Source organism: Bradyrhizobium sp. HKCCYLS20291 (assembly GCF_051167715.1).
Taxonomy (GTDB): Bacteria; Pseudomonadota; Alphaproteobacteria; order Rhizobiales; family Xanthobacteraceae; genus Bradyrhizobium.
Window position 1 is genome coordinate 172,501 of sequence record NZ_JBNPTO010000004.1, and the last position, 228,444, is coordinate 400,944.

Below are 228,444 nucleotides of genomic sequence, written 5' to 3' on the forward strand. Positions count from 1 at the left end.
CACCCGCCGTGTGACTCCCGGATAGTACTCTCAGGTATTCGGAGTTTGGTTGGGTTTGGTAAGACGGTAAGTCCCCCTAGCCCATCCAGTGCTCTACCCCCTGAGGTATTCGTCCGAGGCGATACCTAAATATCTTTCGCGGAGAACCAGCTATTTCCCAGTTTGATTGGCCTTTCACCCCTAACCACAAGTCATCGGAGCCTTTTTCAACAGGCACCCGTTCGGTCCTCCAGTGAGTGTTACCTCACCTTCAACCTGCTCATGGCTAGATCACTAGGTTTCGGGTCTAATACAACGAACTTGACGCCCTATTCAGACTCGCTTTCGCTACGCCTACGCCTATCGGCTTAAGCTTGCTCGTTAAATTAAGTCGCTGGCCCATAATACAAAAGGTACGACGTCACCCAGAACGCATCTTGGGCTCCGTCTGTTTGTAGGTGTCCGGTTTCAGGTCTATTTCACTCCCCTCGTCGGGGTGCTTTTCACCTTTCCCTCACGGTACTGGTTCACTATCGGTCGCTGAGGAGTACTTAGGCTTGGAGGGTGGTCCCCCCATGTTCAGACAGGATTGCACGTGTCCCGCCTTACTCGAGCATGAATGCTTGCATTACCCATACGGGGCTATCACCCTCTGAGGCCCTGCTTTCCTGACAGGTTCTGGTTGGCTTACATTCATGACTGGCCTGGTCCGCGTTCGCTCGCCACTACTAGCGGAGTCTCGGTTGATGTCCTTTCCTCCAGGTACTTAGATGTTTCAGTTCCCTGGGTTTGCTTGAAACCTCCTATGTATTCAGAGATCTCATACCTTCTCTTGATAACCGGAAATCCAAAACCTCACGGCCTTGAATTCTCTCGGTCTCCCAATTGAACACCAAGACTCGAGGTCTTGGAGCTCCGGCTATCGAAGGTGGGTTTCCCCATTCGGAAATCCGCGGATCAAAGCTTCTTCGCAGCTCCCCACGGCTTATCGCAGCGTAGCACGTCCTTCATCGCCTCTCAGCGCCAAGGCATCCACCGAACACCCTTAAGGCACTTGATTGCTCTCATTATCAATGTCCACACACTCGGCAGAATGTTGTCAGCCACCTCACCTGCCCCGAGGGACAAGCGTCAGATGAGCTGCAGGACAATGATTAGAAAGACCAGCTTGCTTCTTAAGATCGAACCGATCGCCGTGCGGTCAAGCGCGGCGAACAGAGTCATTTACAACAAGTGACAAGCTTCACAGCTCGATACTTGCGCCGAAATGACCCGGAGATAGTGAAGGCGTCGGTGCAAAGTCGAACGCGGACCGCTTGCGCGGTGGCGCTCATTGCACGACCCTACTCGGATCGATCTCCTCTTCACGATGTCAGATAACACGCAGTCTTCTGTAGTCCCGGTGAGGACCAGAAGATGCGAAATGTTGTCTCGCGGACGAATGTTGAACACGCCAGGCGCTAAGTCCGCCTCCGCTCTTTCGAGCTCCGGCGCGACAGCCTTCGCTGCACAGACGGCTTGCCGAGCCGAAGCAGGCGCAGCCTGCGAAGGCTGGTGGAGCCTGTCGGGATCGAACCGACGACCTCATGCTTGCAAAGCACGCGCTCTCCCAGCTGAGCTAAGGCCCCATACTCGGAAAGACGAATGCAGCAGCGCGATCGTCGAGACGATGGCTAACCGAAGCTCGCGTTGACCAGTCCGCCTTCGCCCTTGCGGGCTACGGCGCGACAGCCTTCGCGCATCTTCTGGCTTGCCGAGCCGAAGCGCCGGTAGGCGCGAAGGCTGGTGGGCCTGGGAAGACTTGAACTTCCGACCTCACGCTTATCAAGCGCGCGCTCTAACCAACTGAGCTACAAGCCCTAACGCTCGAAGCTCGTCACCACCCCGCCCCAAGAGGCCAAGCCTACAGAGCAAAAGCAGCAACCGCGCAGCCCCAGGCAGCGTGTTCGTCCGCGAAGAAAGAGAAACGAAGACGGCGAAATCCCGCCAATGGAACTCAACCCGATCTGGCGATCGTGTTGGTCCCTGATGTTTCTAAAACAGCTCGATAGTGCGCGATCCGAAGATCGTGACCCCAAGATCTTGCGATCCTAACGGTCAGACTGAAGAGCCATCCTTAGAAAGGAGGTGATCCAGCCGCAGGTTCCCCTACGGCTACCTTGTTACGACTTCACCCCAGTCGCTGACCCTACCGTGGTCGGCTGCCTCCATTGCTGGTTAGCGCACCGCCTTCAGGTAAAGCCAACTCCCATGGTGTGACGGGCGGTGTGTACAAGGCCCGGGAACGTATTCACCGTGGCGTGCTGATCCACGATTACTAGCGATTCCAACTTCATGGGCTCGAGTTGCAGAGCCCAATCCGAACTGAGACGGCTTTTTGAGATTTGCGAAGGGTCACCCCTTAGCTTCCCACTGTCACCGCCATTGTAGCACGTGTGTAGCCCAGCCCGTAAGGGCCATGAGGACTTGACGTCATCCCCACCTTCCTCGCGGCTTATCACCGGCAGTCTCCTTAGAGTGCTCAACTAAATGGTAGCAACTAAGGACGGGGGTTGCGCTCGTTGCGGGACTTAACCCAACATCTCACGACACGAGCTGACGACAGCCATGCAGCACCTGTGTTTCGGGCTCCGAAGAGAAGGTCACGTCTCTGCGACCGGTCCCAAACATGTCAAGGGCTGGTAAGGTTCTGCGCGTTGCGTCGAATTAAACCACATGCTCCACCGCTTGTGCGGGCCCCCGTCAATTCCTTTGAGTTTTAATCTTGCGACCGTACTCCCCAGGCGGAATGCTTAAAGCGTTAGCTGCGCCACTAGTGAGTAAACCCACTAACGGCTGGCATTCATCGTTTACGGCGTGGACTACCAGGGTATCTAATCCTGTTTGCTCCCCACGCTTTCGTGCCTCAGCGTCAGTATCGGGCCAGTGAGCCGCCTTCGCCACTGGTGTTCTTGCGAATATCTACGAATTTCACCTCTACACTCGCAGTTCCACTCACCTCTCCCGAACTCAAGATCTTCAGTATCAAAGGCAGTTCTGGAGTTGAGCTCCAGGATTTCACCCCTGACTTAAAGACCCGCCTACGCACCCTTTACGCCCAGTGATTCCGAGCAACGCTAGCCCCCTTCGTATTACCGCGGCTGCTGGCACGAAGTTAGCCGGGGCTTATTCTTGCGGTACCGTCATTATCTTCCCGCACAAAAGAGCTTTACAACCCTAGGGCCTTCATCACTCACGCGGCATGGCTGGATCAGGGTTGCCCCCATTGTCCAATATTCCCCACTGCTGCCTCCCGTAGGAGTTTGGGCCGTGTCTCAGTCCCAATGTGGCTGATCATCCTCTCAGACCAGCTACTGATCGTCGCCTTGGTGGGCCTTTACCCCACCAACTAGCTAATCAGACGCGGGCCGATCTTTCGGCGATAAATCTTTCCCCGTAAGGGCTTATCCGGTATTAGCACAAGTTTCCCTGTGTTGTTCCGAACCAAAAGGTACGTTCCCACGCGTTACTCACCCGTCTGCCGCTGACGTATTGCTACGCCCGCTCGACTTGCATGTGTTAAGCCTGCCGCCAGCGTTCGCTCTGAGCCAGGATCAAACTCTCAAGTTGAACTTGAAGCTTTGAACCGGCTGATCACAACGTTTGACGAGGTCCCACCAATCGATCCCGCGCTTCACAGCGCAAAGACCATGGTGTTACCTTTGAAACATTGTCCGCCGAAGTCTTCTCGTCCGATCCCAGAACCAAAAGCCGAAGCTCTCAATCCCGAGACCCGCAAGGACTCCGCCGTCCACGTTTCTCTTTCTTCATCTTCACTTGTCAAACAGCCCGTACTAATTAGTTCGCCTCGAACTACTTAGTACATCAACTTCTCTGGTCCCTTTCACCGTCGAAGTGCCCGTTGCCGGGGCGCTTCAAATAGCTGATTTTCGGAGACCGTCAAGAGCTTTTTTTGAAGAAAAACTCAGGAGCCAGTCAGCAGAAAAAACAACATCAGGCCCGAAAGTCGGGCGCCTCAGTCATCAGTGATGTCCGGCTGGCGTGGTGGTGAGATAGTGCGGCGCCGCATCCCGTGCAAGAACTTTTTGCGACGGCTGTGCAGAATTGTGGATAGCGCTGTCGCATCCCGCGCTCTGCCCCGTCACACGCCGTTTCCGTTCCATTTTGGAACGGATGCCGCGCGCAGCGTCAGAAATTGCTCGTCCGAGGTTGCAACAGCGAACGACACGAGCGCGGATGCACATGCGGACGAGATCTTCCGCAAGGATCCAGCGCACCGCCGAGCTCGAGGTCGCCACTCGCGGCATCGCACACATGCTCGGCCGCGGCCCAGGCGCGCTCAGCTGTCGTCGGATGCGCCTCGATGTGGGTCTTGCGATGACGCCATCCGGTGCGTCCGGGATCGCCGAGTGACAGATGGTATTTCCGTGCGCGTCCTGCTGGCCTGCGGCGACGCCGAGCACCTGCTCGCGCGGATTGGTCAGCCCTGTTGCCACAAGCTCAGGAAGATCACCGGCCCGATGCGGCCGCCCTGCTCTTCCGATGCGCGCGAGCTAGCGCGGCCGCGGCGGCGTGCTGCGTGCCGGCGCCTTCAGGAAGCGATCGAGCTCGACGATGGCCTCGGCTTCGCGGGCGCGGCGCAAATGCCTCGCCTGCTCGATGCCTGGCGGCAGATGTTTCGCGATGTCGCGCGCCTCACGCGCCGCTTGCAGCAACCGCTCGGCCAGCGTCATGGTCTGCTTGACGCGCCGGCGCCGTTTCTTCTGGCTTTCTTCCATGCGAGAATGGATCCGGTTTCATTTCAGCGCGTCGACAACCCTAAATTAGGACCTGACGCGCGCATCAACATAAGTGAATCGGTAGCGACCGAGGATTTCAACGCGGCGGAGCGGAGTTGGATGGCCGCGCCGGTGAGCGTCGAGGCTAGCCGCTGCAGCGCGCCCGCGGTGTATCAATTGATACGGGCATCCATATTTGGCGGCGCGCCGCACAGGAGCCAATCCGGTTCGGCGTTTTCAACCTGAATGCGGAACGGCTCGCCGCATCACACCATGCGAGCGCACCATCACTCTGTTCCCTTGATCGGAATATTCCCGAAGGCGCCGCGCTGCTCAGCGCTGCGCGAACTTGATGGTCGACACCGGCCAGCGGCCGTCATGGCCCGTGATCGTGATGCGCAGGCCGTGCAACTCGTCGAGATGGACCTGCTCCACGGTTCCGGCCTTGCCGTCGCTCAAGGCGACGCATTTCCCGATCAGCTCCGTCTGGGCATGCTCGAACTCGGACAGGATGGTGAAGGCTCGCGTCTTGACGGCAACCATGAGGGAACGTGTGTGGGCTGATCGGAACGAGCCGCAACGCTGCGGAGACAGGCCGGCGCTGGCCGGTAGATCGGCGTTGCACCGTCCCGCGTCAACCACCCTCAAGCGATCGTGCACGCCGCTGCGGCGACGTGCACGATTCAGTCAGCGGCATTCGAAGCTCGCCGCGTCCTCGAGGCTGCCGCTGCCCTTGTAGGTCAGCACCTTCGGGAACGCGCAGAGATCGCGGGTACGGCCCGGCCAGGGCACGTCGGGCGCCTTCCGCGCGGTGGCGCGGATGGTCTCGGGCGCCGCCGCCTTGCCCTCCACCCAGGCATCCAGCGCGCTCAGCGCGTCGAACTGGTCGGTCGCCGGTCCACCGCCGCAATGGTTCATGCCGGGAACCAGGAACAGCCGCGCGAAGCCGTCAGCGTCGCCGTATTTCTTCTTCAGCTGGTCGACATAGTCGACCGTATCGAGCGCCGAGAAGATCGGATCGGCGGTGCCGTGGTAGAACAGCATCTTGCCGCCTTTCGACTTGAACTTGTCGAGATCGGTCGAGGTCGCCGCCTCATATTCCATCCCGGCATCGAAGCCGCCGGCGCCCTTCATCACCTTGGGCACGTCGCGGTCGATGTCGAAATTGCGCACCCAGGCGACCAGATCGGTCGGCGTCTCCGGCGGGCTCATGAAATCATAGGGCACGCCGCCGGCGATCAGCGTCAGGTTGCGCGCATTCGGCGGGCTGGATTTGGGCGTGCCGAGCTTCCACGCGCGCCAGCCCGGCGAGGCGAGGCCGGGGTCATAGGGCCAGCGCGAATAGATCAGCCCGCCCATCGCATTGCGGCTGCCGTCGAACATCAGCTTGATGGCCTTCAGCTTGGGCGCGGACAGGCATTGCGCGCTCTCACCGTCCTTGCAGGCAAGCACCGCCGGATCGAACCGGCAGGCCATGACGTCCTGCACCATGCCGTCCTTGGCGCCATCGGCGGCATCGCACGCTGCGGTCACGCCATCGGCCACAAGTTTCAGATCCTCGTCGGTCAGCGCGCTGCCGACATCGGCCTTGCCGTCCGGGCCGGGCGGCGCGATCGCCAGCAGCGCCTGCTCCTGCACGATCACGTCGATGCCGGCGAGCGGCACGCGATAGGCCGGCGCACCGGAGATGACGCCGTCGAACAGCTCGGGAAAGCGCTGCGTCACCGCCATCGCCTGGCGGCCGCCGTTCGAACAGCCGGCGAAATAGGAGCGCCGGGGCGAATTGCCGTACAGCTTCTCGGTCGCGCCCTTCGCGGCCGCGGCCACCGGCGGGATCGAGCTGTAGCCCTTGTCGCGCCGCGCCTGCGGATCAAGGCCGAACTGGTACGGCCCGAGCGGACCCGGCTCCTCGAGATGGCCGGAGTCGGTCGAGGCCGCGGCATAGCCGTTGGACAGGGCATTGGGTGGCGTTGCGCCGGTCACGAGGCCGAGCGCCGGGCGGAGCACGCCGTCGACGCCGCCGCCGCCCTGGAACACGAACTTGCCATTCCACGTCGCGGGCAATCGCAGCTCGTAGCCGATAGCATAGGGCTTGCCGTCGATGCCGGTGCGCTCGTTGATCTTGCCGCGGATCAGGCAATGGTCCGGCGCCGGGCTCGTCACGCCTGCGGGCGCCGGCGGGGCAAGCTGCACGCCACCAGCGGCGACGAATTCCGATGTGACGATGCGGCCACTGCCGGAAAAGCCCTGCGTCAGCGCGGCACAGCTCGCCTTGAAATCCTCGGCATGGGCGGATGCCATGGCCGAAGAGCTCAGCAAGAACGCGGCCAGTGCCGTGACCCGGATCTGCATCAATCTATTCCTCCCCAACGCGGCCCTTGAGCCTGTACCCGCGCCGTCATTGCCTTGCAGCGCGCTCGATCACGTCAAACCATAGCCAAGCCTGCGCGGCTCGCAAGCGGCCGTGCGCACGGACGCAATTGAAAACGTCAGCCGAAGCGTGCCATCTGGTCCCCTACGGAAGGCGTCGAGGGACATCATGGCTGCGGACATCCGGTTGAATGCGTTTGCGATGAACTGCGTCGGGCACCAGTCGCCCGGGCTTTGGCGGCATCCGCGTGACCGCTCCTCCGACTATAACCGCCTGCCCTACTGGCTCGACCTCGCCAAGACGCTGGAGCGCGGCCGCTTCGACGGCCTGTTCCTCGCCGACGTGCTCGGCGTCTACGACGTCTATGGCGGCACCCCCGACGCGGCGCTGCGCCATGCCATCCAGGTGCCGGTCAATGATCCGATGATGCTGATCTCGGCGATGGCCGCGGCGACCTCCCACCTCGGCTTCGGCGTCACCTGCACGCTGTCCTACGAGCCGCCCTACCCGTTCGCGCGGCGGATGTCGACGCTCGACCACCTCACCGAGGGCCGCATCGGCTGGAACATCGTCACCGGCTATCTCGACAGCGCCGCGCGCGGCATGGGGAAAGAGCGCCAGACCGCGCATGACGACCGCTACGACGTCGCCGACGAGTACATGGAGGTGGTCTACAAGCTGTGGGAAGGCAGCTGGGAGGACGACGCCGTCAAGCGCGACCGCGTCAGCGGCATCTTCACCGATCCGGCGAAGGTCCACCGCGTCAGCCATCAGGGCGAGAACTACCAGCTCGACGCCATTCATCTGTGCGAGCCGTCGCCGCAGCGGACGCCGGTGCTGTACCAGGCCGGCACCTCGCCGCGCGGCCGCGTGTTCGCCGGCCGCCACGCCGAATGCGTGTTCATGTCCGGCCCATCCGCGAAGATCATCGCGCCGCGCGTCGCCGCGATCCGCCAGGCCGCGGTCGAGGCCGGCCGCGCAGGCACCGACATCGTGATCTTCAGCATTGCCACCGTGGTGCTCGGCGAGACCGATGCGGAGGCGGAAGCAAAATTCGCCGACTATCGCCGCTACATCGACCACGAGGCGTCGCTGACCCTGATGTCCGGCTGGACCGGCGTCGACTTCTCGACCTACGACCTCGACCAGCAGGTCCGCCACGTGCTTAACGATGCCGGCCGCAGCGCGATGGACAACGTCACCCGCGCCGATCCCGACCGGGTCTGGACCGTGCGCGAGGTTGCCGAGCATGTCGGCATCGGCGGCATCGGCCCGGTGTTCGTCGGCTCGCCGGCCAAGGTCGCCGATCTCATCGAAAGTTGGATCGAGCAGACCGGCGTCGACGGTCTCAACCTTGCGTTTGCGCTGTCGCCGGAGAGTTTTGCCGATGTCGCCGACATGCTGGTGCCGGAGCTGACCAGGCGCGGCCGCTACAAGAAGGCGTATCAACCGGGCACGTTGCGCGAAAAAATGTTCGGCCGCGCGCGGCTCGCCGCGCCGCATCCGGCGGCAAGCTACCGGCCGTAGGCCCGACGCACCCCGCTCACGCGGACAGCAGCTGCAGCAGTTGCGACACCGCCGCCGCGATCGGCTTGATGATTGGCACGGCGAATTGCGGCTGCAGCTGGTCGGCCGCCTGCGCCAGCGGCCCGCCGCCGATGATGACGGCATCGGCACCGTCCGCGATGCAGCCGCGCACGGCCTCCGCGAGCGCCGTGGCGAGACGCGCCGGATCTGCCGCGAGCACGGTCGGATCACCCGGCGTGAGGCGCGTCCCCGTGAACTGCGCCGACAGACCCAGCCTGTCTGCGGCATCCGCGATGCTCGAAACCAGCGCCGGCGTCACCGTGGCGACGCCGAAGCGCCGCCCGCCTGCCCCGGCCTCGCGCATCGACGCTTCGCCGATTCCCACCACCGGCAGCGGACAGGCCCTGCGCAGCTCGGCGGCCCCGGGATCGCCGAACGCGGCGACGATGATGCCGTCGCAATGCGCCAGATGAGCGCGCCCGACCTCGATGACCTCCGCGGCCGACGCCGCAAGCGCGGCGCCGTCGGTGATCATGGCCGGTGCCCGCGTTGCCGTCGCGCCGACCACTTCGGCCCGCCCTGCACAGCAGGCCGCGGCAATCGAGACCATCATCGCGGTGGTCTCCGCCGAGCTGTTGGGATTGATCAGGAGGATGCGAGGCATGAAGCTTGCGGGCGTCCACGATGACGGAACTCTCTCCTGACCAATCGCCGGCCGGCCGTCAACTCCTGCCCGTTGGGCTCACCCGATCCGCATCGACAGCTCGACCTCGTCGCCGAACGGCACCGAGAGATAGCCGTTGGCCGGAGAGCGGACGTGAGCGAGATAATCAGGGCAATAGTCCGCATTGTCGGCCACGATGAACGCGCCCGCGCTGAGCCGGCTCTCCAGCAGCGCCAGGACGTCGCCATACAGCGGTTTGGCGCCATCGAGCAGCACGAGATCGATCGTCTCGGGGAGATCGCGACCGAGCGTCTGCAGCGCATCGCCTTCACGGATCTCGACCAGATCGAGCAGGCCACCTTCGGCCAGATGCTTGCGGGCACGAGCGACCTTGGACGACTCGAACTCGGTGGTGATCAACCGGCCGCCGCCATTGTCGCGCAACGCCGCGGCCAGAAACAGCGTCGAGATGCCGAACGAGGTGCCGAACTCGACGATCGATCTGGCCCCGAAGCTGCGCGCCAGCATGTAGAGCAGCAGGCCGGTGTCCCGCGACACCGGCAGGGGAAAGTCCTTGAGCTGCGTGTAGAGCTCGACATGGCCGGACTTGCTGCGCATCAGCTCTTCGCCGCGTTGCTGCATGCCGGCGAAGGCCGGACTCGTCTCCGGGCGCAGCAGCGCGGCCTCCGCGAGAAGGCGATCCAGCAGCGATGCGACCGGCTGGGTGGTGAGAGTGATCATGGAGTACTCCGTGGTCTCGAGAGGTGTGGTTTGCGTCCCGGTCAAAATACGAATAATCAGTCGCATTCGCTAATCGCATTCCGGACCACGCCATGGCGTCAGCTCGAAAAGCCTCGATTTCTGCGCGAAAACAGCCGCAACAGACGCGCTCGACCGACCTCGTCGCGGCCATCCTGCAGGCGGCTGTTCAGGTTTTGACGACGGAAGGCGCGCAGCGCTTCACCACCGCGCGCGTCGCCGAGAAGGCGGGTGTCAGCATCGGCTCGCTCTATCAGTACTTCCCGAACAAGGCCGCCATCCTGTTCCGGCTGCAGAGCGACGAGTGGCAGCAGACCACGGAACTTCTGCACGGCATCCTGGATGACAACAGCCGTCCGCCACTGATACGCCTCCGCGCGCTCGTCCACGCCTTCCTGCAATCGGAATGCGACGAGGCGGCGGTCCGCGGCGCCCTCGACGATGCCGCCCCGCTGTATCGCGACGCGCCGGAATCGAAGAAGGCGCAGGCGAGCAGCCGCCGCGCCATGCTGGCGTTCATGCGCGAGGCGCTGCCCAACGCGACCGACTCCGAGCGCGCGCGGGCCGCCGACCTGATCAAGACGACGCTGAGCCAGGTCGGCAAACACTTCTCCGACACGCCGCGCAGCCGCGCGGAGATTGCGGCCTATGCCGACGCGATGGCGGACATGTTCTGCGCGTATCTGGAGAAGGCCGGCGCGCGGCAACGACATCGCGCCGGAACGTCCTCGCGCGTCTCACCGCGATGACGGTGCACTCCCTCTCCCCGTTCTTCACGGGGAGAGGGTCGGGGTGAGGGGCAGCCGCACGAGTGTTCCTATAAGGACCCGTGACACCACCATCAATCGGATCACATCTTTGATGTAGTCCGACCTCCCCCCGCAGACGGTAGTGCTATCGCATATGTCGATGTCGGGCTCTCGCGATAAGCAAACCTGCCAGCTAGTTGCTCCGTCATGCCCGGGCTTGTCCCGGGCATCCACGCCGTTCTCAGGATGCTGAACGACGTGGATGGCCGGGACAAGCCCGGCCATGACGATGTGGAGACAGACGAACGCAAAACTCCAATCTGCGTACGCGACAGCCCTGCCAACAGGCTGTAGAGGTTAGAAACACGCGTCCTCGCCTGCGCCAGAGAGCTAAATTCTCCCGCATTCTCAACGCTGATTTGCCTGTCCAGTCCCGCCACGAAAAATATTCTTGTTTCTTTTTTTCGGAATTCGTGATTGTATCGCCTCATCCCGCCCGATCGAGAGAGGGGCGTTTCGCGAACGTCACGAAGCGTCGGGTGGGATGCGATGGCCGGGTCTCGTCGCAGCGTGCGTCAAGCATGCCGACGAACGATGGGAGCCGGACGGCGAAGTCGCGTGGTCCTGATACTCCGACGCTAGTATCAAGTGGGCGGGATGCCGAGGGGTGTCCTGCCGACGACGGTGGCCAGAAAGCACGGCGCACCGGGGAGATCGCGTATAAGCCGTAAGCCCGTTGCGCAGGGAGGGCCGGATGTCCGGCTGAACCTGTGGTTCCTGCCGCCTGCATTTTTTTCTGCAGGCGGGCCATGGGTGTCAGTCGATGCCCGGCCTTCCCTGTGCCCTCTCCCAAGGAGGGACGAACGGCAGAGACATCTCGGGCGCCTGGCGCGTCGCGAGTTCATGGACGGCTGTCTGATTGCGCCTCGTTCGAGAAGGAACGGATTTCTCCCGGCGCGGCGGAAGGAAGAAGATTGATCCCCATCCCGACCGATCTGCAAAATTGCCCAGGGGCAGCGATCCTGCGAATGATCTCAAGAGCATTTCATGCATTCGCCTTCAGGAGATTTGCCAGATGACGCCTTTCAGCGGTCCACATCGTCCCGCACGCCACGTTGATCTGGTTCGCCGCAGCCTGATGGCGCTGGCCGTGGCACTGCTCGGCGCGCTCGCGGCCCCGAGAGCGGACGCAGCAGAAACGCTGCGCATCGGCTATCAGAAATCCTCGACCTTGATCGCGCTGCTCAAGGCCAATGGCGAGCTGGAGAAGGCGCTGGCGCCGCTGGACATCAAGATCAGCTGGCACGAATTCTCCAGCGGTCTCCCCCTCCTCGAAGCAATCAATATCGGCAGCATCGATGTCGGTGCCGACGTCGCCGACACTGTCCCGGTGTTCGCGCAGGCCGCCGGCGCCAAGCTCGCTTATGTCGCGGAGGAAGCCGCCTCGCCCTCGGCGCAGGCCATCCTGGTGGCAACGGCCTCGCCGGTGAAATCGCTGACCGATCTGAAAGGCAAGAAGATCGCGGTGACCAAGGGCGCCGGCAGCCACTATCTGCTGCTGTCAGCGCTCGCCAAGGCCGGCCTCACCTTCAAGGACATCACCCCGGCCTATCTGCCGCCCGCCGACGGCCGCACCGCCTTCGTCAGCAACAATGTCGATGCCTGGGTGGCGTGGGATCCGTTCCTGACCAGCACGATCCGGCAGTCGGGCGCGCGCGTGCTCACTGACGGCCGCGATGGGCTGGCCAACTACAAGCGCTACTACCTCGCGTCGGCCGATTACGCCGCGAAGCACGGCGACGCGCTCAACGTCATCTATGGCAGGCTCGTCGACACCGGCAAATGGGTGAAGGCGAACCCGGCGGCAGCGGCGAGTCAGCTCGCGGCGCTCTGGGGCATCGATGCCGCAACCGTCGAGGAGGCCAACAGCCACCGCTCCTACCAGGTCGGCGCGGTCACGGCCGCAGGCCTGTCGGAGCAGCAGAAGATCGCCGACGCTTTTTTTGCCGAGCACGTTCTGCCGGCGAAGGTGGACACGTCGGCATTGGCGATCTGGACACCGAAGGCGCCGTGAGCCACAGAAGACACTGGAACCGATCTCCGCAACGGCGCGGAGCCCGGGGCCCGATGACGAGCCTAAACGAAGGAGACCACCTTGACTGCCCAACTTCCGCCGCCGACCGACCGCAGCACCGAGCACCCCGCACATCGCATCTTCGTCGACCGCTGGTCGCCGCGCGGCTTCACCGACGAGGCGCTGCCGGAGAGCGCGCTTCTGACCTTCATCGAGGCGGCGCGCTGGGCGCCCTCCTCCTATAATTCGCAGCCCTGGCGCTTTCTGTACGCGCTGCGCGGCTCGGCCGAGTTCGACACCTTCCTGGCGCCGCTCGTCGAGTTCAACCGCGGCTGGGCCCAGCATGCCGCAGCGCTGGTCTACGTGCTGTCGAAGAAGACCTTCATCCCGGCCGGCAAGACCGAGCCGGCGCCGACCCGCACGCATTCCTTCGACGCCGGCGCCGCCTGGGCCAACTTCGCCAACCAGGCGGCGCTGTCCGGCTGGGCCACCCACGGCATGAGCGGCTTCGACGTCGCCGCCGCACAGACGGCGCTGGGCGTGCCCGATGGCTTCGCCGTCGATATCGCGATCGCAGTCGGCCGCAAGGGTGACGGCGAGAAGCTGCCGGCCATGCTCAAGGAGCGTGAGAAGCCGAGCGCCCGCCTGGCCATCGCAGAGATCGCCGCGTCGGGCCTGTTTCCGAAGAGCTTTGGCGGTTGACGCATGGAAGTGCTCGGGGGCGGCGTGATGGCGCCGCCGCTGGGCGGATGGTCTCGATGTCTGATCTTTTGATGATCTCGTTCGAACCAAGCTGCTACCTCCGCACCGCTGCGCAATGCAGTGCCCTCGCCCCCAAGGCGAAGCAAAAGCTTCGCCAGGGTGGGAGAGGGCAGCGCCGGCCGATCCGCAGACTCGGTTGGGTGAGGGGTTCTCTCCGCGAGCGCAACTCGTTGAGACAGACCCCTCACCCGACCGAGATCGTTGCGCTGCCATGCATGCCCTCTCCCACCCTGGCGAAGCTTTTGCTTCGCCTTGGGGGCGAGGGCGCAGTCACGGCCGTCCCGCCCGCGGCAAGGTCGATTGGTTTTCCACTTCTCCATAAGGTTGCTTTCCACAAGCACGCGGCCAACGTGTTCATGGTCCGTATGCAGTGCCGCCGTCGGCTTTTGACCCTCATGGTGAGGAGCGCCGCATCGCGGCGCGTTCAGGCGATGCTATCGCATCGCCTTGAGAACCATGAGGCCACCGCACCACCCTGCCCCGGCACCGCCCCTGACGCCCGGCGGAATCTGTGGCAGAAAGCAGCACCATCGTCAGACGAAAGCTGATATCGCATGCCGCCGCCGAAACCGCCTGCCTTCGAGACCCTGAGCCTGCATGCGGGCCAGCACCCGGATCCCGCGACCGGCGCCCGCGCGGTGCCGATCTATCAGACGACGTCCTACGTGTTCGACGACACCGAGCACGCCGCCGCTTTGTTCAACCTCGAGCGCGCCGGCCATATCTACACCCGCATCTCCAATCCGACGACAGCCGTGCTCGAAGAGCGGCTGGCGGCGCTGGAAGGCGGCGTCGGCGCGGTCTGCACCGCCAGCGGACAGGCGGCGCTGCATATGGCCATCGCCACCCTGCTCAATGCCGGCGACCACATCGTCGCGTCGTCGTCGCTCTATGGCGGCACCATCAACCTGCTGGCGCACACGCTGCCGCGCTTCGGCATCACCACGAGCTTCGTCAAGCCGCGCGACCTCGACGGCTTTCGTGCAGCGATCCGGCCGAACACACGGCTGCTGATCGGCGAGACGCTCGGCAACCCGGGCCTCGAGGTGCTCGACATTCCGAGGGTGTCCGCGATCGCGCATGACGCCGGCGTGCCGCTGTTGATCGACAACACCTTCGCCACGCCCTATCTCAGCCAGCCGATCGCCCAGGGCGCCGACATCGTGATGCATTCGGCGACCAAGTGGCTCGGCGGCCATGGCATCGCCATCGGCGGCGTCCTCGTCGATGGCGGCCGGTTCGATTGGCGCGCGTCCGGCAAATTCCCGCAGCTGACCGAGCCCTATGCCGGCTATCACGGCATCGTCTTCGACGAGCAGTTCGGCGCCGCCGCCTTCATCATGCGCGCGCGCACCGAAGGCCTGCGCGATTTCGGCGCCTGCCTGTCGCCGACCAACGCGTTTCACCTGCTGCAGGGCGTCGAGACGCTGCATCTGCGCATGGAGCGCCATGTCGCGAACACCAGTGCGGTGCTCGCTGCGCTCACGACCAACAAGGCCGTCGACTGGGTGCTGCATCCGTCGCTGGAGACACATCCCGACCATGCGCTCGCGAAGGAACTGCTGCCCCGCGGCGCCGGCTCGATCGTTTCGTTCGGCATCAAGGGCGGCCGGCCCGCCGGGCGGAAGTTCATCGAGAGCCTGAAGCTGATCAGCCATCTCGCCAATGTCGGCGATGCCAAGACGCTGGTGATTCATCCGGCGTCGACCACGCATCAGCAGATGGACGCGGCGCAGCTCGCGGCCGCCGGCATCGGCGAGGAGTTGATCCGGCTGTCGGTCGGCATCGAGTCGGCCAGCGACATCATCGACGATCTCGGACAGGCGCTGCGCGCCTCGCAGAAGGTGTGAGCCATGCAGCTGTCCATTGCTGATCGCGACGTTTTCGCGGCGACCGGTGGTCGCGACTTCGATCCCACCCTTCCCGCCGTCGTGTTCGTGCATGGCGCCGGCTTCGACCATTCGGTGTGGGCGCTGCACAGCCGCTGGTTCGCCCATCACGGCTTTGCCGTGCTGGCGCCTGATATGCCCGGCCACGGCCGGTCTGCAGGCCCTGCTCTGCCGACCATCGCGGCGATGGCCGACTGGATCATTGCGCTGTTGCAGGCGGTGAACGCCAAGCCGGCGCATCTCATCGGCCACTCGATGGGCTCGCTGATCGCGCTCGATGCGGCGGCCCGCCACCCCGATCGCGTCTCGGCGCTGAGCCTGATCGGAACGGCTGCGACAATGACGGTCGGGCCCGATCTCCTCAAGGCCGCCGAAGCCAATGACCACGCCGCCATCGACATGGTCTCGATCTGGGGCCTCGGTTTTGCCGCCGAGCTCGGCGGCAGCCGCGCGCCGGGGCTGTGGATGCATGGCGGCGCCCAGGCGACGCTGGAGCGCTGCGCGCCGGGCGTACTGTTCAACGACCTCGCCGCCTGCAACAACTATCAGGATGCGCTGGCATCGGCGGCGAAGATCGAAGTTCCGACACGCGTGATCCTCGGCGAGAAGGACATGATGACCCCGGTGAAGGCCGGCAAGGCGCTTGCGGCTGCGATCTCGCAGGCGCGCACGATCGTGCTGCCCGGTGCGGGACATACGATGATGGCGGAATGTCCGGACGCGCTACTCGATGCGCTCGTTGTTAGTTGAGCAATGAACCCTTGTTCCGCCCGTGGACCCGGCCGAGACGGCGCGAGATCGCCACAGGCTGCAATTAGGAACGTCGCGTGAGGCGCTCGATTGGTGGTTGGTGAAACCTCAAGGAGCGCAAAAATGCGGAAGACAATTCTCACGATTTTCGCGGCGACGGTGATTGCAGCCGGCTCGGTCGGCGCAGCCCTGGCTCAGGGCGCCGGCGGCGGTGGTGCAGGTGGCGGCGCGGGTGGTGCAGGAGCCGGTGCTGGCGCGGGCGCCGGTGGCAGCACTGGCAGTGGCGGCATGGGCAGTGGCGGCACGACGGGCGCAGGGACAGGAGCCTCCGGCCCGGGCGGCATCGGCAACGGATCGGGGACCGCCACGGGCACCGGATCAGCCGCCGGTAACTCGTCGAACAGCTTCGGCGGCGGCTCGCCGAGCACGAAGGGTGTGCGCAACGGTCTGCCGCCGCACTGACGTCTTCAAACACGTTGCGGCGGCCTTGCGAGGCCGCTGCGACATTGTGGCATTCATGCGACCTTGTGCCACCGATCGGGCAGCACCAAGACGCGGAACGGGCCATTGCGGCGAAACGTTGCTCCTCACATCTCAAGAACAGAAAGGAGCACGCAGATGCAGCTGCGCAAACTTTTGACGGTCGCCGCGATCGGGACCATGACACTCTCCGCGGCAACGCCCCTCGCCGCCGCACCTTTGCTGCCGAACCATCCGGCCAGCACGTCAACCGGCCCGGCGGCCGGCGTTGAGCAGGTTCAGTACCGCCATTGGCGCGGCGGACACGACTGGCATCCCGGCCTCGGCCGCCGCCACGGCTATCAGTACGGCTATCGCCATCACCACAACGGCGCTGGCGCCGCCGCCCTCGGCGGGCTCGCCGCCGGCGCGATCATCGGCGGCGCGATCGCCAACAGCCGCGCCCAGGCCAGCGAGTCCGAGGTCTACTGCGCTCAGCGCTATCGGTCGTTTGATCCGGCCTCAGGCACCTATCTCGGCCGTGACGGCCGCCGGCACTCCTGCCCATGACGACAACGCGTGGTCGATGCCGGTATCCGGCATCGACCGCTCCTCAACACGGTCGTTCCCTTAGACCAAGGATGCGCGACAATCGGTCCGCCCGACAGCTGCAACGAAGCTGCACGCATCCGGTTTGAGCAACACCCTGACAGCAACGGGAGAACTCAGGATGGTCACCTTCAAAGCCGCAGCGACGCTCGCGATCGCCGGCGCCTTGTCCTTGTCAACACTGCAAACCGCCTCCGCCGCGCCGCTGACGGCGCTGTCGTCGGCCGCGAAGCCGGGCCCTGAGAGCTCGCACGCCGTCCAGGTCCGCTACGGCGGCTGGCATGGCGGCTGGGGCGGCGGCGCCGCGATCGGCGCGGGCCTGCTGGCGGGCGCCGTGATCGGATCGGCGATCGCAGCGCCCCGCTATTACGGCGGCTACTCGCCTTATTACGGCGGCTATGGCTATGCCAGCTCGCCCTATTACGGCTATAGCGGCGGCTACTATCCCGCCTATTCGTATTCACGCCCGTACTACAGCGGCTATGGCTACAGCTACGCGCCGCGCCGGGTCTATCGCAGCTACGCGTACGGCCCGCGGCCCTGGCGGCACAGCTACGGCTATTACCGTGGTCCAGCCTGGGGCCATCACCATGGCTGGCACGGTGGACGCCATTTTGGACATGGCCGCGGCCACGGCGTGATCCGCACACATCATCGCTGGTAAGATTGATCTAGCTTCGGTGCGGCCGGTCTGCCGGCCCGCACCGAAGCCTATTGCCTCAGGCGCCGCCCCCCGGAGACGACAGCCCCTGCTGCCGCGCCGCGATGATGCCTTGATCGATCCGCGCGACCTCCGCCGCGGGGATGACGTACTCGTCGTGATCGCGCCACGCAAATGCCACGAACGTCGCGAACGCTCCCATTGCGCCAAGCGCGACCATCCACCAGATATGCCAGATCAGCGCGAACCCCATGAGGGTCGCGAAGAATGCGCAGACGAATCCCGTTGGGGAGTTCCTTGGCAGCTCGATATCCCGATGATCCTTTTCCCTGGTGTGAAGCTGCTGGTCTTTTGCGTTTTCCTTGATCCGCCAATACGCATCCTGCCCCGTGACATTCGGCATCACCGCAAAGTTGAACACCGGCGGCGGCGAGGAGGTCGCCCATTCCAGCGAGCGGCCGTCCCAGGGATCGCCGGTCGTGTCGCGCAGCAGCTCGCGATCCCTGATGCTGAAGACGAGCTGCAGGATCTGGAGGATGACGCCGATTGCGAGCAGCGCCGTGCCGAATGTCGCCGCCGCCAGCCAGGGACGCCATTCGGCGAGGTCGTAATGCTGCATGCGCCGGGTCATGCCGAGCAGGCCGACCGCGTAGAGCGGCATGAAGGTGACGTAGAAGCCGATCAAGGTGAACCAGAACGCCGCCTTCCCCCAGCTCTCATACAAACGAAAACCGAACGCCTTGGGAAACCAGTAAGTGACGCCCGCAAACACCCCGAACAGCACGCCGCCGATGATCACGTTGTGGAAATGGGCGACTAGGAAAAGGCTGTTGTGCAACAGAAAGTCCGCCGGCGGCACCGCGACCAGCACCCCGGTCAAGCCGCCGATCATGAACGTAATCATGAAGCCGACCGACCACAGCATCGGCGTCGTGAACCTGACACGCCCGCCATACATCGTGAACAGCCAGTTGTAGATCTTCACGCCCGTCGGCACGGCGATGATCATGCTGGCAATGCCGAAGATCGCATTCACGTCCGGCCCTGCCCCCATTGTGAAGAAGTGGTGCAGCCAGACCATGAAGGAGACCACGCAGATCGCCATCGTTGCCAGCACCATGGAGCGATAGCCGAACAGCGACTTGCTCGAGAATGTCGCGACCACCTCCGAATAGATGCCGAAGGCCGGCAGAACCAGGATGTAGACCTCGGGATGTCCCCAGGCCCAGATCAGGTTCATGAACATCATCATGTTGCCGCCGGCCTCGTTGGTGAAGAAATGAAAGCCGAAATAGCGGTCGAGCATCAGCATCGTCAGCGTCGCCGTCAGGATTGGGAACGCCGCGACGATGAGCAGATTGGAGGCCAGCGTGGTCCAGCAGAACATCGGCATGCGCAGATAGCTCATGCCCGTGGTGCGCAGCTTCAGAACGGTCGTGACCAGGTTGATGCCGCTGACCAGCGTCCCGACCCCGGAGATCTCCAAAGCCCAGATGTAGTAGTCGACGCCCACGCCGGGCGAATAGGTCAGCTCCGACAGCGGCGGGAACGGCAGCCAGCCGGTGCGGGCGAACTCGCCGACCACCAGCGAGAGGTTGACCAGCAGAGCGCCGGTCGCGGTCAGCCAGAAGCCGACGGAGTTCAGCGTCGGAAATGCGACGTCGCGCACGCCCAGTTGCAACGGCACCACGAGATTCATCAGGCCGATCACGAACGGCATGGCGACGAAGAAGATCATGATCGTGCCGTGCGCGGAGAAGATCTGATTGTAATGCTCCGGCGGCAGATAGCCGTTGGAGTGGAACGCGACCGCCTGTTGCAGGCGCATCATGATCGCGTCGGTGCCGCCGCGCAGCAGCATAACGAAGGCGAGCAGGATGTACATCACACCGATGCGCTTGTGATCCACGCTCGTGATCCACTCGCGCCAGAGGTAAGGGACGTACCCCTTCAAGAACACCCAGAGCAGGACGCCGAGGATGGCGACAAGCACGATCCCTGCAGCGACCAGCGGAATGGGCTGGCCGAACGGGATCGCCGCCCAGGTGAGCTTGCCGAGCATGCAGCCTCCGGATCAGCGGCGCGAGTGTGCGCGCGATGCACGATGCGGTCGGCGCCCGCGGGAGATCATGATGAGCGCAAGTCCGCCAAGGCCGACGGCCAGGCCGATCCTGCTCAGTTGTCCTGCCGGCGGCAGCCCCTTGCGCCCGAGCCAGCCGCCGCTGACGGCGGTACCGGCGGTGATGGGCGCCAGCACGGCGCCTGTGCTGCGCGGAGCGCCTTTGGCACGCGCGAGCAGGAAGCGGAAGGCGGTGCTCACCAGCCGCTCGGTCGGCCGGCGTGCCAGCGCGTAGGAGATCTGCCCGAGCCGCGCCGGCCAGCCGACGGCGACTTCGTCGCGCGGCGCATGGATCAGTTGGACGAAGGTGTCGGCGACGTCCTCGGGGCGATACAGCAGCGGTCCGGGATCCAGATTGCGACCGGACACATTGGCGCCGTGGACGAAACCGGGCGTGTCGACCATCGCCGGAAATACGCTGCAGACGTGGATATCCCTGTGAGCCGCGAGTTCCTGGCGAAGGCTGGCCGAGAAGCCGCGCAAACCGAACTTGCTGGCGGTGTAGGCGGCGGCGAATGGCGTCGGCGCCCACCCGCCCAGCGAGATGTTGTTGATCAACGTTCCACGCCGCTGCTGCAGGAAGGTCGGCAGCGCCGCATAAGCGCCGTTCATCGTGCCCAGCAGATTGACCTCGATGGTCTTTCGATGAAGCGCGATGTCCGCATCCTGATAGGCGCCGAACACTCCGGTTCCGGCGTTGTTGATCCACACATCGATGCCGCCGAACGTCTGCACAGCGCGGTCGGCAAGGTGTTTCACAGCCTCCGCATCGGTGACATCGGTTCCGACTGCGATGGCGCGTCCGCCCAGCGTCTCACACTCCGTCGCGACGTCCTTCAGCACATCCTCGCGGCGCGCCGCCAGGACCAGGCTGGCGCCCTCCCGCGCCAGCGCGAGCGCCGTCGCCCGGCCGATGCCGCTGGATGCGCCGGTGACGACGACACGGGTTCCTCGCAAGTCCCGGATCAGTCGCCTCGCCTCGGGCGAGGCATCCAGCAGCCAGCCGAGGGAGCGGCGCAATTGCGTGGTGCCGCCGGTCTCAAACCATCGCCCATGCGCAAAGATGACGCGCTCGGGCGCCAACGCAATCAGCCGCGCCGCCGCAAGCTGAACCGCGCGGCCGCCCAAGCGAAGCAGCAGGCGCAGATAGGCCGGCGCCTTGCCGTCGGGCGCCGTGATCCCGAGAACTCTTGCGGCTGCACGGGGCAGCATCGACAGCCCTTCGGGCGCCAGATTCTGGACGAGATCAGTCAGAACGAGCGTGCGGCTCGGCTTATGAAACAGCTCGACCTCGGTGAACAGCGGCGCGGCGACGAGGACGAGCTGCAGGTCCTCGGACCACTCGTCCGGTGCGACACCGGTCAGCTCGCGATCGATGCGCAGACGGCTGCGGCGGACCTGTTTCCGATCGGCAAGCCCTGGTGCTGCGTAAAGTCGCGCCTCGGGCAGCGCCGACTGCCAGTCCGGCAGGAACATCCAATGGGCCACGTTTGGCGCGAGCAGATATTTGATCGGGCCGAGCTGTTCCAATTGCTCGCGCAGCGCCAGAGAATACCGGGTCGGCGAGTGCAGCAGCAGATCGCCGCTCGACAGGCGGATCACCGTCATGCGGACCGGCAGCGGCAGGCCGGCGGCACTGATGCGACCGGCATCGACGATCCACGCATTGTCCGCAACCGCGCGCAGTCCGTGGCCGAGGCTTCGAAGCTGATTGTGTTGGGTCATGGAGCGATCCGCCGACGTGTTGCCGGTCAACAAACCTCCGGAGCGCATCATGGTTTCAATCCGCGGCGCCGAGGCTATTGCGCTGCACTGCCGCCCTGGCGGGACCGCCGAGCGAGCCAGCACACGGACGATCCGGCCGACCGTTCCAGGCAGTTCTGCCAGACCCTGATCTGAAGGTCTGAACGCCGGCGTAACGCAGCGCGGAATGGCGCCCGGCCAGCCGTCAGCGGAGGTAGCTGGCGAGATTCAGGCTCTGGATTTTGGAGATTGCCGTATAGGACGCCGTCAGCTGCGCCTGGTAGGTCGACAGTTGCGCGGTGACGGCGGCGACGTCGACGCTGGTCAGCTCGGTCGCGAGGCTCTCGGCAAAGCTCTTGAAGTCGGTCTGCTGCGACTTGGCGCTCTCGATCCGCGAGGCGGCGTCCGACAGCTTGGCTTGCACGGTCGCAACGTCATCGACGGCTTGGTCGGCGAGTGTCAGGGCGGAGGTGATGTCGGTCGTCGACAGGGTCGAGCTGTTCGCGACGAATTTCAGCACCCGCATCACCTCCTCGAAGGCGGCATTGTCGGCCGTCACGCCATAGGTGACCGATTGGCCATCGGACACACGGACCGACGCCAGCTCTCCGTCGCCCTGATAATAGCTTGTATCGGCGGTCGTCAGCGATCCGGTTCCAGAGGCGAAGGTCGACGTGTCGACCGCCGCTGCCGACGTTCGCGCCCCGCCGAACAGGTGCTGCCCGTCATATTGCGTGTTCAGAATGGCGGCCATCTGCTGCAGCAATTGCTGCGCAGAGCTGATGGCCGAGGCCGTTCCGGTGCTGCTTCCGGAGCTCGCAGCACTCAGGGCCGAACGCAACTGCGTGACGATGTCGGATACCTGCCCTACGGCGGAGTACATGACCTGCACCTTGCTGTCGGCCAGAGTCGCAGAGTCGATGTAGGACTGGGCCCGTGTCACCGAGACCTGCAGATTGACCACGTGCTGGGTGTCCGCGCCGTACTCGGCGAGATATTCAGACCTCAGCCCCGAGGCCTCCTGGACCTGCAGATTGGCCATCGTGGCCTGCGTCCGCAGCGCGCTCACGATCATCTGGTCGGCATTGGCAAATGTCGCGATCCGCATCGTCATGGCATGGTTTTCCGGCTAGTTCGACTGTACCGCGCTGAGCAGCGACGAGAACATGCTGTTGACGACCGAGATCAACTGGGATGCCGCCGCGTATTTGTTCTGCAGCGCGCTGAGCCGCGCCGTCTCCTCATCGAGGTTCACGCCGGACTGCGACGACAGCGAGCTGGCATAGCTGGATTGGGCCGTCGCTTTGGCGGTGTAGTTGGTCGATGCCTGGGAGGCCTTGCTGGCCACATTGGCCAAGATCACCGCCGCATAGTCCGCGAAAGACCCGGTCGTGGCACTCAGGCCTCCGGCCGCCGCGAAGCTGGTCGATCCGGTCAGCGTGTCGTAGAGCGCATTGATGATCGTCGCCGAGCCCGGCGTCAGGACCTGATTTCCAGTCGTCAGGGTTGCGGAGCCGTCGAGGGTGCCCGTCGGCAGGCCCGCGGTTCCGCTGAGCATGCTGCTGTTGACGGCAAAGTCGTACGCGCTGGTGCCCGTCACCAGATCGTTGATGCCGAAATAGGCCGAGAAGCCGGTTCCGCCAATGCTGCTGGTCATGTCGCTGACGGCGACGCCATCGCCGGACGATGTCGAGGTCAGCGCAAGATGACCGCTCGAATCGATCGAGGCCGTGACCCCGATGTTGCGCGCATTGATGTCCTTCACGAGATCGTCGACGCTCGAATAGCCCGACAGGTCGAAATCGCCGTAAGAGACGAGATTGCCGCTCTGATCGGTGACCGCGATGCGGACCGTTCCCGTCGCCGACAGGGACGTCGCGCTGCTCACGGTCGCCGATCCGGTCAGGCTGGTCGGAGGTGGCACCGCCGAGGCGCCGTTGGTGATGCCGTTGAGCGCCGATTTCAGCTGGGACGCCAGTTGATCGAGCTGCGTCTGCACGGCCGGCAGCGTGTCGTCCCGCAACGTGATCAGCGAACCGATCTTGCCCGAATTGATCTGCGAGGTGACGTCGACGCCGTCCACCATGATGCCGTTGAAACGCGACGAGGCCGAGACATTTGCTGACGCGGTATAGCTGAGCGTATGCGCCGAACTATCGACGAGAGCGCGGCCCGACGATGTATAGACCTGGAGATCCCCGTTGGAAGCGGTGTAGTAGCTCACATTCATGTAGGAGGACAGGTCCTGCAGCGCGGAGTTGCGCTCGTCCTCAAGATCGGCCGTCGACTGGCCGGAGGCAGCCATCTTCCGGATCTCGACGTTCAATTCGGCAATCTGCTTGAGATCATTATTGACGCTCTGGACCGACGACGCGATCTCCTTGTCGGCATTGCCGCGCAGCGTCTGCACGCCGCTCGAAGTGCTGCGCAGCTGGCTTGCGAAGTCGTCGAGCGCGCTGATGACGGCCGATTGCAGCGACACACTGCTCGGCGAGTTCGCCAGCGACGACAGCGCCGACTCCAGCGATGCCAGCGAGTTCGCGAGCGACGTCCCGGTGGTCGATGTCCCCGAGGTGGACGCACTGCCGAACAACTGCTGAAGTTGCGCCAGATAGCTGTTGGTCGTATCGGCAGAACCGAGGTCGGAATTGGCACCGATCAGCGATTTGAGCAGCAGCTTGTCGACATTGCTCGAAATTCCGGTGATGGACACACCGGTGCCGATACCTCCGGTCACATTGGCGACCTGGTTGGCCGTCTTCTGCGTGTACCCTTTCGTGTCGGCATTGGAAATGTTCGACGACGCCACGCTGATCTGCAGCTCCGTGGTGGAGATGCCGGTGAAGGCGACCAGACGTGCAATATCGAGCGACATTCACCCTACTCCCGGTATCGGCTCGCCATCATGCGCTGAGGTTTGTTCCACACGAGGTTGCTCGCGCGGTCCGCCGTCCGCTGGCCCCATAGGGCGACGCGTTGGCGATCTGCTCGCGGATGGCCTGCATCACCGCCTCGATGCGACGGTTGCTCGCCTCGATGGCCGCCCGCAGGCGCACGAGATTCTCGTCCATCGCGCTGCGCAGAGTCAGGATGTGCTCCAACAGCTGTTCGCGCAGGACACGGTCGCGGACGTCGAGGCTCGCGGTCCGCCTGGCGCATTCGGCGACCCTGTGCTCGAACAGGCCCGCCAGCCGATTCTTGTCGTCGAGCTGCTTGGAGCGCGAGGCCGGCAGGCCCTTGGCGAGCTCCATATTTTCCTCGGACAACACCGCGATCAGCTCGTCGATCAGCGTGATCAACGTCCGCACCTCGTCATCGGTTGCCGCCGGCTGACAGCCCTGAATTGCTCGTTTCATCCTGTCGCTCCCAATCTCATTGTCCGCGCAAAGGCCGACGGCCCGTCTGGGCGACTTTTGCGTAGGTGTTCAGCGCCGTCACGCGGACGGCGGCCACCTTGAACTCTGCTTCGAGCTGCGCGCACTCGCGCAACAGCTTTCGCCGCACCGTTTCGATATCGTCCATCAGCGCCAGGAGCTGCGCACGGTCATGCCGTCCGGCCGCCGCGGCGCGCAGCCGCAGCCGCCGCAGCTTCTTCAACAGCGCCTCGCCTTCGCTGGGCCGGTCCCTCTTGAGGTCGGCCATGCCTCACCTCATCGACGAGATCAGGGTGTCGTACATCTTGTTCACCGCGGAGATGACCTGGGAGGCCGCGGAATAGGCCTGCTGTGCCGAGATCATGTTGCTGAACTGGCCCGTGGTGTCGGTCGTGCTCGACTCCAGCTCGCTGCCGTAGATGGTACCGGCACCATTCTCGCCTGACGCCTGCAGGGTTGCATTCCCGGAGGTCGCCGTCGACGTGTACATGCCGTTGGACTGCGCCACCAAGCCGTTCGGATCGGCGAAGGTCGCGACTGCGATCTTGTAGATCGGGACCGTCTGTCCGTTGGAGTAAGTGGCCTCGACCAGGCCGTTCTTGCCGACGGAGATGCTGCTCAAGGTCCCGAAGGAAATGCCGTCGGAATTGGCGCTGAAGTTGGAGACGCTGGGAGTCGAGCTACCGGACGACAGCTGGGTGAGACCGTTCGTGCCACCTCCTGTTGTACCGAAATCGAGTGCGATCGAACTGGCGGCGGCACCGTTATTCCACGTGATGCCGAGATTTGTCGAGGAGACGGTGCTGAGCGAACCATCCGAGTTGAAGTCGATCGTGTAGCTGCCGCTGGTGACGGTCCCGTCCGACGCCGTGGCCGGCGCGAAATCAGCGGTCCATTCGTTAGCCGTGTTCCCCTTGGTCCAGGTGACGTTGAGCGTGTGCGATTGCCCCAAGGAATCGTACACGGTCATCGAGCTGCTGAAGCTGTCGCCGCTGGCCGCATCGGCCGGAAGGTTGGCGGCAAGCGACGTCTTCGTGGTCGCCCCGCCATTCGTCAGTGCGACCTTGGTATTGACCGGCTCCAGACCGCTGCCAACAACGTTGCCGCTCGCGTCGGTGCGCCAGCCTCCAAGATAGTAGCCATTGTTCTCGAGGTAGCCGGCATTGTCGGTCGTGAATGCGCCGTTGCGGGTATAGAAGGTTCCACCTCCAGCCGAGGTGGAATTGGTGGCCACGAAGAAGCCGGAGCCCTGGATGGCGACGTCAGTGGCGTTTGTCGTGGCGGCCAACAGTCCCTGCTGGGTGATGTTGGAGCGGCCGGAGACCGACACGCCCCCGGAAGAGTAGGCCTTCGAGTTGCTCGATGCCGTCACCAGCTGCTCGAACAGACCGGACGTCGTCTTGTATCCGGTCGTGTCGGCGTTCGAAATGTTGTCGCTGATCATCGCGAGCGAGGAGCTCTGCGCATTGAGCGCCGAGATCGCGGATGACAAGGCTCCAGAGAGACTCATGATTGACTCCGAATGATGCCGTCAGGAGGTGACGCCGAGGATGTTGCTGGCGCTGACCGGCACGCCGCCGACGGTGAGCGAGGGGGTACTGGTCGAGGTGTCTATTCCGGTGACTGTCCCGGTGATCGTCGTGTAGTTAAGGACCGAGTTTCCGGCCGTGTCCGTCGCAGTCACGGAGATCGTGTACTGGCCGCCGTCGCCGAGCTGGTTGCCGCTCGAATCCGTGCCGTCCCAGGTGATGGTATTCGAGCCCTTGTTGCCGCTGCCGGTGCCAGTCCAGACCGTGCTTCCGGAGGCGTCCTTGATCGAGATCGAAACGGTGGATGCTGCCGAGGACAGCGAGTAGCCGAATGTCGCCGAGCCGTTGGAGAGAACGGCGGTGTCCGTCTTCGCCTCGACGGTGTGGCCGATGTAGTTGACCGAGTTCAGCGTCACCAGGCTCGAGAACGAGCCGGCGAGCGAATCCATGCTGGTGTTGATCGACTGCTGCTCGGTGAAGTTTGCATACGACGTCATCTGGTTGATGAAGTCGGTCACGCTTGTGGCGTTGAGCGGATCCTGGTTCTGCAGCTCGCTCACGAGCAGCTTCAGGAAGTCGGTCGAGCTGAGCGTCGTACGTGACGATGTGCTGGATGAGGACGTCGATGTCGTCGATACGGTCGACGAAGTCGTCGCGGAAACAGTCATGGCGAACTCCGGCTCTCACCGCCTCACGCGGTGAACTACAGCGCGCCCGCTCGCGAGGGGGCGTTGCTGATCAAACGGCCGGAGCGCCGAATCCAGGCGCACGATGTGTTGAATTAATGAGTTGATCCCACGGCAGAATTTGCCGCCGCATCGTTGGGCAGAGGCGGCAAAATTCGCCTGCTGCGGATGCCGGTCCGCCGCAGCGATCAGGAGACGGTGCTGGCTACGAGCCAAGCGTCCGCACGGATCGCAGCGCGCATGAACGGTCGTAGTCTGGGAAGCGATCGATCGCGGCCGACGCGACGACCGGTTGCGCGCGCTACCCTGCCGGCGGCGGGCGCGATCTGACGTTATTGAGTGTACGTAATGATCAACACGCGAAGGAAAGGTCGGGGTCCGACTCCGGTTCAGCCGGGTTGGTGAGCATCCGCAGATGCCGACGGAGCATCTTCCGCCGCCATGCGACTCGCTGTGGCCACGATCCGCGCGGTCAAGCCGGCCGGGGCGCGAACCGGCGGCGACGACAACGCCTGACGGACGAGCCGAGCCTCAGCGATCAACCTCTGGGCTTCCGGCGATGACGCGAGCAGATCATCGGCCGCCTGGCGCTGCTCGGCCGGCCATTGGGAGATGTCTTCTCCCAGGCGGTCGACCAGATCCTCGAATTCCCTGACGTCCATCGTCCGCTCATCCAGCGTGTCCGAGACCGTCATAAAGCATTCAGGTGGCGAACGAAATTGATATCGGCAATCGCGGAGCTCGAAGCCCAGGTTAGGCCTGAAAACCCCGTAGTTTCTGGGGCGCCTCTGCACGACAGCCTGCAATGAGTACCGCAGACACCAGACGATGCTGCCCGTTTCTGGTCGGTTTCGAGAGGTTTCCGCGATGCACGCGGCCTCTGATTCGTCACCTACCGGCGATTGGCCGGATCGGTCGGACCTCGCCTGGTCCGCGCCGCCACCTCGACGGCCTCCCAGGCTTGACGCAATTCCACCAGGCTGTCGATGATCCGCTGCAGATTCTCGCGCATATGCGGACGGCCATGGGCGCGCAGAGCGGCCAGGATCAGTGCGTTGTAGGTCCCGAACACCTGCTCGGCGACCACCCCGCCCCGCGCCGTGTCGAGGTGCAGGCTCAGCCCGCGCAGGATCGCGACAGCGCGGGTCAGGTGGCCATGCCCCTCCTCGAAGCAGCGCGCCTCCTGGGCCTGCAACGACTTTTGCAGATAGCTCGCGGCCCCGTTGAGCAGCATGACGACAGCACGCAGCGGCGGAACCGCCACCGCCGCGCCACGATAAGCCTGACTTGCGCGTTGCGCCGTCGCATTCTGGGTCATCAGTTACTCGAACTCGCGTTGAGGAGGGCTTTCAGATAGGTCAGCATGTTGTTCGCACTCTCGATCGCAGCCTGATATTTGGCGTATTGCGCCGTGAGCTGGGTCTGAAACGTCGCGGCGGCGCTCTTGATGTCGTTGACTTTCGTCGTCAGCGTCTCGTCCCGGGACGTCAGATTGTCGATCAGCGTCTGCAGCGATCCGGTGCTCGTCGAGGCCGTCTTCGCGATCTGATAGAGCTGCGTGGCGAGCCCCTGCGTCGAGGTCACCGTGATCGACTGCGACGTCGAGCCGCTATAGGTGAAGGCCATGCCGGCATAGATCGTTCCGGAATTGCCGACGATCGTGTTGCCGCTGACGGTGAACAGCGAGCTGTCGCCACCGACCGACGCAGCCGTGAGATTGCCCGACGAATCCACCGTGAGATCCAGCGAAAAGGATTGTGGCGACGTTCCGGTATTGACGACGCTGAGCTGGCTCGACGAGGTCTTGGTCTGCGCCGAAAGCAGCGTCGTGACGCCGCTGAGATCGGTGCTCAGGATCGTCGACAAGGTGCCGGTATCGAGTTCGAGCTCGTTCTTCTCGTTGAACGACAAGCCGAGATCGGCCATCGTCAATCCGCCGACCGAGGTTCCCAGCACGGCCTGGAGGGTGTTCATGATGTCGCGCATCGTGCCGTCGCCGAACAGCACCGCGCTGGATGCGGCGGTGCCATCGGAGTTGGTGGTCTGCTGCGCGATGACAGCATCACGGAACGCGTTGTAGTTGGTGACGAAGGTCTGCAGCGCCGAGGAGATCTGGCTCGTATCCGTGCCGATGCTGATGTTCAAGGTGGTGCCGGACGGCGTCGCCTGCAGCAGGTCGAACGTCACGCCGCTCAGCACATCGGAAATGTCGTTGGTATTTCGCGTCAGAGCGATGCCGTCGAGGGTGAATTCCGCCGCCTGGGCCGTCTGCAGCACAGTGGCGAAGGCGCCGGAGCTGTCGGTCACCCCGAGCTTATTGAGGATGTCGTCGCCGGATGAGCTCGCATAGGTGATATCGGCGGCGTCCTGCGTGCCTGTGAGCACCAGCTCGTACGACCCGCTCGAGACCTGGACGATCGACGCCTCGACATTGGTCGTTGAGGTCTGGGCATTGATCGAATCGACCACGTCCTGCAGCGACATGTCGCTCGTGATCGTGATGTCGGATGTGCTGCCACCGGACAGGCCGAGCGAGAACGTGCCCGCATAGCCGAGTGCCGTGGTCTGGCTGGACTGGGTCGCTCCCGCGACCTTGTGGGCGGTGGCGATCTGGCCGATCGTCAGCGTGTGACTTCCGGTCGCCGCTCCGTTGTTCACCGACATCGACAGGGCCGACGACGCGCTGACGTCGCCGGTCGCGCCGATGGTGGCGGACCGGGTCGCGAAGGCGTTGGTCGCGAGCGAGTTGATCATCGACGTCGCCAGTGACGACAGTCCCGACGACAGTGTCTTCAACGCCGTCTGCAGCGACTGATAGGCCGTGATCTTGGCCTGGTTGGACGTGATCTTGGTCGAGATCTGGGTCGCCTGGGTGAGCTTGGCATTCACCGCAGACTGGATCAGCGCCGTCCAGTCGATCGTGCTGGTGGTGCTCGTCCCGGACGTGGTCAGCGAACTACTCGCACTCGTCGACGAGGATGACGACGACGCCGCGCTGCTCGTGCTCGACGTCGCGCTGCTCACGGTCATTCGACACCCTCCGCAGAAAGACCCGGGCCGGCCTGACGCCGGCCCGGCAGATCACGGCTCAGCCCAGCAGCTTCAGGAGATACTGCGGGATCTGGTTGGCGGCCGCTTCAGCGGACACGGCGGCCTGGGTCTTCACCTGGGCCGACGACAGCTTCGCCTGCTCCGAGGCGATGTCGACGTCCTTGATCGCCGAATTGGCGGACTGCAGGTTCTGCGTCTGCGTCGAGATCGAGTCGGACGAGAAGTTGAAGCGCGATTCCTGGGCACCGATATCGGCGCGGGCCTTGGAAACGGTGTCGATGGCGGTGTCCAGCGCGGTCAGCGCGGTGGTGGCGCCGGCCTGCGTGCTCACATCGAGCGTCGAAACGCCGAGCGTGGCCGAGGTCAGATCCGACAGCTTGATGTTGATCGTGTCGGTCGCCGACGAGCCGACCAGAACCGAGACGCCCGCCGAGAACGTGCTGGTGCCATCGAGCAGGCTCTGGCCGCTATAGCGCGTGCCGGTCGCGATCGAGTCGATTTCGCTGATCAGCTGCGAGAATTCCGACTGGATGTAGGTGCGGCTGGTTCCGACCGTCGTGCCCGAAGCCGACTCCGAGGCGAGCGACTTCATGCGCGCCAGGATGTCGCTGATGTTGGAGGCGCCGCCATCGGCCGTCTGAAGAATGGACGTCGCCTGCGCGGTGTTGGTCGCCGCCTGCTGCAGCGTGGTGATATCAGACGAGATGCGGGTCGAAATCGCAAGACCCGCCGCGTCATCCGACGCCGACGTGATGCGCGAGCCGCTCGACAGCTTGGCGAGCGAGCTGGTTTCCTGATTGGAGTTGATGTTCAGGTAGCGGACGGCCGAGTTGGCGGCGATGTTGGTCGAGATGGCGGGCACGGTGAGAACTCCATGAGTGGTCGGCGGCACGCGCCGAATCCTGGAAGGGACTGACGGTGCGGATCAGCCCCGTCTGCCCGATCAAACGGAGCGGCCTGCCGGCATCAGGCGAAAAATCTGCAGCACCGGAACGATCGTGGTTAGCAATCGGTGAAGGCGCCGCGGATGTCGCGCTCGTGGCGCCTCAACATGTCGCGCAATTGTTGACGCCCCCGCTTGAGAAGCGACTCGACGGCAGCGACGGTCGTGTCCATCACCCCGGCGACTTCGGCGTTGCTCATGTTCTCGTGATACGAGAGGATCACCGCGATGCGCTGCTGCTCGGGGAGACGCTGCATGGCCGCCTCGAGAAGATCGGTCATCTCGGCACGCTCGATCACGCTCGCCGCGTCCGGCTTGCCGTCGGCTACTTCGGGCACGACGTCGACGTTCTCGGTCCGAGGCTTGCGGCGGATGTCGATGCAGCGATTGCTGACGACACGATAGAGCCATGTCGAAAACTTGGCCCGTCCATGCTGCCAGCGTCCGCGATGAGTCCACACCTTCAGCATCGTGTCCTGGACGACGTCCTCGGCATCCGCCGCATTGCCGACGATGCGGAGCGCAATCGCATAGGCACGGTCGATGTGGCGCTCGACCAGCACGCGAAAGGCGAGCTCATCTCCGGTTGCCAAGCGGTCGAGCAGATCGCTGTCCTCGTCGAACACGACGGCTACGCCCGGCGGTACGCAGTCGGGAACGGTGCTGACGGATTCGCTCCACGGCACCCTTGCGGCCTCGGCAGCCGCCGGCTCGCTCGGCGTGACGCCTTCGGCCGAGGCACAGACGTCCAGCGCGTAGCTCATTTCCGCATCTCCAACCCGCAATGCCGAATGCGCTGGCCGCAGACGGCTTCCGATCGTTGAACGCCACGAGCGGAGTTATCAGGCGGAGTATTTGCGTTATTTCTCAGATGCTTAGATGGAACGTTTTGCCTAGCTCCAGGCAATTCTTGCCGCCTCCCGATCAAGCACCAAATGTTCATCGAGCTCATTGAGCCGCTAGTCGGCATGACAGAATTCATTCCGGAGGACGATGCGAGCAGGAGAAAACGCAGCGATCACGCGTACTAACAACGCACACGAGCCGTGTCCGACATGAACGATGTGGAACGGCTCCATCCGGATTCCGCTGCCCGACGCCGATCGCGCCCCGGCAATTTTTTCCGAATCATCGAGACGAAACTACCTGATTTTTTGGCTCTGTCAGTCACCCGAGAGAGCGATGTACGCATCTCATGACGATTTTTTTGAGTTACGCGCCTGATCTTTCGAACTCATCCGTTGTAGTCACAACAGAGAAGGAGTGACGCGACCTGCGCTTTGCGCCGGGCGCCCGTTGCTGCATGTGTGCATTCGTGTCCGACCGCTCCGCCAGTGTTGCTGATTGTTTCGATTAACCTCAGCGCGATAGGCCGAAATGTTTGTAGCAACATATCGAAACGCTGCTCGCGCTCTCCGTGCTGAACCACGACTGCACGCGCACCACAGCGTCTACACGATGACGCGAGATCGATGCGCCTGATTGACCGGCGTGATCCGTTCTATCGTGCAGGAGGATCCGCATGACAGGACGAGACGCAGAGGCCATCGATTCCGACCCCGCGCAGGACTTGCGCGCGTACGGCGTCAGACTTGGCCGGCAACAGCAACGGCGCGTACGATGGCTGTCGCAGACATTCGGACCTCTCACGCCCTGGAGCGATCGCGTCTCTGCTCGCGAGGCACGCACCATCGTCGTGATCGATCCGCCGACCGGTGCGGGAGCCGAACTGCTGTACGGCTCGCTGAGCCAGCGCGACGTGGTCTTGATCCCGTTCGGTGAAAATTCCGCGTTCGACTTCCTCAAATCGAAACTCACGGAGTTCGGAACCGTCGGGGCATCGGCTGAGGGCCCGCATCAGCTATGGTGGGGCGGCCTCGCATGGCCCAGCTCGGAGGCGGCGGGTACGGAAACGGCACTGCGCATCGTCACCTGCCATCCCAAGACCCTGGGTGACCTGCACCTCTATCATCTCCGCCGCTCCCTGCAGCGGCTCGGACTCGCGTTCGACATCGAGGCGGTCGAGTGTCGCGACGGACAGCACCTGACCGCGTCGGACAAGGCAAACTTCATCACGCGCATGCGGCTGCGGCACGGCGGGGGGCTGCTCTACGTCGATCCCGACGTGATGTTTCAGACGGCCCCCAACCTCCCCCATCTCGCCGGCTGCGACTTTGCCGTCCACAAATGGAACGGCTGGGAGATGTCGGCGCGCACATTGTATTTCGGCCCGTCGAGGGCGGCGGCTACGATGCTCAGAACGTGGCAGGAGATCGCATCATCTTGCCCGGATGTCTGGGACGGCTACCTGATCGATCAGGCCTGGAGTGCCGTGAGTTCCCAGATCGCGCTCGACACCGTCTGGCTGCCCCGCTCCTACCACGCCATCCCCGGTGAAGCTGCGAGCGGCGATGCAACGATCGTCCATAACTTGAAGCCTTTGATCGGCGAACTCGGTCCTGATCCGGAATTCTCTGCGATGGCAAAGGCGGCACGCCGGGCCGGACGTGCAGGTCCTGCGGAGTCGCTGCTCGTCCTCGGCTCTGAAGCGAACTCGGACAAGGCCGTCACCGTGATCCTGCTCGACGTGGCAGGCAGCGCGCGCGCAGTCGCTGACAGCATCGATGCGCTGGCGCGCGCCTTCACCGCCCGTTGCGGCGGCTTCGCTCGATTCGAGCTGTCATTGTGCTGTTCGCAGCCGGAGGTTCACGCCGCGCGTGCAGCCGCATCCGGCGCCGGCAATTTGGTGGTCGAAATCGTGACCGGGCAGGAGCTGGCGCCCAATCTATTTCAAGCCATCGCGGCAGCAGACGCCACACGATCCTCCACCAACATCAGGGCTTATCGCCGCTGAGGACAGACGAGGCAGACCATGTTCGACACCATCATCCTTCTGACCGGCAGCCGCGATCAGCACCTCGCGCTCACCGCCTTGCTGAGGGCTCACAGCCCTGCCCTCGCCGTTCGCTGCGTGGTGACCCTGCCGGAGCTCGAGGCCATCGACCGCGATGTGCTCGGCAGGTCGCGGCTGCTCGCCTTCACGACCAGCGTGATCGTGCCAGCTGACATTCTCTCGGCGCTCGGCCACGGCGCCTACAATTTTCATCCGGCATCACCCGACTATCCAGGTTGGGCGCCGGCTCATTTCGCGATGTACGATGGCGCGACACGTTTTGGCGCAACGGCGCATGCGATGGAGGCGCGCGTCGACTGCGGCGCGATCGTCGGCGTCGAGACCTTCGACGTGCCGAATGGACTTGACGTGCGCGGTCTCGAGCAGATGGCTTTCGTGCGTCTCGCCTATTTGTTCTGGCGTATGTCGCACGACCTCGCCTGCCATGCCGGCCCGCTGCCGGTGCTCGCCGTCGGCTGGAGCGGGATCAGGAGCACGAAGCGGATGTATGCCGGGATGTGCGCCATGCCAGCCGATATCGGCGCCGCCGAAATGCAGCGCCGCATCCGCGCCTTCCACGACGATTTCCGCGGCATTCCGCTCACGCTCACTTTGCACGGCATGAGGTTTCAGCTGCAGGGCGACGCGCCCTCGCCCGTGGAGCCGGTCACAGTCGACGCGCCCGCGCTGGCGCTGGCGTCGTGAGCTAGCGCTTGAGCGGCTTGATCACGGACGGATCAAGCCGCCTTTCCCAGCCGTGACGCTCCAACTCGGGATCGTCGTGCTCCTCTTGCGGCCAGCCGATGCAGAGATAGGCGATCAGCGTCCACTCCGACGGCAATGCGAGATCGCGAGTGACCGCCGTGGGATCGAGGATCGAGACCCAGCCGACACCAAGTCCCTCCGCGCGCGCCGCCAGCCAGAGCGTCTGAATGGACGCGACCACCGAGTAGCGCAGCATTTCCGGCATCGTGACGCGGCCGAGACGATGCCCCGTCACCGCGCCTTCATCGGCGCACACCGCGAGATGCACGGGCGCCTGGGTGAGACCCTCAAGCTTGAGGCCGGCGTAGAGCGCGCGACGCTCGCCGTCATAGCCCGCGAGCGCGGCCTGGTTCGCGCGTTTGAAGTTCTCCACGATCGCGCTGCGGCGCTCCGGGCTTTCGACGAGCACGAACCGCCAGGGCTGGCAGAAGCCGACCGACGGCGCGTGAGCGGTGAGCGCCAGCAGCGCATCGAGCAGCTCAGGAGGAACCGGGTCGGCGCGGAAGCGGCGGACGTCGCGGCGCCAGCGCACCAGTTCGGCGAAGCGTTGCCTGAAGGCGGCATCGAACTGCGGTGGGCTTGAACCGCGATCATTCATGGCTCTTCCCCGCTCAGGACATGCAGGAATGATCCCGTCACCGAGCCGCGCCGGGCCCCGCGCTCGGCGATGACCAAGTCCGACGCATCGCGACAGTCGATCAGGGGATCGTCGGCTTCGCTCAGAATCGTCGCATAATGAAACTCGTGGCCGCGGAGGGACGCGCCCGCCCGGCCAAGGCTGCAGTCGGCCAGCAAGGTCGCGCGGCGATAGCCAAGATGCAGGCGGCGCTTGGCGAACGACGTCTCGAGCGCCAGCAGCCCGGCCATCGCGTGCCGGATACCCTGGGCATCCTCGAGCCCGGTGCCCAAGGTCATGTAGCCGCCGCACTCGCCGTGAACGGCCACGCCGCGCGCCGCCATGGTCCGCAGGCCGTCGATGAAGGATCGCGACGAGGCCAACCGTCCCGCATGCAGTTCGGGATAGCCGCCCGGCAGCCAGACCGCGTCAGCCGCCGGATCCGGCGCTTCGTCGTTGAGCGGCGAGAACGGCACGATCTCAGCGCCTGCGGCGCGCCAATGCTGCAGGAGATGTGGATAGCTGAACGAGAAGGTGGCATCGGACGCCAGTGCGATGCGCTGCCCCGGAGGATCGATGCCGAAGCGCGCTGCCGAGGATGGATGGTCCGTGCCGCTCATCGGCCGCGCCAGTGCAAGCACCGCATCCAATTCGACGGATGCGGTGATGCAGGTCGCGAGGCGATCGAGGTGAGGCTCGATCGCCGTGATCTCCTGCGCCTGCACCAGGCCAAGGTGCCGCTCCGGCAAGGTCAGTTGCGCATCGCGGGCCAGCGCGCCGAGCACCGGGATTCCGACGCCGGCAAAGGCCGGCGCGATCAGCGCGCGATGCCGCGCGCTGGCGACTTGATTGAGGATCACTCCGGCCACATGAACGTCGTCGCGAAACCGCGCGCAGCCGAGCGCGACGGCCGCGGCGGTCTCGGTCTGGCCGCTCACGTCGAGTACGAGCACCACCGGCCAGCCCAGCAAGGCTGCGAGATCGGCGGCCGAGCCCCGGCCCGCACGCCCCGGCTGCGGCGCGCCATCGAACAGGCCCATCACGCCCTCGACGACGCAGATGTCGGCGCCATTGCCGGCATCGGCGACGAGCCCCGTCAGCTGTGACGCTGACATCGCCCAGCTATCCAGATTGTAGCTCGTCCGTCTCGCCGCGACCGAATGAAAGGCGAGATCGATGTAGTCGGGGCCGCACTTGAACGGCTGCACCGCCGTGCCGCGCGCAGCGAACGCGCGCAGAAGCCCGAGCGTGATGGTGGTCTTGCCGGCGCCGGAACGAGGCGCGGCGATGATGATCCCCTTCGGCACGCCCGCCGTCATGGCCGGAGCACCGCCGCGCGGCTGCAAAATGTGCTATGCGGTCGGGCATGATGGAACTGGCGGATCCGCCGAACCGACCGCTGAAGCGTGGCTGGACGACCGGCAGCTGCGCGACCGCGGCCGCGCGCGCGGCCTATGAGCTGCTGATCACCGGCAGCTGTCCCGCGATGGCCGAGATCGCCCTGCCCGGCGGACGCCGCGTCAGCTTTGCAGTGGCCATGCACGAGACCGGCGATGGAAACGCGACGGCCGGCGTCGTGAAGGACGCGGGCGACGATCCCGATGTCACTCATGGCGCGCTGATCAAGGCGACCGTCCAACATGGCGCGAAAAGCTCCGGCATCGCGTTTCGCGCCGGCCCAGGGGTCGGCACGGTGACGCGGCCGGGATTGCCACTGCCTCCGGGTGAGCCCGCGATCAATCCGGTGCCGCGCGAGATGATCGCAGCTGCGATCGTCGAGGCCGCCGCCGCGCATGGCGCGACGCGTGACGTCATCGTCGAGATCTCGATTCCGGGCGGTGAGGAGCTGGCGAAGAAGACGCTGAACCCGCGGCTCGGCATCGTCGGCGGCCTGTCGATCCTCGGCACCACCGGCATCGTCGTGCCGTTCAGCTGCGCCGCCTGGATCCATTCGATCTATCGCGGCATCGACGTCGCGCGCGCCACCGGGCTGCCGCATGTGGCGGGCGCGACAGGGAGCACCTCGGAGAAAGCCGTTCAGCAGTTCTATCAGCTGCCCGATACGGCGCTGATCGACATGGGCGACTTCGCCGGCGGCATGCTGAAATATCTGCGCCGCCATCCGGTCGCGCGCGTGACGGTCGCCGGCGGCTTCGCCAAGATGACCAAGCTCGGCCAGGGTCTGCTCGATCTGCATTCGCGCGCCGGCGAGGTCGATCTCGGCTGGCTCGCCGGCGTGCTGCAAGGCGCAGGCGCACCGGATGCGCTGGTCATCACCGCCCGCAATGCCAACACCGCGTTGCAGGTGCTGCAGGAGGCCGAGCGGGCCGGATTTCCCGCCGGCGACATCGTCGCCCGCGCCGCGTGGCAGACGGCCCACCGCGCGCTCGGCAACGACGAGATCGCGCTCGATATCGCCGTGTTCGATCGCGACGGCCGGCTGGTCGGACGACATCACGGACCGGCTCACTCGCCCCTCCCGCGAAACCGCCGCTGATAGTCGGCGTCGTACAGGGCGCTGTTGCGGAAGTCGTCAGCGCCGATCGCGCGACCGACCAGGATCAGCGCGGTGCGTTCCATCGACTCCGCCGCAACCTGGTCGACGATGGTGGCGAGCGTGCCGGTCACGATGACCTGATCCGGCCAGCTCGCACGATAGACGATCGCGACCGGACAATCCTCGCCGTAATGCGGGCGCAGCTCGGCAACGACCTTGTCCAGCACATGGATCGAAAGATGGATCGCGAGCGTCGCCCGCGATTGCGCGAACAACGCCAATTGCTCCGTCTCGGGCATGGCGGAGGCCCGGCCGGACGTGCGCGTCAGCACCACGGTCTGTGCCAATCCCGGCAACGTCAGCTCGCGGCCGAGCGCCGCCGCGGCCGCCGAGAATGAGGGCACGCCGGGTGTCACCGTGTACGAAATCTTCAGCGCGTCGAGCCGCCGCAACTGCTCGCCCAGCGCGCTCCAGATCGAGAGATCGCCGGAATGCAGCCGCGCCACGTCTTCGCCGGCGGCCGTGGCCCGCGCCATTTCGGCGATGATCTCGTCGAGCGACAGCGGCGCGGTGTCGACGATGCGCGCGCCGAGCGGACAATGCGCGAGCAGCGCCTTCGGCACCAGCGAGCCCGCGTAGAGACAGACCGGACAGCGTGCGATCAGATCGCGGCCGCGCAAGGTGATCAGGTCTGCTGCGCCCGGTCCGGCGCCGATGAAATGGATGGTCATCGGCCATCCTCCGCAGCACCGTCGCCCGCTGCGACGGCGCAGGTTGCTGACGCGTTGGCAATGCGCGGCAGAATCAGGCGCGCGTTGCGACCGGCGGCCGCTAGCGCTGCGGTCTCGGCCACCGAGGGCAGACCCTTGAGGCGCTGCACGCGATCGCTTCGCGTGGCGGCAAGACCGGCAACGGCCGTCAAATCGGTCGTGTCGAGACCGAGCAGCGGCCATCCGCGCCGCTTGGCGGCGTCGATCAGGCCGGGCTCGCCCAGCTTGTCTGTCGCAGTCGCGACCACGGCGACTTCGCCGATGGTGAGCCGCGCAGCCGTCAGCGCCTGGGCGATGACAGCTTCAATGTCCGCGGCGCTGGCGTCGCTGCGGCAGCCGATCCCTAGCGCGATCATGGCTTGCTCACCCGCCATTGCGTCACCGGCATCGCCTGTCGCCAGCCATGCATGCGCCCGACCGGCTCCACGCGCGAGACCGCAACCCGGATCAGCTCGCCGCCATGCTTTTCGAACAGATCGATCAGACGCGCTTCGCCTTCGAGCGAAATCACGTTGGCCACGAGCCGGCCGCCCGGCTTCAGCTGCGACCAGACTGCCTCGAACACGCCCGGCTCCGAGATCCCGCCGCCAATGAAGGCCACATCCGGTCGTTCGAGATCGGCGAGAACCGCCGGGGCGCGTCCCAGCGCCACCTTGAGATCGGGGGTGCCGAGCGCGAGCGCGTTGCGCAGGGCGCGGTCGGCGCGGTCCTGCCGCGCCTCGATGCCGATCGCGCGTAGCGAGCCGTGACGCAGCAGCCATTCGATCGCCACTGAGCCGGACCCCAGCCCGACGTCCCACAACAGCTCGCCCGGCCTCGGCGCCAGCGCGGACAGCGTCACGGCACGGACATCGCGCTTGGTGATCTGGCCGTCATGATCGAACAGATCGTCGGCGAGACCCGCGGCGAGCGGAATCACCGGCGCATCGGGTTCGGCTTCCACTTCGAGCGCCAGCGTCGTGAGCGGATGGATGCCCGACAAATCGAAGCCCGCTGCGACAGCGGTGCGCACGCGCTCCTGCGCGCCGCCGATCGCCTCCAGCACCGTCAGGCGCGAGCGTCCCATCCGGCGTGACGTCAGCAGCGCCGCGAGCTTTGCCGCCGTCGAGCCGTCCCAGGCCAGCGCGAGGATCCGGGCGCCCGGCGTGAGATGGCGGATGATGCCTTCGAGGGCGCGGCCATGCAGCGTGACCTGGGCGACATCCTGCAGCGGCCAGCCTAGCCGCGCCGCGGCAAGACTGAACGCCGAAGGCTGCGGGACGCACAGCATGTCCGCCACCGCGAAGCGCTGCATCAGTTGCTTGCCGACGCCGAAGTTGAAGGGATCGCCGCTCGCCAGCACCACGACCGGCTGTCCGCTGCGCGCCGCGATCTGGTCGAATGCCAGATGCAGCGGGCTCGGCCACGCCAGCCGCTCGCCGCTGATCAGCGACGCAGCCAGCTCGAGATGACGCGCGCCGCCGACCACGAGCTGCGCCTGCGCCACGAGACGCCGCGCGTGCGCCGAAAGACCATCGACGCCGTCCTCGCCGATGCCGACGATGGACAGCCAGCGCCTGGCGTTGCAAGTTGCGCCCGGATTCACCATGGACCCTGCCCCGCATGCGCATTCTCGTTCTCGGCGGGACGACCGAAGCCTCGGAGCTGGCGCGGCTGCTCGCCGACGACCGCCGCTTCGCGACGACGCTCTCGCTGGCCGGCCGGACGATCTCGCCCCGGCCACAGCCGCTGCCGACCCGCATCGGCGGCTTCGGTGGCATCGTTGGACTGCAGGCGTGGTTGGCCGATCATGCGATCGATGCGGTCATCGACGCGACGCATCCTTACGCTGACCAGATGTCGCGGCATGCCGTCGCGGCGTGTCAGGCACTCGCGCTGCCACTGGCGTCGATCCGGCGCGCGGAATGGCAGCGCCAGGACGGTGATCACTGGATCGAGGTCGGAACGCCGCAGGCGGCCGCTGACGCGCTCGGAAAGGACCCTGCGCGCGTGTTCCTCAGTCTGGGACGGCTCGAACTCGAAGCCTTTGCCGCAGCCCCGCAACATCACTACGTCGCGCGCACCATCGATCCGCCCGGCGACATCGCGCTGCCGCCCGACATCCGCTTCGTGTTCGACCGCGGGCCGTTCGATGATGCCAAGGAGCGGGCCTTCCTCGCTCAGGAGCGCATCGGCTTCGTCGTGTCGAAGAACTCCGGCGGCGCTGCGACCTATCCGAAGATCGCGGCCGCACGCCGGCTCGGCGTGCCCGTGGTGATGATCGCGCGTCCCGCCAAGCCGCATGGCGTGGCGCTGGACAGCGCCGGCGCCGCGTTGCCGTGGCTCGAGGCGCAGCTTGCTCATCGATCGACCTCGCGGCGCAGCGTGTAGACGAACGGCGGCTTGTCCTCGCGAGGGATCAGACGCGTGGCCGTCGATCCGATCAGCACGAGCGTGCGCATGTCGGCACTTGCCTGATCGACCTCGCCCAGCGTCGTGATGATAGACCTCGCCTCACCGCTGCCAGCAGCGCGGACCAGCACCACCACGGTCGCGGGGGATTTGATCGCTCGCAATAGCTCGAACGCCTGGCCGAGCTGATGCGGCCGGGCCCTGGACAGCGGATTGTAGAGCGCGATGACGAAGTCGGCCGCAGCGGCCGCCTCCAGCCTGCGGCTGATGGTGGCCCAGCTCTTGAGATTGTCGGACAACGAGATCGCGCAGAAATCGCCGCCCAGTGGCGCGCCCACTTCGGCCGCTGCAGCGAGCATCGCCGTCACGCCCGGCTCGACGCGGATGTCGATGTTGCGCCACTCCGACGGGCTGGCCTCCACAGCCTCGAACACCGCCGCAGCCATTGCGAAGACGCCGGGATCACCGCCTGACACCACCGCGACGTGCCTGCCGCTGCTTGCCAGCGTCAGGGCATGACGCGCGCGATCGAGCTCGACACGGTTGTCGCTGGCGTGACGGACCTGCCCGGGAGAGCTGGCCGTCACCCGGTCGAGATAAGGGCCATAGCCGATCAGATCCGTCGCCGCGGCGATCGCTTCCGAGGCTGCAGGCGTCATGAGTTCAGGCCGCCCCGGGCCGACGCCGACGATCGTGAGCGTGCCCGTCACAGCCTTCGCCCCTGTCCCGGGATCAGGATCATCGAGAAATACGGGCCGCGATCCTGCTCGACCTCGGCCAACGGCGCGACGCGCTGCGCCTCCATCGTTCCGCGCTCCACGTAGATCGCACGTTCGAGCACGCCGGCGCGCGCGATGGCGCGCTTCACCTTGGTGAGATTGCGGCCGACCTTCATGATCACCGCGGCCTCGCAGCACGTCAGCCGGTCGTGCAGGACGTCCTCCGCCAACGTCCCAGGCAACACCGACAGGATGTCGTCGCCCCAGGTGATCGGAACGTTCGCCTTTGTCCAGCAGCCGGACATGCCGGTGACACCGGGGACGACCTCGACGCGATGATCACTCTCCAGACGCCGCCACATGTGCATGAACGAGCCGTAGAAGAATGGATCACCTTCCGACAGCAGGCCGACCGAGCGGCCCGCCGCGAGATGCGCCGCGATGCTGTCGGACGCGCGTTGATAGAAATCTCCGATCTGCGCCTGATAGGAAGGATCGGCGACCGGCACCTCCTCGGTGACGGGATATTCCAGTCGCAACTCGTGACGGCCGGCCTCGATCAACGGCGCGACGATCCGTCGTGCATTGCCTTCCATGCCGCGCTTGGCGAAGAACGCCACCACGTCGACCGATCGGATCAGTCCGGCAGCGCGCAAGGTCAGATAGCGGATGTCGCCTGGACCGACGCCGATGCCGTAGAGCGTGGCCGGCTCGGCTGCGCCTGCGATGGTGTCGAGCAGGCTCATTCGACGTCACTCGCGACGGCATTGACCGCGGCGACCGCCATGGCACTGCCGCCCTTGCGCCCTTTCACGATCAGATACGGCACCCGGCCGTCAGCCGCGAGCGCCTCCTTCGACTCCCGCGCGCCGACGAATCCCACCGCCGTTCCGATCACCGCCGCAGGGCGCGGCGCGCCCTGATCGAGCATGTCGAGCAGATGAAACAGCGAGGTCGGCGCGTTGCCGATCGCCACCAGCGCGCCGCCGAGATGCGGCCGCCACAACTCGAGCGCGGCAGCCGATCGCGTCGTGCCGAGCTGGGTGGCCAGTGCGGGCACCCTCGCATCATCCAGCGTGCAGATGATCTCGTTTTTGGCCGTCAGCCGCGCCCGCGTGATGCCCTGCGCGACCATCTTGGCATCGCACAGGATCGGCGCGCCGCGATCGAGCGCAGTCCGCGCCGCGGCGGCGAAGCTCTCGGACATCGCGATGTCCGAGGTGATCTCGACCATGCCGCAGGCGTGGATGATGCGGACCGCGATCTTCTCTTCCAGGCCGCGGAAGCGCGACAGATCGGCCTCGGCGCGGATGGTGGCGAACGAGCGGCGATAGATCTCCGCGCCATCCTTGATGTAGTCGCGCAGATCAGACATGGACCTTCTCGCCTGTTTCGAACAGCGCGCTTGCGCCAACATCGAGGACGGCCGGATCGAGCACGCCCTGCGCCGCGCTCCTCACCGTGCCGTTGCGCACGACGTGATATCGGCTGCCTTTGCCCACCAGCAAGACATTGGCCGGCGCCGAACGCGCGCAGCCCTTGGCGCAGCCGGAGACGTGCAAAGTGCCGGCAAAGCGCGTGCGCGCCATTGCAGCTGCCAGCACGCGGGCATGCTGGCGCGTTGCGAGCTCGGTCGACGCGCAGCAGCCCGCGCCGGAGCAGGCGTCGATGCGCATCAGCGGATCCGCGTCGTCCACGATCAGGCCGATCCCGGCCGCATCCGTGATGATACGCTCGGCAAGAGCGCGGTCGGCTGCGACGTAGAGCGTGCGCCACGGCGAGAGCCGCACCTCGGAAACATTCCGTTCGGCGAGCCGATCCGCAAGCTGCGTCAGCGTCGCGCTGTCGACACGACCGAATGGGACGCCGATGCCGATGACGGAGCTCTGCCCGGTCAGCGCGATGAGGCCACGGCGCTGCTGTGCTGTCGCGGCCGGATCGATCGCCATCGCGGTGGAGGCATCGAGCCGAAGCTCGGCAATGACCGCATCGATTGCATCCGAAGGCAGCGTTACGGCGCGGCGGGTCGGGCTGTGCGACAGCACATGGTGAGCGAGTCGCATCGCGGCCCCAACGGAGTCCACACGCGCAGTCGTCCCGAGCCACAGGACGCCATCTTCCCGATCGAGGCCGACGGCCATGCGGCGCTCGCCGTCCCGGCCGACGGCCTTGAGCTGGATATCTGCCGCAAGGCCCGTGAGCGGCAGCCTGCCGCCACCATCCAGCGCAAAGCCGAACTTGGCGGGCAGCCCATGCAACGTCTGGTCCGCCGCGAGGTGCTGCTCCAATGCGGCAGCGACGGGACGCATGTCGATGATCTCAGCCGGATCGAGTCCCGCGAGCGGATTGATGACGATGTTCCTGATCGCCTCGATCTCCGCGCTGTCGTCGAGCAGCGCGAGTGCGTCCATCAGGGCCCAGAGCGGCGTGAGCGTTTCGGACGAGACGCCGCGGATCTGCAGATTGGCGCGCCGCGTCAGATCGATCTGGCCGTTGCCGAAGCGGCGCGCGGCCTCGGCAAGCTCGCGCAAGGCTTGGATCGACAATGTGCCGCCATGCGGCCGGACGCGGACGACGAGCCCGTCGCCGCTCGGCATCGGCCGGCGCGCGCCCGGACACCATCCCTTGATCTCGACCGCGGCCGTCACGATGCTTTCTCCGTCTGCGCCAGGCGGGCGCCGGCGGCAGCAAGCTCGTCAGCGACTGCATTCCGTCGCGGCACCCAGAGCTGGCGGCGCAGCGCGTCCTCGAACCGCGACACGATCGCAGCGACAGCAGCCGGATTGCGCGCGAGCATGGCCTCCAACACTGCCTCGTCGCGCAGCAGTGTCCCATGCGCCAGATCAAACAGATGCTCGGGAACGGTGTTGGAGGTGGCGGCGAAGGCGTAAAGCGCATCGATCCCCTGCGCGATCTCGGCAACGCCACGATAGCCATGCGCAAGCATGCCGGAGATCCAGCGCGGATTGGCGAGCCGGCCGCGCACGACGCGCGCGATCTCCTCGCTGAAGGTCCGCGCCTTCGGCGCGTCAGGACGGCTGGTGTCGAGATGCAGCAGCGCAGGCGCGGCCCCGAGCGCTTCGGCGGCTGCGGCGAAGCCGCCGGCGAAATCGGCAACCTCCTCGCCATCGAGCAGATCGCGCTCGCGATCGTCCTGGGCGTGGACCAGCGCATCGGCGCTGCGGACGCGCGCGCGGAACGCGTCGGGCGCCGCCGCACCGTCATGCGCGCCACCGAAGCTGAAGCCGGTGCTGTCGAGATAGGCTTCGCCGAGCTGCGACCGGTTGGCCCAGTTCATTCCAAGGGCGAGATCGGCGGCGACGGCGCCGTAGCTGCCGGGCGCGCCGCCGAACACCCGGGCGAGGCTCTCGCCGCGGCGCCGTGCGGCCGCCAGCGGATTGTCGGCATCGTCCTCATCGCGCGCCGCGACGGCCTGCACGGCCAGATCGAACAGCGCGATCTGCGCTTCGAACAGATCGCGGAACAGGCCGGAGATCCGCAGCGTCGCATCGATCCGCGGGCGATCGAGCACCGCCAGCGGCAACACGTCGATGCCGGTCACACGATTGGAGTTGAGGTCCCAGCGCGGCCGCACGCCGAGATAGGCCAGCGCCTGGGCGAGATCATCGCCTCCCGTGCGCAGCGACGCCGACGCCCAGAGATCGAGCACCAGCGATTTCGGGTAGTCGCCATGATCCTGAAGATAGCGCCGGACCACTTCATCGGCGGCGCGTGCTCCGACCAGGGCCGCCGTCCGCGTCGGAATCGCCCGCGGATCGATCGCGGTCAGATTGCGGCCCGTCGGCAGCACGTCGAGCCGGCCACGGCTCGGTGCTCCCGCCGGCCCGGCAGCGACGCGGCGCCCCGCGAGCGCAGTCAGCAAGGCGCTGCTCTCGGCGGCAGCGCTTGCCGCGATCAGGACCTCGATATCGGCGGCATCGACGGCACCGCCCGCCTGACCTGCGGCAGCCGTGATCGCAGCGCTCAGCAGACCCGTCGCGGCGTCGTCCGGCTTCTCGCCGAACACATGCAGACGCTCCCGGACGGCAAGCTCCTTGATGTCGCACAATTGCGCATCGAGCTGCGCGATCGCCTCGCGTCCGGTCATCGTGCGCTCGAGCCCGCAATCGGCAGCCAGTCCACTCTGCCAAGCACGCGCGATGATCTCGTCTTCCAGCAGTTTCAGGCGGCGCTTGTCCAGCCCATCGGCCTCGGCATATTCCTCGACCAGCCCCTCGAGGTCGAGCAGAGGACCGTGCAGGCCCGCTTGCGACAGAGGCGGCGTCAGATGCCCGAGCGTCACCGCGGCGAGTCGACGCTTGGCCTGCATGGCTTCACCGGGATTGTTGACGATGAAGGGGTAGATCACGGGCAGCGCACCGAGCACCGCTTCGGGCCAGCATGTGCTCGACAGCGCCAGCGCCTTGCCCGGCAGCCATTCCAGCGTGCCATGCGCGCCGAGATGGATCATCGCATCGATGCTCTCGACCTCGCGCAGATGCGCATAAAGCGCGACATAGGCGTGCCGCGGCGGCACGGTGGTGTCGTGATAGCCTGACTTGCGGTCGGCACGGTTGCCGCGGTCCGGCTGCAGCAGGATCGAGAGCTTTCCCGCGCGCAGCACAGGGAAGCGAAACGCGCCGTCGCGAAACGCCGGATCAGCGTCCGCCTTACCCCAACTGTCCAGCAGGGCGCGCCGGAGCTCATCGGGCAACAGCGCAAGCGCGCGTCGATGATTCGACAGCGGCACGACAAGCTCATCCGTATCATCCCGCAGCAGCGCATCCAGTTGCGCGGTCGTCGGAACCTCACCGACGTCGTATCCAGCGTCAGCCAGCAGCCGGGCGATGGCGGCAGCGCTCGCGCTCGTATCGAGGCCGACGGCGTAGCCGCGGCGGCCGCCGCGCGCGGGGTAGTCCGACAGAACGAGCGCGATACGGCGCTCACTCGCCGGCAAGCTTCGCAGCCGCGCCCATCGCGCCGCAAGCTCTGCGACATAGGCGATGCGATCGGTTTGCGGAGCATAGCGCGACGCGCTGAACTGGAGGCGCTCGTCCGCAGCCGTCTCCCCTTTGAACGCGATGGTCCGCGCGAGCAACCGGCCATCGAGCTCCGGCAGCACCACATTCATGGCGAGGTCGGTCGGCGACAGCCCGCGCGACGAGGTCGACCACGCCTCTTCGGTGCTCTGCGCCTGCACGATCTGCAGCACGGCTGCGTCCGCGACGTCCAACACGGTCGTGCCGTCGTCGCGCAACGCCGAGAACGCGGTGGCGTTCAGGATCACTGCAGGCCGCCGCTGCCGGAGCAGCCGATTCAGCGGCTCGACGATGCTGGGATCCTTCAGGCTGGTCACCGCGACCGCTAGGACCGAGAGCCCGTTGCGCTCCAGCGCCCGCATCAGTTCGGCGATTCCTGCGGTGTCTGCCGCGAGAAGGCTCGCACGGTAGAACACGATCAACGCGGTCGGGCGCGCGCCGTCGCAACGACAGAGTTCATCGACGGCAACAGCGCCGCGGTCCGGCACGAAGCCGACGATCGAACCGATCGCGACCGGCTCGGCAAATGTCGTCTCGCGGCCGAGCAGCACGGCGAGATAGCGCAGGCACTCGCGCGCATTGCCGACGCCGCCTTCGTGCAGATAGCCGTAGAGCTGCGAGGAGACCTCCGCGGGCAAGGTCGAGAGTTCACCAAGCCTGTCATCGGCGCGATCGTCGCCGGGCAACGCCGCGAAATGAATGTTGCGGCTGCGGCAAACAGAGGTGATGCGCTCGAGCCCGTAGCGCCAATAATCGAGCCCACCGAGGCAGCGCACGACGACGGCGCGCGCGCTGCTCACGACGCGATCGATGTAGAGATCGACCGACATCGGGTGCTTCAGCCGCTTCAGGCTGGCGAGGCGAAGGCTCGGCAGTTCCTCGGCCGAGGCGGACCACGCCTCCGCCAGCGCCGACAGGTCCGTGTCGGAGAACGACAGCACGACGATGTCGGCTGGCGACTGCGCGAGATCCACGGCCTGTTCGAGGTCGTCGAGATCAGCGCCGGATGTCGCCAGGAGGTGCATCGCCCTCGCCTAGCCCGCGACCAGCGTCTTGATGGCCGCGGCATCGAGGCCGCGCTCGCCGATCACCACCAGGCGCCCCTGCCGCGCTTCACCGGAGCGCCAGGGCCGCTCGAACTGATGCTGAATGCGGTTGCCGACGGCCTGCACCAGCAGACGCAGCGGCTTGCCCGCGACCTCGACGAAGCCCTTCACCCTGAGCACGTCGTGCGCCTCGACCGCGGCCGCGATGCGGTCCACCAGCGCCTCCGGCGAGGCCTGCGCCGGCACGTCGAGCACGAAACTCTCGAAATCGTCGTGATCATGCTCCGCCTCGTTGTCGTGATGCGAAGGGCGCGCCGCCAGATCGTCCTCGGCGGCCGCGCCGAGTCCGAGCAGCACCGACGCCGACAGCCTGCCGTGCTCGGTCGCGATCACCTTGACGGCACGTTGCACCGTCGTAGCGATCTCGGAGGCGACGTCCTTGCGCTCCTGCTCGCTCATCAGGTCGCTCTTGTTCATGACGACGAGGTCGGCGCAGAGCAGCTGGTCCTCGTAGACCTCCTCGAGCGGATTGTCGTGATCGAGCGATTCGTCGGCAGCGCGCTGCGCGGCCAGCGCTGCGGGATCATCGGCGAAGCGTCCCGCCACGACCGCCGGCCCATCGACGACGGCGACGACGCCATCGACGGTGACGCGCGTCGCAATCTCAGGCCAGTTGAAAGCCTGCACCAGCGGCTTCGGCAGCGCCAGCCCGGACGTCTCGATCACGATGTGCTCCGGCGGCTCCTTCTGGTCCAGCAGGCTCTTCAATGCGGGTACGAAATCATCGGCAACCGTGCAGCACAGGCAGCCGTTGGAGAGCTCGACGATGCGATCCTCCGGACAGTCCGGCACGCCGCAGCCTTTGAGAATGTCGCCGTCGATGCCGACGTCACCGAACTCGTTGACGATGATCGCAAGCCTCCGGCCGTTCGCCGTCTCGATCAGATTGCGCACCAGCGTGGTCTTGCCGGCGCCGAGAAAACCGGTGACGATCGTGCAGGGCGTCTTGGCGAATGACTTCGTCATGACCGCATCATCCTTCTCTCATCGCTGTGCCGGCAGCGTCGGCACGCGCGCAACGGTGTTCTTGCGGATATATTCGGGGCGCTCGCGCCAGGCCGGCAGGCCGGCCTCGTGGCGCTGATGCAGCTGGGCGAACGTCAGCACGTCCGCCACATGCAGGTCCGGGTCGAGCGCACCGAGCACGTATGTCCATTTGCCCGGCGCGGTCACCGCCACCGTGCAGGACCGATTGCAATTGGACAGGCACTCGACGCCGACCACGGCAACGCCCACCCGCTGCTCAGTCGGCACCGTCTCGATTGCCGCCAGCAGGCGGGCTCCCGCCCGCGGCTGATCCGACGCAGCATCAGCCAGCTGCGTGCGACACGTCGTGCAGACGAACAGCGTCGTCTCACCGATCTGCGATGCCGTCATCAGCCGATCACGCCCGCGGCCGTCGCCGCAGCGACTCCGCCCACCAGCACGATCGCTGCGCCTGCGAGGCGAACCGCGAGCGGCGCAACCGCGTGGCCCTTGGCCGACAGCAGCTTGACACCCAGGAACGCCCCCGCGGCGATGACGGTCTGAATCACGAGCAGGCCCGTGAGATAGGCTCCGAGCGGAGCAGTCTCAGCACCGACGATCGACTCACCCAACGCGTAGCCGTGGATAACGCCAGTAAGGGCGAACAACGCGGCGACCGGCACCACACCGAAACGGCCGCGCATCGCGACCACCAGGCCGACCGCGGCGGTGGACAGGCCGACCAGCAGCTCGGCGGCGGGAATGTTGGCCTTCGCCAGATGGACAGCAACGCCGGCAATCATCGCCGTCGTGAAGGCCTGCACCGGCGCAAAGCCGCGGCCGAGCAAGGCCGCGACGATGCCGGCGCCGACGATGGCAGCCAGATGATCGAGCCCGATGATGGGATGGCCGAGGCCCGACAGCAGGCCCTGCGCAAACGTCTGCGGCAACTTACCATCCATCATGTGATGCGCGAAGGCGGGCTCGGACGCGAGCAGAATCAGGCTCGCGGCAACGAAACACGTGGTGCGATTGAACGTCATGGCCGTCTCCGTCGCTTGCCGGCTCCCCCAGAGGGCCGGACGATGCGCTGCATCCGACGGCATCCCGCCCTTTCCGGCAGGATCATAACCAGCATCGCGACTCCCCGCGCGACGGGTCGGCCAACAGCAGTGTCGACGGCAGGTCTCCTGGCTCTCGGGTCGCTGCGTGAAGCCACCTTCCCGGTTTCCCAGTGGTGCTTTGGCCTCACACTCGCCGATTACAGTTGCGGGGGCAGCCACGGCCTTGGGTATGACCCCGCACCATGTTCCCTAAATCTCTCCTTTCGGAGAACCGTCATCTGTTAGATACGGGTCGCGCCAAAGCCCGTCAATCGGAATCGTCCCCCATGGTCCCTGCCCCGCCGCCTCCTGCCTTGCCGCGCCTGACGCTGGTGCTCGGCGGCGCGCGCTCCGGCAAGAGTCGCCATGCCGAGGCGATGGTCACCGCTCAGGCATCGCCGTGGATCTATATTGCGACTGCGCAGGCGTTCGACGACGAGATGACCGCGCGCATCGCGCAGCACAAGTCGCGGCGCGCCGAGGGTTGGCAGACATTGGAGACCACACATGATCTCGCCGGCCTCGTTCGCGCCGAATCGAAATCGCGGACGCCGATGCTGATCGATTGTCTGACGCTGTGGCTCAGCAACGTGATGCTCGCCGACATGGACGTTCCGGCGCGATGTGCCGAGCTGATCGAGGCGCTTGCCGCGACAGAAGGCCCGATCGTCGCCGTGTCCAACGAGGTGGGTCTCGGCATCGTCCCGGACAACGCGCTCGCGCGCGCGTTTCGTGATGCGCAGGGACGACTGAACCAGGATGTGGCGGCGATCGCGGATCGCGTGATCCTGATGGCGGCCGGCCTGCCACTGACATTGAAGTGAAGAGGAGAACGAGCAGATGACCGAGAGCGCCGACGATGCGCGCCACAAGGCCAAGATGGAGAACCGCAAGGCCATTCAGGATGCCGAGGTCGCCTCCAAGACCGTCGAGAAAGGCCTGCTGATCGTCCATACCGGCAAGGGCAAGGGCAAATCGACGGCCGCCTGGGGCCTCATGCTGCGCGCGCTCGGCCGCGGCTTCCGCATCGGCGTCGTGCAGTTCGGCAAGGGCGCGTGGGAGACGGGCGAACGCAAAGCGATCGAGCGGTTCGGCGATCAGGTGTCCTGGCATACGCTCGGCGAGGGCTTCACCTGGGAGACACAGGATCGCGCGCGGGACGTCGCGGCGGCGGAGCGCGCCTGGGCGAAGGCGAAGGAGCTGATGGCCGATCCCGCGGTCTGTCTCCTGATCCTCGACGAGCTCAACATCGCGCTGCGCTACGATCACCTGCCGATCGATGACGTCGTTGCCACGCTCGCCGCACGGCGGCCGGACCTGCACGTCGTCGTCACCGGGCGCAATGCCAAGCCGGAGCTGATCGAGGCCGCCGATCTCGTTACCGAGATGAACCTCGTGAAGCACCATTTCGCGGCCGGCGTGAAGGCGCAGGAAGGCATTGAGTTCTAGGCCATGGCCGCGCGCGCCATCATGTTCCAGGGTACCGGCTCCGACGTCGGCAAGTCGCTGATCGTCGCCGGGCTCGCGCGCGCGCTGACATTGCGCGGCCTGAAGGTGGCACCGTTCAAGCCGCAGAACATGTCGAACAATGCGGCCGTCACCGCCGACGGCGGTGAGATCGGCCGGGCCCAGGCGCTGCAGGCGCGCGCAGCGCGGCGACCGATGACGGTGCACATGAATCCGGTGCTGCTGAAGCCGCAGAGCGAGGTCGGCTCGCAGGTGGTCGTGCAGGGGCGCGTCATCGGCAATGCGAAGGCATCCGCCTATCAGGCCATGAAGCCGCAATTGATGACGGCCGTGCTCGACAGCTTCCATCGTCTCGCCGCCGATGCCGACATCGTGCTCGTCGAAGGCGCCGGCTCAGCGTCGGAGATCAATCTGCGTACCGGAGACATCGCCAACATGGGCTTTGCGCAAGCAGCGCAGATCCCTGTGGTGCTGATCGGTGACATCGATCGCGGCGGGGTGATCGCCAGCCTCGTCGGTACCAAGGCCGTGCTCTCGCCCGACGACGCGGCGCAGATTGCTGGTTTCCTCGTCAACAAGTTCCGCGGCGACCCGGCCTTGTTCGCCACGGGCATGAACGAGATCGCGACACGCACGGGATGGGCCTCGCTCGGTCTCATTCCACATTTCCGCGGAGCAAGTCGTTTGCCCGCAGAGGACGCTCTTGGCCTTCCGCCGCAAGCCGACCAACAGAGCCGGCGGCCGAAGGTGGTCGTGCTCGCCTATCCCCGCATCTCGAATTTCGACGAGTTCGATCCGCTGCGGCTGGAAGCTGGCATCGGCTTGCAATTCCTGCGGCCGGGCACGCCGATTCCGGGCGACGCCGCTCTCGTCATCCTGCCGGGATCGAAGGCCACCATCGCCGATCTCGCTGCCTTGCGCGAGACCGGTTGGGACATCGACCTGACCGCGCATCTGCGGCGCGGTGGCCGCGTGCTCGGCATCTGCGGCGGCTATCAGATGCTCGGGCGCACGATCAATGATCCCGCTGGACACGAAGGCGCGCCCGGTTCGGTCGCGGGGCTCGGGCTGCTCGATGTCGAGACGACGCTGACGGACGACAAGGCGCTCCGCGAGGTCGACGGCACGCTGACGAACGAGGATGTGCCGTTTCGCGGCTATGAAATGCACATCGGCCGCACCGACGGGCCGGCGGCCCGGAGCCCCTTCCTCGTTTTCTCCGACGGCCGCCGCGACGGCGCTGTTACGGCCGGCGGTCAGGTTGCCGGCTGCTACGTCCACGGCCTGTTCACGGATGATCGCCTGCGCGCGCAATGGCTGCGCAGGCTGAATGCGACGGCGAGCGGACTGTCCTACGAGAGCGATGTCGAGAGGACCCTGGACGCGCTCGCGGCGCATCTCGAGCGGCATGTCGACGTCACCGGCATCCTCGCGCTAGCGCGTGAGCCTGCACCGCGTGCCGCTACAGCACCCTGATGAGGAAGATGACGCCGATGACGACAGCCTGGATCACGCAGGCCAGGCGATAGAGCCGCAAGGCGCGCCGGATGTCGGACGCATCGAGGTTGGCCCGGCCATCGCCCATCCAGGCATCGGCGACCAGATGACCGTGATAGACGCGAGGCCCGGCCAGACGCAGCGCCAGAGCCCCCGCCATCGCGGCCTCCGGCCAGCCGGCATTCGGCGACCGATGCTTCGAAGCATCATGGGCAACGGCCTGCACCGCGGCTGCCGGAGATCCGCCCGGGACGAAGCCGGCAGCTGCCGCGATCCACAGCGCCGACAGCCGCGATGCCGGCAGGTTGATGAGATCGTCGAGCCGCGCTGCCGCCCAGCCGAACGCACGATGGCGCTCCGACAGATGGCCGATCATGCTGTCAGCCGTGTTGATGGCCTTGTAGATCAGGATCCCAGGCAGCCCGCCCACGGCCAGCCAGAACAGCGGCGCCACGATGCCATCCGAGAAATTCTCAGCAAGACTTTCGACGGCTGCACGCGCGACGCCGGCTTCATCGAGCCGCTCCGGATCGCGCCCGACGATCATCGCCACCGCGCGGCGGCCGCCGTCGAGCCCGTCCATTTCGAGCGCTTCCGCGACTGCGGCAACATGCGTGTCGAGGCTCCGCTGGGCCAACAGGCTGCTGGCAAGGCAGCCGAGCAGGATCGTTGCGACCGGCTCGCCGGCGACCGCCCGCAGGATCCATGTGGCAGCCAGCCCGATGGCCATCATCGCGACGACGAGCAGAGCGACCAGCCCGATGCCGCGCGCCCGGCGGGCGGCAAAGTCGGCCGCAGCCCCGTTCCAGCGATCGTCCGCCCATGCTATCAGCGCGCCCATCCACATCACGGGATGACCGATCCGCTGCACCAAGACCTGGGGATAACCGACCGCCGCCTCGATGAGGAGCGCCGTGAGCGCGAGAGAGACGAACATCGATCTCCGCTAGAGGACAGACATGGACGATACAGCGACTAGCACGCGCGCGGACCAGCCGGAAGCGATCCTTCACGGCGGCGATCTCGATGCGATCAGCCGTCGCTACCCGGATGCGCCACGGCCGTGGCTCGATCTGTCGACCGGAATCAACCCGATACCCTACCCGCTCCCGACGATCCCGCCTTCAAATTGGGAGCGTCTGCCTGCGAAGTCCGACGAGCACGCGCTCAACGCGGCCGCCGCCGCGCGCTACGGCGCCGGCGCTCCCGACAGCATCGTGGCCGCACCGGGCACCCAGGCGCTGCTGCAACTGCTGCCGCGGCTGCGGCCGCGCTCGAGGGTTGCGGTGCTGACGCCGACCTATGAGGAGCACGCTTTGTGCTGGCGCCGCTGCGGTCATCGCGTTGATCTAGTCGACGCGTTCGACGCCCTTGCGGATGCAGAGGTTGCAGTGGTCGTGAATCCAAACAACCCGACCGGCCGCCTGCTGCCGCGCGAAGCACTCGTCGGTCTGGCCGCGCGGCTGCGCCGGCGCGACGGTCTGCTGATCGTCGACGAAGCCTTCATGGACCTCTATCCCGCCGATGCGAGTCTTGCGGCCGACCTGCCACCGGCGACGATCGTGCTGCGCTCCTTCGGCAAGGTCTACGGCCTCGCCGGGGCACGACTCGGTTTTGCGATCAGCTCCGCTGACATCGCGCGGCAGCTGCGTGACGAACTCGGACCATGGGCAGTGTCGGGACCTGCGCTCGCGATCGGGACCGCCGCGCTGGCTGATGACGACTGGCTGCAGCAGACGCGCGCCCGGCTGGCGAAAGATTGTCTGCGGATGGACGCGCTTCTCGACAAAGCCGGCTGTCGTGTGATGGGCGGGACATCGCTGTTCCGGCTGGTCACAGCGGTGAACGCGGCTGAGATCGCCGATCGGCTGGCCCGCCACGGCATCCACGTCCGGCGTTTTCCGGCGCAGCCGAGCTGGCTGCGCTTTGGCCTGCCCGGGCAAGAGCCCGATTGGCAACGACTGGCACAAGCGCTCGGTCAGGCGTCCTAAGCGAGCACGCAGGCGGCAAGCAGCAGGGTTTCGGTCACTTCGATGCTGGCGCCGTGGCAGTCGCCGGTGATGCCGCCGAGCCGAAATTGCCAATAGAACGCGATCGCCGGGATCAGCACGATCGCAAGCAGCGTCGGAACCGCGCCGGCGAGCGCTCCGATTGCGAGCACGCCACCCCAGGCGAAGATCACGTTCCAGCCGACGCTGTTGGCGATGCTGGCGCCGAGCCCGGGCTTCAGGGACAGCAGCGTCTTGTTGCAGATCAACGTTCCCCAGCGCGCCCAGGCCGGGATGAGCAGCAGCGCCCAGGCTGTCGGGCCGGTCGCCAGCTCGGCGAGCAGCACCAGCTTGGCGGCGATCTGCAGGCCGATCGCGACGACGGCGAAGCTGCCGGCATGGGGATCGCCAAGCACCGCGATGAAGCGCTCCGGCTTGCCATGCGCGGCGCCGAACGCGTCGGCGACATCGCCGAGCCCATCGAGATGCAGCGCGCCGGTGATCCAGATCCAGGCGACGAGCACGGCCAATGCAACGATCCAAGGATCGGCGGCCTGCAGCAGCCGCGCCACGACCGCCAGACACGCCCCGATCACCAGACCGGCGGCTGGAAACCAGGCCGACGCCCGCGCCAGATCGTCCGGCCTCGTGTCCGCAATCCGCGGCGTCGGCAGCCGGGTCAGGAACTGCAAGGCGATCCAGAATTCACGCGTGCTCATGGCTGCATGATCTCGACGATCTCGCCCCAGGGCACGCCCCCGCCGCCCTGTCCGGCCTCGAGCGTGATCCGGGTTCCCGGATGGATGCGCAGGCTCCAGAGCTGGCGCAACGGCCAGCCGAGCAGATGCGACAGTGCCGCGCGCATGGCGCCGCCATGGGTGACCACCAGCACCGGACTCGCGTCCGGGCGAGCGACGATGCGATCGGCCGAGCGCGCCACCCGTGACTGCAGGTCGACCCAGCTCTCACCGTCAGGCGCAGCGATAGCGGGATCGGCGTAGAATACCTCGAGCAAGGCCGCCCCGCCCGGTTCAGCCATGACATCCTGGCGCTTGCGTCCGTCCCACCGACCGAAGTCGAGCTCACGCCAGTCCGCGTCGATGTCGAGCGCGCAGCCGGTCTGCGCGGCGTAGTCCTCAGCTGCCGTCCGTGCGCGCGCCAATGGCGAACTCACGACGCTCGACCAGATGCGGCTTTGCGTCTGCCGCCTGAATTGCTGCCAGCCCAGCTCATTGAGCGGCCGGTCGGTGCGGCCATCGAGATAACCGTCCCGCCCTGTTGTGCCGTGCCGCAGAAGATCAATCCGCATCAGCCGTCGCGCCCGGAGACGGCGGCCTCCGCGAAGGTGGCCATGCCGTTGTGGAGCGCGCAGGCCAGCCGGATGATCGGGAGCGCGGTGGCCGCCCCCGAGGCCTCGCCCAGGCGCAGATCGAGATCGATCAGAGGACGCGCGCCGAGCGCCTCGAGCACCATGGCATGGCCACGCTCGGCCGAGCGGTGCGAGAACAGCAGCCAGGGCCGGCACGACGGATTGAGCCTGACCGCGACCAGCGCCGCGACCGAGACGATGAAGCCGTCGATCAGCACCGGCCAGCGCCGTTGCGCGGACGCGATGATCGCGCCGGCCAGCGCGGCGATCTCGAGGCCGCCGACGGCTTCGAGGATATTCAGCGAAGCCGCTCCCGAGGTCAGCCCGTGTCGCGTCAGAGCGGCGGCGATGACGGCCGCCTTTCTCGCCCGACCCTCGGCATCGAGACCCGTGCCGCTGCCGACGATGTCGGCGGGTGAACAGGACAGCAGCGCGGCGGCGATGGCGGCGGCTGATGTGGTGTTGCCGATGCCCATCTCACCGAAGATGATCATGTCGGGGGCCTGATCGGCCTGCCGCGCGACGGCGCGCCGCCCGGCCTCGCAGGCGAATGCGACCTCTTCCGCCGTCAGCGCCGGCTCGCGGCTGAAGTCGCGCGTGCCGCGCCGCGGCTTGTCGACCACGACGCCGGGGACGGGATCGCTCGCCAGCGTGCCGACGTCGACCACCTCGAGCGGGCACCCCAGGCTGCGCGACAGCACCGAGATCGCCGCGCCGCCGCCGGCGAAATTGTGCAGCATCTGCACGGTGACTTCAGGCGGATACGCCGAGACGCCTTGAGCCGCGATGCCGTGATCACCGGCGAACAGCACGACCGGGACGCGATCGGCCTGGGGCCGGTCCGCCGCCTGCAGCGCCGCCAGCTCGACCGCCATTTGCTCCAGCCGCCCGAGCGCGCCGAGCGGCTTGGTCAGCTGCGCCTGTCGGTCGAGCGCCGCCTGCCGATGGGGCTCGGACGGCGGCGGGCAATCGAGGGAAATCCAGTCGGGAAGCACGCAAGGTCTCTCGTGGAAGCAACGGGGGCGTTCCGATTGCCACCGCGACCGGCCGATGACAAGCGCTCCCGTCCGATCAATTCAGGACGGGAAGTCGGCCGCCTTGACCTGCATGCGGTCGGCGTGCAGCGACCAGTCGCGCAGGTTCTGGGTCTTGCAGAATTCCTGCTTGGCGATTTCTGCGGCTTCGCCTTCGTTGTCGGCCTCAACTTCCAGCGTGCTCTGGCAGATTTCGCACTGCCGGCCGTTTTCGCCGAGCACGTCCTTCATGAAGTGGATGACATAGCGCGACATGGGACCTCCCTGCTGTTTCAGCAGTTGTTGAAGTCCATGTTACCTCGGCTCGGCCGCGGCTGTTGACCGATATCAAGCCGACGCCGCAAATATTTGATGCAGCAGTGGAACCGCCCTCAGGCGCCGACCGATGGGAGGCTCGCCGCGGCAATCGCCACGAAGGCCGAGACGGCGCGCCGCACGCGACCATGGGTCGACTTCAGGATCGAATTCAGCCGGCGCATCGGACCAGTTCCCTTCTGCGCCGAGCGAAAACTCGTGGCTAAGCTCATGGCGCATCATGGAAAATGATCAGCCTCCGCGGGACTGTCGAGACGGACTCGAAAATAGCAATGATCGCTTCGCCGAGGCTGCGATCGAGAGAAGATTTATTGCTGCGCTGCAGCTCTCGGCGGATGAAATCTTCTCCCCCACTTTCTGCCTCCCCGCCTAGCCCGGCGGCACTCCGAAGGCGTCGCGGAACCGGGCGCTGTAGCGCGGCCAGGCTTCCGGGTTGATCAGCCGCGGCGGCCTGATGCCGTCGAGCGCCCCCAGGAGCTGTTCGGCGGCGATCCGGCCCATGTTCTGGCGCGCCTCCCGGGTGACGCCGGCCGTATGCGGACTGGCCAGCACGTTATCCAATTGCAGCAGCGGATGGTCCGGCGGCGGCGGCTCCTTGGACCAGACGTCGAGCCCGGCGCCGGCGATCCGCCTCTCGCGCAAGGCCGCGAGCAGCGCGTCCTCGTCATGGATGAAGCCGCGGGCGGTGGTGACGAAATAGGCGCTCGGCTGCATCAGCGCGAATTCGGCGGCGCCGATCATGCCCCGGCTCTCCCGCGTCAGCGGGCAGTTGATCGAGACGAAGTCCGACCGCCGCATCAGATCATCAAGCTCCACCTTCTCCGCCCCCCGCGCATGAATCTCCTCGGCGGAGAGATACGGGTCGTAGGCCAGCACCGTCATCCCGAGCAGACCGCGGCACAGCTCAGCCACCCGGCGGCCGACATTGCCGAGCCCGACGATGCCGACAATTCGGCCCTGCACCTCGTTGCCGATCAGGTCGTTGCGGTTGACGTCACGCTCCCGGCGCAGCCTGCGATCGGACTGGATGATGCGCTTCGACAAGGTCAACATCATGCCGAGCGTGTGCTCCGCGACCGAATGGGCATTGCCGCCGGACTGGTTGACGACCAGCACGCCGGCTCTCGTGCAGGCCTCGACATCGACCGGGTCGTAGCCGGCGCCGTTACTGGAGACGATCAGCAGGTTCGGGGCGCGGCGCAACAGCTCGGCGTCGGCATGGAAGCGGGTCGCGAGTTCGTCGCGGGCGGCGCCGATCTGGTAGGCATGCGCCGCCGCCAGGATGGCCGCCGTCTCTGCCTCAGCACTCTCGTTCTCGAGCCGGTCCAGCCGGACGTCGGGACGGGCCGCGAGCAACTCGCTGAAGATCGGGTGGGCCAGGTATTTGACGTAGAACACGCGCTTCGAGTTTGCGACCATGAACGGGCGACCTCCCGGGTGTTGAGTGTTGTCTTCGGACTTGAGAGGCGGATGCCTGACCGGCCGGGCCGGCATGTTGACAATCGTTCGGGGCCCGTCAAGCTCGGGCCGGACAGGACGCCCAGCGAGACCCGGAGCCATGGAATGACCGCCGAATCCGATGCGGCACGCTCAGCATCAGCGCCGCCCGGCTGGCCCGAGATCTTGCTGCAGGGCTTCAAGCGCAATCAGATCGACCTCGTCCCCTATGTTCCCGACCGCGTCCTCACCCCGCTGATCCAGGCCCTGCACGACGACCCGTTCTTCACCACCTTCGCCACCGCGCGCGAGGAGGAAGCCGTCGGCATTCTCGCCGGCGCCTGGATGGGCGGAAGGCGCGGCGCGCTGCTGATGCAGACCTCGGGCTTTGCGACCCTGCCGAACGCGCTCGCCTCCCTGGTCGTGCCCTGCCAGATCCCGCTGATCATGCTGGTGTCGGAACGCGGCACGCTCGGCGAGTTCAACTATGGCCAGTCGCTGGTGTGCCGGACGATGCGGCCGGTGCTCGATGCGCTGGCGATGGAGCATCACACCATGACACGCCTCGACGAGCTCGAATTCACCGTCGACCGCTCGATCAAGCAGGCGATCGCGACGCAGGCGCCGGTCGCCCTGATCCTGTCGCCCCTTCTCACCGGCGGCAAGGTGTTCGCATGAGCGCTCGCCTCCACAACACCAAGGTCATGAACCGCTTCGACCTCACCTGCCGGCTGGTCGGCAAGCTCGCCCACGAGGAAGCCGTGATCGGCGGCATCGGCAACACCAATTTCGACCTCTGGGCGGCCGGCCCGCGGCCGCAGAATTTCTACATGCTCGGCAGCATGGGACTGGCCTGCCCGATCGCGCTCGGCGTCGCGCTGGCGCAGCCGCAACGCCCGGTGTTTGCGCTCGAAGGCGACGGCTCGCTGCTGATGCAGCTGGGTTGCCTGACCACGATTGCGACGCTGGCGCCGAAGAATTTGGCCATTATCGTCATGGACAATGGCATCTACCAGATCACCGGCAGCCAGCCGACGCCGGCGCGCCACGCCGACATCGTGGCCATTGCCGCGGGCTGCGGCATCTCTGCCAGCCATTGGGCGGCGGACGAGGAGGATTTCGAACGGCTGGTCGATGTCGCATTGAAGGCCGATGGCCCGGTGCTGATCGCGGCGCGGATCGACGACAAGCCCGGTGTCGGCGCCACCAGGCGCGATCCGGCGCAGATCCGCGAGCGCTTCATGCAAGGGCTCGGCGTTCGGCAGCCGATCTGACGTGCGCTGGCGCGGCTGGCGCGCGTTAACTAAGCCCGAGGCTCAAGCAGCTGTGAGCCCGGCGGCTGGCCCGGATCATGCTATGCAGCAGCCATGAAACTCGCACTCCGCCTCTCGGCCTGGCTGCTCGCCGCCGCCGTTGCGTTCGCAACCCTCGGACCGCCGAACTACCGCCCGCATTCGCCGCTCGGACAGGATGGCGAGCACGCCCTCGCCTTCATCCTGATCGGCCTGGCGTTCGGCTTGGCCTATCGCAGCCAGCGGCTGCTGACGACGGCGGTCGCGGTGATCCTGATCGGCGCGCTCGAAGTGGCGCAATTCTGGGCACCCGGACGGCACGCGCGGCTGGAGGACTTCATCGTCGATGCCGCAGCGGCCTGCATCGGCTTCGGCCTTGCCGCGGCCTTCGACTGGCTGGCCCGGCAGCTTCGTCCCCAAGCCACCTGACGAGACGGCCTCACATGCGAAGGGCCCCCGTCGCCGAAGCAGCGGGGCCCCTTTGCTGTGATGAAGTCAGATCACTCGATGATCTTGATCACGCGCCGGGTGCGCGGATCGACGATCACGCGGCGATCGTTCACCACGGCGTAGCGATACTCGGTGTAGCGCGGCACCGGGCGCAGCTCGACCGTATCCGGCAGCGGCTCACCGACCACGACGCGCTCACGCACGACGACGGACGGCGCACGCTCGGCGTCGATCGAGGTGATCACGGCGTTCGGGATTTCCACCGCAGCGCCAACGGCGGCACCGACCGTGCCGCCCACCATGGCGCCGACAGGGCCGGCCACGGCCCCGCCCGCCGCCGCACCATTGGCGGCGCCTTCGACGGTGGTGGACTGGGCGAACGCGGCGGTCGATGCCAGCAGCGAGGTGGCGATCAGCGAAACGGCAAGACGGGTCCTCATCATCATCTCTCCTCCAGTGTGTTTAGAGATGCCGGTCAACAACGCGGATCGCTTGCGGTTCCGGTTCCGAATGGCCGAAACTTCATCATGCACGACGGAACGAAATCGCGCGTATCTCACGCGGAGATGACGCTGACCGCTCCATTGCTCTCCACGTCTCAAACAGCCACGCGCGCGCCCGCGGCCTCGCGGCGGATCACGCCCGAGTCGTGCGGATGGACCTGCCCTCCAATCAAACGAGAGGGCGCAGGGAATGCCGGGTGAAGGCCCCACCCATGGCCCGCCTGCTCAAAAAAATGCAGGCGGCAGGTACCACAGGCAAAGCCGATCAACCGGCATTCCCTGCGCGGCGGTCTTAACGCTTCTTTCGCGCTCTCCCCGGGGACCGGCTGATTGACCCCGTCGCCTGCGCGAGGGCAAACGCCCTCGTCGCGAACTTGACCTCGGCACCGGGAGGCCAGGACCACACGACTTCACGTCCGCAAGGCGTCGTTCGTCCACATGCACTGAGCACGCTGCGAAACCCCACGGCCACCGCATCCCTGCCCCACGTGTCGTGACGATCGCGCGCAACGTCCCTCTCATCGAGGCAGGATGGACACATGATGCATGATTTCGGAAAATATGAAAGACATTTTTTCGCTCGATATCGACGAGCGCAGCATCGGCTTGATCCAGTTCGAGAATTCGTTTTTGCCGATGCGGCCTACCGCAACGTTGCCGCAGGCGAATGCCGCCGGCACGCGCAGGATCGACCACTGCTGATTTGCCCGACGAGCAGGCGCGGCGCAAACTCGGGACCAATCGCCCCAGTCGCCCTTGCGAGGCCGCCGGGTGATCCGCCTCCCTCGAGACCGCAGGGCCATCGCCTATGCAGATCTCGGACACTCTCGACGCGCAGCCGTATCCGCTGTTGGCCCGGTCCGGACACTCCGGATCTGCGCTGAGGATGTCTGCTCTCGAGGGGCAACCGAACGTGTCTTGTCCAACGCTCGGAGGTCTGGTTGTAACCCGAAGCCGACGTGCCGCGATAAAAGCTGACGCTCCGCGAGCCGGCTCAGTTTGCGATTTCAAGACTGGCAGCAACGTCCTCCCCTGTTCTGCTGAGCCGACGCAGGCGTGTTGCTTGCATCGCTGAGGAAAGGTCGTGGATCAGCTCCTTAAGCTCTGGGGCAAGCCCTGCGGCATTTACGACTCTAATGACGAATGGAGGCTTGAGCACGTTCATGCCCCCGCCAAAAATTGAATCCAGGAAAGCGCCCGCCATGTCCCCATGCCATTCGGGAGCCCCTATTGTAGCCTTGAACGCTGATTGAAAATCGGAGGCTGTTTTCCAACTGCTAGCATCGAGCTCTATGGTGGTTATCATCATTTCGACGCGTGCGTTTTCCATGCACCAAGTGCCTACAAAGTTCCCGTCACGCCGGGAGCGATCATGTGATCTTGCCACTTTTCGGGCTATTGCGCCAACTTCCGCTTATGACCCAAAGCGGAAGTCGGCATCAGAAGGTCAGCAAGCTGTTGCCTCGATCGCCGCGAGAAAATCAGAAGGCGGCAAATATCCGTGCTCTTCTATGTAGTGGGCAATAAGAACTGGCGCAGCAAAAGTAACATTTCCCAAACGCACTCTTACTTCGCCATTGCTGCGGCGTTCATTGGCCCATCGAGCCCACGCGCAGTTCGGATCAATAATCCTGTCGTTGTGAGGCATGAATGTTTTTTCGATATCGGGAGGCGCTGTGCACAGTTCGCAGAGGTGATATCCCCGATAAAGCTCAACCGGCTTCCTGGCCAAGAATTTGATTCGTTTAATTAATCGAGTATCGACTGCGCCTTTTGGAAATGGGTGGGTGCCATCCAGCCAACCCACGTGAACCACTCCTGGATCGGCACCGTACCCATATGCATAGGGTGAAAGGTCCGGGAAAAATGCCATGAACTCAGCGTCTCACGGATAAACGAACACCGGGGTGTGATATTAGGATACATGAATCCGGAAGTCTCTTGTTGGCCCAAAGCCTGCATTTGCGGCCGCGCGTGGCGATATCCGCTATTGACCCATTGCTGACCTTGAGAAGTCTTGGCATCGTGTTGCGATAGCGATCAGGGTGCGAACATGCGTACATTGAAGATGACAGGGCTGGGCGCCCTTTACTTGATTGCGGGTTGTTTTTTATTCGACCGGGCAGAGGCCTGTGCGGTGGCGAGCGCACAGACTGGCGTGCTCTTTGACCATATCCCTGAGGAGGTCGATGCGCCCGTCATCGTAGAGGTGACGATCGTCGGCATAGAGGCCGATATCAGTTCTCAGAGATACGGCCGGCTGGCTGTGATGGATGCTCGGGTCGAAAGGGTTGTCAAGGGAACACTCGATCTTGACGCGTTGAAGGTTGTTACGTCCATCAGCACCTGCACCCGAATTGGCGTCGGACATGGTTTCGTTGCCGGTGCGATTGATCACGATGCCCGGATCGGCCTCGAGCTGATTGCGATACAGCGACCCTCCCAAACCCTAACGCAAAGACGATGAACTCGACCCGGCTTACACGGGCCCAACCTCAGAACGGCTTGCTCCATGTCGGCGTTCCCATAAGTTGTTCCAACTGATCCCATTCAAGAACGAGATGGGCCGATCCGTAAACCACCAGAACTCGATTGTGCTTTTCAAGTGCCTGCTGAATTGTTTTGACGACACTTTCGTCGCGCAAAGCCAAATTGATTCTCGTCAGAGTATTCAACAAGGTCGGCTTCTGCCCGGGAGCTCCTGGTCCTGTGTCGTTGGCTGTGATTGTCAGATAATTCTCGGGACCGGGCTTGTTCTTCGCATACCAAGCGAGAAAATCATCGGGCGAAAAGGGCTCGGAGATTCCAAGTTTCCTTCGCGCATCCCGAGTGACTTTCTGCTCGAAGGCATCAAACGTTTCTGGCGTCAATGGCGCGTGTTTGTTTTGCACAGGAACCATTCGCATGACGTAGTAGGCAAGAACATCCTGAGCGGTGTATCCATGCTTCTCAAAATGAGCCAACACTGAAACCCCTTGCGGCTCCCCCCCGTACACCACGGCGCCTATGCTTGTCGCAAGGTCGGCAGCAAATGGAGGCTCATTGCAGATTTTTTCAGACAGGTTGAAGTTTGCAGCCGCGCAGCTTCTCGCAAATTGAAGAAAGCTGCTCAAGTCTTGAGGTTCGACTCCCTCGACGACCACCGCATCCGGTGGAGTTTGCGCGAAAATCTGTGCAATGGTCTTGAACGTCGGGTCGCTCATGGCATTCGGGTACTTCAACGACGAGTGATGAACGACGGCCAAGTAGATCAGCTCCTTACCGCTCCTCTTGTAAGTTTCAATGAACGGGGCATTGATTGTTGATGGCGGCGGTGAACCGGCCAGACAAATGGGTGACGATGCAAACAAGAGTATGGCGACGAAAACTCGATTCATGGTCCATCCCAATCGCAGACGCCGGGCATGCATTCCGATGTGACTGCTCAACATATGATGGTGTTTGCATGTTTTGTATTCGTCGGCCTGTCATGACCGGCGCTGCACCTTAGAATCGCGGTGCAATTTCCGCTATGGTCCAACAGCAGACATCCAGTGCGCTGGTTCACGTTGACTTAGTCGCCACGAACGCCACGGCAAACTTGCACCACCGCGGGACGTCGCTGGCGAACTCGAAGAAGTCATCGAAATAGACGAGGCCCAGATCGATGAGCCTCCGCGTCAGAGATGCGAGTGCCTCTGGACCGAAGCTTGGACCAAAAGAGAGTAGCTCCTCATCAGCACTGTGCGGCTTGTCCGTCTCAAGGGCATTAAGTACGGCCTGATACGATACGCCCCTTTCGGTCAAGGCGCGCCGACGGATGACAATCCCGTATTCAGCGATGACGGCAACGAAATTCATTCTCACTCCGTTGGTCGTAAGATATCTCCGAGCCTCACATTTACCGAACCATGCGACGTCTTCAATGGGTCACGTACTGCCGTCCCGAACGAACTAGCATCACGGCCGGCGTACCTCGGATGGTTGCCGACTTGATGCAGCGCCGCAAGTCGGCAGCCTCCGGGGCCATTCAGGGCCCGGTCGCGCGGCCCTGTCACGTCCGTAATTCGCCGTTCCAGACCTCCCGGTTGGGGCGAAGCAGGTCTACTGTCGAGATGCAACCGGAAGTAAGCCGCCCGACAACCGAAAAACGCCCGTGACCCGAAGGAGCCTTTGATTTCCGGTGACTTCCGGCAATTTTAACTCTTATCAGCCAATCTACGTACCACGGCCGGCGGATTGGAGAACGCGCCCGCGCGCCTCTGCCGACGCGCCCGCAAATCATTCTGGGGAGGCCGTCGATGGGCCAGGTAAGTTCGCGGCCGCGCATCGGCGAAGGGCGCATCGGCAGTTCGCTCTGCGCCGCGATCGGCGTGCTCAGCGTCGCTGCGGTGCTATGCCTGCGCTACCCCGCTTTTCTCACGACGCCTGAGCTGCGCGTCCATTACGACGTCGAGCTGCTCCGCCTCACGCTGGCGATCGCCATGGTCGTTGGTGCCTGGCTCGGTGTCGTCGGCATCGTACTTGGCGGCCCGCGGGTGCAGGCGGCGATCGGGCTCAGCATGCTCTTCCTCGCCACGCTGCTTGGCGGGCCCTACGTGCCGACGCCGGATTTTCTCCAGCCGCGCGTCTATCTCGGCCTCGACTGGCTGGTGCTCGATCTCTTCTTCACCGGCGCAGCCTTCGTGCTGCTCGAATGGGTCTTCCCGCGGGTGCGGCCGGAGCAAGGGCCGCTCAGCCCCGGCTGGAAGCTCGATCTCGCCTATTTCGGCGTCAACCATTTGCTGATCGGCGTCTTCCTGGTGGTCTCGACGCATGTTGCCCATGACTACTTCAACTGGGCGATCAGCCCGTCACTGCAGGCGCATGTCGTCGCCCTGCCGGCGATCGTCCGCTTCGTGCTGGTGATCCTGGCGGCCGATGCCGTCGAATACATCGCCCACCGCGCCTATCACGAAGTGCCGTGGTTGTGGCGAATCCATGCGGTCCATCATTCGCCCGAACACATGGACTGGCTCTCTGGATCGCGGCTGCATTTCTTCGAGCCATTGGCAACGCGCGCCCTGGTGCTCGTGCCAATCGTCCTGCTCGGCTTCCCGCAGGACACGATCTTCGCCTATCTCATCTTCATCTCCGTGCAATCGGTGCTGATCCATTCGAACATCAAGATGGATGTCGGCTGGCTGCGCTACGTGATCGTCACCCCGCAATTCCATCACTGGCACCATGCGTCGGACGCCGAGGCCCTCGACAAGAACTACGCAGCACACACGCCGCTGTTCGACATGCTGGGCGGCACCTGGCACCTGCCCAAGGACCGCTGGCCGGTCAGCTACGGCACGGTGAAGCCGATCCCCGGTGGCATGCTCGGCCAGTTCATGCACCCCTTCGTCGGGCCGGTGAAGGAATTCCTCGAACATCGGAAGCCATGACGCGGCGCGTTCCGCGGTTGACCGCACGAGAGTCGTAGCCCGTTTGCTCACAGGGAAAAATCGGGTGCGAGCATGCCGGTGGCATAGCCCTGCCCGCTCGCAGACCTCCGAGAAACATTTCGTTTTGATCCAGAGCAAGGTGCTCTCGCGCTTCGATGTGCATCCTGCGAGGACCCCTCGGAGGTGCAGCGATGCGTCCCAACTTCACACGGCCGGAGCTTCAGAACGAGTTGGGGCGCGGCGCATGCCGTGCGGTACGGGGATTGTGGTGCCATGGAGGGATGTCTTGGTAAGTCCCGTCAAGAAGCCCCCAATCCTGGGGAGACGCCCCGTCCAACTCGAGACGGCCGTGGCGAAGGGCGGAACCAGCACCCCAAACATCGTCCACCCGGACGGTCATGACACCGCGTTCTCTATCCCCGCCGGCAAGACGTTCGTCATAACGGATATCTCCATCCAGCGGCTGTCCATCCATGGTACGGCGATATTGTTGGAGGTCTCGCTGAGGCAGGATATTCCCCCCAGCGGAGGAACGACAAACCGCTGGAGCTTCGTCGGCGAGACGACCGCCAATGTCGAGCGGACCTTCAGCACCGGAGTTGCCTTCTCGACGCCGTTCGTGGTGACAAACGGCAGCGAAAGCGGCGACGCGGTCGTCGTTCGACTTTGGGGGTTCTTCCGATAACGATCGTACTGGCGCGCGTCATTTCTGGTCGGCAGGCCGCTTTCGCCAGCTGAAGATCCCGCCCCGCTTCGGCCGGCGCGGCTCTTGACCCATTGCGGACATTGTTCATTTCGGCGCTATCGAGCGGAAGGTGATCCAGGGACCCGCCGATGATCGTTCGAGCCAAACCTTCATGCGCTCAGTCACCCAATGGATCGTAAACTCACGAGCGATGTCCGTCCCTGGATGTCGATCTGCGCGGAATGAACGTGTGCCCTGGACCTGCAGTCCTGACGTGGGCCGGACGGTGAGAGCCCACAACCGAGGCATCTGCGCCAAAAGAGTGGGATCGTGGGGGCTTCCCAAAACATAATCCTCTGGCTCGCCCGTCTCGGGATACGACATCGGTTCGTCGGCGACCGTGCTCCAGGTCTGCCAATCGAGGCGGACGACTTTCCCATACTGGGTCTGCAGGACGTCAAAGCCGGTCAATTGGCTGGATTCAAGTTCACGTCGGAATTCGTCGGTGACGATGATGAAGCCGAACGGCTGGGTGATCGGCGGCACATACGGGCCAGTGCGTGAGATCACCGGCAGGTCAATGAGTACGACGCGAACGATCCTTACCTCTCGCCGCTCTTCGCGGGGAGAGGTCGGATTGCGCAGCAATCCGGGTAAGGGGCATGGCAGGGACGAAGCTCAGAACATGGTCCGCCGGACTGGCACCATCCGTTCGCGTTAATGCAGGATAGCGAGGGGCGTCGCTTTACTGAACAAGATCGTCGGGGCAAGCAACCTACACCACCGCTGTGGCTGCCCCTCACCCCGACCCTCTCCCCGTGAAGAACGGGGAGAGGGAGCGCAGTGTGCTCTGCGGAGAGGACCGCTATTCGCTGACATCGCACGAACTGACAGGTAGAAGCGTTTCGCCTTGCCGGCCACATCTGATGAGTCGAAAGATACAACTCTCAGCCCGCCGAAACCATCGCGCGCTCCGTCATCCAGCCCAGCCCCTCTTCCGTCGCCGCCTTCGGCTTGTACTCGCAGCCGATCCAGCCGCTGTAGCCGATGGCGTCGAGGTGGCGGAAGAGGAAGGGGTAGTTGATCTCGCCGGTGCCGGGCTCGTGGCGGCCGGGGTTGTCGGCGAGCTGGATGTGGGCGATGCGGGCGAGGTGCTTCTGCATGGTGCGCGCGAGGTCGCCCTCCATGATCTGCATGTGATAGATGTCGTATTGGACGAACAGATTGTCGGACTCGACATCCGAGATCAGCTGCAGCGCCTGCGCGGTGCGGTTGAGGAAGAAGCCGGGAATGTCGAGCGTGTTGATCGGCTCGATCAGGAGCTTGATGCCCTGCGCCTTCAGCACGGTCGCGGCGAAGCGCAGGTTGCGCACCAGCACCTGGTTGAGCTCGCGCGGGTCTGCATCATCAGGCGCGATCCCGACGAGGCAGTTGAGCTGCCGGCAGTCGAGTGCCTTCGCATACTCGATCGCGCGGCGGACGCCGTCGCGGAAGTCGTCGACACGATCCGGCAGGATGGCGATGCCGCGCTCGCCGGCCGCCCAGTTGCCCGCGGGCAGATTGTGCAGCACCTGGGTCAGTCCGTGGCGGGTGAGCTGCTCACGCAGCTCGGCCTTGTCGAATTCGTACGGGAACAGATATTCGACGCCGCTGAAGCCGGCCGCCTTGGCGGCGGCGAAGCGCTCCAGGAACGGCAGCTCGTTGAACAGCATCGTGAGATTGGCGGCAAAGCGCGGCATGTCATGATCCTCCAATGCGGACGGTTGATGCGGTCAGGCCGGCTGCAGCGTGCGCGCCGGCTCGGCCGGCGTCTCGTCCACCGGCAGATCGAGCACCTCCTCGAACTCCACGACGTTGTCGATCTCGGTGCCCATCGCGATGTTGGTGACGCGTTCGAGCACGAACTCGACGACAACAGGCACCTGGTACTCCGCCATCCATTCGCGCGCGGTCGCGAACGCGGCCTGCGCCTGGCGCGGATCGGTGACGCGGATCGCCTTGCAGCCGAGGCCTTGCGCGACCGCGACATGGTCGACGCCGTAGCCGCCGACCTCCGGCGCGTTGATGTTGTCGAACGACAGCTGCACCTGATAGTCCATCGAGAAGCCGCGCTGCGCCTGCCGGATCAGGCCGAGATAGGCATTGTTCACGACGACGTGGATGTAGGGCAGATTGAACTGCGCGCCGACCGCGAGCTCCTCGATCAGGAACTGGAAGTCGTAGTCGCCGGACAGCGCAACGATCTCGCGTTTGGGATCGGCGGCACGGACCCCGAGAGCGGCCGGCAAGGTCCAGCCGAGCGGACCCGCCTGCCCCGCATTGATCCAGTGGCGGGGATGGTTGACGCTGAGGAACTGCGCGCCGCCGATCTGCGACAGGCCGATGACGCTGACATAGCAGGTGTCGCGGCCGAACGCCTTGTTCATCTCGTGATAGACGCGCTGCGGCTTGATCGGCACCTGGTCGAAATCGCTGCGCCGGAGCATCGTGCGCTTGCGGTCCTGGCACGCCGCCGGCCACGCCTGCCGCTCACGCAGCTTGCCCGCCTTGCGCCATTCGCGCGCGACCGTGATGAACATCTCCAGCGCGGCTTTGGCATCGGAGACGATGCCGAGCTCGGGATTGAAGACGCGGCCGATCTGGGTCGGCTCGATGTCGACATGCACAAAAGTCCGGCCCTTGGTGTAGGTCTCGAGCGAGCCGGTGTGACGATTGGCCCAGCGGTTGCCGATGCCGAGGACGAAATCGGACTCCAGGAAATTGGCATTGCCGTAGCGATGGCTGGTCTGCAGGCCGACCATGCCGGCCATCAGCACGTGATCGTCGGGAATGGCGCCCCACCCCATCAGGGTCGGCACGACAGGCACGTTGACGATCTCGGCGAAGGTGACGAGCAGATCGCTGGCATCGGCGTTGATAATGCCGCCGCCGGCGACGATCAGCGGACGCTCGGACGCATTGAGCATCTCCAGCGCCTTCTCGACCTGCTTGCGGGTCGCCGCGGGCTTGTAGACCGGCAGCGGCGCGTAGGTCTCGTCGTCGAACTCGATCTCGGCGAGCTGCACGTCGAGCGGCAGGTCGATCAACACCGGACCCGGGCGGCCCGAGCGCATGATGTGGAAGGCCTGGCTGAACACGCGCGGCACGAGGCCCGGCTCGCGCACCGTCACCGCCCACTTCGTCACGGGCTTTGCGATCTGCTCGATGTCGACGGCCTGGAAATCCTCCTTGTACAGCCGCGCGCGCGGCGCCTGGCCGGTGATGCAGAGGATCGGAATCGAATCCGCGATCGCCGAATAGAGCCCGGTGATCATGTCGGTGCCGGCCGGGCCCGACGTGCCGATGCACACGCCGATATTGCCGGCCTTGGCGCGGGTATAGCCCTCGGCCATGTGCGAGGCGCCCTCGACGTGGCGGGCGAGGATGTGGCGGATCGAGCCGCGCCGTTGCAGCGCGGAATAGAGCGGATTGATCGCCGCACCGGGAACGCCGAAGGCGCAAGCGACGCCTTCCTTCTCCAAGATCCGCACCGCAGCATCGATCGCCCGCATCTTCGCCATCTCGCGTCTCCCGTTTGGTTGATGCGCGAGGATCGCTGCTGACGGGTGCGATCTCAATTCAGTCGTCGATTTTTCCCACGATGCAGAATGCTTGGCAAAACATGCTCATCCTCAATTAGTTGCGACTGAGATGGGATGACATGAACTGATGAGTTGCGGCGCGTCGACGCTATTCGAACAGCGGCGCGAGCTCCATCTGCGGCACCAGCACGAGGCCCTTGTCGGTGATACGAATTTCCGGAATGACCGATAGGGGAATCAAATTGAAGCCCATGTAGGGAATGGTGCAGCCGGCCTGGGCCCATTCCGTCTTCAGGAGCTTGACCTCCTCGGCGACCTCGGTGACGCGCTTGTCCGACAGCAGGCCCGCGATCGGCAACGGAACCATCGCCCTCACCTGCCCGTCGGCAACGACACAGACGCCGCCCTGCTGCGCGCCGATTGCGGCGACGGCGGCCTGCATGTCGGCCTCATTGGTGCCGGCGACGATGATGTTGTGGCTGTCATGGCCGACGCTGGAGGCGACCGCGCCGCGCTTCAGGCCAAAGTCCTTCAGGAGGCCATGCGCGACATTGCCGGCGGACTTGCCGTGGCGCTCGATCACAGCGACGAAGCACAGGCCATGGCGCGCGAACAGCGTCTCCCAGTCGTTGGCCGGCTCGATTGCGACCTTGTCGTGGATCAGCGTGATGCCGGGCAGCGCAGTCTTGATCGCGTTGACGGTGCAGGCTTTGGTCGGCAGCTCCGGCGTCAGTTTCATCTGCGCCGGCAGCTTCACGGTCACATAAGCGGTCCTCGGATACTGATAGCGCTGTGACAGCGCCTCATCGAGCCGCGCGGTGATCTTCCCCTTGTCGACGACCAGCTCGCCGCCATACCAGGTCGATTGCGGCTTGAGGCCGTCGTCGAGCAGCACGAGATCCGCGCGGCGGCCGCCGCCGAGGCCGCCGATCTCGCCGTCCATGGCGAAGCGCGTCGCACCGTGCAGCGAGCCCATCGACCACGCCTGCTCCGGCGACATTCCGGCCTTCACGGCTTCGCGCACCACCCAGTCGAGGCCGAACAGCATGAGATCGTCGGCATCGCGATCGTCGGTGCAGACGGCGGTGCGCTTGTGCGAGGCGCCGAGCTCGGTGATGGTGCGGATCGCCTGCGGCAGGCTGTGCCACGGCGTCGTGGGCGGGCCACCGCGCAGAAAGATCCAGACGCCGGCGTCGAGCAGATCGTCGGCGATGTCGCGATCGATTGCCTCATGGGTGTCGGTGACACCGCTGGCGGCATAGGCGGCGACGAATTCGCGGCCGTAGACGTGGCCCGACACCGGCCGGCCGCGCTGCAGGGCCGCGGCAAGGATGGCGTGGCTGCGCTCGTCGCCCATGCAGACCGGCACGAAATCCATCTTCTCGCCGAGCGCCACCGCCTCCGGCCAGCGATCGAACAACCCGGCGATCTTGTCCGGCGTGAGATCGCCGCCCGCTGTCTCCAGCGCCGCCGACGTCGCCGGCACCGTCGAGGGCACGGTGAGGAAGATCGACAGCGGCGCCTGCCGCGCATCCTCCAGCATGGCCTCGACGCCGGCGACGTCCATGACGTTGCCGATCTCGTGGCTGTCACAGAAGATCGTGGTGGTGCCGTTGAGCAGCGCGGCCTCGGCATAGGCGCAGGCCGTGACCATCGAGGATTCGATGTGGATGTGCGGATCGACCAGCCCCGGCGCGATGATGCCGCCGGCGGCGTCGTAGATCGCGAAGCCTGAGGGAAGCGCCTTGTGCGCGCCCGAAGGCTTCACGGCAGCGACCCGTCCGCCGGTGATCCAAAGCTCGCGGTTCGGGTGAATGCGCTCCGAATAGGTCGAGAGCACGCGCGCGCTGGTGATGACGAGATCGGGCGCAACGCGGCCAGAGGCCACGTCGGCCAATCGGCGCGTCATGCTGTGCAGGGGTGCGACCGAAAAGCGGGTGAGTTTGGTCATGGCAGGCTCCCTGGGCGAGTTGGGGTGGTCCGGGTAAGGATGGTTGCGCGCGAGCCAGGCAACGGCAAGCCCAAATACGGCCAAGCGGCTGCTCACCGCTTGAGCATCGTTACCGCCGCGTTCCTCCTTGAGCGCTGCTGGAAGCGCGCTCCCCCCGGCGCCTCGATCATGGCGAGCGCCTCCGCGAAGTCGACATGAGTTGTAGACAATAGCTCTTTCCGCGTCATTGCGAGCGCAGCGAAGCAATCCAGAGTCGTGGGCGGGATTCTGCATTGCTTCGTTGCGCCGCTGCGCTCGCAATGACGGAGCAAGTGGAAACAACGGTGAACGTCAGGGACACCGGCGCCGTAGCCCGGATGAGCGATAGCAACATCCGGGTTCACACGCGCAGTTCGTGAGACCCCGGATGTCGCTCCCGCCTTCGCCCTTCGGGCGTAGGCGTGTGCTCATCCGGGCTACGCACTACCGGCACCGCGACGCGGGAAGGTACTCCTAGGTTAAATCATCGGAGGGCAGAGAGAGCGTCGCCACCGACTATCAGCATGGCACGCGGCAAGAGAGGCAGCACGGCGACAACAACAGGCTCGTCATTCCGGGGCGTCCGCGCGCAAAATGGCGAAGCCATTTTGAAGCAGCGCGGATGAACCCGGAATCCATAGCCACGAGCGGTTGTTTGTCGAAGACAAGCGCCACCGCCAGTTCGCGACTCACTCCGGCCTGTGGCTATGGATTCCGGGCTCGCCTGCCGCCTACGGCGGCAGGCGCCCCGGAATGACGAGAAGGATGGAGCTCATATGCTCGCTGCGGACGGCGATGAGGCTGCTGTCTGGCATTTCGGTGCTGCACCGAACCGCCCGAATTGTTTTCAGCTGATCTCGAGTGCATGCAACTGATCGGGAAAATTTGCGTCGAGCTCGCGCCAGAGCACGTCCTCGATGAAAACTTGAGTCCAAGCCCGATATTCCTTGTCACCGTCCCGCCAAGCCTCTTCCCTCCAGATCAGCGGCTCCCCAGGCTCACGTGCGCGCAACACCCATTCAGTGAATCCGTGATGCAACCCGAAAATGTCAGCACCATCGTCAGTCTTGGACTGATAGTCCTGCGCCGGTGTTTCACGCCACATCAGCCGCTGGGCATGGCCGAGAATGTTGATGAAGTAATAGGCCCTGTCGAACTTCAATGTGGCGGCCACCTTCGGCTTCGCCTGATGCGAGACCGGAATGAATTCGACCTCGCCGGACGCCCAGTGCTCCATCACCGCTCGCGCCCGCTCGGATACGACAAAGTAGCCCCGGGACATGTGAAACATGTCAGGCAGCCTTACGGATGCAGATACGAAAACGAGGGATTTCGGAAAATAGGAGGCCGGGATAGGCTGGGGACCGAACCGCATGGACCCCGTGGCCATCCGTGAGGTCCTGTCGAGGTCGAAAATCGTGCCGTTGAAGTGCACTGGATCGAACATGTAGGGCACAGGCGGCGTCCTTTCACAGGCCATTCACGAGGGTAAGACGCGCGACCGGATACGGCCCGAACTGGCTGTCGTCGCGAAGCGAGATTGCAAACCGCATCTCACCTTCGTCATCCACTCCGATCGTTTCACCTTCGTCCAGGCGCTTGCCGGATCTCAAGAGATACTCCGACACACCGAACGCGTGCTCCATCAGGGGCGTTGGATTGGCCGGCAACGGGGCATATTCGAGTTCACGCAAACCGAACAGCCGCAATCCAAGTGTGCCCAACGTCATCTGCGGTTCACCTTGAGGACTGTCGTCTGCCCTCGCAATCTTGATGCGGACCCAAAACGGCACTGCATTGCGGCTAGGCCGGCTGAAATGGTTATCGATCGTCAAGGCGAACGCCTTCGCGCTCACCAGGTTCGCGGCATCGGCCCAGCTCACGCCGACGATTGGTACGATCCGTGCGATAGCTGCCGTCACCCAGGTGACGGCCCGCGCCTTCGCCAGCAAGCCTTCGCGATCAGGCGGGTCTTCCAAGCCCATGACCAGGATGTGGGCCTTGTGTTCAGCAGCCTCTTGTTCGGCGTTCGGCCATAGCGGGTTGCGGAACGGGCCCGGCTGCAGGATGGCCTGGTTCGCCGGCGCATCGACGAGGATCGCCGACAGAACCTGATCGTTCAGGGTCAACATCTCTATTCCCGGAACAGATTCGGGATCCGCGACGGCTCCTTGCCAGTCTCCGAGCACCTCGTCTGGCGCGATACGGCGCAGTTCATCCTGCAGTTGCCGGAAGGAAACATTCACATGGTCCCGGAGCAGGATTGTCGCCGTGAATTGCGGCTTGAACATTCCCGGAGTCGTCATCCGAGCTTCGCTCATGAACGCGGCTCGTCACCCGCAACGTGGGCTGCTCGAAAATGCATGGCGACCACTTCTTCGCAAAATTTCGGAACGATCGTAAGGTGCGCAACAGCATCGATGATACAAAAATCAGGCATTACGGTGCTGTCATTGGGCCAGACCCGACCACTGGCCCCGCCCCACCCAACGCCGCCGTCAGTTCCGCCGCAATGTCCCGCACCATGCCCCCGACCACGGCCACCCGCTCCTCCGTCAGCCGGCTCGCCAGACCGGACACTGAGATCGCCGCCAGTGGCTCGCGGCAGGAATCGTGGACGACGGCGGCGATGCAGCGCAGGCCGAGCCGGGCCTCCTCGTCGTCGACGGCGTAGCCCTGGCGGCGGATGGTCTCCAATTCGCGAAACAGCTCGCTGGCGCGGATGATCGACTTTTCGGTCAGGCGCGGCATGCCCTGGCGGTGGATGATGGCGTTGACGTCGTCGTCGGAATAGGTCGCGAGCACCGCCTTGCCCATTCCCGAAGCGACCATGGCGAGGCGGCCGCCGACCTTGGTCAGTGAGCGCATGATCTCGCGGCTCTCCAACCGCAGCAGCAGCATCAGCGATCCATCGTCGACGACGGCGAGATTGGCGGTTTCGCGCGTCTGGTCGCGTAAGCGCCGCAGATAGGGAATCGCCAGCGCGACGAAATTGCGCCGGCGGGTGAAGGTCGCGCCGACGGCAAAGCTCTGCGCGCCGACATGCCATTTCGATTCCAGACGGTCGAACTGGACGAAGCGGCGCTTCTCCAGCGTCGTCAGCAGACGATGGACGGTGGAGGTGGAGAGGCCGGCACGGACGGCGAGATCACTCAGGCGATAGCCTTCGTCGTCCTCGGCAAGAATTTCCAGGATCTGCAGCGCGCGGCCGACGGATTGCACGCCGCCGTCGCGGGGCTCGGCCGCGGCATCTGCGCGTGGCTCAATCGTCTTGCGACGGATCACGTGGCGCCTCTTTGCGCTGCCATCGAAGGCGGCGCCGTTGCGGGACGGACGGATCTTGCTCGATGAATGCTAGCAAAGAAAGTGCCGCCCCGGCCAGGGCCGGAGCGGCATTCGCGTCGATTTGACTTAGAGCAGGCCCGCGCCGCGCGCCCACTTGTACTTGGCGCCGAGCACTTCGACCGGCAGCTCGGTCGAATAGGCGTAGGCCGGGATGCCGTTCTGGTAGAGATATTCGGCGGCTTCCTCGACCTCGACGTCGCCGGCGAGCGAGGCGACCATCGGCTTGACGAAGCCCTTGGCCTCCATCTCCTTCTTCACCTCGACCATGTTGCGCGCGAACACCATCGGCGGGGTCACGATCGTGTGCCAGTAGCCGAGGATCAGCGCATGGATGCGCTCATCCGACAGGCCGAGCTTGACCGTGTTCACATAGGTGATCGGCGGCTCACCACCGGTGATGTCGACCGGATTGCCGGCGGCACCGAACGGCGGGATGAACTTGCGGAACGCAGCATCGAGATCCGGCGGCATCGCCATCAGCGACAGGCCGTTGTCGACGACCGCGTCGGACAGCAGCACGCCCGAACCGCCGGCGCCGGTGATGATGAGGACGTTCTCACCCTTCGGCGTCGGCAGCACCGGCACGCCGCGGGCGAACTCGAGCAGCTGGCGCAGCGAGCGGGCGCGGATGACGCCGGACTGCTTCAGCACGTCCTCATAGATCTTGTCGTTGCCGGCGAGCGCGCCGGTGTGCGACGAGGCCGCCTTGGCGCCGGCCGAGGTGCGGCCCGCCTTGAGCACGATAACCGGCTTCTTCTTGGAGACGCGCTTGGCGGCTTCCGCGAAGGCGCGGCCGTCCTTGAGATCCTCGCAGTGCTGCGCGATCAGGTTGGTGTTCGGGTCCTGCTCGAAGAAGGCGAGCAGATCGTCCTCGTCGATATCGGACTTGTTGCCGAGGCCGACGATCGCGGACACGCCCATCTTGGCCGAGCGCGAGAAGCCGATGATCGCCATGCCGATGCCGCCCGACTGCGACGACAGCGCGGCGTGGCCCTTGACGTCATAGGCGGTGCAGAAGGTCGCGCAGAGATTGGCCGGCGTATAGTAGAAGCCGTAGATGTTCGGGCCCATCAGGCGGACGTTGTACTTCTTGCCGATCTCGACGATCTCGGCCTGCAGCTCGGGCTCGTTGGCTTCGGCAAAGCCCGACGGAATCAGCACCGCGCCCGGGATCTGCTTCTCGCCGCATTCGGTCAGCGCGCCGGCGACAAACTTCGCGGGGATCGCGAACACCGCCGTGTCGATCACGCCGGGCACGTCCTTGACGCTCTTATAGGCCTTGTAGCCGAGGATCTCGGAAGCCTTCGGGTGGATCGGATAGATCTGGCCCTTGTAGCCGCCATTGATCAGGTTCTTCATCACCGAGTTGCCGATCTTGCCGTCCTCGGCGGAGGCGCCGATCACGGCGACCGCTGAGGGCTTCATGATGCGGTTCATCGCGGTGACGATTTCCTCGTTCGAGCGTGGCGCCGGACGCGGCTTGTAGTCGAAATCGACGACGATGCGGACGTCGGCGGCGATGGCGCCGTTCTTGGTCGCGAACACCGGGTTGAGGTCGAGCTCGACCATCTCAGGGAAATCGCTGACCAGCTGCGACACCTTGACGATGACATCCGCCAGCGCCTCGCGGCTGACCGCATCGCCGCCGCGGACGCCCTTGAGCATCTCATGAGCCTGGATGCCGTCGAGCATCGACAGCGCATCTTCCTTGGTCGCGGGGGCGAGACGGAATGTCACATCCTTCAGCACCTCGACCAGCACGCCGCCGAGGCCGAAGGCCACCAGCTTGCCGAACGAGCCGTCGGTGATCGAGCCCACGATGACCTCGGTGCCGCCGGTCAGCATCTGCTGCACCTGGATGCCTTCGATCTTGGCGTCGGCCTTGTACTTCTTCGCATTCGCGAGAATGGTCTCGTACGCCTTCTGCGCGTCGTCGGCGGTCTTGACGCCGACGATGACGCCGCCGGCCTCGGTCTTATGCAGAATGTCCGGGGAAACGATCTTCATGACGACCGGGAAACCCATGTCGCCGGCCATCTTGGCCGCCTCGGCCGCCGACTTCGCCACACCTTCCTTCGGCACCGGAATGCCATAGGCGTCGCAGACCACCTTGCCCTCGGGCGCGGTCAGGCTGGTGCGTTTGTCGGCCTTAACCCGATCCAGTACTGCACGGATCGTGGCCTTGGCATGGGCGGCGTCAGACATTGGGGCTTCCTCCTGGAGATTGGTGTCGTCGTTTATGGCATTTGGTATGCCAGAAGCAAACTTTGTCAAGGTCAGCGAAGGTGTGGAAACGCTGAAAAAGCACGCAGCTTGACAGTCTGGCATCTGGTATGCCAAAAATCTTGGACGTAAAATGCTGTAAACAGGCATCTCCCAAGGAGAGGAGATCGGTCTTGTCTACAGAGAAAACAAGCAAGGCATTGCCCATCATGGCCGAGGCCGACATCGCGATCGCTCGCATTGCCCCGGAGACGAGCTTCAAGAACAAGGCCTATGAGGCCTTGCGCGAAGCGATCCTGAAGATGGACATCTACGCGTCGCCGGAGCCGGTGATGCTCGACGAGCGCGCGCTGTCCGAGCGTCTCGGTGTCAGCCGCACGCCCATCCGCGAAGCGATCGCGATGCTGGAGCAGGACGGGTTCGTCAAGACCGTGCCGCGCCGTGGCATCGTCGTTGTCAGGCGGACCAAGAGCGAAATCGTCGACATGATCCGCGCCTGGGCGGCGCTGGAAAGCATGGCCGCGCGCATGATCACGACGATCGCGCGCAAGAAGGACATCACGGCGCTGCGCGACTACTTCAAGGATTTCGGCAAGGACCGCCCGCCGCAGGAGCACATCGAGGAATATTCCAAGGCGAACATCGCGTTTCATCAGGCGCTGATCTCGCTGTCGGAATCGCCCGTCCTCGTCGACATGACCAACGACATTCTGCTGCACGTGCGCGGCTATCGCCAGCTCACGATCGGACGCACCGATCGTATTGCGGCCTCCCTGCCCGAGCATCTCGCGATCATCGAGGCGCTGGAGGAACGCAACACCGAGCTCGCCGAGAAGCTCGCCCGCGATCACACGCTGGGCCTCGCCACCTACGTCGAGACTCACGGGCAGGAACTATTCAGCTGATCCCCAGCTGACACGATCAAACAGAAGAAGACGCCGAAGGCGTCTTCAAGAGACGACCAGGGAGAGAGGCGCATGCCGCAGACTGCTGTTAAGACCGAGGCACCGGATACCCACCAGGAACTGACGGACGGCTTCCATCTCGTCATCGACGCGATGAAGCTGAACGGGATCGACACGATCTACAACGTCCCGGGGATTCCGATCACCGACCTCGGCCGCATGGCGCAGGCTGAAGGCATCCGCGTGCTCTCCTTCCGTCACGAGCAGAACGCCGGCTACGCGGCGGCGATCGCGGGCTTCCTCACCAAGAAGCCGGGCGTCTGCCTCACGGTCTCGGCGCCGGGCTTCCTCAACGGCCTGACCGCGCTGGCGCATGCCACGACCAACTGCTTCCCGATGATCCTGGTCTCGGGCTCGTCCGAGCGCGAGATCGTCGACCTGCAGCAGGGCGACTACGAGGAAATGGACCAGCTCGCGATCGCCAAGCCGCTGTGCAAGGCGGCGTTCCGCGTGCTGCACGCCCAGGACATCGGCATCGGCTTCGCCCGCGCGATCCGCGCCGCGGTCTCCGGCCGTCCCGGCGGCGTCTATCTCGATTTGCCGGCGAAACTGTTCGGCCAGGTGATGAACGCGCAGGCAGGCAGCGCTTCGCTGGTCAAGGTGATCGATCCCTCGCCGGCGCAGATCCCCTCGCCCGACTCGGTCAAGCGCGCGCTCGACGTTCTCAAGAGCGCCAAGCGTCCGCTGATCATTCTCGGCAAGGGCGCGGCCTATGCGCAGGCTGACGAGGCCATCAAGACCTTTGTCGAGAAGAGCGGCGTGCCGTTCCTGCCGATGAGCATGGCCAAGGGCCTGCTGCCCGACCTGCATCCGCAATGCGCTGGCGCGGCGCGCTCGACGGTGCTGAAGGATTCCGACGTCGTCATGCTGATCGGCGCCCGCCTCAACTGGCTGTTGTCGCACGGCAAGGGCAAGAGCTGGGGCGATGCGCCCAAGAAGTTCATCCAGGTCGACATCGAGCCGAAGGAGATGGACTCCAACGTCGAGATCGCGGCCCCTGTGGTCGGCGACATCGGCTCGGTCGTATCAGCCTTCTCCGACGCGATGGGCAGCAACTGGGCCAAGGCTCCGGTCGAGTGGCTGAGCGCGGTGCAGAAGAAGCGCGAGGACAACGTCGCCAAGATGGCGCCGCGCCTGATGAACAACAACTCGCCGATGGACTATCACGGCGCGCTCGGCGTGCTCCGCACCATCATCAAGGAGCGTCCGGACGCGATCCTGGTCAACGAAGGCGCCAACACGCTCGACCTCGCCCGCGGCGTGATCGACATGTATCAACCGCGCAAGCGGCTCGACGTCGGCACCTGGGGCGTCATGGGCATCGGCATGGGCTCGGCGATTGCCGCTGCGGTCGAGACCGGTAAGCCGGTGCTGGCGATCGAGGGCGACAGCGCCTTCGGCTTCTCCGGCATGGAAGTCGAGACCATCTGCCGCTACAATCTGCCGATCTGCGTCGTCATCTTCAACAATGACGGCATCTATCGCGGCACCGACCAGAACTCGGCGGGCGACGATCCGGCGACCACCGTGTTCGTCAAGGGCGCGCGCTACGACAAGATGATGGAGGCCTTCGGCGGCGTCGGCGTCAACGCCACCTCGCCGGACGAGCTGAAGCGCGCCGTCAACGCGGCGATGGATTCCGGCAAGCCGACCCTGATCAACGCCGTGATCGACCCCGCGGCGGGTTCGGAGAGCGGCCGTATCGGCAATCTCAATCCGCAGAGCGTGCTGACCAAGAAGAAGTAAGGCCACCCGCAAGACATCACCTGCCCGCGAGATGCGGGATGACCATTCGTTACGGAGAGGAACAACATGACCAAGGCGCTCGAGGGCGTTCGCATTCTCGACTTCACCCACGTCCAGTCCGGACCGACCTGCACCCAGCTTTTGGCCTGGTTCGGCGCCGACGTGATCAAGGTCGAGCGTCCGGGCGTGGGTGACATCACCCGCGGCCAGCTGCAGGACATTCCCAACGTGGACAGCCTCTATTTCACGATGCTGAACCACAACAAGCGGTCGATCACGCTCGACACCAAGAACCCGAAGGGCAAGGAAGTCCTGACCGAGTTGATCAAGAAGTGCGACGTGCTGGTCGAGAATTTCGGCCCCGGCGTGCTCGATCGCATGGGCTTCCCCTGGGAGAAGATCCAGGCGATCAACCCGAAGATGATCGTCGCCTCGATCAAGGGCTTCGGCCCCGGCCCCTACGAGGACTGCAAGGTCTACGAGAACGTCGCGCAGTGCACCGGCGGCGCCGCCTCGACCACCGGCTTCCGTGACGGCCTGCCGCTGGTCACCGGCGCGCAGATCGGCGATTCCGGCACCGGCCTGCACCTCGCGCTCGGCATCGTCACCGCGCTGTATCAGCGCACGCATTCCGGCAAGGGCCAGCGCGTCACGGCCGCGATGCAGGACGGCGTGCTCAACCTCTGCCGCGTCAAGCTGCGCGACCAGCAGCGGCTCGAGCGCGGCCCAATGAAGGAATACAGCCAGTTCGGCGAAGGCATCCCGTTCGGCGATGCCGTGCCGCGCGCCGGCAACGATTCCGGCGGTGGCCAGCCGGGCCGCATCCTGAAGTGCAAGGGCTGGGAGACCGACCCGAACGCCTACATCTACTTCATCACCCAGGCGCCGGTCTGGGAGAAGATCTGCGACGTGATCGGTGAGCCCTCGTGGAAGACCGATCCGAACTACGCCAAGCCCGCAGCCCGCCTGCCGCGCCTGAACGAAATCTTCGGCCGCATCGAGCAGTGGACCATGACCAAGACCAAGTTCGAGGCCATGGACATCCTGAACGAGTTCGACATCCCCTGCGGTCCGATCCTGTCGATGAAGGAGATCGCCGAGGACGAGTCGCTGCGCAAGACCGGCACCTTGGTCGAGGTCGATCACCCGACCCGCGGCAAGTACCTCTCGGTCGGCAACCCGATCAAGCTGTCGGACAGCCCGGCCGACGTCACCCGCTCGCCGCTGCTCGGCGAGCACACCGACGAGATCCTCCGCCAGGTGCTCGGCTTCAGCGACCACCAGGTCGCCGACATCCACGATTCCGGCGCTCTCGATCCGCCGCGCAAGGAAGCCGCGGAGTAAGCGGGCACGCGTGAGAGACGCGAGGCTCGGCGAGATTGCCGCTGAGACTGCTCACATCGACAAGAAGCCGCCGGCGGTCGCCCGGCGGCTTTTCAATTCTACCCATCAGACAGTTGGCTGTCCTGAAACGGGTTCAGAAGGGAATGAGATCTTTTCCAAATCTGACGACGAAGTCCTGCACATCGCTACGCGCGGCATGCTGGTCGAGTCCGGGAAAGCCGGCCCAACGGAATGCGAGGCGCAAATAGTCGAGAAACGGCAACCCATGTCGCTCATCAGAGAACAACGGATCGGCACCAAAAGATGGCACCAGGATGCAGTACGGGCTGCCTCCGCTGATGTTGGCCTTGTGGAGATAGTCGGGGGCCAAGTCGATTTGCAGCTGATGCTCAGCATCCGGGCCGATGCTTGCCTTCTGATAGATCCATTCGTCGAACAGATCCGTCAGGACAGACGGCGCAAATATACATAGGGCGTCGTGTTCCTCAGACGGCAAATCGAACCCAAGATCCGGCGGAGGATTCTCGGAGTTGTAGTCCCACACCCAGTTGATCCCACCCACGGCACGCCAGAATGCAAGGAGCGTCGGGGGGATCGGTGCTCCGGAGATCTCGACAATGCGAGCGAAAACGGCCTCGTCGCCCCTTCTCGGAGGAGTTCGAAGATCCTGATATGAGGACGAGTGGGCCTGCCAGCCAACGGTCTGCAAACGCGAGGCGATGAGGTCGGCATTCTGCGCGACCCGTCGCATGGTCGCATCGGCGACCTCCATGACCTCGTCGCGAAGCTCACCGTCGATGCGTGGGTAGGCCCGGATTTCTCGCCAGACTTGGTCGAACTCACCTGTCAGATATCGCCTCAACAGAGTCCCGTTGCGCCGCATCTGCCGGAGGCTCCCTAAACTCTCGCCGATATCGATCATTCTCGAATGAGATCACTCCGTCGACGTTATTGGCAACCGGTTTCCCCTGACGCCAAAATATCAGTCGGGCCGCACCCTTTTGTCTCTTGCGCGGCGATAGGCTGGCTCCTCGTCGCCGGGACGTTTTGCCGCGAGCTCCGATAATCGCTTGAGAGCCCGTTCGCGAACAGGCACGGGCAAATCGGATTGCGACAGAAGCTGCAGTTTCTCGATTGCCTCGGATGTTCCGATATCATGGAGCGCCCAAATGCATTTGACCGCCAACGCTTCGTTGTCGTTGTAAGCGAGATAGTCATGCTTGCGCAACGCGGTGCGGTAGAGGCAGTCGCTCGTGGACGGCACACGCAAATTTTGAAGCGCACCCGCAATGTCTTCGTGGCTCTCGTGCCAGTCTTCTTCCAAGAGCTTGCAGAGTAATGGAGCCCACTGCCGTGAGAGGCCAAAGCGAAACGCGACGAGCAATGCAGCTCGCAGATCATCGGGCGATCTCTCTGCGTAACTCTGCTCAAGCTCGGAGCGAACGAGCTCAGGCGTCGTTCGTGGGTCCGCACCGAATTGCGCGATGAAGACGTCATCCGAAACTCCTCCTCGCGCAAGATCCCAAACAAGCTGTCGTTTCGCGGCATCCATATCCCGCTCCAGGGTCTGGCATGCCCGGCTCGGCCGCCAAGCCAAGGGCACGCACCTGTCATGATCTTATCGCACTCCGTCATCTTTGGAACAATGATCGAGCAACAGCGCTGGCAATCGACAATACCTGCGGCCCGATCCTGTCGATGAAGGAGATCGCCGAGGACGGGTCGCTGCGCAAGACCGGCACGCTGGTCGACGTCGACCACCCGACCCCCGGCAAGTATTCCACCATGGACGATCCTGCTCGGATCACATGCCGTATTCCCTGTTCGATCACGCCTGTGGGCACGACGAAGTTCGGTGTCAGCAATGTGCGATTTGGAAACCCGAGATCCTCCGCGGCGCGATCGACTGACCGTCAGGGGACCACGACGGTCCTCGTTTCCGCACGATGCGTGACGTGGACGCTCGGCTGCGCCTTTAAGACCAGATCGAAGCTGGGGCGCGTCTTGCCGTCGTGGAACACCACGCCGTTCGGGCTGAAGGCGATGTTGTCGGCGCTGCCGTCAAATGTCTGCCAGGCGCAGGATAGCGCCACAATGCCATAGGCCGATAGCGGCTTGACCTCGCCGGGGTCGGCGACACCATTGCCATTGGCATCATGCCACAGGGCAAGGCCGGCGAGCTCGTTGCCGCTCAAGACGCCGTTGCGGTCGTCATCGAGCGCGGCCAGCGGCGCATATCCGTTGGACCAGAACATCCAGAACGTCACGTTGCCGAACAACTGCCGGCCGCTGGTGATCCTGCCATCGCCCGCCGGATCGCTGACCAGCCACGCCGCTTTGGCAGTGATCCAGCTCCATTCGTGACCGAGCCCGCTGCCGTCCACGTCGAACGTCACCCGCGCGCCGGGTGCTTCGAGGTCGGCGGGCGAGAGCCCGTCGGCCAGCGGCACGACGATGGGAGTGACCAAGTATGGCAGCTTGCGCAGGGTGGCAACGCGGTCCTGCAAGGTGGCGATCTCGTGCCTGTCCCACCGGACGTTGAGAAGCGGGACGAGGTAGGAGGCGATTTCGCCGGTCAGCGTGTACCCGCCAAGACCGATCATGGTCTGTTTTTTGTCCTTCTCCCAGGCGGCGGCTGCGATCTTTCGATACTGCTTGACCGCATCGTCCTTGTTGCCGGCCTGCTCGGTCAGCCAGGCGAGGCCGAGCTGGATGACGAGATTGTCCTGGTCCAGCTCCAGGGCCTGCTTGTACGCCTTCAAGGCGGCTTCCAGATGCGCCTGGGAGGCCGCTCGCAATGCCGCATCCAACGCAGGCGTGACCGCCGCAAAAGGAACGGCCGGAGGCGTCATACCGTGGTAGGTCTTCGGCACCGCGAGCGGATCGGTCTTCCGGGCGTAAGCCATGCCATGGGCGCGGCCGAGGTTCAGCCACGCCTCGGCGCTGGCAGGATTGTCCGAGGTGATCTTCTCCAGGTTTTCGATCAGTCTGGCGACCGGGACCTGCTCCACTTCCACAGCAACGAACCTGCCGAGCGCTGGCGACGTCGCGGCCAGCACAATCACAAGCAACAAAAAACGCATGATACAACTTCGCCCCGGAAGAAACCGATCGATGCGGTGCAGGCTGACGACGCGAGCGCGTGGATGGCGCGCCCTTGCCGCAGACATGTCCCGGCGTCGCTTCGTCGTCGCTCGCCATGGTTCGGGTTCAGAAGGGAATGAAATCTTTTTCGAACGAGCGATGATTCTCGTGCTTCGACGCGTTGCTGAGCCGACTGCGTTTGCGCTGTGGCTTTCGTCCTCACGACATTACGATTTTGATGTCTTGCGCGACAGATGATAGAGAATCGTGATCTGCAGCCGGAAGTAGATGCCGTTGAGGAGCTGTCTCGGTGGCCGATCGGGTCCAAAAGGGCTGGTGGTTCGCTGTCCTGCTGTCCATCGGGCTTCCATTTGTGCCACCCGTCGCGTCTGCTCAAGACGGTGCAATTGATCGTGAGAGCTACGGCCGTGCTGCCGAGTACTGCCGAACGATCCGGCCGCGGAGTCTGATCACGCTCAGCCCGGACAAGCACATCCTGTGCCTCGATGCTGTGCTGCTTCCAGGCCTCGACGTTTCACCGGCAGAAACTCTCGAGCCCGGTGGACTCGTCGTCATCCGCAGCCTTGGCGGGAGGGAAGACAAGGCCCTCGAACTCGCCAAGCTCATTCGCGATCGCCACGCGACGGTCGTCGTCTACGACTATTGTTTCTCGGCCTGTGCCGAGTTCATCATGACCGCTCCCGACCATACGTTCGTGCTCAAGGACGCCCTCGTGCTTTGGCACAATCCCGGAAGCAGCGACCCGGCCGATCCATATTGTGCCTTCCTCAAGACGTCACGCGAGGGTGGCCCGAGAGCGTTCCGGCGTGGTCCATGTCGTGAGGGGGGCGACACCGTCGAATACTCATCGGCGCGCATAGCCCAGTATTTTCGGGAGAGAGCGATTGACCCGTCGTCCGTGGCGCCGCCCGATAGCGCCCACGTCAGAAAGCGAGTGGCCAGCATCTACGCAGAGACGGGAGTGGATCGCGATATCCTTTGGACGCTCCACCCGAGATACTATCCACGTCTCTTCAAGGCAGACATCGTCTTTGAATCCTATCCTCAAAGCCAGGAAGAAGTCGACGCGGCCGCTGCCAGATTGAGTATCAAATCCAAAATCATCTACGATCCGTGAGCAGGGCTATCGCTTTTGAAGATACGGGGCTGTCGCCACCAATGAATCCCGGCAGGGAGTTACTGCGTCATGCCCGGGCTTGTCCCGGGCATCCACGTGGCTCTCAGCGCGATGAACGACGTGGATGGCCGGGACCAGCCCGGCCATGACGACGTGGAGAAAGACGGGCGCACCACTGCGATCGTCAAATGCGATGGCCCTGGATCCGTGAGCGAGAGCACGGGCCATTATTGACGGGATATTGGCAGGGAGCGCTGGCATGGCTTTCGATTTCAGCGCCCATGATGGTCGTCGGGCCCCGGGGTCGGATCCGGATCGCGTCAAGCGTGATCACGGCACATATTCCACCAGGGTGTGATCCTCCTCCCCGAGTTCGGCGTCGATGATCTCCGCGACGAGTGTCCAATCCCCCTTGGCCAGGCCGGCACCGATCTTGGGATAGCCGATGCGGCTCGCGGAGAATCGGGCTTTCACGTCCTTCATAACGTTTCTCACGGCAGCGTAGTCGACCAGAATCCCCGGCCCGCGCCAATGAAACTGCGTATAGCCGTTGACGATCGTCAGCTGCTGGCCGCCGCGCGTGACGGTGGCCGTCGATATCGAGCCCAGCTTGTCGCGGCTGCCTTTCGTCGTCGTCAGATCGGCCGCATAGGCTTCGGGAAAGATCTCCTTGATGGTCTTTGCAATCCCCGCTCCCATGTTGCACTGACAATTGCAGCCATGGACGATCACATCGAACGCGCCGTCGAGCGCGAGCCTGATCAAATCTCCCTTGATGACCTTCATCGGCCCTCCTGATCACGGTCGTTTCAGCTTCAAGCCGTTTGCGCGTCCGACGCGACGAACGCAGCGAATGTCGCGCATTGGTCGATGGCTCGACTGATTGTGATCGTTACCGATCTGCAGCTTCATACACACGCTCGACCGGCAGCTTCGCGCGCGCCCTCTCCAGCGCTCCCGCCTTCACGTCGGAATAGATGTCGTGCGCAAGCGGCGTCACGTCCGTGATCGCCTTGATCCAGTCGCGCAGATACAGGCGGACCGCTTCTCCGCTCAGGCCGATCTGAATCGCCCGATGCGGGAGCGGCGCGAGATGGAGATCGCGCTCGGGATCCCACTGGATCCTGACCGGCGAAGCATCCTTCAGCCGACGCCAGCCTTCGGCATCAAGATCGCGCGGACGCTCGCTCGGGCAGGAATTTGCCAACGCCCAGTTGAAGCCATCATGGGTGATATCGATCGCGAGGATGCGGCGCTGGCCGTCGTCCTTGGTGCCCCACCCGGCGCGATACATCATCCACAGGAACGACGGCTTGATCCACGTCATCCGGCTCATGCTGAAGGGCGGCGAGACGAACGTGCCGTGCTTCAAGGCCGCGTCGGCAATGCTATCTGAATAGGCCTGATATACCCGGATTGTCGTTTCGGTGTACGCTGCTCTGATTTGTCGCTCGGGGATCATGGACCGTACGATAGCATGAATCTCAAAGATCGCCCGATCCCGATGATACGCTCCGCTCTTGCTACAGGCGAAATTCACCTCGTTCGAGGCTGAGCAACCTACCGGCCGAATATTCCGCCCACCACGCGGTGCATCGCGCCACCGATCGCGCCGATGGGACCTCCGGCGTTTCGCGAATGCCGCGTACGTCCGCCTGAGCTCCGGCGCGCTTGACGGTCGGATTTGGCGGCCTCGGTGACTGCGCCCATCAGCACCTTGTGCTGGGCGGCATCGAGGAATCCGGTCGCGGGGTAGCCGCGCTCCTCCTGCCAACGTGCGATGGCAGCGCGAGTCTGTTCGTCGAACGCCCCGTTGGCCTTGGTATCGAACCCTAGCCGGGTCAGCCCGCGTTGCACCGCGCGACGCTTCGCCTTGGTGAGGCCGATCTGGTTCTCGGCCTGCTGATTTGCGTCCTCGCTTGGGCTCGCGGTCTCGGCCGGCGCGGTCGTTCCACGCGGTGAACTGCTGAGACCCGCGTTCGCGACATGCGCGCTTCCGACGATCGCCAGGATGGAGAGTGCCAGGATCAAGAAGCGCATGGCCTTCCTTCGCCCTCAGGTCTGCCGATGATGTTGCGGCAAGACAGTTACAGCCCGACCAACCCAGTGATCAACATCCGGCGACGCCATCCCGCTTCATTGCAGAACAACTGCGATCCGCGCGCCACGGTTCCCTCGCCTCCCGCCGATTGTTGCATCGCGTTGCACGCGGGGCGCGGCGAGCGAGCGCCGCTCGCTCACCGTTTCGGGGTGCGGCCACGGATGTGGTCGAAGCCCTGCTTGATGGCGGCGAAGCGGGCGTCGATCATCGGCTCGAATTCGAGGTCGGTGAAGATATAGGGCCAGTCGTTCTCGACGCCTTCGCGAACGAGCTCGCCGACATAGAGCGGATCGATGCCGTGCGACACGCGCTCCCGGATCATGTTGATGCGCTCGGCCAGCGGGCCGGACGTCGGCAGCGGACGGACGGGCTCCTCGAAACGCTGCGGCACGTTGCGACGGGAGTCCATGATCTGCGTCCTGATAAAGCCGGGACACAGCACCGAGACGCCGATGCCGCGCGGCGCGAGCTCGTGCCGCAGGCCCTCGGACAACCCGACGACGCCATACTTCGAGACATTGTAGGCGGTGCTCCCGTTCGAAATCAGGCCGGCGAGCGAGGCGGTGGAGACAATGTGCCCACCCTCGCCATGCTGCTCGATCAGCGGGCCGAAGATCTCGATCCCCCAGATCGTCGCCATCAGGTTGACGCCGAGGGTCCAATTCCACGACGCGTCGGTCCAGGTGCCATATGGCCCGCCGCCGCCGACGCCCGCGTTGTTGACCAGGATGTGGACCTTGCCGTAGCGAGCGGTCGTTGCTTCCGCGGCGGCCGCAAGTTCGGCCTTGAGCGAGACGTCCGCGCGGACGCCATCGACATCTGCATTGGTGAGCCGCAGCTGCTCCAGCGCAGCCGACAGAGCCTTCTCTTCGATGTCGCAGAGCATCACCTTCACACCCGCCTGCGCGAACGCCGTCGCGATGCCCAGCCCGATGCCGGATGCCGCCCCGGTCACGAATGCCGTCTTTCCAGCGAGGTCGTTCATGCGCATTCTCCCCGAAGTGTCTGCAGTCTAGCTCCAACACCCACGACTTTGTCGCACTTGATCCGCCGCGCAAGGATGCAAGGGTGGAAGTGAGAACATCATAATACCTTTATTCTTCCCGCCTGACATTGAGATGGTGGTTTTTCCATATGAGACGGCCACTTTTGATTGGAAATTCCTATTGTAACATTCCTGCTGCACCGCAAAACGCTCATGCTGCCATGCAATATCATCCGTTGTATCTGGCATCTGGTATACGTAAATTCTCCTCAGTCAGAACGTCATACCGCCTCACTGAAGGAGACAAACCATGGCCAAGACCGTCGCCCTCCCCCTCGTCAACTCGGTGTCCCTGTTCGGCCGTTTCCTGGCCGCTCTCGACCGCGTGCTCATGACCAGCGCGCGCGCCGCCAACCGCAACGGCGACCTCCCCTATTTCGGCCTCTGAGCAGCCCTGGCGCGGCGACGCGCCCGGACAGCAGGATTGAAGCCCAAACAAGAGCCCCGGATCTCCGGGGCTTTTGCTTTTTGCGGGACCAGCGAACTGCGACAAATTCGCCCCGCGGCGATCTCAGCCGATCTCCTCAATTGCGATTGGTCACCGCTTCATACCAAAATCAAATCGGTCGAATGCAGCGGACGCTCCTCTGGCGGCGTCTGGCGCGACCGCTGACGCAACTCCTGGCGGCAGGAGCGTCGTCAGACCGACGGAACTGAAGGACGACAACGAGCGGAATCAAGTGCGTCAGTGGTTCGAGCGGAGCGAGCGGCCGGAAGAAGCCGTTGCATCCGTGAACGAAGGGGAGAAAGCGTCGATGAAGCGTTCTGTGCGCATTGCCATTGCAGCTGGCGTGGCCCTGGCCATGGACATGGGCATGGGCAGCCTCCCGGCGACAGCCGGATGGGAGCCCGTCCGGCCGGTCGAGTTCATCGTGCCGGCCGGCACCGGCGGCGGCGCCGACCAGATGGCCCGGACGATCCAGGGCATCGTCACCAAGCACAGCCTGATGAAGCAGCCGCTGGTCGTGATCAACAAGTCCGGCGGCGCCGGCGGCGAAGGCTTCCTCGACGTCAAGGCGTCCGCAGGCAACCCGCACAAGATCATCATCACACTGTCGAACCTGTTCACGACGCCGCTCGCCACCGGGATCCCGTTCTCCTGGAAGGATCTCACCCCGGTCGCAATGCTCGCGCTCGACGAGTTCGTGCTCTGGGTCAACGCCGAGAAGCCCTATACCACCGCCAAGGACTACATCGACGCGGTGAAGCAAGGCGGCGGCACGCTGAAGATGGGCGGCACCGGCTCGAAGCAGGAAGACCAGATCATCACGGTGGCGATGGAAAAGACCACCGGAGCCAAGTTCACCTACATTCCGTACAAGGGTGGCGGCGAGGTCGCCGTTCAGCTGGTCGGCAATCACGTCGATTCCACCGTCAACAATCCGATCGAGGCGGTTGCGCAGTGGCGCGGCGGCAAGGTCCGGCCGCTCTGCGTGTTCGACGACAAGCCGATGGGCTACGACGAGCAGATCACCGACGGCAAGGCGTGGAAGGACATTCCGACCTGCAAGTCGCAGGGCCTCGACATCGAATACGTGATGCTGCGCGGCATCTTCATGTCGCCGCGCGCCACCAAGGACCAGATCGACTACTACGTCGACCTTTTCAAGAAGGTCCGCGAGACGCCGGAATGGCAGGACTTCATGAAGACCGGCGCCTTCAACACCACGTTCATGACGGGGGTCGACTACGCCAAATGGGTCGAGACCGAGGAGAAGCGTCACGAGCTGCTGATGAAGGAAGCCGGCTTCCTGGCCTCGAACTGAGCGGCTCGCATGAGCAGTCAGGGCGGATCCACCGGCCCCAGCCACAAGGCGGTCGAACTCGGCGTCACGCTGGCCATCGCGCTGTTCGGGATCATCGTGATCTTCGGCAGCATCAAGGCAGGCATCAACTGGGGCGCGGAAGGACCGCGCGCCGGCTTTTTCCCTTTCTATGTCGGCCTGTTCATCGTCGCGTCGAGCGCGATGAATGTCCGCAACACGCTGCGCGACAATGACGGCGGCGTCTTCGCCGAATGGGGACAGCTCCGCCAGGTCCTGAGCGTGGTGGTGCCGACGGCGATCTATGTCGGCGCCCTGCCTTTCACCGGTCTCTATCTCGCATCGATGATCTTCATCGGCTGGTTCATGCGGTGGCTCGGCAAATATCGCTGGCTCACGGTTGCGGCGGTCGCGATCGGAATGCCGATCATCACCTACCTGATCTTCGAGCGCTGGTTCATGGTTCCCTTGCCCAAGGGACCGGTCGAGGAATGGCTCGGACTTTAAACAAGAAAACTCATTCGCTGAGGGTTGCAGGACCAAGCTGGCATGGAAGAGTTCGTCAATCTGTTTCACGGCTTCGCAGTCGCTCTCCAACCCTTCAACATCATGGTGATGATCCTCGGCATCGTGCTGGGCGTGATCATCGGCGTGCTGCCGGGGCTGGGCGGCGCCAATGGCGTCGCGATCCTGCTGCCGCTGACCTTCAGCATGCCGCCGACCTCCGCCATCATCATGCTGTCCTGCATTTACTGGGGAGCCCTGTTCGGCGGCGCCATCACGTCGATCCTGTTCAACATCCCCGGCGAACCATGGTCGGTCGCGACCACGTTCGACGGCTATCCGATGGCCCAGCAGGGCAAGGCCGGCGAAGCGCTCACGGCCGCGTTCACGTCGTCGTTCGTCGGCGCGTTGTTCGCCGTCATGATGATCACGCTGGTGGCGCCGCTGGTCGCCAGCTTTGCGCTCAAATTCGGCCCAGCCGAGAAGTTCGCCGTCTACTTCCTGGCCTTCTGCAGCTTCGTTGGCCTGAGCAAGGAGCCGCCGTTCAAGACGGTCGCGGCGATGATGATCGGCTTCGCACTCGCGGCGGTCGGGCTCGACTCCATCACCGGCCAGCTCCGGCTCACCTTTGGGATTACCGAGCTGCTCAACGGCTTCGACTTCCTGATCGCCGTCATCGGTCTGTTCGGCATCGGCGAGATCCTGCTCACGATGGAAGAAGGCTTGAGCTTCCGCGGCGGCGACGCGCGGATCAATCTGCGTGTGGTGCTGCACACCTGGAAGGAGATGCCGGCGCATTGGCTGACCTCGCTGCGCTCCTGCCTGATCGGCTGCTGGATGGGCATTACGCCGGCCGGCGCCACACCCGCGTCGTTCATGAGCTATGGCATCGCCAAGCGCCTCTCCAAGCGCGGCAAGAATTTCGGCCGGGGCGAGATCGAGGGCGTCGTCGCGCCGGAGACGGCGGCCCACGCCGCAGGCACAGCGGCACTGTTGCCGATGCTGTCGCTCGGCGTGCCCGGCTCGCCGACCGCGGCTGTGCTGCTGGGCGGTCTGTTGATCTGGGGCCTGCAACCGGGGCCGATGCTGTTCGTCGAGCAGAAGGAATTCGTGTGGGGGCTGATCGCCTCGATGTATCTCGGCAATCTCGCCGGGCTCCTGGTCGTCCTGACCTGCGTCCCGGTGTTCGCGGCCATCCTGCGCATCCCGTTCAGCATCATTGCACCACTTATCCTGGTACTCTGCGCGATCGGCGCCTATTCGGTGCATAGCAGCACGTTCGACGTCGTGCTGATGCTGGTGTTCGGCGTGCTCGGCTATCTCTTCAAGAAGTGCGGCTATCCGCTCGCGCCGCTGGTGCTCGCCATTGTTCTCGGCGACAAGGCCGAAGAAGCGTTTCGGCAGTCGCTGCTGGGATCCCAGGGATCCCTCGGGGTGTTTTTCTCGAACGGGCTGGTCGGCACGATCATGGTGCTCGGCTTGATCGCTCTGTTCTGGTCGGCGCTCCAGGAGGGCTATGCCCGACTGCGGGCATCCTGACTTTGGTTTAGCTGGACATTCAATCTCGAGATCGGCACTGCTGCGTCGTATTGTCGCTGCAGCGATTTGCCTTGCTAATTCGCGCTTTTTCGCCGATCGGACGGCCTGAGGGCCAAGGCACAGCTGATGAATCTTCTTGTCTATTGGCATATCATATACCACACTCCGCATAGCTGTTAGCTAAAAACAGGCAGCCTGGAGGAAACATGACGGACTTGGCTCACGCGGGGGCCCCCGCATCTGCAAGAGTAAGTGACGCCTATCGCTGGACGCAGCTCGTGGTCGGCGTCGCGGCGATGGTGATGATCGCCAACTACCAATATGGCTGGACCTTCTTCGTCCCCGACATCGCCAAGACGTTCGGCTGGGATCGCGCCTCGATCCAGTGGGCCTTCACCCTGTTCGTGCTGTTCGAGACCTGGCTGGTGCCGGTCGAAGGCTGGTTCGTCGACAAATACGGCCCGCGGGTCGTCGTGCTCATCGGCGGCGTGCTCTGCGCGATCGGCTGGATGATCAATTCCTACGCCACCTCGCTCAACGGCTACTATCTCGGCATGATCATCGCAGGCATCGGCGCCGGCGGCGTCTACGGCACCTGCGTCGGCAACGCGCTGAAGTGGTTCCCCGACAAGCGCGGCCTCGCGGCCGGCATCACCGCGGCCGGCTTCGGCGCCGGCTCGGCGCTGACCGTCGCGCCCATCCAGGCCATGATCCGCGACTCCGGCTTCCAGACCACCTTCCTGTATTTCGGTCTCGGCCAGGGCATCATCATCGTGATCCTCGCCTTCTTCCTGTTCGCCCCGAAGGAAGGCCAGGTGCCCGCGGTTACGCAGAACGCCAATCTCGTGCAGAGCCGCCGCAACTACAACCCGACCGAGGTGATCCGTCAGCCGATCTTCTGGCTGATGTACTTCATGTTCGTGATCGTCGGTGCCGGCGGCCTGATGGTCACCGCCAACCTCAAGCCGATCGCCGGGGACTGGAAGGTCGACGCCGTGCCGGTGACGCTGATCGGCATGACCATGACGGCGGTGACCTTCGCGGCGACCATCGACCGCGTGCTGAACGGCCTGACGCGTCCGTTCTTCGGCTGGATCTCCGACAATATCGGCCGTGAGAACACGATGTTCATCGCCTTCGGCATGGAAGGCATCGGCATCTGGGCGCTCTACATGCTCGGCCACGATCCGGTGTGGTTCGTGATCCTGTCCGGCTTCGTGTTCTTCGCCTGGGGTGAGATCTACTCGCTCTTCCCTTCGACCTGCACCGACACGTTCGGCACGAAGTTCGCGACCACCAATGCCGGCCTGCTCTACACCGCGAAGGGAACGGCGGCGCTCCTGGTGCCGATCGCCAACTACATGCAGCAGTCGAGCGGCAATTGGGACCAGGTCTTCATCATCGCGGCCGGCGCCAACATCCTGGCCTCGATCCTGGCGATCGCGGTGCTGAAGCCCTGGCGCAAAACGGTGGTGCAGAAATCGATGCTGTGAAGCTGCTCTTCGCAGCGCAATAAAAATAAAGTCAATCGACCCGAAATCGCGAACGCTCGGCATTTTGCCGAGCGTTTTCTTTTGCTTGGTCACCCGAGACCATCTCGCTGCACAGCAACATGTCGCACCCTGTGTCGCAGGCCATATTGCGAGCTGGAATATATTATACCAGAATGCCTCATCGCAGGTCGGGAGGGCGCGGATCACAGCGGCCCCTCCAAGAGAACGCGTTTGGGAGGATTCATGGTTTCCAGCACAGAGGCATCGCCGACCGACTTGCCGCAATCCAGCGGCTTCCGGTGGGTCCAGCTCGCGATGGGCATCGTTTGCATGGCGATGATCGCGAACCTGCAATATGGCTGGACGCTGTTCGTCGATCCGATCGACGCCAAATTCCATTGGGGCCGCACCGCCATCCAGCTGGCCTTCACGATCTTCGTCGTGACCGAGACCTGGCTGGTGCCGGTCGAAGCCTGGTTCGTCGACAAATACGGTCCGCGCATCGTGATCATGTTCGGCGGCGTGATGATCGCGCTGGCCTGGGCGCTGAACTCCTACGCCGACTCGCTCACCCTGCTCTACGCCGCGGCAGTCGTCGGCGGCATCGGCGCGGGCGCGGTGTACGGCACCTGCGTCGGCAATGCGCTGAAATGGTTTCCCGACCGTCGCGGCCTCGCCGCCGGTGCCACCGCCGCCGGCTTCGGCGCGGGCGCTGCGCTCACCGTGGTGCCGATCGCCAGCATGATCGCCTCGAGCGGCTATCAGAGCGCGTTCTTCACCTTCGGCATCGGCCAGGGCCTGGTGGTGTTCGTGCTCGCCATCTTCCTGCGGCCGCCCACCAAGGCTGTGCCGGCGCGCAAGAAGCAGCTTAATTTGCCGCAGACCAAGATCGACTACACGCCGCCGCAGGTGCTGCGCGCCCCGATCTTCTGGATCATGTATCTCGTGTTCGTCATGGTGGCCTCGGGCGGCCTGATGACCGCGGCCCAGATCGCCCCGATCGCCCACGACTTCAAGATCGCCAACGAGCCGGTCACGCTCGCCGGCTTCCAGATGGCGGCGCTGACTTTCGCGATCTCGCTCGACCGCATCTTCGACGGCTTCGGCCGGCCGCTGTTCGGCTGGGTCTCGGACACCATCGGCCGTGAGCACACCATGTTCATCGCCTTCGGCACCGCGGCGCTGATGCTGCTGACGCTGTCGACCTACGGCCACAATCCGATCGTGTTCGTGCTCGCGACCGCGGTCTATTTCGGCGTGTTCGGCGAGATCTACAGCCTGTTCCCGGCCACCTCGGGCGACACCTTCGGCAGCAAATACGCCACGACCAATAACGGCATGCTCTACACGGCGAAGGGCACCGCCTCGCTGCTCGTCCCGCTCGCGAGCCTCATCTCGGCGAAATATGGCTGGCAGGCGGTGTTCGTCATCGGCGTCGGCCTCAACGCGACCGCCGCGCTGCTGGCGCTGTTCGTGATCAAGCCGCTGCGCCGCGCCTTCATTCTCGGCAAGGAGGCCGCCGTCGCCGAGCCGGCCGCGCAGGACGTCCGCACGGCGTGAGCCATCCACTTCTTCCCGCGACTGCAGGAGGCGCATCCCCCCGGTGCGCCTCTTTTTTTCTGTTCGCGCAGATTGAATGCCAGATGCCAGAGGCAACACAGTTCTGACAGCTCTACTGACCTTGTTTTGCCGAGATTTGCCTCGGAAACCACAAGATCCACATTGACATCTGGCATAACGTATACCAGACTTGCTCTCGTTCAAAACAACCAACGGGAGGGTGCCATGAAAGTCGGAGACATCCTGCGCAACAAGACGGCGCGCGTGATCACGGTGCGTATGAACGAGACCGTCGGCGTGGCCGCGCAGCTGATGCGCGCGAGCAATGTCAGCGCCCTCGTCGTCAAGGACGTCGTGCGTACCGAGGGCAATACCGCCGCCGGCATGTTCACCGAGCGTGACGTCGTGCGGGCCATCGCCGAGCACGGCGCCGCCGGCGTCAACATGAAGGTCTCGCAGTTGATCTCGCCGCAGCGGCTGATCTCCTGCAGCACCGAGGACACGCTCGAGCACGTCCGCCACCTGATGAACGTGCACCACATCCGCCACCTGCCCGTCATCGTCGACTTCGCGCTCGCCGGCGTCATCAGCATGCGCGACGTGTCGACCGCCTTCGACGAGGCGGAAGCCTCCGCCGCGGCCTGATCGGCAGAGCTGCGGCTCGCGATCGGTTCCATCGCGGATCAACACTTGTCGGAGCGACGGGCCGCCTGCTAGGCGGTCCGCAATCGAGAGCGACGGCACCGGGCCGTCGCCTCGCTTGTCCCGACAGGATGACCTGCGATGAAAGCCTATGTTTATGGCGCCCAGGGCGCCGCGATCACCGATGTCGCCGAGCCGACGCCGAAGGGCACGCAGGTTCTGATCCGCGTGCGCGCCTGCGGCCTCAACCGCGCCGATCTCGGCATGACCAAGGGTCATGCGCACGGCGCCGCCGGCGGTGTCGGCACCGTGCTCGGCATGGAGTGGGCCGGCGAGGTTGCCGAGCTCGGGCCCGATGCGACGGGGGTGAAGGTCGGCGACAAGGTGATGGGCTCGGGCGGCGCGGCGTTCGCCGAATACACCCTCGCCGATCACGGCCGGCTGTTCCACGCACCCTCCAACATGAACTTCGACGAGGCGGCGACGCTGCCGATCGCGCTCACGACGATGCACAATGCGGTCGTCACCAACGGCGCGCTGCAGCCCGGCCAGCGGGTGCTGATCCAGGGCGCGAGCTCCGGTGTCGGACTGATGGCGATGCAGATCGCCAAGCTCAAGGGCGCCTCGCTCGTGATCGGCTCCTCGACCGACCCGGCGCGTCGTGCGCGCCTCAAGGAGTTCGGCGCCGATCTCGCGATCGATTCGAGCGACCCGTCCTGGGTCGACCAGGTGCGCGAGGCCACCGGCGGCGACGGCGTCGACCTGATCGTCGACCAGGTCTCCGGCAGCGTCGCCAACCAGAACCTCGCCGCGACCAGGGTGCTCGGCCGCATCGTCAATGTCGGCCGGCTCGGCGGCACCCATGCCGACTTCAATTTCGACCTGCATGCGGCGCGCCGCATCACCTATGTCGGCGTCACCTTCCGGACCCGCTCGATCGAGGAGATCCGCGCGATCTTCGCCGAGGTGAAGCAGGACATCTGGAGCTCCGTGGAATCCCGGACGCTGCGGCTGCCGATCGACCGCGTCTTCGCCTTCGACGACATCGGCGCGGCGTTCGCCCACATGGAAGCCAACAAGCATCTCGGCAAGATCGTGGTGACCTTGTGAGCCCATTGTTCTGACATTTAGACGCAATCGAAACAGTGCGCGGCAAAGACGAGTTTGCCGCGCGATGCCGACTTTCACGGCGCGGCATCGGCTGCTAAATCCGCGGCCATGAAGGACGCCGTCTCTCATGTCGATTCCGGAAAGGCCCGCGTCGCTGCGATCTCGATCGCGGCGAGCGCGAGCATGGCCGCGGCGAAGTTCATCGTCGGCGTCCTGATCGGCAGTCTCGCTCTGGTCTCCGAGGCGCTGCACAGCGCCGTCGACGTCGTCGCCACCATCATCACCTGGATGGTGGTTCGGGTATCGGACCGGCCCGCCGACGACGAGCATCATTACGGCCATGGCAAGCTCGAGAGCCTGTCGGCGCTCGTCGTCATCGCCCTGCTCTACGTGCTGGCCGGCGGCGTGCTGGTCGAGTCCGTCAGCCGGCTGCGCGAGGCGGCGCCGCCGCCGTCGCTGTCGGCCATTCCGTTCGTCGTGCTGCTGATCGACATCGCGGTCAATTTCTGGCGCGCCCGCGCGCTGCACCGGGCGGCGCACGAGACCCACAGCCAGGCGCTCGCCGCCGATGCGCTGCATTTCGCCTCCGACGTGCTCGGCTCGGTCGCCGTCATCGCCGGCCTCGTCCTCACCGGGTTCGGCTTCTGGTGGGGCGACTCCGCCGCGGCCGTCGCGGTTGCCGTCATGATCTCCGTGCTTGGTCTCAGGCTGGCGCGCTCGACCGTGGAAACCCTGCTCGATCGCGCGCCGGACGGCGCGGCCGAGAAGGCGGATGCCGCGATCCGTTCGGTTGCCGGCGTGGTCGACGTCGAGCGTCTGCGCGTGCGGCTCGTAGGCGCCACGCATTTCGTCGATGCCACGGTGCAGGTGCCGCGCACCTACCCGATCGACCGCGTCGACGAGATCAAGCGCCAGGCTCAGGCCGCGGTCGACAAGACCCTGTCGGGCGCCGACGTCACCTTCACCACGGTGCCGGTCGCCTTGAGCAATGAGAGCGTGCGCGAGCGCATCATGGTGATCGCGCGCAATTCCGGCCTCGCCATCCACCACGTCACCGTCCACGACATCCGCGGACGGTTGATCGTCGCGATCGATCTCGAGGTCGACGGCGACATGACCCTGGTCGCCGCGCACGCGATCGCGCACGAGCTGGAGCGCTCGATCCGCGAGGAGTTTGGTGCCGACGTCGAGGTCGACACGCATATCGAGCCGCTGGAGCCGGAATTGCCGTTCGGCGTCGACGCCCCGGCGCAGCGCGTCGAAGAGATCGCCGCGGCCCTGCAGCGCTTCGCCGCCGAGACCGACATGTACGACGTGCACAACATCCGCGTCCGCAACACCGAGGCCGGCGAGATCGTCAACTTCCACTGCCGTGCCGCACCGTCGATGAGCGTGCTCAAGGTGCACGACAATGTCGACCATATCGAACGCGGACTGCGGCGCGCCTTCCCGACGGTCAAGCGCGTGATCAGTCACGCCGAGCCGCCGCACGGCTGAGCCCGTGATGTCACGTGGTGTTCTCGCTTCGGACTCCAGTTGCCGGCTTTTCGCCATGGCAAATCCGCATTGGATAAGATTTATTAGCTTTTGCCAAATCGTTGACTCTCGACAGCCCGACAAATCTGGATTCAAATTGACTTGATTCGGAAGTGGCTGGGGCTCTTTCGAAATTCGGGTATCCAGGAAGTTTCGGGGGTCTACAGCATGGCGCGTGCGCATGCCGCGAACGCGTGCGTCCAATCTTCTGATTCGATCAAAGGGTTGGCGCAATCGATCGCGAAACCGGCCTATCAAAGGCTGTTGACTGCAGAGCCGGTATTGCGTCGTGCTGTCCCTACTTTGATCATTGCCTTTCTCGTCACCATCTGTCTCGGCGCCTTCGTCCAGGTGCTCGACCAGAGCCGGCAGAAGCGCGGCGCGACCAAGCGCGACCTCGCGGCCATCTCCGACCTGCTGGCCGACCGCATCGCCCATCTGGCGATGCGCCCGGACCGGGTCGCCACCATCGAGCACCTGCAGGCCCTGCTGCCCGACCTGATCCCGAGCTGGGGCGCGTCGCCCGGTCGCCACGTCATCGTCACCGGCGCCGACCATCGCATCCTGGCCCGCGTCCCGGTCGATGCCGCGCTCGGCGAGAACGACCGCATCCTCGACCTGATCTCGACCGCGCAGCTGCTCGCCACGCCGGGCCTGCAGGGCGCGGTCACCGAGATCACGCTGCCGAACGGCCGCCCGGCCTTCGCGGTCTCGCAGCTGATCAAGGCGCTGCCCGGCCGCGTTGTCGTGATCCAGGAGAAGCTCGAGCCGATCTGGGGCTCGGACGCGGCGCTCTCGGTCACGCTGTCCGCTACGACAGGCTTCGTCGTGCTCATCCTCGGCTTCGCCTTCCACTGGCAGTCGACCCGCGCCCGCGAGGGCGACCTGATCAACGACGCCGTCCGCGGCCGCATCGACACCGCGCTGAACCGCGGCCGCTGCGGCCTGTGGGACTGGGACCTGTCGCGCGGCCGGATCTTCTGGTCGAACTCGATGTTCGAAATGCTCGGCCTCGACAACCGCAGCGACCTGCTCACCTTCGGCGAGGTCAATGCGCTGGTGAACTCCGACGACATCGACCTGTTCGCGATCGCCGACCAGCTCGTCGCCGGCGACATCCGCCAGATCGACCAGAGCTTCCGCATGCGCCACACCGAGGGCCACTGGATCTGGCTGCGGGTGCGCTGTGAGCTCAGCCAGGGCACCACCGCCTCCGGCATGCACCTGATCGGCATCGCCGTCGACATCACCGAGCAGAAGAGCCTGGCAGAGAAGACCGTCGAGGCCGATCTTCGGCTGCGCGACGCCATCGAGACGATCTCCGAGGCGTTCGTTCTCTGGGACGCCAACAACCGCCTGGTGCTGTGCAACTCGCACTTCCAGAAGCTGCACAAGCTGCCGGAGTCCGCCGTCATCCCCGGCACCTCCTACGAGACCGTCATCGAGGTCGGCAAGATGCCGGAGATCCGCACCCGGCTGCACGACAACAGCCAGCACGCGCAGGGCGGCCGCACCTTCGAGGCACAGCTCGACGACGGCAGCTGGCTGCACATCTCGGAGCGTCGCACCAAGGACGGCGGCTACGTCTCGGTCGGCACCGACATCACCCGCATCAAGGAGCACGAGCAGAAGCTCGTCGACAATGATCTGCGGCTGCGCGCCACCGTCATCGACCTGCAGCGCTCGCAGACCGCGCTGGAGCGGCAAGCGATCGAGCTCGCCGACCTCGCCGAGAAGTACTCGCAGGAAAAGACCCGGGCTGAGGAAGCCAACCAGACCAAGTCGAAATTCCTCGCCAACATGAGCCACGAGCTGCGCACGCCGCTCAACGCCATCATCGGCTTCTCCGAGATCATGGGCAGCGGCATGTTCGGCTCGCTCGGGTCGGAGAAGTACCAGGAATACTGCCACGACATCCTGACCTCCGGTCAGTATCTGCTCGAGGTGATCAACGACATCCTGGACATGTCGAAGATCGAGGCCGGGCGCATGAAGCTCGACATGGAGCCGCTCGACCTGGCCAAGACGCTCGCGGAGTCGCTGCGCGTCGTGTCCGGCCGCGCCCAGGACAAGAGCCTGGTGCTCGATGCCGACATCGAGGGCAGCATTCCGGTCATCGCCGACCGCCGCGCCACCAAGCAGATCATGGTGAACCTGCTGTCCAACGCGGTGAAGTTCACCCCCGAAGGCGGCCGCGTCACGATGCGCAGCCGGGTGTTCGAGGACAAGGTCGTGCTGATCATCGCCGACACCGGCATCGGCATCCCCGCGCAATCGCTGGCCCGGCTCGGCCGCCCGTTCGAGCAGGTCGAGAGCCAGATGACCAAGACCTATCACGGCTCCGGCCTGGGCCTCGCGATCGCCCGCTCGCTGACCCAGCTGCACGGCGGCTCGATGCGCCTGCGCTCGCGGATCGAGCTCGGCACCGTCGTCCGCGTCACCCTGCCCCGCGACGCGTACAAGGCCACGGCGAACATCTCGGTCGCGGCATAGGCGGCCCGGCTGCATCAACAACCACCGCTGTCGTCCCGGGCTTGACCCGGGACCCATAACCCCAGGCCGTCGTGCGAGGCACGCTCGTCGACCATCCTGCGCCTCATCTCCGCCGCGGCCTATGGATCCCGGGTCAAGCCCGGGACGACGCCTGAGGATCGAAATAACATCTCAAACAACCATGGACCTCGGCGCGTCCAACATGATTGGACGTGATCGCGCAGTCTCGCGGCACATGATGCCCGAGTGATGCGATCAGTTCTGCCCCTCGACGATGCAAAGGGCGCAGGGAAGGCCAGGCGTCGGCTGACGCCTGCGGCCCGCCTGCGAAAAAAATGCAGGCGGCAGGTACCACAGGTGCAGCCGGACGAACCCGGCCTTCCCTGCGCGACGGTCTTAACGCTTATACGCAGTCTGCCTGGTGCGCCGGGCTTGTTGGCCACCATTCGCGACAACGCGCTTTCGCACATTGCGCGGGACACCAGCGTCGGGGTGCCAGCACGCTGCGACTTCACGTCCGCGCCAAACCGTTCGTCCGCGCATCCCCTCAAGGACACGCTGCGGCTCATCGCGGCCATCGCCTCCCCGCCTCGCGTGTCGTGACGATCGCGCGCAACGCCCCTTTGCATGAGGCGGGATGCGCACAGGAAGACACGGGAGTTGAGTTCTGAAAACAAGAATATTTTTCGCCGCGCATCTGGACAGCGTGTCGCGCCTTGAAAACGCTGGCGAAATCCGGCGTCGCGCGCACACGGTCTTCGGCACGCGTGACGGCGTTTCACGCCGCGTGGCGAGCGCCACTCTGCCCGTCGGGCAAATCAATCAAAGTGAAGAAACACGCCGTCAGCCGCAGCAATTTTCGCCAAGTGCGAGCCGCGGGCGCGTGCGATGACCAGCGCACGATCGCATGGAGGAGAGACGGATGCTGAAGCGAGTTTGGCGCGGCTGGACCAGCCCGGAGAATGCAGATGCCTACGAGCAGCTGCTGCGCTCGACGATCTTTCCAGACATCATTGGTCGGAAGATCGACGGATTTCTCGGCATCGAGCTGCTGCGCAGACCGCTCGGGACCGAGATCGAGTTCATGACGATCATGACCTTCACCGACCATGACGCGATCGTGCGCTTTGCCGGGCCGGCGCATGCGACGGCAGTCGTGCCGCCGGCGGCACGAGAGCTGCTCAGTCGTTACGATGCGGAGGCAGCGCACTACGATCTGCGGATCGCATGACCGGCGGCCGAGGACCTCTGGTGCAGGCGTTGTGGCATCAGATCGGTTTGGCCACCGGCACCGGTCCGCGCTCGAGAATCCTGGATTGCTTCGCTGCGCTCGCAATGACGCGTGGAGAGAGGCGTGCTCTGTCACTGCCTATCGTGCGAGCCCAGGTCCGGACGGAACGGTTTGGCACCGTCATTGCGAGCGCAGCGAAGCAATCCAGGGGCCGCTAGCTGAGCTGCCAACGACGGCCGTGAAAATCTAGCTTGAAGCGCGCCGACACCCTTCGCGCCTTACGCCTGCAGGCTCGGCGCGACCTCGCGCGCGACCTGCACCAGCGCCGCGATCAGCGGGGTCATCGGGTCGCGCTGCGGGATGACGAGGCCGATCTGGTAGTTGATCACGGGGTCGACGATCGGGATCGAGCGCACCTTGTCGGCGAGGCCGAGCGTCTCGGCGAGCTTGGCCGGCATCACGCTGGCCCATCGGCCGGTCTTCACATGGGTGTAGAGCACGAGCAGCGAATTGGACGTCAGCGTCGGCGTCACCTCGTTGCCGGCAGCCTTCAGCGCGCGGTCGATGATGCGGCGGTTCTGCATGTCCGGCGTCAACAGGCACAGCGGCACTTGGCCAACCTCCTGCCAGGTCACCTGCTCGCGATCGCCGAACATGCCGTCTGGCGCGGTCAGCAGCCGGTAGCTCTCGTTGTACAGCGGGATGGTTCTGACACGGCCAATCGGCTCGTTCTCGATGTAGGTCAGGCCGGCATCGACCTCGAGGTTCTCCAACAGGCCGAGCACGTCCGCGGAGGTGCACGACATGATGCGGAACCGCACCTCCGGGTGCCGGGCGCGGAACGGGGTCGTCAGCGACGCAACCATGCCGAGCACGGTCGGCACCGCCGCGATCCGGATCTCGCCCGACAGCTTGTCCTTGAGGCCATTGATTTCCTGGCGCATCGCCCGGAAATCGCCGACGATCCGGCGCGCCCAGTCCAGGGTGCGCTCGCCCTCCGGGGTGAACCCCTGGAACCGCGATCCCCGCTGCACCAGCATGACGCCGAGGATCTCCTCGAGCTGCTTGATGCTGGTCGACATCGTCGGCTGGGTGACGCCGCAGGCTTCGGCCGCACGGCCGAAATGACGCTCCTTGGCCAGCGCCAGCAGCAGTTCGAGCTTGTCGATCAAGGGGGCGGCCTTCCAGCGGTTGAGTGGCCCGGTTCCGCACGTTTCGGGCGCCTCCGGGCAGGGTAAAACCCTATCACGACGAGGGGGTGCCGGACACGGGTAAAACACGCCGCATGACGGTCGCGAGAAGGTCCGTTTTTCGTCAACTTGTAGCTACCTCACGATTGCGTTTCGCTATCGCAGCACGGGACTGCTTTATTGATATCTGGAGCGTTTCCAACTTGTATGTGCGAAACGCTTGCAACGCAGAATCGGGATCAGGATGACGCCGGTGTACGAAAGTTGGGACGCGGCGCGCGGCGCCGAGATCATCGCCGAACATGGCCAGATGGAGGGAGCAACCTTGCCGATCCTCCATGCGTTGCAGGAGGCGTTCGGCTACGTGCCCGAGGATGCCCTTCCGATGATCGCATCCGCTCTCAACCTGTCGCGCGCCGAGGTTTACGGCGTGTTCACGTTCTACCATGATTTCCGGGCCAAGAAGGCCGGCCGTCACGTGCTGAAGCTGTGCCGCGCCGAGGCCTGCCAGGCCGCTGGCGGCGATGCGCTCGCAGCGCGTGCCGAGGCCAAGCTCGGCATCGCCATGGGCAACACCACGGCCGACGAGCGTGTGACGCTGGAGCCGATCTACTGCCTCGGCCTGTGCGCGACAGCGCCGTCGGCAATGATCGACGGCCGGCTGGTCGGCCGGCTCGACGAAGCCCGGATCGATGCCCTCGTTTCGGAGGCACAACGATGAGCGTGCGTCTTTTTGTCCCGTGTGATGCCGGCGCGCTCGCCGTCGGCGCCGATGAGGTCGCGCAGGCGCTGCACGGCGCGGCGCTCGCGCGCGGTGTCGAGATCGAGATCGTCCGCAACGGCTCGCGTGGGTTGTACTGGCTGGAGCCGCTGGTCGAATTGCAGACCGCGCAAGGCCGGTTCGGCTTCGGCCCCGTCACCGCCGACGACGCGTCCTCGCTGCTCGACGCCATCATCGCCGACAAGCCGCACAAGCTCTCGCTCGGGCTGACCGAGGAGATCCCGTGGCTGAAGCGGCAGACCCGCCTCACCTTCGCCCGCTGCGGCGTCGTCGATCCGCTCTCGCTCGAGGACTACCGCGCCCATGGCGGCTACAAGGGTCTCACGCGCGCCCTGACCTTGTCGCCGGACGCCGTCATTGCCGAGGTCACGACCTCCGGCCTGCGCGGCCGCGGCGGCGCCGGCTTCCCGACCGGCATCAAGTGGAAGACGGTGTCGCAGACCGCGGCGGACCGCAAATACGTCATCTGCAACGCCGACGAGGGCGACAGCGGCACCTTCGCCGACCGCATGCTGATGGAAGGCGACCCCTTCGTGCTGATCGAAGGCATGACCATCTGCGGCATCGCAGTGGGCGCCACCAAGGGCTACATCTACACGCGCTCGGAATATCCGCACGCGATCGCGACCATGACCAAGGCGATCCACATCGCCAAGAAGGCCGGCCTGCTCGGCGACAAGATCGCGGGCTCGAACTACAATTTCGATCTCGAGGTCCGCACCGGCGCCGGCGCCTATGTCTGCGGCGAAGAGACCGCGTTGATGGAGAGCCTCGAGGGCAAGCGCGGCCTGGTACGCGCCAAGCCGCCGCTGCCCGCGCATCACGGCCTGTTCGGCAAGCCGACCGTCGTCAACAATTTGCTGTCGTTCGCGGCGATCCCCTTCATCCTCGACGAGGGCGCCAAGGCCTATGCCGAGTTCGGCATGGGACGCTCGCGCGGCACGATGCCGATCCAGATCGCCGGGAACGTCAGATACGGCGGCCTGTTCGAGACCGCGTTCGGCATCACGCTGGGCGAACTGGTCGAGGAGATCGGCGGCGGCACCTTCACCGGCCGTCCTGTCCGTGCGGTGCAGGTCGGCGGCCCGCTCGGCGCCTACTTCCCGCGCGCGCTGTTCGACACGCCGTTCGACTACGAGGCGTTCACCGCCAAGGAGGGCCTGATCGGCCATGGCGGCATCGTCGTGTTCGACGACACCGTCGACATGTCGAAGCAGGCGCGCTTCGCGATGGAGTTCTGCGCCATCGAATCCTGCGGCAAGTGCACGCCCTGCCGTATCGGCTCGACGCGCGGCGCCGAGACCATCGACAAGATCCGCCGCGGCGAGCGCGTCGCCGAGAACATCGCCCTGGTCGAAGACCTCTGCGGCACTATGAAGCTCGGATCGCTCTGTGCACTCGGGGGCTTCACGCCCTACCCTGTGCTCTCGGCGCTGAAGCACTTCCGCGAAGACTTCGGACCTCAGCAGCCGCGCCTGCAGGCTGCGGAATAGAATTTCGGGAATAAGGACACCAGCCATGTCGCTCATCCACGAAACCGATTACGGCACACCGCTCTCCAAGTCCGAGAAGATGGTCACCCTGACCATCGACGGCCAGAGCATCAGCGTCCCCGAGGGCACCTCGATCATGCGCGCGGCCATGGAGGCCGGCACGCAGATCCCGAAGCTGTGCGCGACCGACATGGTCGACGCGTTCGGCTCCTGCCGCCTCTGCCTCGTCGAGGTCGAGGGCCGCGCCGGCACGCCGGCCTCGTGCACCACGCCGGTGGCCGCGGGCCTCGTCGTGCACACCCAGACCGAGCGGCTGAAGAAGCTGCGCAAGGGCGTGATGGAGCTGTACATCTCCGACCACCCGCTCGACTGCCTCACCTGCGCCGCGAATGGCGATTGCGAGCTGCAGGACATGGCCGGCGCGGTCGGCCTGCGCGATGTGCGCTACGGCAACCAGGGTGAGAACCACGTGTTCGCCGACGCTTGCGGCGAAGCCAATCCGGCCTGGCTGCCGAAGGACGAGTCGAACCCCTACTTCACCTATGATCCCTCCAAATGCATCGTCTGCTCGCGCTGCGTCCGCGCCTGCGAGGAAGTGCAAGGCACGTTCGCGCTGACCATCTCGGGCCGCGGCTTCGACAGCCGGGTGTCGCCGGGCATGAGCGAGAGCTTCCTGGGCTCCGAATGCGTCTCCTGCGGCGCCTGCGTGCAGGCCTGCCCGACCGCGACCCTGACCGAGAAGAGCGTGATCGAGATCGGCCAGCCGGAGCATTCGGCGGTCACCACCTGCGCCTATTGCGGCGTCGGCTGCACCTTCAAGGCGGAGATGCGCGGCGAGGAAGTCGTGCGCATGGTGCCCTACAAGGACGGCAAGGCCAATCGCGGCCATTCCTGCGTCAAGGGCCGCTTCGCCTGGGGCTACGCCACCCACAAGGAGCGTATCCTCAAGCCGATGATCCGCGAGACCATCGACCAGCCCTGGCGCGAGGTCTCCTATGACGAGGCCTTCACCTTCGCGGCCCAGAAGATGCGCGGCATCCAGGCCAAGTATGGCCGCGACTCAATCGGCGGCATCACCTCGTCCCGCTGCACCAACGAGGAGACCTACCTGGTGCAGAAGCTGATCCGCGCCGGCTTCGGCAACAACAACGTCGACACCTGCGCCCGCGTCTGCCACTCGCCGACCGGCTACGGCCTCGCCACCACCTTCGGCACCTCGGCCGGCACGCAGGACTTCGACTCGGTCGAAGACAGCGACGTGATCATGGTGATCGGCGCCAACCCGACCGATGCGCATCCAGTGTTCGGCTCGCGCATGAAGAAGCGGCTGCGCCAGGGCGCCAAGCTGATCGTGGTCGATCCGCGCAAGATCGACCTCGTGAATTCCGCGCACGTCAAGGCCGACTATCACCTGCCGCTGCTGCCCGGCACCAACGTCGCGATCATGACCGCGCTGGCGCATGTCATCGTCACCGAGGGCCTCGTCGACGAAGCCTTCGTGCGCGAGCGCTGCGACTGGAGCGAATTCCAGGACTGGGCGGAGTTCGTTTCGCTGGAGAAGAACAGCCCCGAGGCGATCGCCAGCATCTCCGGCGTCGACCCCGAAGCGATCCGCGGCGCGGCCCGGCTGTACGCCAAGGGCGGCAACGGCGCGATCTACTACGGCCTTGGAGTCACCGAGCACAGCCAGGGCTCGACCACGGTGATCGCGATCGCCAACCTGGCGATGGCCACCGGCAATATCGGCCGCCGCGGCGTCGGCGTGAACCCGTTGCGCGGCCAGAACAACGTGCAGGGCTCCTGCGACATGGGCTCGTTCCCGCACGAGCTGCCGGGCTACCGGCACATCTCGGGCGACGCCGTGCGCGACCAGTTCGAGGCGATGTGGAACGTCAAGCTCAACCCTGAGCCGGGCCTGCGCATCCCCAACATGTTCGACTCCGCGATCGACGGCACCTTCATGGGCCTCTACGTCCAGGGCGAGGACATCCTGCAGTCCGATCCGAACACCAAGCACGTCGTGCAGGCGCTGTCGTCGATGGAATGCGTCATCGTGCAGGACCTGTTCCTGAACGAGACCGCCAACTACGCCCACGTCTTCCTGCCCGGCTCGACCTTCCTGGAGAAGGACGGCACCTTCACCAACGCCGAGCGCCGCATCCAGCGCGTGCGCAAGGTGATGACCCCGCGCAACGGCCTCGCCGACTGGGAGGTCACGATCGGGCTGGCCAAGGCGATGGGCTTCGAGATGAAGTACAGCCACCCGTCCGAGATCATGTACGAGATCGCGGCGCTGACGCCGACCTTCACCGGCGTCTCCTATCAGAAGCTCGAGGAGATGGGCTCGGTGCAGTGGCCCTGCAACGAGAAGTTCCCCGAGGGTTCGCCGATCATGCATGTCGACGGCTTCGTCCGCGGCAAGGGCAAGTTCGTGGTCACCGAATATGTCGCAACCGACGAGCGGACCGGACCACGTTTTCCGCTGCTGCTCACCACCGGCCGCATCCTGTCGCAGTACAATGTCGGCGCCCAGACGCGGCGCACCGACAACGTGGTGTGGCATGGCGAGGACGTGCTGGAGATCCATCCGCACGACGCCGAGCAGCGCGGCATTCGCGACGGCGACTGGGTGCGGCTGACCAGCCGCGCCGGCGAGACCACGCTGCATGCACTGATCTCGGAGCGCGTGGCGCCGGGCGTGGTCTACACCACGTTCCACCACCCGCTGACGCAGGCCAACGTCATCACCACCGACTATTCCGACTGGGCGACCAACTGCCCCGAGTACAAGGTCACGGCGGTGCAGGTGTCGCAGTCCAACGGTCCGTCGGACTGGCAGAAGGCGTATGACGAGCAGGCCCGCAACTCGCGCCGCATCGCCCCGATCGTGGAGGCGGCGGAGTAGCATGACCGATGCAGTGCGCATCGCGGATCGTCTGGTCTGGCGCGACGGAGCCCTCACCGAGGGCCACCGCCGCGTGCCGGAGGAGACTGCGGTCGCGCTGACCTACAATGGCGGCACCCAGGCCGTCATGATGGCGACGCCGCAGGACCTCTCCGACTTCGCCATCGGCTTCAGCCTCAACGAGGGCCTCATCACGAGCCGCGACGACATCACCTCGCTCGATGTCGTCGAGCTCGACGACGGCATCGAGCTGCGGATGTGGCTCCCCGATGCGTTCGCCGAACGCCTCGCCGAGCGCCGCCGCAACATCGCCGGGCCCACCGGCTGCGGCCTGTGCGGGATCGACTCCCTCGCCGAAGCCGTGCGGCCGGCCGCGCATGTCCCCCAGGGCCGACGCTTCACGCCGCGCGAGATCATGACGGCGCTCGCCGCGATCGAGCCGCTGCAGAAGCTCAATCACGAGACCCGCGCCGTGCACGCCGCGGCGTTCTGGACGCCCGCGCGCGGCATCGTTGCACTTCGCGAGGACGTCGGCCGTCACAACGCGCTCGACAAGCTTGCCGGCCACCTCACGCAGACGCACAGCACGGCGAGCGAAGGCCTCGTCATCATGACCAGCCGCGTCTCAGTCGAGCTGGTGCAGAAGGCTGCGGCGATGGGTGCGCCCATTCTGGTCGCGGTGTCAGCACCGACCGCGCTCGCCATCCGCATGGCCGAGGCTGCCGGCATCACGCTGATTGCGGTGGCCCGCAATGACGGCTTCGAAATCTTCACCCATCCCGAGCGGATCAGCCCCGAGGCTGGCGCGCGCTCCCCACACACGGACAAGTCCCATGTCGCATAGCAGCACTCACGATCGCCTCGTCTACATGGCCAACCAGATCGGAAAATTCTTCCAGAGCCAGGGCCACGACAAGGAAGTCGCCGGCGTCGCCGAGCACATCAAGAAGTTCTGGGACCCGCGCATGCTGAAGACGATCTACGCCCACCACGACGCCGGCGGCGCCGGGTTGGACCCAGCGGTGAACGAAGCGATCGGCAGGCTGAAGGCCGCGGCCGTGGCGAAAGAGAAGGCGTAGCCCCCACCACGACGCTGGGCGATCGGCTCCCAGATCCTACTCCCCCTCCAGCAGCGCCGTGAACACGCGGCGCACCTCGCCTTGCGTTTCGCGCAGGCGCGCCTCCAGCGCCGAGAAGTCCGGTGCGTCGCCGGCACGCGCCAGTACCCGCAAGAGGTCCTCGCCGGCTTGATCCGGCTTGAACTTGTCGCTGACGCACAGACGCAGGATCTGCGTCAGATCATGATAGAGCCGCGCCGCCTGGCGCAGGATCACGGCATCCGAGCGCGACAGCACCTCGAGCCGCTCGGCATGATCGAGCACCTGCAGCGAGCTGACGTCGAGAATCTCCGGCTTCGTCGCCGCGTGGACGAGCTGCAGATACTGCGCGACGAAGTCGATATCGACCATGCCGCCGGCGGCGTGCTTGAGGTCCCACAGATCCGCCTCGCCCTTCTCGGCCGCAATCGCCCGGCGCATGTCGGCCACGTCGCGGGCGATCGCCTCGGCGTCGCGCGGGCGCTGTAGCGCCGCCTGAATGATGGCCTCGACGCGCGCGCGGAACGCCGGCGAGGCCGAGATCACCCGCGCGCGCGTCAGCGCCATGTGCTCCCAGGTCCACGCCTCCTGTTCCTGATAATGCGCGAAGGAATCGATGTGGGATGCGAGCGGGCCGGCGCGGCCCGACGGCCGCAGCCGCATGTCGATGTCGTACAGCACGCCGTAATTGGTGCGCGAGGTGAAGGCCGAGATCAGCCGCTGCGTGAAGCGCGCGAAGTAGTGCGCGCCCTGCAGCGGGCGCTCGCCATCCGAGTCCGGCTCGTCGGCGTCGAAATCATACAGCAGGATCAGATCGAGATCCGACGAGGCCGTCATCTCGCGCGCCCCGAGCCGGCCCATCGCGATGATCGCCGTCTCCTGCCCCTTGATGCGGCCGTGCTGGGCGGCGAAGTGCTCGGTCACGAGATCATGCACGGTGTGCACGATGCCCTCGGCGACGTCGGCGAACGCAGTCCCAGCCTGCTGCGCCGACACAGTCCCTGAGAGAATGCGCGTGCCGATCAGGAACAGGCTCTCCTGGCCGAACAGCCTGAGACGATCGAGGAATTCCTCATAGGTGCCGGCATCCTGCAGCGTCGCGGCCAGACGCTGCGACAGCTCGCGCTGGTCCGGCATCGCGCCGAAGAAGCGCGGATCGATCAGGCCGTCCATCAGCCGCGGCTGCCGCGCCAGCATGTCACTGAGCCGCGGCGCCGCACCGAGCACGAGCGCCACCAGCGCGACGAGATCGCGGTTCTGCCCGAGCAAGGTGATCAGGCGGCCGCCGAGCTGCAGCGCCTGCAGGAAGCCGTCGAACGCGACCACGGCGCGATCCGGCTCGTCGGCGTGAGCGAGACCGTCGATCAGCGCAGGCAGGAACTCGGTGAAGCTGGCACGGGTCGCCTCAGAGCGGAACACGCGGTACTCGCCCGCCAGCCATCGCTGCAACGTCTTCGCGACCATGAGCGGATCGCGGAAACCGAGCGAGGCCAGATGCTCCAGCAGGCGATGTTCGTCGGGGCCGGCGCCGTAGTTCACCGGCGGCAGGCTCACCGTCCCCGTGGGATCGCCTTCGAACAGCCGGGCATAGTGCCCCTGCACCACGCCGAGCTGGAACAGAAGATCGGTCGCGAAAGCCTCACGGGTCTCATAGCCGAAGAAGCACGCGAACCGCCCTACTCCTTCGACGTCGTCGGGCAGACTGTGGATCTGCTCGTCCGCCATCATCTGCAGGCGGTGCTCGACCCGGCGCAGGAACTGGTAGGCCACACCGAGTTCGTCGCGCGCCTGCGCCGTGATCCAGTTGCTGCTCGTGAGCACGTCGAGCGCCTGCAAGGTCGGACGTACGCGCAGTTCGGGATGGCGGCCGCCGGCGATCAATTGCTGGGTCTGGGCGAAGAACTCGATCTCGCGGATGCCGCCGCGGCCGACCTTGACGTTGTGGCCCTCGACCGCGATCTCGCTGTGGCCGCGATAGACCTGCATCTGCCGCTTCATGTCGTGGACGTCGGTCAACGCCTGGAAGTCGAGATGCTTGCGCCAAACGAACGGCGACAGCTCGGCGATCATGGCCTCGCCCACGACGACGTCGCCGGCACAGACGCGCGCCTTGATCATCGCGGCGCGCTCCCAGGTGCGGCCTTCGCGCTCGTAGTAGTGCAGCGCCGCCTCGGTCGACATCGCCACCTGCGTGGAGGCGGGGTCGGGCCGCAGCCGCAGGTCGACACGGAACACGTAGCCGTCGGCGGTCCGGCTCTGCAACAGCCGCGCCAGCGCCTGGGTGACGCGGACAAAGAACGGCTGCGGCTCGATGTCGCGGGCGAGCGAATGACTCTCGGGATCGAAGAACACGATCAGGTCGATGTCGCTCGAATAGTTCAGCTCGCCCGCGCCCATCTTGCCCATCGCGAGCACGAACAGGCCGCAGCCCTGCTCCGGGTCGTCGGCGTCGACGGGCGCGAGCCGGCCGCGCACCGTTTCCTGGCGCAGCAGATGGCGCAATGCCATCTGCACCGAGGACACCGCGACGTCGGTCAGCGCCGACGTCACCTGCATCACCGGCCAGATCCCGCCGATGTCGCACAAGGCGATCAACAGCGCTGCCTCCGCCTTCAGCTGCCGCAGCAGCCGCATCACCTCGGCCTCGTTGCCGGCAGCGAACACCTCGCGGCCGGTGCGCGCGATCAGGTCAGTGAGATGCGACGTCGGCTCACAGCGCAGCAGGCGCTCGAAGCGGTGGGCGTCGGCGCGGATGAGGTCGAACAGATAGGGTGAGCACTCGGCGATGCCGAGCAGGATGGTTCGCGCCCAGCCATCGGCGAGCAGTTCTGTCAAAGCAGCTGACTGGGCGGGCTCGAGCTCGGCGAGCCAGTCTTGCAGGCGGTGTTCGGCTTTGTCGGGCGCACGGACATGCGGGCCGGCTACGAAACGCCCGGCCAGAAGCCGCCCGTCCGCGTTTCCCGGCGCGGATGAGGTCATGCGGCCTTCTGTGGCACATCCTGCGTCGGCGCCGCAAGCTTCGCGGGCACGCCCGCACCGGCGGGCAGAACGAGCGTTGCGGTCAACCCCGGCCTGGCGTCGGCGAGCCTGAGTTCACCGCCATGCAAGGTCGCAACGGCGGAGGCGAGACTGAGTCCGAGCCCGGAACCCGGCAAGGTGCGGCTCGCTTCGAGACGCACGAAACGTTCCACTGCGCGCTTGCGCTCGGCCTCTGGAATGCCTTCGCCATGATCCGTGACGCTGAGCAGCACCTGGCCGCCCTCGCGCCGTGCCTCGATCACAATCTCACGGCTTGCAGCCGCCGCAACCGGATCGAGCGGCAGCGCCGCCGGCTTGCCGTATTTGATGGCGTTCTCGACGAGATTGGCGAGCGCTTGGCTGATCAGCTCGCGATTGCCGTGCACCGGCGCCGCTGCAGCCTTGACGCGTAGCGTCATCTCGTTGTCCTCGGCGAGCGGCTCGTACAGTTCGTGAATGCCGCCGGCCACGTCGGCTGCGTCGAACTCGACCATGTCGCCGCGCGCCTGCCCGGACTCGGCGCGGGCGATCATCAGCAGCGCATTGAAGGTGCGGATCAGGCCGTCGGACTCCTCGATCGTACGCTCCAGCGCGCTGCGATATTCCTCTTCCGAGCGCGACTTCGCCAGCGCCTCCTCGGCGCGGTTGCGCAAGCGCGTCAGCGGCGTCTTCAGATCGTGCGCGATGTTGTCGGAGACCTCCTTGAGGCCGGTCATCAGCGCCTCGATGCGTTCCAGCATCGCGTTCAGATTCTCGGCCAGGCGGTCGAGCTCGTCGCCGCTGCGCCCGACCGGCAGACGCCCCGAAAGGTCACCGGCCATGATCGTGCGGGTCGTGCCGGTCATGGCATCGATTCGGTGCAGCACCCGCCGCGCGACGAAGATGCCGCCGCCGATGCCGAGCACGACGACCACCAGCACCGACCATTGCGCCGCCTTCGCGACGATGCCGAACAGCCGCCGCCGCTCCTCGAGATCGCGGCCGATCAGCAGACGAAAGCCGCTCTCCAGCTGCGTGACATAGACCAGCGCGCGATGGTTATGCTCGCTGCCGTCGTCGAGCCTGCGATAGAACGTCTCCGACCAGCCGGACGAGCCCATCACGCCGGGCGCAAGCGAGCCGACATTGCCGGCGATCATCTGCCCCGTCGGCGTGGTGATGAGATAGAGATTGGCCCCGGGCCGCAGCGCGCGGCTCTCGATCGCGCCGACGATCCCGCGCAGGCCCCAGCGGGAGAAGATGTCGGTCATCTCGCCGATCTCGGAGCTGACCGTGGTCGAGATCTGCTCGGTGATGAGCCGGCGGGTGTTCCAAGCGAAATAGCCGAGCAGCGAGGCGGCGAACAGCGCAAACAACAGCAGATAGACCAGCGTCAGCCGGAACGCCGTGGTCCTTATCAGCTTGCCGAAAGCCGTCACTAACCTGCCCTCAAAGCGCTCAACCTCCCGGCCGTTCAGGCCAGATTGTCGAACTTATCAAACGGGCAGGCCGGCCAGAAGTGACAAAGCGTTCATGAACGGGCCGGTCATCCGCGGATGGCCCGGCATTGCAGCGTCTTTCCACGGACGACAAGCCCGCGCAATCCAGCCGATTGCGGCCGGCATTTACCGTCGCGCGGATCGTCCGGTGAGCGTCGGCAGGCCCAACAGCGAGGACAGTGGCGTCGGATCGCGGCTGAGCAGCGCCAGATTGAACGACGAGGCCCCCGGATCGGACGACTTCAGCAGGGGAATACCCAAGACCGCCGACAGCGAGAACGTGCTGCTCGCAAGCTCCGGGACGTTCCAGAACTTGGCAAACGGCGTCGGATCGTCGAGCAGGACAGGTATCTGAAGGATGCACGACATCGGCGTCGCTTCGTCCCACGGCATCACATGGCTCTCGGGCTCGGTGATGCCCGACTCGATCGGACCGTACTTGCCGAGGATCCGCAGCGCCTTGCCGGCGCCGGTGAACGGCGCGTGCACGGTCACCAGGGATCCGCCTCTGCGGATCCCCTGCGCGTAGACACGCGCGTGAGACTTCAGGACGTATCCCCGGGTGATGGCCGCGATGAGATCGTCATCGGACTCGCCCACGCTGTTGCTCGAGACGAGATGGACTTCGGAATAGCCCGCGTGCTCGAGCTCCAGCTTTGCGTTCGCAGCCTGCGCAGGCGTTGGGTACATCCGACAGATCGTCTGGCTCATGGCTCTTTCCATTCTAATGTGGTGCGGACTTCGCACTTGTCGTGCCGCACTCTCGACCTGACGCTCCGGTCCGAAGAAAGCCCGAGCTCGCCGGGGCGAACGAGACGGGCCATGATCAACAGCGTGGCAAGCAGCATGACGATTTCCAACGCGTAGACCGAAACATATCCCGCCGCGGCGCCCAGTGCGTTCTGCGGTGCTGCGGCAGCCACGAGGTCACGGATGACCCCGCCGAGCGCGATCGCCACGCCGGCGGCCGAAGCCTGAACCGCTCCCCAGGCGCCGAGAGCGAGGCCGGTCTGCTCATGCGGCGCCGACTTCATGGTGGCGGTCAGGGTTCCGTGGCCGAACAGGCCGGCACCGAAGCCGATCAGAAACGTGCCGACGGCAAACAGCGCGGCGGACGACAGCGGCGCGGCGGCGATCACCGCCATGAACGCCGGGATGCCGGCCAGCACGCCATAGCCGGCCATGCGGAACGGATCGAAGCCGCGGCTCAGGATTCGCGATGCCAGGCCGAACCCGGACAGACCGCCAACTGCAAGAGCCGCAGTGAGCTTGGTGGTGTCTCCCACCGTCAGGTGCAGGATCTGCCCGCCATAGGGTTCGAGCAGGACATCCTCCATGCTGAACGCCATGGTGCCGAGGCCGATGGTCACGAGCCGGCGCATCGCCTGCCCGCCGCTGACATAGCTGTCCCAGGATTCCTGGAAGCTGGGCTGCCGCCGGGCCGTCGTCGTCGCGCGACCGCGCGCCTCCATCTTCCACAGTGCCGTGGCGTTGAACACGATGGTCGCGACGGCAGTGCCCTGGATGACCTGGACCAGACGCGCCGGACTGAAATCCGCGAGCAGGATGCCGAACAACAGCGCGCTGGCGATGGTGCCGAACAGCAGCATCACATACATCAGCCCGACCACCTTCGGCTGCGACTCAACCGGCGCAAGATCCGTCGCGAGGGCGAGCCCGACGGTCTGGGTCGTATGCAAACCGACCCCGACCAGCAGGAAGGACAGCGCGGCGCCGAGCTGACCGATCCAGGCCGGCGCGCCGGCAGCCTGACCGCCACCGGACAGCACGAGCAGCGCGAACGGCATGATGGCGAGGCCGCCGAACTGCAGCATCGTCCCCTTGTAGATGAAGGGCACGCGCTTCCAGCCGAGTTCGGAGCGGTGCGTATCGGAGCGGAATCCGATCACGGCACGGAACGGAGCGAAGATCAGCGGCAGCGACAGCATGATGCCGACGAGCGATGCCGGAACCCCGAGTTCGACGATCATCACACGATTGAGCGTGCCGATCAGAAGCACCAGCGACATGCCCACCGAAACCTGAAACAGCGACAGCCGAAGCAGCCGGGAGAGCGGCAGATCGGGCGTCGCGGCGTCTGCAAAGGGCAGGAAGCGTGATCCCAACCCGATCCAGCTCTTCATCAAATTCTGGCTGACACGGTTCATCATCACTGAGATCAACGGTTCATCATCACTGGAATCGTCCGAGCAGATGCGCACCTTCGTTCAGGGGCGCGCCGGCTTTCGTCGTGACCATGAAGGTGGCCGGGATCCGCAGATCCCGGACCTTTTCAGTTCGACGCCGTCCGTTCTCACGAACGGCTATTTGGCGTCGCGCGGCGCGAGTGTCGCGAGCGAAACCCGGTCCGGCGCCTGTGGTACGGCGTCATCAGCCGCAGCCTGAACCTGCGCAGGAGCAGGAGCGACCGTGACCACGAAGGACGAGGCGGGCCGTGTGCTGTCACCGGCCGCGGGAGCGACCGAAATGACATAGCCCGGCACGGCCTGCGTATTCAGGGCCACCGGCGACACCGTCTCCTCGAGAGACGCCTTCTTGGACTTCCCGCCTTCCCAGTAGGCGCCCATCCAGCTGGTGTGCGACAGGATCGTGTAGTGGACGCACAGCGAGGTGAGCGCGACGCTTCCGAGGAAGAGCGGCAAGCCGACGGTGGGGTTGACCACGCACCAGATACGACCTTGATTCATGGCGGCCCCCTCAATGCAGCCAGGGCGAATAGATGTACGCCAGCAGGTGCGCGACACACGCGATCACGAAGAATACGCGCGCGCCGTCGATGACATGCTTGTGCAACTCCTCCGATTCCGGGATCGTCAGTCCCGTCGGCCAAACTCTGTTGGGATCATCCGGCATCAGGTTACCTCCTGTGTTGTCGTCCTCGTGGTTGGTCTCGTGCTGCCCCCGCGTCGGGCCGCAATTCCCCTTCGCGAGCGCATGGCTCGCACCTGGACTTAGGCAACCGGTTCAATTCGCGCACGACGGTGCCCCCGCCGGCCCGCATGAGCAGCGTTTTGTTGTCCAGACTGGCGGTTCCCGTCCGGGAACCGGACGGGAACCGCCGGACGTAAAATCTGATTTACATGCGTTAATGTCAATTATAATGGACATTGACGGTTGTCAGGATCATCCCGGACATCCAGAGTCCTGATGAGCCCGCCAGTCGCGCGACAAGCGACGGTCGGCCATTCAGCGAGGGCGTGGTGACGACGCGAGCCATCGATCCGATCATGGAGAGCACGGCGAACGCCAGCGTCGATGGCACGGACCTGACGCCTTGCGACCGCGAGCCGATCCACCGTCCCGGGGCGATCCAGCCGCACGGGGTGCTGCTGGCGGTCGAGCCGGACCGGTTGCGAATCACGCATGCCGGCGGCGACACCAGCGGTCTCTTGCGCAGGCCGGCGCAGGCGCTGCTGGGCGAGCACGTTGCGACGCTGTTTTCTGCCGACCAGCTGCGCCAGCTGCACGGGCTGGCGGCAGGCGCAGGCCCGGCGCGCGCGGTGCATGCCTTCAGCAGCGCGGCCGGATCGCTGACTTCGACCAGCGCCGACGTGACAGCGTTTCGCAGCGGCGCCCTGCTGGTGGTCGAGATCGAGCCGCGCCGCGAGCAGCCGCCCGACAATCCGCTCGCGGCTGTCACCAGCATGCTCCGCAGCATCCAGCAGACCGATGCGACGCCGTCGTTCTGCCAGGCCGTGGTCGACGAGGTCAGGCGCCTGATCAGCTTCGACCGGGTGATGCTGTATCGCTTCCTCGATGACGGCAGCGGTTCCGTGATCGCCGAGGCGACGGCCTCCGGTGTCGAATCGTTTCTCGGGCTGCATTATCCGGCTTCCGATATCCCGAAGCAGGCGCGCGAGCTCTATTGCACCAACTGGATCCGCGCGATCCCGGATGCGCGCTATGAAGCGGCGCCGATCCTGGCCCTGCCCGGCGCGCCGTCGGCCGCGGCGCTCGACCTCGGCCACAGCATGTTGCGCAGCGTGTCGCCGATCCATCGTCGCTACCTCGCCAACATGGGCGTGGTGGCGTCGATGTCGATGTCGATCATCGTCCGCGGCCGGCTGTGGGGCTTGATTGCCTGCCATCATCGCGAGCCGCGCTACCTGCCGCAGGGCTTGCGCGCGGCGTGCGAGCTGTTCGCGGAGATGCTGTCGTCGCAGCTCGAGGCGCGGCTCGCCGCGGAGAACCTCAAAATCCAGCAGCGCAGCGCGGCCGTCCATGAGGAGATGCTCAATCGCCTGAGCCAGGAATCCGAGCTTGCGGCCGGGCTGATCCGCTCTCGGCCCAACCTGCTCGACCTCGTTCCCGCCGGCGGCGTCGGCCTGTGGATCGACGGCCACTTCACCCACATCGGCGCCACGCCGGATCGCGACGAGATCGAGGCCCTCGTCGGCTGGCTGAACGCGACCGTGACGGATGACGTGTTTCAAACCGACCAGTTGCCGCTGATCTATCCGCGCGCGGAACGCTTCGCCGCCGTCGCGAGCGGAATGCTCGCTCTGTCGGGCTCCAAGACCGCGCACGATTACATGCTCTGGTTCCGGCCCGAGCTGGTCAGGACGGTCAACTGGGCCGGACGACCTACCAAGGCCGAGCAAGCCGCGTCCGAGCGCCAGATGCTGACGCCGCGAACCAGCTTCGCGATGTGGCAGGAGCAGGTTCGGCTGCACGCATCGCCGTGGCTGGAGGCCGAAATCGAAGCCGCGCACCGGCTCCGCGTGGCGCTGCTCGAGGTCGTGCTGGGCCGCGTCGACCAGCGCGCGCGGGAGCGCTCGCCGGCGCGGCAGACTCCGATCCGCGCCGACGCGCTGGCCGCTGGCGAGCTCAGCCTGCGCGAGGTCGAGGTCGCGCGGCTCACCGCGGCCGGATACAGCGCCAAGACGATCGCGCTGAAGCTGAAGATCGGGGTCAAGAGCGTCGAGACCTACAAGAAGCGCTGCATGACCAAGCTCGGCTTCCACAACCGCGTCGAGCTGATTCACTATGCCATGGCCAAGGGCTGGCTGAGCGCGCCGTGAAGCTCGTCTAGCGCAGCCCGTCACGGATCATGTACCCCGCGCCGCGGATGGTGTGCAGCAGCGGGCGGTCGAACCCCTTGTCGATCTTGGAGCGCAGCCGGGAGATGTGGACGTCGATCACGTTGGTCTGCGGATCGAAGTGATAGTCCCACACGTTCTCGAGCAGCATCGTGCGCGTGACGACCTGGCCGGCATGCTTCATCAGATATTCGAGCAGCCGGAACTCGCGCGGCTGCAGGGTCAATTCGTCCTTGCCGCGGGCGACGCGATGCGAGAGACGGTCGAGCTCGAGATCGCCGACCTTGTAGGTCGTCTCCTCGGCCGGCCCGCCATGGCGGCGCGACAGCACCTCGACGCGGGCGAGCAGCTCGGCAAAAGCATAAGGCTTGGGCAGGTAGTCGTCGCCACCAGCGCGCAGGCCCTTGATGCGGTCGTCGACCTGGCCGAGCGCCGACAGAATCAAGACCGGCGTCCGGTTGCCCTTGTCGCGCAGCGCGCCGATCAGCGACAGGCCGTCGCGCCTGGGCAGCATGCGGTCGACCACCAGCACGTCGTAATCCCCGCTCTCGGCCATGGCGAGCCCCTCCTCGCCGTCACTGGCGAGGTCTGCGACATGTCCGACTTCGCGGAACGCCTTGACCAGATAGTCGGCGGACTCGCGGTCGTCTTCGATGATCAGGAGGCGCATTGCGGAAACGGGGGCGGCAGTCACGGTTCGATGTCCATCTACATGGCCCGGCGGCCGTTTCGGTGCAAGGCGGCGCGAGGACCGGGGTTGATCGACAGGAAAGTGGGCGGTGAGGCTGGGGGACCTCACCGCCCGAGTTCCTTCCGACGGAGGGGGGCGTTGTTCCTACGGAAGGTGTGAGGGAGCGGGACTTTCGCCCACCCCCAGGAAGAGCCGCCGACGCGGGGGCACATGACGGCGACCCTTCATCTCGTGAACGCTTTAACCCTTGGCCAGCGGCACCGCGACGAAGCGCGACTGGCCGCCGCTCTTCACCCGCATCAGCACGCTGTTCTTGTTGTCGCTGCGCGCGGCATTGATGGCGTCGCGCACGTCGCCGACCGAGGCCACCGACTTGCCGGCGACTTCGAGGATGACATCGCCTTCCTTGAAGCCGCGCTCGGCCGCCGCGCTCTTCGGATCGACCTGGGTCACGATGACGCCATCCTTGCCGGCGCCGGCCACGCTCGAGGCCGGCGCGACGGTCATGCCGAGCTTCGGCACGTCGGCGCCGCGGGAAGGACTTGCGTTGTCGTTGTCACCACCGGTGTCGGCCTTGGCCTCGATCGTGTTCGGCAGCTTGCCGAGCGTCAGGTTGATGGTCTTCTCCTGGCCCTTCGACAGCACGTTGAGCTTGACCGCGGCGCCCGGCGCGATGCCGCCGATGGTGCGGGCGAGCTCACGCGCGTCCTTCACCGGCGCGCCGTTCACGGCGGTGATCACGTCGCCGGACACGATGCCCGCCTTCGCCGCTGGACCATTGGCCTGCGGCTCGGCAACCAGCGCGCCCTCGGCCTTCTTCATGCCGAGGCTGTCGGCGATGTCCTGCGTCACCGGCTGAATCTGCACGCCGATCCAGCCGCGGCTGACCGAGCCGCTGTCCTTGAGCTGCGCGATCACGGTCTTCACCGTCGAGGCGGGAATCGAGAACGCGATGCCGACGCTACCGCCGGACGGCGAGTAGATCGCGGTGTTGACGCCGACCACGTTGCCGTCGACGTCGAAAGCCGGGCCGCCCGAATTGCCCTTGTTCACAGGCGCGTCGATCTGGATGAAATCGTCATACGGGCCGTTGCCGATGTCGCGGCCCACGGCCGAGACGATGCCGGCGGTCACCGTGCCGCCGAGGCCGAAGGGATTGCCGACCGCCAGCACCCAGTCGCCGATCCGCGGCTTGCCGTCGGCGAGTTTTGCAAACGGGAAGTTGGAGCCGCCCTCGACCTTGATCAGCGCCAGGTCCGTGCGCTGGTCGGTGCCGATCACCGTGGCGCTGTAGGTCTTGCCGTCGTCGGTCGTCACCTCGACCTTGTCGGCGCCGTCGACCACGTGGTTGTTGGTCACGGCATAGCCGTCGGCGGAGATGAAGAAGCCGGAGCCCTGCCCGGTCACAGCGCGACCGCCACCACGGCCGCCGCGGCCAGGCATGCCGGGAATGCCGTTCTCACCGCCGAAGCGGCGGAAGAAGCGCTCCATCGGCGAGCCCGGCTGAAACGGCGTGTCGTCGTCATTGTCGTTCTTGGCGACCTTCTCGGCGATGTTGACCTTGACCGAAATCACCGACGGCTTCACCCGCTCCACGATGTCGGCAAAGCCGACCGGACGCGCGACCTTGCTGACCTCGTTGGCGACCTGCGCATGCGCCGAGGTCGCAAACAGATCGAGCGGCGCGCCCTGCGGCGCCAGCCCATAGGCGGCGACGCCGAGGCCCGCGACCACGGAAGCCATCAACGCAAACTTGCGCGCCGAGAACAGCCCGCGACGAGGCTGGCGATAGGATGGAAGCGAGGACAGGTCGGTCGGACGGTCAGTCATACGGTTTTCTCCGCAAGTGATTTTGGTCAAGGTCTAAACTCTGGGGGTCCCGGGCTGTTCGCCCCGTTCGCTGATGAAGATGGGACTTGCCGCCTTACGGCGTGCTGGCTGCGGCGTTAAACTTCTGTAATGGACCATGGCGAACACTGCGGCGGAATGGCGCAGAGGATGGAGCGAGGGCGATAAATTCAATAGTTTCCGTCGCTTGCCAGAACACCGCACGCCCGACCATCGCCATGATTTTGGCCCTCTCCAACAAAAGTCGAACCATCCCGTAGGGCGGGTTAGCCGCAGGCGTAACCCGCCATCCCACCCTCAGCTGTCATTCCCCGCGCAGGCGGGGAATCCAGTATGCCGCGGCCTCTCGGCTCAACAACAACCGCCTCGGCGTACTGGATCCTCCGCCTTCGCGGAGGATGACAGTAGTGCTTGGGGCAACCCGCCTGCCCCGATCTCCGTCATTGCGAGCGCAGCGAAGCAATCCAGGGTGGTGGGCGGGACCCTGGATTGCTTCGCTCCGCTCGCAATGACGCCTGGAGCAACTATCCCGATCCACACTATCAAACAGCCCTTGGAGATACGTCCTAACAAGCCGAGCCCCATCACCCCCGCGACGCATCCCGCGCCCGAGTCATGCCCGTCAAACTCGCACCCTCACAACGAGGGCGCAGGGAAGGCCGGGCGCTGGCCGCGCCCGTGGCCCGCCTGCGGAAAAAAATGCAGGCGGCAGAACCACAGGTCTGGCCGAACACGCCCGGCCCTCCCTGCGCGATGGTGTTAACGGTTATACGTGCTCTCCCCGGGGACCGGCTGATTGACCCCGTCGCCGGCGGATCATCACCACCAGCTTGGCCTCGGCACCGGGAGGCCAGGACGACACGATTTCACGTCCGCGATCCGCTGTTTCGTCGGCGAGGCAAAACCCCGCTGCAGCAGCCCACGTCCATCGCATTCCATCCCGACGTCCGTGACGATCGCGATACGCCCCCTCGGTGGAACGGAACGGGCCGGAAGATACGGGTGATTTGGGGGAGAAGGCAAGAGAATTTTTGATTTTCAGAACAATTTGACGGACTTCGAAAGGATACGGTGATTTGGGCGACGGGCAATCAGCCCATTACCGCTGGCTGCCCGCTGGCACCATGCCGGACGAACAAACAGAACCGCGCTATCAGGGGACATTCTCTAGCCAAAACATCCATCTCCTTGCCTGCAATGAACAATACAAAACTCTGGCAGAAGTAATCGTTATAGAGTGTCTCGAGAAAATGCCATTAGCTTGAACTGACTACTCGTAGACTTGGCCTACCGCCTCCCAAATAGACGCGCTCCAAATCCTCCAGCCGCACCGCCAGCATCTGAGCAAGCTCCTCGGGAGAATAAGATAGCTCCCGCCGGAAGAAGGACACCATCCTATCTACGGCGGCGGGCTTCTCTAAATCGACCTGGATCGGCTCCACTCCTTTGAAGACCTTGTTGTATTGAATGCTCAGCGACTTGTATTGAGACGCTGTGATCAAATTCAAATCGAACGCACGCTTTATGAGCGCTTTTATTGAGACCTTCCAATAAGCCTTCACCCTTCCCATGCTGCTCAGCTTCGTGGGCACCAGATAGGGCTTTATCTCACCGGCAGGCATTAGAAATTCCGCGGCAAACCGGTGCGCCTCCAGTTCCATCTTCTCGTCATCATCAGGCAAAGTATGCATGATCATGTGACCAAGCTCATGTGCTAAAGAGAAACGGTACCGATCTCCGGGCATCTCGCTATTCATAAAAAAAAGCGGAGGAAGCCCTTCGGTACGAAAGCTTAGACCATCCAAAAGATTGGTTCCAAAGCGAGCATTGACGACTATTCCGCCAGCGGATTCGATCACCTCAACCAGATTCCGAATTGGACCGGTAGGCAACGTCCAATAGGAGCGCATCCGTTGGGCAACAACTTCGGGTGTCAAACCGGATTCATCAAGGTCGATTTGCGGAATCGGGCGCTGGACATTGGCTTCGTAGGACTGCAGCAGTTTGGAGATATGTTGCCTTCGAATGTTTATAACTGCACCTATTCTCGCGAGCGGCTTCGCACCAAGCTTAGCCCGTTTACGAAAATGGAAATGGGGAAAGCCAATCGCGCGCTCGCGCTGGAAGAAAAATGAGGGAGGAAAAGCCAAGACATTTGAAATCTGACGGACTGCCTCTTCACCAGGCTGAACAATCAAACCGTGTTCAAGTTTAGAAATAAACGCTTGGGTCATTCCCGTTTTAATTGCGAGTTCAGACTGAGTGAGTTCACGCGCATCCCGAGCGAGCTTCAACATGTCGGGATTGAACACTTCGTCAGCCACGTCGCCGATTCCTTACTTTCTCAGCGTCGAAATCAATTGCTTCAGTAGCGCCAAATCGCGCGGGAGTCGTGTCCTCCCAAAGTGCTACGCCCGCATCCATCACCACTTGCGCCGTCCAGAACACCGAACGCCCTATCGGGCGAGCAATCATGATACCCTTCAATCCTGCGCCAGCCTCGTCCAATTCGTAACCTACCGTGAGCCGAACAGCGGGTTGAGGGAATTCTGGAAAGGACTTCTGGTCGTCGTAATTGCGCTGCTGTTTTGTTTGATAGTTGCTGTGGCGGCCATTTGGCTTCACGAGTTTAAAGCGAAAGAGACCTTGGTCTTTGTAATTCGCAACGCGCATAGAACGAACGTCTATTACGCTTAGCCCCTCAGTGGCCTCCGCAAGCACCGCTACGCGCTTCTCCGCGTGAGAGTAGATACAGTTCGCGACAGCGCGCCCGGTATGATCCGCTCGCGCCTCGTTCGAATAGGCTTCACTAAAATAAAATGAGACCGATTCTTTCAGCACGCCGTAGAGACCTGCAAGAATGGGTTCCGCAATCGCCATGGCGCGATTTTGGTCCTCTTCACGATCAAGCATGGACACGCTCTCCGATGAGAGCGCCACTCTGCTCCGCCGCCGCGACAAAATCAACGAAAATTATAACTCATAAGATAACAATCTTACAAGCAATTGATTTTATGCGGATTTTCTTGTGGCAACTCGACGCATTCGCTTCGAGAGGCCCATCAACGCCCCTCACGCCGCCTGCAACGAGCCCAGGAACCTACTCACCTCGCGCTTCAATCGTCCGCTCTCCGCCGACAGCGACCGTGCCGCGGTCAGCACCTGGGCCGAGGCCGAGCCCGTCTCCGATGCGCCCCGTTGCACGTCGTCGATATTCCGCGAGACGCGCTGGGTGCCGTTGGCGGCGTGCTGGACGTTGCGGGAGATCTCTTGCGTCGCGGCGCCCTGCTCTTCCACGGCGGCGGAGACGGCGGCGGAGATTTCGGACAGGCGGCCGATGGTGCTGCCGATCTCCTTGATCGAGCCGACCGACTCTTCAGTAGCCGCCTGGATGCCGGAGACCTGCTGGGCGATCTCGCCGGTGGCCTTGGCGGTCTGCTCGGCCAGCGCCTTGACCTCGGCGGCGACCACCGCGAAGCCGCGGCCGGCTTCGCCGGCGCGGGCGGCCTCGATGGTGGCGTTGAGCGCCAGCAGATTGGTCTGGCCGGCAATCAAACTGATCAGCTCGAGCACGTCGCCGATGCGCGTCGCCGCCTTCGACAAGGTGCCGACGCGCTCATTGGTGCGGTTGGCCTGCGCCACCGCCTCGCCGGCGATGCGGGCGGATTCCTGCACCTGGCGCGAGATCTCGCTGACCGAGGACGACAGCTCCTCGGCGGCGGAGGCCACGGTCTGGACGTTGGACGACGCCTCCTGCGAGGCGGTGGCGACCTCGGTCGACAGGTCCTGGCCGCGCGCGGCGGTGCTGGTGAGCGTGCCGGCGGAGGCTTCGAGCTCGCTCGAGGCCCGCGACACCGCATCGATGATCTCGCCGACGGCCTGCTCGAACTGGTGCGCGAGCCTGGCCATGTCGTCCCGGCGCTCGTGCTCGCGCCGCGCCTCGGCGTCGGCATGCTCGCCGCGCAGGCGTTCGGTCTCGACCATGTTGTCCTTGAACACCTGGATCGCCTTGGCCATGGCGCCGATCTCGTCGCGGTTGCCGCGGCCGGGAATCTCCACGGCGACGTCGCCGCTGGCGAGCCGCCCCATCGCCTGCGTCATCGACGCCAGCGGGCCGACGATGCCGCGCGCGATCAGGAACGCGACGATGCAGCCGAACAGGACGACGGCGGCGCCGACCTGCATCTGCAGCGAGATGGTGCTGGCGATGGCGCTCTCAGCTGACGTGCGCGAGGCCTGATAGTCGGCGTTCACGTTGGTCTCGGCCGTCTTGAGGGTCTCGATGCTCTTGGCGATCAGCGGCTCGATCGCATTGGCATAGATGTCCTCGGACTTGAGCGCCGCGGCGGCGGTGGCTTCGAACGCCTGTTTGTTGACGTCGAGCGAGGCCTTCACCGGCGCGATCGCCGCCACCACGCCGGCCGGCGGCGCATTGCCCTCCAGCGTCGCCAGCCGCTGCTCGACATTGTCGACGCCGGCGCGGAAGGTGGAGGCGGACTTGGTGTCGCGCAGCGCCAGGAAGCGCCAGGTCGCGATGCGGACGAGCTGCAGCCGGTTCTCGATGTCGGTGACCGCGGTCATCACCTCGGGCTCCTTCGAGATGCGCGCAGCGATCGAGAGCTTTGCGGTCTTGGCAGCGAGGTCCTCGCCACCCGGCAGCAGCGCGGCGCGGCCGCTCTTCATCTGCTTGACGGCCTCCTGCAGCTGGTCGCGCTGGGTGCGCATCTGGGCGATGCCGGCGAGCAGATCGTCATAGAGCTTGCGCCGCTCCGCCGAGAGCGGGCCCTTGGTCGCCGCCTGCAGCAACTCGGTCGCGGCCGCCTCGCGGTCGGCGGCCTCCTTGAGGGCCGGCTCGTTGGAATCGTGGATGTAGCGCAGATTGGCGCGCTGGATCGCCTGGAGCTGGTTGGAGATCTGCAGGATGCGCGCGGTCGCGTCCGACAGCGCCGACATGCTGGCGACCTGGTCGCGCACGGCCCACAGGTTCCACACCGCCATGGCCGCCATCACAGCGCTCACCACGACGAGCGCCGCAAAGCCGGCGTAGAGACGTCCCCTGATCTTCAAGCGCATCATGATTCCTCGTCGACTTCCCCACAGCGGCAGGCGGGCGTGCCATCGCCGCGCACCTGCCGCGCAGCATCGGCCGCCCGGCCGGCGGCTCACAGCTGTGCCCGTGCACGATGCGTGATATTTGCTAATAGTGGGTTAGGGAGTACCGCAACGGATGAGCTGCTGGTGGTACGCGAGCGGCCTCGCCACATGCTGTTCGCGCAGGCTGGCGACCGACCGCCAGTGTAGCGCGAGCGGCCGCTCCACACGCAGCTGTCGTCCCTGCGAACGCAGGGACCCATAATCCCGGACGCCTATTGGAAAGCGACTCTCGTCCGGCATCGGGCGCAACAACATCTCCCTGGGGTTATGGGTCCCTGCGTTCGCAGGGACGACACCGGAGGGTGTGGATGCCGCTCGCATCACACTGGCAGTCTCGCGGCCCGGTTCAGCGCCGCACCTGATCGCGGTCTACAGCGGCGCCGCACGCACCGCTCATCCGCCCTGCTCCATCGGCAGCTCAGCTCGCCTTCACGCTGACGATGAACGCGTCGACCTCGCGCTTCAGGGTCTCGGCCTGCTGCGACAGCTCGCCGGCGGCGTCGCGGGCTTCGGTGGCGAGGCGGCCGGTGTCGGCTGACGTGGAGGTGATCTGGGCGATATGGTTGGAGACGTCGAGGGTGCCGCGGGCGGCTTCCTGGACGCTCTTGGAGATGTCCTGGGTGGCATTGCGCTGCTGCGAGGTGTCGACCTCGATGCCGGACATGATGGCGCTGATCTCGCTCAATGTGGTCGAGATGCCGTCGATGGCGCCGCGGGTCTCCGCGGTGATGCCCTGGATGCTGGCGACGTGCGCAGAGATCTCGTCGGTCGCCTTGCTGGTCTGGTTGGCGAGGTTCTTGACCTCGGAGGCGACCACCGAGAAGCCCCGGCCCGCCTCGCCGGCGCGCGCGGCCTCGATGGTGGCGTTCAGCGCCAGCAGATTGGTCTGCGAGGCGATCGCCTGCACCAGCTGGACCACGGCGCCGATCTTCTCGGCGGCGTCGGACAGCGAATGGATGGTGTTCTTGCTCTTCTCGGCCTGCGAGGCCGCGCCCTCGGCGCGCTGGGTGGCGTCGGAGACGCGGCGGCTGATGGTGCCGATCGAGCTCGTCATCTCCTCGGCGGAGCCTGCCACGGTCTGGACGCTGCGATTGGCGTGGTTGGCGGCGGCCTCGACCGCGTTGGCCTTGGCCGAGGTGTCGTTCGCGGCCCGCGACAGGGTCTCGGCATTGCTCTTCAGCCGGATCGCCGAGGACGCCACGCTGCCGACGACGCTGGCGACGAGGTCGTTGAAGGTATGGATGCGGCCGTCGAGAAAGCGCGAGCGCTCGCCCTGGCGCTGTGCCTCCTGCAGCTCACGCTCGGTCAGGCGCTGGCGCTCGATGCCGTTGGTCTTGAACACCTCCAGCGCACCCGCGAGCTGGCCGATCTCGTTGGACAGGCCAAGGCCGGGAATGTGCGTGTCATATTTCTGGTCGGCGACGTCGCGCATCGCGCGGACCATCGAAGCGAGCGGGCGCAGGATGCCGTTCTGCACGGCGGCGTAGGTCATCAGGCAGACCGCGCTGGCGAATACCGCGATCGCGACGCAGGCGATCAGGAACCAGGAGAATGCCGACTGCGCCTGCTGATAGATCAAGGTCGCATGATCACGCGCCGGCCCGCTCAGCGCCGCGAAGTCCGACGACAGGCTGGTGATCTGGTTGTTGAGATAGAGCACCGCGACGAAGCCGGTGCCGCCGCCGATCGCCAGCAACAAGAGCAGAGACGCCACGACGCCTCCCACGAGGAAGCGGATCGTCAGATTGCTGTTGGAGAACATTGGCTTTGCCCGGACGCATCACATGGAATGTCAATGCACACTTCCAGACAATGGTAAAATAAGATGAAAGCCGATGGCGTAGTCCGACCACGGGAGAGCACGGGGTTTTGCGGAAGGCCTCGGCATCCTGCGAGTGCTTCCTACTCCTGTCATTCCGGGGGCAATCGTCAACGCGCTGGCGGTGCGCTCCCTCTCCCCGTTCTTCACGGGGAGAGGGTTGGGGTGAGGGGCAGACGCACGGGAAGTGTTTGTGGTGAGACCTGTACCCCCTCACCCGGATTGCATCTGGCGATGCAATCCGACCTCTCCCCGCCCTAGCGAAGCTTCGCTTCGCACTGGCGGGGAGAGGTTTGTAACCATCAACATCAAGACGTTGAACCCGCCCCTCGGAACGTCACGTCGCCGGCGGCTGCTTCTCCGCCGCCATCAGCGCGGCCAGGCGCGCCTCCTCCTCCGCCGTCAGTTTCGGCGTCACCTCTCCGCCGCGCTGGCCGCGGCGGCGGACCTGCCACCACAGCGCCAGCCCGCCGCCGAGCAGCAGCACCGGCGGCAGCAGCCAGAGCAACAGAGTCTGGCGCTCGAAGCGCGGCTTCAGCAGCACGAACTGGCCGTAGCGGGCGACGAGGAAGTCGAGCACCTGATTGTCACTGTCACCGGCCGCGAGACGCTCGCGCACCAGGAGGCGCAGGTCGCGCGCCAGCGGCGCGTCGGAATCGTCGATCGACTGGTTCTGGCAGACCATGCAGCGCAGCTCGCGCGACAGCGCGCGGGCACGCTGCTCCTTCGTCGTATCCGACATCACCTCGTCGGGCTGCACGGCATGCGCAACCGGCGAGCCGATGAGCAGCAGCGCGAGCGCAAGGAAGCTGAGAGTTCGTCGCATCCGCCCTACTCCGCCGGCTGCAGCGCACGCGCGGCACGCGCCGGGCGCGGCGCGCCGACACGCAGGCGGCGATCGGACAGCGACAACAATCCGCCGAACGCCATCAGCACCGGGCCGAACCAGATCAGGAGCACCAGCGGCTTGTGATAGATGCGCACGGCCAACCCGCCGTCGGCCGTGGTGTCGCCGAGCGAGACGTAGAGCTGGCTGACGCCGCGCGTCAGCAGCGCGGCTTCCGTGGTCGACATGCCCCGGGTCGAAAAGCTGCGCTTGCTCGGCGTCATCACCGCGAGCTGCCGGCCGCCCTCGCTGATGACGAAGGTGCTGACGACCTCGCTGAAGTTCGGTCCCTGGCGCTGGGTCATGCCGTCGAACTTGATCTGGTAGCCGGCGAGGTTGCGCATGTCGCCCGGACGCAAGGTCGAGATCAGCTCGCTGTTCCAGGTGGTCTCGCAGACGATGCCGAGCAGGGCGACGCCAAGGCCGGCATGGGCGAACGCCGTGCCCCATACCGAGCGCGGCAGGCCGCGCGTCCGGTGCAGCGCGGTCTTGAACGGAACGCGGGTGACGCCGCTGCGCTCGACGAGATCGACGATCGCGCCTGTGATGACAAATGCGCCCAAGCCGATGCCGAGCGGCGCCAGCGCGCTGCCGCCGCGCGCCCAGGCCCAGGCGATCGCGATCGCCACCAGCGCGACGATGCCGGCGGCGAGCAACCGCTGCGTGGCAGCTAAGAGATCGCCGCGCTTCCACGCCAGCATCGGGCCGAACGGCACCATCAGCAGCAACAGCGCGAACAGCGGGCCGAAGGTGAGATTGTAGAAGGGAGCGCCGACCGAGAGCTTGAAGTCGAGCGCCTCCATGATGACCGGATACAGTGTGCCGAACAGCACGGTGGCGCAGGACACGGTGAGCAACAGATTGTTGAGCACCAGCGCGCCCTCGCGCGAGATCGGCGCGAACAGGCCTCCCTGCTTCAGCGCGGTGGCGCGGCCGGCGAACAAGGTCAGGCTGCCGCCGATGAACAGCACGAGGATGCCGAGGATGAACACGCCGCGCGTCGGATCGCTGGCGAAAGCGTGCACCGAGGTGATGACGCCGGAGCGCACCAGGAAGGTGCCGAGCAGGGACAGCGAGAAGGTCAGGATCGAGAGCAGGATGGTCCAGACCTTGAGCGCGTTGCGCTTCTCCATCACCAGTGCGGAGTGCAACAGCGCGGTGCCGGCGAGCCACGGCATCAGCGAGGCGTTCTCGACCGGGTCCCAGAACCACCAGCCGCCCCAGCCGAGCTCGTAGTAGGCCCAGTACGAGCCCATGGCGATGCCGAGCGTCAGGAAGATCCAGGCCATCAAGGTCCACGGCCGCACCCAGCGCGCCCAGGCGGCATCGATGCGGCCCTCGATCAGGGCGGCGATGGCGAACGAGAACGAGATCGAGAAGCCGACATAGCCGAGATAGAGCATCGGCGGATGCACGGCGAGACCGATGTCCTGCAGCACCGGATTGAGGTCGCGGCCCTCGATCGGTGGAGTAGCAAGGCGCGCGAACGGATTCGAGGTGGTCAGGATGAACAGATAGAACGCGCTCGCGACCCAGGCCTGCACTGACAGCACGCGAGCCCGCAGCGACAGCGGCAGATTGTTGCCGAACAGCGCGACCATCGCGCCGAACAGCGCCAGGATCGACACCCACAGCAGCATCGAGCCTTCATGATTGCCCCAGACGCCGGTGATCTTGTAGAGCAGCGGCTTCATCGAGTGCGAGTTCTCGAACACGTTGGCGACGGAGAAGTCCGAGGTCACGTGCAGGGTGATCAGCGCGATGAAGGAGAGACCGGCGAACACGAGTTGCGCCAGCGCGGCGGAGCGGCCGACATTCATCAGCGCGACGTCGCGCTGGGCGGCGCCGAGCATCGGCACCGTCGACTGGATCAGCGCCAGCGCGAGCGCCAGCACCAGGGCATAATGTCCGCTCTCTGCAATCACTGCGTCGCTCCTGCAGCGCTCTTCTCGGCGCCCTCACGCATCGATACAGGCCCCGCCTTCGCGGCGCCCGGCTTGCCATAGTCGTCCTTCCAATGGCCCTGCTTCTTCAAGCTGTCGGCGACTTCCTTCGGCATGTAGGTCTCGTCATGCTTGGCAAGCACGGTGTCGGCCTTGAACACGCCGGACGCATCGAGCGCGCCCTCGGCGACGACGCCCTGCCCTTCACGGAACAGGTCCGGCAGGATGCCCTTGTAGGCGACCGGGAGTTTCGCGCCGCCATCGGCGACTTCGAACGTGACTGCGAGATCGTCGCCTTTCTTCAGCGAGCCCGGCTGCACCAGGCCGCCGAGCCGGAAGCGCTTGCCCGGCGCGACGTGCTTCTCGGCGACCATGGTCGGCGTCGAGAAGAACACGATGGAGTCGCGCAGCGCGTTCAGCACCAGCCCGGCTGCGACCGCGAGCACGAACAGCGCCCCGCCGATGATCGTCAAACGCCTCTGCTTGCGTGTCATCACAACATCCCGTTGGCGGCGGACGCGCCGCGCATCAACCATCCAGCCCGAACGTCTTCACCGCCTCGTTGAGCTGGCGCAACTGCTCGGCATCCTTCACGGCCTGCCGCGCATCGGATAACGCCGACTTGGCCTTGTCGAGATCGCCCATCACGACATAAGCGCGCACCAGCCGCAGCCAGCCCTCGGCGTCGTCGCCATTCTGCTTCAGCCGCGTGGCGAGCCGGTCGACCATGCCGCGGATCATCGCGTCGCGGTCGCCCGAACTCATGTCCTTGGCGGCGGCCATCGCCTCGCTCGGCAGCGCCGGGGCCTCGCCGCCGCCGACGCGGGCGAGCGCGGCGCTGACCAGCGGCCGCCACGGCGCGTCAGGCGAGCCCTTGCTGAGCATCCCGCGCCAGATGTTGGCGGCATCGTCCTTGCGGCCGTCCTGCTCGGCAGCGAGCCCAAGATAATAGTTGGACTTCGGCTCCTCGGCGTCGAGCGCATGGCCGCGCTCGAACTCGGCCTTGGCCTCGGCGGTGACCACCCCGCCCGCGGCAGTCGCGATCATCTCGCCGAGATCGGCGCGCTTGGCGGCGCCGTCGCCGGCATAGGTGATCATGTTGCGATAGGCGCGGATCGCGTCCTCGGTGCGGCCGAGCCGCGCCAGCACCGGGGCGAGCACCGTCCAGCCGCGGCCGTCGGTCGGGTTCTTCTGCAGATGCTGCTCGACCTGCGACACCAGGTTCTCGAGCGGCTGCGAGCCGTCGGCCGGCTTGGCGCGGGCGGTCAGCGGAAAGTCCGGCAGTTGCGGCGAGCCGAGCGGCAGATAGACCGCGAGCGCCACCAGGGGCACGCCGATCAGCGCCAGCACCGCCGCGACGCGCCGCAGGCCGAGGCTCGGCTTGGCCGCGACCTCGCCCTCCTGGTCCGCGGCGGCCAGCAGCCGCCGGCCGATCTCGACCCTGGCCGCCTCCGCCTCGACCTTGCCGATCAGCCCGGTCTCGACGTCGCGCTCGATCTCGGCCAGCTGGTCCTTGTAGACCACGACCTCGCGGCCATCGGAGCCGTTGCGCGCGCCCAGCCCGAGCGGCAGCAGGACGGCGAAGATCGCCGCGGCCGTCATCACGGCGAACACGAACCAAAGCGTCATCAGGCAGAGTTCCAGCAGCGCCCACCGGCGGGCGCTCGTTGCGCCGCTTTTAACCAGCACCGTTCCCGGCGGCAATTCACAATTGCCACCCTGGTACCCCAGCCCCGCCGGGCAAAAAACTCAGGACGATTACGTAATTACGGCACCTCGAAATCGGCGCTCTTGGCGAGGTAGCTGCCGTGCCCGTTGAGGGCCATCAGGAAATAGGTGCCGGGCCTGACCGCGTCGGTCAGCCGGATCCGCAGCGAGCCGACCGGGACCGGCGAGGAAATGGTGGTGACGGGATCTTCGAGCGGCGCGCCGCTCGTCCGGTCCACGATCACGACCTTGGCCTTGATCATGAGGTTGCGATAGGTCGCGCGCACGACGCGATTCTCGACTTCGATAAAGTTGATGATGGAAATCATTGCACTTGAGGAAAAGGTATGGACTGGACGACGGGAACCTATGCGTGGCCGCGGGCTGTGGTCAACCTAAAATTGAACGACGAAAAACGTTTGCAGGATAATAGTCGGATCAGCCGGCGCGCGATGATTTCCGCTCGCCATTCAATGCATTCTCGGCCGCGCGGCTCATCAACTGGGCGTAGTCGTTGCCGAACAGGACGTGGCAGAAGCGGATCGCCGCAGACACCTGCGACTGCCGATAGGCGCGCGCCCGTGCGTCACCCGAACGCAGCGACTGGACAAGCGCTTCGGTGGCCTTCTCGACATATTGCTGCAGGTCGGTGTAGGTGCGCAGCGTCACCTCGTTGATGGCGAGCTCGCTGGCGTAGTTGCGGCACACCGCGACGAACTCGATCAGCGCCGCCACCTCCTCGACCTCGCTGCCGTCGACGCCGGCGCCGGCGGGAATGTCCTTGTCGGCGCGCTGGCGCAGGATGCGCCGCGCCCGGCCCGGCACGCCATCAATCTCAGATTGCAACGCATTGGAGATGTCGGCACGGATCGCGGTGAGCTGCTTGCCCCAGTTCGATTCGGAGCGCAGGTCGAGTTCGGTGCGCAGGCCGCGGGCGCCGTCGTGCAGCGATTTCAGCGTATCGGCGAGATTGGCGAAATGCCCGCGCCTGATGTCGGCACGCAAGGTTGCGGCGAGGCTGGCGAGATCGTTCAGGGCGATGGTCACGGCGACGCCGAACGGCGTCGCCGCCACCCGGATCTCGTCGTCGGAGGCGGCGATCTTGGTGGCAAGGCGGATGATCTGCCAGGGCGCGGCAAGCCGCTGCATCACCAGCGACAGCGCGAAGGGCAGCATCAAGGGCGTCTGCAGCGACGGCACGTTGATGGCGTCGGTGATGGAGGCTATCTGGGAATCGCCCAGCACGCGGATGATGCTGGGCAGCCGCCCGTTGAGGCTTTCGAGCACCTCGCGATTCTGAAGAATCAGTGCGATCGGCAGCAGGTCATCGATCACGCTCGGCGCGCCGATACGGGCGAGCGCGCGCTGGCGGTCGCCCGTTGCGTTCGGACCGACAAGCTTCATCAGCTCCTCGGCGGCCGCGAGCTGCAGCTTGCGCGTGGCCACCTCAACCTCGCGCGAGGTTTCGGCGGAGGCCGACATCGCGGCTTCGAACTCGTTATAGCGCTCCGGTGCGCCGTCGCGGCCGAGCCATTGCCAGACGGCCAGCAGCGATGCGCGGCGGACCTGGCCGGGACGCAGCGGACCGGTGGAATCGGTAAGGAACGGCTCCAGTGGCCGGAACAGCCGGCGCGGGCCATCGCCGTTCTGGCGACGCTCCTCGCGAGGCTGCGGACGCGCAGCCTCGGCGGCGGGTTGGGGACGAGCAGGCTCCGGAGCAGGCGCTGGAGGCGCTGCCGGACGAACCACCTTGCGCAATTGCTCGAGCACCATGGTGGCCACGGCGACGTCCTGGCCACGCTCGATGGCGCGCTCGAACTCGCGCATCAGCAGCGACTGCGCACTTGGCGGCAGCTGCCCGAGATATTCCCTCAATCGCTCGTAAGCTGTCTGACTCATGCGCCGGCGTGCAAATTTCCACGGCGAGAGCGCACATCGCGCACCCCTGCCGCAACCATAGGGTCTGCGGTATTAAGAACACCTTTAGGATGGCGAACTTCGCAATCCGTCAAACGCCGGGCAAGGTGAGCTCGGCCCGCAGCCCTCCGACCGGCGCGTCGCCCAGGGTCAGGCGGCCGCCATAGAGCGCGGCCAGGTCGCTGACGATCGACAGCCCGAGGCCGGACCCCGGCTTGGATTCGTCGAGCCTCTGGCCGCGCCGCAGCACCTGGGCCCGCTCGGCGGCCGACAGGCCGCGGCCGTCATCGTCGACGACGATCCGCAAGCTCGGCGTCGCCCCCGCCTGGGCCGGCGGCTGCACCGTGACCTCGACGGAGACCCGCGACGTCGCCCATTTGCAGGCGTTGTCGACCAGATTACCGACCATCTCCTCGAGATCCTGGCGCTCGCCGCGAAAGCGGGCGGCGGGATCGGCGGTCGCCTCGACGGCGATGCTGCGCGCGCGGTAGATCTTTTCCATTGTGCGGCGCAGCGCCTCGATCGGCGGCGCCACTTCGGTGACCGTCGACACGATCGTCACGCGCGCGGCGATCCGGGCCCGCTCGAGATGATGGGCGACCTGGTCGCGCATCACGTCGGCCTGCTCCATGACCTTGGCCGCGAACGGATCCGCCGCGTGGGTGGTCGCTTCATTCACGATGACGGAGAGCGGCGTCTTGATGGCGTGGGCGAGATTGCCGACGTGGGTGCGCGCGCGCTCGACGATCTCGCGATTGGCATCGATCAGCGCGTTGGTCTCGCGCGCCAGCGGCGCGATTTCGACCGGAAATTCGCCCTCCAGCCGCTCCGCCCGGCCGGAGCGGATGTCGGCGATCGATTCCGAGATCCGTTTCAGCGGCGCCAGGCCGTAGCGCACCTGGAACAGCGTGGTGAGCAGCAGCACGATGCCGAGCGCGGTGAAGGTGCCGCCGAGGTAATAGTCGAAGCTGCGGGTCTCGTCGAAGATCTCAGACGCATCGCCGGCAACGCTGACCAGGAATTTGCCGTCGGAGCCGAGATCGACCGGGCGCTCGACCATGCGCAGGTCCTGATTCTCAGGACCGTCCACATACCCGATCCGGATACCGGCGGCGGTCAGCTCGATCCCCTGCTCTTCCAGCTTGGGCAGCTTCTTGTCCCACAGCGAGCGCGAGGCCCGCAGCTCCGGCTTCTCGGTGTCGGTGCGCGTGATCTGCCAGTACCAGCCGGACAGCGGCAGCTCGAACAAGGGCTCGCCGAGCGACTGGAATTGCCGGTCCGGCGGATCGTCCGGCGTTGCGACCTCGGCGATCAGGGTGCGCAGATACAGGTTGAGCCGGCGGTCGAAGGCGCGTTCGGTCGCGTTGCGATAGACCGACGACAGCACGATGCCGGTGATGGCGAGAATGACCACGAGCCACGCGGTCGCGGACAGGAACAACCGGGTGGCAAGTGAACTTTGGCGCATCACCGCAAACTAGCGAAACGGCCGGCGCCCGGCCACCTTGAATGGCGGACGCCGGACTTAAGATCAGGCGCCCGCGGCCGGCGGCGGCGTCAGCAGGTAGCCGAGGCCACGCACGGTCTGGATGACGTCGCAATCGAGCTTCTTGCGGATGCGGCCGACGAACACCTCGATGGTGTTCGAGTCGCGGTCGAAGTCCTGGTCGTAGAGATGCTCGACCAGCTCGCTGCGCGAGACCACGCGGCCGGAATGGTGCATCAGGTAGGACAGCAGCCGGTATTCATGTGAGGTCATCTTGACGGGATTGCCCGACACACTGACCTTGCCGGTGCGGGTATCGAGCGTCACCGGCCCGCAGGTCAATTCGCTCTGGGCGTGGCCGGCCGAGCGGCGCAGCAGCGCGCGGATGCGGGCCAGCACCTCCTCGAGATGGAAGGGCTTGGCAACGTAGTCGTCGGCGCCGGCGTCGAAGCCCTGCACCTTGTCGCTCCAGCGATCCCGAGCGGTGAGGATCAGGACCGGCATCGCCCGGCCATTGCGCCGCCAGGCCTCCAGCACCGAAATGCCGTCCATCTTGGGCAGGCCGATGTCGAGCACGACGGCGTCGTAGGGCTCGCTATCACCCAAATAGTGCCCCTCTTCACCATCGAACGCACGGTCCACGACGTAGCCGGCGTCGCTCAACGCCGTGGTGAGCTGACGGTTGAGATCCGGATCGTCCTCGACAACGAGCAGACGCACGCTTGCCTCCAAAGCTGAACTGCACGATTTCCGCCCTCAAGATGAACCGGAAGGCCGTGAACCGTGCATGAACGGAACCCGACCGACCACGTTACTTTTTGGTCATCTCGAGCGGGCTCGCCGGCAAGGGCCGACAGAATTGGGGCGGATATAAGCTCTCGGAAGCAACCATGAAAAGCCCGGCTGTGCGGCCGGGCTCGAGCGTCGCGGATCGGCATGCGCCAGAGGGGGGCCGCGTGCGCCGGCCCGCTCGGGACGTGCAGCGCTCGGTCTCCGGCCTCGCCTCAGGTGTGGAAGAACACGAACCAGATCAGTCCGAGCACCAGCAGCGCCAGTCCCGTGGAGATGGCCAGCATCGCCAGGACCGACGGGCCGGGTTCACCCTGCCGGGCTTCGGTGGGAGTTTCGACGATCTGTGGCCCTCGTCTTGTTGCCATGGTGCCCTCAGCTGCTGGTATTTGGCCGAACGCGGGTTCGCGCTCGCTCAATTGGTCGGGTGGCAACGTCGGCCGCCAGACGATGTTCCGGCTGCGGGGACCGGCTGCGACCAGTTAACGCCGCTCTTAGAATCTGCGGTTACGCTTGTTGAATCCGTGGCCTGCGATGTTATCCTCGCGGCCGCCGCGTGACCTACGCCCGCAGCAGCCCCGTCCGGGAGAGCAGACCCGTCCGTTTGTACCCGCCAGTTTGCAGTTGAGTGGAGTTGAGGAATGGCCCCGCGCGCCAATTGGAAGGGATTTCTGCGGCTGTCGCTCGTGACCTGCCCGGTCGCGCTTTATCCCGCGACCTCGGAGTCCGAGAAGGTCTCCTTCAACCAGATCAACCGCAAGACCGGCCATCGCATCAAATACAGCCGGGTCGACGCCGAGACCGGCGAGGAAGTGGCCAACGAGGACATCGTCAAGGGCTACAAGGTCGACACCGACACCTATATCGAAGTGACGAAGGACGAGCTCGACGACATCGCGCTGGAATCGACGCACACGATCGAGATCGACGAATTCGTGCCGCGCACCGACATCGACAGCCGCTATCTGATCCGGCCCTATTACCTCGTGCCGGATGGAAAGGTCGGCCATGACGCCTTTGCCGTCATTCGCGAAACCATCCGCAGCATGGACAAGGTCGCGATCGGACGCGTCGTGCTGACCAACCGCGAGCACATCATCGCGCTGGAGCCGCTCGGCAAGGGCCTGATGGGCACGCTGCTGCGCTACCCCTATGAGGTGCGCAAAGAGGACGAATATTTCGACGACATTCAGGACGTGAAGATCACCAGCGACATGCTGGATCTCGCCAAGCACATCGTCGAGAAGAAATCGGCCGAGTTCGAGCCGGAGGCTTTCGAGGATCACTACGAGGCTGCGCTGATCGAGCTGATCAACAAGAAGCGCAGCGGCGTCACGATCACTGCCAAGGCGGCGCCGAAGTCGAGCGGCAACGTGATCAACCTGATGGATGCGCTGAAGCGCAGCCTGGCCGGCGAAGGCGACAAGGCGCCCGCCGCGTCCGCCCCTGCTCCGAAGGCAAAGCCCAAGAAGGCGAAGAAGCGCGTAGAGGGCCAGCGCGAGATGCTGCTGCCGATCAGCGGCAAGAAGGCCAAGGACGAGCCGAAGAAGGCGGAGGAGCCGAAGAAGGCCGAGAAGCCGGCCCGGACCACCGCACGCTCACGCAAGGCCGGGTGACCAGCCAAGCCAAACCTGGTCAGGCGAACACTCGCAAACGAGGTTGGTCTGGAATGCGCTCGGCGCCTATTTGAGCGAGCTGTTGATCGACGAGAACTTGCTGCTGAGTTGAGTGCCCAGCCCGTTGACGGCCGCCACGATCACTATGCTCAGTCCGCCCGCGATGATGGCGTATTCGATCGAGGTCGCGCCAGCCTCGTTCTTCAGGAAGCTCGCAATCAACTGCCGCATCTACCACTCCGCTCGGGCTCGATCGTTTGAGGCGCCGACACGGCGCGCGCAAAGGCCGGGACGGATGCCCCAGAAAAACCCTCGATCATCGGCTTGAACAAACGGTTAACTGATCGAGGAGGCGGCGTCCTCGAAGGCGGCTGCCGGCCCCCGGTCGCGCGCCTCCAGCGGTTCAGAGCCTGGAACCGAGCCTGGGCGCAAACACCTGAATCTCCACGCGTTCGCTCCGGATCGCCAGCCTGCCGGCAATCCCGCCGCGCGGGCGGATCGCCGCAATCCCCCGCCGAAACATTCAGAAAAAATTCGGCCTGTTCGCCGGATGACGCTGCATGATCTCGGTCAACGATCGTGCGAGCCGTGACGCTAAGGTCTATACTAACTACCATGACACCAGCAGATTCCACCCGCCCCCAACTCAAGCTCCGCAGTGTCGCGCTCGACACCGGGCGGGAAAACGTCGTCGTGATCTCGCGCCGCTCCAAGGCGTTGCGGCCCGAGGTCTTCCGCGGCTTCTCTCGGGTCGAGCTGCGCTGCAATTCGCGAACGCTGCTGGCAACGCTGCTGATCACCGACGATGATGCGCTGGTCGGACCGGACGAGATCGGTCTGTCCGAGCCGGCGCTGCGGCGCTTCGCCGAGCCGGCCGGCACGCTCGCGACGGTGTCGCCCGCGACTCCGCCCGACAGCCTCGAATCCGTCCGCGCCAAGATCCGCGGCGAGACCTTGAGCGACGAGGCCATCGCAGCCGTCATCGATGATCTCGCACATTATCGCTACTCCGACATGGAGATCGCGGCGTTCCTGATCGGCTCGGCCAGCTTCATGAGCTCGGGCGAGCTGTTGGCGCTGACCCGCGCCATGGCCAATGCGGGGACGCAACTGACATGGCCGGAGCCCGTAGTCGTCGACAAGCACTGCATCGGCGGCATCCCCGGCAACCGAACGTCCATGGTGGTGGTGCCCATCGTTGCCGCGCACGGCCTGACCATTCCCAAGACCTCGTCGCGCGCGATCACCTCGCCGGCCGGCACCGCCGACACGATGGAGGTGCTGGCGCGGGTCAATGTCGGCGCCGAGGAAATGAAATCGATCGTGGCGGCGTGCAATGGCTGCGTGATCTGGGGCGGCCACGTCAATCTGTCGCCGGCCGACGACATCCTGATCTCGGTGGAGCGCCCGCTCAGCCTGGATACCCGCGAGCAGATGGTCGCCTCGATCCTGTCGAAGAAGATCGCCGCCGGCTCGACCCATCTCCTGCTCGACCTGCCGGTCGGCCCGACCGCCAAGCTCACCAGCGGCGCTGATGCGATGCGGCTGCGCAAGCTGTTCGAATTCGTCGGCGACCGCTTTGGCCTCAAGGTCGAGGTGATCACGACCGATGGCCGCCAGCCGATCGGCAACGGCATCGGTCCGGTGCTCGAAGCGCGGGACGTCATGGCCGTGCTCGGCAACGAGCCGTCGGCGCCCGCGGACCTGCGCGAGAAGTCGCTGCGGCTATCAGCGCATCTGCTCGAATATGATCCGAAGCTGCGCGGCGGCGCCGGATATGCGCGGGCACGCGAGCTGCTCGACAGCGGCGCGGCGCTGAAGCAGATGCTGAAGATCATCGATGCCCAGGGACCGCCGGAGTGCGGCAGCGAGCTCGGCGATCTCGCCTTCGACGTCAAGGCCGGCAGCGACGGCGTCGTCTCGGCGATCGACTGCCTGCGGCTGAACCGTCTGGCCCGCACGGCCGGTGCGCCGGTCAACAAGGGCGCGGGCATCAGCCTGTTCAAGAAGATCGGCGACCGCGTCGAGCGGGGTGAGCCACTCTACCGCGTGTTCACCTGCGATCCCTCGGAACATGATCTCGCCGCTGCCGCAGCCGGCATCGACAACGGTTATGCCTTCGCAGAGACGCCGGACGGCCACCGGTGATGAGCCGAGGTCGAAACTTCCTCCATTCCTTGCAGGAGACCGCCGCATGAGTGTGACCCTTGGCTTCTGCGGCGCCGCGCATACGGTTACCGGGTCCTGTTACCTGGTCCGCACCGACCAAGGTCGGATCCTGATCGATTGCGGCCTATTCCAGGGCCAGAAGACGCTGAAGGAGCTCAACTACGGCGACTTTCCGTTTCGCCCGGAAGAGATCGACGCCGTGCTGCTGACACATGCCCATATCGATCACAGCGGCCTGCTGCCGAAGCTGGTGCGCTTGGGGTTCGACGGCAAGATCTTCGCGACGCGCGGCACCATCGATCTCTGTTCGTGGATGCTGCCCGATGCCGGCAACATCCAGGAGCAGGAGGTGCTGGCGTTGAACCGGCGCAACATCGCGCGCGGACGCGCGGAGGTCAGCCCGATCTACACCCAGGCTGATGCGATCGCCTCACTGCAATATTTTCAACCCGTCGCCTACGAGAGCTGGACCGACATCATCCCCGGCATCCGCGCCCGCTACTGGAATGCCGGGCATCTGTTGGGCTCGGCCTCGATCGAGATCGAATTCGCGGGACAAGGCCGCGACGGCGCGCCGCTGCGGCTGCTCGCGTCGGGCGATGTCGGACCGGACGCCAAGCTGCTGCAGCCCGATCCCAAAGCGCCCGAAGGCTTCGACTACGTGATCTCGGAAGCCACCTACGGCGACCGCATGCGCGAGCCGACCACGCCCGAGCAGCGCCGCGCGCGTCTGGCCGGCGAGGTGCGCGACGCCGCAGACGCGAAGGGTGCTCTGCTCATCCCGGCCTTCGCGGTCGAACGGACACAGGAGCTGATCGTCGATCTCGTCGGCCTGATGGAGCAAGGCGAGATCCCGGTCGCGCCGATCTTCCTGGACTCCCCGCTCGCCATCCACGCCACCGAGGTGTTTCGGGCGCACGCCGCGAGCCTCGACGGCGGCAGCGATGTCGGCCGGCTGCTGTCCTCGCCGCATCTGCGCTTCACCGAGACGGTCGACGAGAGCAAGGCGATCGCCAAGCTGACGGGCTTCCACATCGTCATCGCCGCTAGCGGCATGTGCGATGCGGGACGCATCCGCCATCATCTGAAACGCTGGCTGTGGAACAACCGCGCCACCGTCCTGCTGGTCGGCTACCAGGCCAACGGAACGCTGGGACGCTTCCTGCAGGATGGCGTCAAGGCGGTGCGCATCCAGGGCGACGAGATCAAGGTCGCGGCGCGCATCCGCATGATCGACGACTACTCCGGCCACGCCGACGGCGCCGAGATCGCCCGCTGGATCGCGGCCCGCCGTCCGATCGCGCGCGGGCTGTTCCTGTCGCATGGCGAGGAGGCCGCGATCGCGGCGCTGGCCGGGCGCGTCGCGGAGCGCATCGTGCCGTCCGCCAAGGTGTTCTCGCCCCTGCTCGACGACATCTACGAGCTGACGAGCAGCGTGCCGACCCCGCTCGAAGCGGCGCGGCGCCGGCGCCTGGCGCCGGAAGCGGTGACCCGGCTCGACTGGCACAACGACATGTCGGGCCTGCTGCTCGACATCCATGAGCGCATCGAGCAGGCCGCCGACGACCGCGCCCGCGGCGTCATCATCCGCCGCCTCAGGCGGGCGCTGGAGGGGTGACGGCCCCGTGGCCGGAACGATCTCGTCGTCGAACGGTCACAGTTTGATCGCAACCTCGATCGGCTGGGAGATCATCGCGCAGCGGCCGTCCCGGGGAAGTGCGGCTGCGAACACGAACGCCATCTCCGCTTGTGCATAGTGTGCTACACAACGCGCAGACGGCTGGTCTCCGAGGGTGATTCTGATACGCTCGACGCGTGGTTCACGACGACGGGACGATCCGAGTGAACCAAGCGCAGGTGGGGAAACGGGGGGCTCTCACATGCACCAACCATCGAAATGGTGGACGGGACTGATCGTGGTCAGCGTGCTCTGGCTCGCGGCGATCAGTTTCAAGACGGCGGGCGTGGAAGACGATATTGCGCCGCGAGCGCAAGCCGCCGTCGCAGCGGCCGCACCCGATACCGCCGCGGCACTGAAGGTCTCGGTCAGAGGCCGCGACGTTTTCATCCAGGGTCCGGAGTTCAGCGCCGACCAGTCCGCGCGGTTGAGCGATGCGGCGACAGTCAACGGCGTCCGCCTCGTCGACGACAGCTACGACAAGCTGCCGACCCCCAAACCCTATGCATTCCGCGCCGCACGCAACGGCAGCCAGCTCGTGCTCGAGGGCGGCGTGCCGACGCCCGCCGTCCGCGTCGCCGTCGTCAATGCCGCCCGTTCTGCGACCACCGGCGGCGAGGTCGTCGATCGGCTCGGCTACGCCCTGGGCGCCCCGGCGAACTTTGCCGCCATCGCCGGTCACGGCGCGGTCCAGGCGACGAAACTCAATGGCGGCACCTTCTCGCTCGCCGACAAGGCCTATTCGATCGCCGGTGCCGCGACCTCGTCCGACATCTATGAGGCGGCGATCGCCGCGACGCGGCAGCTGCCGGGTGGTGCCGTGCTCGCCAATGCCGCCATCCTGCCGCCCGAGGCCAAACCGTTCATCTGGAGCGCGGTGCGCGACGCCAAGTCGGTCGTGATGTCCGGTGTCGTTCCGAACGACGAGATCAGGCGCGCGTTGGAGGCTGCGGCGGTCAAGGCGTGGCCCGGATCATCCGTGATGCATCAGATGCAGATCGCGCGCGGTGCGCCGTCGGGCGATTTCAACGCCTATACGACCTATGCGCTGGCCGAGCTCGGCCGGTTGAGCACAGGACGCGTCGTCATCTCCGATGCGAGCTACACGATCACCGGCGAGGCGCCTTCCAGCGCGGCCTACGACGAGGCGATGGCCGGCGTTGGCAAGCTGCCCCGCGGGCTGACCCTGGCCAAGGCCGACATCCTGCCGCCGGAGATCAAGCCATATCGCTGGTCGGCGGACTTCAACGGCACCGCGCTGAGCCTCGCCGGCCTCGCCCCCGCGACCGCCGTGCGCGAGGCGATGCTGGGCTCCGCCAGCGGACAGTTCGACGGCAAGCCGATCAGGAGCGAGATCGGCATCGCTCGCGGTGCGCCCGATGGCGACCTTGCCAAGGCGAGCGCCAGTCTGCTGAAGCAGCTCGCCAGGCTGGCGCAGGGCCGCGCCGAGATCAACGAGACCAAGGTCTCGCTCAATGGCGCCGGCCTTGCCAACGTCACCGGCGCCGCCGTGCGCGAGGAGCTGGCGGGCGCCCTGCCCGCGCCGTTCACGATCGCCGCGGTCGATGTCCGCGACGGTCCGGTGTCGCCCTATTCGTTCCAACTGCAGAAGCAGGATGGCCGCGTCAGGCTGAGCGGCTACGTGCCCAGCGACGCAGCACGGCGCGATCTCGTCGACGCTGCGACGCAGGCCTTCGTCACCGAGACGGTCGAGGATGCCCTGAAGCTCGGCGACGGCGCCCCGAAGGATTTCGTCACATCGCTCAAGGCGACATTCCCGGCGCTGGCGCGGCTGTGGTCGGGCGCGCTGACCGCGAAGGATGCGACCCTCTCGGTCGACGCGCTCGCGATCTACGACAAGTCAGCCGAGCAGGTGCGCAAGGAACTTGCCGATGCCGCCGCAGGCGACATCAAGCTCGCCGACGTCAAGATCGGGGTCAAGCCGGCGAGCCCGCCCCTTGCCGTGGCCGAATGCCAACCGGCGTTCGAAGGCCTGCTCGCCAAGGGCCGCATCCGCTTCGGCACCGGCAGCGCCGAGCTGAGCCGCGAGTCGCTGGCGCTGCTCGACCACATCGTTGACGTGGCGCAGCGCTGCAAGGAGGCCGAGATCACGATCGAAGGCCACACCGACAATGTCGGCGACGAGGACAGCAACATGGACCTCTCGAAGCGGCGGGCGGCGGCGGTGGTCGGCTATATCGGCGAGGCCGGCATCGACACCGCGCGCATGAGCTCGGAAGGCTACGGCCAGACCAAGCCGGTCGCCTCCAACGACAGCGCGGAAGGCCGCGCGCAGAATCGCCGCATCGAATTCGTCGTGAAGTGAGGCGCTGACATCATGATGTACGACCTTGCGACGTTTCTGTTCTGGATCATCCTCTGCGTCATCATCGGCGGCTTCGTCGGCTGGCACACCTGGTCGGATGCGAAGCAGCCCGACTGGATGCGGAGCTGGCTGCTGCCCGTCATCCTCGCCTTCGTCATCGGCTCGCTGATGGCGATGCTGAGCGTGCTGCCAGGCCGCGCCGGGCTGTGGCTCGAGGTCGCGCTGCTGATGGTCGGCGCCTATGTGGTCGGTTGTCTGGTCGGCGGACAGCTGAAGGAATATGTCGGACTTGGCGACGGCAGCGCGATGGCCCCCGGCGGGCCGGGCGGAGTCGCGGCGCTCACCGCGACAGTCCGTCCGCCCTGGGCCGACAGCCCGTCGCCGGCCGCGCAGGCTGCGGCCAGCATCGAGGCTGATCGTCTTGCCGCTGAAACTGCGACGAAGGCCGAAGCGGATCGTCTTGCTGCTGAGGCTGCCGCAAAAGCCGAGGCTGATCGTCTTGCTGCCGAAGCCGCGGCCAAGGCCGAGGCTGACCGTCTCGCTGCTGAGGCTGCGGCAAAGGCCGAGGCTGACCGTCTCGCCGCTAAAGCCGCCGCGAAGGCCGAGGCCGACCGTCTCGCCGCTGAAGCTGCGGCAAAGGCTGAGGCCGATCGTCTCGCCGCTGAAGCTGCGGCAAAGGCTGAGGCCGACCGTCTTGCTGCCGAAGCTACGGCAAAGGCCGAGGCCGACCGTCTCGCCGCTGAGGCTGCAGCCAAGGCGGAGGCCGAACGTCTCGCGGCCGAAGCTGCAGCCAAGGCGGAGGCCGAACGTCTGGCTGCGGAAGCCGTCGCACATGCAGAGGCGGAAGCCCAGCGCGTTGCCGCGGAGGCGACGGCCAAAGCCGAGGCCGAACGTCTGGCGGCTGAGGCCGCCGCAAAGGTCGAAGCGGATCGCGCGGCTGCGGAGGCGGCAGCGAATGCCGAGGCCGATCGCCTCGCCGCCGAGGTCGCGGCGTCGGCTGACGAGCCGGCTGAGGGCAGCAGCGATGACGGACGGCCGCCCGCCCTGCCTGCGCCCGATGGCAGCGCCGACGATCTCAAGCTCATCAAGGGCATCGGGCCGAAGAACGAGGCCATCCTCAACGACATCGGCGTGCATCATTTCAGCCAGATCGCGGAATGGTCGCCGGCCCATGCCGACTGGGTCGGCCACCACATGGCCTTCCCCGGCCGCATCGAGCGCGAGCACTGGATCCCCCAGGCCAAGCTGCTCGCGGCCGGCCTCGACACGGCGCATTCGACCGCGGTGAAATCGGGTGCGCTCACGATCGACGATCAGGCCGACGCGCCGCTGAGCGAGGACGAGGCCAGCTATCTCCTCGCCCACCTGCCCGCCCTGATGCCGAAGGTCGAGAACGAGGAGGCCCACGGCGGTGCACGGCCGCTCGGTCTGGCGGCGCCGCACGGCGGCGAGGCCGACGATCTCAAGCTGATCAAGGGCATCGGCAAGCAGAACGAGGCGCGGCTGCATGGCCTCGGCATCTGGCACTTCGCGCAGATCGCGGCGTGGACCGCCGAACATGCCAAATGGGTCGGGTCCTATCTCGCCTTCGCCGGCCGCATCGAGCGCGAGCAATGGATCAGCCAGGCGAAGGAGCTGGCGAGCGGCGGCACCACCGAGTTCTCCCGTCGCGCCGAAGCGGGTCTCGTCAAATCCTCGCTCGACGACGGCTCGCGCGGCCAGGACAACATCGAGGTCGCCCCACCGCGCGAGTAGTTGTCAAGCAAACGGTTCGTAGGGTGGGCAAAGGCGCTGACGCGCGCTCTCCACACCCGCAATCACGGCGGCGCCGTGCCCACTGTCTTGCCACGGGCCATGCTGTGAGATGGTGGGCACGGCGCGCGACAGCCTGCCTGAAATGACGGTCGTGCCTCGCGCCTTTGCCCACCCTACGGTTCTACTCCGCCATCTCCACCGGCTCGCTGCGCGACGGGCCGGCCAGCGGGCGCTCCTCCATCAGGATCATGCAGACGCAGGCGCAGGCCAGCATCGCGGTGGCGGCGGCGTAGACGAAGCGGAAGGCGTGGATCATGTCGGCTTCGGCGATGCCGCTGACCGCGCCATGGGCGCCCTCGGCGAGCGAGATGTCGGCGCCGAGCACCATCAGCAGGATGGCGCTGAAGGCTGCGACGGTGAACGAGGACATCATCGAGCGGAAGAAGTTCATCGCGCCGGTGATGGTGCCGATCTGCGATCGGTCCACGGCGTTCTGCAGCGACACCACCGAGATCGGGAACGCCGTGCCGAGCCCGATGCCGAAGATCGACAGCAGCACCATCAGCACCCACAGCGACGGCGTCGTCACGGTCATGACCGCGGCGGCGATCGTCCCGATCAGCGTGCCGATGATCGCGACACGCTTGTAGTGCTTCACACGGGCCATGGTGCGGCCGGCGATCCCCGCGCCGAACGTCGAGATCGCCGCGATCGGAATCAGGCCGAGGCCGGCCTCGCTCGGCGTCAGGTGGTAGACCAGCTCGTAATACAGCGGCAGATGCACCGTGAGCCCGATCAGGGCGCCGAGCGCACAGCCGCTCGCCAGCAGGCCATAAGGCACGACCGTGCCGCCCATCAGCGACAGCGGCAGGAACGGCTCGTCCGCGCGCTTGGCGTGCCAGACGAAAGCGAGCCCCAGCGCGACGGCGCTGCCGATCATCGCCAGGATGGTCGGCGACAGCCAGGCCAGCTTGTGGCCGCCCCAGGTCAGCACCAGCATGAACACGACCGCCGAGGCCATCAGCAGCAGGCCACCGGCCCAGTCGACCTTGCGGAGCCGATGATAGACCGGCAGCCGGCCCATCTTGGGCAGCAGCAGCGCCAGCGCCGCAATTGCGAGGGGTACGTTGATCCAGAAGATCATCGACCAGTGCAGATGATCGGCGAAGAAGCCGCCGATGACAGGCCCGAGCAGTCCCGCGAGCAGCCAGACGCCGCTGAACCAGGCCTGGTACTGGCCGCGCTCGCGCGGGCTGACCACGTCGGAGATGACGGTCTGCACGACAGGCATGATGCCGCCGCCGCCGAGCCCCTGCAGGCCGCGGGCGAGGATCAGCACCGGCATGTTCGGCGCCAGCGCGCAGACCACGGACCCGACCACGAACAGGCTGAGCGCGGTGATGATCATCGAGCGCCGGCCGTAAATATCGCAGAGGGTACCGAACACCGGCGCCACCGCCGTGGAGGCCAGTAGATAGGCGGTGATCACCCAGGACAGATTGGTGACGTCCTGGAACTCGCGGCCGATGGTCGGCAGCGCGGTTGCGACGATGGTCTGGTCGAGCGCCGCCAGGAACATCGTCAGCAGCAGGCTCATCAGGATGGTGCGCACCTCGGCCGGGGTCAGCGGCACGGGGGCAGCGAGCGGGGGCGCATCCTCGATCGCCTGGACCTGCGGCGGAATCGCCGGCAGCTCGGCGGCGAGCTCTTCGGACAAGGATTGGGACGCGGCAGGATATTGGCTCTGCCGTTCGAACTTGTTCATGAGATGAATGCTGTGCCAGGCGCGACGAACGCCGCGCGGATTCGCTTAGATAGCGAACTACTTAAGGCATAATTTTCCCTTGCGGCAGCGGGTCGCGCGCATGGGTGCCTCCCGGCAGCACGGGACCGGTCGCATCATCGTGACTTGCTGCGAGTGCGAAGTGATCGGGCCTATTTCGGCCGGTGCTTCAGCTTGGCGCGCTTCGGTAGAAGCACGGGCCATTGCACGATGTGGTCTTCGAGTTCGTCGTCAGGGACGTCGTCCTCGGTGCCCTCGACCCGGCCGCGCACGGACACACCGGCTTCATGGACGGTCTGAGGATCGCCGGAGATCAGCGGATGCCACCAATAGAGATCACGTCCTTCCGCGACCAGGCGGTAACCGCAGCTCGGCGGCAGCCAGGTGATGGTGCGGACGTTCTCGGGCGTCAGGCGAACGCAATCCGAGACTTGGTCGGAGCGGTTCGGGTAATCCTTGCAGGCACATAGGCCGGCATCCAGAAGCTTGCAGGAAATGTGGGTGAAGTAGATGTCGCCGGTATCCTCGTCCTCGAGCTTTTCCAGGCAGCAGCGCCCGCAGCCGTCGCACAGGCTTTCCCATTCCGCCTCGGACATCTGCTCCAAGGTCTTGGTCTTCCAGAACATTCCCTCCTGGCCCGAGGGACGTTTGAGCGGTGCGGTCATCGGGCGAATCCAGGCGGGGCGCGGCGTGGCCGCCATCTAGGTGCCCTGCCCCGCGCGGCGCAAGGGGCACCTCTGCGGTTCAAGCGGGACGTTAGCTTTGTGCATCAAATTGTGAGGGGAACCATTGGTTTGTGACCCCCGCTCGGCTAGATTATGAGCTTGAGTCACTGCGACGGCGGCGCCCAGCGCCACCGGTCCAGTGCCTTGGGTTTGCCGCAACAATCGCGCAAGACCCTCCGATGGCTCCCAGCCCGCGTGCTGAGTGCTTTCGAAGCCCGCTGACACGCTTTCGAAACGACCAGGGTCCCCGTGCGGCAGATCATTCCAGACCATTGGAAGAAGCGGATCAACAATTTCCGCCTGGATCTCGACGCGCGGTTCGATTCGGCGCTGTTCTCCTCGCTGCGCGGGACCCGCGAACTGTACGAGCGCTATTCGGCATTCATGGACCGCTTTTATGTCGGCGGCTGGAAGCGCTGGGTGTTCGTCGAGCCGTTCTCGGAAGCCGCCACGATCGGCCTCGGCGGGCTGGTGCTGATGCTGGCGCTCGCCATCCCGGCGTTCCGGGAAACCGCCGACGAGGACTGGCTGAAGAAGTCGGACCTCGCCGTGACCTTCCTCGACCGCTACGGCACCCCGATCGGCAGCCGCGGCATCAAGCACAACGACTCGATCCCGCTGGAAGACTTCCCAGACAATCTGATCAAGGCGACCCTGGCCACCGAGGACCGCCGCTTCTACGACCATTTCGGCATCGACTTCCCCGGCCTCGCCCGCGCGCTGGTGACCAACGCCCAGGCCGGCGGCGTCCGCCAGGGCGGCTCCTCGATCAGCCAGCAGCTCGCCAAGAACCTGTTCCTGTCCAACGAGCGCACCATCGAGCGCAAGGTCAACGAGGCGTTCCTGGCGATCTGGCTTGAGACCCGCCTGACCAAGAATGAGATCCTCAAGCTCTATCTCGACCGCGCCTACATGGGCGGCGGCACGTTCGGCGTCGACGGCGCCGCGCATTTCTATTTCAACAAGTCGGTGCGCGACATCAACCTGTCGGAAGCGGCGATGCTGGCCGGCCTGTTCAAGGCGCCGACCAAGTTCGCGCCCCACATCAACCTGCCCGCGGCGCGCGCCCGCGCCAACGTCGTGCTCGACAATCTGGTCGACGCCGGTTTCATGACCGAGGGCCAGGTGTTCGGCGCCCGCCGGAATCCAGCCTTCGCGGTCGACCGCCGCGACGAGAGTTCGCCGAACTACTTCCTCGACTATGCCTTCGACGAGATGCGCAAGCTGGTCGACACGTTCCCGAAGTCCTACACCGAGCGCGTGTTCGTGGTGCGGACCTCGATCGACATGAACGTGCAGCATGCCGCCGACGAGGCGATCGAGAACCAGCTGCGCCAGTTCGGCCGCGACTACCACGCGACCCAGGCGGCGACCGTGGTCTCCGATCTTGATGGCGGCATCCGCGCCATGGTCGGCGGCCGCGACTATGGCTCCAGCCAGTTCAACCGCGCCACCGATGCCTACCGGCAGCCCGGCTCGTCGTTCAAGCCTTATGTCTATACGACCGCGCTGCTGAACGGATTGAAGCCGACCTCGACCATCGTCGACGGCCCGGTCTGCATCGGCAATTGGTGCCCGCAAAACTACGGTCATTCCTATTCCGGCACGGTGACCCTGACCCAGGCGATCACCCGATCGATCAACGTCGTCCCGGTGAAGCTGTCGATCATGCTCGGCGGCAAAGAGGGTCCGAAGGCCGGCCGCGCCAAGATCGTCGAGGTCGCCCGCCGCTTCGGCATCAAGGCGCCGCTGCCCGATACGCCGTCGATGCCGATCGGCTCCGACGAGGTGACCGTGCTGGAGCATGCGGTCGCCTATGCGACTTTCCCCAACAAGGGCAAGGCGGTGACGCCGCATTCCGTGCTGGAGGTGCGCACCGGCGCCGGCGATCCGGTCTGGCGCTGGGACCGCGACGGGCCGAAGCCGCGCCAGGCGATCCCGGCCTCGGTGGCCGCCGACATGGCCGGCATGATGAGCCACGTCGTCAGCGAAGGCACCGCGCGCCGCGCCGCGCTCGACGGCATCCCGACCGCCGGCAAGACCGGCACCACCAATGCGTATCGTGACGCCTGGTTCGTCGGTTACACCGGCAACTTCACCTGCGCCGTCTGGTACGGCAATGACGACTATTCGCCGACCAACCGCATGACCGGCGGCTCGCTGCCGGCACAGACCTGGCATGACATCATGCTCGCTGCGCATCAGGGCGTCGAGGTGAAGGAACTGCCGGGCGTCGGCATGGGTGAGAAGCTGCCGCAGCCGGCGTCTGCGGCGATGGCGCAGGCCGGCCAGCCGAAAACGCTCGAGATCAAGCCTGGCCCGCCGCCGGTGCTGACCCGTCGCGGCGCCGATGTTCTGGTGCAGGTCGAGAAGATGCTCGACGATGCCGCGCGCGTCGCCGAAAAGACGGCGCCCGCCGATCCGAAGAAGCCGGGCAAGCCAGTGTCATCGAGCGCGCTGGCCTTCCCCGAGAACTACGCCGCGGCGACAGCCGATGGCGCTGCGACCCCTGCCCTGCGCAAGAACTGACGACAGCGATTTTCCCGTGCGGCTGCTCTTTATTACATTGGTCACGCTCCTGATCGCCACCGGCGTCGGCATCGGTGCGACCTGGATGACCACGACGCGCGGCACCGAATTCGGCACCCTGACGATCGGCGCCTGGACCGCGCGCCCGAAGACCGGCACCGCCGATGTCGATCCCTATGCGCGCGCCACCATCACCCGCAACGGCGAGCTGCCGATCGGCACCGGCGACGGCGTCGCCTTCACCGCGATTGCCGACGACACCAAGAAGCCGCTCGACGGCCGCTGCGACATCGTCGTCAGCGGCGTGACGCCACCGGCGCGGTTCTGGACACTGACGCTCTACGATCGCAAGGGCCACCTCGTCGCCAACACGCTGCAGCGCTACGGCTTCACCAGCCAGGAGCTGGTGCGCGGCGCCGACGGCTCGTTCGAGATCCGCGTCGCCGCACGTTCGCGCTCCGGCAACTGGCTGCCGACCGGCGGCATCGAGCGCTATGCGCTGATGCTGCGGCTCTACGACACGCCGGTCGGGGTCGCGACCCGCACGCAGCGTGACGCGCCGATGCCGTCGATCACCACGGTGGGCTGCCCGTCATGATCCGGTTGCTGTTCACGGTCGTCGTCGGTGTGCTGCTCGGCGGCGTGGTCCATCTCGTCAGCGTGCTGGCGCTGCCGCGCATCTCGACCCAGGACGCCTATTCGCGACTGACGCCGATGACCAAGCTCAACGCCGTTACGCCGCTGCCGCTCGCCGATCCCGGCAATTCGCCGATGCCGTTCATGGACCCGGCGTTTGCCATGGCGATCTGCCGCTACGATCTGTCCGACGGGCCGCTGAAGCTGACCGTGCCGGTGAGCCAGGCCTATACGTCGGTGTCGTTCTACACCCGCAACGAGATCGCCTATTACGCCATCAACGATCGCTCCGCCGGCAAGCGCGTCATCGAGCTCGACCTCATGACGGAGAATCAGCACGAGGATCTGCCCGAGGACGAGGAGATCACGGCCGCCGATCGCCTCATCATCGACTCGCCGAGCACGACGGGCCTGATTGTGCTGAAGGCGCTGGCCGCCGAACCCGGTCTCATGCCGCAGGCGCAGGCCTCCCTTGCAGCGGCCAGTTGCGGCGTGCAGGGCGAAGCTCCGGCCAAGGCGGAAAAGCCGCGCGGAAAGCGGTAAGCTTCGCTATCGCAGCCGGCAGCGCAACCCTGTCTTCACCCTTCGTGGCATAGAGGCTGAAGCGATCGGCTGATATGTTGCTGCAGCTCTGCAGCGCCTCGCTCACCAACAGGTCAATGCCTCTCGAAATCGAACGGAAGTTTCTCGTCAAGACCGATGCTTGGCGGGATCACGCGACGCATGCCGAGCGCCTTCGCGATGGCCTCGTGGCACGTCAGGACGGACTCAAGGTTCGCGTCCGCTGCTACGGCAGCCGGACGACATTGTGCGTGAAGAGCGGCCGGCGCGGCCTGTCGCGCGAGGAGTTCGAATACGACATTCCGCGCGATCACGCCGAGGCGATCTTCGCGCACTGCGCGGGCCGCATCATCGAGAAGACGCGTCACTACGTTCCCGGCGAAAGCGGCGTCTGGGAGATCGACGTCTATCATGGGGCGCTCGACGGCATCGTCATCGCCGAGATCGAGCTGCCGAGCGAAACGACCGTCGTGACGCCGCCCGATTGGGTCGGCGACGAGGTCACCGGCGATCCGCGCTACAGCAAGGCCAACATGCTGACCGAGCGCTTGCGCGCGGCAACGGTTCGCGAGCTGCGCCGCGCGCGTCTTGCAGGGCTGTGATGCGCGTATCACCCGATTGACCGGTGTCAAACCGCCCCCGCGAAGCCGATCTTAAACAGCGCGGACTTTGGCAGGCCTGAATGGCCTGCACACGGAGTTTGCCAGAATGAGTTCATCGCAGGTGATGTCGCAGGCGCTACGCGCCAAGATTATGTCGGCGGACGAGGCCGCCGCGCTGGTCAAGCCGGGCAGCCATGTCGGCATGAGCGGCTTCACCGGCTCGGGCTATCCCAAGGCAGTGCCGCTCGCCCTCGCCCGCCGCATCGAGGCTGCGCATGCGCGCGGCGAGCCGTTTCGCATCGGCGTGTGGACCGGCGCCTCGACAGCGCCCGAGCTCGACGGCGCTCTCGCCAGGGCGAACGGCATCGACCTCCGCCTGCCCTATCAGTCCGATCCGACGACGCGCCAGCGCATCAATGCCGGCAGCATCGAATACATCGATTTGCATCTCAGCCATGTCGCGCAGTTCGTCTGGTTCGGCTTTCTCGGCCATCTCGACGTCGCCGTGATCGAATGCGCCGGCATCATGCCGGACGGGCGGCTGATCCCGTCGACCTCGATCGGCAACAACAAGACCTGGCTCGATCAGGCCGACCGCGTCATCATCGAGGTCAATTCGTGGATGAACCCGGCGCTGCTCGGCATGCACGACGTCTACTACGGCACCCGGCTGCCGCCGCATCGCAAGCCGATTCCCATCATTGCCCCCGGCGACCGTATCGGCGAGACGACCTATCGCTGTGACCCCGAGAAGGTCATCGCCGTGGTCGAGACCTATGCGCCGGACCGCAACACAACCTTTGCCGCGCCGGACGCGATCTCCGGCGCAATCGCGGGACATATTCTCGAATTCTTCGAACACGAGGTGAAGCAGGGCCGGCTGCCGCGCAACCTGCTGCCGCTGCAGTCCGGCGTCGGCAACGTCGCCAACGCCGTGATGGCCGGGCTCGACGAAGGCCCCTTCCCGCATCTGACCGCCTATACCGAGGTGCTGCAGGACGGCATGCTGAACCTGATCCGCTCCGGACGGATGGAACTCGCCTCAGCGACGGCGCTGTCGCTGAGCTCGGACGCTGCCATTGAGTTCAACCGCGAGATCGAGTTCCTGCGCGACCGCATCGTGCTGCGGCCGCAGGAGATCTCCAACCATCCCGAGGTGATCCGCAGGCTCGGCGTCATCGCGATGAATGGCCTGATCGAGGCCGACATCTACGGCAACGTCAATTCGACCCATGTCCGCGGCAGCAGCATCATGAACGGCATCGGCGGCTCCGGCGACTTCGCTCGTAACGCCTATCTGTCGATCTTCATGACGCCGTCGACCGCGAAGGGCGGCACCATCTCCTGCATCGTGCCGATGGTCACGCATGTCGACCACACCGAGCACGACGTGCAGATCCTGGTTACCGAGCATGGGCTCGCCGACCTGCGCGGCCTGTCACCGAAGCAGCGCGCGCGCATCATCATCGAAACGACGGCACACCCGAAATTCCGCCCGGCATTGTCGGACTATTTCGAACGCGCCTGCCGCGATTCGACCGGCAAGCACACGCCGCATCTGCTCGAGGAAGCGTTCCGCCTGCTCAGGCCGGACTGAAGCGCGCGGTCTGCTGCCCACAACGGCACGTCTCATAGTCGACCGGATCGTGGCTGTTCACGATGGTGACCTGATCGCCGTGATCGCATTTCAGCCGTCGCAACCGCTCCTGGTTAGCGATGCGTGTCGCGCGGTCAAGATCTCCCTTGCGCTGGAAAAGGCCGAGCAGCAGCGGCATGCGCGGCCGCGCCTCGAGTTGACCGTGGAAAAAATAGGCATCGCCGGCGTGCAGCAGCCAATGGTCGCCACGACGCACCGCCACGCCGCAATGCCCGGGCGTGTGGCCCGGCAGCGGGATGATCAGGATGTCGCCGTTGCGAGCAACGGGCGCGCGCACGCCGCGAAAGCCGAACCAGTCCTCGCCGTCGTCGCCGTAGAACTGCCAGTCGGGGCGATGACGCCACTGCCCGGCCACGTAGCGGCCGCGTGGCGGCATTGGAGATCCCTCGACAGCCATCGCATGCTCGTTGCGATGAACGTGCACCTTGGCATTCGGAAAGTCGCCGATGCCGCCGGCGTGGTCGCGATCGAGATGAGTCAGCAGAATGTGCCTGACGTCCGCGGCAGCGAAGCCCAGCGCCTTCACCTGCTGCAACGCCGTTTCGGACGCGTCCAGCCGCGGCGCGGCTTGCCTCACCCAGCGCGCGCCCAGTCGCGCGGGCTCCGCGACATCCGTCGTGCCGAGGCCGGTATCGACCAGGACCAGCCCGTCGTCGCTTTCGATCAGCAGGCAATGGCAGACCAGGCGGGCGCGCGCGAACAGGCGGCCCGTTCCGCTCACCAGCCGGCCTCCGCGCGGGCACATCGTCCCGGTGTTGATATGGTGGATGCGCATTGATCACCTCTCGGCCTTCGCCCGTGGACATTGCGCATCCTTGCGTCTCCGCGATCGATAAGTAAAATATCGATAGATGATGTCTTGCATAGGCTGATCCTATGGATATCCGCGAGCTCCGCTATTTCTCGGCCGTCTTCGAGGAACGCAGCCTGACCCGGGCCGCGGCGCGCTGCTTCGTCTCGCAGCCGTCGATCTCGCTGGCGATTGCCAATCTGGAAACGGAGCTTGGGACCGAGCTGTTCATCCGCCACCGCAAGGGAGTCGTCCCGCTCGAATCAGCGGAGCGCCTGCAGCCGATCGCCCGCCGGATCGTCGAGGAGGCGGACGCCGCGCGCAATCTGTTCCGGCAAGGCGTGGCGAAGCAGGTGCTCAAGCTCGGCCTGATGCGCACCCTCGACGGCGGGCGCGTCACGGCGCTGCTCAAGCCGCTCACGGCGCGCCAGGATCTCAAGCTTCACATCGTGGGGCCTGCCGAACGTGCCGACGCGCGCATCGTCGCAAGAAGCCTCGTCAGTGACGACGAGCACTTTTTATCGCTCTGGAGCGAACGCTATGTCGCGGCACTCCCCCTCGCCCATCCGCTGACACTCAAGTCGCGCTTTCGGGCTGCCGATCTCGCCGAGGTCGCGATGATCGACCGCTGCCATTGCGAGCACAGCGCGCTGGCCGGGCGCGGCGGCAAGCCGCGCGAGGTCGCGGCCATCGCCGAGACCGAGGACTGGGCGCTGGCGCTCGTGGCCGCCGGCGTCGGCATCGCGATCGTGCCGGAAGGCGTCGTCCACGGCCGGAGCGATATCGCCGTGCGCGAGATCGAGATGACGTTGAAGCGCCAGGTCGGTCTGGCCTATCCGGCTGTGCGCGCACCGTCCGAAGGGCTGAAGACACTGATCGCGACGCTGCGAGCGGCAGCGCCGCCGAAGGGCACACGGCAGCAGAAGCGTGCGCCGGTCAAGCGAGAGCGGCGCGGCAAAGTCGCGCTGCGCTAGCCGCGCGTCGTGAGCGGCCGTTCGATCAGGGGCCGCGCCGCGACCGGAGGGTTGGCGGTCTGCGACGCCAGCTCGCTGATCAGGCGGTCGGCATCGGCCGCGATTCCGTCGGGCGCCTGCAGCACGAGACGCTCCAGCGCCCAGCGATAGGATGAGACGCGCTGCTCCAGGCTGATCTGCACCCATTGCACGATCAGCGAATTCTCCTGCATGCGCGCGACCGCGTCGGAGCGTTCGCGCGGCGACAGCTCGGTCATGAACTTCATGCTGGCGTCGCGCTTGCGGTCGAGGTCGATGACGCGGATGGCCGAGGAGAAGAACGGCTCGAAGCGCGTGATGTCGTCGCGCACGTCCTCGATCAGCTGCTGATAGCGCGAGGCATGCGAGCGGTGCGGCTCGTCGATCAGGGTGCGGCCATAGGCGGTGCGGTCGAAGGCCACCTTCTGGCGCCAGGGCGGCGCCGAGGGCGCATAGTCGCCGAACACGGTCTTCCAGGCGGGACGTGAGTGCGGCGGCTCGATCAGCGGATAAGCGAGATCGCGAAGCTGGCGCTCGTTGTCCGTCAGCTGGAACTGCGATGGCTTGACGCCGACGCTGGCGGTGGCTTCCGCCCCGATCCATTTGTGCATGTCGTCGTTGCGCATCTCCGCGCGGGTGCGGCCGAAATCTCCGCCGCTGCAGGCGCCGAGCAGTTGACCCGCGAGAAGAAGTGCAAGGATCGGCGCCACACGCCGGACCGGGAGCATCATGGCCGGCATTCCCATGTCTCCAGCCTGTCAGCGACGGCGGCGGCGGCGGCTCGGTGCGGCGCCCTCGCGGGGGCCGCGATCGTCGGTCGAGCTCTCGCGCTCGATCCGAACGACGGGAAGAATAAGGATCGTTCCCATGCCCTCCTTCGGCGCGCCGGTCGCGGCAGGTCGCGCGCGACGCGCAGCATCCGCCGGGAAGTCAATGATGGTCGCCATGTCTACTCTCTTTCGTGCCCGAAGTTCTTACCCCCAAACTCCCCGCTGCCCGAACTTCGCAGGCAGGAGGGCACGCAAAACTGACGATCACGAATGCGCATCACGACGCGACACGCCGCGGCATTCGCACGGAGATGATCAAACCGGCGGCGTGACGTGGCCAAGGCGAGATCATCGAACGGTTCGATTAAGATCAGGACGTGGTTAAGAGGGTCTTAATGCGCGGGCCTCGGACACGGATCGCGTGCAGAGCTCGGGGAAATGGCAAGCCAGCGTTGCGCCTTGGTCTCACCGGGAAAACTCGGCCATCTTCACCGATTGTTTTCCTTAACGCCCCATTAAAACAAGTCGGCTCTAATCGGCGCAACGATTGCCGAAGTTGCGTACCCGACATGACAAGATCATCGCTGTTCCCCGGCTTCGACGGGCTGCTCACGCTCTCGCGACGCGAGGGTGTCGACATCAAACCCACGCTGCTCCGCGTGCTGACCGATCTCTACGTTCAGGCGAGCACACATTCGGCTGATGAGGAGCGGCAATTCATCGAGCTGGTTTCGCGACTGGTCGACGACGTCGATGACGCCACCCGCGCGGCGGTGCGCGCGCGCCTCGCCATCTATCCGGGCACGCCGATCGAGATCCTCGGCAAGCTCGGACTGCGGCCGGCGCAGGACGAGCCCAAGCTGCCGCTCGCCAGCCTGATTCCGCCAGCTCTCCGCGCGCCGTCGCGGTCGCCCGCGCGCGACGATGCAAATTCCGCCGACCTGGCGATGCAGCCGAGGGACGCCGCCGAACTCAGCGAGATGTTCCTGCGCGCCGGCGCGAGGGAGCGCATCGCGATCCTGGAAAATCTGGCCACGGCGCCGTTGAAGCCGGCCGCACCGACGCCGCAGCACCGCGCCGCGCAGGCGATCGAGGCGCTGGAAATGGCGGCCTTCAATGCTGATGTCGAGACGTTCACGATGGAGCTCGGCGAAAGCCTGATCCTGCCCGCACGCGTCACCCAGGAAGTGATGGATGATGCGAGCGGCGAGCCGCTCGCCTGCGCCGCGAAGGCGCTGGGCATGCCGAGCGCGGTGTTCGAGCGGGTGCTGCTGTTCCTCAAGCCGGAGATGGGTCAATCGGTCCAGACCGTGTTCAGGCTGTCGCGCTTCTACGAGCGGCTGAGCGATCGCGCGGCCCTGATCATGGTGGCGGCGTGGCGTGGCGCGGCGATCGCGGCGATCAGGGCGAAGCATCGCCCGGCCCTCTATGACGACGAACGGCAGCATGTTCGCGCCGGCGCGGCGCGGCCAGCGACATCGGTCCGGCCGATCATCCGCACCGGCACCGACGGCTTCAAGCGCTGACGCGCGTCGTCGCCCGCTGCGCGCCGGCGTCGTCAGAATGAGAATGCGTTCGCCAAGCGGACGCTCGACCGGCTAGGGTCTGTGGGGATTCATCGAGAGTTTATCACGGCGGCGGTCAGATGGATCATGGAGGTGAAGCTCTGATCGGTCTTTTCCGCACGCATCGCGATGCGTTTGAACTCTTTGAGCTTTCCAAAGAAGTTCTCGATCAGATGGCGCCATTTGTACATCTCCTTGTCGATGGCGCGCGGCGTTGCGCGACGTGGATGCTGAGAGATGACGACTTTGGCACCGCGCGCATCGAGCTCGGCGATGATGGCGTTGCTATCGAAGGCCTTGTCGGCGATCAGTGCATCGAAGGTCAGTCCCTCGATGAGCGGCGGCACACCTACCGTGTCGAAGCGGTGTCCCGGCAAAAGCACGAAGTGCACCAGGTTGCCGAGGGCGTCGGTGAGCGCCAGGATCTTGGTGGTCATGCCGCCTTTCGAGCGGCCGATCGCTTGATTTTGCGTCCCCCTTTTGCACCCTGACCGTGGCGGTGGACCTTGACGATGGTGGCATCGACCATGGCGTATTCCATATCGGGATCGTCGGAGACGGCTTCGAACAACCGCTTCCAGACATCCGCCTTCGACCAGTCGCGGAAGCGTCTGAAAGTGCTGTTCCAATGGCCGAACGCAGCCGGCAGATCGCGCCAGGGACTGCCCGTGCGCGCAATCCACAGTACCGCTTCGACAAAAAGTCGGTTGTTGTTGCCGCTTCGCCCGGGATCGCCCGGCTTGCCCAGGCAATGCGGCTCAATCTTCGCCCATTGGGCGTCTGTCAGAACGAATCGCTCCATCCAAAGCTTGAATCACGAACAAGTCCGGATGGGAATCCTGTATCCCCACAGACCCTAGGACGAGTCGCGCACGAGATCGAGGAAGTGCCGGCCCTGCTTGTCCTCGGTCTCAACGATCCAGGCGTCCGGATCGAAGCGCTGCTCCTTGACCAGGCGCTCCTCGATCTGCGCTTCCGCGACCGGCTGGGGAGCGATCGCAACGAACAGGCGCTCGATCGGGCGTCTGTCGTCATAGACGGTCTGCGGCGCAGGAACGTAGAGCTGGGCCGTGCCGTCCATCAGCGCGACCTTCACGAACGCCGCCCCCGCCTCCTCGGCGCCACGCCGGCGGACTGCGCTGAATGCGCCCGCCGACTGACAGCGGCGCAGATAGGCGCTGACCCAGATGCTCGTCTTCAGGCGCATGATGATTCAAGCCGAGTGATCGCGTGCCGTGATCGGCAGCCGCCCGCCTGCTCTATTCGATCGGATGACCGATGACAATTGCGAGCTCGCGCACGAGGCGATCCGTCACCTGCCCCGTCACCGGCAGCTTGCGCTCGCGCTCGAACTTCTGGATCGCGGCCTGGGTGTCGGTGCCGATCATCCCCGTCGGCTTCAGCTGACCGTAGCCATAATCGGTCAGCGCGCGCTGAACTGCGGCGACGCGGCGTGCATTGCCGCCCTGCGTCGGCTGCCCGCGTGAGGCGCCCTGGCCACCGCTGACCGAGCGCACGAGATCGGCAAGCGGATCGGCATATTTCTGATCGGATCGCGCATCGGCGGCCCTCTGTTCCGCAGCCCGGGTTTCAGGAGGCCGCGTCTCGATCACCTTCGGATCGAACGGCGAGATATCGGCCTCCATCGGCCGCGGCCGCGGCAACGGATTCGCGCTGGTGAGAACCGGAGGGATCGTGACGATCGAACCGAACATCGGTGCGGGATGCGGTCCCGATTGCAGGAACACGGCATTGACGATGATCGCACTGCCCGCCGCACAGGCCAGCAGCCCCGCGAACAGATCCTTCGGACTGTGGAGCATGGCCCGCATCAGCCAGCCGCGCTCCTCCGCGACGTCGATCGCGGCCGCGGCGGCCCTGGCACGCTTGCGGCGGCGCGGCGGCGCCTCATCCTCGTCTGCAGCTCGTCTAGGCACTCTTCTTCACCTGAATCATCGGCCCGGCCTGGGCGGATCGCGTCGGCGACAACGGCGTCACGGTGGCGGTCGCCGCAGCAAGGCAATCGATGGGAAGTCCGATCGTGACCGTCGTTCCCTCGTCGAGCTTGCTTTCTATCGACATTTCACCGCCGTGCAAGTTCACGAGACTCTTCACGATCGAGAGACCGAGCCCGGTTCCCTCGTGACGCCGCTGATAGGTCTTGCCGGCCTGGAAGAACGGATCGCCGATTCGCTTGAGATCATCGGCCGCAATGCCGACGCCGGTGTCGGTGACGCGCAGCAGCAGCCGCGACCCGTCGACGCCGGCCGACACCGCGACGCGACCGCCGCGCTCGGTGAACTTGATGGCGTTCGAAACCAGGTTGATCACGATCTGCTTGAAGGCGCGCGGATCGCCAGTGATCATGGGAAGATCCTGCGGCACATCGGCCGACAGATCGACGCCGTTTTCCCGCGCGCGCAGCGCCAGCAGATTGCAGCAATTGATCAGCGCGGCACGGGGCACGAACGGCTCCGGCGTCAGCTCGAAATTGCCCGACTCCATCTTCGACATGTCGAGGATGCCGTTCACGACGGACAGCAGATGCTGGCCGGAATCGTTGATCAGCTGAGAATATTCGCGACGCCGTGCCGGATTCAGCATCAGCGTCTGCTCCTGCATCAGCATGTCCGAGAAGCCGATGATGGCGTTGAGCGGCGTACGCAACTCATGGCTCATCGTGGCGAGGAACCGCGTCTTGGCCGCATCGGCGCGTTCGGCCGCACTGCGAGCCAGCTCGAGCGCCTGCTCCTGCAGCTTGCGATCGGTGACGTCGCGCATGACCGCGACGACCTCCTGATCCGATCCGCTTGGCACTGGGCCGGCGGCATCGAGCGGACGGCAGCGCATTTCGACCCAGATGAAATCATGCGTGGCGCGCTGCTCGCCGGCAGCATCACGCCGCAGGCGGAACTCGACGCTCGACGCTTCACTGCCGCGCGCCGCTTCCGACAACGCCGTGAGATAGGCCGGGCGATCGGCGACGTGAACACGCTCGAACAGGCCGTGGCCATGCAGCTGGGTCACGGGCGCGCCGAGCAGATTCTCGACCGCGGGCGAGATGAACATGACCGCGCCGTTGCGGCGGTGACGGGAAATCACGTCGCTCATGTTGCGCGCGAGCAGACGATAGCGCTCCTCCTCTCTCGAGAGCAGCGTCACGCTGGTGCGCGCCAGCGCGTCGGCGGCGAAGGCGAGCACGGCAGCATAGAGCGTAGCCGAGGCGACGCCGAAGGCGAGCAGGCTCGTGCGCAACGCCGGATTGGTCTCCGGCTTCGGCAGCCAGCCCAGATGACCGACGAGAATCAGCAGCAGCGCGCAGGACAGCGCCAGCGCCGCCGAGAACAGCACGACGCGGCGCGACGCCGAGAACGCCGCTTCCAAGGGAATGACGATCAGCCACACGGCGGCGAAGGATTCGATGCCGCCGGTCTCGACCGACACCGCCATGATCAGCCCTGACAAGGCCAGCGACGACAGCGCGCAGGCGCTCTCATAGCGGCCGGTCCGCGACAGATACCAGGACAGCAGAATGGGTGCGATCAGCCAGGCGAGCGCGCCGACTTCCAGCGCGCTCGGCGCGCCGCGCATCGCGAGATAAGCGGGGAAGACGGCGAAGGCGGCGAGGCTGCCGAGCAGGCGCGGAGCGATGAAGGCGCGATGGCGCGCGCGCGTCATCGCATCAGTTCGAGCCGATGGATGCAACAAGGCATCAAGACAATCGCGGATGATACTCAACACACTCACGGCTCTCGCGCCTCGGCCTGTCGGTCGCTCTTCGGAAGCGAAGAACGCGCCGGGACGCCCCCTGTCGTCGGAAGTCACCGTGTCAGACTCGCATTAAGCGAACGCTAAGGGCCAGGATGCGGCAACGGCGCCATTCGGACGGGATGGTGAATGCATCGTTTCCGGCCGCGCGGACGGTTGCGAAAGCGTCGCGATCTCCAGCCGGTTGCATCTCGATTTCCGCTCACGCCAACGAAAAATTTACGCCGAAAAAAGTTCCGACCTCCGCTTCGCGAATTCTCAACCAATTGGGCGCAATCCAAGAGACGCGACATAGAACAAGGCAGCTGTGGATCTCGACGGCGTCGGTGGGGACAGGCGCGAGATTGCAGGGACGGTCGGGGTTGCGTGATGTTCTTTCTGCTTCGAATGGCATTCTGGCTCGGGCTCGTGCTCGTGCTGCTGCCGCGCGAGAAGAGCCCTGACACCGACAAGCTGCCGCAGATCCATGCGCACGAAGCGGTGCAGGCCGCGACCGCCGCCGTCTCCGACATGAGCCAGTTCTGCAAGCGCCAGCCGCAGGCCTGCGAGGTCGGAGGCCAGGCCGCCACCGTGATCGGCCACCGCGCCCAGGAGGGTGCGCGCAAGATCTATCAGATCATCACCGACAAGCCCGAAGCCGCTGAGAAATCCGGCCCCGCCGACAAGTTCATCGGGCAGGTGAAGCCGTCCAGTCTCGACAAGCGTCCCAACGATCACACCGGCTCGATCGACGCGCCCGTGGTCGAGGATGTGCCGGCCGGCGCGGCGACGGTGGACACGCTGTCTGTCGATGACCTCGCGGCCGAATGGCACCTGCCACCGACGCCCTGACACACGGAACCGCTGTCGCTTTCGACCCGCCGAGCGCCTATATAAGAGCTCGAATTGGGATATTGAGAGCACCATGACGATCGATGAGATCCGCGACAATTTCGCCCTGCTTGACGATTGGGACGATCGCTACCGCTACGTGATCGAGCTCGGCCGGACGCTGGCGCCGATGCCCGAGGACGAGCATTCCGCTGCCAACAAGGTGCAGGGCTGCGCGAGCCAAGTCTGGCTGTCCCGTCACGCCGATCATAGCGGCGCCGCGCCGATCCTCAACTATCTCGGCGACAGCGATGCCCACATCGTGCGCGGCCTGATCGCGATCCTGCTCACGCTGTATTCGGGCCGGACCCCGCAGGACATTCTGAAAGTCGACGCGCCGGCCGTGTTTGACGAGCTCGGGTTCCGCGAGCACCTGACACCGCAGCGCTCCAACGGGCTGCGCTCGATGGTCGAGCGCATCCGCTCCGACGCCCGCGAAGCGCTGGCCGCGGCGTCCTGAACCGGTTCCGCGGCTATTTCTCGCGCTCGGGCCGCTGCTGGCCGAGGCCCATCTTCTTGGCGAGCTGAGAGCGGGTCACCGCGTAGTTCGGGGCCACCATCGGATAGTCCGGCGGCAGGTTCCATTTGTCGCGGTATTGCTCGGGCGTCATGTTGTACTGGGTCCGCAGATGCCGGCGCAGCGACTTGAAGCGCTTGCCGTCCTCGAGACAGACCAGATAGTCCGCGTGGATCGACTTCTTCACCGGCACGGCCGGTCGCGCCGGCTCCGGCGCCGGCTCGCTGCGGCCGGACGCGACCCGCGTCAGCGCCGCATGGACCTGGCTGATCAGCGAAGGAATTTCGGCCGCCGGCGTCGGATTGTTGCTGAGATAGGCCGAGACGATGTCGGCCGTCAGATCGATGAAGCTCTTGCCGGCCCCGTCCGTCATGTCCCCCTCGCCACGCTTTGTCCGGTGACTATCATTCGCAAGTATCGCTCCGATCGAGCGACCGCGTTGTCCGGCAATTCTCCAGTCAATATGGGCAAATGACTGGCGAAATGACAAGAAGGTGAAGACCTCTTCTTGAGAAGATCTGTCCAGATCGCAGTATCGGTTGCCTTATACCAAGCTTTCGCGATCGGGCCCCGTGACGCCAGGCGCCGCTCAGCCGCGGCCCTCGAGGTGGGTGCGCAGTTCGTCGATCGAGGCGAAGCGCATCATCCCCTCTGGCATTTGCGCTTCGATCGAGCCATCCGAATAGAGCGAATAGGCCATCCCATCGACGACACCGGATTTGACGATCACGACGGAAGGCGGGGCCTCTGCTGCCGGCGGCTCAGGCTCGGGCGCGGGTTCGGGCTCGACGAAGGCGGGCGCGGCGCGGGTGAAGCGGCGCGGAAAAGGCGGCCGCGGCGCGTCGCTCTCGCGGGCCCGTTCCGATCTCGACCAGCCATCCTCGAAAGCCGGTGGCGCAGGTTCGGCCGGCGACGGCTCGTCGACCGGGGCAGCCGGTGGCTCACTCAGGGGCGGCGAACGGAAATCGGAGCCGAGCGCTTCCGCGCCGCGCTTTTCCGCACGCTCCCGCTCGCGGCGCGAGGTCGAGGCGAACAACAGGTTGCGCTTTGGCCGCTCCACCGGCTCCGCCGCAACCTCCTCGCCGGCAGGCTCCGGCGTGGCGGGACGCAGCGGCAGGCCCAGCGGCGACGACGGCGACGGCGCGGACGACAGCGGCGAGGCGAGATCCGGCATCCGCGGGCGCAGCCGCGACGAGCCGCTCTCCCGCCAGAGCTCCTCGGTCGGCGGCACCGGCGGAGGCTCGAGCTCGGGCCGTTTGCCGAGGGCCGGCAGCTGCAGCGGCCGGACCTCGTCTGACGCCGGGCGTTGCTGCCGCAACCGGCTCGAGATGATCTTCAGCTCGTTGAGAACGGCCGACAGTGCAATCAGGAGCAAGCCGCTGCAGACGCCGAGAGTGCCGGACTGGATCAGCGTGTTCCCGACGCTGAAGTCCTTGATCGGAATTCCATAGGCGATCGCCCCGAGCCCGGCCAAGACGGCAAGGGCCCCAGCGACCAACATAGCACTCATCATCGAACCCATCCTCTAATGCGTCAGTCCCGGACGGCGTCCGACCCTTATCACATGAGTTAGCCTGCGGTTGCCCGCGTCCCCTGACCGGATTTTAGTCGAAATCCGCGACAATTTGCAGCAGAAGTTCGGTCGCTGCGCCGCACCATCCCCGTCAAAACCACTAGATGCGCCACGATCATGACACAATCTCCTCCGGCAACCCGTGGAACCAGCTTGGGTTCCTCCGGGTTTGTCCCGTGCCGCTGGTTCAGGACGCGTTCATGTCGCTGTGGCAATATGGCGCCAAGCAGCCGAAATTCGGGTCCCTGCTGCAGTGCGATGGACGCGTGACGCTCATATTTCCGACACCTCGAAAATCGGGACGCGCTATACGCAGGTGGGGAAACAGACCTGAAGCGCGGAAGCGGGGTCGTTGGGGGACGCCGGGTCACTATCAGCCATGACATCGATAACCACTTCGGTCCTCGAGACGCCGACACGGCGGACACTCGAGCGGACTTGTGACGATCTCGCCATGTTCGTGCTCGCCGCCGTCACGGTGGTGGCCGGACTGACGTTCCGGGATTACGGCCTGGGCTGGGACGATTACACCCATGCCGAGTACGCCGATCTGTTGCTGCGCATGTACGGTTCCGGTTTCAGGGACACGGCGGCGCTGTCGTTCGCCAATCTCTATATGTACGGCGGCGGGTTCGACATGGTTGCAGCGCTGCTGCACAAGATCCTGCCGCTGGAATTGTTCGAGACGCGGCGGCTGGTCGGCGCGATCGTCGGGCTGATTGGCCTTGCCGTCACCTGGCGGCTGGCGCGCCGCATCGGCGGCGCCGTGGCCGGCGTGGCGGCCCTGCTGCTGCTGGCGCTGTGCCCGATCTTCTACGGCCACATGTTCATGAACCCGAAGGATGCCCCCTTCGCGGTCGCCATGGTCGTCCTGCTGATGGGGATGGTCCGCCTGGCCGACGAGTATCCCTACCCCTCGCCGCGCACGGTGCTGATCCTCGGGCTCGGCGCGGGCTTCTCGATCGGCTCGCGCATCCTCGGCGGCATGGCCGTGGTCTACGCCCTGGTCGGCTTCATGCCCCTGCTGCTGGAGGAATACCGCAAGCAGGGCGCGCGCGAGGCGATCCGCCGTTTTGCCCACGTGCTTTATGTTCTGATCCCCGGCCTGATCCTGGGCTATCTGGTCATGGGCCTGATCTGGCCGTGGTCGATCATCGAACCGGCCAATCCGTTGCGCGCCCTGACCTACTTCTCGCACTTCTTCGAGAAGCCGTGGAAGGAGATGTTCGACGGCGCGCTGGTGTCGGTTCCCGACATGCCCTGGTCCTATCTGCCGACGCTGTTCGCGCTGCAGATGCCCGAACTGATGATCGCGCTGTTCGTGGCCGGCGTGGTGGCCTCGTTGATGTCGCTGTCGCGGCCCGACATGCCGGCCCGCCAGAAGACTGTCCTGTTGATGCTGACCTTGGCGGCGACGCTGCCGGTGCTGATCGCGATCGTCAAACGCCCGGCACTCTACAACGGCATCCGCCACTTCGTGTTCGTGATCCCGCCGATGGCGCTGCTCGGTGGCGTCGCCTTCGCCTGGCTGTTGTCCTGGCTCAACGCCGACGAGCGTCGCAGCTGGCAGCCGGTGGCGATCGCAGCCTTCTGCTTCGGCCTGCTGCTGCCGCTCGCCGAAATGATCCGCCTCCACCCCTATCAGTACACCCACTTCAACTTCATCGCCGGTACCGTGCGCGAAGCCGACACTCGCTTCATGCTCGATTACTGGGGGCTGGCGCTGAAGCAGGCCTCGGACGGGCTCAAGGAACAGCTCGACGAACGCCAGGAGGTGCCGCCGATCGGGCACAAATGGAAGGTCGCGGTGTGTGGTCCGCAGCGCCCGGCCCAGGTCGCGCTCGGCCCCGACTTCACCATCGGCTGGGACAGCCACGCAGCGGATTTCGCCATGACGCTCGGCGAGTTCTACTGCAAGGGACTGACCGCGCCTGTCATGGTCGAGATCAAGCGCGACGACGTCGTGTTCGCCCGGGTCTACGACATCCGTGGCCGCAGCATTTCGAGCCTGCTATCGATCCCCGCGCCCTGACGCGATCGGCTCAGCCAAACGACATGACAGCCCTCCCGGCTCCGCGCCTTGCCGAGCCGGGAGAGGCCGCTTACGCTCCGACCAAGCAAGAGATCGGAGGATGCCATGTCGCCCGCGGAAGCCCGCCTGAAGGAAGTCCCGTCGAACATGACGGAAGCGGAGTGGTCGCAGCGGGTCAATCTCGCCGCCGCCTACCGCCTGGTCGCGATGTTCGGCTGGGATGATCTGGTCGACACCCACATTTCGGCCCGCGTGCCCGGACCCGAGCATCACTTCCTGATCAATCCCTATGGCCTGTTGTTCGAGGAGATCACCGCCTCGAGCCTGATCAAGGTCGACCTCTACGGCAACCAGCTCTCCGAGAGCGAGTACAGCATCAACCCGGCGGGCTTCACCATCCATTCCGCGATCCACGAGGTGCGCGAGGATGCCGGCTGCGTCATCCATCTGCACACGCTGGACGGCGTGGCCGTGTCGAGCTGCGCCGACGGCCTGCTGCCGCTGAACCAGATCGCGCAATATGTCACCCACGACCTCGCCTATCACGACTATGAAGGCGTGGCGCTGGATCATGACGAGCGGCCGCGGCTGCAGCGCGACCTCGGCACCAAGAACTGCATGCTGCTGCGAAATCACGGCACGCTGACGGTAGGCCGCTCGGTCGCCTCGGCCTTCGAGCGCATGTATCACCTGGAGCGCGCCTGCTCGATCCAGGTTCGCACGCGCACGCTCGGTCCGTCGGCCTATCCTGTCCGCGACGAGGTGATCGACAAGAATGCCAAGCTGTTCGACAACGAGGAGCGCGTCGAACTCCGCTCCACCCAGTTGGTCTGGCCGCCGCTGCTGCGCCGGCTCGATCGGGTCAATCCCGGCTACCGGAATTGATTTTCGCGCGCTGATCGGCTAACAAGAGCCCATCACCCTCTACGCTTTTTGGAATGAAACGCCGTCCAATTCCGGGCGGCGTTTTTGCGTTTGGCTTGAGTCAGATCGAGCTCGCGCTCACGACTGCGGCCCGCAAAGCCCCTTCAGCTCTGCGGCCAGACGCCGTTCGACGAACCGGCGCTCGTGATCGGCAAGCTTGGTCGCCAGCAGCCGGCGATAACGCCGCACGTTGGCCTCCCGGGAAAACCGCAGGCGGGCGGCCGGCCGCATCCGGACGCTCGCCGCGCCCGGCCACGTCTCCGTGGCACCAACGGCTTCGACGTCGACCCGCGGAACGATGCGCATGGCTGCACCACCGCCCGGCCGTGGCGGCTGATCCTCGCGGTCGAGCTGCCGCAACGCGCTCAGGATGTCGGCCAGATGCAGCGGACGCGCGATGCCGGGGATCTTGCGCAGGCCCGGCCGCGACTCGACGGCGTACATGTCCGAGGCCCAGGACGACAGGATCAGCCGCTTCTCGGCGATTGAAAGCCTGGCGTCGTTCAGCAGGTTCGTCGGGGATGCATAATGCGAGACCGGGTGGAAAGCAGCCCCGCCAGCGGTGATCGAAAGACTGCGCTCGCTCATGAGATGTCTCCTCCTACGCTCCTTTCACGAGAGACGAATGATGACGGACGCGGGCGACGTGGCGCCCGCGTCGCAGACCAGAGCTAGTTCAGGCCGCCTTCTGCCGTGCGATCTGCTCCACCGGCGGCGTGCCGATCGCAATTCGCCGCGGCTTCATCGCCTCGGGAATTTCCCGCACGAGCTCGATGCGCAGCAGGCCATTATCGAACGAGGCGCTGGTGACCTGCACGTAGTCGGCAAGATTGAACTGCCGCTTGAACGGCCGCGCCGAGATGCCCTGATAGAGGTACTCGCGGCTCTCCATGTCGGCCTTGCGCCCTTCCACGGTGAGCACGTTGTGCTCGGCCGTGATGGCGAGTTCGTCCGGCGCGAAGCCGGCCAGCGCCAACGAGATCTGATAGCGGTCCTCACCAAGCCGCTCGATATTGTAGGGAGGATAATTGTCCTCGACGGCGCGCTGCGTCTCGTCGAGCATGTCGAACAGGCGGTCGAACCCGATGGTGGAGCGCCACAGCGGGGCGAAGTCATAAGTCCTCATAGCCAAGTCCTCCTAGGAGCAAGATGGATACGAAGGAGCGCCGGCCGATGCGGGATTCCGAGGACCAACAACCGGTCAGCGCCCAGATCACAACCGGGCCCTGATGGCACCCGGCGCCGCCGAAGCGGCGAAAAACGAATTAGAAAAAGCCGAAGCCGATTTCAAGAGGTGGCCTTCGATTTTTTTGTCGCATCTCCTGCGGCGAGTTGCCGTCAGGCGGCCACCGCCGACAGCCGCTGCAGCCGCATCGTGGCCTCGCGCAGCACGCTGACCAGCCGGTCGCGCTCGCGGGCGTCGAGATCGCCCTGCGACAACACCGTCTGGCAATGCGCGACGACGCGCTGCTCGCTGGCGATCAGGAAGCGGGTCAGGCGCCGGGGATCCGTCGCGCTCATGACAGCGGCCGGATTCGGCGGCGGATGGTCGTACTGCCACGAAGGCATGATCGCCCCTGCCCAAGAGCGCTGGGCCAACTCCGGGCGGCGCGTCAGCGCGGCCGCACCTCCCGTCGATCGTCTGTCCGCCGCGAGCGCGGCCGGGTCCGATGATTGTGGCCGGTTCTGGACGGTTTGCGATCGTAGCGCTGTTAGATAGCCGCCTGTTGTGGCCGATCCACGGCCAACCGCGGCGGCCCGTGCTTTTCTCTTCGTTGGGTCGGGCAATCGCGGCGGCGCCCTCTTCGGCCCGTCAGCCAGCGGTGCCTCGCTAGTGACTGGCAGCGCAGCAAATAACGATCGATGCGGCGCACGAGCACGCGGTCGCGCAATGGACGGAACTGCATGCACATCCTCCTTTACAGGTCAGCGATGTCATAGGACCCGGCTTCCATGAGGTCTCCGGGCGACGCACGACTTGGGAAAGCCGAACTTTGCGTTCAAGAGGGTCACCCAAAATTTTGGGACACCCTGCTGGAACGATTGCCAGGACTGCTCTTGACCGGAGCCGCCGTCCTGACCAGTTCTACCAGCGCCAAAATCCGCCCCATCCTGTCGAGGAAAGACGATGCAGCTTCTGCGTTGTGTCCGGCCTTTGGTCCTGATGCCGGCTATTGTGCTCTCGCTCCTGGCAAGCCCTGCCCCGGCTCAGATCCCCGATCTCAAGCTCGGTCGCGTGCCGACGCTGGCTCCGCTGGTCAAGGAGGTCACCCCCGCGGTCGTCAACATCTCGGTCGAGGGCAAGATCCGGCAGGACAATCCGCTCTATCAGAACTCGCGATCCCGCGACTTCAGCGACATCCCCAAGCAGGTCGAGCGGCAGATCAGCGCCACCGGCTCGGGCGTGATCGTCGATGCGCAGCGCGGCTATGTGATGACGGCCAACCACGTCGTCGAACATTCCGACATGGTGCAGATCAGGACGAAGGACGGCCGCAGATTCGCCGCACGCCTTGTCGGGCGTGATCCCGCCACCGACATCGCGCTGTTGCAGATGGAGGATCCCGCCGATCTCAGGGCGATCGCGTTCGGCAACAGCGACGCGCTCGAGGTCGGCGACTTCGTGATCGCCGTCGGCAATCCCTTCGGCCTGGGACAGACCGTGACCTCCGGCCTGGTCAGCGCACTCGGGCGCACCGGGCTCGGCAAGCAGGGCTATGAGGATTTCATCCAGACCGATGCCGCGATCAATCCCGGCAATTCCGGCGGCGCACTGATCAATCTGCGCGGCGAGCTGGTCGGCATCAACACCGCCATCATTTCGCCCGGCGGCGGCAATGTCGGCATCGGTTTCGCGGTGCCGATCAACATGGCGCGCCGGGTGATGGAGCAACTGGTCGTCAACGGCCGCGTCGATCGCGGCCGCATCGGCGTCACGCTGCTCGACCTGGACTCGACGACAGACGGCCGCGTCGTCGGCGCGCGCGTCGCCGACGTGACCGCAGGCTCGCCGGCCGAGCGTGCGGGACTGCGCAAGGGCGACATCATCGTCAAGGCGAACGACATGCCGGTGCGCAGCGCGACGCAGGTTCGCAATTTGATCGGACTGACGCCGGTCGGGCAGCGCGTCCGACTCGTCTACGAACGCGACCGCGCACTCGGCAATGCGACCGTGGAGGTCGCGCCGGTCGCTGACGACCGCGCGCGGGCGCGGACGTCGGGCTGAGACTGCCCTGCTCTCGCGAAACAAAAATGGCGGGAGAGGACACCTCTCCCGCCATCGAACCTGTGATCTTTGGTTTAGAGCATCAGCGCGGCATCTCTGCGAGCGCGGCGAGAATGCGCGCCCAGGAGCGGATGCCCTTGTGGTAGCTCTTCAGGTCGTACTTCTCGTTCGGCGAATGGATGTTGTCGTCGTCGAGACCAAAGCCGACCAGGAGCGAGTCGAGGCCGAGCGTCTTCTTGAAGTCGGTGACGATCGGGATCGACGCGCCCGACCCCATCAGGATGGTCTCCTTGCCCCACTCGTCCGTCAGCGCCTGCTTGGCGGCGGCGAGCGGCTTCATCGTCCAGTCGAGCGCGATCGCCGCGCCCGCCGAATGATCGCCGAACTCGACCGAGCAGTCGCCGGGAATGCGCGCCGAGACGTAGTCGCGGAACGCCTTGCGGATCGTGAGCGGGTCCTGGCCCTCGACCAGGCGGAACGAGACCTTCGCATGGGCCAGCGACGGGATCACCGTCTTCGAGCCCTCGCCGATATAGCCGCCCCAGATGCCGTTGATGTCGCAGGTCGGCCGCGACGAGATCTGCTCGATCAGCAGGCGATCCTTCTCGCCGGCCGGGATCGACAGGCCGATCGGCTTGAGGAAACTCTCGGGCGTCAGGTTCAGCTTCTTCCACTGCTCCAAGACCTCGGGCGGCACGTCCTTCACGCCGTCATAGAAGCCGGGAATCGTGATCCTGCCATTCGCATCGAACAATCCGCCGAGCACCTCGGTCAGCACCCGGATCGGATTGCGCGCGCCGCCACCGAACACGCCAGAATGCAGGTCGCGATTGGCGGCCTTGATCTTCACCTCTTCATACAACAGCCCGCGCAGCGAGGTGGTGATCGCCGGCGTGTTCGGGTCCCACATGCCGGTGTCGCAGACCAGCGCGAAGTCGGCCTTGAACTCGTCCTTGTTGGCTTCGAGGAACGGCACGAAATTCTTCGAGCCGACCTCTTCCTCGCCCTCGATCAGCACCGTGATGTCGAGCGGCAGCGAGCCCGTGACCTTCTTCCAGGCGCGGCAGGCCTCGACGAAGGTCATCAGCTGGCCCTTGTCGTCCTCGGCGCCGCGCGCGACGATGATCTTGCGGCCGTCGGCATGGTCGGTGACGACAGGCTCGAACGGCGGCCGGTGCCAGAGATCGAGCGGATCGACCGGCTGCACGTCGTAATGGCCGTAGAACAGCACGTGCGGCTTGGCCGCGCCGTGGCCGTTGCTCTTGCCGACCACGGCTGGATGGCCCGCGGTCGGGCGCACCTCGGTCGCAAAGCCGAGCGTCGCAAGATCCTTGGCCAAATGGTCGGCGGCCGCCTTGCAATCGGCCGCGAACGCAGGATCGGCCGAGATCGACTTGATGCGGATCAGGGAGAACAGCCGTTCCAGGCTGTTGTCGAAGTCGGCATCGACGTGGTCGAGAACGGATTGCAGCTGCGCATTGGCCATGGGCACCGGAGTCCTTGCAAATGAAGACGATTGGGTTGCTTGTAGCTCCGATGCGCAGCCCGGACCAGCCTCCTCCGTGACGCGTGGGAACGCGTCCGGCCGCACTCGGGGCATCACACCGGCTGGAACAGGCCTGCGATCAACGCCGCAGCAAACTGCCCAGCGCGCCGCGCACCAGGCTGCGGCCGATCGAGCCGCCCAGGGAGCCGCCGACCTGCTTGCCGAGATCGGCCGCGATGCCGCCGACCACCTTGTCGGTAACCGAGCGGGCGACGTTGCGCGCGATCACCTGCGTGGTCGACAACTGTCCGCGCTTGACGTTGGTGCCGAAGATGGTCGCTGCGATGTCGCCGATCTTGCCGAGCACGCTGCCGGACGACGGGTCCGCGGTCGCGGCGGTTCCGGTAATGCGCTTCTGGAGCATCTCATAGGCGGACTCCGCATCGACCTCGGTGTCGTATTTGCCCTTCACCGGACTTGCGTCCATGATCGCCTTGCGCTCCTCCGGCGTGATCGGCCCGATCCGCGCCGACGGCGGCCGGATCAGCACGCGCTCGACCATCGCCGGCGTGCCGTTGCCTTCGAGGAACGACACCAGCGCCTCGCCCTTGCCGAGCTCCATGATCACCTTGGCGGTGTCGAGCTTCGGATTGGGGCGGAAGGTGTCGGCAGCGGCCGCCACCGCCTTCTGGTCGCGCGGGGTGAAGGCGCGCAGTGCATGCTGCACACGGTTGCCCAACTGCCCGAGCACGCGGTCAGGAACGTCGAGCGGGTTCTGCGTGACGAAATACACGCCGACACCCTTGGACCGGATCAGACGCACCACCTGCTCGATCTTGTCCATCAGCGCCTTCGGCGCATCGGTGAACAGCAGATGCGCCTCGTCGAAGAAGAAGACCAGCTTGGGTTTCGGCAGATCGCCGACCTCGGGCAATTCCTCGAACAGTTCGGACAGCATCCACAGCAGGAAGGTCGCGTACAAGCGCGGGTTCTGCATCAGCTTGTCGGCGACCAGGATGTTGACCATGCCGCGACCGTCGCGGTCGGTCTTCATGAAATCCTTCAGAGCCAGCGCCGGCTCGCCGAAGAACTTCGTGCCGCCCTGGTTCTCCAGCACCAGCAGCTGGCGCTGGATGGTGCCGACGGTGGCGCGCGTGACGTTGCCGAACGACTGTGCCGCCTTGCGGATCGGCGCCAGCGGATCCGCATCGGCATCAGCGCCCTTCTTCGCTTCCGGGATGATGGCGTCGAGCAGCGCGCGCAGATCCTTCATGTCGATCAGCGTGAGGCCGTTCTCGTCGGCGACGCGGAAGGCGACGTTGAGAACGCCCTCCTGGACGTCGTTGAGATCGAGCATGCGTGCGAGCAGCAGCGGCCCCATCTCGGTGACGGTGGCGCGCACCGGATGACCTTGCTCGCCAAACACGTCCCAAAATACCGTCGAGAACTCATCCGCCTGATAGGTCAGCCCGAGATCGCTGGCGCGCTTGAGGATGAAGTCCTTCGCTTCTCCGGGACGCGAGATGCCGGAGAGATCGCCCTTGATATCAGCAGCGAACACGGGGACGCCGGCCCGCGCAAAGCCTTCGGCCATCACCTGCAGCGAGACGGTCTTGCCGGTGCCGGTCGCGCCGGTGACGAGTCCGTGCCGATTGGCGAACGCGAGCGACAGCCAGGCCGGCTGTTCGCCACGACCTACGAGGATCTTGTCGTCGGTGTCGCCGAGTGACGTTCCGGATGGTGCCATGATGATCCGTCTTTCGATGTATGATCGTTCCGCATCGCACGTGATGCGAAGCATCGCGTACCACTAACATATTTTAGTTTTGGGTCTTGGAACCAGCCGCAGATTGCCTCACCGCAACGTCCGCGCCGTCCCTAACATGCTGCCGCCCGGACCGCACATTCGTCGGTAGATTCAACATCTGGTCTTGCATCGCTGCAACAGTTGATCGTCGATCGCGAATCGATTCGCCAACCGCACCTGCTCGTCGCTTGTAATTCATGGTTCGCCCGATCAAGATGAATTCAGCGAGGACGTCCGGTCTTGGGGGGCCGGATGAAGACGGGGTTCACATGAACGAGCTGATTGAGCCGCTGGCCAGAACGGCCGGCATCGATGGAGCCGTGCCTAACAGGCCTACCGCACCGCCGACCTGCGTTCTGCCCGACGTCCTCAGCAACGATCCGCCGCGACGACTGCCGCATCGTTTCTCCGCGCATGAACCTTTCGGGCTCGGCGGCGACACCATCAAAGCGGCCCTGATGGGCATGGTGGCGGCTCGCACACCCTGCCCGAGCCATTTCGCCTGAAGCACCTTTGCGCGCCTGAGTATCATGACATATCCGATCACCGAACTCGAAGGCATGACGACCTTCTATGCCTCGAAGCTGAAAGCTTTGGGCATCCGGACCACCGATGGATTTCTCGAGGCCGCGCGCACCGTGAAGGGACGCAAGACGCTGGCCGCCAAAACCGGCATCAACGAACAGCAGTTGCTCGATTGGGCCAACGGCGCCGATTACATGCGCATTCCGGGCATGGGGAAGGCGAAGGTCTGCCTGGTCCGCGCCGCCGGCGTCACGACGGTTCGCGAGCTGGCACACCGCAATCCCGCCCGACTCGCGCAGAACATCAAGGAAGTGAACACGCGGCGGAAGCTGGTCCGGATCCTGCCGTCCGAGAAATCCGTCGGCCAGTTGATCGAGAAGGCCCGCCGGCTGGAGCCGAAGATCAGCTACTGATCCCCTGCCCGCCTCCCGCGCGACTTGTGCAGCGCGACATCTTGACTCGACCGAGCCAACCGCGCAAAGCGGCGCCCATGAGCGCGAATTTGCCGCACACCGCCACGGACCTCACGCCGAGCCACCCGCTGCTGCGGCCGTGGCTCGCGCGTCCGTTCCCGGCCGTGATGGGCATCCTGAACGTGACCCCGGATTCGTTCTCCGATGGCGGCCGTTTCAACGCGCCGGAACGCGCCGTGGCGCAGGCTCGGAGCATGATCGCTGCGGGCGCCGACATCATCGACATCGGCGCCGAATCCACCCGCCCCTACAAGGGTGCCGAGCCGGTGACGGCCGAGGAGGAGCTGGCGCGCCTCAGGCCGGTGCTGCCCGAAATCGTCGCACTCGGCGTGCCCGTATCGATCGACAGCATGAAATCCCAGGTTGTCGGCTACGCCCTGGAGCATGGCGCCCGCATTGCCAACGACGTCTGGGGTCTGCAGCGTGATCCAGGGATGGCCGAAATCGTCGCGGCGCATAGCGTGCCGGTCGTGGTGATGCACAACCGCGCCAGCGTCGATCCCGACATCGACATCATCGACGACATGCTCGGCTTCTTCGCGCGCTCGCTCGACATCGCCGCCAAGGCCGGCATTGCCGCTGGCAACATCGTGCTCGATCCCGGCATCGGCTTCGGCAAGACCGCCGAGCAGAGCATGATCGCGCTGGCGCGGCTCGACGCTTTCGCGCGCTTCCGCCTGCCGCTGCTGGTCGGCGCCTCGCGCAAGCGCTTCATCAGTTCGGTCGTGACGTCGGAGCCGCAGGAGCGGCTCGGCGGATCGATCGCGGCGCATCTGATCGCCGCTCAGCGCGGCGCGGCAATCATCCGGGCGCATGACGTCGCCGAGACGGTTCAGGCGGTACGCGTGGCCGCAAGCATCGAGGCATTGCGATGACCGATACGATCTTCATCAAGGGCGTTCTCATCCATGCGCGACACGGCGTGATGGAGCACGAGAGCGAGGTCGGCCAGCGTTTCGTCATCGATCTGGAGCTCTACACCGACCTGTCGGACTCCTCGCGCAGCGACCGCCTCGCCGATACCGTGTCCTATTCCGACGTGGTGGAGACCGCGACCGCGGCCTTCAAGGACACCAACTACCGCCTGCTGGAGCGCGCGGCCGGCGCGGTGGCGGATGCCATCCTGTCGACCTTCGCCCGCATCCGCGCCGTGAAAGTCACCGTGCACAAGCCGCATGCGCCGATTGCCGCGATCTTCGAGGATGTCGGCGTCGTGCTGACGCGCTCGCGGCATCCGTGATCCCATGGCCAACGCGCTGATCGCTCTCGGCGGCAATGTGGGCGACGTCCGCGCGACATTCCAGCGCGCGATCCCGGAGATCTGCCGGCGCGCGCAGGCGACGTTGACCGCCCGCTCCTCGGACTACATCACCCCGCCCTGGGGCGAGGAGCAGCAGCCCGCCTTCGTCAATGCCTGCATCGCCATCGAAACCGCCACCGCGCCGCATGCCCTGCTCGCCATATTGCACGACGTCGAGCGCATGTCCGGTCGCGACCGTGCGCAGGAGACGCGCTGGGGACCGCGCACGCTCGATCTCGACCTGATCGCCTATGATGATCTGATCCTCGACACGCCCGAGCTCACGCTGCCGCACCCCCGCCTGTTCGAGCGCGGCTTCGTGCTGGTACCGCTGGCGGAGATCGTCCCCGAGCGCCGGATTTCCGGCCGCCGTGTCGACGAGGCGCTGCGCGCCGTTTCGCGCGACGGAATCCGGCCGCTGCCATCAGTCCAATAGCCAAGAAGGCTGGCCAAACAACCGTTTGGCTTGGCGGTCGCGACGTGGCATTTTGCGCCACAATAATCGCGATAACGGACGCCCGGGAGATACGAGCGGCATGACGACCGACACCGAACAGCTGCGATTGGCCGCCGAGTTTGCGCCGGCCAGCGAGGCGGACTGGCGCAAGCTGGTCGACGGCGTGTTGAAGGGCGCGGCTTTCGAGAAGCTGGTCGGCAAGACCTATGACGGGCTGAAAATCCAGCCGCTCTACCCGCGCGCCAAGGACGCCGTCCCAGTCGCGGGGCGTGCACCGGCAGCGCCCTGGCAGATCATGCAGCGCGTCGATCATCCCGAGCCGGCGCTCGCCAACAAGCAGGCGCTGCTCGATCTCGAGAATGGCGCGACCGGGCTGGCGCTGGTGTTTGCCGGAGCGAATGCCGCGCATGGCTTTGGCCTCGCCGCCGAGGCGGACGCGCTGGCGCGCGTGCTCGAGGGCGTGCATCTCGATGCTGCTATTGCCATTGAATTGCAGCTTGGTGAATCGTCCGCTCCCGCCTTGCTTCTTGCCGACTACGTCAAGCAGCGCGGGATCGCGCCGGCGGGCTGCGACATCCGTTTCGGGTTCGATCCGATCGGTGACGCCGCGAGCCGCGGCGCGAGCTCTCATGATGCGTCGACGCTCGGCGGCAACTCCGGCTCGCTCGTCAAACAACTGCATGGCGCGGGGTTCAAGGGACCCTTCCTTGCTGCCGATGGCCGCGTCGTGCACGATGCCGGCGGATCGGAAGCGCAGGAGCTCGCCTTCGTGCTGGCCTGCGGCGTTGCCTATCTGCGCGCACTGGAAGCGGCAGGCATCGCGCTCGAAACCGCGCGCGACGCGATCCAGGCGCGGCTTGCCGCCGATACCGATCAGTTCCTGACGTTGGCGAAATTCCGCAGCCTGCGCTGGCTGTGGGCGCGCGTCGAGCAAGCCTGTGGTCTTCAGCCGAAGCCGCTCTTCATCTCCGGCGAGACCGCGTGGCGCATGCTCACGCGGCGCGATCCCTACGTGAACATGCTGCGCGCGACGATCGCGACCTTTGCGGCCGGCCTTGGCGGCGCCAATGCCATCACCGTTCTGCCGCATACCGCAGCACTCGGGCTGCCCGATGCGTTCGCGCGTCGCGTCGCGCGCAACACGCAACTGGTGCTGCTGGAGGAAAGCAACCTCGCCCGAGTCGCCGATCCCACCGCCGGTGCCGGCGGCATCGAGGCGCTGACGAACGAATTGTGCTCCTCCGCCTGGGCGCTGTTCCAGGAGATCGAAAAGGCCGGCGGCATCCTGGCTGCGCTGCAGGCCGGGCTGATCCAGTCCAAGGTTGCAGCCATCAGACAGTCGCGTGACGCTAATATCGCCAAACGCCGCGACGTGCTGACCGGCGCCAGCGAGTTTCCCAATCTCGGCGAGGCCGAGGTCGCAGTGGAAGCCGTCGCGCCGCTGGCACAACCGCCCGCCGGAAAGGCCGCGATCAGCTTCGCGCCGCTGGCGCCGATCCGCCTCGCTGAGGGTTTCGAGCGGCTACGCGACCGATCCGACGACCTGCTCAAGAGCAAAGGCCGGCGGCCGGCCGTGTTCCTCGCCAATCTCGGCACCGCCGCCGACTTCACCGCGCGCGCGACCTTTGCCCGCAGCTTCTTCGAAGCTGGCGGTATCGCAGCGGTCGATGGCCAGGGCGGCTCTGATCCGGCCGCGCTCGCGGAAGCATACCGCGCCTCGGGAGCCGCGATCGTCTGCCTGTGCTCGTCCGACAAGGTCTATGCCGACGCGGCGGTTCCCGCCGCGCAGGCCCTGCAAGCGGCCGGCGCGCGACATATCTATCTGGCAGGCCGCGGCGGCGAGCAGGAGGCTGCGCTGCGCGAGGCCGGGATCGGCAGCTTCGTGTTCGCCGGCGGCGACGCGCTGAAGACGCTCAAAGACGCCTATACGCATCTGGAGTGAGCATGACCGAGGCGAGCAAACCCGTCCTCACCGGCGGCTGCCAATGCGGCGCCATCCGCTACGCGCTGATGGCCGCGCCTTCGCGCGTCAGCATCTGCCATTGCCGGATGTGCCAGAAGGCCTCGGGCGCGCCATTCGCGTCACTCGCCGACATCAACCACGAGAGCTTCGCCTGGACCCGAGGCACGCCGGGAACGTTCCGCTCCTCCTCGATCGCCGACCGCTATTTCTGCGCCGCCTGCGGCACACCGCTCGGTTTCGGTGCCATCGATGGGCCGCGCATCGAGATCATGACCGGCACCTTCGACCGGCCCGACCGCGTCGTGCCGACACGCCAGTTCGGCTCGGAATCCCGGCTCGGCTGGGTGGTCGCGATCGCCAACCTTCCGAGCCAGACCACACAGCAGAACTACGGACCGGAAAAGATGGCTGGTATCGTCAGCCATCAGCATCCGGATCATGATTGAGACGTTGAGGACACGAGGCCATGAGCCGCATTCCTGATTTCAGCGCCATCGCATTCGAGCCGATTGCCGCTCCTGCGCCTGCAGGCGCCGCAGAGCCGTGGCTGACGCCGGAGAGCATTCCGGTCAAGCCGGCCTATGGTGAGGCCGATCTCAAGGGCATCGACTTTCTCGACACCTGGCCGGGCACCGCGCCGTATCTGCGCGGCCCCTACCCGACCATGTATGTCAACCAGCCCTGGACGGTCCGGCAATATGCCGGCTTCTCCACGGCCGAGGATTCCAACGCGTTCTATCGCCGCAACCTCGCGGCGGGTCAGAAGGGCCTCTCCGTCGCGTTCGATCTCGCCACCCACCGCGGCTATGATTCCGATCATCCGCGCGTCGGCGGCGACGTCGGCATGGCCGGTGTCGCGATCGATTCCATCTATGACATGCGCACCCTGTTCGCCGGCATCCCGCTCGATCAGATGAGCGTGTCGATGACCATGAACGGCGCGGTGCTGCCGATTCTCGCCCTGTTCGTCGTCGCGGCGGAAGAGCAAGGCGTGCCGCCGGAGAAGCTGTCGGGCACCATTCAGAACGACATTCTGAAAGAGTTCATGGTGCGCAACACCTACATCTATCCGCCGACGCCCTCGATGCGGATCATCTCCGACATCTTCGCCTTCACCTCGCAGCGGATGCCGAAGTTCAACTCGATCTCGATCTCCGGCTATCACATGCAGGAGGCCGGCGCGACGCAAGACCTCGAGCTCGCCTACACGCTCGCCGACGGCGTCGAATATCTGCGCGCCGGCATCGCGGCCGGTCTCGACGTCGACCGCTTCGCACCAAGGCTGTCGTTCTTCTGGGCGATCGGCATGAACTTCTTCATGGAGGTCGCCAAGCTGCGCGCGGCGCGGCTGTTGTGGGCGAAGCTGCTGAAGCCGTTCAATCCGAAGGATCCGCGCTCGCTGTCGCTGCGCACGCACAGCCAGACCTCGGGCTGGTCGCTGACCGCGCAGGACGTCTACAACAATGTCGTGCGCACCGCCGTCGAGGCGATGGCCGCGACGCAAGGCCATACGCAGTCGCTGCACACCAACGCGCTCGACGAAGCGCTGGCGCTGCCGACCGACTTCTCCGCCCGCATCGCCCGCAACACGCAATTGTTCCTGCAGCAGGAGAGCGGCACCACCCGCATCATCGATCCCTGGGGCGGCTCGTACTACGTCGAGCGCCTGACCCGCGATCTCGCCGCCAAGGCCTGGGGCCACATCCAGGAGATCGAGGAGCTCGGCGGCATGGCCAAGGCGATCGAGGCCGGCGTGCCCAAGCTGCGCATCGAGGAGGCCTCGGCCAAGACCCAGGCCCGCATCGACACCGGCCGCCAATCGGTGATCGGCGTCAACAAATACAAGCCGACCGACGAGCCGCCGCTCGACGTGCTCAAGGTCGACAATTCCACCGTGCGCCGGCTGCAGATCGACAAGCTGTCGCGGCTGAAATCCGAGCGCAAGCAGGCCGAGGTCGACGCCGCGCTCGCGGCGCTGACGCGCTCGGCCGGCGACGGCAACGGCAATCTGCTGGCGCTGGCGATCGAGGCCGCGCGCGCCAAGGCCACCGTCGGCGAGATCTCCGACGCGCTGGAAAAAGTGTTCGGCCGCCACCGCGCCGAGATCAAGTCCATCACCGGCGTCTACAAGCGGGAGATCGCGGCCATGTCCGGCAAAGCCGAAAAGCTGCAGGCGCTGATCGAAGCGTTCGAGGAGGCCGAGGGCCGCCGTCCCCGCATCCTGGTCGCCAAGATCGGCCAGGACGGCCACGACCGCGGCCAGAAGGTGATCGCGTCGGCCTTTGCCGACATCGGCTTCGACGTCGATATCGGGCCCTTGTTCGCCACCGCCGACGAGGCGGCGCGGCAGGCGGTCGAGAACGACGTCCACATTCTCGGCGTCTCGTCGCTCGCCGCCGCGCATCTCACCGCGGTGCCGGAGCTGAAGGCCGCGCTGAAGAAGCAGGGCCGCGAGGACATCATGATCATCGTCGGCGGCGTCGTGCCGCCGCAGGATTACGATGCGCTGTACAAGTCCGGCGCCGAGGCGATCTTCCCGCCGGGCACGGTGATCGCCGACGCAGCCGAGGAACTGATCCACAAGCTCAATGCGCGGCTCGGTCACAGCCAGGCGGCGGAGTAGCGTTCCCCCCATCGACGCATCATGTTCCGGCGCGCGGTCGAGAGATCGCGCGCCGATGCGTTTGAACCTGCGCGATCTCAGGCGATACGCATCTTCAGCCACGGGATATTCATTGCCATGACTCGTTCCTCGATTTGCATTGCTGCCGTTCTCGGCCTGCTGGCCATCACGCCGGCCTTCGCAGCCGATCCGAAGCCGGACGCAGCGATCAACACCAAAACGATCGAGGCCAATGTCTCGCTCGATGCGCAGATCAAGGCAGATGCGCCGCTCGCCGCCTATTGCCTCGCCGACGGCAAGAAGTGGATCGACAAGAACGCCGCCGATGCCGCGAAGGAGCGCAAGGCGGATCCGCAGGCCTTCCGCGACGGCAAATGGTCGTTCGAACGCAAATACTCCGTCCGCTCCGTCGTCGCCGATCGCTACGTCAGCATCCTCAGGGACGACTACATGGACACGCACGGCGCGCATCCCAACAGCGACGTCAACACCATTCTCTGGGACAGGTCGGCCAACAAGCCGATCAGCATCCGCCCGTTCTTCACCGAGACCGCGGACAACGGGCCCGCGATGAAGGCGATGCTTTCGGGGATCATCACCTCGCTCAAGGCGGAAAAGAAGAAGCGCGATGCCACGGAAACGGCGACTGCCGAGTGGTTCAAGGGGCTGGAGCCGACGCTCCTGAAGATCGGCGCCGTCACGCTTGCGCCGTCGACCACGGCCGGCAAGAGCTCCGGTCTCACCTTCCACTATCCGCCCTATGCAGTCGGCCCCTACGCCGAAGGCCAGTACGTCGCCTTCGTGCCGTGGGAGGCGTTGAAGTCGTATCTGAGCCCCGAGGGTGTGGCGATCTTCGGCGGCGTCAGGCCGAAGGGAGATGCGGACGACCTATAGTTGCTCCGCGACAACAGCCTTGTCGCCATCGATCGCCTGCCCTTGAAATCAAGCGGGAGAGCCTGAAAGGATGGGCTTTCACGCGCCCATCGCAACGATGCGGTGGCGCGATGAGATTTTGGGGCAGGCATGCATCGGATCGAACCCACATTCGGCGAACCACCCGCGAGGGTTGCACTGCCGTCCCATGGCAGTCCACCGCCTCCGTCGACCCAGGACACGTCGACCCAGGACACCTCCACACAGGACACCTTTTGCAGGTATCTCGCCAAGCAGTTCATCGCCAAGCAGGGCTTCGACCTCACTCACATTCCGGAAGCGGCGCGGCTGTACGACATCTGTGACGTGGTCCTAGCCCGGTCGGACGGCTTTTCGTTCAGCCTGCTCTGCATGGTGGACCGAGAGGCAAGGCCCGACGCCACCTTCAAGATGAGTCTCGACGAGTTCGAGTCGATCGGTGAAGCCTGCCTGCAATACTCAGGTTCGGTCAACGGACGAAAGATGCCGGTGATGATCGCCGTCATGGAAGTCGGGCCGGGCTATCCCGGACAGTTGGACCGGCTGGAGCGGCTGAAGCGCTCGTCCCTGTTCGCGAAGGTCCATCCCTCCGCGATGGCGATCGACACAGAGGCCGGTGAGGTGACCTTCAGCAACGGCGGCGGCCTGCTCTCGAACGGCCTCTATCGCGGCTTCGTCGACAAGGTCCTGGCGGCTCCTCGCGAAAACGATGCCGACCTGCAGCGCCATGCCGTCGTTGTCGCCGACAGCTCGTTCCCCTGGCTCACCCTGGCCATATTGGCCGTCCTGGCTGCAGCCTTCGCCGCTGAGATCCAATTTGGCATCGGGCCGTGGACAGGGCTGTTACAGCCGTCGATCACCACGCTGGTGGCGCTGGGCGCATTGTCCCCGACACTCGTACTGCAGGAGGGCGAGTGGTACCGGCTGCTGACCGCACCGTTCCTCCACGCCGACCTCGTCCATCTCGTCATGAACGGCATCGCGCTGTTTCTCGCCGGGCGATCGCTGGAGGCGCTGATCGGGCGCGCGTGGTTTGCCGCGACCTATGCCATGGCCGGCCTATGCGGCTCTTTGTTGTCGTTGGCCCTCAATTCCAATGCGCTGGTCTCCGTCGGCGCGTCCGGGGCCATCATGGGCCTGTTCGCCGCGATGCTGGTGGTCAGCGTCCATTTCCCGCCGGGTCCGATCCGGACCGCTCTTCAGATGAACGCCGTGTACGTCCTCGTGCCATCGCTTCTTCCGCTCGCGGGACTGCTGAAGGGAGAACGGGTCGACTACGCCGCGCATTTCGGCGGCGCCATTGGCGGCGCGATCATCGGCGTCGCTCTGCTACGCATCTGGTCCAACGACGAGGCGTGGCCACGCTTTCGCCGGGCCGCAGCTGTGCTCGCGGTCGTGAGCCTCATCGCGCTGGTCTATCCGCTGCTCGCCATTCCGCGCGCCTACCAGGCGATGGCCTTCACGGCCGAGCTGATTCCGCCGGACCGGATGCCGCGATCACAAGCCGACATGTCTGCCCGTCTCTCTCAACTCATTGCTGAATATCCACGCGATCCCCGACCGCGGCTGGTGCGGTCCGGCAAGCTCCTCGATGCCGGTGATCTCGAGGGCGCCGAGCGGGACGCGCGGGCCGGGCTTGCGGATGAGCCGCTGTGGCACGCTCTGCTGTCGCCGGAGCTCGACAGCAATCTTCATGGTTTCCTCGCGCTGGCCATCAGTCAGAAAAACCCTGCAGAGGCACGCACGGTCGCGCAATCCGCCTGCGCCGCGATCAAGGATGGGCAAATACGCAAGGCGCTCGATCAAAGGTCGCTTTGCAAACCCTGAACGGGGCCCTTTCATGCACGCTTCCCGCGTCCTGTCAGATCCCAGGAGCACGCCGCTTCGCCAGGATCAGAAGCCGTGATCTTGCTTGCGCGACGACGGACATGAAATGAGCGAAGCAACAGCTCAGCCATCGGACGATGTTCTGCGCCTCCCGCCCGTGCCGGCTTTGCCACCCCGGTCATTGCCGTATGTGACGTTCGGGCTGATCGGCATTCTGACGCTCATCTTCGTGCTCGAGCAGTTCGCCGGCCCAACCTTGCCGCGAGCACTGCTCGAACCGAGCTTCGAGACCGTTATGAGGATCGGGGGCCTGCAGCAGTCGCTGGTGAGGCACCAGGGGGAATGGTGGCGGATGTTCACCGGCCCGCTGCTCCATGGCGGGCCGGTGCATCTGTTGATGAACGGCCTGGTCCTGCTGGTCGCCGGGTGGATGCTGGAGCGCATGGTCGGCCGTCTCTGGTTCGGCGCGTTGTTCGTCGTCGGCGGCCTCGGCGGCGCGGTCGGCTCGCTGTTCTTCAATCCGCGCACGATCGTGTCGGTCGGCGCGTCCGGTGCGATCACGGGCCTGTTCGCGGCGATGCTCGTGTTCAGCTTCCGCTACGACGATCTTGAGATCCGCGGCCAACTGCAGAAGCGCGCCTTCCAGGTTCTGCTGCCATCGCTGGTGCCGCTGATCTGGACAGCCGGCCACACCATCGACTATGCCGCCCATGCCTTCGGCGCCATCACCGGCGGCATTGCTGCATTCTTCCTCTCCGAGCTCTGGCCACGGAGCGAGCCCGTGCCCGGGTTCCGGCCGGTCGCAGCGATCATTGTCACGCTGGGCGCATTGGGCGCATCGACGGGCGCGGTGAAGATCGCCCCTCGGCTGCTGCCACCGCCGCCGATCCCGGTCGACGATCCATCGAACCTCATCCCAGAGAACTATCTGCCCAAGACGGATTCCGACATCCACGAGTCCGCGGTGTGGTGGTACGTCAGCAAATATCCAGGCGATCCACGGTCGCACTATTACAAGGCCCTCTTCCTGCTTGGTCAGCACGATCTGCCGCAAGCCGAGCGCGAGCTGCAGACCGCGCTGGACAAGAAGGAGATGCTGGACACGCGGTTGCCGCCCGCCTTCAGGGTCACCGTTCAGGCCAGTCTCGCGCTGGTGCTGCTGGACGAGCAGAAGACGCAAGCCGCGCGGGAGGCTGCGGCCACGGCCTGTCTCGATCGCTCCCTCGCCATCTATCGAAAGCTGGAAAGGCGGGGCCTGTGCGTTAGCGCGGATTGAGACGGCTTTGTGCTCTTCCCGCAGGCAGCCATCCGGTATAAGCGGACGGGATGTCCCAGCGCATCCCGGCCCATGTCCTGCCCCCGCGCCTTGCCGACGATCTCCGCGCCGGCAGCCGCGCCGCGCTGGCGCGCGCGATCACGCTGGTCGAGAGCCGGCGCGCCGACCATCAGGCCACGGCGCGCGAGCTGGTGCAGGCGCTGCTGCCGCAGACCGGGAACGCGTTCCGGGTCGGCATCACCGGCTCGCCGGGCGTCGGCAAGTCGACGACGATCGACGTGCTCGGCATGTACCTGGTCGAGCAGGGCCACAAGGTCGCGGTGCTCGCGGTCGATCCCTCCTCCGCCCGCACCGGCGGCTCCATCCTCGGCGACAAGACGCGGATGGCGCGGCTGTCCCACGACGAGCACGCCTTCATCCGCCCCTCGCCGTCATCGGGCACGCTCGGCGGCGTTGCCGCCAAGACTCGGGAGGCGATGCTGCTGTGCGAGGCCGCTGGCTTCGACGTGATCCTGGTCGAGACGGTCGGCATCGGCCAGTCCGAAACCGCGGTCTGCGACATGACCGACTTCTTCCTCGCGCTGATGCTGCCGGGCGGTGGCGACGAGCTGCAGGGCATCAAGAAGGGCCTGGTCGAGCTCGCCGACATGATCGCGATCAACAAGGCCGACGGCGACAACATCAAGCGTGCCAACGTCACCGCGGCCGACTATCGCGGCGCGCTGCACCTGCTGGCGCCCCGCTCCGAGCACTGGCATCCGCCCGTCGTGACCTATTCGGCGATGGCCGGCACCGGGATCGCCGAGCTGTGGCAGAAGGTCGTCGAGCATCGCAAGGCGATGATCGCCTCCGGCGAATTCGCCGCGCGCCGCCGCGACCAGCAGGTGAAGTGGATGTGGACGATGCTGGAGCAGCGCCTGATGGCGCGGCTCCGGACTGATCCTTCCATTCGCAGCAGAGTGAAGAAGCTCGAGGCGGAGGTCGCCGAGGGCCGTGTCGCGCCGGCGCTGGCGGCCGAGCAGCTGGCGGAGATGCTGGCGTGAGCGAACGGCCGCGCATCCTGATCACAGGGTTTGGTCCGTTCCCGGGCGCGCCGTCGAACCCGACCATGCCGCTGGTGAAGCGGCTCTCGGAGCTGCGGCGGCCGGCGCTGGATGACGTCGACATCAGCAGCCATATCTTTCACGTCACCTACGACACCGTCGATCGCGAGCTGCCCCGGCTGATCGCCGAGCGGCGTCCGCATGCGCTGTTGATGTTCGGTCTCGCGGCGCGCACATCCTATCTGCGCATCGAGACGCGCGCCCGCAACGCGGTGACCACGACGTTCCCCGATGCTGATCGCCGCATCGCCCGCAAAGCCGTGATCGTGCCCGGCGCGCATCCGGGGTCCTTCGGTCCACACATGCAGCGGCTGCTGCGCGCGGCGCTTGCCACCGGTATCGATGCGAGGCCGTCGCGCGACGCCGGCAGCTATCTCTGCAACTATCTGAGCTGGCGTGCGATCGAGGCGACCAGCACCGAGGGCGGCCCGCGCCTCGCCGCGTTCATCCACGTCCCCCGGCTGCCGCGCGCCGGCACGGTCTTGCCACGAGGCAGCTCACGCATCACACTGGAGGCGCTGGTCGATGCCGGCGAAGCCATGCTGATGGAGCTGGTCAAGCTCGCGCGCTAGGCATCCCGTCGCACGAACTGCACCGATCAGTTTCGTTGCCCAGCGCAGCGGACGCTGCCGCGAGCGCCGGTATCAAGCGCTCCAGCGGCGCCGGCGACCAAATCCTCCGCCGATCAGGCGCAGCACGAGCAGCAGGACCACGGCGCCGATGAAAGCGTTGATGATCGCAGCGACCAGCCCTACTCCGAGATGAATGCCGAGCCGCGGCAGCAGCCAGTTGCCGACGAAGGCGCCGAGCAGACCGACGATCAGATCGCCGATCAGACCAAAGCCACCGCCTTCCATGACACGGCCCGCGAGCCACCCGGCGACGATGCCGACAAACAGAATCACCAGCAGACTCTCATTGGATAGATGCATGACCCTCTCCGACTTGATCCCTTGTCGGAACAATGTCGGCGAGTCCCATTGGTTCCCTTCACGAGGAGGACGGCCCGGCGGGTGGCTCCCGGGGAGTCGACTGGCCGACGACCCGCGCTTGGTTCACACATTCGACGGACAGCCGGCGCTAACGGCGATCTGAGGTGAAGCCTTAACCCTACCGGCAACAATGCCGCGGGCCCGCGCTCATCCTCAGCATCAGCATTGATGTTTTCAGCTTAAGTCGTGGCAGCACGTGATCTTTTGCGCGAGACGCTGACCATGGACGTCAATCGCCGTCGCATTCTGGCCGGATCAGCCGCCGGTGCCGCCGGGGCATTGGCGTTGCCGATGGATACCGCACAGGCCGTCCCCTTGATCGCCACGCTCGGCCGCGACGCCACGCAGTATGGCGTCAAGCCCAACAGCCCCGACGACCAGACCCGCACGCTGCAGCGCGCGATCGACGAGGCGGCGCGTGCGCAGGCGCCGCTGGCGCTGCCGCCAGGCATTTACCGGACGTCGATGCTGAGGCTCGCCAAGGGCAGCCAGCTGGTTGGCGTGCGCGGCGCGACGAAGCTCGTGTTCACCGGCGGAGGGCCGTCGCTGCTACTGGGCGAAGGTGCCGACGGCGTCGGACTATCAGGCCTTCTGCTCGACGGCAGCGGCATCGCCCTGCCGCAGCGCCGCGGCCTGCTGCATCTTGCGGCGGCGAGCCAGGTCCGCATCGTCGATTGCGAAATCACCCACTCCGGCGGCAGCGGCATCTGGCTCGAGCAGGTCTCCGGCGAGGTCAGCGGCAATGTGATCACCGAAATCGCGGTGACCGCGATCGTGTCGTTCGACGCGCTCGGGCTGATCGTCGCGCGCAACACCATCAAGGGCACCCGCGACAACGGCATCGAGATCCTGCGCACCGCGATCGGCGATGACGGCACCATGGTGCTCGACAATTTCATTGAGGACATCAAGGCGGGCCCCGGCGGCTCGGGCCAGTACGGCAACGCCATCAATGCCTTTCGCGCTGGCAATGTCATCGTCAGAGGCAACCGTATCCGGAATTGCGACTACTCGGCGGTGCGCGGCAACTCGGCCTCGAACATCCAGATCGTCGGCAACAGCGTCACCGGCGTGCGCGAGGTCGCGCTCTATTCGGAGTTCGCGTTCGAAGGCGCCGTCATCAGTGGCAACACGGTGGATGGCGCCGCGTTCGGCGTCTCCGTCTGCAACTTCAACGAAGGCGGCCGCATCGCCGTTGTCAGCAGCAACATCATTCGCAACCTGATTCCAAAGCGGCCGATCGGCACCGCGCCCGACGACGATGCCGGGATCGGCATCTATGTCGAGGCGGATTCCACCGTGACCGGCAACGTCGTCGAGAACGCGCCGTCCTACGGCATCGTCGCCGGCTGGGGCCGCTATCTCCGCGACGTCGTGATCTCCGGCAACGTCATCCGCAACGCGCTGGCCGGCATCGGCGTGTCCGTGGTCCCCGGCGCCGGCACGGCCCTCGTCAGCAACAACATGATCTCGGGCACCCCACGCGGCGCCGTGATCGGGCTCGATCACATCAAGCCGGTGACGTCAGACCTCACGCAGGAGGGCGCGCAGCGCGTTGCGCAGCTCGCAATCAACGGCAACGCCGTCTCGCGATGAGCTAGTACGCGACGGCGAGCGCCGGATAGCGGCGCTCGATGACATCGAGGTCGACCATCGGTTGGTCATCCTCGACGTCGGAGCCGATGCCGATGCTCAGGGCTTGCTCGAGGGCCGCCATGTCGATTTGCGGAGCGTCGTCGGTCAGTTCCGCCTCGAAGTCTTCGTCAACGCTCGGCTCCGGATCGAGCTCGGGCTCAGTCGACTGCAACTCGAGCGGGACGATGATCTCGGAATCGGCCAGGATGGTTTCGATCGACGGCGCCAGCTCGATCGTCCGGGGCGTGACGGTGGGCGGAGGTGTCCAGACAGCGGGGGCCGGCGCAGCGAACACGACCGGCTCCGGCAGCCGAGGTGCGATGGGCTGCATCTCGGCAAACGACAGCGTTTGCCAGGTTTCGATCGCCGCCTTGGCATGCCTGATGTCGTCGAGCAGCGATTGTTCGGTGTAGTAGCGCCGCCAGCGGCCGCTATCGTACAATTCGGTCAGGTGTTGGAGCCGTCGTTCGGCAAGCGCGCACCAGCGCTCAGCCAGCTCGCGGCTGCAAGCCACGTCAAGTCGATGTGTCATTTGGGAGCCCGTTGAATTTGGGACGGACGCACTCGGCACGAATCAACGCAACGTGACGTGAATATTTTGTGGAAAAGGTTAATAAAGTCTAGCTATTGCCATCTTCTTTGAGGGTCCGGCCGTAATTGCGCGGACTTTTTCAGACCGCCTGCGCGCTGGCAGGGCGATCACCACAATCCTGGGAAGTTGCTGACTGCATGATCAACCCCGAGAATGTGCTCTCAAGGGGCGATGGCGTTGCGTCAAAATGAAAGAGCCGTCCGGGGGGACAACCGGACGGCTCGAGCCATATGGGCGCTTGGGGTGGATGGGCGCTCGCGCCGTCTATAGCTTGGGGAGGGTATCACCGCTCCCACGTACCTTCTGTCGGCACCGGACCGCGGTTCGTTCAAAGCAGCGACGAGAATTTTCCGACGTTCACGAAAACGTTGGTCGGCAATCCGCCGCTATTGCTGGGCCGGCCGCAGCGCGCCGCCGCCAGACTCCAGGGCCGACGCTGACGACGCCGGGCGCAGCTCGCGCGCTGGCGCGGCGTCCTGTGCCGCATCGCGCCGCTGGGCGGCCGGCGGAGCAGCCGACACCGCAGGAGCCTCCCGCGGCGACAGCACCGCCTCGACCGCAGCCAGGGCGTCCGCCTCCCCCGCCCCGAACAGATCATCCCGGCCCGGAGCGCCGAGATCGCGCGCGGTCTTCGTCAGCACCGTCCGCACCGTTTCCGGCCTCAGGGCGGCATTGCGCTCGAGCACCAGGGCCGCAAGGCCGCTGACATAGGCGGCCGAGAACGAGGTGCCCGAGATGATCTGGTACTTGCCGTCGGGCGCCGGCAGGAAGATGTCCGCCCCGGGCGCCGCGAGCGCGACATAGTTGCCGCGGTTCGACGCCGGCAGCAGCTGATCCCTGGTGTCGGTGGCACTGACGGCGATCACGTTGGGATTGGCGGCGGGAAACAACGGCGGCGAATTCGGTCCGGCATTGCCGGCCGCCGCGACCATGACGATCTCCTTGGCGGCAACCGCGGCAATCGCGCGCTCGATCGCCGCATCCTTCGGCCCGGCGAAGCTCATGTTGATGATCTGCGCGCCATGGAGGGCTGCGTAGTCGAGCGCCTTGAGGATCACCCAGGAACTGCTTTCCGGGCCCTTGCCGTCGGCCTTCTTGGCCTGACCGAACGCGCGAATGGCGATGATGCGCGCGAACGGCGCGCTTCCCATCAGGCGCGCATGCGACACGATCACGCCGGCGATGCCGGTGCCGTGGACGTGCGGTCCCTCGTCGCCGCCGAGCGCATCGAAGCTGTCGAACGACGCGTCGACGAATTCCGGATGCTTGCGGTCGATGCCGGAATCGATCACCGCGATGGTGACGTTGGAGCCCTGCGCCAGCCGGTGCGCCTCCGGCAGACGCAGCTTCGCCAGCGCATATTGCGCCGGATCGCCTTCGCTCGGCGACACGCTGTTGTCCTGCAGCGTATAGCGATAGTTCGGCTGCACCGAGCGTACGCTGGCGTCGGCCGCGAAGCCGCGCCGAACCGCGTCCACCGGGCGGCGATCGGTGATCCGGAACAGGCCGATGGTCGCGCCGATCAGCGGAAAGTTTTGCGAGCTGATGCGCTGCAGGCCGTGGCGGCGCGCCAGCGCGTCGGCCTGCTCCGCCGAGAGGCTGCCGTCGATCTCGGCAATCAGCTCGTTGACGATGATGGTCGGATCGAAGGACGCGGTGATGGGCTCACGCCGCTGCGCTGATTTGGCCGACCTGCCCTTGTCCGACCAGCGCCCGCCCGACCTGGCCGTTGCCTGGCCGGCGTCGCCGCCCGGCGGCCGCCGCTCCAGACATTCCCCCGACGCGTTCCGATCGGCCGGGCTGCACGACGCCTGCAGGTTGGGCGAATAGCGCATCGTCGGCGACACCGTGCGCGCGGCCAGTCCCGACACGCCCGGCCCCGGCGTCCGCAACGCCATGCCGGAATCCATGCTCGGCACCCGGCTCGGGATGTTGATGTTCGGCGAGCGCATCATCGCCTGGGCCTGCGCGCGCTCGCCGCCAACGGCCAGCAGCGCGACGGCGCCGACCAGCGCGAGGATTTTCATGCGCGGCTGCACGGGACGGCAGGGCATCGGACGATCCTGCGTTGCGTGCCGTGCTATGGCGAGGGCACGGCGAGGCTCACCAGCTTCTCCTGCTGCAGCCGCCGCATCAACGCGTCGGCCTCGGCCTTCGGCAGCGGTCCGTTGCCGAGCTGCAGCTTGAACATGCCGCCCTTGGCGCCATCAACGATCGAGGCCTGATAGCTGTCGAGCAGCGCGGTGATGTCGGCGATGCGCGCCTCCGGCACGAACCGCACCAGCGCATGCACCGGCGCGGCGGTTGCGGCGGCTTGCGGCCCGAGACCCCGGATCAGAGGCGCTGCAGGCGCCGGCGCCTCTGCCACGCGCTGGCGCATCATGCTGTCCGCCGCCCGCTCCGCAGGCGCCGGCGCAACAGCGGCGCTCGGTGGCGGCGGCGCGACGGGCTTGGGCGCGGCAGCGATGGAAGCTTCAGCCTTGGGGCTGGCCACAGGCTCGCTCGCAACCACCTTGTCCTGGTTGAGCGAGGCCGTCTGATAGGTCGCGGTCTGCGAGCGCATCAGGACCGAACCGATGAAGCCGGCCTGCAGCAGCACCAACAACGCACCCAGGCTGACGGTCCAGGCCAGCGTCCGCGGCGACAGGCTCTCGAAGAAGCCCATCAGACGGGCGCCGAAGCCGGGCGGCGTTGCCGGCTTCTGCGCAGGATCCGCTTCGATCGCAGCAAACAGCTTCTGCATCGCCCGCATCGACGGCGCACCGAGCGTCTCGTTGAGCGCGATGGTCTCGGCATACTCGCTCTGAATTTCGGCGTATTGGCGCGCGAGCGCGGCATCGCTGGCAAGCGCCTCCTCGACGCGGCGCATGTCGCGCGCGTTCAGCGTGCCGGCGGCGTACCACGGCAGCAGCAGTTCGATTTCACTGGGCTCTTGCTCCAGCATCCTCTTGCTCAATGCCATCATGGCCAGCCTCGCTCAATGCCGGCCGCCTTCAGCAGTTCGGCCAATTTCTTGCGCGCATAGAACAGGCGCGTCTTGACGGTGTTTTCCGGAATTCCGACGATCTCGGCCACCTCCTCCACGGACTTTTCGTGGTAGTAGACGAGATCGACGATCTCCCGGTGGTCTGGCGAAAGCGCGGTCAGGCACTTGCGCAGGGCTTCCCCGGTATCCTTTTTTTGGACCGCGACTTCGGGATCGTCGGACGTGTCCTCGATCGCGTTCGCAGCCTCGTCTTCCAGCTCAACGTCCTTGCGGCGCCGAAGTGCCGACAGCGCCTTGAATCTCGTGATCGCCAGCAGCCAGGTCGAAACGGCGGAGCGGCCTTCGAACTTGCCGGCCTGGCGCCAGACATCGAGGAAGACCTCGCTGATGAGATCTTCCGCCACCTGTTCGTCCCGCACGAGCCGGAGCCCGAAGCGGAACACCCTGACATGGTGCCGTCCATACAGCACCTGCATGGCGAGTCGGTCGCCTTGAGCGATCCTGGCAATCAGGGTTTCATCTGACGCCGCTGCTGTCACGCTCAATGGCCGTCTCGCAAAGTTGGTCTGGAGGAATGAGCTCGGGGTTCGAATACAACCGCAAAAATCTTCAAAATACCGGAAACATACGTCCCGAAATGTGAGCTGGCGCACAGACCCGCCGGATCGCCCGCTCCCCTCGCGCCCAGCGCGGTCCTACCTACCATGTTACGGCCCATCCTCACGCGCGGCCCGGTCGCGGCGACCTTTTCGCGCACAGTCTCGATCACCCGAAGTTCCGCCCTCCTCCGATCGATGCGCAACGTGGGGTCCGCGCGGCAAAAGCCCGTGAATTCCCTGCCTTCGCATGTCCCGGCCGTTGGTCGTCACCTCATGGTCCCCGGTTCCCATAGATACCAAAGTTAAAGGCTTTCCCACGTAGATTTTCGCCCGGCGACGAAGAATTGCGAGCACATGGGCACGACGGCACCGCCTCTTTCACCTCCGATGGCCGGGGCGCGCGGCGCGAAGTCGCCGCCGCAGCACGTGCGTGCACGCCGCGTCGGCCAACGCCGGCAGATCTACGCCATGATCGCCGGGTGCTACCTCATCGACGCCGTCATTCTGCTGATCTATGCCCAGGCCGGCGTCGTGCCGACCGTGATCGCGCCGGCCTATGCCGCGATCGGCGTTGCGACCGTCGCGCTGTGGGCCTCGCTGTCGGAGAGCGGCTTCAACGACCGCTTCGAGGATCACTACCTCGTGGTGCCGCAATCGATCGTGAGCATGATGTTCACGGTCGCATTCTGCTACGTGGCGCCCGAGGTCAGCATCGTATTCCTGTGCACGCTGTATCTGGTCGTCGGCTTCAGCTCGCTGCGGGCGACGCCGCGCCAGACCGCGATCTGCTGGACCTTCCTGTCGCTCGGCCTCGCCGGACTGTTCCTGCTGACCGACAAGCCGCTCGGCATGCCCACCGCCAATGCGCTGGAGCGGCTCGCCACGCTGCTGGTTTTCGTGCTCACCATCGCCGCCTGCATGTTTCTCGGCATCTTCTCCAGCGCACTGCGCGAGTCGCTGTATCAGCGCGGCCTGAAGCTGAAGGAAGCATATCGCCGCATCGAGGAGCTGGCCGAGATCGACGAGCTCACCGGCGCGCTGAACCGGCGCTCGATCATGCATATGCTGGAGGACGAGATGGCGCGGTCGCGGCAGATCGGCAAGCCGTGCTCGGTCGTGCTGATCGACCTCGACTGGTTCAAGCGCATCAATGACGAGCATGGCCATCCGACCGGCGACGACGTGCTGCGCACCTTCGCCATCACCATGTTCGCCAACATTCGCGGCAGCGATCGCTTCGGCCGCTACGGCGGCGAGGAGTTCCTGCTGGTGTTGCCCGGCGCACCGCCCGACCCCGCGTGCCGGCTCGCCGAGCGACTGCGCCAGATCATCGCCGACCTCGATTGGAGTGCGTTCTCGACCGGCTTGCAGGTCACGTTCTCCGCCGGCGTCGCGACCGGGCGTGGCGACGAGACGACCGAGTCGCTGCTGGCCCGCGCCGATCGCGCGCTCTACGAATCGAAAGCGCAGGGGCGCAATCGCGTCACGCGCGCCTGACCGGCCCCTGCCACGATGAGCGGCAAGCCTGCATCCACCGAAAACCTGCTCGATGAGCTGCAGGACACGCTCGCGCACGGCACCGTCGCGCGGCGGATCGAGACCCTGCGCAAGGTCACCGACCTGTTCGTCGACGGCGCAGCCGATTTCGCCGACGATCAGGTCGCCCTGTTCGACGACGTATTCGAATGCCTGATCGCGCATATCGAGACATCGGCCCGCGCCCTGCTTGCCAGCCGCCTCGCGCCCATCGACTGCGCGCCGCCGCGGACCCTGGCGCGGCTCGCCGACGATGACGCGATCGAGGTCGCGGGCCCCGTTCTGTCGAAATCCGAGCGGCTCGGCGAGGCCGCGCTGATCCGGACGGCGGAGACCAAGAGCCAGGCGCATCTGCTGGCGATCTCGATTCGCCGCGTGCTCAGCCGCGCCGTGACCGACATCCTGCTCCGGCGCGGCAATGACGAGGTCGTGCACAGCACCGTCAGCAATCCCGGCGCCGAACTGTCGGAGCGCAGCGTCGACAGCCTGCTCGACCGTGCCGCGGGCGACGAGGATCTGGCGGCCTGTATCGCCATGCGTCCCAATCTGCCGCGCCATCTCTATCTGAGGCTGGTGTCCAAGGCCTCGACCACCGTCCGCGCGCGGCTCGAGGCGGCGAACCCGAAACTGGCACAGGAGGTGTCCTCCGCGGTCCGCATGGCGGGCCGGCGCGCCCGTTCGGCGACAGTAGCTTTGACCAGCCAGACGGAGATCGCGCACGGGCTCATCCGCTCGCTGCATGCCGAGGGCCGTCTCGACGATCAGCTCGTCGCCCAGTTCACCGCGAGCCGGAAATTCGACGAAGCCAATGCGGCCGTCGCGGCAATGGCCAACGTTCCGGTCGCGGTGGCCGAGAGCATCATGATCGAGAGCCGCGCCGAGGGCGTCATGATCCTCGCCAAGGTGGCGGGTCTGTCATGGCTGACGGTCAAGTCGATGATCCTGATGCGCGATGAACTCACGGGCACGGCGCCGACCGACCTCGCCGCCTGCAAGGCCACCTATGAGCGGCTGAGACAGGCGACGGCACAGCAGGTGCTGCGCTTCCACCGCGTCCGGGATGTCGCCACGCCGATTCAGGCCTGACCGGCCGAACGCTGCGATCTCAATAACGCAGCACCCGCGCGCCAATCGCGGCTCCGAGCCCGGCGACGATCAGCGCGGCGGCCGTGTACCAGGTGGCGACGAACAGCGGTGAATCATCGTTGCAATGCGCGGCATAGAGCGTCGCCGCGACGCCCGCCGACACTAGCCCCGCAATGGCGCCAGCGACCGCCGGGCGCGACGGCGCCCCGTGCCGCAGGCCGAACAGCGAGGCGGCCAGCAGCGGCAGCGACAGCACAGGAATGGCGCTCATGCACAGCATCGAATTGTGACCGATCAGCCGCGCCATCATCGGCGCGCGCTGCGGCAGCATCATCTCGGCCGCGATGCCGGCTGTGAGAACAACGATCGGCGCGATCAGGAGCCAGCTCCAGCCGTGCAGCGAGGCTTCGGGGCGCGACAGATGCAGGCTGATGACGAGTGCCGGGATCGCCAGCGCCGTGGTCACCACGAACTTCAGATCGAAGAACGGATTGCGTACCGCGATCCAGATATCGGGCCGGATGCCCAGCCCGATCAGAAGCATTGCCGTCGACACCGGCGTCGCCGCCATCAGCGCCAGCGCCAGGACGATGCCGACCGGCTGCGCGCGTTGCGCATTGTCGGCGGCGAGCGAGCGGATGAGCTGATCGGTGTCCATGGTCACGTGTCCCGTAGCTTGGCCGTGAGGGTCGAAAGCGCGCGGTGCAGCGCCACCCGGACCGCGCCCTCGCTCATCGAAAATTTCTGCGCGGTCTGCTTGATCGAGCTCGCCTCGACCGCGATCGACTGCAGCACGTCACGCTGACGCTGCGGCAGCGTGTTCAGATGTGCCTCGACCTCGCCGGCGGAGACGGTCGGCGCCGGAGGCTCGTCGGCCAGCGTCTCCGCGAAATCGTCGATGTCGACGAACACGCGCCGGCCGCGCCGGCGCAGCATGTCGATCAGCTTGTTGCGCGCGATCGCGAACAGCCACGGCGCAAACGGGGCGCTGACGTCCCAGGTATGCCGCTTGAGGTGAACCGCCAACAGAATCTCCTGCACGATGTCCTCGGCCTGATCGGGCGGCTGGCCGGCGCGCGCCAGACCGCGCCGTGAAGCTGCACGCAACACGGGTGTGATCGCCCTCAGCAGACGATGATAGGCCTCGTCGTCACCGGCGACCGCCTGGCGCATCCAGGCCGTCCACTCGTCGTCACGCTCGCGCACCTAGGCTCCACCCCCAAGAATTCGCCCGGACTTCCAGCTTGTTACTCCCCGGCCGAGCTGATCACGAATTCGTGATTTTTGCTTCGGCCTCGGAAGCATCCGAGTTACGCCACATCGCGAGCACGCCGGCAGTCAAGTCTGGAACCGCTCCTTAGCACCGAATCGCAGGTGACAGGACCAGCTTTGTAACGGAGGGCCGCAACTGCGGCGCCGCCAAGGTTTTGCCTTGAGCGGCAGGAAGATACCCATTTTCTGCCCCGTTCTCGACATTTGTGGGGGTCTCACTCGCGCATGGGCTGGCGGGATGGGGAGAACGCCGACGATGACGATCCAATCCAGGGGACGTTCAGCATTGATCATTGCCGCCGCGTTCGTGCTTGGCCTTGCAGGCACTGGATTGGCAGGCGCGGTCGAGAAGGCCTATAGCCCGTTCCTGCCGGTCGGATCCGACAGCGCGCCGGAAGCCAAGACCGACGTGTTCCCGGCCCCGCAGGTCGAGGTCCAGGCGCAGGCAGCCGATGCCGCCGCAAACGAGACCGCACCAAACGAGCCCGTCACCGTGAGCATGGCGACCGTCAGCAATGACGACAGCTCGGGTTGGGACCGGGCCTCGATCATCGGCAAGATTTTCATCGCCTGCGGCACCCTGCTCACGTTGGGCTCGGCCGCCCGGATGTTCATGATCTGAGACACCGGCGACTTGAAGCGATTCGATCCAGCGGGCACATTGCCCGCTGTTTTGATTTGCGGGGTGGGAATCATGAGCGTTTACGAGCACATCATTGTCGAGGGCAAAGGCGCGGTCGGCGTCATCACCTTGAACCGGCCGAAAATGCTCAACGCATTATCGTTCGGCGTCTTCCGCGAGATCGCCGCGGCGGTCGACGACCTCGAGGCCGATGAGGCCATCGGCTGCATCGTCATCACCGGCAGCGAGAAGGCGTTCGCCGCCGGCGCCGACATCAAGGAGATGCAGCCCAAGAGCTTCATCGACATGTTCTCGAGCGACTTCACCGCGATCGGCGGCGACCGCGTGGCGCGCTGCCGCAAGCCGACCATCGCCGCGGTCTCGGGCTATGCGCTGGGTGGCGGCTGCGAGCTCGCGATGATGTGCGACTTCATCATCTGCTCCGACACCGCCAAGTTCGGCCAGCCGGAAATCACGCTCGGCACCATCCCGGGCATCGGCGGCACGCAGCGCCTGACCCGCGCCATCGGCAAGGCCAAGGCCATGGACCTCTGCCTCACCGGCCGCATGATGGACGCGGCGGAAGCCGAGCGCTCCGGCCTCGTCAGCCGCATCGTCCCGGCTGACAAGCTGATGGAAGAGGTGATGGCCGCCGCCGAGAAGATCGCCGCGATGTCGCGTCCCGCGACGGCGATGGCCAAGGAGGCCGTCAACCGCGCCTTCGAGACCCCGCTGTCCGAAGGCATGAACGTCGAGCGCAATCTCTTCCACGCCACCTTCGCCCTCGAAGACCGCGCCGAGGGCATGGCCGCCTTCATCGAGAAGCGCAAGCCGGTGAACAAGAACCGGTGAGCGTGCGCCACTCTGCGCGCCGCTGAGTCGCCTGTCTGGAAGTGAGCTCGAGCGCATCCGCCGCGATTCGCGTTGCACGCCCGCCCCACTCACCTGCCTACCGCGCGATCATGCCGCGGCCCCGCGACGATTGGTCTGTGGCGGGAGCGCCACAACAAACCATGGAAAAGCCAGCGCAATTTCACACCAGTGGTTTGTGTGTGGCAGCTCCCCGCCGTAAACAGGTAAACGATTGGTTAAGATCGTGGGACGCGGCGGAGTCGGATGGTGGGTCGAGCCAAAAAATTTGGCGTCGGCGGGGTGCATGCACGGCGGATCGGCTTTGGCCTGACCCTGGCCGTCGGCCTTGCCGCCATCGGCTCGCCTGCGCGCGCCGAGGATCTCGCGGCCGCGCTCGCCAAGGCGTATCAGACCAATCCTGCGCTCAATGCCGAGCGTGCGCGCCAGCGCGCCACCGACGAGAACGTGCCGCAGGCGCTGGCCGGCTATCGCCCGCAGCTGATTGCGAGCCTCGGCGCCGGCCTGCAGGCGGTGCGCAATCTGCTTCCCGGCAACACTGTCCAGACCGCGACCCTGAAGCCCTGGACCATCGGCGTCACCGTCTCGCAGACGCTGTTCAACGGCTTCCGCACCGCCAACAGCGTCCGCATGGCGGAGCTGCAGGTGCAGTCCGGCCGCGAGGCACTGCGCAATGTCGGCCAGGGCATCCTGCTCGACGCCGTGACCGCCTACACCAACGTGCTCGCCAACCAGTCGCTGGTCGAGGCGCAGAAGTCGAACGTTGCCTTCCTGCGCGAGACGCTGTCGGTGACGCAGCGCCGCCTCAACGCCGGCGACGTGACGCCGACCGATGCGTCGCAGGCCGAGGCGCGGCTGTCGCGCGGCCTCTCCGACCTCAACGCCGCCGAGGTCAATTTCGCCATCAGCCAGGCCACCTATGCGCAGGTGATCGGCATGGCGCCGGGCCAGCTCCGCGCTGCCGATCCGATCGACCGGCTGCTGCCGCGCTCGCGCGAGGATGCGATCGCACTCGGCAGCAAGGAGAATCCGGCGGTCGCGGCCGCCAGCTTCGACGTCGATGCGGCGTCGACCTCGATCAAGATCGCCGAGGGCGCGCTGCTGCCGAGCGTGACCCTGCAGGGCAATGTCAGCCGCAGCCGCGATGCGGACCAGACGCTCGGCACCTTAGGCACCGACCAGGCCTCGATCGTCGGCAGCGTCACCGCGCCGATCTATGACGGCGGCACGGCCGCGTCGCAGACCCGGCAGTCCAAGGAGCTCGCGGCGCAGAGCCGGCTCGTGCTCGACCAGGTCCGCAACCAGACGCGCACCGCCGTGGTCAGCGCCTGGGTCGCCAATGAAGGCGCCAAGGTCGCCGTCAGTGCCTCCGAGGCCGAGGTCAAGGCTGCCACCGTCGCGCTGCAGGGCGTGTCGCGCGAGGCGCAGGGCGGCCAGCGCACCACCGTCGACGTGCTGAACTCGCAGGCTGATCTGATCCAGGCCAAGGCGCGCCTGATCGGCGCCCAGCGCGACCGCGTCATCGCCTCCTACACGCTGCTCAGCGCCGTCGGCCGCCTCGACGTCAAGAACCTCAATCTGAACACGCCGGACTATCTGCCCGAAGTCCACTACCACCAGGTCCGCGACGCCTGGCACGGCCTGCGCACGCCGTCGGGGCAGTAGGTCACGATCACGGCAAGCTGATCGCGCCGAGGTGAGCTTCGCGATCGTCGGACTGGAAGTGAAATGGGGCGGGTCTCCTCACCCTCCGCTGTCGTCCCGGGCAAGCCGGAGCGGCGCGCCAGCGCCGTGGAGGCGCCGACCCGGACCCATATCCCCAGGACGATGTGGTGGAGACGAGATCGGAGCCAGGGGCGTGCCGCCACACGACATCCTGTGGTTGTGGATCCCGGCGTTCGCGGGGATGACGACCTATGGCTCGGCTTCGCTCTTGCCCCCTGCCCCGCGCCGGTTCACGGTCACCTCTCGACGTCGCGGAACGACACCAGGCGGCGCTGCTTTTCGTCCCACAGCACCAGCCGGACGCAGCGCAGGCTCTCGGGCAGCGTGATGCGGCCGATGTCACGCAGCTCAGGATGATCGCGCAGCACGACCGGCAGCCGGTAGTAGGGAATCCGGCTCGACAGATGGTGGACGTGGTGGATGCCGATGTTACCGGTCAGCCAGCGTAACCATGCCGGCAGGTCGTAATACGAGCTGCCATACAGCGCCGCCTGCTGCATCGTCCATTGCTCGTCGTGCTCCCAGACGGTGTGCTCGAACTGGTGCTGGACATAGAACAGCCAGACGCCGGCCATCGCGGCGAGCAGCATGATCGGCAGATGCACGGCCAGGAACGCCTGGATGCCGATCAGCCACATCAAGCCGGCGGCGAGCAAGGCGATCCCGAAATTGGTGGCCATCGTGCTGACCCAGGGCGACCAGCCGGCGCGCATGAAACCGATTGGCAGGCGGTGCTGCAGGAAAAACATGTAGGCGGGTCCGGCCACGAACATCACCAGCGGATGGCGGTACAGCCGGTAGCGCAGACGCGCCCAGCTCGACCGGGCCTGATATTCCCGCACCGTCAAGGTATCGATATCGCCGATGCCGCGCCGGTCGAGGTTGCCGCTGGTCGCGTGGTGGATCGCATGCGCGCGTCGCCACCAGTCGTACGGCGTCAGGGTCAGCACGCCGAGGACGCGGCCGACCCAGTCATTGGCCCGGCGCCCGGCGAAGAAGGTGCCATGGCCGCAATCGTGCTGGATCATGAACAGACGCACCAGGAAGGCGCCGGCGGGAATGGCGAGCAGCGATGACGCCCAGACATGGCCGATCGAGAACGCGAACCATGCGGCCGTCCATAGCGCCACCAGCGGCACGACCGTGATCACCAGCTCGGTCACGCTGCGCAGGCGGTCGGGCGTACGGTAGCTGCTGAGGATCTGAGCCCAGTACCGGGCGTCGGCCGCGGTACGGCCATCGTGAGCGCCGCCACGCACGGTAGCGCGGTCTTTCGGCACAATCGCCATCGCGACTGGCTGATCGAATTGCAATGTCGTCTCCACCCTGTGTTCTCTGGCGGTCGCGTTTGGCGCGGCCGCAGCGTGAAGAACCCCTGCTGCCGCAGAACAGCCGGCAGGAGCTCAATACCCATCAGCTTTCGCTGGTCTCGCCGTCGGCCGGATGGCTCATCATGCGCCCGGCGGCGAGCCGGAGGTAAAGAGCGCATGCGGCGATTCCGCGGAGAATAACCGGCCGAACGGCTGATGGCTAGGACAGGGCGAGTACGATCCGTATTTCAGCCGCATCGGCGCCCTCTCCGGTCTCGGCCCGGGGCCGCGCTCGGTACCGAAGGCACGGGCCCACCGGCACAACGGCGGGCGATGAAGCCTCGCGGCGATCCCGTCGTCGTCCCTCAGACAGCACTCCCCTCCCGTCGTGCAACTGAGAACATCTCCCAGATCGCAATGAACATGGCCGCGATGACCGGGCCGATGATGAAGCCATTGAGCCCGAACACATCGATTCCCCCGAGCGTCGAGATCAACACCACATAGTCCGGCATCTTGGTGTCCTGCCCGACCAGGATGGGGCGCAGCAGATTGTCGACGAGGCCGATGACCAGGGCGCCATAGGCGATCAGGATCACGCCCTGCCAGATCGCCCCGCTGGCGAGCAGATAGAGCGCGACCGGAAACCACACCAGTCCGGCGCCGAAGGCGGGAAGCAGCGACAGGAACGCCATCACGACGGCCCAGAGCAAGGGCGCGGTGATGCCGAGGAACCAGAAGATCAGGCCACCCAAGGCGCCCTGCGCCAGGGCGACGACGAGATTGCCCTTCACCGTGGCGCGGATCACCACCGTGAACATCGCCAGCAACGCCTCGCGGTGCGCGTCGCGCAGCGGAATGGCGTTCGCGATGCGCGTCGACAGGGCAATGTCGTCGCGCAGCAGGAAGAACAGCAGATAGAGCATCAGGAACAGGTTGACGAAGAACTCGAAGGTTCCCTGACCGATGTTCAGCGCCTGGCTTGCGAGGATCTGGCTCCCTCGCAGCAGGACGGCGGACAATCTGTCCTTCAGCCCGGCCAGGCTGCCGAGCCCAAAGCGGTTGAGCAGATCGACCACCCAGGTCGGAAGCGCCTCCAGCACCTTCTGGAAGTACTGCCCGATGTCCAGCTGACCGGACTGCGCCTGGGCGTAGACACCGGACGCCTGCTGCGCCAGCGCCGCCCCGATCAGCGACAGCGGGATGATGACGATCAGCACGACCAGCAGGACGACGATCGCCGCGGCGAGGCCGTCGCGGCCGTGCATCGCGCGCGACAGACGCCGGTGCAGCGGCGCAAACACGATCGCGCCGACGACGCCCCACAGCAGGGCGCCATAGAACGGCAGCAGGATCCAGCCGAGCGCCAGCGTGATCAGGACAAGCAGGAACAGCAAGATCCGGTCTTCCAAACTGCGCATCTCACCTTTCCGATCTGGCCGCGCCTTCGCGACGCGTGTCCGGCCCCTCGGCCGGCCGTCGCCGGATGCAACGCATGAACGCGGCATTCGGACTCCAACCTGGCTGCGAGACCGCTGCCGCGGATCGGCACCCATGCACGATCGCGTCGCAGCTCATATCACGTTCACCATCGGGCACGCACGCCGCCCCACGGTCATTCCGCGGCGCGGCTGCCCCGGAATGACGATCGGCGGAGCCGCGAGATCGTGCGCCAAAACACGGATTTCGCCCGCGCGCTCAACGACAACACCGATTTCAAGAGCTTCTGGAAAAAATAAACTTCTTCCGAAAATCAGCAAACACGTGCATAACCTCCGTGTTCCGGTCCGGATGAGGGGCGTACGCGTCGTCACGAGACGTTGGGCCGGCAATGCGGTGGACGCGAGGGCATCGGCGCGCATCATGTGCGGACGAGCGATGCACTGGCGTACGTGAAGTCGCGTGGTCCTGGCCTCCCGGTGCCGAGGTCAAGGTTGCGGAGTTCTGATGACCTTCGCAGCCGACGGGGGCAAGACAGCCGGTCCCCGGGGAGAGCGCGTATAAGCGTGAAGACCATCGCGCAGGGAATGCCGGATGTCTCGGCTGAACCTGTGGTTCTGCCGCCTGCATTTTTTTCGCAGGCGGGCCATGGGTGCGGCCAGCGCCCGGCATTCCCTGCGCCCTCATCATCTTCGAGGGCTCGCCTCCAGCATGATCCGGACGCTCCCCGCGTCGCGGCGACGCCGGAGCTTGCCCTGATACGTAACCTTCCCTGCAGTCCCTGCCCCGTTGCCAAGCGCACGGCGAGCCGCAATAAACGGCGCTTTCCGAGAAGGCCCAACGGCCCGTCGACCTGGAGGCATGATGATGACGACGAGACCAGCCGCAAAATCATCCGACAAGGATGTCTGGCGCGTCGGCGTGCTGTTCTCGCGCAGCGGCCTGATGGAGGTCACCGAGTCCGAGCACTTTTTCGGCACGGCGCTGGCGATCCAGGAGATCAACCGGGACGGCGGCGTGCTCGGCCGCGAGATCGAGGTCGTCGCCTATGATCCGGGCTCGCAGCCGGAAACGTTCCGCAAGCTCGCCGACCGCCTGCTCACCGAGGACGGCGCCTCCGTCATTTTCGGCTGCTCGACTTCGGCCGAGCGCAAGGCGGTGCTTCCGGCGATCGAGCGCCGCAACGGCCTGCTCTGGTATCCCTCGCTGTACGAGGGCTTCGAGTATTCGCCGAACGTGATCTACACGGGACCGGCGCCGAACCAGAATGCGTTCCAGCTCGCCGAATACATCGTGCGCAAGCATGGCCCGCGCGTCTACCTGATCGGCTCGGACTACATCTACCCGCGCGAATCCAACCGGATCATGCGCGACCTCGTCGAGTCCTATGCCGGCCGCGTCGTCGGCGAGCAATATGTGACCATGGAGGCCACCGACGCCGAGCTGACGCGCAGCCTCGACGCCATCAGGGATGCCGCGCCCGACGTCGTGTTCTCGACCATCGTCGGCCGTACCGCGCAGCGCTTTTACCGGATGTATGCGCAGGCCGGCTTCGATCCGAAGCGGATGCCGATCGCCAGCCTCACCATGGCGGAGGGCGAGGTGCGTACGATCGGCGCCGAATATTGCGCCGGCCACCTGACCGCCGCGAGCTATTTCGGCACGCTCGCGCGCGACAGCAACGATCGTTTCAAGGCAGCGTTCGCGGCGACCTTCGGCGCTGATACGCCGGTCAGCATGTGGAGCGCCTCGGCCTATGCGCAAATCAAACTGTTCGCGCTGGCGCTCGAACAGGCCGGCAGCCTCGACACCCAGAAGCTGGTCGAGGCCGCGCTCGGCCTCAGCCTGGAGGCGCCGGAGGGACCGATGCGGATCGATCCCGACAACAACCACGTCTGGACCACCCCGCGCATCGGCCGCGTGCGCGCCGACGGCCAGTTCGACATCGTCTGGGAGAGCAAGAGCCCGATCAAGCCGGACCCATATCTGTCGGTGTCGCCGATCGGCGGCCGCTGGCTGAGCGAAGAGGCGCTGTCAGCATGAGGCCCGATGATCGCATGAAACCGGGCGTGCGCCGCCTCATCGACGATCTGCGCGGCGCCCGCGTGCTGGTAATTCATCCGCGCGATGCCGAGGGCGACGCTCTGATCGACCAGCTCAAGCGCATCGGCTGCAACGTGCGCGGCGTGTGGCCGCCACCGGCCGCAATCCCGCACGACATCGACACGGTGTTCCAACTGATCGAGACCTCCGAGGAGATGATCTTTCCGGAAGGCAGCAGCGATCATCCGCTCACCTTCATTGCCATTGTTGACTACGAGAATCCGACGATCCTGAAGCGCCTGCTGGACAGCAATGCTCATGGCGTCGTCAACAAGCCGATCCGCTCGTTCGGCATCCTCTCCTCGCTGGTGCTGGCGCGCTCGCTACGCGGCTACACGCGCCGGCTCGAAGGCAAGGTGCAGAAACTCGAGGAGACCTTGAAGGCGCGGCGCGACGTCGACAAGGCAGTGAAAATTCTGATGGGGTTGAAGCAGGTCGGCGAGGTCGAGGCCTATGAGCTGATCCGCGCGCAGGCAACTCAGAAGCGCGTGACGATGGCCGACATCGCAATCTCCATCATCAATGCGCAGGAAACGCTGGGAGGATTGGGGGTGCTCGATGCGCCGGCTTCGCGCTGAAGCTGCCGCTGCGCGCTCATGCCTTGGGCAGAAGCGGCCTCAAATATTTGCAAACGACGGCGTTGACTTCGCCTCGCATATTTGAATTACTTGAGATCAGCGCGGACATCGCATGTTCGCCAATGGCCGGTCGGCCATTTCACATCAGGCTATGCAGCCCTCGTATTGCGCCGCAAGGCGCAGTCGGGGGCTTTTTGTTTGGCGCGCGCGAACCTCGCGAACGCAACGGAGACTCGTGCCTTGACGACGGATGACAACAGCAAAGTACGGATCGCCTGCATCCAGATGCAGCCGATGGTCGGCGAGTTGGCCACCAACCTCGCCCGCAGCCTCGACTTGATTAAGCAGGCGGTGGCGCAAGGCGCCAAGCTCGTGGTGCTTCCCGAGCTCGCCTCCTCCGGCTACGTGTTCAAATCCCGCGAGGAGGCCTTCGCCGCCTCCGAGACCATTCCCGGCGGCCCCGCGGTGACCGCGTGGAGCGAGATCGCGGCCAGGCATAGCCTGCATCTCGTGGCCGGCATCTGCGAGCGCGAGGGCGACAGGCTCTACAACAGCGCGGTGCTGATCGGGCCGAAGGGCTACATCGGCACGTTCCGCAAGGTGCACCTATGGAACGAGGAGAACCTCTACTTCGAGCCCGGCAATCTCGGCTTCCCGGTCTACCACACCGAGATCGGCCGCATCGGCATGGCGATCTGCTACGATGGCTGGTTCCCGGAGAGCTTTCGCCTTAGCGCGCTGCAGGGCGCCGACATCGTCTGCGTCCCGACCAACTGGGTGCCGATCCCCGGCCAGGCGGAGGGCCGCGAAGCGATGGCCAACATCCTGGCGATGGCCGCGGCACACTCCAACTCCATCTTCATCGCCTGCGCCGATCGCGTCGGCGTCGAGCGCGGCCAGCCTTTCGAGGGCCAGAGCCTGATCGTCAGCTACACCGGCTGGCCAGTGGCCGGCCCCGCGAGCCGCGACAAGGAGGAGATCGTGATCGCCGACGTGGCGCTCGGCGAGGCCCGCCGCGCCCGCAACTGGAATGCCTTCAACCAAGTCCTGCGCGACCGCCGCTCCGACGTCTACGACGAGATGCTCGGCAGCAAGGTCGAGCGCGGCTGGTACTGACACCCTTTTTCATTTCGACCAATCATGGAGGACAATCGATGACATCGCGTTTTTTGACTACCTCGCTGGCGCTCGCCCTTTTGGCGGGGACGGCGCTCTCGCCTGCTCTGGCCGCCGATTCGATCAAGATCGGTGTCCCCGTCGGCCTGTCCGGCGCCAACTCCGTCGTCGCGCCGTCGGTGGTGCAATCGGCTGAACTGGCTGTCGAGGAGATCAACGCCAAGGGCGGCGTGCTCGGCCGCAAGCTGGAACTCGAAGTCGCCGATGACGCCTCGGGCGCCGCCGGCGCACAGAAGGCGTTCGACGCATTGGTGTTCCAGAAGAAGGTCAATGTGCTGATCTCGATGGAGACGAGCGCGGCCCGCAACGCCGGCCTGCCAATCGTCGCCCGCGGCAAGACGCCCTACATCTACACCTCGTTCTACGAGGGCAAGTCCTGCAGCCCCTATCTCTACGTCAACGCCTGGGTGCCGGACCAACAGGTGCCGCCGATCGTTGACTATTTCACCAAGGAGAAGAAGGCGAAGAGCTACTTCCTGATCGGCTCCGACTACGCCTTCGGCCGCGGCATGCTCGGCTTCACCAAGACGTATGTCGAGAAGACGGGCGGCAAGGTTGTCGGCGAGGAATACCTGCCGATGGACGGCTCGGACTGGACTTCGATCATCTCCAAGCTCAAGGCCTCCGGCGCGGACGCGCTGATCACTTCGACCGCGGGCGGCGCGCCGAACGTCACCCTGACCAAGCAGCTGCGCGCCGCCGGCGTGAACCTGCCTTATGGCAATCTCGCCGTTGACGAGGGCACCGCCAAGGGCATGGGCGCCGATGCCGCCGGCATCTATCTCTCTGCCTCCTACGTCACGGGCATCGACACGCCGGCCAACAAGACTTTCCTGGCGTCGATGGCCAAGAAGTTCGGCGCTGAGCTGAAGACCCCGAACGATCTCTCCGTCCCGCAGTATGAGGCGGTCTACGCCTACAAGGCCGCGGTCGAGAAGGCCGGCAGCACCGACCAGGACAAGGTGCTGAAGGCGCTCGCCGAGGTCTCGGTCGACGGCCCGCGCGGCACCATCAAGATGGACAAGCAGCGCCATGCGCCGCTGACCATGTATCTCGGCCAGGCCCAGGCCGACGGCAGCGTCAAGGTGATCCAGAGCTTTGCGAATGTCGATCCCGGCGCGCAATGCCCGGGCAAATCCTGACCGATCAGGTCCACATCGCGTATGATCCCGCGGGGCGGACTCAACGCCCGCCCCGCTTCTCTCAAGTGGAAGTGACCATGCTGACCGTCGCTCTCGATGCCGTCACGACGGCCGCCGTGCTCTTCATCATCGCCGCCGGTCTCCTGATCGTGTTCGGCGTGATGAAGATCATCAACTTCGCTCACGCCGCCTTCCTCACCGTCGGCGCCTACGCCGCGCTGATCGGCGCGCAACTGGGTCTGCCGTGGTTTCTGATCCTGCCGCTGGCCTTCGTCGCCGGCGCAGTCTGCGGCGGCGTCACGGAGATCGTGATCGTCCGCCGTCTTTATAAGCGCCCGCTCGATGCGATCCTCGCCACCTGGGGTCTCGGCATCGTGCTGGGCCAGCTCATCACGCTGATGTTCGGCCGCGAGGTGCAGTTCGTGCAGGCGCCGATCTCGGGCACGGTGCATCTGGTCGGCGCCGACTATTCCGCCTACCGCCTGGTGATGATCGTCGCGGCCGTGATCGTCGGCCTGCTGTTCACCGGCCTTCTCAACGGCACTCGGCTTGGTTTGTCGACCAAGGCCGTGATCATGAACGAGATGCTGGCGCAGGGACTCGGCGTCGACTCCTCGCGCGTACGACTCATCACCTTCGCGCTCGGCAGCGGGCTCGCCGCGCTCTCTGGCGCGCTAATCACGCCGCTGTCCAGCGTCGATCCCAACATGGGCGTACCCTGGCTGATCGGCGCGTTCATGCTGGTGATGGTGTCCGGCGGCTCGCTGCTGGCGCTGGCCGGCTCCTGCGCCGTGCTCGGGACGTTGCAGGTCCTGGTCTCGACGTTCGTCAATCCGATCCTCGGCGGTCTCACCATCGCGATCTGCGCCGCCATCGTGCTGCGGATCAGGCCGGAGGGTTTTGCCCGTGCCTGATGCGCGCCCCCTCGCTTCTCCCGCGACGTCCCCAACGAAGCGCGCGATGCCGCGCCTGATCGTCCCCGCATTGCTGGTGGCGCTCGCCGCCGGCGTGATCATCGTCGCGCCGCTGCTGCTCGACACCTACCTCGTGAACATCCTGGTGCGCGCCTGCTTCGTCGCGATCGCGGCGATCACCGTCGACGTCATGTGGGGCTATTGCGGCACGCTGACGTTCGGCCAGTCCGCCTTCTTCGGCATTGGTGCCTACGCGCTCGCGATCATGCTCACCGAATATGGCTTCGGTCCCTGGCAGATCTGTGCCGCGATCGCCGCAGCCGTGGTGGTTGCCGCCGCCGTCGCCGCCTTCACCGGCTGGCTGTCGTTCTATCCGGGCTCGACGCCGCTCTACGCCTCGGTGATCTCGCTGGTGGTGCCGATCGTGCTGGTGCAGATCCTCTACTCCGGCGGCACCTTCACCGGCTCCTCGAGCGGCCTCGTCGGCTTCGAGAGCTTCGATCTGGAGATCGAGACCTGGTTGCGCCTCGCCGGGCTCGGACTGCTCGCCACCGCCATGCTCGCGCTGATCTTGATGCGCAGCGACACTGGCCGGCTCTTGTCAGCGCTCCGCGACAACGACGCGCGCTGCACCTATCTCGGCATCGACACCTCGCGGCTGCGGATCATCGTGCTGGTGCTGTCGGCGATCGTCTCCGCGCTGGCGGGCTTCTTCTATGCCGGCTTCGGCGCGGTGGCCGCGCCGGAGAATGCCAGCTTCACTTTTGGCACCAACCTCGTGATCATGGTCGCACTCGGCGGCCGCGGCACCGTGATCGGCCCGGTGATCGGCGCGCTGTGCATCGAGGTCGCCAGCGCCTATCTCGCCAACAGCCTGCCCTACGTGTGGGAGCTGATCGTAGGGCTCGCGCTGGTCGTCGTGATCCTCGTGTTCCCCGATGGCCTGCTCGGCGCGGTGATGCGCCTGCTCAAGCGCGGCGTCCGAGGCGACATTGCGACGACGTTGCATCCGGTGGGCGTCGCGACAACCGTCAGCCATCCCGATGCCGTTGCGATCGAGGTGCGTGGGCTGGGCAAGCATTTCGGTAGCCTCTCTGTGCTGGACGGCGTGGAGTTCACTGCGCATCGCGGCGAGCTCTTGAGCCTGGTCGGTCCCAACGGCGCCGGCAAGACGACCCTGATCCGCTGCCTGTCCGATGGACGCGAGCGCTCGGCCGGCGAGGTTGCGATCGCCGGTCATAACATCGCGCGGCTGCCGCCGGATCGCGTCGTGCGTTTTGGCCTGGGGCGCAAGTTCCAGACGGCGTCGGTGTTCGAGACCTTGACCGTCGCCGAATGCCTCCGTGTGGCGCGGACACATGCCGATCCGCCGGCGCTGACCTCGCGCTCGGCCGCGCTGGCGCTGCCGCCGGCGGCCCTGTCGGTGGTCGAACGCTCCGGCCTCAGCGAGCGGCTCGACGAGGAGGCGCGCAATCTCAGTCACGGCCTGAAGCAGGCGCTCGAGCTGGCGATGGTGCTGTCGCTCGAGCCGGACGTGCTGCTGCTCGACGAGCCCACCGCCGGCCTCACCCGCGCCGAGCGCCAGGGCTTCGCTGATATCCTGACCACCCTCGCCCGTCGCGACCGCCTCTGCATCCTGCTGGTCGAGCACGACCTCGATTTCGTCCGCGAGATCTCTTCGCGCATCATCGTGCTGCACCAGGGCCGCCTTGCGCTTGACGGCTCGGTCGAGGAGGTCGTGAACAGCGAGCTGGTCCGCGAGATCTACACCGGCCAGCACGTGTCGCATGCGGAGGTGCCGGCATGAGCACCATGTTGGAAGTCCGCGAGCTCGCCAGCGGCTATGGCTCGTCCGAGGTGATCAGCAATGTCGGATTTGCGCTCGCCAAGGCCGAGACGCTCGCGATCGTCGGCAAGAACGGCATGGGCAAGACCTCGCTGCTGAAGGCCATCATCGGCTTCCTGCCGGCGTGGCGCGGCCAGGTCAGGCTGGGCGGCAGGGATATCACGCGGGTCGCGCCGCATCTGAAGCGGAAGATGGGGCTGGTCTACGTGCCGCAGGAGCATGCGCTGTTCCAGGACCTCTCGGTGCGCGACAATCTCAGGCTCGGGCTGTTGTCGGACAAGGACATCGATGCGCTGTTCGAGCAGGTCGGCGGCTGGTTTCCGGTTCTCACCAAGCGGCTGAACCAGCGCGCCGGGACGCTGTCCGGCGGCGAGCAGAAGATGCTGATCGTGGCCCGCGCGCTGATGGCCAAGCCCGACGTGCTGATGCTCGACGAGGTCACCGAGGGCCTGCAGCCCTCCGTCGTCGATCGCCTCTCCGAGGTGCTGGTGCGTGTCCGGCGCGAGATCGGCACCTCGATGATCGTGGTGGAGCAGCATCTGCCGTTCGCACTTTCCATCAGCGACCGCTACCTCGTGTTCAAGCGCGGCGAGATCGTCGATGCCGCCGCTGTCGATGCCGGCGCCGCCGAACGGATCGACGAGCACATGCGGATCTAGCGGACCCTCCGGCGCGAGAACAGCGAGATCAGGACCGGCAGCGTGATCAGGATGACGACGGGCGCCAGCATCATGCCGGTGACGACAACGATCGCCAGCGGCTTCTGCACCTGCGAGCCGATACCGGTCGACAGCGCCGCCGGAAACAGACCGATGCCGGCGACGACGCAGGTCATCAGCACCGGCCGCAGCTGCAACTCGCCGGTGCGGATGACCGCCTCGATGCGGTCGACGCCCTCGTCGATCAGCTGGTTGAACTGCGACAGGATGATGATGCCGTCCATCACGGCGATGCCGAACAGCGCGATGAAGCCGATCGCCGCGGACACGCTGAACGGAATTCCCGTGAGCACGAGGCCGACGACGCCGCCGAAGATCGCCATCGGGATCACGCTCATGGCGAGCAACGTGTCGGCCATCGAGCCGAAATTGAACCACAGCAGCACGCCGATCAGCGCGAGGCTGATCGGCACCACGATCGACAGCCGCTTGATGGCGTCCTGCAGATTGCCGAACTCGCCGACCCATTCGAGATGCGATCCCGGCGGCAGTTGCACCTGATCGGCGACCTTCTGCTGCGCCTCCTGGATGGCGCTGCCGAGATCGCGCTCGCGCACCGAGAACTTGATCGGCAGGTAGCGTTCCTGCTGCTCACGATAGATATAGGCCGCGCCCGAGACCAGCTTGATGGTTGCGACCTCGCTCAGCGGAATCTGCGTGATGCCGTTCGGGCCCTGGGCACCGATGCGCAAATTCTCGATCGCCTCGGCGCTCTTGCGATATTCCGGCGCCAGCCGGACGATGATCGGGAAATGCCGGTCGCTGCCCGGCTCGTAGAGATCGCCCGCGGTGTCGCCGCCGATCGCGACCTTGATGGTGGCGTTGATGTCGCCGGGTGCGAGGCCGTAGCGCGCGGCCTTGGCGCGGTCGATGTCGATCTGCACCGTCGGCTGTCCGAGCGAGGTGAACACCGCGAGGTCGGTGACGCCCTGCACCGTCGACAGCACCTGCTTGATCTTGTTGGCGGTGTCGGTCAGCGCCTGCAGATCGTTGCCGTAGAGCTTGATCGAGTTCTCGCCCTTCACGCCGGACACCGCTTCCGAGACGTTGTCCTGCAGATATTGCGAGAAGTTGAATTCGACGCCGGGGAAGCGGTCGTCGAGCTGCTTCAACAGCTCGGCGGTGAGCTGATCCTTGTCCTTGGTGCCCGGCCAGTCCTTGACCGGCTTCAGCGGCGCGAAGAACTCGGCATTGAAGAAGCCGGCGGCGTCGGTGCCGTCGTCGGGCCGGCCGTGCTGCGAGACCACGGCGTCGACCTCGGGACGCGCGCGGATCATCTTGCGCATCTCGTTGACGTAGGCATTGCCTTCCTGCAGCGAGATGGTCGGCGGCAGGGTGGCGCGGATCCAGAGGTTGCCCTCTTCCAGCTTGGGCAGGAATTCGAGGCCGAGCAGCCGGCCGACCACCACGGTGAGCAGCACGAGACCGATCGCGCCGGTCATCACCAGATTGCGGTTGCCCACCGCCCAGCGCAGCACCGGCGAATAGATCGCGTGCAGCAGGCGCATCAGCCGGGTCTCGGTCTCCTCGACATGGGCCGGCAGGATGATGGCGCTGAGCGCCGGGGTCACCGTGAAGGTCGCGAGCAGGCCGCCGGCCAGCGCATAGGCATAGGTCCGCGCCATCGGCCCGAAGATGTTGCCCTCGACGCCGCTCAAGGTGAACAGCGGCAGGAAGGCGGCGATGATGATGGCCGCGGCAAAGAAGATCGAGCGCGACACGTCGGCGGCGGCCGACAGGATCGCATGCCCCTTCATGCCCATCATCGTCTCGGGCGAGATGTGGCTCTCCTCCGCGGCCGACAGCGGCGTGGTCTGTGTGAGCCGGCGGAAGATCGCCTCCACCATGATGACAGTGGCATCGACGATCAGGCCGAAATCGATCGCGCCGACCGACAACAGGTTGGCGGACTCGCCGCGCAGCACCAGGATGACGACGGCGAAGAACAGGGCAAACGGGATGGTGGCGCCGACGATCAGCGCGCTTCGGAGATTGCCGAGGAAGACCCACTGCAGCAGCACGATCAGGCCGATGCCGACGACCATGTTGTGCAGCACGGTGTGGGTCGTGGTGTCGATCAGGTCCTTGCGGTCGTAGATGCGCTCGATGCGCACGCCCGGCGGGAGGATCGTCGAGCTGTTGATCTGGTCGACCAGCTGCTCGACGCGCGCGATGGTCGGCGAGCTCTGCTCGCCGCGCCGCATCAGCACGATGCCCTGGACGATGTCGTCATTGTTGTTGAGGCCGGCAATGCCGAGCCGCGGCTTCTCCGCCACCGTGACGCTGGCGACGTCCTTCACCAGCACCGGATTGCCGCCGCTCTGCGACACCATGGTGTTGGCGAGGTCGTCCATCGAGCGGATCAGGCCGACGCCGCGCACGACAGCCGACTGCGTGCCGATCTCGACGGTGTTGCCGCCGACGTTGATGTTGGAGTTGCCGACCGCCTGCAACAGCTGCGGCAGGGTCAGGCCATTGGCGACCAGCTTGTTGAAGTCGACCTGGATCTCATACGTCTTCGTCTTGCCGCCCCAGCCGGTGACGTCGATGACGCCAGGCACGGCGCGGAAGCGGCGCTGCAACACCCAGTCCTGCAGGGTCTTGAGGTCGAGCACGCTGTAGCCGGGCGGACCGCGCAGCCGGTAGCGATAGATCTCGCCGACCGCGCTCAAGGGCGAGATCTGCGGCGTCACGTTGCCCGGCAGCGGCGACAGCTGCGACAGGCGGTTCAAGACCTGCTGCAGCGCCTCGTCATAGGTGTAGTCGAACGAGAACTGCAGCTTGACGTCGGACAGGCCGTACAAGGAGATCGTCCGGATCGTCCGCAGGTTCTTGATGCCGGCGACCTGGGTCTCGATCGGGATGGTGATGTAGCGCTCGATCTCCTCGGCCGAGAGACCCGGGCTCTGCGTCACGATGTCGACCATCGGCGGGGTCGGATCGGGATAGGCCTCGATGTTGAGCTGGCGGAATGCGATCAGGCCGCCGATCAGGACGGCGACGAATAGTCCGACCATCAGGAAGCGCCGCTGGACGGCGATAGCAACGAGGCGATCCATTCAGGTCGAAACTTTCAGCACGTCGGGCAGAAGGGCTGCATCTCAGCTGCCCGAGGCGGCACGATCGATGAACAGGCTGCCCTTGGTCACGATCTGCTCGCCGGAAGTCAGGTTGCTTTCGACCGCGACCTGATCGCCGTTGATCAGCCCGGTCTTGATCTTGCGCAGCTCGATCGACTTGTCGGGACGCGCGACCCAGACGCGGACCTGGTTGCCTTCGTAGATCAGCGCCTGCCGCGGCACCGCGATGGCGGGCTGTTCGCCTGGCGAATAGATCGTCACATTGGCGAACATCTCGGGCTTCAGCAGACCATCCTTGTTGTCGATGGTGGCCCGGACCAGGAGCCGCCGCGTCGCCGGATCGATCGATGCGGCGACGTAGTTGATGCTGGCCTTGAGCGGACGGCCGGGCAGCGCCAGCACGTTGACGAGGATCTCCTCGCCGATGTTCACCAGCGCCGCATCGCTCTCGCGGACGAAGGCGGTCAGCCAGACGGTCGAGAGATCGCCGATCACGAACACGGGATCGCTCGCGCCGGAATTGACGTACTGCCCAGGGCCGACCTTGCGCTGCACGACCGTGCCACCGATCGGCGCGTGGATCGTGATCTCGCGATCGATCACACCCTTGCTTTGGAAGTCGGAGATCGCGGCATCGGTGAAGCCCAGGATGCGCAGCTTGTTGCGCGCGGCCTCCAGCGCGGTCTGCGACGACCGCATGTCGTTCTGAGCCTGAACGGAGGTCGCCTCCGCCTGCTGGAAGTCCTTGAGCGGGATAGCCCGGCCCTCGAACAGGTCCTTGGCGCGCTTGTACTGGATCTCGGCGAGGTCGAAGGCGGACTTCGCCTTGTTCATGGATGAGATGGCGGCGATGAAATCGTTCTGGGCCTGGACGGTATCGGCCGCCTCGATCACGAACAGCGGCTGGCCCTGGCGGACGGTCTCGCCAGGCCGGGCGAGCAGCTTGGTGACGCGGCCGGCATAGGGCGAGAACACCGGCGTGGAACGATCCTCGTCGACGGCGACCTTGCCCTCGGTGACGTGCTCGGCGCGGAAGATCTTTTCGCAGACCGGCTCGATCGTCAGCGTCGCCCATTCGGCTGCCGACGGTGTGAAGGTGGTGCCGTTGCGCTTGGACTGGCTGGAGAGCTCGAGATTGTCCTTGGACGCCGGCGCGGAGCGCAGTTGCGTATAGGCGTAGCCGCCCGCCCCGGCGATCGCCAGCGCGGCGAGGCCGATCATCAGCCGCTTGGTGCTCATCAGCTGCAGAGATGGGTTCGTTTCAGACGCCATGGCTCGGTCGGCTCGCTCGGTCGGCTCGCTTCATCCGTCGATGAGTCCGGCTGCTGCGGCTCATCGTCGCGCTAATAGTGCGGAACTGGAGCTTTAAACAACCTAAAAATTGCCCCACTCGCCCTTGTTTTGCTTTAAAAATTTGAAAGTGTGACGACAGTCGTTCAGCTTGCATTCAGTTCCTTCGGGGCAATCCCGGTTTTCTTCGCGGCGCACCATGACCCGGTGGATGCGCAAGCCATCGCCATGAAGATGCCGCGACCGTGCGGCCCAACCTCCACGGGTACGCCCTGCTCCACCTCGGTACGCATGCGGTTGGTATTGGATCTCACGGCGGTGCGTCTTTCGACGAAACTTTGGTTCCACCGCCCTTTTTGGTTCCCCGTCCTTGCGACGAGCATGCATCCCTCGCGGATCAGCGACAGCGACGGCCACATCGATGCGTAATCTCGCGGCGCAGATGCGTCCGAGTTGTGCCGATCGTTTCACCCTCTCGTGAGGAGGGCGCAGGGAAGACCAGGCGCCGACTGACGCCTGCGGCCCGCCTGCGAAAAGAATGCAGGCGGCAGGTACCACAGGTGCAGCCGGGATCACCCGGCCTTCCCTGCGCGACGGTTTTCACGCTTATGGCGCGCTCTCCCCGGTGTCCGGCTTTTAGCCACCGTCGTCTGCGGGATCATCGTCACCCGCGAACTTGACGCCAGCATCGGGGCGCCAGGACCACACGCTTTTGCGTCCGCGTCACGCCGTTCGTCGACGTAGCCAGGCTACGCTGCGGCATCAACACGGCCATCGCTCCCCGCCCCGCGTGTCGTGACGATCGCGCGCTACGCCCCTTCTCGATGGGACGGGATGCGCGGAATAGAGCACGATTTCGGAAAAAAGAAACGAGATTTTTTTGATAAATCGAACTTTCACATCCTTCGTGCCGCGGTATCGATCATGGAGAGTATCCGCGCCGCGGCCGGTGGCACGGCACGACGCGCGATGCGCGCCGTGTCTTTGCCCACCCTACGGACACTAATGATGAGCCGTAGGGTGGGCAAAGGCCTATCGGGCGATGCGAAGCATCGTCCGATAGGACGTGCCCACCATCACTCGCCGAACGAGCCGGAAATCTCCTTCACATCCCCTCCCCAATCCGGAGCAAGCCAGCCGCGTTCGACAAAGCGGTGGAAGCTACTGTGCGGCCAATCCGCAACCCGGGACACATGGCCATGCTTGACTGGGTTGAAATGGATGTAGTCGATATGGTGATCGAGATCCTCCTGGTTGCGGATCGCATGCTCCCAATAGCGGCGTTGCCAGATCCCCTTCTCGCGTTTGGCTGAGAAACTTGTCGATTTCGTTTGAGATTTCAATCCGCGGGAAAAGCTGCTCTTGATCATATTCCAGCGGAGCGGATAGTCGCTGTCGTTGTCAGGCAATGCCCAGATTGCATGGAGATGATCCGGCAGCACGCAGATCGCAATCGTTTCGAAGGGGCGCCGCCTCCGCGCGATGCGATAGCACGCGCGGAGGCGGCCGATCTGATCGACGAGCAGATGGCTCGAACGGTTTTCGAGGACCACCGTGAAGAAGAACATGCCGCCTTTGATGGATGCTCTGCGATAGTTCGGCATCAACACCTCCATCGAACCCGCGGCCGGTGGGCACGTCGCAACGCTTCGCGTTGCGCCTTTGCCCACCCTACAACTCGTGGCCTCGATCTTACCAACTAACAAGAACCGTAGGGTGGGCAAAGGCACTTCGGATGATGCGCAGCATCGTCCGAAGTGCCGTGCCCACCGTGTTACGGCGCACGATCGCCTCAATGGAAATCCCTCGACCGCGGCAGGATGCGGACGTTGCGGGGGTGGCTGACGCGCTGGGAGGGATTGTCCGGGTGGTCGCGGCGGTCGTCGTTGAGCGGTTCGGCGGGCATCTGGCCCTGCGGGATGGCGCCGAGGCGGTCGTCTGATAGCAAAGCGAGATCGGCGGTGCAGTCGACCAGGCGCTCGGCAACGAGGTGCACCACCTTCTCCGGGCTGCTCTGGATGCGGCCTTCGACCAGCACGAGGCGCGCGCCCATCACCTCCTTGCGGAAGGTCTCCATCACCTTCGGCCACACCACGATGTTGGCGATGCCGGTCTCGTCCTCCAGGGTCATGAACACGACGCCCTTGGCGCTGCCCGGCCGCTGTCGCACCAGCACGACGCCGGCGCAGCGGATCCGGCGGCGGTCGTTGGCGTCATTGACGTCGCGGCAGGCCAGCACGCCCTCGGCGGCGAAGCGCCGGCGCAGGAACTCCATCGGGTGGCCCTTCAGGGACAGGCGGATGGTCTGATAGTCCGCGACGACATGCTCCGGCAGCGGCATCTCGGGCAGCGGCTGGGCGCCCTCGTCCGGCTGCTCGCGGGCGATCGCCGCCTCGAACAGCGGCAGCGGCACGTCATCGGGCAGCCGGCGCACGGCCCAAAGTGCTGCGCGACGGTCGAGCCCGAGCGAGCGGAATGCGTCGGCATCGGCCAGCAGCAGCAGCGCGCGCTTGGGCAGCGCGGTGTCGCGGGCGAAATCTTCGAGCGAAGTGAAGGGACGGCGTTGGCGCGCCTTGATGATGCGGTCGGTCCAGTCGTCCTCGCGGTCGGTGGTCTGAAGCGGCAAGGCAGTCTGTTTGTCATTGTCATTCCGGGGCGCCGCATTTGCGTCGTGCTCTCCAAATGCACCAAGCGTTTGCGAGTGAGAAACACCTCCCTCCACGCCGTCATTCCGGGATGCGCCCTCTTGGGCGCAGGCCCGGAATCCATAACCACGATTCGGGGTTATGGATTCCGGGCTCGCGCTGCGCGCGCCCCGGAATGACACCGAGGGGATGGCTGGCAAGGAATATGTAGCAGCCGCCTCTGCCTCCCTCCGCATCTTCTCCGACAATTTCCTGATCCGCTCCTCGTCGCGGTCGATCCAGCGGAAGCCGTCGATCTGGCGGAAGCCGAGGCGGACGGCGCAGTATTTGCCATCCGTTTTCTCCAGCGTGTTGTCGGCGAAGCTGTGGGACACGTCGATGTCGCGGATCTCGACGCCGTTCTTGTGGGCATCACCGACGATCTGCGCCGGGGCATAGAAGCCCATCGGCTGCGAGTTGAGCAGCGCGCAGCAGAACGCATCCGGATGGAAGTATTTCAGCCAGGACGAGACATAGACCAGTTGCGCGAAGCTCGCGGCGTGGCTCTCAGGAAAGCCGTAGGAGCCAAAGCCCTTGATCTGGTCGAAGCAGCTCTTGGCGAAGGCCGGGTCATAACCGCGCGCGATCATGTTCGAGACCATCTTCTCCTCATAGGAGCCAATGGTGCCGACATTGCGGAACGTCGCCATGGCGCGGCGCAGGCCGTTGGCCTCCTCCGGCGAGAATTTTGCGGCCTCGATCGCGATCCGCATCGCCTGCTCCTGGAACAGGGGAACACCGAGCGTCTTGTGCAGGACCTTGTAGAGCTCGTCGGCTGAGCCATGATCCGGCGACGGCGACGGGTAGGTCACCTTCTCCAGCTTGTTCCGGCGGCGCAGATAGGGATGCACCATGTCGCCCTGGATCGGTCCAGGCCGGACGATGGCGACCTCGATGACGAGATCGTAGAAGGTGCGCGGCTTGAGCCGCGGCAGCATGTTCATCTGCGCCCGGCTCTCGACCTGGAACACGCCGAGCGACTCGCCCCGTTGCAGCATCTGGTAGACTTCGTTGTCGTCCTCCGACTTGATGTCCGAGAGCACGTACCGCCTGCCCTTGTGATCGGCGATCAGATCAAAGCTCTTGCGGATGCAGGTCAGCATGCCCAGCGCGAGCACGTCGACCTTCATCATGCTGAGCGCGTCGACATCGTCCTTGTCCCACTCGATGAAGGTGCGGTCGTCCATCGCGGCATTGCCGATCGGCACGTAGCTGTCGAGCCGGTCCTGCGTCAGCACGTAGCCGCCGACATGCTGCGACAGATGGCGCGGAAAGGTGATCAGCTCCGAGGCGAGCTCCACCGCGCGGCGGATCATCGGATTGGTGGGATCGAGACCGGCCTGGCGCACCTGCATGTCGGAGAGACCATCGCCCCAGCTGCCCCACACGGTGTCGGCGAGCACTGACGTGACGTCCTCGGTCAGCCCCAGCGCCTTGCCGACGTCGCGGATGGCGCTGCGCGGGCGATAATGGATGACGGTGGCGATGATGGCGGCGCGGTGGCGGCCGTAGCGGCGGTAGACATATTGCATCACCTCCTCGCGCCGCGAATGCTCGAAGTCGACGTCGATATCTGGCGGCTCCAGCCGCTCCTTGGAGATGAAGCGCTCGAACAGCAGGTCGATCTTGGTCGGATCGACCGAGGTGATGCCGAGCACGTAGCACACGGCCGAGTTCGCCGCGGAGCCGCGGCCCTGGCACAGGATGCCCTGGCTGCGGGCGTACCGCACGATGTCATGGACGGTGAGGAAGTAATGCGCGTAGTTGAGCTCGGCGATCAGCGCGAGCTCCTTGTTGAGGACCGCGCGCAGCCGGTCGTCCAGATGTTCGCCGAAATAGGTCTTGGCGCCGGCCCAGGTCAGGTCTGCCAGATGCCCCTGCGCGGTCTTGCCCGGCGGCACCGGCTCGTCGGGATATTGGTATTTGAGCTGGTCGAGCGAGAACACGATGCGGTCGGTGAAGCGCAGCGTCTCGGTGATAGCCTCCGGGTGATCGCGGAACAGCCGCGCCATCTCGTGTCCCGGCTTGAGATGGCGCTCGGCATTGGCCTGCAGCCTGCGGCCGACGCTCTCGATCGAGGCCTTCTCGCGGATGCAGGTCAGCACGTCCTGCAACATGCGCTGGCTTGGGTGGTGATAGAGCACGTCGTTGGTGGCGATCAGCGGCACCTTGGCTGACGCCGCGAGACGCGCGAGCCGCGCCAGCCGGCGGCGGTCGTCGCCGCGATACAGCAGGCTGCCGGCGAGCCACACGCCTTCGGCGGGGCTGTCCTTCAGCCGCGCGATGACTTTGCCGAGCGCATCCTCGTCGAAGCGATGCGGCGGCATCAGCACCAGGAGCTGGCCGTCGATGAAGTCGAACAGCTCTTCGAACGTCAGACGGCAGTCGCCCTTGGCGACCTTGTCGAGATCGCTGCCGCGCTTGCCGCGGGTCAGCAGCTGGCACAGCCGGCCATACGCCGCGCGGTCGCGCGGATAGACGAGGATGTCCGGCGTGCCGCAGGTGAAGACGAGTCGCGCGCCGTAGAGCAGTTTTGGCTTGTAGCTCAGCTTGTCGTTGTTCAGCTCGCTGTAAGCGCGGACGACGCCGGCGAGCGTGTTGTGATCGGCGATGCCGATGGCGGTGAGGCCGTACACAGCCGCCTGATGCACATAGGCCTGCGGATGCGAGCCGCCGTGCAGGAAGGAGAAATTGGTGGTGATGCCGATCTCGGCATAGGGGGTGGGGGTCATGGCGCGACCGCGGAAGCTGCGGCGCAGCGCTGCCTATGCGATGCAGGCGACAGGCTGTTCGGCTGGCACAGCTGCCCACCCTCCCCTGGAGGGGGAGGGTCGACGCGCGCAAAGCGCGCGGCGGGGTGGGGTGAGCCCAGCAAATGGTCGGCATGATGTCGACGGGTCTGAACTGCGAGTGCTTCAGCTCCGGTAAAAACCAGCACCGCGTGCGTGGATAGTCTGTCACCCCACCCCGGCTCGCATGCGCGCATGCGAGCCGACCCTCCCCCTCCAGGGCAGGGCAATCGCATGTGGAATTTTTCGATTCTTTTCGTGCTTCCAAAGAGCAGTCTGGATTCGAAAATTTCCTCCCGTCGGCCTTCGCGATTCCAATATTTCGCTTGGGCCGCGTTGGAGAGCCATATGCGATTGCCCTGCCCTCCAGGGGAGGGTGAGCAGCGGGCTTGCCGTGAGATCGTCCCTGCCCTCATGCGAACAGCCCATGCATGTACCAGGCGGGCTGCACCGGCAAAGCATTCTCCGGCTGTTCGAACTCGCGGTCATACAAACCGTCGCGGTAGAGCCAGAAGCGCAGGCCGTGCTCGTCCTCGACGCGGAAATAGTCGCGCGTCAGCCCCTGCCCGTCCGGGCGCCACCATTCCATGGCGATGCGCTCCGGGCCTTCGGCGCGCACGACCGCATGCGCGGCGCGGCGCCAGACGAAGCGTGCGGGCGGGCCATCGGGCACGCCGGCGATCACCTGGATGGCCTCGGGGCGCGCGAACAGCCGCAGCGGACGTAGCGGCGGCTCGCCGTCGTGGCGTTCGGGCCAATCGGCGGTGCTGGTGGTCGCGAGATGATGCTGCGCCGGCAGCGGCAACGCGGCGCGCTCGGGAATGTGGGTGTCGACCGGCAGATGCACGACGACACGCTTGCCGCCGATGCGCGCGGCGATGCGGTCGATCAGTGCCGACAGTTCGTCATTGTCGTGGACATGCGCATCGAGATCGCGCTGCTGCTGCACCACGATCTCGCTGCGGCCGGCGGCAAGCCGGATCATGTCGAAGCCGAAGCCGGGATCGAGCGGATCGTTGAGCGACTCCAGGCGGTCGCGGAACAGACGGTCGATGACGGCGGCCTCCGTCACCGGCTGGCCGGTGTCGACGGCGATGACGCGCACCAGGCCGTCGGTGCGGAAGAAGCAGGCTTCGAGCCGCCGCGCGCCTTTGCCCTGCTGCGCCATCGCCGCCACCAGCATCGTGGCGAGACTGGAGAGGCTCGCCGCGATCACCGTGTCGGTCGCGACCGGCTCGGCAAAGCGCTTGTCGACGATGTAGTCCGGCGGCACTTTGCGCGGGCTGATCGGCGCATCGGCCTCGCCCAGCGCTTGCGCGAGCACGCGGGTGAAGGCGGCGCCGAACCGCGCGGTGATCTCGTTGCGGCCGCGCGAGGCGACATCGCCGATGGTCTTGAGGCCGGCGCGACGCAGGCCGAGCGTGATCGCCTCGCTGCCGCCGAGCGCGGCCACCGGCAGCAGCGCGACGGCAGTCGCCTCCTCGCCATCGGGCACGATACGGCCATGCACCTGCCGGTTCAGCGTGCGCGCACACACCGCGTTGGAGGCGATCGCCGCCGACACGGTGAGGCCATGCGCGGTGAGCGCATCGCACACCGACTGCATCAGCCTGGCCTCGCCGCCGAACAGATGCACGCAGCCGCTGATGTCGAGCGACAGGCCATGCGGCGGATCGAGCGCCACCAAGGGCGTGAAGCGGTCGCACCAGTCGGCGATGTCCTCGAGCATCTGGGCGTCGGCTGCGAGATCGGCCTCGTGCACGACGAGGTCGGGACAGACCGCGCGGGCATTCGCGAGCGGCTGGCCGAGCGACACGCCGTGGCGGGCCGCGGCCTCATCCAGCGAATGGATCAGCAGCGCGTTGGCGTCCTTGATGACGACAACCTGCGGCTTGCCTTGCTCAAGCGGATCGGCGGCGCGGCTCCGCTTGATGCGCTCGATGGGCAGGCGCGGCAGCCACAGGCTGAGGATCCGCCGCCGGTTCGCTGAAACGGCACGCATCGGGCATCCACTCCATGATCCATCGTCCGGTCTGGCCGTGACGGTTGCGAATGAGCTCGGCATCGAGGCGCGGCGCGCCCCATGCCATCCATGGCGCCACCGCGGGCGACGGCGCGCTGCGCACCATCCAGCGCGTCTCCGCGGTCGACGGCTCTGGCGTCGCGGCGATGCGCAGCAGCAGTGCGGTCACGCCGGACTCCTGCGCCGCCAAAGTCAGCTTGCGGCTGGCGACGAGATCGAGCTTTTGCGTCTCGCCCCACACCTCCAGCATCACGCCGCCCAGCGCATCGCAGGCGAGCGCGTCGGCGGCGGTGCGCAAGGCGTGATCGAGATCGGGCGCGCGCACGGTCACGATGCGGCGCGGATCGAGGCCGAGCTCGGCGAGCCCGCTCATCGACAGCGCACCCATCTCGCGCTCGGCAAAATCCTGCCGGATCCAGATCAGCGGCCGGCGCGCGGCGACGCGCGCCGCGAGCCCGCACAGGAAGCCGGTCGCGGCCACCGCCTGGCGGCCGCTCTCGGCGAACACCTCGTGCAGCGCGCCGGTGGCGAGCCCGCCCTGCAGCACCGCGTCCGCCTCGGCATGGCCGAGCGCGACCCGGCGCAGATCATGCGCGCCATCGGCCGCCTCGAGCCGGGCAATGCGGCCGCGCAGACGCGCGAGCGTATCCATGCGTGCGCCGGTCATCCGTCGCCGCTCCTTTCAATCCATCGTGCGGGTGCTGCCGTTCTCTTTGTGAACGCAGGCAATGAACCCGCGACGATCTCCTTTGTTCATGATATGTTCTAATATAAAGCTAACGCGTCCAAGAGAGTCAATCGGGATTGCCCCGGGTCTGATTCAGCGAATGGAATCAAAGGGATTCAGAAGCATGGAGCTGCTGCGCAAACTCGAGATCCTGGCCGATGCCGCCAAGTACGACGCGTCCTGCGCCTCCAGCGGTACGGAGATGCGGGATTCCCGTGACGGCAAGGGGCTCGGCTCGACCGCGCCGGGGATGGGCATCTGCCATTCCTATGCACCGGACGGACGTTGCATCTCGCTGCTCAAGATCTTGCTGACCAATGCCTGTAACTTCGACTGCCTGTATTGCGTCAACCGCGCCTCCTCCAACGTGCCGCGCGCGCGCTTCACGGTCGACGAGGTGGTGAAGCTGACGATCGACTTCTATCGCCG

General features: G+C 65.5%; 201 protein-coding genes, 2 tRNA genes, 2 rRNA genes, 2 pseudogenes and 1 riboswitch (2 of these 208 cut by a window edge). Of the genes and pseudogenes, 90 read left to right on the forward strand and 117 right to left on the reverse strand.

What is annotated here, in order from left to right; all coding sequences use genetic code 11:
* From ACQR07_RS11580 to ACQR07_RS11610, 7 genes are all read right to left on the reverse strand, one after another.
* A 23S ribosomal RNA gene (locus ACQR07_RS11580) occupies positions 1-1,039 on the reverse strand; it reaches 1,807 nt to the left of the window's first position.
* Positions 1,040-1,531: 492 nt separating this feature from the next.
* A tRNA-Ala gene (locus ACQR07_RS11585) sits at positions 1,532-1,607 on the reverse strand.
* A 155-nt stretch (positions 1,608-1,762) separates the two neighbouring features.
* Positions 1,763-1,839: transfer RNA gene (locus ACQR07_RS11590), tRNA-Ile, on the reverse strand.
* Between the two features lie 260 nt (positions 1,840-2,099).
* Positions 2,100-3,588, reverse strand: a 16S ribosomal RNA gene (locus ACQR07_RS11595).
* Together the 16S and 23S rRNA genes with 2 tRNA genes alongside form the textbook arrangement of a ribosomal RNA operon.
* A 944-nt stretch (positions 3,589-4,532) precedes the next feature.
* Positions 4,533-4,757 (reverse strand): hypothetical protein, encoded by a 225-nt coding sequence (locus ACQR07_RS11600; protein WP_434902428.1) that lies wholly within the window; start codon positions 4,755-4,757, stop codon positions 4,533-4,535.
* A gap of 333 nt (positions 4,758-5,090) precedes the next feature.
* Positions 5,091-5,300 carry a PRC-barrel domain containing protein gene (locus tag ACQR07_RS11605; protein ID WP_434902429.1) on the reverse strand — a complete coding sequence of 70 codons (210 nt, stop codon included), beginning with the start codon at positions 5,298-5,300 and terminating at the stop codon, positions 5,091-5,093.
* A gap of 144 nt (positions 5,301-5,444) precedes the next feature.
* Positions 5,445-7,109, reverse strand: coding sequence for a tannase/feruloyl esterase family alpha/beta hydrolase (locus tag ACQR07_RS11610; RefSeq protein ID WP_434902430.1), 1,665 nt, complete (start codon positions 7,107-7,109; stop codon positions 5,445-5,447).
* A gap of 187 nt (positions 7,110-7,296) precedes the next feature.
* Here ACQR07_RS11610 and ACQR07_RS11615 point away from each other — a divergent pair, with 187 nt between their 5' ends.
* Positions 7,297-8,655 (forward strand): LLM class flavin-dependent oxidoreductase, encoded by a 1,359-nt coding sequence (locus ACQR07_RS11615; RefSeq protein WP_434902431.1) that lies wholly within the window; start codon positions 7,297-7,299, stop codon positions 8,653-8,655.
* Between the two features lie 16 nt (positions 8,656-8,671).
* Here ACQR07_RS11615 and ACQR07_RS11620 read toward each other — a convergent pair whose 3' ends face one another.
* Together ACQR07_RS11620 and ACQR07_RS11625 are read right to left on the reverse strand one after the other, a co-directional pair.
* Positions 8,672-9,319, reverse strand: coding sequence for an aspartate/glutamate racemase family protein (locus ACQR07_RS11620; protein ID WP_434902432.1), 648 nt, complete (start codon positions 9,317-9,319; stop codon positions 8,672-8,674).
* Between the two features lie 78 nt (positions 9,320-9,397).
* Positions 9,398-10,060, reverse strand: coding sequence for an O-methyltransferase (locus ACQR07_RS11625; RefSeq protein WP_434902433.1), 663 nt, complete (start codon positions 10,058-10,060; stop codon positions 9,398-9,400).
* Between the two features lie 92 nt (positions 10,061-10,152).
* Between ACQR07_RS11625 and ACQR07_RS11630 the strand changes: the two genes are divergently transcribed.
* The 8 genes from ACQR07_RS11630 (at position 10,153) to ACQR07_RS11665 (ending at position 18,034) form a co-directional block, all read left to right on the forward strand.
* Positions 10,153-10,827, forward strand: coding sequence for a TetR family transcriptional regulator (locus tag ACQR07_RS11630; protein WP_434902434.1), 675 nt, complete (start codon positions 10,153-10,155; stop codon positions 10,825-10,827).
* A 1,075-nt stretch (positions 10,828-11,902) separates the two neighbouring features.
* Positions 11,903-12,901 carry an aliphatic sulfonate ABC transporter substrate-binding protein gene (locus ACQR07_RS11635; protein WP_434902435.1) on the forward strand — a complete coding sequence of 333 codons (999 nt, stop codon included), beginning with the start codon at positions 11,903-11,905 and terminating at the stop codon, positions 12,899-12,901.
* Between the two features lie 81 nt (positions 12,902-12,982).
* Entirely contained in the window at positions 12,983-13,603 is a 621-nt protein-coding gene (locus tag ACQR07_RS11640) for a nitroreductase family protein (RefSeq protein WP_434902436.1), read from the forward strand.
* Between the two features lie 614 nt (positions 13,604-14,217).
* Positions 14,218-15,513 carry an O-acetylhomoserine aminocarboxypropyltransferase gene (locus tag ACQR07_RS11645; RefSeq protein ID WP_434902437.1) on the forward strand — a complete coding sequence of 432 codons (1,296 nt, stop codon included), beginning with the start codon at positions 14,218-14,220 and terminating at the stop codon, positions 15,511-15,513.
* A 3-nt stretch (positions 15,514-15,516) separates the two neighbouring features.
* Positions 15,517-16,302 carry an alpha/beta fold hydrolase gene (locus tag ACQR07_RS11650; RefSeq protein ID WP_434902438.1) on the forward strand — a complete coding sequence of 262 codons (786 nt, stop codon included), beginning with the start codon at positions 15,517-15,519 and terminating at the stop codon, positions 16,300-16,302.
* A gap of 123 nt (positions 16,303-16,425) precedes the next feature.
* Complete coding sequence (locus ACQR07_RS11655; RefSeq protein WP_434902439.1) at positions 16,426-16,764, forward strand: hypothetical protein; 339 nt, start codon at positions 16,426-16,428, stop codon at positions 16,762-16,764.
* Positions 16,765-16,920: 156 nt separating this feature from the next.
* Positions 16,921-17,331 carry a BA14K family protein gene (locus ACQR07_RS11660; protein WP_434902440.1) on the forward strand — a complete coding sequence of 137 codons (411 nt, stop codon included), beginning with the start codon at positions 16,921-16,923 and terminating at the stop codon, positions 17,329-17,331.
* Positions 17,332-17,491: 160 nt separating this feature from the next.
* Positions 17,492-18,034, forward strand: coding sequence for a hypothetical protein (locus tag ACQR07_RS11665; RefSeq protein WP_434902441.1), 543 nt, complete (start codon positions 17,492-17,494; stop codon positions 18,032-18,034).
* A 55-nt stretch (positions 18,035-18,089) separates the two neighbouring features.
* Here ACQR07_RS11665 and cyoB read toward each other — a convergent pair whose 3' ends face one another.
* The 13 genes from cyoB to ACQR07_RS11730 all read right to left on the reverse strand — a co-directional run bounded on the left by cyoB (position 18,090) and on the right by ACQR07_RS11730 (position 32,240).
* The gene (cyoB, locus tag ACQR07_RS11670; protein ID WP_434902442.1) at positions 18,090-20,093 is read right to left on the reverse strand and encodes a cytochrome o ubiquinol oxidase subunit I; all 2,004 of its coding nucleotides are present in this window, start codon (positions 20,091-20,093) and stop codon (positions 18,090-18,092) included.
* Between the two features lie 12 nt (positions 20,094-20,105).
* Entirely contained in the window at positions 20,106-21,875 is a 1,770-nt protein-coding gene (locus tag ACQR07_RS11675; protein ID WP_434902443.1) for an SDR family oxidoreductase, read from the reverse strand.
* 223 nt (positions 21,876-22,098) lie between these two features.
* On the reverse strand, positions 22,099-23,007 hold the full coding sequence (locus ACQR07_RS11680) for a flagellin (protein WP_434902444.1): 909 nt from the start codon (positions 23,005-23,007) through the stop codon (positions 22,099-22,101).
* Positions 23,008-23,022: 15 nt separating this feature from the next.
* The gene (gene flgK / locus ACQR07_RS11685) at positions 23,023-24,768 is read right to left on the reverse strand and encodes a flagellar hook-associated protein FlgK (RefSeq protein WP_434902445.1); all 1,746 of its coding nucleotides are present in this window, start codon (positions 24,766-24,768) and stop codon (positions 23,023-23,025) included.
* Between the two features lie 28 nt (positions 24,769-24,796).
* Complete coding sequence (locus ACQR07_RS11690) at positions 24,797-25,249, reverse strand: flagellar protein FlgN (protein ID WP_434902446.1); 453 nt, start codon at positions 25,247-25,249, stop codon at positions 24,797-24,799.
* Between the two features lie 16 nt (positions 25,250-25,265).
* Positions 25,266-25,535, reverse strand: coding sequence for a hypothetical protein (locus ACQR07_RS11695; RefSeq protein ID WP_434902447.1), 270 nt, complete (start codon positions 25,533-25,535; stop codon positions 25,266-25,268).
* Positions 25,536-25,538: 3 nt separating this feature from the next.
* The gene (gene flgE / locus ACQR07_RS11700; protein ID WP_434902448.1) at positions 25,539-26,777 is read right to left on the reverse strand and encodes a flagellar hook protein FlgE; all 1,239 of its coding nucleotides are present in this window, start codon (positions 26,775-26,777) and stop codon (positions 25,539-25,541) included.
* A 21-nt stretch (positions 26,778-26,798) separates the two neighbouring features.
* Positions 26,799-27,464, reverse strand: a complete 666-nt coding sequence (locus tag ACQR07_RS11705; RefSeq protein WP_434902449.1) for a flagellar hook assembly protein FlgD — start codon at positions 27,462-27,464, stop codon at positions 26,799-26,801.
* 407 nt (positions 27,465-27,871) lie between these two features.
* A complete protein-coding gene (locus ACQR07_RS11710; protein ID WP_434902671.1) occupies positions 27,872-28,144 on the reverse strand; it encodes a hypothetical protein in 273 nt (90 codons plus the stop codon).
* 230 nt (positions 28,145-28,374) lie between these two features.
* A complete protein-coding gene (gene fliS / locus ACQR07_RS11715; protein ID WP_434902450.1) occupies positions 28,375-28,800 on the reverse strand; it encodes a flagellar export chaperone FliS in 426 nt (141 codons plus the stop codon).
* Positions 28,800-30,512, reverse strand: a complete 1,713-nt coding sequence (fliD, locus tag ACQR07_RS11720; RefSeq protein ID WP_434902451.1) for a flagellar filament capping protein FliD — start codon at positions 30,510-30,512, stop codon at positions 28,800-28,802. Before fliD ends, fliS begins: the two co-directional genes overlap by 1 nt.
* A 58-nt stretch (positions 30,513-30,570) precedes the next feature.
* Positions 30,571-31,395, reverse strand: coding sequence for a flagellin (locus ACQR07_RS11725; RefSeq protein ID WP_434902672.1), 825 nt, complete (start codon positions 31,393-31,395; stop codon positions 30,571-30,573).
* 140 nt (positions 31,396-31,535) lie between these two features.
* The gene (locus tag ACQR07_RS11730; RefSeq protein ID WP_434902452.1) at positions 31,536-32,240 is read right to left on the reverse strand and encodes an RNA polymerase sigma factor; all 705 of its coding nucleotides are present in this window, start codon (positions 32,238-32,240) and stop codon (positions 31,536-31,538) included.
* A 758-nt stretch (positions 32,241-32,998) separates the two neighbouring features.
* Between ACQR07_RS11730 and ACQR07_RS11735 the strand changes: the two genes are divergently transcribed.
* Together ACQR07_RS11735 and ACQR07_RS11740 are read left to right on the forward strand one after the other, a co-directional pair.
* The gene (locus ACQR07_RS11735) at positions 32,999-34,330 is read left to right on the forward strand and encodes a hypothetical protein (protein WP_434902453.1); all 1,332 of its coding nucleotides are present in this window, start codon (positions 32,999-33,001) and stop codon (positions 34,328-34,330) included.
* 18 nt (positions 34,331-34,348) lie between these two features.
* The gene (locus ACQR07_RS11740) at positions 34,349-35,074 is read left to right on the forward strand and encodes a formyltransferase family protein (protein WP_434902454.1); all 726 of its coding nucleotides are present in this window, start codon (positions 34,349-34,351) and stop codon (positions 35,072-35,074) included.
* 1 nt (position 35,075) lies between these two features.
* Here the strand turns inward: ACQR07_RS11740 and bluB are convergent, their stop codons facing one another.
* Positions 35,076-35,732 carry a 5,6-dimethylbenzimidazole synthase gene (bluB, locus tag ACQR07_RS11745; protein WP_434902455.1) on the reverse strand — a complete coding sequence of 219 codons (657 nt, stop codon included), beginning with the start codon at positions 35,730-35,732 and terminating at the stop codon, positions 35,076-35,078.
* A complete protein-coding gene (locus tag ACQR07_RS11750; RefSeq protein ID WP_434902456.1) occupies positions 35,729-37,069 on the reverse strand; it encodes a cobyrinate a,c-diamide synthase in 1,341 nt (446 codons plus the stop codon). The genes bluB and ACQR07_RS11750 overlap by 4 nt, the downstream gene beginning before the upstream one ends.
* A 47-nt stretch (positions 37,070-37,116) precedes the next feature.
* Here ACQR07_RS11750 and ACQR07_RS11755 point away from each other — a divergent pair, with 47 nt between their 5' ends.
* Positions 37,117-38,247 carry a cobalt-precorrin-5B (C(1))-methyltransferase gene (locus ACQR07_RS11755; RefSeq protein ID WP_434902457.1) on the forward strand — a complete coding sequence of 377 codons (1,131 nt, stop codon included), beginning with the start codon at positions 37,117-37,119 and terminating at the stop codon, positions 38,245-38,247.
* Here the strand turns inward: ACQR07_RS11755 and cobM are convergent.
* Genes cobM through cbiE form a run of 3 tightly spaced genes read right to left on the reverse strand, consistent with a single transcriptional unit; the run spans position 38,217 to position 40,605 of the window.
* Entirely contained in the window at positions 38,217-38,978 is a 762-nt protein-coding gene (cobM, locus tag ACQR07_RS11760) for a precorrin-4 C(11)-methyltransferase (protein WP_434902458.1), read from the reverse strand. The two genes, ACQR07_RS11755 and cobM, sit on opposite strands and share 31 nt — an antisense overlap.
* On the reverse strand, positions 38,975-39,373 hold the full coding sequence (locus ACQR07_RS11765; protein WP_434902459.1) for a cobalamin biosynthesis protein: 399 nt from the start codon (positions 39,371-39,373) through the stop codon (positions 38,975-38,977). Before ACQR07_RS11765 ends, cobM begins: the two co-directional genes overlap by 4 nt.
* Positions 39,370-40,605 carry a precorrin-6y C5,15-methyltransferase (decarboxylating) subunit CbiE gene (gene cbiE, locus ACQR07_RS11770; RefSeq protein ID WP_434902460.1) on the reverse strand — a complete coding sequence of 412 codons (1,236 nt, stop codon included), beginning with the start codon at positions 40,603-40,605 and terminating at the stop codon, positions 39,370-39,372. Before cbiE ends, ACQR07_RS11765 begins: the two co-directional genes overlap by 4 nt.
* Positions 40,606-40,619: 14 nt before the next feature.
* Between cbiE and ACQR07_RS11775 the strand changes: the two genes are divergently transcribed.
* Positions 40,620-41,387, forward strand: a complete 768-nt coding sequence (locus tag ACQR07_RS11775; protein WP_434902461.1) for a cobalt-precorrin-6A reductase — start codon at positions 40,620-40,622, stop codon at positions 41,385-41,387.
* Here ACQR07_RS11775 and cobJ read toward each other — a convergent pair.
* Genes cobJ through ACQR07_RS11815 form a run of 8 tightly spaced genes read right to left on the reverse strand, consistent with a single transcriptional unit; the run spans position 41,357 to position 50,281 of the window.
* Complete coding sequence (gene cobJ / locus ACQR07_RS11780; RefSeq protein ID WP_434902462.1) at positions 41,357-42,118, reverse strand: precorrin-3B C(17)-methyltransferase; 762 nt, start codon at positions 42,116-42,118, stop codon at positions 41,357-41,359. The two genes, ACQR07_RS11775 and cobJ, sit on opposite strands and share 31 nt — an antisense overlap.
* Positions 42,115-42,873, reverse strand: a complete 759-nt coding sequence (locus ACQR07_RS11785; RefSeq protein WP_434902463.1) for a precorrin-2 C(20)-methyltransferase — start codon at positions 42,871-42,873, stop codon at positions 42,115-42,117. Before ACQR07_RS11785 ends, cobJ begins: the two co-directional genes overlap by 4 nt.
* A complete protein-coding gene (locus tag ACQR07_RS11790; RefSeq protein ID WP_434902464.1) occupies positions 42,870-43,502 on the reverse strand; it encodes a precorrin-8X methylmutase in 633 nt (210 codons plus the stop codon). Before ACQR07_RS11790 ends, ACQR07_RS11785 begins: the two co-directional genes overlap by 4 nt.
* Positions 43,495-44,775, reverse strand: coding sequence for a precorrin-3B synthase (gene cobG / locus ACQR07_RS11795; protein WP_434902465.1), 1,281 nt, complete (start codon positions 44,773-44,775; stop codon positions 43,495-43,497). Before cobG ends, ACQR07_RS11790 begins: the two co-directional genes overlap by 8 nt.
* On the reverse strand, positions 44,772-48,191 hold the full coding sequence (cobN, locus tag ACQR07_RS11800; protein ID WP_434902466.1) for a cobaltochelatase subunit CobN: 3,420 nt from the start codon (positions 48,189-48,191) through the stop codon (positions 44,772-44,774). The genes cobG and cobN overlap by 4 nt, the downstream gene beginning before the upstream one ends.
* A gap of 9 nt (positions 48,192-48,200) precedes the next feature.
* Entirely contained in the window at positions 48,201-49,238 is a 1,038-nt protein-coding gene (gene cobW / locus ACQR07_RS11805; protein WP_434902467.1) for a cobalamin biosynthesis protein CobW, read from the reverse strand.
* Between the two features lie 18 nt (positions 49,239-49,256).
* Positions 49,257-49,649 (reverse strand): DUF1636 domain-containing protein, encoded by a 393-nt coding sequence (locus ACQR07_RS11810; RefSeq protein ID WP_434902468.1) that lies wholly within the window; start codon positions 49,647-49,649, stop codon positions 49,257-49,259.
* Positions 49,649-50,281: a HupE/UreJ family protein gene (locus tag ACQR07_RS11815; RefSeq protein WP_434902469.1), complete on the reverse strand. Its 633-nt coding sequence runs from the start codon at positions 50,279-50,281 to the stop codon at positions 49,649-49,651. The genes ACQR07_RS11810 and ACQR07_RS11815 overlap by 1 nt, the downstream gene beginning before the upstream one ends.
* Before the next feature lie 120 nt (positions 50,282-50,401).
* Positions 50,402-50,593, reverse strand: a riboswitch (cobalamin riboswitch).
* Between the two features lie 35 nt (positions 50,594-50,628).
* Here ACQR07_RS11815 and cobU point away from each other — a divergent pair.
* The 3 genes from cobU to ACQR07_RS11830 are packed head-to-tail and all read left to right on the forward strand — an operon-like array spanning position 50,629 to position 53,284.
* Positions 50,629-51,165: a bifunctional adenosylcobinamide kinase/adenosylcobinamide-phosphate guanylyltransferase gene (gene cobU, locus ACQR07_RS11820; RefSeq protein WP_434902470.1), complete on the forward strand. Its 537-nt coding sequence runs from the start codon at positions 50,629-50,631 to the stop codon at positions 51,163-51,165.
* A 16-nt stretch (positions 51,166-51,181) separates the two neighbouring features.
* Positions 51,182-51,790 carry a cob(I)yrinic acid a,c-diamide adenosyltransferase gene (gene cobO / locus ACQR07_RS11825; protein ID WP_434902471.1) on the forward strand — a complete coding sequence of 203 codons (609 nt, stop codon included), beginning with the start codon at positions 51,182-51,184 and terminating at the stop codon, positions 51,788-51,790.
* Between the two features lie 3 nt (positions 51,791-51,793).
* Complete coding sequence (locus ACQR07_RS11830) at positions 51,794-53,284, forward strand: cobyric acid synthase (protein ID WP_434902472.1); 1,491 nt, start codon at positions 51,794-51,796, stop codon at positions 53,282-53,284.
* On the opposite strand, the gene cbiB is transcribed toward ACQR07_RS11830, so the two are convergent.
* The gene (cbiB, locus tag ACQR07_RS11835) at positions 53,271-54,242 is read right to left on the reverse strand and encodes an adenosylcobinamide-phosphate synthase CbiB (protein ID WP_434902473.1); all 972 of its coding nucleotides are present in this window, start codon (positions 54,240-54,242) and stop codon (positions 53,271-53,273) included. The genes ACQR07_RS11830 and cbiB overlap by 14 nt on opposite strands.
* A 22-nt stretch (positions 54,243-54,264) precedes the next feature.
* Between cbiB and cobD the strand changes: the two genes are divergently transcribed.
* Entirely contained in the window at positions 54,265-55,296 is a 1,032-nt protein-coding gene (gene cobD / locus ACQR07_RS11840) for a threonine-phosphate decarboxylase CobD (RefSeq protein ID WP_434902474.1), read from the forward strand.
* On the opposite strand, the gene cobS is transcribed toward cobD, so the two are convergent.
* From cobS to ACQR07_RS11870, 6 genes are all read right to left on the reverse strand, one after another.
* A complete protein-coding gene (gene cobS / locus ACQR07_RS11845) occupies positions 55,293-56,012 on the reverse strand; it encodes an adenosylcobinamide-GDP ribazoletransferase (RefSeq protein ID WP_434902475.1) in 720 nt (239 codons plus the stop codon). The two genes, cobD and cobS, sit on opposite strands and share 4 nt — an antisense overlap.
* Complete coding sequence (locus ACQR07_RS11850; protein WP_434902476.1) at positions 56,009-56,602, reverse strand: histidine phosphatase family protein; 594 nt, start codon at positions 56,600-56,602, stop codon at positions 56,009-56,011. Before ACQR07_RS11850 ends, cobS begins: the two co-directional genes overlap by 4 nt.
* Positions 56,602-57,657 (reverse strand): nicotinate-nucleotide--dimethylbenzimidazole phosphoribosyltransferase, encoded by a 1,056-nt coding sequence (gene cobT / locus ACQR07_RS11855; protein WP_434902477.1) that lies wholly within the window; start codon positions 57,655-57,657, stop codon positions 56,602-56,604. The genes ACQR07_RS11850 and cobT overlap by 1 nt, the downstream gene beginning before the upstream one ends.
* Before the next feature lie 81 nt (positions 57,658-57,738).
* Positions 57,739-57,951, reverse strand: coding sequence for a hypothetical protein (locus ACQR07_RS11860; RefSeq protein ID WP_434902478.1), 213 nt, complete (start codon positions 57,949-57,951; stop codon positions 57,739-57,741).
* A 116-nt stretch (positions 57,952-58,067) separates the two neighbouring features.
* A complete protein-coding gene (locus ACQR07_RS11865; protein ID WP_434902479.1) occupies positions 58,068-58,223 on the reverse strand; it encodes a hypothetical protein in 156 nt (51 codons plus the stop codon).
* A gap of 157 nt (positions 58,224-58,380) precedes the next feature.
* Positions 58,381-59,430, reverse strand: coding sequence for a hydroxyacid dehydrogenase (locus tag ACQR07_RS11870; RefSeq protein WP_434902480.1), 1,050 nt, complete (start codon positions 59,428-59,430; stop codon positions 58,381-58,383).
* A gap of 144 nt (positions 59,431-59,574) precedes the next feature.
* Here ACQR07_RS11870 and ACQR07_RS11875 point away from each other — a divergent pair, with 144 nt between their 5' ends.
* From ACQR07_RS11875 to ACQR07_RS11885, 3 genes are all read left to right on the forward strand, one after another.
* Positions 59,575-60,126 (forward strand): thiamine pyrophosphate-binding protein, encoded by a 552-nt coding sequence (locus tag ACQR07_RS11875; protein ID WP_434902481.1) that lies wholly within the window; start codon positions 59,575-59,577, stop codon positions 60,124-60,126.
* A complete protein-coding gene (locus tag ACQR07_RS11880) occupies positions 60,123-60,722 on the forward strand; it encodes a thiamine pyrophosphate-dependent enzyme (RefSeq protein ID WP_434902482.1) in 600 nt (199 codons plus the stop codon). The genes ACQR07_RS11875 and ACQR07_RS11880 overlap by 4 nt, the downstream gene beginning before the upstream one ends.
* A 93-nt stretch (positions 60,723-60,815) precedes the next feature.
* Positions 60,816-61,169, forward strand: coding sequence for a VanZ family protein (locus ACQR07_RS11885; protein ID WP_434902483.1), 354 nt, complete (start codon positions 60,816-60,818; stop codon positions 61,167-61,169).
* Positions 61,170-61,240: 71 nt separating this feature from the next.
* On the opposite strand, the gene ACQR07_RS11890 is transcribed toward ACQR07_RS11885, so the two are convergent.
* On the reverse strand, positions 61,241-61,630 hold the full coding sequence (locus tag ACQR07_RS11890; RefSeq protein WP_015665892.1) for a DUF1236 domain-containing protein: 390 nt from the start codon (positions 61,628-61,630) through the stop codon (positions 61,241-61,243).
* 624 nt (positions 61,631-62,254) lie between these two features.
* On the opposite strand from ACQR07_RS11890, the gene ACQR07_RS11895 reads away from it, so the two are divergent.
* Positions 62,255-62,395 (forward strand): hypothetical protein, encoded by a 141-nt coding sequence (locus ACQR07_RS11895; protein WP_434871025.1) that lies wholly within the window; start codon positions 62,255-62,257, stop codon positions 62,393-62,395.
* A 292-nt stretch (positions 62,396-62,687) separates the two neighbouring features.
* On the opposite strand, the gene ACQR07_RS11900 is transcribed toward ACQR07_RS11895, so the two are convergent.
* Both ACQR07_RS11900 and ACQR07_RS11905 read right to left on the reverse strand, forming a co-directional pair.
* Positions 62,688-63,023 (reverse strand): barstar family protein, encoded by a 336-nt coding sequence (locus ACQR07_RS11900; protein ID WP_434902484.1) that lies wholly within the window; start codon positions 63,021-63,023, stop codon positions 62,688-62,690.
* 117 nt (positions 63,024-63,140) lie between these two features.
* Entirely contained in the window at positions 63,141-63,500 is a 360-nt protein-coding gene (locus ACQR07_RS11905) for a hypothetical protein (protein ID WP_434902485.1), read from the reverse strand.
* A 246-nt stretch (positions 63,501-63,746) separates the two neighbouring features.
* On the opposite strand from ACQR07_RS11905, the gene ACQR07_RS11910 reads away from it, so the two are divergent.
* Complete coding sequence (locus tag ACQR07_RS11910; protein WP_434902486.1) at positions 63,747-64,160, forward strand: hypothetical protein; 414 nt, start codon at positions 63,747-63,749, stop codon at positions 64,158-64,160.
* 28 nt (positions 64,161-64,188) lie between these two features.
* Here the strand turns inward: ACQR07_RS11910 and ACQR07_RS11915 are convergent, their stop codons facing one another.
* Together ACQR07_RS11915 and ACQR07_RS11920 are read right to left on the reverse strand one after the other, a co-directional pair.
* Complete coding sequence (locus ACQR07_RS11915; protein WP_434902487.1) at positions 64,189-65,070, reverse strand: hypothetical protein; 882 nt, start codon at positions 65,068-65,070, stop codon at positions 64,189-64,191.
* A gap of 166 nt (positions 65,071-65,236) precedes the next feature.
* Positions 65,237-65,533, reverse strand: coding sequence for a hypothetical protein (locus ACQR07_RS11920; RefSeq protein ID WP_434902488.1), 297 nt, complete (start codon positions 65,531-65,533; stop codon positions 65,237-65,239).
* Positions 65,534-65,973: 440 nt separating this feature from the next.
* Here ACQR07_RS11920 and ACQR07_RS11925 point away from each other — a divergent pair, with 440 nt between their 5' ends.
* Positions 65,974-67,104, forward strand: a complete 1,131-nt coding sequence (locus ACQR07_RS11925; RefSeq protein WP_434902489.1) for a sterol desaturase family protein — start codon at positions 65,974-65,976, stop codon at positions 67,102-67,104.
* 349 nt (positions 67,105-67,453) lie between these two features.
* Complete coding sequence (locus ACQR07_RS11930; protein WP_434902490.1) at positions 67,454-67,789, forward strand: hypothetical protein; 336 nt, start codon at positions 67,454-67,456, stop codon at positions 67,787-67,789.
* A gap of 105 nt (positions 67,790-67,894) precedes the next feature.
* Here the strand turns inward: ACQR07_RS11930 and ACQR07_RS11935 are convergent, their stop codons facing one another.
* The 8 genes from ACQR07_RS11935 to ACQR07_RS11970 all read right to left on the reverse strand — a co-directional run bounded on the left by ACQR07_RS11935 (position 67,895) and on the right by ACQR07_RS11970 (position 78,889).
* Entirely contained in the window at positions 67,895-68,359 is a 465-nt protein-coding gene (locus tag ACQR07_RS11935) for a hypothetical protein (protein WP_434902491.1), read from the reverse strand.
* A gap of 377 nt (positions 68,360-68,736) precedes the next feature.
* Complete coding sequence (gene hyi, locus ACQR07_RS11940; protein ID WP_434902492.1) at positions 68,737-69,528, reverse strand: hydroxypyruvate isomerase; 792 nt, start codon at positions 69,526-69,528, stop codon at positions 68,737-68,739.
* Positions 69,529-69,561: 33 nt separating this feature from the next.
* Positions 69,562-71,349 carry a glyoxylate carboligase gene (gene gcl / locus ACQR07_RS11945; RefSeq protein ID WP_434902493.1) on the reverse strand — a complete coding sequence of 596 codons (1,788 nt, stop codon included), beginning with the start codon at positions 71,347-71,349 and terminating at the stop codon, positions 69,562-69,564.
* Between the two features lie 169 nt (positions 71,350-71,518).
* Positions 71,519-73,321, reverse strand: a complete 1,803-nt coding sequence (locus ACQR07_RS11950) for an adenine deaminase (protein WP_434902494.1) — start codon at positions 73,319-73,321, stop codon at positions 71,519-71,521.
* 865 nt (positions 73,322-74,186) lie between these two features.
* Positions 74,187-74,786, reverse strand: coding sequence for an imm11 family protein (locus ACQR07_RS11955; protein WP_434902673.1), 600 nt, complete (start codon positions 74,784-74,786; stop codon positions 74,187-74,189).
* Positions 74,787-74,808: 22 nt separating this feature from the next.
* On the reverse strand, positions 74,809-75,660 hold the full coding sequence (locus tag ACQR07_RS11960; RefSeq protein ID WP_434902495.1) for a DUF4261 domain-containing protein: 852 nt from the start codon (positions 75,658-75,660) through the stop codon (positions 74,809-74,811).
* Positions 75,661-75,778: 118 nt separating this feature from the next.
* A complete protein-coding gene (locus ACQR07_RS11965) occupies positions 75,779-76,624 on the reverse strand; it encodes an IclR family transcriptional regulator (protein ID WP_434902496.1) in 846 nt (281 codons plus the stop codon).
* Between the two features lie 126 nt (positions 76,625-76,750).
* Positions 76,751-78,889, reverse strand: coding sequence for an acetate--CoA ligase family protein (locus ACQR07_RS11970; protein ID WP_434902497.1), 2,139 nt, complete (start codon positions 78,887-78,889; stop codon positions 76,751-76,753).
* Between the two features lie 227 nt (positions 78,890-79,116).
* On the opposite strand from ACQR07_RS11970, the gene ACQR07_RS11975 reads away from it, so the two are divergent.
* From ACQR07_RS11975 to frc, 3 genes are all read left to right on the forward strand, one after another.
* On the forward strand, positions 79,117-79,812 hold the full coding sequence (locus ACQR07_RS11975; RefSeq protein WP_434888841.1) for a GntR family transcriptional regulator: 696 nt from the start codon (positions 79,117-79,119) through the stop codon (positions 79,810-79,812).
* A 72-nt stretch (positions 79,813-79,884) separates the two neighbouring features.
* Entirely contained in the window at positions 79,885-81,618 is a 1,734-nt protein-coding gene (gene oxc / locus ACQR07_RS11980; RefSeq protein ID WP_434902498.1) for an oxalyl-CoA decarboxylase, read from the forward strand.
* Positions 81,619-81,684: 66 nt separating this feature from the next.
* Complete coding sequence (frc, locus tag ACQR07_RS11985) at positions 81,685-82,962, forward strand: formyl-CoA transferase (protein WP_434902499.1); 1,278 nt, start codon at positions 81,685-81,687, stop codon at positions 82,960-82,962.
* A gap of 133 nt (positions 82,963-83,095) precedes the next feature.
* On the opposite strand, the gene ACQR07_RS11990 is transcribed toward frc, so the two are convergent.
* Positions 83,096-83,884 (reverse strand): hypothetical protein, encoded by a 789-nt coding sequence (locus ACQR07_RS11990; RefSeq protein WP_434902500.1) that lies wholly within the window; start codon positions 83,882-83,884, stop codon positions 83,096-83,098.
* A gap of 60 nt (positions 83,885-83,944) precedes the next feature.
* Positions 83,945-84,514 carry a hypothetical protein gene (locus ACQR07_RS11995; protein ID WP_434902501.1) on the reverse strand — a complete coding sequence of 190 codons (570 nt, stop codon included), beginning with the start codon at positions 84,512-84,514 and terminating at the stop codon, positions 83,945-83,947.
* Positions 84,515-84,633: 119 nt separating this feature from the next.
* On the opposite strand from ACQR07_RS11995, the pseudogene ACQR07_RS12000 reads away from it, so the two are divergent.
* A pseudogene (locus tag ACQR07_RS12000) lies at positions 84,634-84,771 on the forward strand (formyl-CoA transferase); the annotation flags it as partial.
* A gap of 104 nt (positions 84,772-84,875) precedes the next feature.
* Here the strand turns inward: ACQR07_RS12000 and ACQR07_RS12005 are convergent.
* Positions 84,876-86,045, reverse strand: coding sequence for a hypothetical protein (locus ACQR07_RS12005; protein ID WP_434902502.1), 1,170 nt, complete (start codon positions 86,043-86,045; stop codon positions 84,876-84,878).
* A 311-nt stretch (positions 86,046-86,356) separates the two neighbouring features.
* Between ACQR07_RS12005 and ACQR07_RS12010 the strand changes: the two genes are divergently transcribed.
* Positions 86,357-87,184 (forward strand): hypothetical protein, encoded by an 828-nt coding sequence (locus tag ACQR07_RS12010; protein WP_434902503.1) that lies wholly within the window; start codon positions 86,357-86,359, stop codon positions 87,182-87,184.
* 330 nt (positions 87,185-87,514) lie between these two features.
* On the opposite strand, the gene ACQR07_RS12015 is transcribed toward ACQR07_RS12010, so the two are convergent.
* From ACQR07_RS12015 to ACQR07_RS12030, 4 genes are all read right to left on the reverse strand, one after another.
* The gene (locus ACQR07_RS12015; RefSeq protein ID WP_434902504.1) at positions 87,515-87,970 is read right to left on the reverse strand and encodes a macro domain-containing protein; all 456 of its coding nucleotides are present in this window, start codon (positions 87,968-87,970) and stop codon (positions 87,515-87,517) included.
* 106 nt (positions 87,971-88,076) lie between these two features.
* Positions 88,077-88,646, reverse strand: coding sequence for a DUF4291 domain-containing protein (locus ACQR07_RS12020; protein WP_434902505.1), 570 nt, complete (start codon positions 88,644-88,646; stop codon positions 88,077-88,079).
* Positions 88,647-88,744: 98 nt separating this feature from the next.
* Positions 88,745-89,224: a peptidoglycan-binding domain-containing protein gene (locus ACQR07_RS12025; RefSeq protein WP_434902506.1), complete on the reverse strand. Its 480-nt coding sequence runs from the start codon at positions 89,222-89,224 to the stop codon at positions 88,745-88,747.
* A 197-nt stretch (positions 89,225-89,421) separates the two neighbouring features.
* Positions 89,422-90,270 (reverse strand): SDR family NAD(P)-dependent oxidoreductase, encoded by an 849-nt coding sequence (locus tag ACQR07_RS12030; protein WP_434902507.1) that lies wholly within the window; start codon positions 90,268-90,270, stop codon positions 89,422-89,424.
* Between the two features lie 310 nt (positions 90,271-90,580).
* On the opposite strand from ACQR07_RS12030, the gene ACQR07_RS12035 reads away from it, so the two are divergent.
* From ACQR07_RS12035 to ACQR07_RS12085, 11 genes are all read left to right on the forward strand, one after another.
* Positions 90,581-90,718 carry a hypothetical protein gene (locus ACQR07_RS12035; protein ID WP_284420614.1) on the forward strand — a complete coding sequence of 46 codons (138 nt, stop codon included), beginning with the start codon at positions 90,581-90,583 and terminating at the stop codon, positions 90,716-90,718.
* 367 nt (positions 90,719-91,085) lie between these two features.
* Entirely contained in the window at positions 91,086-92,096 is a 1,011-nt protein-coding gene (locus tag ACQR07_RS12040; RefSeq protein ID WP_434902508.1) for a Bug family tripartite tricarboxylate transporter substrate binding protein, read from the forward strand.
* A gap of 9 nt (positions 92,097-92,105) precedes the next feature.
* Positions 92,106-92,600 carry a tripartite tricarboxylate transporter TctB family protein gene (locus ACQR07_RS12045; RefSeq protein WP_434902509.1) on the forward strand — a complete coding sequence of 165 codons (495 nt, stop codon included), beginning with the start codon at positions 92,106-92,108 and terminating at the stop codon, positions 92,598-92,600.
* A gap of 42 nt (positions 92,601-92,642) precedes the next feature.
* The gene (locus tag ACQR07_RS12050) at positions 92,643-94,136 is read left to right on the forward strand and encodes a tripartite tricarboxylate transporter permease (RefSeq protein ID WP_434902510.1); all 1,494 of its coding nucleotides are present in this window, start codon (positions 92,643-92,645) and stop codon (positions 94,134-94,136) included.
* A 206-nt stretch (positions 94,137-94,342) separates the two neighbouring features.
* Positions 94,343-95,629, forward strand: coding sequence for an oxalate/formate MFS antiporter (oxlT, locus tag ACQR07_RS12055; protein ID WP_434902511.1), 1,287 nt, complete (start codon positions 94,343-94,345; stop codon positions 95,627-95,629).
* A gap of 243 nt (positions 95,630-95,872) precedes the next feature.
* Complete coding sequence (gene oxlT / locus ACQR07_RS12060) at positions 95,873-97,189, forward strand: oxalate/formate MFS antiporter (RefSeq protein WP_434902512.1); 1,317 nt, start codon at positions 95,873-95,875, stop codon at positions 97,187-97,189.
* 225 nt (positions 97,190-97,414) lie between these two features.
* A complete protein-coding gene (locus tag ACQR07_RS12065) occupies positions 97,415-97,834 on the forward strand; it encodes a CBS domain-containing protein (protein ID WP_434871095.1) in 420 nt (139 codons plus the stop codon).
* A gap of 138 nt (positions 97,835-97,972) precedes the next feature.
* Positions 97,973-98,941 (forward strand): zinc-binding dehydrogenase, encoded by a 969-nt coding sequence (locus ACQR07_RS12070; RefSeq protein ID WP_434902513.1) that lies wholly within the window; start codon positions 97,973-97,975, stop codon positions 98,939-98,941.
* A gap of 108 nt (positions 98,942-99,049) precedes the next feature.
* Positions 99,050-100,438 carry a cation diffusion facilitator family transporter gene (locus ACQR07_RS12075; RefSeq protein ID WP_434902514.1) on the forward strand — a complete coding sequence of 463 codons (1,389 nt, stop codon included), beginning with the start codon at positions 99,050-99,052 and terminating at the stop codon, positions 100,436-100,438.
* A gap of 207 nt (positions 100,439-100,645) precedes the next feature.
* Positions 100,646-102,970 (forward strand): ATP-binding protein, encoded by a 2,325-nt coding sequence (locus ACQR07_RS12080; protein WP_434902515.1) that lies wholly within the window; start codon positions 100,646-100,648, stop codon positions 102,968-102,970.
* Between the two features lie 922 nt (positions 102,971-103,892).
* Entirely contained in the window at positions 103,893-104,201 is a 309-nt protein-coding gene (locus ACQR07_RS12085; RefSeq protein ID WP_434902516.1) for an antibiotic biosynthesis monooxygenase, read from the forward strand.
* A gap of 278 nt (positions 104,202-104,479) precedes the next feature.
* Here ACQR07_RS12085 and ACQR07_RS12090 read toward each other — a convergent pair whose 3' ends face one another.
* Positions 104,480-105,373, reverse strand: a complete 894-nt coding sequence (locus tag ACQR07_RS12090) for a LysR family transcriptional regulator (RefSeq protein WP_434868430.1) — start codon at positions 105,371-105,373, stop codon at positions 104,480-104,482.
* A gap of 262 nt (positions 105,374-105,635) precedes the next feature.
* Here ACQR07_RS12090 and ACQR07_RS12095 point away from each other — a divergent pair, with 262 nt between their 5' ends.
* The 5 genes from ACQR07_RS12095 to ACQR07_RS12115 are packed head-to-tail and all read left to right on the forward strand — an operon-like array spanning position 105,636 to position 111,649.
* Positions 105,636-106,112: a formate dehydrogenase subunit gamma gene (locus ACQR07_RS12095; RefSeq protein ID WP_434902517.1), complete on the forward strand. Its 477-nt coding sequence runs from the start codon at positions 105,636-105,638 to the stop codon at positions 106,110-106,112.
* Complete coding sequence (locus ACQR07_RS12100) at positions 106,109-107,665, forward strand: formate dehydrogenase beta subunit (RefSeq protein ID WP_434902518.1); 1,557 nt, start codon at positions 106,109-106,111, stop codon at positions 107,663-107,665. The genes ACQR07_RS12095 and ACQR07_RS12100 overlap by 4 nt, the downstream gene beginning before the upstream one ends.
* Before the next feature lie 25 nt (positions 107,666-107,690).
* Complete coding sequence (gene fdhF / locus ACQR07_RS12105; protein WP_434902519.1) at positions 107,691-110,570, forward strand: formate dehydrogenase subunit alpha; 2,880 nt, start codon at positions 107,691-107,693, stop codon at positions 110,568-110,570.
* Between the two features lie 13 nt (positions 110,571-110,583).
* Positions 110,584-111,414, forward strand: a complete 831-nt coding sequence (gene fdhD / locus ACQR07_RS12110) for a formate dehydrogenase accessory sulfurtransferase FdhD (RefSeq protein WP_434902674.1) — start codon at positions 110,584-110,586, stop codon at positions 111,412-111,414.
* Positions 111,404-111,649 (forward strand): formate dehydrogenase subunit delta, encoded by a 246-nt coding sequence (locus ACQR07_RS12115; protein ID WP_434902520.1) that lies wholly within the window; start codon positions 111,404-111,406, stop codon positions 111,647-111,649. Before fdhD ends, ACQR07_RS12115 begins: the two co-directional genes overlap by 11 nt.
* Before the next feature lie 36 nt (positions 111,650-111,685).
* Here ACQR07_RS12115 and ACQR07_RS12120 read toward each other — a convergent pair whose 3' ends face one another.
* The 6 genes and pseudogenes from ACQR07_RS12120 to pufB all read right to left on the reverse strand — a co-directional run bounded on the left by ACQR07_RS12120 (position 111,686) and on the right by pufB (position 119,037).
* Positions 111,686-114,646, reverse strand: a complete 2,961-nt coding sequence (locus ACQR07_RS12120) for a bifunctional [glutamine synthetase] adenylyltransferase/[glutamine synthetase]-adenylyl-L-tyrosine phosphorylase (RefSeq protein ID WP_434902521.1) — start codon at positions 114,644-114,646, stop codon at positions 111,686-111,688.
* Complete coding sequence (locus tag ACQR07_RS12125; RefSeq protein WP_434902522.1) at positions 114,643-116,103, reverse strand: sensor histidine kinase; 1,461 nt, start codon at positions 116,101-116,103, stop codon at positions 114,643-114,645. The genes ACQR07_RS12120 and ACQR07_RS12125 overlap by 4 nt, the downstream gene beginning before the upstream one ends.
* Before the next feature lie 186 nt (positions 116,104-116,289).
* Complete coding sequence (locus ACQR07_RS12130) at positions 116,290-116,874, reverse strand: hypothetical protein (protein WP_434902523.1); 585 nt, start codon at positions 116,872-116,874, stop codon at positions 116,290-116,292.
* The gene (locus ACQR07_RS12135; protein ID WP_434902675.1) at positions 116,871-118,331 is read right to left on the reverse strand and encodes a PucC family protein; all 1,461 of its coding nucleotides are present in this window, start codon (positions 118,329-118,331) and stop codon (positions 116,871-116,873) included. Before ACQR07_RS12135 ends, ACQR07_RS12130 begins: the two co-directional genes overlap by 4 nt.
* 363 nt (positions 118,332-118,694) lie before the next feature.
* Positions 118,695-118,871 (reverse strand): annotated as a pseudogene (locus tag ACQR07_RS12140) (light-harvesting protein); the annotation flags it as partial.
* A 10-nt stretch (positions 118,872-118,881) separates the two neighbouring features.
* Positions 118,882-119,037, reverse strand: coding sequence for a light-harvesting antenna LH1, beta subunit (gene pufB / locus ACQR07_RS12145; RefSeq protein ID WP_008963656.1), 156 nt, complete (start codon positions 119,035-119,037; stop codon positions 118,882-118,884).
* A 347-nt stretch (positions 119,038-119,384) separates the two neighbouring features.
* Between pufB and ACQR07_RS12150 the strand changes: the two genes are divergently transcribed.
* Complete coding sequence (locus ACQR07_RS12150; protein ID WP_434902524.1) at positions 119,385-121,205, forward strand: GAF domain-containing protein; 1,821 nt, start codon at positions 119,385-119,387, stop codon at positions 121,203-121,205.
* 7 nt (positions 121,206-121,212) lie between these two features.
* Here ACQR07_RS12150 and ACQR07_RS12155 read toward each other — a convergent pair whose 3' ends face one another.
* From ACQR07_RS12155 to ACQR07_RS12225, 15 genes are all read right to left on the reverse strand, one after another.
* The gene (locus ACQR07_RS12155; RefSeq protein ID WP_434868421.1) at positions 121,213-121,893 is read right to left on the reverse strand and encodes a winged helix-turn-helix domain-containing protein; all 681 of its coding nucleotides are present in this window, start codon (positions 121,891-121,893) and stop codon (positions 121,213-121,215) included.
* 261 nt (positions 121,894-122,154) lie between these two features.
* Complete coding sequence (locus ACQR07_RS12160; RefSeq protein ID WP_434902525.1) at positions 122,155-123,744, reverse strand: Do family serine endopeptidase; 1,590 nt, start codon at positions 123,742-123,744, stop codon at positions 122,155-122,157.
* A gap of 1,274 nt (positions 123,745-125,018) precedes the next feature.
* Positions 125,019-126,086 carry a helix-turn-helix domain-containing protein gene (locus ACQR07_RS12165; protein WP_434902526.1) on the reverse strand — a complete coding sequence of 356 codons (1,068 nt, stop codon included), beginning with the start codon at positions 126,084-126,086 and terminating at the stop codon, positions 125,019-125,021.
* Entirely contained in the window at positions 126,079-126,675 is a 597-nt protein-coding gene (locus tag ACQR07_RS12170; RefSeq protein ID WP_434902527.1) for a hypothetical protein, read from the reverse strand. Before ACQR07_RS12170 ends, ACQR07_RS12165 begins: the two co-directional genes overlap by 8 nt.
* Before the next feature lie 159 nt (positions 126,676-126,834).
* Complete coding sequence (locus ACQR07_RS12175; RefSeq protein WP_434902676.1) at positions 126,835-128,835, reverse strand: HAMP domain-containing methyl-accepting chemotaxis protein; 2,001 nt, start codon at positions 128,833-128,835, stop codon at positions 126,835-126,837.
* 499 nt (positions 128,836-129,334) lie between these two features.
* Positions 129,335-130,678 carry a methyl-accepting chemotaxis protein gene (locus tag ACQR07_RS12180; protein WP_434902528.1) on the reverse strand — a complete coding sequence of 448 codons (1,344 nt, stop codon included), beginning with the start codon at positions 130,676-130,678 and terminating at the stop codon, positions 129,335-129,337.
* A gap of 394 nt (positions 130,679-131,072) precedes the next feature.
* A complete protein-coding gene (locus tag ACQR07_RS12185; protein WP_434902529.1) occupies positions 131,073-131,561 on the reverse strand; it encodes a cytochrome c-type biogenesis protein in 489 nt (162 codons plus the stop codon).
* A 5-nt stretch (positions 131,562-131,566) separates the two neighbouring features.
* Positions 131,567-133,546: a heme lyase CcmF/NrfE family subunit gene (locus ACQR07_RS12190; RefSeq protein ID WP_434902530.1), complete on the reverse strand. Its 1,980-nt coding sequence runs from the start codon at positions 133,544-133,546 to the stop codon at positions 131,567-131,569.
* A complete protein-coding gene (ccmE, locus tag ACQR07_RS12195) occupies positions 133,543-134,058 on the reverse strand; it encodes a cytochrome c maturation protein CcmE (RefSeq protein WP_434902531.1) in 516 nt (171 codons plus the stop codon). Before ccmE ends, ACQR07_RS12190 begins: the two co-directional genes overlap by 4 nt.
* A 34-nt stretch (positions 134,059-134,092) precedes the next feature.
* Positions 134,093-135,193: a c-type cytochrome biogenesis protein CcmI gene (gene ccmI / locus ACQR07_RS12200; RefSeq protein WP_434902532.1), complete on the reverse strand. Its 1,101-nt coding sequence runs from the start codon at positions 135,191-135,193 to the stop codon at positions 134,093-134,095.
* 137 nt (positions 135,194-135,330) lie between these two features.
* Complete coding sequence (locus ACQR07_RS12205) at positions 135,331-135,600, reverse strand: hypothetical protein (protein ID WP_434868413.1); 270 nt, start codon at positions 135,598-135,600, stop codon at positions 135,331-135,333.
* 109 nt (positions 135,601-135,709) lie between these two features.
* Entirely contained in the window at positions 135,710-137,170 is a 1,461-nt protein-coding gene (locus ACQR07_RS12210; protein WP_434902533.1) for a hypothetical protein, read from the reverse strand.
* A gap of 109 nt (positions 137,171-137,279) precedes the next feature.
* Entirely contained in the window at positions 137,280-138,656 is a 1,377-nt protein-coding gene (locus ACQR07_RS12215; protein ID WP_434902534.1) for an ATP-binding protein, read from the reverse strand.
* Between the two features lie 63 nt (positions 138,657-138,719).
* Positions 138,720-139,394 carry a response regulator transcription factor gene (locus tag ACQR07_RS12220; protein WP_006614547.1) on the reverse strand — a complete coding sequence of 225 codons (675 nt, stop codon included), beginning with the start codon at positions 139,392-139,394 and terminating at the stop codon, positions 138,720-138,722.
* Positions 139,395-139,678: 284 nt separating this feature from the next.
* Positions 139,679-139,831 (reverse strand): hypothetical protein, encoded by a 153-nt coding sequence (locus tag ACQR07_RS12225; RefSeq protein WP_434868410.1) that lies wholly within the window; start codon positions 139,829-139,831, stop codon positions 139,679-139,681.
* A gap of 273 nt (positions 139,832-140,104) precedes the next feature.
* Here ACQR07_RS12225 and ACQR07_RS12230 point away from each other — a divergent pair, with 273 nt between their 5' ends.
* Entirely contained in the window at positions 140,105-141,079 is a 975-nt protein-coding gene (locus ACQR07_RS12230) for a Ku protein (protein ID WP_434868409.1), read from the forward strand.
* A gap of 66 nt (positions 141,080-141,145) precedes the next feature.
* Here ACQR07_RS12230 and ACQR07_RS12235 read toward each other — a convergent pair whose 3' ends face one another.
* Positions 141,146-141,310, reverse strand: a complete 165-nt coding sequence (locus ACQR07_RS12235) for a Flp family type IVb pilin (protein WP_434868408.1) — start codon at positions 141,308-141,310, stop codon at positions 141,146-141,148.
* A gap of 384 nt (positions 141,311-141,694) precedes the next feature.
* On the opposite strand from ACQR07_RS12235, the gene ACQR07_RS12240 reads away from it, so the two are divergent.
* From ACQR07_RS12240 to ACQR07_RS12255, 4 genes are all read left to right on the forward strand, one after another.
* On the forward strand, positions 141,695-143,227 hold the full coding sequence (locus tag ACQR07_RS12240) for a thymidine phosphorylase family protein (protein WP_434902535.1): 1,533 nt from the start codon (positions 141,695-141,697) through the stop codon (positions 143,225-143,227).
* Between the two features lie 46 nt (positions 143,228-143,273).
* A complete protein-coding gene (locus ACQR07_RS12245) occupies positions 143,274-144,866 on the forward strand; it encodes an MBL fold metallo-hydrolase (protein ID WP_434902536.1) in 1,593 nt (530 codons plus the stop codon).
* A gap of 262 nt (positions 144,867-145,128) precedes the next feature.
* Positions 145,129-147,252, forward strand: a complete 2,124-nt coding sequence (locus tag ACQR07_RS12250; protein ID WP_434902537.1) for an OmpA family protein — start codon at positions 145,129-145,131, stop codon at positions 147,250-147,252.
* A 12-nt stretch (positions 147,253-147,264) separates the two neighbouring features.
* Positions 147,265-149,007 (forward strand): cell envelope biogenesis protein TolA, encoded by a 1,743-nt coding sequence (locus ACQR07_RS12255; RefSeq protein WP_434902538.1) that lies wholly within the window; start codon positions 147,265-147,267, stop codon positions 149,005-149,007.
* 181 nt (positions 149,008-149,188) lie between these two features.
* Here the strand turns inward: ACQR07_RS12255 and ACQR07_RS12260 are convergent, their stop codons facing one another.
* Positions 149,189-150,772: an MDR family MFS transporter gene (locus ACQR07_RS12260; protein WP_434902539.1), complete on the reverse strand. Its 1,584-nt coding sequence runs from the start codon at positions 150,770-150,772 to the stop codon at positions 149,189-149,191.
* A gap of 170 nt (positions 150,773-150,942) precedes the next feature.
* Positions 150,943-151,455 carry a YcgN family cysteine cluster protein gene (locus ACQR07_RS12265; protein WP_434902540.1) on the reverse strand — a complete coding sequence of 171 codons (513 nt, stop codon included), beginning with the start codon at positions 151,453-151,455 and terminating at the stop codon, positions 150,943-150,945.
* Positions 151,456-151,764: 309 nt separating this feature from the next.
* Here ACQR07_RS12265 and ACQR07_RS12270 point away from each other — a divergent pair, with 309 nt between their 5' ends.
* From ACQR07_RS12270 to ACQR07_RS12290, 5 genes are all read left to right on the forward strand, one after another.
* Complete coding sequence (locus ACQR07_RS12270) at positions 151,765-154,044, forward strand: transglycosylase domain-containing protein (RefSeq protein ID WP_434868401.1); 2,280 nt, start codon at positions 151,765-151,767, stop codon at positions 154,042-154,044.
* A 16-nt stretch (positions 154,045-154,060) separates the two neighbouring features.
* On the forward strand, positions 154,061-154,642 hold the full coding sequence (locus ACQR07_RS12275; RefSeq protein WP_434868400.1) for a DUF1214 domain-containing protein: 582 nt from the start codon (positions 154,061-154,063) through the stop codon (positions 154,640-154,642).
* Positions 154,639-155,223 carry a DUF1254 domain-containing protein gene (locus tag ACQR07_RS12280; RefSeq protein ID WP_434902541.1) on the forward strand — a complete coding sequence of 195 codons (585 nt, stop codon included), beginning with the start codon at positions 154,639-154,641 and terminating at the stop codon, positions 155,221-155,223. The genes ACQR07_RS12275 and ACQR07_RS12280 overlap by 4 nt, the downstream gene beginning before the upstream one ends.
* Before the next feature lie 116 nt (positions 155,224-155,339).
* Entirely contained in the window at positions 155,340-155,843 is a 504-nt protein-coding gene (locus ACQR07_RS12285) for a CYTH domain-containing protein (protein WP_434902542.1), read from the forward strand.
* Positions 155,844-155,949: 106 nt separating this feature from the next.
* Complete coding sequence (locus ACQR07_RS12290) at positions 155,950-157,440, forward strand: acetyl-CoA hydrolase/transferase family protein (RefSeq protein ID WP_434902543.1); 1,491 nt, start codon at positions 155,950-155,952, stop codon at positions 157,438-157,440.
* Here ACQR07_RS12290 and ACQR07_RS12295 read toward each other — a convergent pair.
* Positions 157,427-158,275 carry an MBL fold metallo-hydrolase gene (locus tag ACQR07_RS12295; RefSeq protein WP_434902544.1) on the reverse strand — a complete coding sequence of 283 codons (849 nt, stop codon included), beginning with the start codon at positions 158,273-158,275 and terminating at the stop codon, positions 157,427-157,429. The two genes, ACQR07_RS12290 and ACQR07_RS12295, sit on opposite strands and share 14 nt — an antisense overlap.
* Positions 158,276-158,376: 101 nt before the next feature.
* Here ACQR07_RS12295 and ACQR07_RS12300 point away from each other — a divergent pair, with 101 nt between their 5' ends.
* A complete protein-coding gene (locus ACQR07_RS12300) occupies positions 158,377-159,264 on the forward strand; it encodes a LysR family transcriptional regulator (RefSeq protein WP_434902545.1) in 888 nt (295 codons plus the stop codon).
* Here the strand turns inward: ACQR07_RS12300 and ACQR07_RS12305 are convergent.
* Complete coding sequence (locus tag ACQR07_RS12305; protein ID WP_434868458.1) at positions 159,261-160,010, reverse strand: hypothetical protein; 750 nt, start codon at positions 160,008-160,010, stop codon at positions 159,261-159,263. The genes ACQR07_RS12300 and ACQR07_RS12305 overlap by 4 nt on opposite strands.
* Before the next feature lie 30 nt (positions 160,011-160,040).
* Complete coding sequence (locus ACQR07_RS12310) at positions 160,041-160,229, reverse strand: hypothetical protein (protein WP_434868396.1); 189 nt, start codon at positions 160,227-160,229, stop codon at positions 160,041-160,043.
* A 392-nt stretch (positions 160,230-160,621) separates the two neighbouring features.
* On the opposite strand from ACQR07_RS12310, the gene ACQR07_RS12315 reads away from it, so the two are divergent.
* Positions 160,622-161,578, forward strand: a complete 957-nt coding sequence (locus tag ACQR07_RS12315; protein WP_434902546.1) for a DUF2336 domain-containing protein — start codon at positions 160,622-160,624, stop codon at positions 161,576-161,578.
* An 89-nt stretch (positions 161,579-161,667) separates the two neighbouring features.
* Here ACQR07_RS12315 and ACQR07_RS12320 read toward each other — a convergent pair.
* The 4 genes from ACQR07_RS12320 to ACQR07_RS12335 all read right to left on the reverse strand — a co-directional run bounded on the left by ACQR07_RS12320 (position 161,668) and on the right by ACQR07_RS12335 (position 165,295).
* Positions 161,668-162,419, reverse strand: a protein-coding gene (locus ACQR07_RS12320) for an IS5 family transposase (protein WP_434902547.1) whose coding sequence is annotated in 2 segments (ribosomal slippage) — positions 161,668-162,089 and positions 162,089-162,419 — 753 coding nt in all. Because the reading frame shifts where the segments join, the coding sequence is not laid out codon by codon here.
* 54 nt (positions 162,420-162,473) lie between these two features.
* Positions 162,474-162,824, reverse strand: a complete 351-nt coding sequence (locus ACQR07_RS12325; RefSeq protein ID WP_434902548.1) for a DUF1491 family protein — start codon at positions 162,822-162,824, stop codon at positions 162,474-162,476.
* Positions 162,825-162,876: 52 nt separating this feature from the next.
* Positions 162,877-163,554 carry a peptidoglycan-binding domain-containing protein gene (locus ACQR07_RS12330; RefSeq protein WP_434902549.1) on the reverse strand — a complete coding sequence of 226 codons (678 nt, stop codon included), beginning with the start codon at positions 163,552-163,554 and terminating at the stop codon, positions 162,877-162,879.
* The gene (locus ACQR07_RS12335) at positions 163,547-165,295 is read right to left on the reverse strand and encodes a PAS domain-containing sensor histidine kinase (protein WP_434902550.1); all 1,749 of its coding nucleotides are present in this window, start codon (positions 165,293-165,295) and stop codon (positions 163,547-163,549) included. The genes ACQR07_RS12330 and ACQR07_RS12335 overlap by 8 nt, the downstream gene beginning before the upstream one ends.
* 459 nt (positions 165,296-165,754) lie before the next feature.
* Here ACQR07_RS12335 and ACQR07_RS12340 point away from each other — a divergent pair, with 459 nt between their 5' ends.
* Both ACQR07_RS12340 and ACQR07_RS12345 read left to right on the forward strand, forming a co-directional pair.
* A complete protein-coding gene (locus ACQR07_RS12340) occupies positions 165,755-166,216 on the forward strand; it encodes a DUF5330 domain-containing protein (RefSeq protein ID WP_434902551.1) in 462 nt (153 codons plus the stop codon).
* A 73-nt stretch (positions 166,217-166,289) separates the two neighbouring features.
* Complete coding sequence (locus ACQR07_RS12345) at positions 166,290-166,715, forward strand: SufE family protein (protein WP_434902552.1); 426 nt, start codon at positions 166,290-166,292, stop codon at positions 166,713-166,715.
* A gap of 13 nt (positions 166,716-166,728) precedes the next feature.
* On the opposite strand, the gene ACQR07_RS12350 is transcribed toward ACQR07_RS12345, so the two are convergent.
* The gene (locus ACQR07_RS12350) at positions 166,729-167,145 is read right to left on the reverse strand and encodes a MucR family transcriptional regulator (RefSeq protein ID WP_434868389.1); all 417 of its coding nucleotides are present in this window, start codon (positions 167,143-167,145) and stop codon (positions 166,729-166,731) included.
* A 216-nt stretch (positions 167,146-167,361) separates the two neighbouring features.
* Positions 167,362-168,285 (reverse strand): hypothetical protein, encoded by a 924-nt coding sequence (locus ACQR07_RS12355; protein ID WP_434902553.1) that lies wholly within the window; start codon positions 168,283-168,285, stop codon positions 167,362-167,364.
* 439 nt (positions 168,286-168,724) lie between these two features.
* Here ACQR07_RS12355 and ACQR07_RS12360 point away from each other — a divergent pair, with 439 nt between their 5' ends.
* Both ACQR07_RS12360 and ACQR07_RS12365 read left to right on the forward strand, forming a co-directional pair.
* Positions 168,725-170,377, forward strand: a complete 1,653-nt coding sequence (locus ACQR07_RS12360) for a glycosyltransferase family 39 protein (RefSeq protein ID WP_434902554.1) — start codon at positions 168,725-168,727, stop codon at positions 170,375-170,377.
* Positions 170,378-170,482: 105 nt separating this feature from the next.
* Complete coding sequence (locus ACQR07_RS12365; RefSeq protein WP_434868386.1) at positions 170,483-171,262, forward strand: class II aldolase/adducin family protein; 780 nt, start codon at positions 170,483-170,485, stop codon at positions 171,260-171,262.
* A 117-nt stretch (positions 171,263-171,379) separates the two neighbouring features.
* Here the strand turns inward: ACQR07_RS12365 and ACQR07_RS12370 are convergent, their stop codons facing one another.
* The 3 genes from ACQR07_RS12370 to ACQR07_RS12380 all read right to left on the reverse strand — a co-directional run bounded on the left by ACQR07_RS12370 (position 171,380) and on the right by ACQR07_RS12380 (position 172,870).
* Positions 171,380-171,889, reverse strand: a complete 510-nt coding sequence (locus ACQR07_RS12370; protein WP_434902555.1) for a hypothetical protein — start codon at positions 171,887-171,889, stop codon at positions 171,380-171,382.
* 88 nt (positions 171,890-171,977) lie between these two features.
* On the reverse strand, positions 171,978-172,427 hold the full coding sequence (locus ACQR07_RS12375) for an Hsp20 family protein (protein WP_434868384.1): 450 nt from the start codon (positions 172,425-172,427) through the stop codon (positions 171,978-171,980).
* 212 nt (positions 172,428-172,639) lie between these two features.
* On the reverse strand, positions 172,640-172,870 hold the full coding sequence (locus ACQR07_RS12380; RefSeq protein WP_434902556.1) for a hypothetical protein: 231 nt from the start codon (positions 172,868-172,870) through the stop codon (positions 172,640-172,642).
* A 559-nt stretch (positions 172,871-173,429) separates the two neighbouring features.
* On the opposite strand from ACQR07_RS12380, the gene ACQR07_RS12385 reads away from it, so the two are divergent.
* A complete protein-coding gene (locus ACQR07_RS12385; RefSeq protein WP_434902557.1) occupies positions 173,430-174,527 on the forward strand; it encodes a trypsin-like peptidase domain-containing protein in 1,098 nt (365 codons plus the stop codon).
* Between the two features lie 82 nt (positions 174,528-174,609).
* On the opposite strand, the gene ACQR07_RS12390 is transcribed toward ACQR07_RS12385, so the two are convergent.
* The gene (locus tag ACQR07_RS12390; protein ID WP_434902558.1) at positions 174,610-176,013 is read right to left on the reverse strand and encodes a M20/M25/M40 family metallo-hydrolase; all 1,404 of its coding nucleotides are present in this window, start codon (positions 176,011-176,013) and stop codon (positions 174,610-174,612) included.
* A gap of 139 nt (positions 176,014-176,152) precedes the next feature.
* Positions 176,153-177,760 carry a helicase HerA-like domain-containing protein gene (locus ACQR07_RS12395; protein ID WP_434902559.1) on the reverse strand — a complete coding sequence of 536 codons (1,608 nt, stop codon included), beginning with the start codon at positions 177,758-177,760 and terminating at the stop codon, positions 176,153-176,155.
* 329 nt (positions 177,761-178,089) lie between these two features.
* Here ACQR07_RS12395 and ACQR07_RS12400 point away from each other — a divergent pair, with 329 nt between their 5' ends.
* From ACQR07_RS12400 to ACQR07_RS12460, 13 genes are all read left to right on the forward strand, one after another.
* Entirely contained in the window at positions 178,090-178,326 is a 237-nt protein-coding gene (locus tag ACQR07_RS12400; protein WP_434902560.1) for a hypothetical protein, read from the forward strand.
* A gap of 24 nt (positions 178,327-178,350) precedes the next feature.
* Positions 178,351-178,758 (forward strand): DUF4332 domain-containing protein, encoded by a 408-nt coding sequence (locus ACQR07_RS12405; protein WP_434868376.1) that lies wholly within the window; start codon positions 178,351-178,353, stop codon positions 178,756-178,758.
* 77 nt (positions 178,759-178,835) lie between these two features.
* Complete coding sequence (gene folP, locus ACQR07_RS12410) at positions 178,836-179,693, forward strand: dihydropteroate synthase (RefSeq protein ID WP_434902561.1); 858 nt, start codon at positions 178,836-178,838, stop codon at positions 179,691-179,693.
* A complete protein-coding gene (folB, locus tag ACQR07_RS12415; RefSeq protein WP_315804226.1) occupies positions 179,690-180,058 on the forward strand; it encodes a dihydroneopterin aldolase in 369 nt (122 codons plus the stop codon). Before folP ends, folB begins: the two co-directional genes overlap by 4 nt.
* A gap of 4 nt (positions 180,059-180,062) precedes the next feature.
* Complete coding sequence (gene folK, locus ACQR07_RS12420) at positions 180,063-180,554, forward strand: 2-amino-4-hydroxy-6-hydroxymethyldihydropteridine diphosphokinase (protein WP_434902562.1); 492 nt, start codon at positions 180,063-180,065, stop codon at positions 180,552-180,554.
* A gap of 100 nt (positions 180,555-180,654) precedes the next feature.
* Positions 180,655-182,517, forward strand: a complete 1,863-nt coding sequence (locus ACQR07_RS12425) for a methylmalonyl-CoA mutase family protein (RefSeq protein WP_434902563.1) — start codon at positions 180,655-180,657, stop codon at positions 182,515-182,517.
* Between the two features lie 2 nt (positions 182,518-182,519).
* A complete protein-coding gene (locus ACQR07_RS12430; RefSeq protein WP_434902564.1) occupies positions 182,520-182,984 on the forward strand; it encodes a GFA family protein in 465 nt (154 codons plus the stop codon).
* Between the two features lie 20 nt (positions 182,985-183,004).
* A complete protein-coding gene (gene scpA / locus ACQR07_RS12435; protein ID WP_434902565.1) occupies positions 183,005-185,161 on the forward strand; it encodes a methylmalonyl-CoA mutase in 2,157 nt (718 codons plus the stop codon).
* A 117-nt stretch (positions 185,162-185,278) separates the two neighbouring features.
* Complete coding sequence (locus ACQR07_RS12440) at positions 185,279-186,055, forward strand: DUF3298 domain-containing protein (RefSeq protein ID WP_434902566.1); 777 nt, start codon at positions 185,279-185,281, stop codon at positions 186,053-186,055.
* A 129-nt stretch (positions 186,056-186,184) separates the two neighbouring features.
* A complete protein-coding gene (locus tag ACQR07_RS12445; protein WP_434902567.1) occupies positions 186,185-187,900 on the forward strand; it encodes a rhomboid family intramembrane serine protease in 1,716 nt (571 codons plus the stop codon).
* A gap of 106 nt (positions 187,901-188,006) precedes the next feature.
* A complete protein-coding gene (locus tag ACQR07_RS12450) occupies positions 188,007-189,176 on the forward strand; it encodes a rhomboid family intramembrane serine protease (RefSeq protein ID WP_434902568.1) in 1,170 nt (389 codons plus the stop codon).
* A 50-nt stretch (positions 189,177-189,226) separates the two neighbouring features.
* Positions 189,227-190,219 (forward strand): methylmalonyl Co-A mutase-associated GTPase MeaB, encoded by a 993-nt coding sequence (meaB, locus tag ACQR07_RS12455; protein WP_434902569.1) that lies wholly within the window; start codon positions 189,227-189,229, stop codon positions 190,217-190,219.
* Complete coding sequence (locus ACQR07_RS12460; RefSeq protein WP_434902570.1) at positions 190,216-190,851, forward strand: pyroglutamyl-peptidase I; 636 nt, start codon at positions 190,216-190,218, stop codon at positions 190,849-190,851. Before meaB ends, ACQR07_RS12460 begins: the two co-directional genes overlap by 4 nt.
* A 72-nt stretch (positions 190,852-190,923) precedes the next feature.
* Here the strand turns inward: ACQR07_RS12460 and ACQR07_RS12465 are convergent, their stop codons facing one another.
* Positions 190,924-191,211 carry a GlsB/YeaQ/YmgE family stress response membrane protein gene (locus tag ACQR07_RS12465; RefSeq protein WP_434902571.1) on the reverse strand — a complete coding sequence of 96 codons (288 nt, stop codon included), beginning with the start codon at positions 191,209-191,211 and terminating at the stop codon, positions 190,924-190,926.
* A 282-nt stretch (positions 191,212-191,493) separates the two neighbouring features.
* On the opposite strand from ACQR07_RS12465, the gene ACQR07_RS12470 reads away from it, so the two are divergent.
* Positions 191,494-192,867 (forward strand): TIGR03808 family TAT-translocated repetitive protein, encoded by a 1,374-nt coding sequence (locus ACQR07_RS12470; RefSeq protein WP_434902572.1) that lies wholly within the window; start codon positions 191,494-191,496, stop codon positions 192,865-192,867.
* A gap of 1 nt (position 192,868) precedes the next feature.
* Here the strand turns inward: ACQR07_RS12470 and ACQR07_RS12475 are convergent, their stop codons facing one another.
* From ACQR07_RS12475 to ACQR07_RS12490, 4 genes are all read right to left on the reverse strand, one after another.
* On the reverse strand, positions 192,869-193,477 hold the full coding sequence (locus ACQR07_RS12475; protein WP_434902573.1) for a TIGR03809 family protein: 609 nt from the start codon (positions 193,475-193,477) through the stop codon (positions 192,869-192,871).
* A 407-nt stretch (positions 193,478-193,884) separates the two neighbouring features.
* Positions 193,885-195,552 carry a S8 family serine peptidase gene (locus tag ACQR07_RS12480; protein ID WP_434902574.1) on the reverse strand — a complete coding sequence of 556 codons (1,668 nt, stop codon included), beginning with the start codon at positions 195,550-195,552 and terminating at the stop codon, positions 193,885-193,887.
* A gap of 26 nt (positions 195,553-195,578) precedes the next feature.
* Positions 195,579-196,463 carry a hypothetical protein gene (locus tag ACQR07_RS12485; RefSeq protein ID WP_434902575.1) on the reverse strand — a complete coding sequence of 295 codons (885 nt, stop codon included), beginning with the start codon at positions 196,461-196,463 and terminating at the stop codon, positions 195,579-195,581.
* On the reverse strand, positions 196,460-197,029 hold the full coding sequence (locus ACQR07_RS12490) for a sigma-70 family RNA polymerase sigma factor (protein ID WP_434868361.1): 570 nt from the start codon (positions 197,027-197,029) through the stop codon (positions 196,460-196,462). Before ACQR07_RS12490 ends, ACQR07_RS12485 begins: the two co-directional genes overlap by 4 nt.
* 408 nt (positions 197,030-197,437) lie before the next feature.
* Here ACQR07_RS12490 and ACQR07_RS12495 point away from each other — a divergent pair, with 408 nt between their 5' ends.
* Both ACQR07_RS12495 and ACQR07_RS12500 read left to right on the forward strand, forming a co-directional pair.
* On the forward strand, positions 197,438-198,580 hold the full coding sequence (locus tag ACQR07_RS12495) for a GGDEF domain-containing protein (protein ID WP_434902576.1): 1,143 nt from the start codon (positions 197,438-197,440) through the stop codon (positions 198,578-198,580).
* Between the two features lie 15 nt (positions 198,581-198,595).
* On the forward strand, positions 198,596-199,705 hold the full coding sequence (locus ACQR07_RS12500) for a DUF2336 domain-containing protein (protein ID WP_434902577.1): 1,110 nt from the start codon (positions 198,596-198,598) through the stop codon (positions 199,703-199,705).
* A 19-nt stretch (positions 199,706-199,724) separates the two neighbouring features.
* Here the strand turns inward: ACQR07_RS12500 and ACQR07_RS12505 are convergent, their stop codons facing one another.
* Entirely contained in the window at positions 199,725-200,363 is a 639-nt protein-coding gene (locus tag ACQR07_RS12505; protein ID WP_434902578.1) for an NrsF family protein, read from the reverse strand.
* Between the two features lie 2 nt (positions 200,364-200,365).
* Positions 200,366-200,911: a sigma-70 family RNA polymerase sigma factor gene (locus ACQR07_RS12510; RefSeq protein ID WP_434868357.1), complete on the reverse strand. Its 546-nt coding sequence runs from the start codon at positions 200,909-200,911 to the stop codon at positions 200,366-200,368.
* 322 nt (positions 200,912-201,233) lie between these two features.
* Between ACQR07_RS12510 and ACQR07_RS12515 the strand changes: the two genes are divergently transcribed.
* The 3 genes from ACQR07_RS12515 (at position 201,234) to ACQR07_RS12525 (ending at position 204,134) form a co-directional block, all read left to right on the forward strand.
* Positions 201,234-201,599, forward strand: coding sequence for a hypothetical protein (locus tag ACQR07_RS12515; RefSeq protein ID WP_434902579.1), 366 nt, complete (start codon positions 201,234-201,236; stop codon positions 201,597-201,599).
* A 72-nt stretch (positions 201,600-201,671) separates the two neighbouring features.
* On the forward strand, positions 201,672-202,451 hold the full coding sequence (locus ACQR07_RS12520) for an enoyl-CoA hydratase (RefSeq protein ID WP_434902580.1): 780 nt from the start codon (positions 201,672-201,674) through the stop codon (positions 202,449-202,451).
* A gap of 264 nt (positions 202,452-202,715) precedes the next feature.
* Positions 202,716-204,134, forward strand: coding sequence for a TolC family outer membrane protein (locus tag ACQR07_RS12525; protein WP_434902581.1), 1,419 nt, complete (start codon positions 202,716-202,718; stop codon positions 204,132-204,134).
* Positions 204,135-204,430: 296 nt separating this feature from the next.
* Here ACQR07_RS12525 and ACQR07_RS12530 read toward each other — a convergent pair whose 3' ends face one another.
* Positions 204,431-205,483: a fatty acid desaturase gene (locus ACQR07_RS12530; RefSeq protein WP_434902677.1), complete on the reverse strand. Its 1,053-nt coding sequence runs from the start codon at positions 205,481-205,483 to the stop codon at positions 204,431-204,433.
* A gap of 386 nt (positions 205,484-205,869) precedes the next feature.
* Entirely contained in the window at positions 205,870-206,925 is a 1,056-nt protein-coding gene (locus tag ACQR07_RS12535; RefSeq protein WP_434902582.1) for an AI-2E family transporter, read from the reverse strand.
* Between the two features lie 886 nt (positions 206,926-207,811).
* On the opposite strand from ACQR07_RS12535, the gene ACQR07_RS12540 reads away from it, so the two are divergent.
* From ACQR07_RS12540 to ACQR07_RS12570, 7 genes are all read left to right on the forward strand, one after another.
* Positions 207,812-208,987 carry a transporter substrate-binding domain-containing protein gene (locus ACQR07_RS12540; RefSeq protein WP_434902583.1) on the forward strand — a complete coding sequence of 392 codons (1,176 nt, stop codon included), beginning with the start codon at positions 207,812-207,814 and terminating at the stop codon, positions 208,985-208,987.
* Between the two features lie 14 nt (positions 208,988-209,001).
* Positions 209,002-209,625: an ANTAR domain-containing response regulator gene (locus ACQR07_RS12545; protein ID WP_434902584.1), complete on the forward strand. Its 624-nt coding sequence runs from the start codon at positions 209,002-209,004 to the stop codon at positions 209,623-209,625.
* Positions 209,626-209,865: 240 nt separating this feature from the next.
* The gene (locus tag ACQR07_RS12550) at positions 209,866-210,741 is read left to right on the forward strand and encodes a nitrilase family protein (protein ID WP_434902585.1); all 876 of its coding nucleotides are present in this window, start codon (positions 209,866-209,868) and stop codon (positions 210,739-210,741) included.
* A gap of 38 nt (positions 210,742-210,779) precedes the next feature.
* Positions 210,780-211,943 (forward strand): substrate-binding protein, encoded by a 1,164-nt coding sequence (locus ACQR07_RS12555; RefSeq protein WP_434902586.1) that lies wholly within the window; start codon positions 210,780-210,782, stop codon positions 211,941-211,943.
* A gap of 77 nt (positions 211,944-212,020) precedes the next feature.
* The gene (locus ACQR07_RS12560; RefSeq protein WP_434902587.1) at positions 212,021-212,857 is read left to right on the forward strand and encodes a branched-chain amino acid ABC transporter permease; all 837 of its coding nucleotides are present in this window, start codon (positions 212,021-212,023) and stop codon (positions 212,855-212,857) included.
* Between the two features lie 46 nt (positions 212,858-212,903).
* Positions 212,904-214,664 carry a branched-chain amino acid ABC transporter ATP-binding protein/permease gene (locus ACQR07_RS12565; RefSeq protein ID WP_434902588.1) on the forward strand — a complete coding sequence of 587 codons (1,761 nt, stop codon included), beginning with the start codon at positions 212,904-212,906 and terminating at the stop codon, positions 214,662-214,664.
* Entirely contained in the window at positions 214,661-215,362 is a 702-nt protein-coding gene (locus ACQR07_RS12570; protein ID WP_434902589.1) for an ABC transporter ATP-binding protein, read from the forward strand. The genes ACQR07_RS12565 and ACQR07_RS12570 overlap by 4 nt, the downstream gene beginning before the upstream one ends.
* Here the strand turns inward: ACQR07_RS12570 and ACQR07_RS12575 are convergent.
* From ACQR07_RS12575 to ACQR07_RS12605, 7 genes are all read right to left on the reverse strand, one after another.
* Positions 215,359-218,481 (reverse strand): efflux RND transporter permease subunit, encoded by a 3,123-nt coding sequence (locus ACQR07_RS12575; RefSeq protein WP_434902590.1) that lies wholly within the window; start codon positions 218,479-218,481, stop codon positions 215,359-215,361. The two genes, ACQR07_RS12570 and ACQR07_RS12575, sit on opposite strands and share 4 nt — an antisense overlap.
* Before the next feature lie 42 nt (positions 218,482-218,523).
* Positions 218,524-219,774 carry an efflux RND transporter periplasmic adaptor subunit gene (locus ACQR07_RS12580; protein ID WP_434902591.1) on the reverse strand — a complete coding sequence of 417 codons (1,251 nt, stop codon included), beginning with the start codon at positions 219,772-219,774 and terminating at the stop codon, positions 218,524-218,526.
* A 164-nt stretch (positions 219,775-219,938) separates the two neighbouring features.
* Positions 219,939-220,211, reverse strand: coding sequence for a hypothetical protein (locus ACQR07_RS12585; RefSeq protein WP_434902592.1), 273 nt, complete (start codon positions 220,209-220,211; stop codon positions 219,939-219,941).
* Positions 220,212-220,868: 657 nt separating this feature from the next.
* Positions 220,869-221,396, reverse strand: a complete 528-nt coding sequence (locus ACQR07_RS12590; RefSeq protein WP_434902593.1) for an REP-associated tyrosine transposase — start codon at positions 221,394-221,396, stop codon at positions 220,869-220,871.
* Between the two features lie 188 nt (positions 221,397-221,584).
* Positions 221,585-225,208, reverse strand: coding sequence for an error-prone DNA polymerase (locus ACQR07_RS12595; protein ID WP_434902594.1), 3,624 nt, complete (start codon positions 225,206-225,208; stop codon positions 221,585-221,587).
* 469 nt (positions 225,209-225,677) lie between these two features.
* Positions 225,678-227,267 (reverse strand): Y-family DNA polymerase, encoded by a 1,590-nt coding sequence (locus tag ACQR07_RS12600; RefSeq protein WP_434902595.1) that lies wholly within the window; start codon positions 227,265-227,267, stop codon positions 225,678-225,680.
* On the reverse strand, positions 227,167-227,955 hold the full coding sequence (locus ACQR07_RS12605) for an ImuA family protein (protein WP_434902596.1): 789 nt from the start codon (positions 227,953-227,955) through the stop codon (positions 227,167-227,169). Before ACQR07_RS12605 ends, ACQR07_RS12600 begins: the two co-directional genes overlap by 101 nt.
* 184 nt (positions 227,956-228,139) lie before the next feature.
* Here ACQR07_RS12605 and ACQR07_RS12610 point away from each other — a divergent pair, with 184 nt between their 5' ends.
* Positions 228,140-228,444, forward strand: partial view of a putative DNA modification/repair radical SAM protein gene (locus tag ACQR07_RS12610; RefSeq protein ID WP_434902597.1) — the 5' portion only. 934 nt of this gene lie beyond the right edge of the window; only the first 305 of its 1,239 coding nucleotides appear in the window; it begins with the start codon at positions 228,140-228,142; its stop codon lies beyond the right edge, outside the window.

What these genes read in the sequence shown, in the direction of transcription:
- ACQR07_RS12555 (WP_434902586.1), top strand. Translation starts at nt 210,780, where the DNA reads ATGACATCGCGTTTTTTGACTACCTCGCTGGCGCTCGCCCTTTTGGCG.
- ACQR07_RS12120 (WP_434902521.1), bottom strand. Translation starts at nt 114,646, where the DNA reads ATGACCTCATCCGCGCCGGGAAACGCGGACGGGCGGCTTCTGGCCGGG.
- ACQR07_RS11730 (WP_434902452.1), bottom strand. Translation starts at nt 32,240, where the DNA reads ATGAGCTACGCGCTGGACGTCTGTGCCTCGGCCGAAGGCGTCACGCCG.
- ACQR07_RS11705 (WP_434902449.1), bottom strand. Translation starts at nt 27,464, where the DNA reads ATGACTGTTTCCGCGACGACTTCGTCGACCGTATCGACGACATCGACG.
- ACQR07_RS12155 (WP_434868421.1), bottom strand. Translation starts at nt 121,893, where the DNA reads ATGCGCCTCCTGATCATCGAAGACGACCGCGAGTCCGCCGACTATCTG.
- ACQR07_RS12285 (WP_434902542.1), top strand. Translation starts at nt 155,340, where the DNA reads ATGCCTCTCGAAATCGAACGGAAGTTTCTCGTCAAGACCGATGCTTGG.
- ACQR07_RS12305 (WP_434868458.1), bottom strand. Translation starts at nt 160,010, where the DNA reads ATGCTCCCGGTCCGGCGTGTGGCGCCGATCCTTGCACTTCTTCTCGCG.
- ACQR07_RS12495 (WP_434902576.1), top strand. Translation starts at nt 197,438, where the DNA reads ATGGGCACGACGGCACCGCCTCTTTCACCTCCGATGGCCGGGGCGCGC.
- ACQR07_RS12300 (WP_434902545.1), top strand. Translation starts at nt 158,377, where the DNA reads ATGGATATCCGCGAGCTCCGCTATTTCTCGGCCGTCTTCGAGGAACGC.
- ACQR07_RS12115 (WP_434902520.1), top strand. Translation starts at nt 111,404, where the DNA reads ATGTCGCATAGCAGCACTCACGATCGCCTCGTCTACATGGCCAACCAG.
- ACQR07_RS11815 (WP_434902469.1), bottom strand. Translation starts at nt 50,281, where the DNA reads ATGACGTTCAATCGCACCACGTGTTTCGTTGCCGCGAGCCTGATTCTG.
- ACQR07_RS12340 (WP_434902551.1), top strand. Translation starts at nt 165,755, where the DNA reads ATGTTCTTTCTGCTTCGAATGGCATTCTGGCTCGGGCTCGTGCTCGTG.
- ACQR07_RS11880 (WP_434902482.1), top strand. Translation starts at nt 60,123, where the DNA reads ATGAGCGCTCGCCTCCACAACACCAAGGTCATGAACCGCTTCGACCTC.
- ACQR07_RS12560 (WP_434902587.1), top strand. Translation starts at nt 212,021, where the DNA reads ATGCTGACCGTCGCTCTCGATGCCGTCACGACGGCCGCCGTGCTCTTC.
- cobM (WP_434902458.1), bottom strand. Translation starts at nt 38,978, where the DNA reads ATGACCATCCATTTCATCGGCGCCGGACCGGGCGCAGCAGACCTGATC.
- ACQR07_RS12570 (WP_434902589.1), top strand. Translation starts at nt 214,661, where the DNA reads ATGAGCACCATGTTGGAAGTCCGCGAGCTCGCCAGCGGCTATGGCTCG.
- ACQR07_RS12075 (WP_434902514.1), top strand. Translation starts at nt 99,050, where the DNA reads ATGAAGGACGCCGTCTCTCATGTCGATTCCGGAAAGGCCCGCGTCGCT.
- ACQR07_RS11625 (WP_434902433.1), bottom strand. Translation starts at nt 10,060, where the DNA reads ATGATCACTCTCACCACCCAGCCGGTCGCATCGCTGCTGGATCGCCTT.
- ACQR07_RS11850 (WP_434902476.1), bottom strand. Translation starts at nt 56,602, where the DNA reads ATGCGGATTGATCTTCTGCGGCACGGCACAACAGGGCGGGACGGTTAT.
- ACQR07_RS12130 (WP_434902523.1), bottom strand. Translation starts at nt 116,874, where the DNA reads ATGAGCCAGACGATCTGTCGGATGTACCCAACGCCTGCGCAGGCTGCG.
- cobW (WP_434902467.1), bottom strand. Translation starts at nt 49,238, where the DNA reads ATGACGAAGTCATTCGCCAAGACGCCCTGCACGATCGTCACCGGTTTT.
- ACQR07_RS12505 (WP_434902578.1), bottom strand. Translation starts at nt 200,363, where the DNA reads ATGGACACCGATCAGCTCATCCGCTCGCTCGCCGCCGACAATGCGCAA.
- ACQR07_RS12045 (WP_434902509.1), top strand. Translation starts at nt 92,106, where the DNA reads ATGAGCAGTCAGGGCGGATCCACCGGCCCCAGCCACAAGGCGGTCGAA.
- ACQR07_RS12605 (WP_434902596.1), bottom strand. Translation starts at nt 227,955, where the DNA reads ATGACCGGCGCACGCATGGATACGCTCGCGCGTCTGCGCGGCCGCATT.
- ACQR07_RS12315 (WP_434902546.1), top strand. Translation starts at nt 160,622, where the DNA reads ATGACAAGATCATCGCTGTTCCCCGGCTTCGACGGGCTGCTCACGCTC.
- ACQR07_RS11655 (WP_434902439.1), top strand. Translation starts at nt 16,426, where the DNA reads ATGCGGAAGACAATTCTCACGATTTTCGCGGCGACGGTGATTGCAGCC.
- ACQR07_RS11635 (WP_434902435.1), top strand. Translation starts at nt 11,903, where the DNA reads ATGACGCCTTTCAGCGGTCCACATCGTCCCGCACGCCACGTTGATCTG.
- ACQR07_RS12235 (WP_434868408.1), bottom strand. Translation starts at nt 141,310, where the DNA reads ATGCGGCAGTTGATTGCGAGCTTCCTGAAGAACGAGGCTGGCGCGACC.
- ACQR07_RS11995 (WP_434902501.1), bottom strand. Translation starts at nt 84,514, where the DNA reads ATGGATGCCGCGAAACGACAGCTTGTTTGGGATCTTGCGCGAGGAGGA.
- ACQR07_RS12035 (WP_284420614.1), top strand. Translation starts at nt 90,581, where the DNA reads ATGGCCAAGACCGTCGCCCTCCCCCTCGTCAACTCGGTGTCCCTGTTC.
- ACQR07_RS11645 (WP_434902437.1), top strand. Translation starts at nt 14,218, where the DNA reads ATGCCGCCGCCGAAACCGCCTGCCTTCGAGACCCTGAGCCTGCATGCG.
- ACQR07_RS12450 (WP_434902568.1), top strand. Translation starts at nt 188,007, where the DNA reads ATGAGCGAAGCAACAGCTCAGCCATCGGACGATGTTCTGCGCCTCCCG.
- ACQR07_RS11660 (WP_434902440.1), top strand. Translation starts at nt 16,921, where the DNA reads ATGCAGCTGCGCAAACTTTTGACGGTCGCCGCGATCGGGACCATGACA.
- ACQR07_RS12240 (WP_434902535.1), top strand. Translation starts at nt 141,695, where the DNA reads ATGACACCAGCAGATTCCACCCGCCCCCAACTCAAGCTCCGCAGTGTC.
- ACQR07_RS12280 (WP_434902541.1), top strand. Translation starts at nt 154,639, where the DNA reads ATGATCCGGTTGCTGTTCACGGTCGTCGTCGGTGTGCTGCTCGGCGGC.
- oxlT (WP_434902511.1), top strand. Translation starts at nt 94,343, where the DNA reads ATGACGGACTTGGCTCACGCGGGGGCCCCCGCATCTGCAAGAGTAAGT.
- ACQR07_RS12530 (WP_434902677.1), bottom strand. Translation starts at nt 205,483, where the DNA reads ATGGCGATTGTGCCGAAAGACCGCGCTACCGTGCGTGGCGGCGCTCAC.
- ACQR07_RS12545 (WP_434902584.1), top strand. Translation starts at nt 209,002, where the DNA reads ATGAAACCGGGCGTGCGCCGCCTCATCGACGATCTGCGCGGCGCCCGC.
- flgE (WP_434902448.1), bottom strand. Translation starts at nt 26,777, where the DNA reads ATGAGTCTCTCTGGAGCCTTGTCATCCGCGATCTCGGCGCTCAATGCG.
- ACQR07_RS12020 (WP_434902505.1), bottom strand. Translation starts at nt 88,646, where the DNA reads ATGATCCCCGAGCGACAAATCAGAGCAGCGTACACCGAAACGACAATC.
- ACQR07_RS12375 (WP_434868384.1), bottom strand. Translation starts at nt 172,427, where the DNA reads ATGAGGACTTATGACTTCGCCCCGCTGTGGCGCTCCACCATCGGGTTC.
- ACQR07_RS12425 (WP_434902563.1), top strand. Translation starts at nt 180,655, where the DNA reads ATGACGACCGACACCGAACAGCTGCGATTGGCCGCCGAGTTTGCGCCG.
- ACQR07_RS12310 (WP_434868396.1), bottom strand. Translation starts at nt 160,229, where the DNA reads ATGGCGACCATCATTGACTTCCCGGCGGATGCTGCGCGTCGCGCGCGA.
- pufB (WP_008963656.1), bottom strand. Translation starts at nt 119,037, where the DNA reads ATGCCGGATGATCCCAACAGAGTTTGGCCGACGGGACTGACGATCCCG.
- ACQR07_RS12210 (WP_434902533.1), bottom strand. Translation starts at nt 137,170, where the DNA reads ATGAGTCAGACAGCTTACGAGCGATTGAGGGAATATCTCGGGCAGCTG.
- folK (WP_434902562.1), top strand. Translation starts at nt 180,063, where the DNA reads ATGGCCAACGCGCTGATCGCTCTCGGCGGCAATGTGGGCGACGTCCGC.
- folB (WP_315804226.1), top strand. Translation starts at nt 179,690, where the DNA reads ATGACCGATACGATCTTCATCAAGGGCGTTCTCATCCATGCGCGACAC.
- frc (WP_434902499.1), top strand. Translation starts at nt 81,685, where the DNA reads ATGACCAAGGCGCTCGAGGGCGTTCGCATTCTCGACTTCACCCACGTC.
- ACQR07_RS11895 (WP_434871025.1), top strand. Translation starts at nt 62,255, where the DNA reads ATGAAAGACATTTTTTCGCTCGATATCGACGAGCGCAGCATCGGCTTG.
- ACQR07_RS11650 (WP_434902438.1), top strand. Translation starts at nt 15,517, where the DNA reads ATGCAGCTGTCCATTGCTGATCGCGACGTTTTCGCGGCGACCGGTGGT.
- ACQR07_RS11775 (WP_434902461.1), top strand. Translation starts at nt 40,620, where the DNA reads ATGCGCATTCTCGTTCTCGGCGGGACGACCGAAGCCTCGGAGCTGGCG.
- ACQR07_RS11690 (WP_434902446.1), bottom strand. Translation starts at nt 25,249, where the DNA reads ATGAAACGAGCAATTCAGGGCTGTCAGCCGGCGGCAACCGATGACGAG.
- ACQR07_RS12370 (WP_434902555.1), bottom strand. Translation starts at nt 171,889, where the DNA reads ATGAGCGAGCGCAGTCTTTCGATCACCGCTGGCGGGGCTGCTTTCCAC.
- ACQR07_RS11610 (WP_434902430.1), bottom strand. Translation starts at nt 7,109, where the DNA reads ATGCAGATCCGGGTCACGGCACTGGCCGCGTTCTTGCTGAGCTCTTCG.
- ACQR07_RS12470 (WP_434902572.1), top strand. Translation starts at nt 191,494, where the DNA reads ATGGACGTCAATCGCCGTCGCATTCTGGCCGGATCAGCCGCCGGTGCC.
- ACQR07_RS12500 (WP_434902577.1), top strand. Translation starts at nt 198,596, where the DNA reads ATGAGCGGCAAGCCTGCATCCACCGAAAACCTGCTCGATGAGCTGCAG.
- ACQR07_RS12050 (WP_434902510.1), top strand. Translation starts at nt 92,643, where the DNA reads ATGGAAGAGTTCGTCAATCTGTTTCACGGCTTCGCAGTCGCTCTCCAA.
- ACQR07_RS12350 (WP_434868389.1), bottom strand. Translation starts at nt 167,145, where the DNA reads ATGACGGACGGGGCCGGCAAGAGCTTCATCGATCTGACGGCCGACATC.
- ACQR07_RS12030 (WP_434902507.1), bottom strand. Translation starts at nt 90,270, where the DNA reads ATGAACGACCTCGCTGGAAAGACGGCATTCGTGACCGGGGCGGCATCC.
- ACQR07_RS11970 (WP_434902497.1), bottom strand. Translation starts at nt 78,889, where the DNA reads ATGTCTGACGCCGCCCATGCCAAGGCCACGATCCGTGCAGTACTGGAT.
- ACQR07_RS12390 (WP_434902558.1), bottom strand. Translation starts at nt 176,013, where the DNA reads ATGGCCAATGCGCAGCTGCAATCCGTTCTCGACCACGTCGATGCCGAC.
- ACQR07_RS12540 (WP_434902583.1), top strand. Translation starts at nt 207,812, where the DNA reads ATGACGACGAGACCAGCCGCAAAATCATCCGACAAGGATGTCTGGCGC.
- ACQR07_RS12520 (WP_434902580.1), top strand. Translation starts at nt 201,672, where the DNA reads ATGAGCGTTTACGAGCACATCATTGTCGAGGGCAAAGGCGCGGTCGGC.
- ACQR07_RS11630 (WP_434902434.1), top strand. Translation starts at nt 10,153, where the DNA reads ATGGCGTCAGCTCGAAAAGCCTCGATTTCTGCGCGAAAACAGCCGCAA.
- ACQR07_RS12295 (WP_434902544.1), bottom strand. Translation starts at nt 158,275, where the DNA reads ATGCGCATCCACCATATCAACACCGGGACGATGTGCCCGCGCGGAGGC.
- ACQR07_RS12400 (WP_434902560.1), top strand. Translation starts at nt 178,090, where the DNA reads ATGAACGAGCTGATTGAGCCGCTGGCCAGAACGGCCGGCATCGATGGA.
- ACQR07_RS12405 (WP_434868376.1), top strand. Translation starts at nt 178,351, where the DNA reads ATGACATATCCGATCACCGAACTCGAAGGCATGACGACCTTCTATGCC.
- bluB (WP_434902455.1), bottom strand. Translation starts at nt 35,732, where the DNA reads ATGAATGATCGCGGTTCAAGCCCACCGCAGTTCGATGCCGCCTTCAGG.
- ACQR07_RS12575 (WP_434902590.1), bottom strand. Translation starts at nt 218,481, where the DNA reads ATGGATCGCCTCGTTGCTATCGCCGTCCAGCGGCGCTTCCTGATGGTC.
- ACQR07_RS12465 (WP_434902571.1), bottom strand. Translation starts at nt 191,211, where the DNA reads ATGCATCTATCCAATGAGAGTCTGCTGGTGATTCTGTTTGTCGGCATC.
- ACQR07_RS11790 (WP_434902464.1), bottom strand. Translation starts at nt 43,502, where the DNA reads ATGTCTGATCTGCGCGACTACATCAAGGATGGCGCGGAGATCTATCGC.
- ACQR07_RS12430 (WP_434902564.1), top strand. Translation starts at nt 182,520, where the DNA reads ATGACCGAGGCGAGCAAACCCGTCCTCACCGGCGGCTGCCAATGCGGC.
- ACQR07_RS12515 (WP_434902579.1), top strand. Translation starts at nt 201,234, where the DNA reads ATGACGATCCAATCCAGGGGACGTTCAGCATTGATCATTGCCGCCGCG.
- ACQR07_RS12215 (WP_434902534.1), bottom strand. Translation starts at nt 138,656, where the DNA reads ATGCGCCAAAGTTCACTTGCCACCCGGTTGTTCCTGTCCGCGACCGCG.
- ACQR07_RS11950 (WP_434902494.1), bottom strand. Translation starts at nt 73,321, where the DNA reads ATGACCAAACTCACCCGCTTTTCGGTCGCACCCCTGCACAGCATGACG.
- ACQR07_RS12580 (WP_434902591.1), bottom strand. Translation starts at nt 219,774, where the DNA reads ATGGCGTCTGAAACGAACCCATCTCTGCAGCTGATGAGCACCAAGCGG.
- ACQR07_RS12005 (WP_434902502.1), bottom strand. Translation starts at nt 86,045, where the DNA reads ATGCGTTTTTTGTTGCTTGTGATTGTGCTGGCCGCGACGTCGCCAGCG.
- ACQR07_RS12265 (WP_434902540.1), bottom strand. Translation starts at nt 151,455, where the DNA reads ATGACCGCACCGCTCAAACGTCCCTCGGGCCAGGAGGGAATGTTCTGG.
- cobU (WP_434902470.1), top strand. Translation starts at nt 50,629, where the DNA reads ATGGTCCCTGCCCCGCCGCCTCCTGCCTTGCCGCGCCTGACGCTGGTG.
- ACQR07_RS11740 (WP_434902454.1), top strand. Translation starts at nt 34,349, where the DNA reads ATGTTCGACACCATCATCCTTCTGACCGGCAGCCGCGATCAGCACCTC.
- scpA (WP_434902565.1), top strand. Translation starts at nt 183,005, where the DNA reads ATGAGCCGCATTCCTGATTTCAGCGCCATCGCATTCGAGCCGATTGCC.
- fdhF (WP_434902519.1), top strand. Translation starts at nt 107,691, where the DNA reads ATGTCGCTCATCCACGAAACCGATTACGGCACACCGCTCTCCAAGTCC.
- cobN (WP_434902466.1), bottom strand. Translation starts at nt 48,191, where the DNA reads ATGCACCTCCTGGCGACATCCGGCGCTGATCTCGACGACCTCGAACAG.
- ACQR07_RS11920 (WP_434902488.1), bottom strand. Translation starts at nt 65,533, where the DNA reads ATGAATTTCGTTGCCGTCATCGCTGAATACGGGATTGTCATCCGTCGG.
- ACQR07_RS12250 (WP_434902537.1), top strand. Translation starts at nt 145,129, where the DNA reads ATGCACCAACCATCGAAATGGTGGACGGGACTGATCGTGGTCAGCGTG.
- ACQR07_RS12170 (WP_434902527.1), bottom strand. Translation starts at nt 126,675, where the DNA reads ATGCTTGATCGTGAAGAGGACCAAAATCGCGCCATGGCGATTGCGGAA.
- ACQR07_RS11810 (WP_434902468.1), bottom strand. Translation starts at nt 49,649, where the DNA reads ATGACGGCATCGCAGATCGGTGAGACGACGCTGTTCGTCTGCACGACG.
- ACQR07_RS11860 (WP_434902478.1), bottom strand. Translation starts at nt 57,951, where the DNA reads ATGTCGCGCTATGTCATCCACTTCATGAAGGACGTGCTCGGCGAAAAC.
- ACQR07_RS11765 (WP_434902459.1), bottom strand. Translation starts at nt 39,373, where the DNA reads ATGATCGCGCTAGGGATCGGCTGCCGCAGCGACGCCAGCGCCGCGGAC.
- ACQR07_RS12565 (WP_434902588.1), top strand. Translation starts at nt 212,904, where the DNA reads ATGCCGCGCCTGATCGTCCCCGCATTGCTGGTGGCGCTCGCCGCCGGC.
- ACQR07_RS12385 (WP_434902557.1), top strand. Translation starts at nt 173,430, where the DNA reads ATGCAGCTTCTGCGTTGTGTCCGGCCTTTGGTCCTGATGCCGGCTATT.
- ACQR07_RS12325 (WP_434902548.1), bottom strand. Translation starts at nt 162,824, where the DNA reads ATGCGCCTGAAGACGAGCATCTGGGTCAGCGCCTATCTGCGCCGCTGT.
- ACQR07_RS11665 (WP_434902441.1), top strand. Translation starts at nt 17,492, where the DNA reads ATGGTCACCTTCAAAGCCGCAGCGACGCTCGCGATCGCCGGCGCCTTG.
- ACQR07_RS11910 (WP_434902486.1), top strand. Translation starts at nt 63,747, where the DNA reads ATGCGTACATTGAAGATGACAGGGCTGGGCGCCCTTTACTTGATTGCG.
- ACQR07_RS12360 (WP_434902554.1), top strand. Translation starts at nt 168,725, where the DNA reads ATGACATCGATAACCACTTCGGTCCTCGAGACGCCGACACGGCGGACA.
- ACQR07_RS12600 (WP_434902595.1), bottom strand. Translation starts at nt 227,267, where the DNA reads ATGCGTGCCGTTTCAGCGAACCGGCGGCGGATCCTCAGCCTGTGGCTG.
- ccmI (WP_434902532.1), bottom strand. Translation starts at nt 135,193, where the DNA reads ATGACGCTTTGGTTCGTGTTCGCCGTGATGACGGCCGCGGCGATCTTC.
- ACQR07_RS12095 (WP_434902517.1), top strand. Translation starts at nt 105,636, where the DNA reads ATGACGCCGGTGTACGAAAGTTGGGACGCGGCGCGCGGCGCCGAGATC.
- ACQR07_RS12040 (WP_434902508.1), top strand. Translation starts at nt 91,086, where the DNA reads ATGAAGCGTTCTGTGCGCATTGCCATTGCAGCTGGCGTGGCCCTGGCC.
- ACQR07_RS12230 (WP_434868409.1), top strand. Translation starts at nt 140,105, where the DNA reads ATGGCCCCGCGCGCCAATTGGAAGGGATTTCTGCGGCTGTCGCTCGTG.
- ACQR07_RS11680 (WP_434902444.1), bottom strand. Translation starts at nt 23,007, where the DNA reads ATGACGATGCGGATCGCGACATTTGCCAATGCCGACCAGATGATCGTG.
- ACQR07_RS12345 (WP_434902552.1), top strand. Translation starts at nt 166,290, where the DNA reads ATGACGATCGATGAGATCCGCGACAATTTCGCCCTGCTTGACGATTGG.
- ACQR07_RS11875 (WP_434902481.1), top strand. Translation starts at nt 59,575, where the DNA reads ATGACCGCCGAATCCGATGCGGCACGCTCAGCATCAGCGCCGCCCGGC.
- ACQR07_RS12260 (WP_434902539.1), bottom strand. Translation starts at nt 150,772, where the DNA reads ATGAACAAGTTCGAACGGCAGAGCCAATATCCTGCCGCGTCCCAATCC.
- ACQR07_RS12365 (WP_434868386.1), top strand. Translation starts at nt 170,483, where the DNA reads ATGTCGCCCGCGGAAGCCCGCCTGAAGGAAGTCCCGTCGAACATGACG.
- cobS (WP_434902475.1), bottom strand. Translation starts at nt 56,012, where the DNA reads ATGAGCACGCGTGAATTCTGGATCGCCTTGCAGTTCCTGACCCGGCTG.
- ACQR07_RS12205 (WP_434868413.1), bottom strand. Translation starts at nt 135,600, where the DNA reads ATGATTTCCATCATCAACTTTATCGAAGTCGAGAATCGCGTCGTGCGC.
- fliS (WP_434902450.1), bottom strand. Translation starts at nt 28,800, where the DNA reads ATGACCCAGAATGCGACGGCGCAACGCGCAAGTCAGGCTTATCGTGGC.
- ccmE (WP_434902531.1), bottom strand. Translation starts at nt 134,058, where the DNA reads ATGACACGCAAGCAGAGGCGTTTGACGATCATCGGCGGGGCGCTGTTC.
- ACQR07_RS11710 (WP_434902671.1), bottom strand. Translation starts at nt 28,144, where the DNA reads ATGGACGTCAGGGAATTCGAGGATCTGGTCGACCGCCTGGGAGAAGAC.
- ACQR07_RS12015 (WP_434902504.1), bottom strand. Translation starts at nt 87,970, where the DNA reads ATGAAGGTCATCAAGGGAGATTTGATCAGGCTCGCGCTCGACGGCGCG.
- ACQR07_RS12245 (WP_434902536.1), top strand. Translation starts at nt 143,274, where the DNA reads ATGAGTGTGACCCTTGGCTTCTGCGGCGCCGCGCATACGGTTACCGGG.
- ACQR07_RS11600 (WP_434902428.1), bottom strand. Translation starts at nt 4,757, where the DNA reads ATGGAAGAAAGCCAGAAGAAACGGCGCCGGCGCGTCAAGCAGACCATG.
- ACQR07_RS11785 (WP_434902463.1), bottom strand. Translation starts at nt 42,873, where the DNA reads ATGAGCCTGCTCGACACCATCGCAGGCGCAGCCGAGCCGGCCACGCTC.
- ACQR07_RS11675 (WP_434902443.1), bottom strand. Translation starts at nt 21,875, where the DNA reads ATGACCCAACACAATCAGCTTCGAAGCCTCGGCCACGGACTGCGCGCG.
- oxlT (WP_434902512.1), top strand. Translation starts at nt 95,873, where the DNA reads ATGGTTTCCAGCACAGAGGCATCGCCGACCGACTTGCCGCAATCCAGC.
- meaB (WP_434902569.1), top strand. Translation starts at nt 189,227, where the DNA reads ATGTCCCAGCGCATCCCGGCCCATGTCCTGCCCCCGCGCCTTGCCGAC.
- oxc (WP_434902498.1), top strand. Translation starts at nt 79,885, where the DNA reads ATGCCGCAGACTGCTGTTAAGACCGAGGCACCGGATACCCACCAGGAA.
- ACQR07_RS12180 (WP_434902528.1), bottom strand. Translation starts at nt 130,678, where the DNA reads ATGTTCTCCAACAGCAATCTGACGATCCGCTTCCTCGTGGGAGGCGTC.
- cobD (WP_434902474.1), top strand. Translation starts at nt 54,265, where the DNA reads ATGGACGATACAGCGACTAGCACGCGCGCGGACCAGCCGGAAGCGATC.
- ACQR07_RS11990 (WP_434902500.1), bottom strand. Translation starts at nt 83,884, where the DNA reads ATGATCGATATCGGCGAGAGTTTAGGGAGCCTCCGGCAGATGCGGCGC.
- ACQR07_RS12440 (WP_434902566.1), top strand. Translation starts at nt 185,279, where the DNA reads ATGACTCGTTCCTCGATTTGCATTGCTGCCGTTCTCGGCCTGCTGGCC.
- ACQR07_RS12135 (WP_434902675.1), bottom strand. Translation starts at nt 118,331, where the DNA reads ATGAACCGTGTCAGCCAGAATTTGATGAAGAGCTGGATCGGGTTGGGA.
- ACQR07_RS12160 (WP_434902525.1), bottom strand. Translation starts at nt 123,744, where the DNA reads ATGACTGACCGTCCGACCGACCTGTCCTCGCTTCCATCCTATCGCCAG.
- ACQR07_RS12585 (WP_434902592.1), bottom strand. Translation starts at nt 220,211, where the DNA reads ATGTGGCCGTCGCTGTCGCTGATCCGCGAGGGATGCATGCTCGTCGCA.
- ACQR07_RS12070 (WP_434902513.1), top strand. Translation starts at nt 97,973, where the DNA reads ATGAAAGCCTATGTTTATGGCGCCCAGGGCGCCGCGATCACCGATGTC.
- ACQR07_RS12025 (WP_434902506.1), bottom strand. Translation starts at nt 89,224, where the DNA reads ATGCGCTTCTTGATCCTGGCACTCTCCATCCTGGCGATCGTCGGAAGC.
- ACQR07_RS11830 (WP_434902472.1), top strand. Translation starts at nt 51,794, where the DNA reads ATGGCCGCGCGCGCCATCATGTTCCAGGGTACCGGCTCCGACGTCGGC.
- ACQR07_RS11755 (WP_434902457.1), top strand. Translation starts at nt 37,117, where the DNA reads ATGATGGAACTGGCGGATCCGCCGAACCGACCGCTGAAGCGTGGCTGG.
- flgK (WP_434902445.1), bottom strand. Translation starts at nt 24,768, where the DNA reads ATGTCGCTCGATATTGCACGTCTGGTCGCCTTCACCGGCATCTCCACC.
- ACQR07_RS11870 (WP_434902480.1), bottom strand. Translation starts at nt 59,430, where the DNA reads ATGGTCGCAAACTCGAAGCGCGTGTTCTACGTCAAATACCTGGCCCAC.
- ACQR07_RS12290 (WP_434902543.1), top strand. Translation starts at nt 155,950, where the DNA reads ATGAGTTCATCGCAGGTGATGTCGCAGGCGCTACGCGCCAAGATTATG.
- ACQR07_RS12535 (WP_434902582.1), bottom strand. Translation starts at nt 206,925, where the DNA reads ATGCGCAGTTTGGAAGACCGGATCTTGCTGTTCCTGCTTGTCCTGATC.
- ACQR07_RS12445 (WP_434902567.1), top strand. Translation starts at nt 186,185, where the DNA reads ATGCATCGGATCGAACCCACATTCGGCGAACCACCCGCGAGGGTTGCA.
- ACQR07_RS12100 (WP_434902518.1), top strand. Translation starts at nt 106,109, where the DNA reads ATGAGCGTGCGTCTTTTTGTCCCGTGTGATGCCGGCGCGCTCGCCGTC.
- ACQR07_RS11735 (WP_434902453.1), top strand. Translation starts at nt 32,999, where the DNA reads ATGACAGGACGAGACGCAGAGGCCATCGATTCCGACCCCGCGCAGGAC.
- ACQR07_RS12590 (WP_434902593.1), bottom strand. Translation starts at nt 221,396, where the DNA reads ATGCCGAACTATCGCAGAGCATCCATCAAAGGCGGCATGTTCTTCTTC.
- ACQR07_RS11750 (WP_434902456.1), bottom strand. Translation starts at nt 37,069, where the DNA reads ATGACGGCGGGCGTGCCGAAGGGGATCATCATCGCCGCGCCTCGTTCC.
- ACQR07_RS11975 (WP_434888841.1), top strand. Translation starts at nt 79,117, where the DNA reads ATGGCCGAGGCCGACATCGCGATCGCTCGCATTGCCCCGGAGACGAGC.
- hyi (WP_434902492.1), bottom strand. Translation starts at nt 69,528, where the DNA reads ATGCCGCGCTTTGCCGCCAATCTCACGATGCTGTTCAACGAGCTGCCG.
- ACQR07_RS12065 (WP_434871095.1), top strand. Translation starts at nt 97,415, where the DNA reads ATGAAAGTCGGAGACATCCTGCGCAACAAGACGGCGCGCGTGATCACG.
- ACQR07_RS12395 (WP_434902559.1), bottom strand. Translation starts at nt 177,760, where the DNA reads ATGGCACCATCCGGAACGTCACTCGGCGACACCGACGACAAGATCCTC.
- ACQR07_RS12480 (WP_434902574.1), bottom strand. Translation starts at nt 195,552, where the DNA reads ATGCCCTGCCGTCCCGTGCAGCCGCGCATGAAAATCCTCGCGCTGGTC.
- ACQR07_RS11890 (WP_015665892.1), bottom strand. Translation starts at nt 61,630, where the DNA reads ATGAGGACCCGTCTTGCCGTTTCGCTGATCGCCACCTCGCTGCTGGCA.
- cbiE (WP_434902460.1), bottom strand. Translation starts at nt 40,605, where the DNA reads ATGGTGAATCCGGGCGCAACTTGCAACGCCAGGCGCTGGCTGTCCATC.
- ACQR07_RS11900 (WP_434902484.1), bottom strand. Translation starts at nt 63,023, where the DNA reads ATGGAAAACGCACGCGTCGAAATGATGATAACCACCATAGAGCTCGAT.
- ACQR07_RS12080 (WP_434902515.1), top strand. Translation starts at nt 100,646, where the DNA reads ATGGCGCGTGCGCATGCCGCGAACGCGTGCGTCCAATCTTCTGATTCG.
- ACQR07_RS11925 (WP_434902489.1), top strand. Translation starts at nt 65,974, where the DNA reads ATGGGCCAGGTAAGTTCGCGGCCGCGCATCGGCGAAGGGCGCATCGGC.
- ACQR07_RS12085 (WP_434902516.1), top strand. Translation starts at nt 103,893, where the DNA reads ATGCTGAAGCGAGTTTGGCGCGGCTGGACCAGCCCGGAGAATGCAGAT.
- ACQR07_RS11885 (WP_434902483.1), top strand. Translation starts at nt 60,816, where the DNA reads ATGAAACTCGCACTCCGCCTCTCGGCCTGGCTGCTCGCCGCCGCCGTT.
- ACQR07_RS12185 (WP_434902529.1), bottom strand. Translation starts at nt 131,561, where the DNA reads ATGCGACGAACTCTCAGCTTCCTTGCGCTCGCGCTGCTGCTCATCGGC.
- ACQR07_RS12255 (WP_434902538.1), top strand. Translation starts at nt 147,265, where the DNA reads ATGATGTACGACCTTGCGACGTTTCTGTTCTGGATCATCCTCTGCGTC.
- ACQR07_RS12380 (WP_434902556.1), bottom strand. Translation starts at nt 172,870, where the DNA reads ATGCCTTCGTGGCAGTACGACCATCCGCCGCCGAATCCGGCCGCTGTC.
- ACQR07_RS11620 (WP_434902432.1), bottom strand. Translation starts at nt 9,319, where the DNA reads ATGCCTCGCATCCTCCTGATCAATCCCAACAGCTCGGCGGAGACCACC.
- folP (WP_434902561.1), top strand. Translation starts at nt 178,836, where the DNA reads ATGAGCGCGAATTTGCCGCACACCGCCACGGACCTCACGCCGAGCCAC.
- ACQR07_RS11695 (WP_434902447.1), bottom strand. Translation starts at nt 25,535, where the DNA reads ATGGCCGACCTCAAGAGGGACCGGCCCAGCGAAGGCGAGGCGCTGTTG.
- ACQR07_RS11865 (WP_434902479.1), bottom strand. Translation starts at nt 58,223, where the DNA reads ATGAGCTTAGCCACGAGTTTTCGCTCGGCGCAGAAGGGAACTGGTCCG.
- fliD (WP_434902451.1), bottom strand. Translation starts at nt 30,512, where the DNA reads ATGACCGTGAGCAGCGCGACGTCGAGCACGAGCAGCGCGGCGTCGTCG.
- cobO (WP_434902471.1), top strand. Translation starts at nt 51,182, where the DNA reads ATGACCGAGAGCGCCGACGATGCGCGCCACAAGGCCAAGATGGAGAAC.
- ACQR07_RS12175 (WP_434902676.1), bottom strand. Translation starts at nt 128,835, where the DNA reads ATGCGCTTGAAGATCAGGGGACGTCTCTACGCCGGCTTTGCGGCGCTC.
- ACQR07_RS12525 (WP_434902581.1), top strand. Translation starts at nt 202,716, where the DNA reads ATGGTGGGTCGAGCCAAAAAATTTGGCGTCGGCGGGGTGCATGCACGG.
- ACQR07_RS11960 (WP_434902495.1), bottom strand. Translation starts at nt 75,660, where the DNA reads ATGAGCGAAGCTCGGATGACGACTCCGGGAATGTTCAAGCCGCAATTC.
- ACQR07_RS11955 (WP_434902673.1), bottom strand. Translation starts at nt 74,786, where the DNA reads ATGTTCGATCCAGTGCACTTCAACGGCACGATTTTCGACCTCGACAGG.
- ACQR07_RS11615 (WP_434902431.1), top strand. Translation starts at nt 7,297, where the DNA reads ATGGCTGCGGACATCCGGTTGAATGCGTTTGCGATGAACTGCGTCGGG.
- ACQR07_RS12485 (WP_434902575.1), bottom strand. Translation starts at nt 196,463, where the DNA reads ATGATGGCATTGAGCAAGAGGATGCTGGAGCAAGAGCCCAGTGAAATC.
- ACQR07_RS12355 (WP_434902553.1), bottom strand. Translation starts at nt 168,285, where the DNA reads ATGATGAGTGCTATGTTGGTCGCTGGGGCCCTTGCCGTCTTGGCCGGG.
- cyoB (WP_434902442.1), bottom strand. Translation starts at nt 20,093, where the DNA reads ATGCTCGGCAAGCTCACCTGGGCGGCGATCCCGTTCGGCCAGCCCATT.
- ACQR07_RS12595 (WP_434902594.1), bottom strand. Translation starts at nt 225,208, where the DNA reads ATGACCCCCACCCCCTATGCCGAGATCGGCATCACCACCAATTTCTCC.
- gcl (WP_434902493.1), bottom strand. Translation starts at nt 71,349, where the DNA reads ATGGCGAAGATGCGGGCGATCGATGCTGCGGTGCGGATCTTGGAGAAG.
- cbiB (WP_434902473.1), bottom strand. Translation starts at nt 54,242, where the DNA reads ATGTTCGTCTCTCTCGCGCTCACGGCGCTCCTCATCGAGGCGGCGGTC.
- ACQR07_RS11605 (WP_434902429.1), bottom strand. Translation starts at nt 5,300, where the DNA reads ATGGTTGCCGTCAAGACGCGAGCCTTCACCATCCTGTCCGAGTTCGAG.
- ACQR07_RS12335 (WP_434902550.1), bottom strand. Translation starts at nt 165,295, where the DNA reads ATGACGCGCGCGCGCCATCGCGCCTTCATCGCTCCGCGCCTGCTCGGC.
- ACQR07_RS11915 (WP_434902487.1), bottom strand. Translation starts at nt 65,070, where the DNA reads ATGAATCGAGTTTTCGTCGCCATACTCTTGTTTGCATCGTCACCCATT.
- ACQR07_RS12225 (WP_434868410.1), bottom strand. Translation starts at nt 139,831, where the DNA reads ATGGCAACAAGACGAGGGCCACAGATCGTCGAAACTCCCACCGAAGCC.